This is a genomic window from Paractinoplanes bogorensis (assembly GCF_018829635.1).
GTDB classification, from domain to species: Bacteria; Actinomycetota; Actinomycetes; order Mycobacteriales; family Micromonosporaceae; genus Actinoplanes; species Actinoplanes bogorensis.
Window position 1 is genome coordinate 1 of sequence record NZ_JAHKKG010000005.1, and the last position, 228,104, is coordinate 228,104.

The following is a 228,104-nucleotide window of genomic DNA, read 5'->3' on the forward strand; positions in this document are numbered from 1 at the left end:
CACCACTGAAGGCAAGACCCGCCGCGAAGCCATCCGCTGCCTCAAACGCTACATAGCCCGAGAGCTCTACCAACTCATCACCCAGGCCATCACCACACCCGCTTGACATCCATAGGGGCATCACCGGGATGCGACCGCCCTGCGGCCGACGTCAGCCACCGCCTGGACCGCACCGCAGACCCGCGTGATCCGCCCGACGCACCCTAGGAGCTGACGTGCACGTAGTCGATCAGCATCTTGCTCTCGTCGGGCAGCCCGGCCGGGTTGCCCTGACCGAAGTTCCCGCCGATCGCCATGTTGAGGATGATGAAGAACTCGTGCTCGAACACCCAGTCGACGTTGCCCTTGGCGCCGCGCAGCGAGTCGGGTGTGGCGCGGAAGAACTCGTTGCCGTCGACCGTCCAGACGATCAGGTTGGGTGACCAGTCCACCGCGTACGTGTGGAAGTCCTGGTGCCACGGCGTGCCCGAGGTGATCAGGTTGCCGTAGGACTCGCCGCCCGAGTAGCCGGGGCCGTGCAGCGTGCCGAACAGCTGGTTGGGCTCGCGGCCGACGACCTCCATGATGTCGATCTCGCCGTCGGTCGGCCAGTTGCTGCCGCCGAGCATCCAGAAGGCGGGCCACAGGCCGGAACCGTCCGGCACCTTGATGCGCGCCTCGACCCGTCCGTACTTCTGGGTGAACTTGCCCGCGGTCTGGATGCGGCCCGACGTGAACTGGCAGGCGCCGTTCCAGCAGTCGTTGTGACCGCCGCTGCCCTTGCGGGCGGTGATGACCAGGTTGCCCTGACCGTCCATGGCCACGTTCTCGGTGCCGGGGGTGTAGTACTGCAGCTCCTGGTTGCCCCAGCCGCTGCCGCCGGTGTCGTAGCTCCACTTCGACTCGTCGACGCCGCTGCCGGCCGGACCGTTGAAGTCCTCGTTCCAGACGACCGCGGCCTCGGCGGTGTCGCTGCGGGAGCTGACCGCGAGGCCGGCGCCCAACGTCACCGTCAGGGCCGTGGCCGCGATGAGGAACCTTGACTTTCGCATGGGGAATCCTCCGGGGGAGAGGGACAAGCTAGAACAATTCCCAACATAGACCCCCGTCTTTCGGCCGGCGCAAGTCGCGACCTTGATCCTCACTTTGCGTGACGGCCGGGGAGGTCGCAACTTGGGAGCGGCTCCGGCAGGCGGCCTCCACCTTCGATCTGGGTAGGTCAAGCGCGTGGTCACGGGCCGAGAAGACGTCCGGAGGTTGCGGAGAGTAGCGAACGATGGGGTGCTTTCGTGCAAGCCCGGACGCACTCCGGTGCAACGGAGGGTGCAACGGAGGGTGCAACGGAGGGTGCAACGGAGGGTGCAACAGAGGGCGTAACTGATCAGGTACGGAGGGTGTGGCTCGGCGACACGCCGAACTGCTCGCGGTAGAAGGTCGCGAAACCCGAGGCCGGCCCGAATCCCCACCGCGCCGCCACCGCCGCGACAGTGGCGCCGGTGGCGGGGTCGGCGACCTGCAGTTCGCGGTGGGCACCGTTGAGGCGGGCCCGGCGCAGGTAGGCCATCGGAGTGAGTTCGTAGTGGCGGCGGAACGCGGCCTGCACGGCGCGGCCGGTGATGCCGGCGGCGTCGGCGATGTCGGTCAGGCTGATCGGCCGGTGGGCGTTGGCGTCGATGTAGGCGACCGCGCGGCGCAGGGCGGCCGGAGCCACCCGGCCCGGGCCGGCCTGGTAGACGCCGGTCATGGTGGTGTTCGGGAAGATCGTCAGGGCGGCCGCGGCGATCATGTCGATCAGTCGTTCGAGGATCAGCGGACTGTCCAGGCCGGGCCCGGGCGTGGTGAACATCTGCCGCACGTAGCCGGCCAGGGTGAGCCATTGCCGGCCGGCCGCCGCGGACACCGGGGCCATCCCGTCGAACCGCAGGCTGGGGCCGACGGCGCCGAGGTGGGCCTCGGCCACTCGTTCGATGACGGCGGTCGGGACGCTGATCGTGATGATGTCGTAGGTGACATACATGGCGTCGTTCGCGGCGGTTGTGCTGACCCGGAAGACGTCTCCGCCCCGTAACGCGAGCCGCTCGTGACCGGCCGACCAGTTGATGCCACCGGAGAGCAGGGTGACCGTGGTGAAGTCGCCGAACGGAGCCGCCACGCCGTGACACGCGAGGTCGCCCCAACTGAACCGGGTCGCGTGCAGGTCGCCGGACTGCACGCCGCGCAGGGAGAGGCGTACGGGTTGCCCGGTGCTCTGCAATTGGAACGGCTTTTCGGGGATGAACACGTCGTTGAGGATGTCCATGGCGATATCGGCGTCCGTCGCGGAGCGTTCGAATCGCTGTACCGACATCACGATGCTCCCTGCCGGGGCCGTCGAGAAGTACCCCGCCGAAGCGAAGCGTTACCCCGCGATTGCGAACATCCTACGTCCGCCGCGTTGACGGAGGGGTTCACGCGTGCGCGTGATGCGGCGATGAGCGCGGTCCAGTCGAGCAGCGCGCTCCTCGACCACGCCCGTCGATCCCGCGAGCGGGCCGTCGAGTACTCCCGGTTCGCCGCCGAGGCCGCCCGCCGGTCCGCCGCCGCGGCTCACGCGTCGAAGCAGGCCCGCATCCGCTCCCTGGCCACGGCGCAACGTCTGGAACAGGTGCGCGACCAGGTCACGACACGCCTGCCCGGTCGAGCCGCCGCCGCGGGACACCGGTAGCACCGGAGGAGCCGTCCAGGACCCAGGTGCACAGGCCGGCCACCACGAGCACGAGCGCCAGCAGAATGCGTTCGATCATTCCCACGTACGGGAACGGCTCCGCCCCCAGAAGCACCGACGGACCGTGCATGGCCCCGAACGCGATGCAGGCCGCCAGCGTGGTCAGGCCGGCCACCCGCAGCGGGACCGTGCGTGGGCTGGTCGCTTGTTCGGCCAGCAGCAACGCGAACAGCGGGGGCAGTGCGGCCATCAGTCCGGCCCCGACGCGATGCACCACGGCGAACATGTCGGGTGTGGTGCCGGGCAGATTGGTCGGGAAGAACGCCACCGCGACCAGAGCGGCCGACCACACCAGCACCAGCGTGATGAACAGCGCCGGACGGGGGAGGGTGCGCCAGGCACCGGCCGCGAGCCAGAGTCCGGCCGACGCCAGCGCGCACGCCGCCACCATCAGGAGCACCGCACCGGGCACGGTCTGGATCGCGTCGCTGAGCATCTCGTGGACCGGGTCGACGTCGCCGGCCACGAGCAGGCCGGTGCCGGCGGCGACCGCCACGCCCAGGCTGACCTGGGCGTGGCGGTACCAGCGGGACGTGCCCGTCCCGGCCATGGTGGCGGTCATACGACGGCCGCCGCGCGAGCCGGGCGGATCGCGTAGAGCTGCTCGAACGCGGCCACCGTCCGCACCTCGTCGTGCTGCGACGCCACCTCCCGGGCCCGGCGGCCCAGGGCGCGCGTCAGAGACGGGTCCTCGAGCAGCTTGACCAGGCGGGCGGCCAGCAGCGAGCTGTCGCCGGGCGGGAACAGGTAGCCGGTCTCGTCGTCGAGCACCAGGTGGGGCAGGGCGGCGGCGTCGGCCCCGACGACCGGGCGGCCGCAGGCCATCGCCTCCAGCGTCACCAGGCTCTGCAGTTCGGCGGTGCCGGCGTTGACGAAGACCGTCGTGGCCGCGTACGCGGAAGGAAGGTCGGAGTCGGCCACGAAACCGGTGAAGACGACATCGGAGCCGACCCCGAGCGACACGGCCAGCGCCTTCAGCGTCCGGCGGCCGGCGCCCGCCCCGACCAGCAGCAACTGGGCGTCGACGCTGCGGCGGACCTCGGCGAACGCGCGGATGACGACGTCGAGGTTCTTCTCGGCGTCGAGCCGTCCGACGTACGTGATGGTGGGCTTGTCCGGCACGCCGTAGCGCAGCCGGAACTCGGCCGCCGTGGGCAGCTCGCGGAAACGCGTCAGGTCGATGCCGTTGGACAGCGGCAGCACCGGCCCGGGCACGCCGGCGACCGTGGCCAGCGCCGCCGCGTACGGGGTCGGGGCCGTCACCACGTCGGCCCGGGCCAGCACCCGGGCCGCATCACGCCAGGCCCACCCGTGCACGGCCGACGAGCCGAACGGAAGGTAGTGCACCAGGTTCTCGGGCATGAAGTGGTTGGTGGCGACGACCATCACGCCCCGCTCGCGCGCCGCGCCGACCAGCGCCCGGCACAGCGGGAAGTGGCTCTGCACGTGGACGACGTCCGGCTTGACCTCGTCGAGGATGCGCCGGGCGACGGCGCGCAGCCCGACCGGCGGACTGAACCGGAAGCCGGGATGACCGGGGACCGGCAGCGAGCGGACCCGGTGCTCGACGATGCCCTCCCGGGTCATCCCGGTGTGGCTGCGGCGGGTCGTCGAGGGCGCCGCGACGTGCACCTCGTGCCGGGCGGTCAGCGCCACGGCCAGGCGCTGGGCAAAGGCCGAGGCTCCGTTGACGTGGGGGGCGTAGGTGTCGGCACCGATGAGGATTCGCATGACTGTTGTGCCCTTCGGGTATGAATGCGGCGGATGACGAGATGGACGAGCGCGACCGGCACGGCGACGGCCGCGGTGAGCAGGAAGATGCCGCCGGGCCGGTCGAGCAGGCCGGTGAGCCGGCTGCCGAGCAGCGCACCGAGACCGATCAGGACCGTTCCGCGTACGGCGGCAGTGGCCCCCACCCACGCGGCGAACCTCCGGTACGGGATCCGGTTCAGTCCCGCCCAGATGAAGGCGGGCAGCGCGACGACGTCGACGAGCTTCGCGGTGATGACCAGCCGGGGCAGCGGGATCGCGGCGAGCCGGTCGAGCTTCACCTTGCGCAGCAGCCGCGCCACCCAGGGCCGCCGGGCCGAGCGGCCGAGCAGGTAGAGCAGGCTGTCGCCGACCACCTCGGCCAGCACGACGATCAGCCAGATCGGCCAGAACACGGCCAGCCCGGCCCCGACCAGCGTGCCCGCGGTGATCGTCGCGGCCGGCCCCTCGAGCAGCACGAGGGGACCGAGCACCAGGTACGGGTGCTCGAGCACGGCCTGTGTCAGATCCATGCCGAGAAGAGTCGGGGGACGGTGGCACTCCGGGCGTCCGTCCGCGGAGCCGTTCGGCGTAGCTCCGTGGTAGGGGGTCGGATGGCTCGCCGGTGGGACGCCGGGAGCGTGATCGGGTCGGTAACGTCGCGGGTGTGGACGTGGTGAGCAGGGAACCGGTGCGCCGGCTGTGGGTGCTGGTGGTCGGCGCCGTGGCCGGGTTCCTGCTGGTCGTCACCTCGCTGCTGATGACCTCGATCTACGACATCCCGTTGCTGGTCTCGTACGCGGCGGCCACCGCCCAGTGCGCGGCGCTGCCCCTGGCCCTGCGCGCGCCCTGGCCCGCCCTCGCCCTGCAACTGGCCGGGGTGGGTACGTTCGCCTGGGTGCAGCCGGACGCCGCGGGTCTGTGGCCGCTGCCGCCGCCGGTGATGATCCTGCTGATCGCGCACATCGGGCTGATCGGGGCGACCCGGCCCTGGCGCGACGCGGTGCTCACCTGGTGGGCCAGCGCGCTGGTCTGCATCGTGCTGGTGCTGGCCGACCCGCGCGGCCGGGCTCTCGACGACGGCGACTTCTCGCTGGTGCTCTACGCCACCTCGTCGGTGCTGGTGCTGTTCGGCATGATCGCCTGGAACCAGCGCGACGCCGCCCGCCGGCAGCTGGCCGAGGTGCGGCGCGACGTCGAGCTCGAGCAGGCCCAGCGGGCCCTGGTCGAGGAGCGCAACCGGATCGCCCGCGAGCTGCACGACGTGGTCGCGCACAGCATGTCGGTGATCCACATGCAGGCCACCTCGGCCGCGTACCGGCTGCCCGATCTCGATCCGGCGGTCCGCGACGAGTTCGGCCGGATCGCCGCCGGCACCCGCGGGGCGTTGCGCGAGATGCGGCAGTTGCTGGCGCTGCTGCGCGACGAGGACGCGGACAGCGAGCTGCGGCCGATGCCCGACCTCGAGCACCTGTCCGAGCTGGCCGACTCGGCCCGGCGCGGCGGCATCCCGGTCGAGCTGACCGTGGACGGCGACCTGGAGCAGGCCGACCTGCCCGACACGGTGGGTCTGGCCGCCTATCGCATCGTCCAGGAGTCGCTGAGCAACGTCGTCCGGCACGCCCCGGGGGCGCCGACCCGGGTCAGTGTGCGGCTCGGCGGGGGCGATCTGACCGTACGGGTGGAGAACGATCTGCCCACACAACTGCCGCGCCCGATCGAGGAGTCTCATGGCGGGCCCAGCCACGGACTGGTCGGGATGCGGGAGCGGGCCCGGCTCGCGGGCGGCTCGGTGCAGACCGGCGCCCGCCCCGACGGGGGCTATCTGGTGACGGCAACCTTTCCGATGGAGAGCGCGGAATGATTCGCATCCTGGTGGTCGACGACCAGCCCATGATCCGGGCCGGCATCCACGCGATCCTCGACTCGCAGCCCGATCTGACCGTGGTCGGCGAGGCCGAGAACGGGCGGGTGGCGGTGGAACGGACGCGTAGCCTGCGCCCCGACGTCGTGCTGATGGACGTCCGGATGCCCGAGCTGGACGGGCTGGCCGCGACGCGCGAGATCCTGGCCGCGGGCAGCACTCATACGCCCCGCGTCCTGATGCTCACCACATTCGACATCGACGACTACGTCTACGAGGCGTTGCGTGCGGGCGCGAGCGGCTTCCTGCTCAAGGACAGCGAACCCGAGGAACTCATGCGTGCCGTGCGGGTCGTCGCCGACAGCGAGGCGCTGCTGTCCCCGCGGATCACCCGCCGGCTGATCGAGAACTTCGTCGAGACGCAGCCGACCCCGCCGTCGACCGCGCTCAACGCGCTGACCGACCGGGAGCGCGAGGTGCTGCGGCACGTGGCCATGGGCATGTCGAACGCCGAGATCGCCAAGGAGCTGTTCATCGCCGAGCAGACGATCAAGACGCACGTGAGCCGGATCCTGCACAAGCTCTCGCTGCGTGACCGGGTGCACGCGGTGGTCTTCGGCTACGAGAACGGGCTGGTCAGTCCAGGCCGCCGGTGACCGGCACGGCGATGCAGTGGGCGTCGGCCCGGTCGACCACCATGTCTTCGGGGGTCGGATAGCGCCGGTGCAGGGCGGCCAGCGCGTGCTCGTAGGCCAGCGGGCTGTAGGGCGTGTCGCGCATCCGGGTCACCGACGCCCGTACGGCCGCGGCGAACTCCTCCGGCCAGCGCACCCGGTGCAGCGCCTTGACGATGTTGGTGTCGCGGTCGACGAGAACGATCTGCACCAGGGCGTCGTCGTCGATGCTGGGCAGGCCCTCGTCCGGTTCGAACAGGTGCGGAGTGTAGGTCGCCTCCGACCATGACAGCACCGGCCCGAGCCGGTAGAGCAGGACGCCGGCATGCTCGCTGTCGACCCACGCGAACTGGGTCGGGGCCGCCGCGACGGCCTTCACCTCGAGCTCGTGCGGATGGCTCAGGAAGAGCATCAGCTGCACGGGCTCGCCCGCGAACATCGTCAGCGCCGCGCCTTCGGGCCAGCTGACGTCCGGATCGAGCTGGCTGCCCACCTCGACGATCAAGTGCACCTGGTCAGACTATCGGCGAACCGGGCGCCGGGTGCGGGGTTGGCGTTCCCACCACTTCTTGAAGTTTTCCTTAGAAATGGTGCGTTGCCGGGCGCCGCGTCGCAGAGTCTCTTCGGCCCCCGCCACGAGAGATCGATGAGGTTCCCCTTGCGTACGCGTCACCGCAGGCCCACCCGCACCCGCATGCTCGTCCTGGCCACCGTGGCCCTGGGCGTGCTGGGCGCCGGTGCCGCCGGAATCGCCTCGGCCCAGACCCGCGGCGATCACCGCCAGCAGCAGGCCCGCCCGGCCGCCGCCCACCTCGGCGACTCGCAGTACCGGCACCGTCCGCGGCCGACCCGCCCGACGAAAGCTCCCACAGCCACGCCGACGACCGTCGCCCCCACGACGGCACCGCCGACCACGGCCCCCACGACGGTTCCGCCCACGGCCGTTCCCCCCACGACGACAGCCCCCACCGGAGAACCGACCGTCGCGCCCACGACGGCCGCCCCCACGACTCCTCCGACGACCCCACCGTCGGAGGAGTCAGTGATCACTCAGGCGCTCGCCCACATCAACGCGGCCCGCACGGCGAACAACCTCACCCCGTACGTGCTGGACGCGAACCTGACCAAGGCGGCCGAAGCCCACACGGCCCTGATGGTCGGCGGGTGCGGCCTGTCCCATCAGTGCCCGGGTGAGCTCGGCCTGGGCGAGCGCTTCACCGCGGCCGGCGTGAAGTGGAATTCGGCCGGCGAGAACATCGGTCAGGGCAACGCCCAGAACAACGACGCGTCGATCCTGACCGCGGCCAACGGGCTCACCGACCTGATGCTGGCCGAGGTGCCGCCGAACGACGGTCACCGCAAGAATCTGCTCAACGCCGGCTTCAAGCGGATCGGTCTGGCCGTGGCCCGCGGCAGCGACGGCAAGGTCTGGTTCACTCAGGACTTCGCGAACTGAGCGGCCGCTTCTAAAGCCCCGGGCGGCGCGGGGCGGCCGATGTGGTAGCCCTGCGCCTGGTCGCATCCCCACTCGCGCAGCCGTTCCAGTTGTGCGGCGTCCTCCACACCCTCGGCCACGACGGTGATGCCGAGGGCGTGGGCCAGCTCGATGGTCGACCGCACGATGGTGGCCGACCGGGGCGCGGTCAGCAGGTCGGCGATGAACGAGCGGTCCAGCTTGAGTTCCCGGGCGGTGTGCAGGCGCCGCAGGTAGGACAGCGTCGAGTGGTGGGTGCCGTAGTCGTCGATCGACACCCCGACGCCCATCGAGGTGAGCCGGTCGAGCACCCGGTCGGTGGTGGCCCAGTCGGTGAGCATCATCGTCTCGGTGATCTCGATGGTGAGGGCCCGCGCCGGCAGGCCGTGCTCCTCCAGCAGGGTCGCGATCTCGTGCGGGAAGCGCTCGAACCGCAGGTCGGTGGCCGACGCGTTGACCGCCACCGACACGTTCCGCCCGGCCGCGTGCCACTCGGCGCACTGCCGGACGGCCTGGGACAGCACGTTGTGCGTCAGGTCCGGCATCAGTCCGTTCTGCTCGGCGATCGGCAGGAACACGTCCGGCATCAGCAGTCCGCGTTCGGCGTGCTGCCAGCGGACCAGAGCCTCGTAACCCCGGATGTTTCCCGTACGCAGGTCCAGCTTCGGTTGGTAATGCAGGGTCATCGCCGTGGTGCCGACGTCGCGGCGCAACGCCGAGGTGAGCTCCAGCCGGGTTCGGGACTCCCGGTCGTCGTCGTGCTGATAGACGACGTGCCCGCCGCCGGCCCGTTTCGCGTTGTACATGGCGATGTCCGCGTGCTGGAACAGCGTGTTGGCGTCCTGATCACCGTCGGTGGCGATCCCGATACTGACGTCGATCGTGATCTGCACGCCGTCGATCAGGAACGGCTCGAGCAGCCCGGTCCGGATCCGCCCGGCCAGCCGCCCGGCCTCGTCCGTGGTCAGGTTCTCGCCCGCCATGACCAGCACGAACTCGTCCCCGCCGAGGCGCCCGAGCAGATCCGAGTGGCGGGTCACCTGCTGCAGCCGGCCGGCCGCCTCGCGCAGCACCTGGTCGCCCGCCGGGTGCCCGTACGAGTCGTTGACCTCCTTGAACCGGTCCAGGTCGAGCAGCAGCATCGCGATCGGCTGGCGCCGGGCCAGCAGGACGTCGACGTGTTCGAGCACGGCCCGCCGGTTGGCCAGCCCGGTCAGCGGGTCACGTCGCGCCTCGCCGTGCCGCTGCTCGCCGATCGACTCGAGTTCGCGCAACGCGGCGAAGACCCGGGCCACGACCAGCATCAGGGTGAGCCCGGCCAGGGCCACCGTGATCGCCGACAGGTGCACCCGGGTGGCCACGGTGAGCAGCACGAGCGCCCCGACGGCGAACGCGATGGACGATCCGGTGCCGGATGACCGCGTACGGGAGGAAGGTCGGGCCGGTCGGTGATGCCAGGCGGCGGTGCCGATGAGGGTGAGCCCGGTCAGGTACAGGACGTTGGCCGGGGCGCTGGAGTCGTACCAGCCCTGGGCCGACCCGACGACGTAGGCGGTGTCGGCGACGACGAAGACGCTTAGGCCGGCGATCAGCACCGGGTTGCGCGGGGCCACCGACCGTCCCGCGGTCACCTGGCACACCAGGGTCCCCAGCAGCAACGAGTCGCCCAGCGGATAGGCCAGCGTGACCAGCTGGGCCATCCCGTGCTCGGTGTCGTGGCCGAGCAGGACATCGACGACCAGCACCGAGAACAGCGCGGCCCCGCCCAGCCCGGCGATGGTGCCGTCCAGGAGCAGCCGGCTCGACGGGCGGCGGCCGAAGAAGCCGAGGATGCCGCAGTAGGCGAGCGGATAGAAGCCGAGCCAGGCCGCGTCGGCCAGCGACGGGTAGGGCAGCTGGCCGCCGCGCAACTGCACGATCCAGGTGTACGCGGTTCCGGCGCAGTAGCAGCACAGGCCGGCCGCGATCAGCGCCCAGGCCGCCCGGTGCGTGCGCACGCGCACGGCCCGCAGGACGGCCAGGGCGGTGGCGCACCAGTAGACGCCGTTCAGGGTGATCGCGGAGGCCCACCAGGGCTCGGAGGCCACCAGGTGGGTCAGCGCGAAGGAGACGGTCAGCAGGACCGCGGCTGCCCGGAGAACGGCCACCATGCTAGCCCTGTCGGCGTATCCGGCGCCGACCTGAGCGCTATGCCTCGCGAGCCTCGTGCAGCATCTCGGCCGTGCCCGGGGGCAGGTCGGCCCGGCCCGCGGCCCAGCCGGCGGTGTCGCTCAGCCCGGGGCGCAGCGACTCCGAGGACAGGAAGCGGCGCACCTCGCGGCCGGTCTCGTCGTCCAGGCTCTTGGAGAGCACGCCGGCCCGCTCGGCCACGGCCCGGAAGCCGCGCGGCACCACCACGATCGCGTCGCCGGGCGGGAAGGTGACGTCGTCGAACTCCATGCCGTCGAACTCGGCGTACCGGAACCTGTCGGATTCGAAGGTGACCCGGCGCAGCACCGAGGCCGAACCGCGGCCCAGGAAGCGGGCCTCGTCGAGCGCCCCGGTGAACCGGCAGTCCTCGAAGGTGCAGGCCGTGAAATCGACCTTGGTCAGCGCCGGGAAGGTGCAGTGCCGGAAGGCGACCCGGGACGCCTTGAAGTGGTTCATCTTCGCGCCGGTGAGGTCGACCGACTCCCAGGTGGTGTCGGCGACGACGGTGTCGCGCAGGACGGCCCGCACCATCGTGGACCCGCGGAGCGACCCGCCGGTGAACACGGCGTCGGACAGGTCGGCGCCGTCCAGTTTCGTCGCTTCCCAGCGCACGCCCTCCAGTCGGGCCTCCGCGAGAGTCGCGTAGCGGAGGTCTGCGCCGGTGACCGCGACGCCCTGCGACTCCAGGCCGGCCGCGGGCAGTCCGCGGAGGTCCGTCGTGGGCAGGGACCCGCCGGCCAGCCCCCGGAGCGCGGCCTCGCGGCCGTCCCCGGTGCGCCACCGTTCGATCAGATCCCTGCGCGCCACGACGAACTCCTCAATCTATCGAGTGGGTAGGTGGATGCCGCGGCCGAACGGCTTGGTGTAGTCCTTGCCGTGCTGACCGAAGTCACCCTCGGTCGTCATGTCCCACCATACGTTTCGGCCGGGTTCGTGGAAGTCCGGGCAAGCCTCGTAACGACGGCAGATCTTGAGGATCTTGTTGAGCTTCGGGTCCTGCTTGACCCGGTTCTTGACCATCTCGTCGATCACGTCGCCGCGGAACATCTCATACATCGACGATCCGGTCTCCCGGCTCTTCTCCCGGGCCCGCTTCCACACCGCTTCCTGCTGGGCCCGGCTCAGCCCGATCCGGCCCATCTCGAAGTCCTCCACGACCGCGTTGACGTGGTCCTGCAGGCGTTCGGTGATGGCCTGGGTCGACATGCAGTTGTGGACCAGAACCTGCGACTTGCCCGACACCACGTAATAGGTGTGGGTGTTGTCGACGGTCAGGTTGTAGACCGTGGTCCTGGCCTGCCACTCGCTCGTGGCGGTGACGGTGGTGCCGCGCAGCTTGTCACCGGCCTTCAGGTCGGTGGCCGGCACCCAGCCCTTCTCCGGGCTCCAGAACTTGTGCCCCGCGGTCGCGGTGACCTTGTCTCCCGTCTTCAGCGTGACTTCGACCAGGCTCTTGTCGCCCTTACCGACGATCGCCGCGGTGACCTGCTGCGGCTGGGTGACCCCGGTGGCGGCGTCGGTGGCCTGCACGGTGTCGCCCGGCTGCACCTGCTCGATCGGTTTGCTGGTGCCGTCGGCCATCAGCACGAGCGTCCCGGCCACGAACGAGTTGGACAGCCGCTTGCTCGCGCCCTTGGCGACCTTGCAACTCTCCTCGGTCGCCGACTTCGCGCTCTTGGCCCGGGTCGCCGCCTTCTTCGCGGTCGCCTTGGCCTTGCCGCCGATGTCTTTGGCCGCCTTGACGGTGTTTTCCACCTGTCTCGCCGCGCCCGACTTCACCGTCGTCAGTGGCTTGTCGACCAGCTTCCTGATCCGCTGGGGGATCGAGGTCAGCGCCTTCCGGGCCGCCTTCAGATTGGTGTACGCGTCGACCAGCCGGCGCCCCACGCCGACCGCCTTGATGGCCACCTTGGCCGCCTTGAACACCTTGCCCCACGGCACTGCCTGCAGCGCCGTCGAGATGCACGCGACGATGTCGCCCTCGGTGACGCACGCCTTGGCGTCGTTGAACCCGACCAGGTCGAGGATGAGGTTGACGATCTCGTCGCCGATCTGCTTGACGAACCCGTCGGCCTCGTCGACCAGCTTCTTGGCGCTGAGCCACTCCGGGTTGTCGACCTCGACCGTGCCGCCGTCCGGCACGTTGGCGTCGGTGCTGGCCGCCGCCGCGTCCGGGTTGTTCAACCGGTAGTCGATCGCGGTCGGGCTGCTGGAGAGCCCCTCGCTGCCGGTCGGGTCCTCGCCCGTCGGGTCGGTCAGCACGGTCGGCCGGGCGTTGGTGTACGAGTACGACGACACGGCCGGGTCGGTGTTCGGCTGCGCCTGCGGGTCGGTCGAGTCGAACCGGCCCGTGCCCGGGTCGTAGTTGCGAGCGCCCATGGCGTAGCGGTCGCCCTGGCTGACGTCCCGGTACGACCCGGCGTACTGCATCGGGTTGTCCGGAGCGTCATCGCTCAGCTTCCTGCTCTCGGTCACCCCGAACGCGTCGTAGTCGTACGACCACTCCGGTGTGCCCTGCGCCGACACCACTCCGGACACGCCGCCGAGCCAGTCGTGCAGGTACGAGTGTGTCGCCGCGCCCGCGATCAGGCCGAGCGGCTGGCCGGCGCTGTTGTAGAGGTAGCTGCGCCGGGCGTCGTTCTGGGTCTCGCTCGCCAGCAGCGGCCGCGGGTTGTTGACGTCCCACTGCCAGGTCTGGACGATCTGTTCGGCGCCGCTGCCGGTGACCGCCTTGATCCGGTTCCCGACCGCGTCCCACGAGTAGTTCGTCGTCCGGCCGTCCACGGTGGCCGACTTCAACGAGTTGTCGAGGTCGTACTCGTACTTGTCCGACCCGGCCTTGATCTGGTTGCCCTGCAGGTCGTAGCCGTACGCCTTGATGTTGGCGCGCGACCCGAGCGTCGTCTCCAGGATCAGCTGGTTGCCGGGGTCATAGGTGTACTTGGTCAGCGTGTTCTCGGCCGGCGACTTGACCGTCTTGGTGGTGCGGTTGCCGACCAGGTCGTACGTGTAGTCGGTGCGCTCGGCGCTCGACCCCGAGCACGACTGGGCACCGGAGCACTCCGCCGTGAGCCGGTCCGCCTCGTCGTACTTGTAGGCGGTGGCCTCGGTGCTGGTCGGCTGGCCCGGCTCACCCTTGGTCTCGGTGATCCGGGTCGGGTTGCCCACCTTGTCCAGGGTCAGGTCGAAGCCGGACAGGACGGTGTCGCCCTTGGCCGCCGCGACCGAGGTCATCCGGCCCGCCCGGTCGTAGGCGCGGTTCTCGACCACGCCGGTCGACGCCGGATACGTCGTCCGGGTCAGGTTGTCGGCCACGTCGTAGGCGAACCCGTAACGCGCGCTGGTGCCGCCCTTGGTGCTGGTCAGCGAGGTCACGCGGTCGCTGTCGTCGTACTCGGCGGCGATCGCCGTGCCGTCCGGGTAGGTGCGCCCGGTGATCCGGTCCTCCTGGTCGTACGTGTAGCCGAAGACGTCGGCACCGCGCGCGACCTCGGTGAGCCGGTCGGTCTTGTCGTACTTGTAGGACTGCACCCCGGTCGGGTCGGCGGCCGACGTCAGCTGGTTCTTGGCGTCGTACCCGTACGTATAACTGGTGCCGTTCTCGCCGAGCTTCTTGGCGATCAGCCGGCCCACGTTGTCGTACGTGTAGAAGATGGTCGCGTCCGGATCCGGCCGGCTCGGCAGCATCCGGGCCGTGACCTCCTTGACCAGCTGCGAGTTGGCGTCGTAGACGAGTTCGCTGCGCCGGCCCAGCTGGTCGGTGGTGGCCACCTCGCGGCCGGCCCTGTCGTATTCCGTGTAGGTCGAGCGGAGCAGCGGATCGGTCCGCCGGATCTCCTGGCCGTTCGCGTTGTACTGATACGTGGTCGACAACAGGGTGGCGTCCGGTCCGGTGACCGAGGTCAGCCAGTCGTTGTCGTTGTAACCCATCTTCGTGGTGTGGCCGTTGGCGTCGGTCCGGGCCACCATCCGGTCGTTGGCGTCCCAGGTCGACGTGGTGACGTTGCCGAGCGGGTCGGTCGTCGTCACCAGGTTGCCGGCCTGGTCGTACGCGTATCTGGTGGTGTAGTCGGCGGCGTTGTTGCCCTCGACGTTGCCGCGCGGCTCGACCACCTCGATCGCCCGGCCGTCGTCGTCGTACTTCCAGGTGACCACGCCGCCGGTCGGGGTGGTCTGCCTGGTCGGGTTGCCCACCTCGTCGTACTCGATGCCCGCGTTGGCCCCGCCACCCGGTGCGGAGCTGCCCGTACGCCGGTTGGCGCCGTCGAACGAGCTGGTGAGGGTCTCGCCGTTCTCGTCCGTCATCCCGACGACGTTGCCGTTGTTGTCGTAGCGCACCGCGGTCTCGTTGCCGAGCTGGTCGACCTGCTGGTCCGGCCGGTCCAGGGCGTCGAACGCGGTGTCCACCTTGACCCGGGTGCCACCCGATCCGTACGGGCGGTCGGCCTGCACCAGGTTGCCGTTGAAGTCGTAGACGAACTTGCTGGTGTAGAGCGCGGCCTGGGCGGCGTCGGCATTGCCCAGCGGCGCCACCTCGGTCGCGACCCGGCCGGTGCTGTCATAGGTCCAGCTCGTGGTCAGGTTGAGCTCGCCCGGGTTGACGGTCACCGTCTTGCGGCGCCCGGCCGGGGTGTAGGAGTTGGCCACGGTGTTGCCGACCGGGTCCTTCACCAGGGTCGAACGACCCGCTTTGTCGTACGTGTATAGGGTGTTGCCGGCCAGGGGATCGGTCTCGACGGCCAACTGGCCCAATTCGTCGAAGGTCCACCGGTAGGGCAGCAGTTTGCCCGGGCGGCGCATCTCGACGATCTGGTTCTCGGCGTCGTACTCGTAGCGGGTGCGGTACTTGTCCGGGTCGGCGCCGGAAACGGTGCCGCGCGGGTCGACGATCGACGTGTTGCGCCCGGTCTTGTCGTACGTCATCGCGGTCCTGCGGCCGGTCGGCGCGATCTCGGCCGTGCGGTTGCCGTCGGTGTCGTAGGTGTACGTGGTCGCCTTGTCCCTCGGGTCGGTGCGCTTGACGACCTGGCCCTTGGCGTCGTACTCGTACCGGTAGCCGCTCTTCTGCTCCGGGTTCCGCTGGCTGGTGAGCTCGTTGTATTCGTTGTAGGTATAGATCCACTTCTGGCCGCGCCCGTCGGTGAACGTGGTCTGGTTGCCCCGCCCGTCGAACTCGCTCACCTGCTCGAACGCGAAAGGCTCAGGAGCGGTCCGCGTACGCGGGTTCCCGTCGGCGTCGAAGGCGGTCTGCTCCTGGTTGCCCTTGGGGTCGACCACCAGGTTCTTCTGCAGCTTGCCGTCGTAGCGGGTGTTCACCACGTCGTTGTTGGCGTTACGGCTGAACAGCAGCACGTTGTCGCGGTAGCCGTCGATGACCACCACGTTGTCCTGGTCGGTGGTGGTCGCGCGCTGCTGACCGGCGTCCCAGGCGAACGTGGTCACGCCGCCCAGCGCGTCGGTCTGCCGGGCCACCCGGCCGGTGGCGTCGTACTCGTTGAGCAGCTGCCGGGTGCCGCGCGGGTCGGTCACCGTGTTCAGGCGGCCGGCCGCGTCGTAGCCGTAGCTGCTCGTGTAGCGACGGGCGTCCTGCACCTTGAGCAGCCGGCCGTTCTGATAGTCGAACTGCTCCGAGCGCCCGTCCGGCATCGTCACCTTGCTGACCAGCCCGACGTCGGCCCGGATCTCGAACTTGACGACCCGTCCGCTCGCGTCGGTGATCTTGTCGATCTTGGCGGCCGCCGTATAGGTCAGGGTCACGCCGTGCCCGCGCGGGTTCTTGATCGAGACGAGCTTGCCGTCGGCGTCGAACCGCAGCACGCGCCGGTCGGGCGGCACGAGCTCCCACCCGCCGTCGACCTTGGTCAGTTTCGCCCGTACGCCCGGGGGTGCGCTGTAGGTCCCGTCGGCGCCATTGGTGTAGACGGCTTCGGCCCCGTCCTCGGCCCGCACCCGGGCCGCGCCGCCGTCGGCCGCGACGATCCGGATGTCGTACGTGGAACTCCAGCCCGGCCCGAACATGCCCTGAGCCGTGTTGCCGGACGAGTAGTAGCGCGCGAGCCGGAACGGGATGCCGTACGAGGGCATCGCGAAGTCCTGCTCGACCCGCTGATACGTGCCGGTGCCGGTGTTGACCATCTGACCGCGGAAGGCCTGCGCCCGTACGGTCGTGCCCAGCACGGTCGCACAACCGCAGCCCACGGCCTGACTGGCGGGTACGGACGGCGGCGTGTCGATCTTGCGCGGCTGCGCGGGCGCCGACTCGGCACTGCTCAGCTCTTCGGCCCCGATCGCCGCGGTGATCGTCACGGTGTACTTGCGGGCCGGGTCGAGAATCCAGCCCTCGGCCGCTCCGAAGCTGCGGCAGTAGGTGGCCGGGAACGAGCACCGGTTCAAGTCGTCCGGGCCGAGGTCGATCGAGCGCTGCTCGGTGCCCGACTCGACGTCGCGGACGGTCGCCCACCAGCGTTCCCAGTCACTCGGATCGGCGTCGAAATAGACGACCAGACTCGTGTCACCCAGCAGAAAGCCCGGCCGCACCAGAGGCGTGCCGGGCGGGGCGAGCTGGGCGTTCGCCTTGACGGCCCGGGCGGTGGCGGCCCGCCGCTCGTTGCGCGCCGTGGTCCCGACCTTTTCGGGTTTGCCGGCGGCCTCGACCGCGGGCGGCACGGCCGGCATCTCCTGCCCCGCGGGCAGACCGTGGTTGGCGGTGGCCTCCGGCGGCAGACCCCGGTCGACCGGCCCCGCGCCGGGCGGCGCGACGGGCGCGGCCGGGGCGGCGGCACCCGGCGAGGGTACGGCCAGCATGGCCGCGACGAGAGTCGGAACGGCTAAGAAGCACAGCTTGAGGCGCTGCGGCACACGCATGGCATTCCCCCGTGGATATGCGATGGCAGTCGACCCACCCTGGCGTTATAGACGTCGGTCAATCAATGGCTCGAACGGCCCGCACCCCTCCGCCGATCAACCTAGGTAGTTAACATTCATACCAATCTATTCCAGAGGGCGGTCGGGGCAGTTGTTGTCGTCAATGCTCGGGGTGGCGTCCGGGAAACGTCGATAGCGTGCGGGAAGCGATCCCGGATCGCACACCGGGAACGCACACCCCCGCGGGATGACACATGCACGGTTGGCTGCCGCGAACTGCCGCGGCCGCGGCGCTGGCCCTGGCGCTGGGCGGGACGGCCACGCTGTTCCGGCCGGCGCGCACGGCGGCGTCCTCCGGTCATGTGCCCAGGGCCGTCGTGTTCGTGGCCGACACGTCCGGGATCGTGCGGGTCGGGCCGGACGGGACCCGGACCCCGGTCAGCGACGCGGGTGCGCGCCTGATGGCCCTGGGCGACGACGGCAGCCTCTACGCCGTACGAGGCGACGACAAGATCGTTCAGATCCGCCCGGACGGTGCGGACGTGTCGCTGCCGTTCGCCGATCTCGGTCTGGCCACCGGGCTCGCGGTCGATCGGGACGGCATCGTCTACGTCGCCACCCGCGACCGGGGCATCAGGACGATGAAGCCGGGCGCGGTGAAGCAGGGGAGCGTCGCCCTGACCGGGCTGCGCTTCATCGCCGGGATGGCCGTCGACGAGGCCGGAACGGTCCACGCGGCGAGCACCGACGGGGGCCGGATCGTCTCCCGGACCCTCGCCGGCCAGCAGACATCGTCCTTCGCGCTTGGGCTGTACGGCCGGCCGGTTGCCCTGGCGGCCGACCGCGGGAGCAACCTCTATGTCGTCGACCGGGACACCGACCGGGTGATCCGGATCGGTCCGGCCGGGAAACATGCGACGCTCGGCTCGGGCGGGTTCGACGGCCTGGCGGTCGCGGAGGACGGCGGGGTCTATGCCACCGACCTCGACAACGATCGGGTGGTCCGGCTGGCCGAGGGAGCCGCACCCGCGCCGATGGTCACCGGCCTGACCGGGGTCACGGCGCTCGCCGTGCGCACGGTGCCGAACCCGCCGACCGAGGTCAAGGCCGCCGCCGGGGACGGACAGGCCGAGGTGAAGTGGTTCGGTGCCACCGGCAACGGGGGACGGCCCATCAACGCGTACGTGGTGACGGCCTCGCCGGGTGGCCGGACGTGCACCACCGCAGGGGACCGGTGCATCGTCACCGGGCTCATCAATGACGTCAGCTATACGTTCAGCGTCCGGGCCACGAACACCGGAAACGAGATCGGCACCTCGATCCCCAGCCTCTCCACGGCCGTCGTGCGGCCGCAAGCGCCGTTCACCGAGGTGCCCACCAGCTCTTCCCCGGAGCCCGACGCCGCGACACCGGCGCCCTCGACGTCCGCATCAGACGCGCCCAGTGCGTCGTCACCCGTAACAGTCGCGCCCATTACGTCGGCCCCGGTATCAATGCCGCCGGTCACGTCGCCGTCGGTATCAGTCCCGTCGGTATCAGTCCCGTCGGTCACGTCGGCGCCGGTATCAGTCCCGTCGGTCACGTCCGCGCCCGTGTCAATGCCGCCGGTGACGTCCGCGCCCGTGTCAATGCCGCCGGTCACGTCGGCGCCGGTATCAATCCCGCCGGTGACGTCCGCGCCCGCATCGGTTGCGCCGGTTACGTCCGCGCCCGCATCGGTTGCGCCGGTTACGTCCGCGCCGACGACGACCCCGGTGAAGCCGTCGGCTCCGGGTGGCGTGTCGGTGCGCGCGGGCTACTCGTCGATCGACGTTTCGTGGGCGGCGAGCGACGGCGCGGTCCGCTACCGGGCGGTCGCCGGCCCGGGTCCGGCCATGTGTGAGACGAGCACGACGAACTGTGTGCTCGGCGGGACGGCCGGAACGTCGTACACGGTGAAGGTCCTGGCCTTTGGTGACACCGGTGCGTGGTCCGAATCGGTGGCTTCCGCTGTCGTGACGCCGGTCCTGCCGCCGATCGCGGCCGAGCCACCGCGGACCGGGCTGAAACTCGGCACCGACAACGGCGCGACGGCGCGGCCCGGCCATGCCATCGTTGTTTCCGGCACGGGATACGCGGCCCACTCCACCGTGCGGATCAGCGTCTATTCGGAACCGGTCACGCTCGTCGACGCGGTCGCGGACGAGACCGGCGCGTTCCGGGTGCGGGTGAGCGTGCCGGAGAACCTGTCCGCGGGCGCCCACTCGCTCGTGGCCAGCGGCGTCGACCCGAGCGGATCGGTTCGCGCGATGCGCCTGGATCTCACCGTGGCGCACGCCGGTGATCCGTTGCCCGTCACCGGCGACGCGGTGCTGGTCCAGGTGCTGGCCGGGCTGGTCTTCGTGATCGGGGGCGTGCTGTTGCGGCGGGTCCGGCCCGACCGGCGGTGACGTCCGGGCGTCGCTGGAACGGAGTCTCGAAGACGGCGGCGAACAGCCGGGCCGCGATCAGGCACAAGGGGACCGCCAGCAGCACGGTGATCGCGAAGGCGGTCCGGCGCGATCCGGTGTGCGGCGTCACGATCACGGTGCTGATCAGGGCGACGATCGGCATGTGGATCAGGTAGAGGCTGTACGAGAAGCCGCCCAGAGCACGTAACGGCCGGCAATCCAGTAAGGCGACCCGGCGGGTGGCCACGCCGGCCAGAAACAGGGCGATCGCCGGGCCGATGGCGAGGTCCAGCCAGTAGTAGTGGGTGATCGTCCACACCGAACCGCGGACGGCGATCAGCGTGAGTACCGGCGCGGCGGCGAGGGCGGACAGGACGAACCAGGGCCGGTCGCGGGCCGTGACGACTCCGGCGGCCAGCACGCCCAGGGTGAACAGCGGGGCGAGCTCCCAGGTGTAGCCGGTCGCCCGGGCACCGGTCGCCAGGCCCGGCACGAGCAGGCCCGTAACCACCACCGGCACGGTGACCGCGGCGAGCGTGGCGATCGCACCGATCCGCCTGCGGGCCAGCACGATGAGCGGGAAAGCCACATACAGAGTGGCTTCCACGGCGATCGACCAGAACGCGCCGTTGGGCGCCGGGGCGGCGACGAAGTCCTGCAGCAGAAGTCCGTAGATGAGGATCGACTGCGGGGCCGGCGGTGCCGCCGCGATCAGGAAGCTGAGGGCCAGTGCCGCCCAGTAGGCCGGCAGGATCCGCCGAGCCCGGCGCCGCGCGTAAACGAGCCACCCGTTGCGGGCCGGCGCGAGAGCCAGCGAGAACCCGGACAGCGTGATGAACACGACGACGGCAAGCCGCCCGTGAATCAGCCAGCCGAGCGCGGCCGGACCGGTGTCGGCCGGATACCCCGGGAACGCCAGCAGCCGGCAGTGGTGCACCACTACGTACAGTGCGGCGAGTCCGCGGATCCCGTCCAGACCGGGCACCCGGCGATCGTCCTGAGTCAAGATCTGCTCTTTTCGGGCGCACGCCATCGCCGGGTGTGGCCGAAGTCAGTCCGGTGCGAGTGCGTTCAGAGGGCTAGGGGAGAGGGACGCGCCGCCAGGTCCGGCCGTCGTGCGACACGTACGGGCCGATCTGCGACTTCACCAGGTACCGCTCGGTCGCCGCCGCCGTGGTGATCCGGGTCAGCTCGACGGGTTCCGCGGGATAGCCGGCCAGCGAGACCGCGGTGTAGGGGCCGGTGCCGTCGGCCGAGACCGCGGCGGTTCCCGTCGTGACCACGTGCTCGCCGTAGGCGGTGACGTACGAGTCGATCGCCGTCCCTTCGCGGAGCGTTTCCCCCGTACGCCAGGTGACCCCGCCGTCGGTCGTGTAGCGCGCATCGACCGCGTCGTCGGCGCGGTAGGTCAGCGCGTACGCCGTCGGACCGGGACCGGCGGCCACCCGCGGCACGTACATCATCCCGGTCGTGCCGCCCTGATAGACGGCCGCGACACCGTCGGCGAAGACGTGGGTGCGCCACGTCCGTCCGGCGTCGGCGCTGGTCGCGATGGCCGGCTTCTTCGTGACCGGATCCAGCCCGGGCACCCAGAGGCGTCCGCCGGCCGGCACGTTCACCTGGCCCGGCCACGACGGGTCGACGACTATGCCTTTGGGCTGGGCGGCCAGCGGGGCCAGCGTGCCGGTGGCCGGGTCGACCGCGGCGACGGCACAGGTCGAGATTGCCGGCAGTTCGCAGCCGACCGCGCTCGTGCCCGCGGGTACGGCCGCCACCGGCTTCCGGTCCACGACGGCCTTCTGCCAGCTGCCGCCCCCGTTGGTCGTGATCCACAGCCGATCGGCCGTCGGTTCGGTGCTGATCGCCTCGTGGATCGGAATCACCCGGGCGTCCCGCCATCCGAGGATGCCGGGAGCCAGCGCGACGAGCGACACCGAACGCGGCGTGTCGGCGTCGGCCGGTTCCGGTGGGACGGTGCGGAGCTGCCAGGAATCGCCCCCGTCGGAGGTCGCGTACAGCTCCGAGGCGCAGTCGGGACAGCGTACGAGAACGCCGTAAAGGTCTTTCCCGGTCGCCACCACCGAGGTCATCCGTGGCCAGGGCGTCTCCGCGGTGGGACCACCCGGGAAGGTCGCGGCGCCGCGGTGGTCACGCTGTACGGCGTATCCGAGGCCGGTCAGGCTCAGGACGGTCACCAGGAAGATCGCGGCCGTCGTGGCGGCGCGCCGGCGACGGACGCGGGCGGCTCGGAGGCGTACGGAAAGGAAGTCAGGCTGGCGCACGGCCTCGCCGACGTCGGACCGCAGACGCTCGAACTGGGTCTCAGGCATGGCGAACCCCCTCGGGCAGTGGCATCGGTTCGTCGGCCAGATGGCGGGCGAGGGCGGCCCGGCCGCGGGTCAGGCGGGCCTTGACCGTGCCCTCCGGGACGCCCAGGGTGGCCGCGACCTCGGCCACCGACAGGTCGGCCAGGTGGTGCAGCACCACCGCCTCGCGGGTCGGCGGGGCCAGTTGCCGCAGCGCGGCGAGCAGCGCGACCCGGTCGGCCGACAGCCCGGGGACGGAGGCGGGAGCCACCTCGACCCGGCCCGCACGCACCAGCCGGTCGAACAGCCAGCGCCGCCGGTAACGGGTCCGGGCGACGTTCAGGGCGGCGACGCGCAACCAGCGCTCGGCGTCGTCGGCCCGCAGGAACGACCGCGGCGAGGCCAGCACCCGGGCGAACGCCTCGTGCACGGCGTCCTCGGCCTCGGTCAGATCACCGACGAGGCCCGAGACCTGCACCACGAGCCGGCGGTAATAGGCCTCGTACGCCTGTCTTACCGATTCCTCGGCCTCCACGCACCCTCCCCGCCGTCCGCGAACTGTCGAGGGAAGGACCAACAGCTCGCCCGTACGGTTGCACGGGTCCCGATGATTTTTCCGGGCTCAGCAGAATCGCGGTAGGTGCTTCGTGATCTGCGCGCGCCACGACGGCCAGTCGTGCGGCGTGTCCGGCCCCCACAGGTCGAGCTCGTGCCGGATGCCCTTGTCGCGCAGCAATGCGGCCATGGCCGGGGTCGACGCGAGCGCGCCGGTCGTGTCCTCCCACATGCCCTGACCGCAGACGAGCAGGATCGACAACTGCTCGCGCAGCCAGTTCAGGTGGTCGCCGTGCAGGTTGGCGACGTAGTCCGCCGGATTGTTGAAGTAGACGGCGTCACCGCGTTCGCCCCAGGCGTTCCACGTGCCCGGGTCGTAGTTGCCCGAGAAGCACATCGCCAGCGGGAACAGATCGGCGCGGCGGAAGGCGAAGTTCAGGGCGTGATACGCGCCGAGCGAGCAGCCCACCGTGGCTATCCGCGCGTCGCCGCCACTGTCGTCATTGATGTGCGGAACGACAAAATTCAAGATCCAGTTTTCGTACGCGTCATGGCGCCGTGCCCGCTCCTCGAGCGGCAGGTGATGGGCCGACCAGGTCCCTTCGTCGTACGAGTCGACGCAGTAGAGCTTGACCCGGCCGGCCTCGATCAGATCCTCGACGGCGGCCACCATGCCGTTGTCGCCCCACTCCCAGGCGTTGCCCTTCTCGGTGGGGAAGACCAGCAGCGGCCGCCCGTAGTGCCCGTAGGCGGCGACCGTCCCCAACTCGAGGTGCACGGAGTAGTGGCGCATCGCCTTCAGTGTGCCTGCTCGACCACTGGATCAGAAGTCGTCGGCGGTGCGGATCCGGTCGCGGATCCAGACGCCGGCCTCCTTCAGCCGGGCCGTCCCGGTGTAGGCGCCCGCGGTGCAGGTGCCCTGGGTGAAGACGGCGCCCGTACGCATGTCGTCCGAGTAGTTCCAGTTGACCCAGCTGACCTTGTTCTGGGCCATCAGGTCGAGGTAGCGCTGGGCCATCGCGAAGTTGTTGCCGCCGTCGCCGCTGGCCTGCTGCGTGCCGAACTCGGTGACGAACATGGGCAGCTTGGCGATCGCGTCCCGGAACGTGTTCAGGTAGTAGTCGTCGTGCGAGGCCGCGTAGAAGTGGAACGTGTACATGATGTTGGTCGCGCTGACCGGGCTGGCCTGGATCCGCGCAACGCCCTGACCGTCACCCGAGGCGCCCAGCGACGACCAGTCCTCGGTGCCGACCAGCACCACGCCGTCCGGGTCCTGCGCCCGGATGACCGGGATGATCTGGTCGGCGTACGACTTGATCGACGACCAGTGGACCTCGCTCGGCTCGTTCGCGATCTCGTACAGGATGTTGGTCTTGTCCTTGTGCCGCGACGCGATCTGCTGGAAGAACGTCCGGGCCCGGGCCAGGTTGTAGTGGGGGTCGCCGGGCGACAGCATGTGCCAGTCGACGATCGCGTACAGGCCGCGCGCGGACGCCTTCTCGATCAGGTCGTTGACCTTCGCCGTGTAGCCGGCCGGGTCGGTCTCGTAGCCGCCCTCCTGGATGTACATCGAGATCCGCAGGACGTCGGCGTTCCATTCGTTCGCCAGCACGTCGAGCGACTTGTCATTGACGCAGTTCGCGTACCACTGCAGGCCGTGGGTGCTCATGCCGCGCAGCTGGATCGCCTTGCCCCGCGAGTTGCACAGCTGGCGGCCGCACACCTTGAGCTGCCCGTTCCGGGCTACGGGCGTGGTACCGGTGGGCGGGTTGGTCGGCGTTGTTGTGGGCGGGTTGGTCGGCGTCACCGTTCCAGTACACGACGTGCCGTTGAGCAGGCAGCCGGTGGGGGAGCCGGAGCCCGTACCCGTGAAACCGAATGTGACCGAAGCTCCGGGGGCGATCCGGCCGTTGTACTCGCGGTTGGTGAAGGTGAAGCGCTGCCCCGAGGTGACGAGCAGTGAGTCCCAGTACGCGCCGACGCTCGTGCCGGACGGCAGGGTGAACTCGACTTTCCAGGATGTGAGGGCGGCGCTGCCCCCGTTGGTGATGATGTATTGGCCCTGCCAGCCGGATCCCCAGTCGGAGACCTTGGCGAACGTGGCGGTGGTGGCCGCGGCCGCGGCGGGGGAGACGGCATAGAGGGCCATGCCGGCGGCGACGACCGCGGCCGCGACGGAAAGTAGGAGTGAACGGGAGCGGCGCATCGACGTCCTCCACTGGGGATGTAGGGGAGGACGATTATTAGTTAGTTTTACTATCTGTGTCTAGTGTTGATGCTCATCTATGTAGAGAGCTCGCGTCAGGATGGTGTTGAGGACGCGGGCCGCCGTCGCCTGATCCGCCTCCGGGATGTCGCCCCACAACTTCGCGGTCAGTTCGGCGGTCTCCGCCCGGACGGCTCGCCACAGGCGCATCCCGTCCTCGGTCGCCTTGGTGCCGCTCGCGTCGGCCAGTCCCGCGGCGATCAGGGCGTCGACGTGCGCGCGGGCCGCCGCCTCGTCGACGCGCAGAGCTTCGGCGAGATTCTCGTTGCCGCCGGTGGCGGTGAGCGTGAGGGCCACCCACTGCGGTTCGCTGACGCCGCTGCCGGCCAGGCGTCGCATCAGCAGGGCGTTGAGGGCTTTCTCGGTACGGCCGACGAGTTGCGGCCCGAACGGGATCGTGGTCATCCTGCATCTCCCCAATCGTTAGTCCGACAAACGCTAAGTCGTTAGTGTGACTAACGCAAGTGGTAGGGTTCGACCCGTGGCTGAGCGATTGCGCACGATGCGGACAAGGTTGCTGTCGCTGGCGGCCATGCATTCCGACCGCCGGGTGAACGAGGAACTGGCCCGCGCCGACGCCCGCAAGTGGCACTACGCCGTGCTGGCCACGCTGGACGAGTCCGGCCCGGCCAGCCAGGCCCAGCTGAGCGACCGCACCCGCATCTACCGCAGCGACCTGGTGTCCGTGCTCAACGAGCTGACCACCCGAGGTCAGGTCACACGCGTTCCCGACCCCGACGACCGCCGCCGCAACCTGGTCACCCTGACCGCCGACGGGCGGCGCCAGCTGCACACACTGGACGCCATCCTGGCCGACGTGGACGATGAGGTGTTCGCGCCGCTCACCCCCGCCCAGCGAGAGCAGCTGACCACCCTGCTGACGCTCCTGCTGTCCCACCACGGCGAGCGGATGTGACCCGCCTGCCCTACCGGGTCAGCTCGTCGTTCCCGATCGCGCGGTCGCTAAAGAGGCATCCATCCGTTCCCGCGGTTGCGGAAGGGGCATCCATCCGTTCCCGCGGTTGCGGAAGGGGCATCCATCCGTTCCCGCGGTTGCGGAAGGGGCATCCATCCGTTCCCGCGGTTGCGGAAGGGGCATCCATCCGTTCCCGCGGTTGCGGAAGGGACATCCACCCGATCCCGCGGTCGCGGAAGGGACATCCACCCGATCCCGCGGTCGCGGAAGGGACATCCACCCGATCCCGCGGTCGTTAAAGAGACATCCAGCAGAAGAGAGAGTCGTCGTTCTCGCGCGCACGGGCGGCCAGGGCGGCGAACTCGGACACGAGTTCCCGCATGAACTCCGGGTCAGCGTGCGGACTGAGCTCATCGATGGCGGCCCAGCGCTCGGCCAGTTCCGTCATCCGCTCCGCCGGAATACCGGCCAGGATGTCCCGGACACCATCGGGCAGCACGACGACCCACGGACCCTCGTACTCCATGTCCTGCTCGGCGCCTTCCGGCCAGATCAGACGGTCCCTGACCAGTTCGGTGTTCCACTCCTGACCCGTCACGAAGCCGACGAGTCGGCCCAGCACCACTCCCGGGTCGAAGTTCTTCAGCTCGATACCGTCGAACGTCCCAGGCACGGGCGAATGCGCATCGTTCTCGTCCATGTGTGCGCGCACCTGGGCCAGGCTGGGAGCCCGGAAGTAGTCGTACAGCACGCCCATCGTCGTCCCCCGCAAGTCGATCATTCCCATCGCAGTGTGCGGGAGTGTAGTGAATCCGCGTGGTTCGCTGACCACTGCGCCCGGCTGGTTGCCGAGACGGCGTGTGTTGTTCGAGGTTGCGCGGTTCGCTCACTATGCTGCTCGCGCTCAGTTTCGCTCAGTTTTCGCTCAGGATGATGAGCGATTTTCTGGTCGTGGTGACGGTTTCTGATCGTGCTGACGGGGAGGCGCTGAGATGACGGCACAACTCGAGCGGATGATTGCGGCCCAGGCCGAAGTTGTCGCGAGCCTGGGTGATCCGGCGCTGACAGAAGAAGCTGCGCGGAAGCTGGCCGGGGCGCGGCGTGTCTGGCTGATCGGCACCGGGACGAGTTTGCACGCGGCCGAACTGGGCGCGGCCGAGCTGGCGCGGGCCGGCCTGGACAGCCGGGCGATCGCGGCGAACATGTTCGATCAGTCTCTGCTGCGCGATGGTGACGCCGCGGTGGTCATCACGCACACCGGGCACACCGCGTACGCCGTCCGAAGTCGCGCCCTGCTGCTCGATGCCGGCGTCCCGCTCATCTCTATCACCGGCCCGGACGTGGACTGGCCCGAGGCCGTGCGCACGCCGATCGCCGAAGCATCCGAGACCTATACGGTCAGCTATACGGCGGCTCTTGTCGTTCTCGCGCAGTTGGCTCACCACCTGGGCGCGCCGGGCGGCGGGCCGGACGCGGTCCGCGTTGTGGCCGAGGCCATCATCGCCGCTGACGCCGCCGGCGCCGGCGCCGGCAATGGTGGCAGTAACGGTGACACCGCTGGCGTCGGCGCCAACAGAAGTGGCGGTGGCGTCGACGTGCCTATGCCGGCGCGGGCGATGGCGATCGTCGGGCCAGGTCTGTGGTCGATCACCGCGCGTGAAGGAGCGCTGAAGATTCGCGAGGGAGCGCGGATCCTGTGCGAGGGCTTCGATACCGATCGGTTGCTGCACGGGGGAGCGGTTCCCTACACGCCGGCTGACACCCTGCTTGTCCTGCAGCCTGATGAACTCACCTCTTCGGTGCGGCACGCGGCCCGCCTCGAGCGTCTCCAGGTGGTCACCTGGACGAGCGCCGTGACGACCGGGTCACCGTTGCTCGATCAGATTCCGATGACTGTGCGGCTTCAGCGGCTGGCGTTGCGCTTCGCTCGTCTGCGCGGGCAGGACGCCGACCTGGCCATCACAGGGGCCTGGGCTGACCCCGAGCTCTGGCCGTAGTAAATGCCGGGAGCGAGCCGCAGCGCGCCGGGACGAGCCGCGATGAGCGCGGGACGAGCCGCGACGAGCCGCGGTGAGCGCGGGACGAGCCGCGACGAGCCGCGGTGAGCGCGGGGCGAGCCGCGATGAGCCGCGATGAGCGCGGGGCGAGCCACGATGAGCGCGGGACGACGCGCATTTAGCTGAAACGAAGCAGAGTGCGAGCTGCGACGAGAGCCGAACAGGCAATAGCGCTGATTGGTTACGATGCGCCGATGACGACCGCGGCCATGCGCAGCAACGCACCGACCTCGACCAAGGCGAGTGCCTGGACGCTGGTGTGGGCGCAGTACGGCTACGCCCTGCTCTATGCCGTGTGTGCCTATGCGGCGATGGCCCATGCCGCTGATCTGGCCGGGCGTTGGTATGTCCCGGCTCAAGGGGACGCCGTCACCGAGAGCCTCGACGTCACCGGGTGGGCCTGGTCGATTCCGGCGGGCATGGTTCTGACGATGGCACCGGTCCTCGCCGGTCTCGGCCTGCTCGTGTCGGGTCTGGCGTTCCTGGTTCGCCTGGCCGGAGGCAACCGCCGTCTGACGCGCGCGCTGATCGGCAGCACCGCAGTGATGCTCGTGCTCCTGATCGTCTCGCTGACCCCAGCGGCGCAATCGGTGGGTGGCTGGCTGCTCGACTGACCAGCGAGGCGCCGGGCGATTCCCTGGCGCCCGAGGCGTGACCCCGACTAAACGCGAGACCCTGTGCGCCTCGAGCGCCCGCCCCACGCCCACGCGTGACCGCCACGCCCTCCGCCCACGTGCGATCCCGTCGACTGCGCGTGACCGTGCGCCCGGGCCCATGCGTGATCCATGCCCTCCGCGTCCGGGCGCGACCCTTGGCGGCCGGCTGGGCCTTGGGTGCGTCGGGCCGCCGCCGCGTGGCGGATCGGCTGGCCTGTGAACGCTCACAGAGCCCTTGATCGTACGAGCGCCACCACCCGAAAGCAAGCTATCTCAGGCAGATTTGGGAGCGCTCCCACAATCTGAGCGCATTGATTGACGTCTTTCGAAAAGCGTGGCTAGCCTGCGCCGGAACTGTTACGTGCACGTTTCCCCCGATGCGGATCGAGGACAACCCCCATGGCTCATCCCCCTAGGCGAAGGCGCCTGCAAGCGTTGCTCGCCGGTGTTGTGGCGCTGCTGACGCTGGCCGGGCTCTGGACGGCTACTGCGGCCGGTGCGGCGGCGGCCGGATGCAAGGTCGTCTACACGATCGGTGGGCAGTGGGGTGGTGGCTTCACGGCCAACGTTGCCGTCACCAACCTTGGGGACGCGATCAACGGGTGGCGTCTGACCTGGGCCTTCCCGGCGGCGGGGCAGAGCGTCACCCAGGCCTGGAACGCCACCGTGACCGCCGCCGGAGCCAACGTCACGGCGACCAACGTGAGCTACAACGGCTCGCTCGCGACCAACGCCACGGCGAGCTTCGGGTTCAACGGTGCCTGGAACGGCAGCAACCCGGTCCCGACCGCCTTCGCCCTCAACGGGGTGGCCTGCACGGGAGCCCCGACGACCAGCAGCCCGACCACGCCGCCGACGACCCCACCGACCACGCCGCCGACGACCCCACCGACATCGCCGCCGGCGGGGAATGCGGCCGAAACGGTGGCGGCCATGCAACCGGGCTGGAACCTCGGCAACTCGCTCGACGCGACCGGCAGTGACGAGACCAGCTGGGGCAACCCGCGCGTCACCGAGGCGCTGCTCGACGGTGTGAAGGCTCAGGGCTTCAAGAGCATCCGCATCCCGGTCACCTGGGGCCAGCACCAGGGCGGTTCGCCGAGTTACACGATCGAGGCGGCCTACCTGGCCCGGGTCAAGGAGGTCGTCAACTGGGCCCTGGCCGACGGCTTCTACGTGATGATCAATGTGCATCACGATTCGTGGCAGTGGCTCAACTCGATGCCGGGGGCCAAGGCCCGTTACGACGCCACCTGGAATCAGATCGCCGCGGCTTTCCGCGATTCGTCCAACAAGCTCGTGTTCGAGAGCGTCAACGAACCGCAGTTCAGCGACGAGGGGCAGAGCGAGAACTATCTCGACCAGCTCAACACCAGCTTCCACACGATCGTGCGGGGGAGTGGCGGCGGTAACGCGACCCGCCTGCTGGTGCTGCCGACCCTGCACACGTCGGCCGACCAGGCTCACCTCGACGCGCTGTCGACCACGATTCAGAAACTGAACGACCGCAACATCGCCGCCACGGTCCACTATTACGGCTACTGGCCGTTCAGCGTGAACATCGCGGGCACGACCACCTTTGACGCCACCACGCAGGCCGACGTCAACGGCTACCTCGACCGCTCGGCCGCCGCGTTCACGGCCAAGGGCATCCCGGTCATTCTCGGCGAGTTCGGGTTGCTCGGGTTCGACCGTTCGCTGGACGCCGTCGAACAGGGCGAAAAGCTCAAGTTCTTCGAATACCTCGGCTATTACGCGCGGCAGAAGAACATCACCACGATGCTCTGGGACAACGGTCAGCACTTCGACCGCACCGGGCTGACCTGGAAAGACCCCGAGCTGTACGCCCAGATGAAGGCGAGCTGGACCACGCGTTCGGGCACGGCGTCGACCGATCAGGTCTTCCTGGCCAAGTCGGCCGCCATCACCGACAAGACCGTCACGCTCAATCCGAACGGCACCACATTTGCGGCGCTCAAATTCAACAACGCCGATCTCGTACGGGGTACCGACTACACCATCAGCGGCGACCAGCTCACCTTGAAAGCGAGCCTGCTGACCCGGCTGGCCGGCGCCCGTGATTACGGCGTCAACGCGAAGCTATCGGCCACCTTCAGCGCCGGAGTGCCGTGGCGGATCACCATTATTTCGTACGACACCCCAACGGTCACCGCCGCGACGGGTACGACGTCGGCCTTCACGATTCCGGCCACGTTCCGCGGTGACCGGGTGGCCACGATGGAGGCCAAATACGCCGACGGCACCAATGCCGGCCCGCAGAACTGGACGTCGTACAAGGAATTCGCGTACACGTTCCTGCCGAATTACACCGCCGGCACCGTCGCGTTGACGCCCGAGTTCTTCGCGGACGTCAACGACGGCGCCAAGGTGACGCTCACCCTGCACTTCTGGAGTGGCGCGAAAGTCACGTACTACGTCACCAAGTCCGGCAGCACAGTCACCGGGACGCTTCAGTAAGAACCCGGGGACGGGACCGGGACACGGCCACGCCGGCGAGGCACAGCGCCCCGCCGGCGAGGGCCAGCCACCCGGGCACCTCGTCCAGGACCAGCCAGGACAGCAGGATCACGACGACCGGCACCGCGTAGGTCGTCGAGCCCATCCGGCCCGCGGTGGTGCGGGCCAGGGCGTAGGCCCAGGTCGTGAACGCGACCGCGGTCGGGAAGACGCCCAGGTAGACGACGTTGAGCGTGGCCGAGAGCGGCGCCTCGGCAACGTCGTGCGCGAGCTGACCGGCGAACGGCAGGCAGGCCAGCGCACCGATCAGGCAGCCGAACGTGGTGGCCTGCAGCGCGGACGCGTGCTTGAGGGCGGGCTTCTGCGCGACCACCCCGGAGGCGTACGTGATGGCGGCGACCAGGCACAGCAGCACCCCGAGGACCGACGACCGCCCGCCGCCGGACATGGACAGGCCGACCACGACCGTGCCGGCGAACGAAACCGCGATGCCGGCCAGCAGCCGCGGCGGGAACCCCTCGTCAAGCAGCCAGCCGGCCAGCAACGCCATCAGGGCCGGGCCGACGTTGACGATCATCGCCGCGGTCCCGGCGTCGACGAGTTCCTCGCCCCAGTTCAGCGCCACCATGTACAGCCCGAACCACAGCACGCCGGACACCACGATGCCGGGCCACGCGGCGCGCGGCGGGAGCCCCTGACGGCGTACGGCCAAGAACAGCAGGAGCACGACGGAGCCGGACAGCAGCCGGCCGAGCGCGAGCGAGCCGGGAGAGAAGTGCGGGGCGGCGGCCCGGATGCCGACGAACGCGGACGCCCAGAAAACGACGGTGACGGACGCGGCGGCCACCGCGGCGCCCGGCACACGGGGAGAGGTCATAGCGACATCCCACCCCAGCGACCCTTCGGTCGCGAGCGAAAAACGGACGTGACGTTCGTCCCGGAGAATCTGAGGAGGAGTGATGAAACGTCGTATCGCCTGGTTGGCCGCCGGTCTCATGGCGGCGTTCTCGGTTGTCGTGATACTGCCTTCCGCGTACGCCGCGGTCGGTTGCCGCGTCACGTACGCGGTCACCAACCAGTGGTCGGGCGGGTTCGGTGCCTCGGTCACGATCGCGAACCTCGGGGAAGCGCTCAACGGATGGACGTTGACGTTCGCTTTTCCGGACAACGGACAGAAAGTCGTGCAGGGCTGGAACGCCACCTGGACACAGAACGGCGCGAACGTGAGCGCCGCGAACGCCAGTTGGAACGGTTCGGTGTCCGCGGGCGGCAGTCTGTCGCTCGGGTTCAACGGTTCGTTCACCGGGTCGAACCCGGCGCCGGTGGCGTTCGCGCTGAACGGAACGACATGTACGGGCACGGCTCCCACGAGCACGCCGACGACGTTCCCGCCGACCACGCCGCCGACGACCCCACCGACCACACCGCCGACCACGCCGCCGGCCGGTAACGCCTGGAACCCGCCGTCGTCGCTGGTGCAGCCCCTCGCGGCGGTCTGGTCGCATCAGGAGCAGACCTACAGCAACCTGTACGGGTTCAGGAACTACGGCTGGGACCAGCTCGCGGCCGGCGGCGGAGCGATCAACTACTGCGTCCGCTGGGACTCGACGGCGCACGTCACCGCGGCCCAGCGCGACTCGATCCACGCGGCGCTGCAACGGCAGTACCAGAAGTGGATGGACCAGATGCTCGACAACGGGCAGGGCTGGAACAACTGGCCGTACACGCAGGTGCCGGTCAAGGTGGTCGGCTGGGCCGTCCGCGACCGCGCACAACTGGAATGGACCGACACCTCGGTCGACATCACCGTCGGCAATATCAACGAGAACGCCCCGCAGTGCTCCCCGCCCTGCGCGCGTTTCTTCCACCAGGACGGGAACTACTCGGGCTGCCCTGGCGGCGCGTCCCGGCACTACGACCACTCGCTGTGGCTCACCGCGGGCTTCCAGGGCGGCGCGGGCGGTGACTGGGGTCAGCGGGTCGGCTCGGAGTATTTCCTGAGCAACGTCAACGCCACCAACATCCACATCTTCCTGCACGAGCTCGGCCACACGTACGGGCTGGACGACTTCTACGACTGGGATCCGACGCCCGGTCAGGGCTTCATCATGAAGGCGGGCAGTGCCACCCAGATCACCGAGTTCGACAAGTGGATGTTCCGGGACTGGTGGCGCCATCTGAAGAGCCGGTACGGCCGCTGATTGTCGGATCTGGGGCGAAATCGCTGACGGACTCCCCTCGCTGACTCACAGTGAGGGGAGAAAGTCAGGAGTGCACGATGTCGCCAGATCGCCCCACCGCACCCGGCCGCGCGCACGATGAGCGCACCGTGCAATTCGCGCGAGTTCGCGACGGTTCGCGGACGAACGCAGAACAACAGCGCGCCGAACAAAACGCGCACGATGAGCGCACCGTGCAACACGCGCAAGTTCGCGGCGGTTCGCGGACGAACGCACAACATGAGCGCGCCGAACAAAACGCGCAACGGATCGCGCATCCGGCTCCGCGGCGTTCGCTCAATCCGGTGCTGGCGAGTGTGTTCGCTCTGGTCGCGGTGGTCGCCCTGTTCCTGGCCGGGATCGCCGCGGAGAGCTACCGCCACGGGGGACCGGCCGGCCCGGTCGAGGCCCAGGCCGGGGCCAAGCCCGCCGCGCCCAAGAAGAAGGCCACGCCGAGCCACGCACCGGAACCGGGCGTCGGGGACAAGGTGCGCGACGGCAAGTTCGAGTTCGTCGTTTCGAAGGTCGACTGCTCGAAGAACACCGTCGGGCTCGAGCATTTCGAACGCACCGCCACCGGCCGGTACTGCGTGGTCAGCCTGTCCGCGCGCAACTTCTCGAGCGAACCGAAGTACTTCGTCGGGCACGCGCAGAAGGCGATCGGCGCCGACGGCACCGAGTACGGCAACGACGAGCTCGCGAGCATCTACGCCAACCGGGCCACCCGCACGTTCCTGCAGAAGCTCGACCCCGGTGAGCGGGTCACCGGCAAGCTCGTCTTCGACGTCCCGAAAACCGCCAAGCTGACCACCCTCGTGCTTCACGACTCTCTGCTGTCCGGCGGCGTGACCGTCAAACTGCGCTAGGAAGAGCTGCGTCCGGGAGAGCTGCGTCCGGGCGGGCCGCGGAGGACGATCGGCGGGCCGCCTTCTCGGTGTACATCGCGGTGTCCGCCTCGTGCAGAAGTTCGTCCAGCGTCCGTACGCCGTCCGCGGTGGCACGGCCGACGCTGGCGCCCACGGACACCGTCTCACCGCGCACGGTCATCGGCGCGGTCAGCTCCGCGCGGATCCGGTCGGCCGAGTTGTCACCGGGCAGGATCAGCGCGAACTCGTCCCCGCCGAGCCGCGCGACCAGGTCGTCCGCCCGCACCGCCGAGGTGAGTCGCCGGGCCACGGTGACCAGGGCCTCGTCACCACCGGCGTGACCGAGCCGGTCGTTGATCGGCTTGAACCCGTCCAGGTCGATCAGCAGCACGGTGGTGCCCGGCGCGGTGACCAGCTCGGCGCCCCGGCTGTGGAACGCGGCCCGGTTGAGCAGCCCGGTCAGCGGATCGTGGTGGGCCTGGTGAGCGAGTTTGACCGCGAGACGGCCGACGATCGCCACGGTCAGGAACTGCCGTGCGAGCACCAGAGTGAACGTCACGAGCAGAACCCACACGAGCACCGGACCGAGCGCACCCCGGCTCAGTTGCTGGGTCGCGCCGGCGGCGACGGCGAGCAGGAAGGGGACGTACGGGAGGAAGGCCCAACCGCCGGCGAACGATCGGGTGTCGGCGGATGTGGTCTCGCGCGGTGTCTCGAGCCGGCTGGCGATCAGCGTGAGACCGGCCGCGAGCAGGTAACCGCCCCCGGCGCCGTGCGCGAACCACGGGTGGCCCTCGATGTTGTTGTGCAGCCCGGTGAGCGCGATGGCGGCCAGCGTGACCGAGGCGGCGCCGAGGGTGCGGGGCGCGTAGCCCGTACGGCCGGGAAGGTTCTGCGACATGGTGACCAGCGCGACCGAGGCGGCCAGCACCTCCATGGCGACCAGCGCACTGGCGAATGCGAAGCCGCTGCCGGTGCGGGCCGGGGCGAGCACGTAGATCCAGGCCACGGTGAACAGGGCGCCGCACACCGCGGCCAGGTCGAGCAGCGCGCGGTAGCCGCGGCTGCCGTGCATCGGGGGAGCGTGCAGGGCGACGCCGAGCGGCAGCAGGACGGCGGCGCTCAGGGCGACCACGTTGCCGATCAGATAGACGGTCGCGTTCGCGGCGATCTCGTCAGCCAGGTAGATCAGGTTGGCGATCGACCAGCAGGCGCCCGCGACCGTGCCGACCAGCACCGACGCGCGGACCCGGCCGGTCTCGTGCCGGGACCGGCGCCAGTAGAAATAGGCGGCCAGGGCGGCCGGGACGGCGATCAGCACGTCCGAGATCGCGCGTCCCGGACTGATCGGCAGCCACGGCAGCACCAGCTGGAAGGCGGCAGCGATCATCGCCACCGCCACCAGTTGCTTGCGCAGTGGCACCGTCACAGCCGTATCTACGGCCGACGGGCGTCAGTTCTGAGCGGTTGGCGGCGTGTCGTAGCGCTCGTAGATCGCCGCCCGCGCTCGCTCGGGATCGAGCCGGTGCAGCACGGCGTCGGCGATCTCGGCCAGCTGCACGATCTGCTCGGGTGTGAGCGCATCGATCACATTTTCCCGTACGGCGGCCACGTGCCCCGGTGCGGCCGCGCGCACCTTTTCCCAGCCGGCCTCGGTGAGCCGGGCGTTGGTGGCGCGCTTGTCCTCGGGGCAGGGGAAGCGCTCGACCAGGCCGCGCGCCTCCAGACGCTGCACGACGTGGGAGAGCCGGGCCAGCGTGGCGGTGGTGTGCTCGGCCAGGGCGGTCATGCGCAGCGTGTGCGCGGGCGCCTCGGAGAGCATGGCGAGCACGAAGTAGTCGAAGTGGGTCAGCTGGGAGTCGCGCCGCAGCTGGGAGTCGAGGGCGCCGGGCAGAAGTTCGAGCACGGCGGCGAGGCGTACCCAGGCCGCCTTCTGCTTGTCGTCGAGCCATCGCGTGTCCACGGTCACCAGTTTCGCACGACATTAGTTGTTGCTACAACCGCCGTACACGTGCAATTGTTGTCGCAACAACCAATAGAGCTCGGGAGGGCATCATGGCGAACATCAGCATCCTCGGCACCGGCAACATGGGTCAGGCCATCGGCGGGGTCGTCGCCAAGGGCGGCAACACCGTGCAGCAGCTCAACACCTCGAGCGCCGACCAGGCCGTCACCGGTGACATCGTGATCCTCGCGGTGCCGCACGCCGCCCTGGCCGACATCGTCGCCACCCGCGGCGAGCAGCTGGCCGGCAAGATCGTCGTCGACATCACCAACCCGGTCGACTTCGCCACCTTCGACGACCTGACCGTCCCGGCCGACGGTTCGGCCGCCGCCGAGCTGGCCAAGGCGCTGCCGCAGAGCAAGGTCGTCAAGGCGTTCAACACCAACTTCGCCGGCACGCTGGCCACCGGCTCGGTCGGCACCGAGACCACCGCCGTCCTGATCGCGGGCGACGACGCCGACGCCAAGGCCGCCGTCTCGTCGGTCGTCACCGCGGCCGGCCTGCGCGCCGTCGACGCCGGCTCGCTCAAGCGGGCGCGCGAGCTCGAGTCGCTCGCCTTCCTGCAGATCACCCTGGCCGCGGGCGAGAAGCTCTCGTGGACCGGCGGTTTCGCCGCCGTAGCCTGACGTCTGCTCCGGGCGCCCGGCTCAGAGCCGGGCGCCCAGCAGAAACGCGAACGTCAGCAGGGCCGCGCCGGACCGAAACACATCGATCCGTTCCCGGCGCGTGACAACCTGATGCGGGCGCTCGACGAGAAGCAGCCGGACCTCCGCGCGGCCGTGCCGGCTGACGTGCGGCGAGCAGCCCAGTGGCTGAGTCACTCGCCGATGTCGTCCCAGTACCCGCAGCGCCGGCAGGCGTTCGGCCAATGGCCGGGATCGGGGTCGTGCTCCTCGCGGAAGGCGGTGACGACGCCGCAGTCCTCGCAGGTTCCCGTCACCTGGCACGAGCCCTCCGCGCGTTCCTCCGGCCGGTAGCGGTGCGCGTCGGTCGTGCGCTCGGCATCGCATCGGCGGCAGAGCGCCGTCCGTACGCAGTTCTCGTTCTTCTCCCGGTGCTCGCCCCAGTCGTGCCCTGGGCCGGCGCTGATCAGCCGGTCACAGGTCCGGCACCGGTACTCGTGGCGGCACGGGTCGTCCGGCGTCGGCGCCAGGCGTGACGCCGGGTTGTGCTGTCCCAGCCGGCACAGCGCGGGCGACCACGAACCGCCCCCGCGCCTCCGCTCCTGCAGCCGCTCGTCCAGGACGTGGGCCACGGTGCCGGCGGCGAGGAGGGCGGCCACGCCGGCCCCGATCATCCAGGTGTCGACCACGCCTCCAGTGTGGAGGGTCGGTGCTCGTCTACTGGCCGAGCGCGGCCTCGGCCGTGGCCAGCCGGGGGCCGACCCGCCACGCGTAGGCCAGCATCCCGGCCACGAACAGCACCGCCGCGGTGGCCGTGGCGACCCGGCTCGAGGTGGGCTCGACCAGCCAGAAGAACCATTTCGCCCGGTCGCCGCCGGCGAAGATCAGCTGGGCCACCGTCCAACAGATCGGCAGCTGCCAGGCCATCCGGGTGCCGGCCAGGGCCACGCCGAGGCCGATCAGGCCGGTCAGGCCGGCCACGTTGCGGAGGGTCTCGGCCGGTGGGCCGAACGACGCGCCGGTGGCCGCGCTGGCCACCGCCGGAACGGCCACGATCAGGCCCGCCGTGAGCAGGTGCAACGCCCGCCTCGGCGGCCACGGCCGGGCGGCCGAGGATTCCAGCGCGTCGTCGTCGCCGGCCAGGGTCGGGATCATCGGGGCCAGGGCCAGCAGGATGGTCAGGAGGGCGAAGGCCGGTTCCAGGCGGGGGCGATCGGTGAACACCGACCACCCCGTCCAGGCCAGCGCGAGCGCGGCGAACGACACCGCGGCCGCCACCGGCACGCGCCGGGAGCGGGCGTAGAGGGTCAGCCAGCCGGTCACGGGGCGGCCTTGGCGGTGGTGAGGTACGGCATCAGGTCGTTCTCGCATTTCTGGGCCGCGTCGCGCAGGGCGGTGACCCGGCGGACCTGTTCGGCCTCGGGGAGCGCCCGCAGACCCCGTACGGTGTCGCGGATCTGTTGCTCCATCTCCGGGTAGTTGCCGAAATCGTCGACGCCGGTCAGCACGTCGGTGCCCATCAGCCAGGCCCCGGCCGCGTGCCCGGCGACGCTGTGCGCGGGTCCCTCGGCGCAGCCGTTCCAGCCGGTGCCGGCGCCGAGCAGCATGTTCGGCACCAGGGCGTTGTTGTTCAGGTCGAAGCTGACCGTGTCGGCCGGTGTCCGGATCAGGCCGGTCGAGTCCCAGCCCGAGTCGCCGGGCTGATAGACCCGGTCGGCGTGCCACTCGATCGCCTTGGTCTGCGCGCCGGGCAGCTTGGCCAGCAGTTGCAGCGCCTCCCGGACCTGGGGTGCGGCCTTGTCCAGCTGCCAGGCGTGCACCGCGGTCACGCACACCTGCGGGGTGCCGTCGGCGCAGACCAGCCGGATCGCGCCGGCGTCGACCCGGTAGCGGTCGGCCTGGCCGACGCCCGGCACGACCATGGCGGCCCACCCGGCCAGGCCCAGCACGGCCACCGCGGCGACGCGCGGGATCCACGAGCGTCCGGCCGCGAGCAGGAACCCGGCGCCGAGCAGGCCCGCGCCGAGCAGCGCGTATCCGGCCAGGGCCCGGCCGCTGATCGCCTCCCACGGCTGGAACGGCGGCTGGGCCAGCATCGACAGGTTCTCCATGCGCGTCGGCTCGCCGATCGGCCCGAGCTCGCTGAACGCGAACTGGAGCAGCAGCCCGAGCACGGCGACCAGCGGCGGCACCAGCGGGGACGACCAGGCGCGTCCGGCCGCCAGACCGAGCCAGGTGCCACCGGCGAGCACCAGCACGCCGGTCAGCGGCCAGAGCAGGGTCGCGGCGCTGAGATAGCTGCCGGACACGGCGATCAGGATCGCGCCGGCAGCGAACAGAAGCAGGTGGGCCGCGGCGGCCGCGATACCGATCGCGAGCAGGGCGGGCGTCAGGCGCTGGGCGCGGGGGCGGGCCGTGCTGGCGATCAACTCGTCGGCGCGGGTGCGCTTCTCGCGGCGGCCGAGCACCGCGCCGCCGGCCAGGGCCAGCGGGAGCAGCAGGAAGAGCGAGGAGCCGGTCGAGTACGCGAAACGCAGCCAGTCGTGCCGCCAGGTGCCCCCGTCCAGGACGAGCAGGGCACCGCCGACCCCGATCAGCAGGGCGGCCAGGGTCAGGGCGTTGGAGCGGCGCAGTTCGATGCCGAGGATCCGGGTCACTTGGCACTCCGGTGGCTCGCGAGCAGCGTGGTGTAGCCGCGCTCGGCGGCGCTGTCGCCGGTGCCGCCCTGCTCACCGAACCGGGTCAGGTCGGCCGGCAGGCCCTGCCACACGAGCTTGCCCTGGTCCATCAGCACGACGTTGGAGCAGGCCGCGACCACGTCCTCGACCAGGTGGGTCGAGACCACCACGCAGCTCTCGGCGCCGAGTTCGCGCAGCAAGGTGCGGAAGTCGACCCGCTGTTCGGGGTCGAGGCCGACGGTCGGCTCGTCGAGCAGCAGCAGGGCCGGGTCGTTGACGATCGCCTGCGCGATGCCGGCCCGGCGCAGCATGCCGCCGGAGAGCGACTTGAGCCGGGAGTCGGCCCGGTCGGTGAGGCCGACCCGCTCGACGGCGCGCTGTACCGCCCCGGGGATGGCCGCCTTGGGCATCTCGCGCAGCCAGGCCATGTACTCGACGTATTCGCGCACGGTGAAGCGCGGGTAGAAGCCGAAGTGCTGGGGCAGATAGCCGAGCCGGCGGCGCAGCGGGCGCAGGGAGCGGCTCTCGGTGGCGTCGGTGCCGAGCAGGGTGAGCCGGCCGCCGGACGGGCGGTGCACGGTCGACAGGGCCCGCATCAGGGTGGTCTTGCCGGCGCCGTTCGGGCCCAGCAGGCCGTGCACGCCGGTGCCGAGCCGCAGGTCGAGCCCGTTGACGGCCAGGTGCCGGCGGCCGGCCTTGACCTCCAGGCGCTCGGCCTCGACGGGCCAGGCGTAGGTGTCCGGCCTCAGTTCGGTCGCGGTGACCATGCGTACCAAGGGAATCTCTCCTCGACGGATCAACGGGGGGCGCGCTGGTGGTCACCGGCGCGCAGGAGGGTCAGAACGGTGCCGATCACGGCGGCGAGTGCCCAGACCGGCAGACTTTCGGATCGGATGACCACGGGCAGGTCGGCGGAGGTGATCGCCGGCACGACGATGACCAGCACCCAGGCGCTGCCCAGCACGGCGGCGGCCCGGTCGACGCCGATCCGGCCGCCGAGCAGCAGCGTGGCCGCGGTGAAGGTGAGGGCGGGCAGCAGCCACAGGGCCGGGTTCATGCCGAGCCGCCAGCCGGCCAGGGCCAGCGGTGGCAGCACGGTCGCGAGCACCACGACCGTACGGCGGAAAAGCATCTCGAGACCGGCCCGCGAGGTGCCCGCGGTGATCTCCCAGGCCGGGTCGCTGCGCCGGGACCAGGCGACGGCCAGGCCGGCCAGCGGGGCGACCGGGGCCAGCAGAAGCACCAGCGAGGGCCGTTCGGGGAACTGGCGGTCGAGCAGGAAAGCGGCCAGCACGGCGCTGAGCACGGTCACGATCCACGGGACGACCGACCACACCGCCCACCGGTGGACCATGCGGCGCCAGGGGTGCCGGCGGACCGGTCCGGGCCCGGACCGCACCCCGCGGTCGATCGCCACCTGCACGTCGTCGAGCAGCGCGAGCAGTGGCGGCGCGGCCATCTCGGCCATCCGGGCGCGGCACTCGGCGCAGTTCTCCAGGTGAACCTCCACGGCCCAGACGGCGGCGTCGTCGAGACCGGGGTCCGCGGCGACGTAGCTCTCGAGCGCGGGGGAAGGGATGTGCGTCGTCATGACAGTGCCTCCCGCAGCACGGTGCGGGCGCGACGGGCCCGGCTCTTCACGGTTCCCTCGGGCAGCCCGAGCAGGATCGACGTCTCGCGCACGGTCAGCCCGTCCAGCACCATCGCGTGCAGGACGGCGCGGAGTTCGGGGGCGAGTTGCGAGAGGGCCAGCCCGACCTCGTCACCGAGTGAACCGGCGAGCGCTTCGTCCTCGGCGGCGGCTGTGGTCCGTACGGGAAGATCCTCGGACGGAAACTCCGGACGTCGGGCACGGTGGCGGGCGGCGTCGACCAGACGGTGGGCGGCGATCTTCCAGAGCCAACCGGCCGCGCTGCCGTCTCCCGTGAAAGATCCGGCGGCCCGCCAGATCGCCAGATACGTGTCCTGCATGACCTCGGCGACCATGCCGTCATCAGCGCAACGCCGCCGCAGCCGGACAGCCAGCCACGGCGACGTACGCCGGTACAACTCGTCGAACGCGGCCCGATCGGCTCGCGCGACGCGGCGGAGCAGTTGCTCCTCGTCGAGGTCGGTCACTCTCACACCCGGTCAGACGACACCGGGACCCCCGACGGATCATCCTTTCATGTGGCGTGGGTCACTTTTGGTGGTACGACTCCTGAAGGCGGTAGACGGGCGTCGGCACGTCCTCGTAGCGGGCCTTGAGCTGCAGCGCCAGATAGAGCGAGTAGTGCCGCGACTGGTGCAGGTTGCCGCCGTGGAACCACAGGTTGTCCTGCTGGGTGGGCTTCCACATGTTGCGCTGCTCGCCCTCCCACGGGCCCGGGTCCTTGGGCGTGTCCGAGCCGAGCCCCCACACCTTGCCCACCCTGTCGGCGGTCGCGGCGTCGACGATGTCGGCCACCCAGCCGTTCATCGAGCCGTAGCCGGTGGCGTAGACCACCAGGTCGGCCGGCAGTTCGGTGCCGTCCTCGAGCACCACCGCGTCCTCGGTCAGGTGATCGACCTGGCCGTGCGCGAGCTTGACCCGCCCGTCGGCGACCAGGTCGGCCGCACCCACGTCGATGTAGTAGCCGGAGCCGCGTCGCAGGTACTTCATGAACAGACCGGATCCGTCGGCGCCCCAGTCGTGCTCGAAGCCGGCCTTCTCCAGCCGCGCGTAGAACTCCGCATCCCGTTCGGCCATCTGCTCGTACAGCGGGATCTGGAACTCGTGCATGATCCGGTACGGGATCGACGCGAAGATCATGTCGGCCTTGTCGGTGGTGACGCCGGACGCGACCGCCCGCTCGGAGTAGAGGTCGCCGAGCCCGATGTCCATGAGCGAAGCCGACTTCACGATGTGCGTCGATGAGCGTTGCACCATGGTGACGTCCGCGTCGTGCTCCCACAACGCACCGCAGATGTCGAAGGCCGAGTTGTTCGAGCCAACGACCACAACCTTCTTTCCCGCGTACGCCTCCGGGCCGGGATGCCCGCTCGAATGGTGCTGTTCGCCGCGGAAGACGTCCTGTCCCGGCAGTTCCGGATAGTTCGCCTTGCCCGACATGCCGGTGGCGAACACGACATGCGCGGGTGTGAGCGTCTGCGCGTTTCCGTCGCGCTCGACGGTTACCGTCCACTTGTTCGTTTCCTGATCGAAGGCGGCCGAACGAACAGTCGACGACGACCAGTACGGCACCTCCATGACCTTCGTGTACATCTCCAGCCAGTCGCCGATCTTGTCCTTGGGCGCGAAGACCGGCCAGTTCGGCGGGAACGGCAGATAGGGCAGGTGGTCGTACCAGACGGGATCGTGCAGGCAAAGGCTCTTGTACCGGCCGCGCCACTGGTCGCCCGGCCGGGCGTTCTTGTCGATCACCAGGGCCGGCACGCCGAGCTGCCGCAGCCGGGCGCCGAGCGCGATGCCGCCCTGACCGCCGCCGATCACGATCACGTACGGCTGCTCGTCGCTCCCCAGAGTGGCCGCCTCGGAGTCGCGGCGCTCCTTCCAGCTCTGGCGCCCCTTGGCCAGCTCGTGCTCGACGCCCTGCGGTCGTCTCGCATACTGCGACTCCTCGAAGCCCTTGAGCTCGCGCAGCGTGGTGAGCAGGGTCCACGCGCCTTCGGAGGTCAGGCGCAGATGACCGGTGCCGCGCCCGGTCGCCGTCTCGAACCGGATCCAGGCGTCGATCACGCCGTCGCTCTCGGTCGGGTCCTCGGTCAACGCGAAGCCGCTCGGGTCGGCGCCGTCGAGCGTGCGGGTCAGCAGGTCGGTGACGCCGTCGCGGCCCTCGACCGTGGTGATGTTCCAGGTGAAGGCGACCAGGTCGCGCCAGAAGCAGGTGGGGGCGAACAGCGCGGCGGCCCGTTCGACGTCCCGGTCGTGCAGGGCACTCTCAAAAGAGGCGAGCCAGTCGTCCACTCGCTGTCGCACATCCGTTGTCTGCGTCATGGCGCTAATAGACAGTTCCGACTTCAGTCCGCAACAGGGTTGCAACACATTGCACGCGCGGGCCATGCTCAGTCGTGGGCGATTTCGGCGCGGTGCGGCCCGGCACCGACCTGTCGCGGCATGCCCGTGAGCTGCGCCGCGTCCACGATGCTGTGCTCGCCGGCGACCGTCCGCCGCAGCGCCCGCGCGACCTGGTCTCGCGCAGCTGGGCCCGGATGCTCGGGCTGGGCCTCGACCCGAGCCGCGCCAACGCCCGCGACCCGTTGCCGTTCGACGAGATCGAGCGGCTGCGCCGGGAATCGCCGCTGGCCCTGGTGATCGACGACCTGCTCCGGCTGGCCGACGGGTTTCTGCTGGTCGTGACCGACGCCGACGGGGTGATCCTGTGGCGGGCGGGGCCGGTCGCGCTGCGCCGCCGGGCCGATGTGCTGGGCTTCGGCGAGGGCGCGAACTGGACCGAGACGGCGGTCGGCACCAATGCCATCGGGACGGCGCTGGTCGAGGCGGCGCCGGTGCAGCTGTTCTCGGCCGAGCACTTCGAGGAGGCTCAGCACGCCTGGTACTGCACCGCGCATCCGGTGCACGATCCGCGTACGGGGGAACTGCTCGGCATTGTCGATGTGAGCGGTCCGGCGCTCACTCTGCATCCGGCGATCGAGGCGATGGTGGCCATGGGCGTGCGGCTGGCCGAGGCGCAGTTGTGGCGGCATCACGCCGACCGGCTGGAACGGTTGCGGCGCTCGGCCGCCCACGTGGTGTCGACCGTGCCGGGACCGCTGCTGATCGTGGACGAGCACGGCTGGGTGGCGGCGGCGAGCGGGGTGGCCACCCGCGACCGGATCGGCACGCCGCGGGAGGGGACGGCGCTGGGCGTACCCGGGCTGGGTCTGTGCCTGCCGGAACGGCTGCCCGAGGGCTGGCTGGTGCGACCGGCCGGACCCCAGACGGCCATCCGGGCCACCCTCGACCTGCGCTCGTCGCCCGTGCTCGAGGTGTGCGGCGAGTCGGCGCCGTGGCGCACGCCGCTGACCCGCCGGCACGCCGAGATCCTGGAGCTGCTGGTCGCCTGCGGCCCGGCGGGCCTGACGGCGGCCCAGATGAGCCGCTTCCTGCACGGCGACGCCGACCACGTGGTCACCGTGCGGGCCGAGGTGTCCCGCCTACGCCGGGCGATCGGCGCTCTGGTCGCCACCAACCCGTATCGCCTGGCCGCCGGGGTCTCGCTGGAGATCGTCGGGGCGAGGTGATCGCATGCCCGTCGGCCGCCGGCACCACCTGATCGTCGACTGCCCCGACCCGGCGGCGTCGGCCCGCTTCTGGTCGGCGCTGCTCGGCGAACCGATCACCTATGACGACGGCGACTTCGTGGTCGTCTCGGCCGACACGACCACGTCGGGCCTGGCCTTCCAGCGGGCGCCCGATCACCGCGCGCCCACCTGGCCCGGCCCGGCCGTGCCGCAGCAGATGCACCTCGACGTGATGGTCGACGACCTGGCCGTGGCCACCGAGGCCGCGCTCGCCCTCGGCGCTACGCCCCGGCCGGGCGGCGATCACGTCTTCGCCGACCCGGCCGGGCACCCGTTCTGCCTGATCCCGCGGCCGGGGTGGGCCCCACCGATCCAGAACTGAGAGTGCGATGCGTCATCGACGCTCGGGCCAGACCGGACCCTCGGCGGTCCACACGACACCGCGGTTGCGGCACAGGCAGAACGGATGTCCGACGGGATCGGTGTAAACGCGGAAGCCGAACCCCTCCGGCCCGACGTGATCCCGCTGCAGGGTCGCGCCGAGCGCCAGGACGCGGCTCTGCTCCGCCTCGATGTCGTCGACCTCGAAGTCCAGGTGGAACTGCTTGGGGTGTTCGCTGCTCGGCCACTGCGGGGCCCGGTAGTCCGCCACCTGGTTGAAGGCCAGCTCGATCTCGCCGAACTGCACGCCGGCCCAGTCCGCGTCGCTGCCGTCCTTGATCGGCCGCCCGGTCACCTCGGCGTAGAAGGCCGCCAGTTTCATCGTGTCCGGGCAGTCGATGATGAAGTCGGTGAGTCGCAGCATCCCGCGATCCTGTCACAGGACCTGTCGGTGCACCGGCGACAGCTCAGAGGACGAACGACCGAGCTTCGCCCAGCTCGGCCAGGGCGTCGAGCGCGATCTCGAACTCGTTGTGGTCGAGGTATTCGAGCGCGTCCGACAAGGCGGCCCCGCGAGGTGCCTGGCCGGCCGCCGCACGCAGCGGGTCGGGCTGGTTCACCGGGTCGCGGGCGGCCGTACGCGCAGGCCCTGCATGCCGCCGTCGATGGCCAGCGCTACGCCCGTCGTGGCGGAGGCGTCGGGGCCGGCCAGGTAGGCGATCGCGGCGGCCACCTCGTCGGCGGTGACCATCCGGCCGGAGGGCTGCCGGGCCTCGAGAGCGACCCGCTCGGCCGCCGGGTCGTCGGTGGCGGCCAGCAGGCGGTTGATCCAGGGAGTGTCGGCCGTGCCGGGATTCACGCAGTTGACCCGGATGCCCTCGGACAGGTGGTCGGCCGCCATGTTCAGCGTCAGCGACAGCACGGCGCCCTTGGTCGCCCCGTAGAGGGCCCGTCGCGGCAGGCCGGCGGTGGCCACGATCGAGCAGGTGTTGACGATCGCGGCGTGCGACGACTCGCGCAGGTGGGGGAGCGCGGCCCGGCTCACCCGGACCATGCCCTGCACGTTCACGTCGAACACGCGCGACCACTCGGCGTCGTCGTTCTCCTCCACGGTGCCCTGGGCGCCGATGCCCGCGTTGTTGACGACGACGTCGAGGCCGCCGAACGCGGACGCGGCCTCGGCCACGGCCGCGCGGACCGAGGCGTCGTCGGTGACGTCACAGCGCAGGCCCATGAGCGGCGCCGGCACGTCGGTGTTCAGGTCGAGCGTGGCCACCCGGTAGCCGCGTTCGGCGAGCAGCGACGCGGTGGCCAGGCCGATGCCGGAGGCGCCGCCGGTGACGATCGCGCGCAGGCCGGTCATCGCGGGCCTACGACCTGCTGGCGGGCGGTGCCGAGGTGCTCGATGCCGAGCGTCATCACGTCACCGGCCTGCAGGTAGGTCGGCGGCTTCATGCCCAGCCCGACGCCGGGCGGGGTGCCGGTGTTGATCAGGTCGCCGGGTTCGAGCATCAGGAACTGGCTCAGGTAGTGCACGACGACGAACGGGTCGAAGATCATCGTCTTGGTGTTGCCCGTCTGCCGGCGTTCGCCGTTCACATCGAGCCACATGGACAGGTTGCGGACATCGGGGATCTCGTCCGGCGTAGCCAGCCACGGCCCGGCCGGGTTGAACGTCTCGGCCGACTTGCCCTTGACCCACTGTCCGCCGCGCTCCATCTGGAATGCGCGTTCGCTCACGTCGTTGACCAGCACGTAGCCGGCGATCGCGGCGGCCGCCTCGTCGACCGAGGCCAGGTAGGACGTGCGGCGGCCGATCACGATGCCGAGCTCGACCTCCCAGTCGGTCTTGGTCGAGCCGCGCGGGATGCGTACGTCGTCGTCCGGCCCGACCAGGGTGTTCGGCGACTTGGTGAACAGGATCGGCTCGGCCGGCACGGCCTGGCCGGTCTCGGCGGCGTGGTCGCTGTAGTTGAGCCCGATGCACAGGATCTGGTGCGGCCGGGCGATCGGGGCGCCGATCCGCTGGTCGCCGATCGGGTGCACGTCACCCGCGGCGATCCGGTCGGCCACCGGTCCGGCCAGCTGAGCCGCGCCGTCACCGCCGAAGAACGCCTCGTCGAAGTCGGCCACCAGGTCGGACACGTCGACGTAGTCCGACCCACTCGCGCGGACGGCGGGCTTCTCGGCGCCGGGGGCACCGATGCGCATCAGGAACACGGTTCTTGCTCCTCACAGACGAGATTTCCCCGTACGCCGTAACAGCGCTACGGCGTCGGGGACAACTGGACATACGGGGTCGGGAGTCCGGCGGCGCCGACGTCGGCGGTGAAGAGGCGCCCGGAGGCCGGGTGGCGCGTCAGTTCGGCCGGGGACAACCCGTCGGTGGCGGTCGTGATGACCAGAACGCGCAGGTCGGGACCGGCAAACGCGCAACTTGTGGTGTGCGGGGCGTCCACGTCGACCACGGCGAGCACGGTTCCGCCCGGGGTCCGGCACTCCACCCGGCCGCCGCCCCAGACCGCGATCCACAGGTTGCCGATGGCGTCCACGCACAGCCCGTCCGGCTGCCCGTCGGAGAAACGGAACAATTCCCGCCGTACGCCGTCCGGATAGTCCCGCCCGTAGACGACGCCCGGCACGGTGTCGATGCTGTAGAGCGTCCCGCCGTCGGGGCTCCAGGCGAGCCCGTTGGACAGGGTCAGGTCGTCGTCGAGCACGGTCACGTCGCCGCCGTCCAGGCGCATCAGGGCCTGGTTGCCGCGCGCCGAGTCGAGGGCCATGCTGCCGATCAGGAACCGGCCCTGCGGGTCGACCGCGCCGTCGTTGAGGCGGCTGTCCGTGCGGCTGAGATCGGCCACGACCGTACGGGAATCGCCCTGAATGATCTTGCCCCGCTGAGCCACCAGCAGCTCGCCCGCCGCGGAGACGGCCACCGCGCAGGCCAGATCGTCGAACTCCCACGTGTCGGTCACCGAGATCACGTGAGAAGCCGGGGTCTCGTGGGAAGCCGGAGTCTCGTGGGAAGCCGAGAGCTCGGGAGAAGCCGGGATCTCGTGCGAAGCGGGGATCTCGTGCGAAGTCGAAAGGGTGCCCGCGTGCACCGTGCCGCCCAGGATGTCGACCCAGAGCAGCCGTTCGCGGGCGGCGTCCCACACCGGGCCCTCGCCGAGAGCGTAGGCCTCCGCGCCGGCCGGACGGGCAACGAAGCGCGCAGTCATGTTCCGAAGACTAGGCGGAAGTTCCGCGATGATGAAGGATCTTCCCGAGTTGCGATTCGCGGCGTTACAGTCCGGAGATGGCGGATCGGCGCAGCGCTCAGTGGTACGGCGGCGACGACCGGAACAGCTACATCCACCGCGCGTGGATGCGGCGGGGCCTGCCCGCCGACGCGTTCGACGGCCGGCCGCACATCGCCATCGCCAACACCGCGAGCGATCTGACCCCGTGCAATGCGCATTTGAACGAGGTTTCGCGCAGTGTGGCCGACGGCATCCACCGGGCGGGCGGGATTGCGCTCGACCTGCCGGTCGTGTCGATCGGCGAGACACAGGTGCGGCCGACCGCGATGCTGTGGCGCAACATGGCCGCGATGGCCATCGAGGAGATGCTGCGGGCCAACCCGATCGACGGCGTCGTGCTGCTCGGCGGCTGTGACAAGACCATCCCGGCCCTCCTCATGGCCGCTGCCTCGGTCGACCTGCCGGCCGTCGTGGTGCCGGGCGGGCCGATGCTCACCGGCACGTTCCGGGGCACGCCGCTCGGGTGCGGCACCGATGTGTGGAAACTGAGCGAAGAGGTTCGTGCGGGCACGCTGAGCGCGGACGAGTTCCAGCTCTCGGAGTCCTCGATGATCCGCAGCCGCGGGCACTGCAACACCATGGGCACCGCGTCGACCATGGGTCTGCTGGCCGAGGTGCTGGGCATGACCCTGCCGGGCATCGCGGGCACCCCGGCGCCGGACAGCCGCCTGCTCGAGGCCGCGCACGCCACCGGGGTGCTCGCGGTCGACCTGGTCGAACAGGACCGGCGGCCCAGCGCGGTGATGACCCCTGGATCGTTCCACAACGCGATCGTCGCCCTGGCCGCGCTCGGCGGTTCGACCAACGCCGTGGTGCACCTGCTGGCGATCGCGGGCCGGCTCGGGGTGCCGCTGACCCAGGACGACTTCGACCGGATCGGGGCCGGCGTGCCGCTGCTGGTCGACCTGTTGCCGGCCGGCCGGTTCCTGATGGACGACCTGTACCGCGCGGGCGGGCTGCACGCCGTGCTGGCCGAAGTGAGCGATCTGCTCGATCCGGCGGCGATCACGGTCATCGGCGAGCCGCTGGTGTCCGCCCTCGGCGCGGCCCGCGTCTACGACCGTGAGGTGATCCGCTCCCGCGCCGAGCCGCTGCAGGAGGAGGCCGGGATAGCGGTGCTCTACGGCAACCTCGCGCCCGACGGTGCCCTGGTCAAACCGGCCGCGGCCACGCCCGCCCTGCTCCAGCATCGCGGCCCGGCCGTCGTGTTCGACTCGGTGGAGGACCTGAAGGCCCGGCTCGACGATCCCGAGCTCGGGGTGACCGCCGATTCGGTGCTCGTGCTGCGCGGTTGCGGGCCGAAGGGCTACCCCGGCATGCCCGAGGTGTCCAACCTTCCGCTGCCGGCCAAGCTGCTGGCCGACGGAGTGCGCGACATGGTGCGCATTTGTGACGGGCGGATGAGCGGTACGGCGTACGGGACGGTCGTTCTGCACGTCGCACCGGAAGCGGCCGCGGGCGGACCGCTCGCCAAAGTGCGCACCGGCGACATGATCGTGCTCGACCTGGCCAACCGCCGGCTGGACGTGGACGTCCCGGCCGACGAGTGGGACGCGCGGCCGCCGTCGGAGGAGGCGGCCCGGGCCTACGCGGCACCGGTCCGCGGCTGGGAGAAGCTCTACGTCGATACCGTCGGCCAGGCCAACACCGGCGCCGACCTGGACTTCCTGATCGGCGGAAGCGGCGACCAGGTGTCCCGCGAGTCGCACTAGCCGTAATCACCCTTGTCGGTGGGGCCTCCGCAGGACGACTCTGGAGATTGTGCCGCCGAACGGCGACCGCCTGTTCCCCTGTGGAGGCGGACATGATCAAGACTCGGATCGTGGTGGGTGTGGACGGCTCGGCCCAAGGCGCCGCGGCCGTGGGCTGGGCCGCCACCGAGGCCGTACGCCGCGGCGCTGAGCTGCGGATCCTCACCGCGTACTACCGGCGCCGGTCGACGCCCGGCAGCACCCCGACCCACTCGGCCGAGGAGCACGCGGGCGCGATCGTGCAGCGCGCGGTCGCGCAGGCCCGGGCCGCCGCGCCCGGGGTCGAGGTCAAATGCCAGGCCCTTCCCGGGTACGCCGTACCGGTGCTGTTGCACGCGGCCGAGGAATCCGCCCTGCTGGTGGTGGGCGGACGGCACGAGGGCGGCCTGCCCATCCTGCCCATCGCGTCGGTCAGCAGCCAGGTCGCGACCCAGGCCCGGTGCTCGGTCGTGGTGGTCCGCGGGCGCTACGGCCCCGAGGCGGGCGCGGTCGTGGCCGGCCTGGACGACGGCCCGTCCTCGTCGACCGTGGCCGGGCACGCCTTCGAGGAGGCGTCGCTGCACGACACCGGCGTCGAGGCGGTGACCGTCGGCGGCGCGAAGGCCCCGGACCCGCTCGGCGCCGACCTGGACGCCCAGCTCGACCCGTGGCGCGAGAAGTACCCCGAGGTGCGCGCGTCCCGCGAATACGTGGACGGCCGCGCGGACAAGGTGCTCGTGCAACGGTCGCGCTCGGCCCGGCTCATGGTGGTCGGGCCGCGCACGCACGGTTTCCAGGGCCTGATGCTCGGGTCGATCGGAAGCCGGCTGCTCCAGCGGTCGGGATGTCCGGTGCTGATCGCCCGCTGACTGCTTTCCGCGCGATGGTGTCCGTCGCGCTCAGGATGATGAGCGGTGCGGTCAGGTGTTGTGCGGGCGGCGGGCCACGATGATGGCGTGCGTGGTCGGCCAGTCGAGCGGGTTGCCGTCCAGGTCGGCGATCGAGGCGACCGGGGCGATCCGGTTGTCGATCACCCAGTCGTTGCGGATCGGGTGGGACGCCGCGTCGAGCTCGAACCCGACCTCGGCCAGCAGCTCGACCCAGTCGCCGAAGTCGAGCCCGCAGAACTGCTCGTGCGTCTCGGACAGCCAGTTGTCGACGTAGTCCTTGCGGGTCAGGAAGTCCATGGCCGGGCCGAACGGGATGCGGACCGTTCCGTCCGGCCGGGCCGTGAACTCGACCGGGAACGCGAAGTCGACCGCGAACTGATCGAGCCGGGCGCGCGTGGACAACCCGGACACGTAGGCGGTGACCTCGGCCGACGAGAGTTCCGCCAGGTCCGTACGGGGGGAAGCCGGGTTTGATCCGTCCTCGCTGGTCAGGCGCAGGTCGATGAGGCGGTTGCGGTCGCCCGGGCCGCACACATCGCTGTTGATCCAGACGCCGCCGGGCACGGTGTGCTCGTGGATGCGCCGCGCGAACTCGAGCAGAGATGCGCGTTGTTGTCCGTACGACCAGATCTCGTGCGTGAGCGCGAACGTCAGCGTGGTGTCGACCGAGCGGTCCGGCAGCACCGCGCCGCCGAGCACGTTGCGCTGATAGAAGTAGACGTTGGCGTTGCGGAAGACGCCCTGCGCCTTCTTGTGCACGCACTCCTGGTAGAGGTGGCGGGCCACCTCGACGCCGATCAGGTCGCTCTCGTGCAGCGTGTCGTCCCGGTCGGCCAGTTCGAGCACGGCGCCCGCACCGCAGCCGATGTCCACGATCCGGCCCGGCTGCACGTACTGGCGCACGGCGGTCCATTTGCGCGTGGCCGCGTCCGCGAAAGCCTCGACATATGTCCGGTAGTCGCGCGTCGCGGTCAACCCGCCCTCGTCACCGACGACCGGATCGTTCACCACACTGCGCACGACAGCCGGCAGCCCGTAGCGGTCGAACACGTCGACCGTGGCCGGGTGCGCGAGCTTGCGCCACGAGTCGTCGCCCGCGGCCACTTTGAGGAGGACGTCCCACGGGCGCTCGGCGGACACGCCTGGTGCGTCCTCGACGGGTGCGATCGTGAACCCCAGCTCGGCGTAGAGCCCGGCGACCGCCGGCGTCGAGCAGGCGACGAGCGTGTTCTCCGGGGTCAGGTCGATCCCGGTCGCCACGGTCACGGTCTTGAGCGTTACCTGAGCGAACCTGTCGGTCGGCGCGGTGTCGAAGATCGGCACGACCACCGACCGCAGCCCGGTCTCGACGCTGAACCGCTCGATCGCCGCCTCACGCCGGTGATAGGGGATCGGGTTGCGTTTCGTGTTCTCGTGGTTGGCCGAGGTGACCGCCCAGACGATCGTCGCGGCGCCGTCGTCCGCGAGTCGCTGCAGGTAGTCGGCCTGGAACTGGGTCAGCAGATGGTGCCGGCCGGGGAACAACACATAACGCCGCGTCACACTCACAGCAGGGGATCTTAGCCGCGGAAGAATCCGTCTGCCCGCGTACCACAACCGCCGGACCGCTGATGTCGTACGTCCGACCCACGCTGTCGGCCCTCGTCAATTCGGTGGACTTCGCCCCGCGGCCGGTCGACCATCGCAGGTGAGTTGCTCGGGAGGTTCTCATGACCGATCCGCCGACAGACCTCGACGCCATCGACGCCCTCATCCGGAAAGTGACCGCATCCGTCACCGGACTCACGGATCAGGAGCGCGCACTGCTCGCGCAACTGTTCGCGGCCGGGCGGAACACGATGCTCGGCGAGTCCACCATCCACACCTTCGTGCACGGCCGTCGCGAGGGTGAGTCCGCCGATGACTCCAGCCGCATCGGGAGCCGGATCGGTTCCGCCCGCTCGGCCGATCCCGACGGTGGCGACGACGGCCCCGCGGTACAGATCACCATTTGGGTACGGCGGTAGCACGGGCCGGGCCATGACGAATCCGGTCGTGATCGTCTCGATGCCGTTCCAGGGCGCCGGTCGTCCGTCGATCCAGGCCGGACTGCTCACCGCGATCGCCCGCGAGCACGGCTTTCCCGCGCGTTCGCTGCACGCCAACCTCGACTTCGCGGAGCGGGTCGGCCCGGACGTGTACGAGATGCTGGCCGAGGATCGGGGCCGGATGCTCGGTGAGTGGCTGTTCTCGGTCGCCGCGTTCGGCCCGGACGCGCCCGACCCCGGGTCCGCGCTGCTGGACGACCAGGTGCGGCCGTCCGAACGGAAGCTGCTCCTGCGGATCCGGCACGAGGTGGTGCCGGCCTATCTGGACGACCTCGTCTCCGGTCAGCCGTGGGGCGACGTGAGCGTGGCCGGTTTCACGTGCACGTTCGAACAGAACACGGCCTCGTTCGCGCTGGCCCGGCGGCTCAAGGAACGGTTCCCGGGATTGGTGACCGTTTTCGGCGGGGCGAACTTCGACGGCGAGATGGGCCTCGAATGGGTGCGGACCGTGGAAGGTGTCGACTTCGCGATCCGGGGCGAGGCCGACGAGTCGTTTCCGCAGTTGCTGCACGCCCTCACAAACAACACCACGCTCGACGCGGTGCCCGGTCTGATCCGCCGGAACGCCGACGGCACGGTCACGGCCCACCCGCAGGCGCCGCCGGGTCCGCTGCCCACGGCGATACCGGACTACGACGAGTACTTCGCGAAGGCCGGCCGGCGGGCGGTCTGGATCCCGATCGAGACCTCCCGCGGATGCTGGTGGGGCGCCAAGCACCACTGCACGTTCTGCGGGTTGAACGGGGCGAGCATGGCGTTCCGCGCGAAGCCGCACGAACGCGCACTCGGCGAACTGGACCGGCAGGCCCGCCGCTACGGCAGCTTCCGGTTCGCCGCGGTCGACAACATCCTGGACACCGGCTACCTGCGCACCCTTCTGCCCGCCCTGGCCGAGCGGGAGCGCGGCTACGAGCTGTTCTACGAGGTCAAGGCGAACCTGCGCCGCGACCAGGTGCGGCTGCTGGCCCGGGCCGGGGTCACCCGCGTGCAGCCGGGCCTGGAGTCGCTCAGCAGCCATGTGCTCACCCTGATGCGCAAGGGGACGACGGCCGCGCAGAACGTCAACCTGTTGCGGTGGGCGCGCTACTACGGGATCGACGTCTCCTGGAACCTGCTGTGGGGCTTCCCGGGCGAGACCCGGCGGGACTACGAGGAGCAGGCCGCGCTCGTGCCGCGTCTCGCCCACCTGCAACCGCCGGAGAGCGCCGACCGCCTCTGGCTCGAGCGGTTCAGTCCGCTCTTCACCGACGACCGGGTGACCGGGCGCCGGCCGGATCCGGGTTACGCCCACGTCTATCCGCCCGCCGTCGATCTCGAGAAGGTGGCCTATTTCTTCGCGTACGAGGTGACGGGCGCGCTGCCCGACGAGGCGTACGACGGGCTGCGCCGGGCCGTGGCCGCCTGGACGGCACGAAACGCGCAGGCAACGCTCACTTTCTCGGCCGCGCCGCGATACGTACAGATCTACGACGCGCGCCGGGCGGGCGGGGAGTGCACGCACACGTTCGACGGTCCGGCCGCGGATGTGTATGCCGCGTGCTCGGACCGTCCGGTCAGCCCCCGCGCCGTACGGGAAAAGACCGGACTGCCCGAGGCCGTCGTGCGCGAGACGCTGGCCGAGTTCGACCGGCTCGGTCTGGTGCTGCTCGACGGCGGCAACGCGCTGGCCCTGGCCCTGCCCGCGATCGCGCAGCGCTGACCGTGGGCGGCTCAGGTCCGATTGGCGAAACGGATACGCAGATGGTCGATGCGATTGAGCCGGGGGTCGGGCATGACACGGTTGTCGATCCAGCTGAAGACCGCGCTGTTGCCGCGCGGGTCGATCCACGGATGCGCGGACGCGTCATGACGGAACGTGGCCAGCGTGACGCCGGTGTTGTCCACGACGTCCACCGCGACGCCGAGCGTCACCGGCGCGAAGACGTACGGATTGCGCATCACCGCGTCGGTCTGCACGACCAGACTGCGCACGAACGTGCCGTCCGCGCCCTCGACGGACTGCACGAAAGCGATCGCCGATGCGCGCAGCGAACAGGCCGTCTCGGCCGGCGACGCGCACGCCCCGGCCGACCAGCCGTCGCCGTCCTCCGGGAAGACCACGTGATCGGCCGGCGCCGGTGCCGTCCCGCGCGGCGGCCCGATCATCAACCGAGTCAGCACGGGTAGGAGTGTCCTGGACATGTCGGTTCCTTCCTCCCCCGTCCGGCGCGGACACCCGCCCGGAACACCATCGACGCCGATGCTGCCGCCCGCCGCTGCATCAACCGCTGCAGCGGCCGTTGCACCGGCCTTCGACGTGCTCGGACCGCTCGCCGTCCGGCACGGCCCGCAGCCGGTCCGGCTCGGCCCGGTGCAGCAGCAGGTCGTGCTGGCCGTGCTCCTGCTGCACCGCGACCGCCCGCTCGGGCTGGGCGCGATGATCGACGCGGTGTGGGGCGACGCGGCCCCGGCGTCCGCGGTCAACCTGGTGCAGCGGCACGTGTCCGGGTTGCGCCGGGTGCTCGAACCCGATCGCGCCGCGCACGCGTCGGCCAGCCGGCTGTCCTGGACCGGGTCGGGGTACCGGCTCACCGTGCCCGACGACGCGTTCGACCTGGCCCGGTTCGAGATCGCGGTGCGGCGGGCGCTGGCGGCCGGGAACCGGGACGGCCTGCGCGACGCGCTGACCCTCGTCCGCGGGCCGCTGTGCGACGGCCTGGCCAGCCCGTTCCTCGACGCTGAGCGGGAACGGCTGGCCGAGCGGGTGCTGACCGTGCTCGAGGAGCGGATCGAGCTCGACCTGGCCGCGGGCGACGCCGCCACGGTCGTCGACGAGCTGCGCCGCCTGGTCACCGGGCACCCGCTGCGCGAGCGGTGGCACGAACTGCTCATGTCCGCGCTGTTCCAGGCCGGGCGGCGGGCCGACGCGCTCGGTGCCTACCAGCACGCGCGGCGGGTGCTGCGCGACGAGCTCGGGGTCGAGCCGGCCGCGCCGTTGCAGCGGCTGCACCGGCGGATCCTGAGCGGCGATCAGGCGCCGGACACTGCGCGGGCCGGACGGTCCGCGCAGCGGCCGGACACTCCGCGGACCGTCCGGCCCGCGCAACTGCCGCACACTCCGCGCGATTTCGTGGGCCGCGCGGACGAGAGCGCGCAACTCGACCGCATCGCCGCCGGGGGAGGTGTGGCCGTGATCTCCGGGACGGCCGGGGTCGGCAAGACGACGCTGGCCGTGAACTGGGCGCACGGCGTACGGGAAAGGTTTCCCGACGGGCAGCTCTACGTGAACCTGCGCGGGTTCGATCCGAGCAGCCCGGCCGCCGACCCGGCCCGGGTGATCCGCGGCTTCCTCGAGGCGCTGGGCGTGCCACCGGACCGGATCGGCGCCGACCCGGACGGGCACGCCGCGCTCTACCGCAGCGTCGTCGCGGGCCGGCGGATCCTGATCGTGCTCGACAACGCCCTCGACGCCGACCAGGTGCGCCCGCTGCTGCCCGGCTCGCCCGGCTCGTTCGTGGTCGTGACCAGCCGCAACGAGCTGCTCAGCCTGGTCGCGCTGGACGGCGCCCGGCCGGTGCAGGTCGACCTGCTCGACGACGGCCAGGCGCGCGACCTGATCGCCGGCCGGCTCGGCAGTGGCCGGGTGCGGGCCGAGCCCGCCGCCGTCCGGCAGATCATCGCCGCCTGCGCCCGGCTGCCGCTCGCGCTCTCGGTGGTGACGGCCCGGGCCGCCGCCCACCCGCAGTTCCCGCTGGCGGCGACGGCCGAGGAGCTGTGCCGCGCGCACGGCAGTCTCGACCCGTTCGACGCGGGTGACCTGGCCACCAACGTCCGGGCGGTGTTCGCCTGCTCGTACCGGGCGCTGAGCGGCCCGGCGGCGCGGCTGTTCCGGCTGCTCGGCCTGCACGCCGGTCCCGAGATCTCGGTCGCCGCGGCCGGGGGACTGGCCGCCGCGCCCGCCGCGTCGGTGCGCGCGCAGTTGAGCGAACTGGCCCGGGCCCACCTGGTGGCCGAACGCGCACCGGGCCGGTTCGTGTTGCACGATCTGTTGCGCGCCTACGCCGCCGAACTGGCCGCCGGCACCGAGTCGGACGACGAGCGGCGGGCGGCGTCCCGGCGCTCGTACGACCACTACCTGCACACCGCGTACGCGGCCGACCGGATGCTCAACGCCTATCGGGACGACCCGATCGCGCTGCAGCCGGCCGTCCCCGGGGTGCGCACCGAGCAGCCGGCCGACCACCAGGCCGCGCTCGGCTGGTTCACCGCCGAGGAACCGGTGCTGCTGGCCACGTTGCGCGAAGCTGTCCGTTCGGGCTTCGACACGCACGCCTGGCAGCTCGGTTGGACGCTGACGCAGTTCCTCGACCGGCAGGGGCATGCGCACGATCTGGCCGTCGCGCAGGAACTGGCACTGGGCGCGGCCGAGCGGCTGACCGACCGGCGCGGGGTGGCGGTGAGCCGGGGCGGGCTGGCCGTCGCGTACATCCGGCTCGGTCGCTATGCCGAGGCGCGGGAACAGCTCGAGAAGGCGTACCGGATCTTCGAAGGCCTGGGCGAGCAGATCGGCATGGGACACGCGCGGCGCTCGCTGGCCTGGATCCTCGATTGCGAAGGCCGCTACCGCGAGGCGCTGCCGTGCGTACGGGAAGCTCTTGCGCATTTTCGTCAGGGCGGGCACGCGTCGGGGGAGGCGCGGGCGCTCAACGCGCTCGGCTGGTTCCATTCGCGGCTGGGCGAGCACGAGGAGGCGCTCGACTACTGCCGCCGGGCGCTCGCGCTGCTGCGCCGGATCGGCGACCGGTTCAATCAGGCCGACACGCTCGACAGCGTCGGGGCGGCCTACTTCCGGCTCGGGCGGTTCGACGAGTCGGCGGCCTATTATGCCGAGGCGATTTCCCTGTACGTCGAATTCGGTGACCGGTTCAACGAGGGGCACGCGCTGCTCAACCTGGGTGACGCGTACGCCGCGGCCGGATCGCGGGCGGCGGCGGTGGCGGCCTGGCAGCGGGCGTACGAGGTGCTCGACCGGCTGGGCTCACCGGATGTGGACGCCGCCCGATCGCGGCTCTCCGGCCCGGGCGTCCGGATCGACCGGCATTGAAACGCGGCTCTCCGGCCCGGGCGTCCGGATCGGCCGGCATTGAAACGCGGCTCTTAATCGATCGGGCCGCCCGGCTAAGCCCGGAATAAGAGGCGGGGAACTCCGGCCGGGCAAGCTTTCCGGCGATGACAGCGCCGCGCTGTCGAGGAGAGGAAGGCATGGCCCTCATCCAGTTTCCCCACCAGCTCTTCGGTTCGGGTCAGTTCACGGCGACCGTGCTCGACAACAACGGCACGCCGACCCACGTGCTGGAGGCGGGGGCGCCGTTCCGGGTCGAGACCTCGTGGGAGATTCCGGCGTCGGCCGCACTGCTGCTGGGCGGGGTGTGGACGGTCAGCGTCTACGCGGAATCGATCGGAGGCGGACCCGAACTGCGCACCGGCACCGACACCGTGCCGCTCAACGGCGGCACGAACTACAGCGCGAACGTGGTCGTGCCGCCCAGCACCCTGAACGGGAACCCGAGCCCGCCCGCATCGGGTGTCTACAAACTGGTGACCGTGCTGACGCACCGCAACTTCGGGCGGAACAGCGATGTGGCCGCCATCGCCGAGGGGCCGATGGTGCGCATCGCCTGACCGGTCAGCGGATCGCGATCCGCGGGTCGTGCAGGCGGACACCCCCGGCCGCGCCGCTGTGCCGGGCGGCGCGGTCGCCGTGGTCGATCACCACCATCTCGCCGGTCTCCCGGTCGATGACCAGGCGGCGACCGCAGAGGTCGTCCTCGCAGGCGAACAGGATCCCGCCGGGGGTCACGGTGGCGGTCAGCCGATGCTGGGTGGCCATGGGCCGACCGTACGCTCCCGTGGGCTCAGGAGGCGATCAGTGTCAGCCCGTTGTGCCGCGGGTTGCGCAGTTCGTGGAAGAACGCCGTGGTCGCGTACGAGGGCTGCACCCGCAGGGTGTCCCACAGCCGCTCGGCCAGCCGGTGGTACTGCGCCAGCGCCAGATGCCGCAGCCCGGCCGCCGCGTAGCAGGCCATGAGCTGCCGGTTCACCGGCTCGTTGCACGGATCGGCCTCGACCAGGCGGCGGGCCAGGAAGGTGGCCGGGCCGTAGGCGCCCTCCTCGAGATAGCCGTCGATGAGCCGGCCCTGCAGGGCGATCATGTCGAGCCGCAGCGCCTCCCGGATCGGTCCGGCCCAGTCCAGGTAGAGCTCGTCGGCCAGGAAATCCGCCTCGTACAACTGGCACGCGACCTCCCGCTCCTGCATGGCGCGGGCGTGCTCGTGCCGGCGCTCGGCCTGCTCGGCCGCCGCCCGGTGGTGCTCGAACTGCTCGATGTCGGTCCACACGCGCACCGTGTCGGCGATCCGGTAGCTGTCGAACGTGCGCTCGACACCCGCGACCGGGCTGGCCGCGCGCAACGCCTGGCGCAGCCCGCTGAGCGCGACGTGCAGGTTGTTGCGCGCGGCGGACGGTGTGGCGCCGGGCCAGAACGCCTCGGTGAGCACGTCGCGCGGGACGGCGGTTCGGCGGTGCGCGAGAAGGTGCGCCAGCACGTGCCGGGTGCGGCGCCGGGAGGCGGTGTCGATCGGGACCCCGTCGATCGTGACGCGGAAGTCGCCCAGGAACCGGGCGGCGAGAAGTGGTCGTCCGTCGTTCGGAAAGATCATGGCTGCCCGCTCCTCTGACGAGACACCCGTGCATGCAAGGCCTCATGCTGCCGCGCCCGCTTGCACTGCCCGTTGCAGTCGTCATTGCAGTGCCCCGAGCTGGTCTATTATCGGCAAGTAGAACAGAACGGACTTTTCCGACTCCTGGGAACCGGACCGCGCGCGGCGGCCCGGCAAGCCGGGGTGCTGTTGGTGCTGGCGGGGACGCTGGCACTGCTCGGGATGGCCAACGACACCACGCATGCGAACCGGCTGCTGCTGGTGGCCGCCTGCGACTTCGCGCTCGGGCTGGTGGCGATCCACCCGGCCTGGGCCCGGGCGGGACGGCACACGCCGGCCTGGATGGGGCTGCCCGCGTTCGCGGTGCTCGGGATGTCGACCTGGTCGTTCGGCGGGTCGGCGACCGGGACCGGACCGTTCCTGGTGCTCATCTTCGCGTGGGCGGCGCTGCACTTCCCGCGGTGGATCCTGCTCACCTATGTCCCGCCGGCCACTCTGGCCTACCTGGTCCCGCTGGTGCTGACCCGCCAGCCGCCGCTGGTGATCGGCAGTGCGTTCGTGCTGATGCCGATCGCGCTGGCCGTCGCGCTGCTGATCGAGGCCCAGGCCCGGCATCTGCGCGAGGACCGCGAGCGTCTCGAGCGCATCGAGCAGTGGCGGGCGGCCATGATGGGCACCCTCGCTCATGACGTGCGCACACCGCTGAGCACCGTACGGCTGGTGCTGGAGGAACTGAAGACCGACGCGCCCCCGCCGGTCGTCCGGATGCTCGACGCCGCCCTGCGCCAGACCGCGCGCATCAACCGGCTGGCCGAGGGGCTGCTCGACGTGCAACGCATCGACAGCGAGGGCCGCCTCCAGCTCGACCTGCGGGAACACCCGGCCGCGGCACTGGTCAAGGAGGCCCTGGCCCACGTCCGCAGCACGGACGCCGACGTGACTCTCGAGATCGGCGCCGGGCAGACCCTGTACGTGGACCGGCAGCGGTTCGAGCAGATCCTGGTCAACCTGCTCACCAACGCGTTCCGCTACGGCGCGCCGCCGGTCGTGGTCAGCGTGCGGCGACACGGCTCGTTCGACCGGCTCGAAGTGCGCGATCACGGCCCGGGCATCCCGGATCAGCTGCGCAACAGCCTGTTCGACCAGTTCTCGGTGGGCGGCACCGAAGGCATCGGCCTGGGTCTGTGGATCGTGCGTCAGCTGGCCGTCGCGCACGGCGGCAACGCCTTCGCCGAGGCGCGCGACCCGGGCGTGGCCATGGTCGTGACGTTCCCGGCGGCGCCGTAAATCGGTTGGCCGCGCGAGCCCGGGCCGAGAGGATGCGGGGCATGCTTGTCGATCTCTGGCCGCAGTACGCGCTCCGCCTCACCACCCCGCGACTCGAGCTCCGGCTGCCGGGCGAGGACGAGCTGGTCGCGCTGGCCGAGCTGGCCGCGGTGGGGATCCACGCCCCCGGCGAGCGGCCGTTCCTGACCCCGTGGACCGAGGGCACGGCCACCGATCGAGCCCGTAACGTGCTACGCGGGCACTGGGGTGCACTGGCCGAGTGGGAGCCGTACGGCTGGGACCTGGGTCTCGGGGTCTTCCGTGAGGGCACGGCGATCGGCATGGTCTCGATGCGCGCGCGGGATTTTCCGGTGATCCGTCAGGTCGTCACGTCGTCGTGGCTCGGGCGGAGGTTCCAGGGCCAGGGGTACGGCACCGAGGCGCGCACGGCCCTGCTCGCGCTCGCGTTCGATCACCTGGGGGCGACCGATGCGCTCACCGAGGTGTTCCAGGACAACCATGCGTCGCAGGGCGTCTCGCGCAAACTCGGCTACCAGCCCGACGGCGTCTCGATCGACGCCCGCGACGGCGAGGCCCTGACGTCCGATCGCCTGCGCCTGACCCGCGGGCGGTGGCTCTCGTCGGTGCACGACCCCGTCACGGTGACCGGTCTGGAGCTGGAGCCGTACGGCCTGTAAGCCGGTCTGGAGCTGGAGCCGTACGGCCTGTAAGCCGGTCTGGAGCTGGAGCCGTACGGCCTATAAGGCGGTGAGAGGTACGCAATGACATGGTCGAATTGATTGCTATCTATCCAGGCGCGATGGTGGGGTGAGGGGCACCATCGAAGACCTGGAGGTCGTTCATGAGACGACGACGTACCGCCGTGGCCGCTCTCGCCGTCGCGATGCTGGGTGCTCTCCTCGCCGGCGTGCCCGCCGACGCGGCGCCGACCGTGAGCGCCGAGCCGGCCCAGTACGAGGTGCTCGACGTACGCAGTGCCGCCCAGCGCAACGTGATCGCCCGCACCGGCGTGGCCATCGACAGCGTCGAGCACGCCATCGTCACCGTGACCGCGTCGCCAGCTGAGGTACGCGCGTTGCAGCGCAAGGGCTTCACCGTCCAGCCGATCCTGCGGACGTTCGACTTCCCGCCCTCGGACGCGCCCTACCACAACTACAGCGAGATGATCACCGAGGTGAACCGGGTCGTCGCCGCCTACCCGGCGATCGCCCAGAAGCGCGTGATCGGCAAGACCTACGAGGGCCGCGACATCGTCGCCGTCAAGATCTCCGACAACGTCGGCACCGACGAGAACGAGCCCGAGGTCCTGTACGACGCCAACCACCACGCCCGCGAGCACCTGACGGTCGAGATGGCGCTGTACGTCCTCAACCTCTACACGGCCGGCTACGCGTCGGACAGCCGCATCCGCAACGTCGTCAACAGCCGCGAGCTGTGGATCATCCCGTCGGTCAACCCGGACGGCTCGGAGTACGACATCGCCACCGGCAGCTACCGGTCGTGGCGCAAGAACCGCCAGCCCAACAGCGGATCGTCCAACGTCGGCACCGACCTGAACCGTAACTACGGCTACCGCTGGGGCTGTTGCGGCGGCTCGTCGGGCAGCACGTCGTCGTCGACCTACCGCGGGCCGTCGGCCTTCTCGGCCCCCGAGACGCGCGCCGTCCGTGACTTCGTCAACAGCCGGGTAGTGGGTGGAAAGCAGCAGATCCGTGCGTCGATGGACTTCCACACGTACAGCGAGCTGGTCCTCTGGCCCTTCGGGCACACGACCGCGAACACCACCACCGGCATGACGACCGACGACTACAACACCTTCTCGACGTTCGGCCGGCAGATGGCCGCGACCAACAACTACACGCCCGAGCAGTCGTCCGACCTCTACATCACCGACGGCGACCTGCTCGACTGGCTGTGGGGCACGCACAAGATCTTCGCCTACACGTTCGAGATGTATCCGCGTTCCGCGTCGGGCGGCGGCTTCTACCCGCCGGCCAGCGTCATCAACCGTGAGACGTCGCGCAACCGGGAGGCCGCCCTGTTGCTCGCCGAGGTGGCAGACTGCCCGTACAAGGTGATCGGCAAGCAGTCGACCTACTGTTCCTGACCAATGTGGAACGTCGCCCGGCGTATCGATGCGCCGGGCGACGTCTCCGGAGGAATAAGTGCATTTCTTTGTGTACGGCCGTGATCGCGCCGGTGCGCTCGGGCTGAAGATGAAACTGACCGAGGAGCACTGGGCGTTCCTCGATCCCTACGCCGACCGCATCATCGCCCGCGGTCCCACGCTCGACGACGACGGCGACCCGACCGGCAGCCTGCACATCGCCGACCTGCCCGACGTCGCGGCGGCTCGCGAGTTCACCTATGCCGAGCCCTATTACCTGGGCGGCGTCTTCGAGTCGGTGCAGCTGTGCCGCTGGGTCAACCTGCTCGGCCGCACGATGCCCACCCGCCCCGGCTTCCTGGTCCGCACCAGCGGCAGCACGCCGATAACCGCCAAGCACCTTTTCGCGTACGGGGACCTGTTCGCCCTCGACGGCGCCGCCCACCTGGGCCGGGCCGCCCTGCTCGAGGCCCCGTCGCTCGAAGCCGCCATCCGCTCCGCCCCTCCCGGCGCCATCGTCCAGCCCTGGCAGCCGGGCGGCCGCCGCTGACCGGCCTAATCCAGGCAGAACTCGTTGCCCTCGGGGTCGGTCATCACGATGAAACCGGCGCTCAACGGCAGCGCGGGCTCGGACCGGCTGACCCGCTTGGCTCCCTTCGCGACCAAGCGGTCGCACTCCGCCTCCAGGGCGGCCATCCGGTCGTCGCCCTCCAGCCCGGGCGCGGCCCGCAGGTCGAGGTGGATGCGGTTCTTGGTCACCTTGTCCTCGGGCACTTGCTGGAAGAAGATGCGCGGGCCGGTCCCGTCCGGGTCCTCGAGCGCCGACGCGGCGTTGCGCCGTTCCATCGGCACGTTGTTCGCCTCGAGGAAGTCGTCCCAGGCGTCGAGCGGGTCGGTGCCGGGCTCGACCGTCACCCCGGGCGGACCGGGATGGACGTAGCCGAGCGCGTCGCGCCAGAAGATCGACAGGTTCTTGGGGTCGTGGGCGTCGAACGTGACCTGGATGGTGCGGCTCATCGGGACTCTCCTCTCAGGTAGAGGTCGCGCAGCAGGCTGACCTCGGACAGATGGTGGATCAGTTCACGGTGGATGTGCAGCACGAGCGTGGCCATCGGCGCGTCCGGATAGGGCTCGGCGGGACCGCACGGACGGCGCAGACCGTCCTCGCCGAGGCTTTCCACGCCGGCCAGCCACACCGCGAGTTGCTGGTCGAGCTGCGTCCGGGCCTCGGTGGCGGTGCCGGCATAGTCCCATTTCTCGTACGCGGCCTCGGGCGCCCCGAAGTGTGCGAAGTTGCGTACCGCCAGCACTCCCACGATCACGTGCCCGAGTTGCCAGGCGATGCTGGTCAGCGGGGCCGGGTCGGGTTGCGGGAACGCGAAGTCGATCGTGAAGTCACCGCTGCCCGCCTGCATCGGCGCGGTCGAGGTGCCGCGCGGGCGTACGTTCCAGGTGTCCGGTGCGGGCTCCCACAAGTACTCGTCGTCGGTCATGCCGGCGAGCCGCTCGCGCAGCTGGTTGTCCCAGTGCCACTCCCACTGCTCGCGCAGCGTCCGGTTCCAGTCGAATCCGTCCATGGGTCCACCCTGACACGGAACGAGGACAGGATCGGTCCGCATTGTCTGCGAGACTGGGAATCATGGACGACCTGGGCACGACCGAACGGGTCCTGGCCCTGCTCGGCCTGCTCCAGCAGCGCCGGGTGTGGACCGGGCCCGAACTGGCCGAACGACTCCGGATCACGACCCGCACGGTCCGGCGCGACGTGGAGCGGCTGCGCGTTCTCGGCTTCACCGTGCACGCCGGGCAGGGCGTCGGCGGCGGCTACCAGCTCGGCCCGGGTCAGGATCTGCCGCCGCTGCTGTTCGACGACGAGGAGGCCATCGCCACGGCCGTCGCGCTGCTGGCCGGGGCCGGCACCGGGGACGCCACGCTGCGCGCGCTGACCAAACTCGACCGGGTGCTCCCGGCCCGGCTGCGGCACGAGGTGCGCACGCTGACCGCCTCGGTCGAGTCGATGGACGGCGGCCGTGCGCCGGTGGACTCCGAGACGCTGCTGGCCCTGGCCCGGGCGTGCCGCGACGAGGTGCTGACCGAATTCGACTACCGCGACGAGCGCCGCCGGGTCGAGCCCTATCGTCTCGTCGCCTCGGACCGACGCTGGTATCTGTTCGCGTACGACACGGGTCGCGACGACTGGCGCACCTTCCGCCTGGACCGCATGTCCGCGATGCACGCGACCACGTTGCGGTTCCGGCCCCGGGCGGCGCCCGACGCGGCCGAGTTCGTGCAGGAGGGCGTGGCCAGCCGCGTCTACCGCCATCAGGCACGCTTCCTGGTGCACGCCCCGGCCCCGGCCGTCCGCGCGCAGATCCCGCAGTCGGCCGCGGTCGTGCGGGAGCGGACGGCGGAGACGTGCGAGGTGACCAGCGGCGCCGACAATCTCGACTTCATCCTCATGCACATCGTGCTGCTCGGTCACGACTTCGCGATTCTCGACCCGCCCGAGCTGCGCGAACGCTGCGCGGCGATCGCCCGCCGCCTGAGCCGGGCCGGGCTCACCAGCTCATGACGACCTCGGTGGCCGCCTCGCGTACGTCGGGATCGGGGTGCTGCCGCAACGATCGCAACCGGTCCCGCCACTCGACCGGCCAGCCGAGCGCGTAACCGCGACGGGTCAGCGCCACCGCGAACAGCCCGCGGGCCAGATCGCCGTGCCGCTCGTGGTCGGACGCGAGGGCCAGCTGCCGTACGGGATCGATCGTCGCCTCCCGGCTGGTCAGGTGGGACGAGAGCGCCCGTGACGCGTGGTAGGCCACGATCGGCCGCGCGGCACAACGGTCGGCCACCTCGTCGAGCACGTCCAGCCCGCCCAGCGCGACCATCATCCTCAGCGCCGGCGTCAGGAAGCCCGCCTGTTCGGCCAGCCGACGCGCCGCCACCAGGGCCGGTCCACGATCGACGGTCGAGTCGGCGCGGGCCGCCCACTGAACCACCGCGTCGGTCAGATCGTCCAGCCGTTCCCGCCACGGACGGTCCCGCTCCGCGTTGCCCGCCGAGTCGCGAGCGTCCTGCTCGGCCAGCCGCTGCCACAACGTGCCGAGCCCGTCGGCGTGGATCGTCGCGACCAGCGCCCCGAGCTCCCACCGGTTGAGGTAGTCGTCGAACGCGGTCAGCCGGTCGACCACGAGCTCGGTGACGCCGTCGATCCAGGGCGCCCAGGCCGGCACCACGGCGAACGCGGCACTACGGATGAACTGATCCTCGCTGCGGGCGGCGGCCGCCACCAGCTCCGCGAACCGCGTCCGATACCGGCCGGCCACCGCGAACGGGCTCGCGCCGAGCACGGCCTGCAACTCCTCGCGGCTCCCGCGCACCCCGGCCTCGAGAATCGTCCAGCTCTCGGCCGCCCACAGACGCTGCCGGGCGGCCGAGATGATCGCCGCGCGCACGTCGCGATGCTGACCTTCTTTCCCGTACGCCTCCAGCAGTGTCCCCATCGACGACGGCGGCCCGAACCGGCCCAGCAGTCGCGCGACCTCCTTCTTGCTGGTCACCTTGGAGGAACCGAGCAGCACCGGCTCGAGCCGGGCGGGCAGCTGAGACGGCGCCACGAACCGCACGGCCCGCCCCGCCGCGTACATCGCCACCCGCGCCCGGTCGTCCCCGGCGTGCTCGAGCAGCGTGGCCATCGCCTGGCCGGGCTGCTCCGACCACACCAGGGCTCCGAGCGCCGCCTCGGCCAGCACCACGTCGTCCGAGCTCGCATAACGCAGCGCGAGCGCCGGCCCGAGCACCGGAACCCGGGCCGCGGCCGCGATCGCCGCCGCCCGCGACCGCCGGGCGGCGCCGGTGTCGGCCGCGATCGCCTCCTGCAACGCGACGTACGCGGCCTGCTGCCGGGGCAGCCAGCGCTCGGCGTGGCGCGGCCACTCCGGAGCCCAGCGCACGCCCTTCTGCCGGAAACGGCCGTGCAGCCCGGGGACGAGCACCTGGTCGAGCAGATCGGTGCGGTTGCCCGCGACCGTCGCCCAGACCGGCGCCACCGCCACGGTCGACACGTCCAGCTCGATCAGCTCGGCCACCCGCTCGGCCCGGGTACGCGGGTCGTCGAGCCACAGCGCGATCGCGGTGTGCCCGACCGACGGCGGGGGACCGGGGTCGATCGCCCGGCGCAACAACGCCTGCAGGCCCGGCACGAGCCGCGCGCGGTCGCCGAGCGCGCGGGTCAGCGCGAACAGCGGCTCGTGGAAGCCGCGGGTCATTGCGGCCTCGACCCAGCCGCGCAGGCGGTCGAAGACCATCTGCTCCTGGCCTCGGCGCAGCGTCCGGTCGTAGCGGCCCAGCACCGGCACGGCCTTGCTGTCGGTGGCGAGGTCGATGGTGAGCAGCGCCCACTCGCGCAGCCCGGCCTCGTCCACGTGATGCTGCAGAACGCCCGCGGCCAGCGAGCCGAGCGCACCCAGCGACGGCCCGGAGACGTCGCGCGCCTCGACCGCGTCCGTCGTCAACCGGGTGAGCCGGTCGATCAGCGCGGGAGTGACCAGCGGCGCGAGGCGGGCCAGGGCGGTCAGGGCGGCCGTGCGTACCGGCTCCTGCTCGTTCCGCAGCCGGTCGAGCAGCCCGAACGCCTCGGCCACGACCTGCGGGTCGCGCGAGCGGCGGGCCGCGTCGACCAGGTGGCCGTACGCGCCGGCCCGCACCTCGGCGTCACCGCTGCGGGTCGCCCCCACGATCGCGTCGCGGGCCTCCGGCCACGGCAGCCAGGCGCTCAGCGCGCGGACCGTGCCCTCGCTGCCCCGGGCCCGGGGGCGTTCGAGCTGCTTGCGGGCCTCGTCGGCGCGTACGGCGTGCGGCAGCAGTTCCATCGTCCGGTCGTCCGGAACGCTGCCGGCCGGGGCGACCGTCTGCCCGTGGACGGCGGCGCGGCGGCTCGGGGGCAGCACGGCCAGCAGGCTCGCGTAACTGCCCTTGTCGCGCAGCTTGCGGGCCAGCGGCACCAGCTCCTCGTCGGGCAGGACGACCAGGCGCCGGGTGAGCGCGCGGGGCAGCGGCGCCCATAGCGAGCGGGTCCGCGTGGCGAGTAGCGCGACCACGCGGCGGGGATCGTGGGCGGCCAGAACCCCGTACCGGGAAAGGTTTCCGGGCAGGGTCTCCTCGGGGCCGAACCGCTCCAGCAGGCTCAGTACACCGTCGGGATCGGTGTGCAGCACGGCGTGGCCGATCCGGGCCCAGAGGCGCCCGCGCACAGCCGGATCCGCCTGCTCGAACTGTGCGGTCACGTGGGCCAGCAGGACGGCCGGGTGGCGCCGGGCCACGGCGGTCGGATTGACGGCGTGGTCGAGTTCGGGCAGCGACGCGGCCACCGTTTCGGAACTGCAGGCGGGCAGCAGGGCGGCCGCTTCGACATCGCCGTAGAGCGCGCGGACGCGGGGGAGCATGGCGTCGGCGTAGTCCGGGGCGTTCACACCGCGGAGCGTGCGGTAGATCAGGCGGCGCTCGACGGACGGGCGGTCGAGGTCGAGCTCGACCCGCCGGCGCACGGCCCAGGTCAGGGCGCGGGCCCGGATCGACGCCTGCGGGTCGGTGAGGGCCAGGAGCACCTCGTCGTCCGCGGCGGCGGCCAGCGCCAGCGACCGCTCGTAGGGGCCGCCGGTACGCAGATCGGCGCAGACCTCGGCCCGATCCGGCGACGACCGCGCCCACGCCATGACGCGCGCGATCCTCACCCCGTACGGGAAAGGATCGAGCGAAGCGAGTAGATCCCCCGTGGCACTCAGCACCGCGCCATTGTGCGGTCAGAAGGCGAGATCCACCACGAAATATTCGCCGGTCAGGGTCAGCGGGCCGCCCGGGTGGAAGCTGACCGCGCCGTCGCGGGCCAGTTCGGCGATCACGTGCGGGCGGTCGGCCAGGTCGAGCTTGACCGGCTCGTCCGATGCGACCGTCCACACGCCGACGTGCGGGTGCAGGATGACCGGGACACGGCCGTCCGGGAGGGCGGGGGCGGGCGGTTGTCCCTCGATGCTGCGGTCGCCCGGGCCGATGTCGGCGGGCTCGGGCCGGTTCTCGCCCAGATCTTTGAGCTCGACGAGCCGGTTCTGATAGAAGCGCTGACCGATATTGGTCAGCCGGTGCACGGGCGACAGCGGACGGTAGACCGAGCCGCCGCGGTACTCGTTCAGGAAGCGCGGCTCGCTGCCGTCCAGCCAGTCCATCCGCGCCTCGGAACCCGAGATCGAGAGCACCACGTACGGGTTGTGGTGCAGATGCCACGGGTGGGTCTCGCCCGGTTCGAGCGCGACGTCCCAGACGCGGATCACCGGATTGTCCAGCAGCACCGTCTGCCCGACCTCGTCGAGCACGATCTCGTCACCGGCGGGGGAGTGCACGATCTGACCCTTCACGGGCATCACCCCACCATCCGGCTCGGTCGATGTCAAAAGCTCGACAGGATGCGGGCCAGGGTCCGCCGGCCCAGCGCGGCCATCGGCGGATTCGTCGTCTCGTAGTACCAGGGCAGCCCCATCGCCTGCTCGAACGCCCACGCCATGCCGCGCCGCCACTCCAGTTCGTCGCAGCCCAGGGCGGTGCGCAACGTCTCGCGCGGGCCGGCCTCGAGCAGATGCCAGCCGCTGACCAGGTCGAGTGCCGGGTCGGCCGGTCCGAGACCCCCCACATCAAGAACACCTTCAAGGCGCCCGTACGCGGTGAGGATGTTGCCGGGAATGAGATCGCCGTGGTTCATCACGTCGGGCGCGTCGCCGCGCGGGAGTTCGCGCAGCTCGGACCAGACGCGCCGCAGGGCCGGGGCGTTCTCGCTGTGCGCTAGGCAGACCTCCATCCACTCGTCGTGCGCTTTCAGGTCGCCGCCACGCCCCGGGCCGCTGAACTTGCGGTTGTGGACGGGAATCGCCCGTACGGCGGAAAAGAACTCGGCCAGGTCGCGCGCGAATTCGTCGCCCAGAATCTGATCGGTCACCACCTCGCCCGGCACCCATGTCTGCACCGACCAGGGCAGTGGGTAACCCGGCCCGGGCTCGCCGATCGCGATCGGTTCGGGCGTCGCGAACCGGGTGTGACCCAGCAGCTCGGCCGCGGCGGCCGCCTCGCGCTCGAGCCAGGCGCGGGCATCGGCTCGCGGCTGCAGCGGGAAGCGGGCGGTCAGCCCGTCACCCAGGCGGAAGATCGCGTTGACCGTGCCCTGCGTGTCGAGCGGCTTGAGCGGCAGCTCGCGCCAGGCCGGGAACTGCTCGTCGACCAGCGAACGGACCACGCCGGCGGAGACGGTGAGCTGATCGTCGTGCATCATCGGGCGGCCTGCGTCACGGCGCTCACCGAGCGGCCTGCGTCACGGCGCTCACCGAGCGGCCTGCGTCACGGCGCTCACCGAGCGGCCTGCGTCACGGCGTCTCACCGGGCGGCCTGCGCCATGGCGTCGAACGCGTCGGTCAGCAGGTGGCCGAGCGGGACCGTGCCCGCGGCCCGGGTCCATGCCTCGCCGGCGGCGTCCATGCAGGCCAGTGCGCTCGCGATGACGGCCGCGGCCTGCAGGTCACCCGACGTCGTGCCGAGCCGGCGTTTCACCTCGGGCAGCAGGTCGGCCTGCCACTGCAGGTGCTTCTCGAGACTGCGGGCGCGCAACGACGGGGTTCCGTACATCATCTCGGAGATCTTGAGCAGTCGGGCCGGGTCGCCGCCGTGGTCCTCGATCAGCAGCATGACGTTGAGCAGGGCGGTCCAGAGCGGCTCGTCGTCCGGCCGGGCGGCCAGTGCGGCGGCGGCCTGGGGGCCCTCGCCGCTCAGATGGAACAGGACGATGTCCTCCTTCGTGCCGAAGTAGCGGAAGAGGGAACGCCGCGAGATGCCGGCGGCCGCGGCGATGTCGTCGAACGTCGTCGCCTCGAACCCCTTGTCGAGGAAGAGGTCCATGGCCACCCCGATGACCTCGGTGATGGCGGCCTGCCGGGAACGGTTCCAGAGGGTGCTCACCGACCCAGTATGCCTGATTGACACTGAGTGCCACTCTGACCTACGGTGTCATGCATGAAGCCAGTGGACTACGCCCGCCAGACCGTCCTCGTCACCGGCGCCAGCTCGGGGATCGGCGCCGAGTTCGCCCGTCGTCTCGCCGCCCGCGGCGCCTCGCTGGTGCTGGTGGCCCGGCGGCTCGACCGGCTCGAGGCGCTGGCCCGTTCCCTTTCCGGGGTCCAGGTGCACACGGTTGCTCTCGACCTGACGACACCTTCCGTCGGTTCGGTGCTGGAGAAAGAGCTCGCCGGCCGTGGCGTGGAGGTCACCAGCGTGATCAACAACGCCGGCTTCGCCACCCATGGGCCGTTCCACACCGAGGACCCCGCGCGGCTCCACCAGGAGATCGCGGTCGACGTCACGAGCGTGGTCGACCTGACCCGGACCTACATCGAGAGGCTGCGCGACCGCGGCGACGGCTTCCTGATCAACGTGGCCAGCATGGCCGCGTACCAGGCCAGCCCGACGATGGCCGTCTACGGGGCGACCAAGGCGTTCGTGCTGAGCTTCACCGAGGCGCTCTGGTACGAGTCCCGCGGCACCGGGCTCCGCGTCTTCGCCCTGTCGCCGGGCGCCACCGAGACCGAGTTCTTCGACGTGGCCGGCAACGCCGCCGACGGAGGCAGCCGCCGCATGACGGCCGCGCAGGTGGTCGACACGGCGTTCGCCACCCTGGCCCGGCACAACCCGCCGCCGAGCGTGACGGTCGGCCGGATGAACACCGCGGCCGCCGTGGCCGGGCGCGTCCTGCTCAGCCGGAAGCGCTCGACCATGATGATCGGCTCGATGATGAGCCGCAGTTCCGCTTAAAGCTCGTCGCAGGTGTTCCGCACGTCGGTGACCAGTTGGGCCACCCGGCTCAGGTCGAAGGTTACGACGGCCTGCTGCACCTGCTGGGCCTGGGCGGCGAGCACCCGGTAATCGGGGTCGGCCTGACCGGCGGCCTGCGCGAGGGCGATGGCGCCGCCGAGGCGGTAGGTGGTCTGCTCGGTCACCGTCTCGGGCTGCCACTGGTCGGGCACCGATCGGAAGACGTCGCAGGCCGCGGCGGCGTCGGAGGCCGCGTCGTCGTCGCCCCCGCCGACGAACGAGCTGGCCGCCCAGAGAATGCCGACGATCAGCGCGCCGATCACCAGGCCGGCTCCACCGGCGAACAGGAGGCGGCGGTTGCCCCCGCCGCCCGGCTCAGTGACGGGCGGGTACTCGGTCGCCGCGGGCCCAGGGACGCCCTCACCCGGCTGCGGCGCGACAGCCGGCCACTCCCCGGTGCCGACGCTGGTCGCCACCTCGACCGGCGGCGCCGTGGCCGCTTGCTGCTCGGGAGTGGTCTCGGCCGGCCATTGGCCGGTACCGACGCTGGTCGGCACGTCGAGAGGCTGCGTGTACGCCGGCGCCGCGGCCGTCCCCTGCTCGGGCACGGTCTCGGCCGGCCGTTGCCAGGCGCTGTCCTCAGCCGGTGCCGGATCGGGCTGGGGCGACTCGGGCGGCGGCGACGTCGTCATAGTCCGAAAGAATTCCATATCGCACCGAACGAGGTCACTCCAGCACCGAAATCCGTTTCCGGCGATTTCTCCAGCGGCCGGCCTCGCGGGTCAGGCGGCCGGCCTCGCGGGTCAGGCGGCCGGCCTCGCGGGTCAGGCGGCCGGCCTCGCCGGTCAGGTGCCGGGCAGAAGTCGCATCAGTTCGTCCGGGGTCGCCGCCACAAACGGCGTGGGTTCACCGAGCCGGGCCGGGTCGGGATAACCGGTCCGGTGTCCTGCCTTGCTTCTCGGATCGTCGGGCGGCAGGAGCCAGAGTCGCGCGGTGGTCGAGACCATCTCGTCCCGGTCGTGGGCGAGGATCTCGTAGACCTCGCGGGTGGCACCGGCAAGGTTGGCCAGCCAGTAGCGGACGTCGAACGAGCGATCCCGCGCCAGCGCGAGCAGATCGTCCACCGGCACCTCGGCGCGGCGATGGTTGGCCCAGACGACGGCGAGCCGCGCCTGCCGGTGCGTGTCGTGGCGCAGGGCTTGCAGTTGCGGCACCGTGACCAGCGAGTTGATCCCGGCCGCACCCCGTATCCGGCCGTCGGGGTCGGCGAGCAGGGCCGCAACGACGGCGGGTGAGTCCGTGCACGCGGCGAGGGCCTCGCGGACCGTGACGAATTCGTCCCGGGCGAGTGCCGCGCCGATCTCCGCCGGCAGGCCCGGCTGCTGAGCCAGCACCAGCCGGACGTTCGGATCGGCGGCCGCACACATGGCCCGGCGCGCGGCCGGAGTGGCGGCCGGATTCCGGGCGGCCGTCAACCGCACCCGCCAGTGCCGATCCGTCAGCAGCGTGATCAGCACGTCCTCGGGCACGCCCGGATTCCCGGCGACGGCGGCGCGCGTGGCGAGGTCCCGATCGGCGATCAATGCTCGCAGAACATCGCCGGATGCGTCCGGGCGAGCCGCGACCGCACGCCGGACGGCCGGCGAGGAGTCCCCGGCGTACGCGGCCAGCGACTCCACGCTCGCGCGTTGCGCCGCCGCCACCCGCTCGGCAACGCTGGTCCGTCCAGCCATGATCTTGACCTTAACGCTGGTCAGGTGGCGCTGGCATACTGTGCGCCGTGACCGGCGGCGCGGGTAGCGATGTTGTACTGCAATCACTCCTCGATGCTCTCGCTCGATGGCCTGACGTCGGGAGCCGGGCTCGCATCGACATCGAGCGTTGGGGCCAGCTCACGCCGCGCGAGGTGCGGGAATACCAGGAGCTCAGCATCGCGGCCATCGGCCGGGCCGACGACTGGCGGTCGGTGGACGACCAGGTCCGCGAGCTGGGGCGTCTGCGGTACGCACCGGCTGTTCCGGCCCTGATCGGGCTGTGGGCCGAATGCCCCGTCCATCCGGTCGCGGTCTCCGCCGGCCACGCGCTGTTCGAGATCGGGACCGTGGAGGCCCGCGACGCCCTGCGGGCGGGGATCCACGACCACGACCACCTCGGCCGCTTCCTGGCCCTGAAGGTCATGTTCACCGACGACGGAACGGCCTGGGACAACGTCGGTCCCCTGTTCTCGGACGAGGGCCTGACCACTGAGGCCGGTCTGACGGCCGCGGGCGAGGCTCTCGGTCTTCTGTCGCCGTGGTCGTTCACCCGGTCCGGCCCGGAGTGGCACTCGGAGGAGCTGCGCACGCTGGTGGCGCGGGATCCCCGCTGGCTCGACCTGTGCGTCCGTCTGCGCAACCACGAAGCCCTGGGCCGGTCGGCCCGGCAGGTGCTCAAGTACGCCGATCCGGCTGTCACGACGCCGGCGTTGGACGCGGCCGCGGCCGTGCGGGCGGCGCCGACCGCAAAGCCGTCCGGCCCGCGCCAGCGACCGGGGGATCTCGTGGCCCGCTATCGAGACGGTGACCACCGCGGAGTGTGGCGCGACCTCGGCGCGATCGCCCACCTGGACGACGAGTGGCGGGCCGAGGCCGAGCAGGTCGCCGAGCTGACCATGGATCGGGTCCGGCAGAACGCCGTGCGCCTCACCGCCGCTCTGGTGGCCGCCGGCTGGCCGGTCAGCGAGGATAAGGCGCTACCCGGACCCGCCGCGGACGTCGGGGACCGGCTGCGCGAGTTGGCGCAGGTGACCGGTTCGGCGGTGCCGCCGGCGCTGGCCGCGTACTGGCGTCTCGTCGGAACGATCGACCTGGTCCCGCGCGACACCTGGGACGCACCGTTCCCGCCCGGCGTCCCCGAACAACTCACGGTCGCCGACCCACTGGAGATCATTGACCTCAGCGAGTCGTGGTTCTCGGTCGAGGAATGGCAGGAGGAATCGGCGGACCATCATCCCGAGCTCGCCGGACCGCTTGAGGTGACCTTCGCCGCCGACTATCTGCACAAGGCCAACATCAGCGGCGGCGCCCCGTACTCGGTCTGGCTGCCGTACGCCGGCGCCGACCCGCTGGTCCGCGACGAGGACCACGGCCTGACGTTCACCGACTACCTGCGGCACGCCTTCGCCGGAAAAGGATTCCTCCGGCTCGACCGGCAGGACGAATGGCTCGCCCACGGCGTCACCCGGGACGAGCTCACCGAGCTGACCGCCTGGTTGGAGCGCGTCGAATACGAGCACCTGGACTTCTGAGGGCAGATAACGTCACGCGGCCAGCACGGATCGCGGCGCCGGGGTGCTCAGCTCGACGCCGTCGCCGCCGCGGCGCTTGGCCCGGTACATGGCGGCGTCGGCCAGGTCGACCACCGCGGGCAGCGTCGACGCCGGACCGCCCGCCACCCCGATGCTCAGCGTCGCCGGGCAGTCCGGGATGCCGCGCACGGCCAGCACCATCCGTTGCGCCACCTCGCGCGCCGTCGCGTGGCCGACGCCGGGCAGCAGCACCGCGAACTCGTCGCCGCCGAGCCGCGCCACCACGTCGGTCTCGCGGGCCAGCGACATCAGCGCGGCCGCGATGGCGCGCAGTGCGGCGTCGCCGGCCGCGTGGCCCTCGGTGTCGTTGATCTGTTTGAACTTGTCGGTGTCGATCACCAGGACGCTGGCCCACTCGTCGGGGCCGCTCTCCAGGCGGCGCACCGCCGAGTCGAACGCGCGCCGGTTGGCGATGCCGGTCAGCGGGTCGACCTCGGCCGCCGCCTGCATCTGTTCCAGCGACCGCATCGTCTCGAACGAGTTCAGGGTGCGCAGGCGTTGCTGCCAGAGGGCGGCGGCGAGCGTTTCCCCGTACGAGAGACCCGCCGCGGCCCCGGGCGACCCCTGCCCCGCCAGCAGCACCGCATGGGTGTGGTGGTGCGCGGCCGTGATCAGCACCCCGGCGTCGGGCGGCAGCGCCTCGATCGCCCGTTCGATCACCGCCAGGGCCTCGCCGGGGCGTCCCGTGCGGCGCAGCGCGACCGCGTGGAACGGACCCGCGAAGCCCAGCAGCAGCGGGCTCATACCTCGCGCGTACAGGCGCTCGAGCAGGAACGTGATCTCGGTGGCGGCCGACAGCGGGTCGTGCCGGTCGGCCTTGGCGCAGGCCGCGGCGAGCAGCGCGTAGTCCCGCCACACCTCGGCGTCCGGCCCGTCGGCCTCGGCGGCGGCCCTGGTCCCGTACGCCTCGGCCTCGGCCGTGTGGCTCTCGGCCGCCTTGACCTGGCCCACCTGGTAGAGCTCGAGCGCCCAGGTCAGGTGCAGCTCGGCCAGGTTGATCAGCCACATCGCCCGGTTGCCGTTGGCCGGGCCGGGGGCGGTGCTGAGTTCGTACGCGGCCTCGTAGTGCGCCCCGACCAGCTCGTACAGGCGCAGCTCGAAGAAGGCGATGGCGATCATGACGCGGGCGTTGACGGCGGCGACCGTCTCGGTCTCGTCGAGCACTGTGGTCTCGGCCGCGACCAGGTCGCGCAGCACGCCGTCGAGGTCGTAGTCGGCCGTGTGCCCGTCGCCGACCCGCGACCGGGTGCCGGCCCGGGTGGCCAGCGCGGCGGCCCGCCAGCCGGGGGAGCACCCGGCCGACGCGAGCATCCGCGCGATCGCGTCCTCCCAGGCCGGCAGGTCGCCGAGCACGTTGAACGCGATGACCCGGACGAAGTGCAGCCCGGCGTGGTCGCTGTCGGCCAGCAGCGCGTCGGCGCGAGCCAGGGCCTCGGTGGCCTGGCCGGCCTGTGCCTGCTCGAGCAGCCGAACGGCTTCGTGCGTCGGGTCCATCGCGCCTCCTGCCCCTGCTGATCGACCATGCCGCACGACAGTGAAGAAGAAAACTAGACCCGCCGGTATTCGCCTCGGCCGCTCTCTTGCTCGGGACGTCCTAGACCCGCCGGTATTCGACTTCGGGCCGTCCGGGCCCGCCGTAGCGCGGGTTCCGGGCGACCTGGCCGGTCTCGGCGAGATGTTCCAGGTAGCGGCGGGCGGTGACGCGCGAGGCACCCATCCGGGCGGCGACCTCGGCCGCGGACAGCCCGGCCGTCGCGGACTCCGCCCGCAGCACCCCCAGCACCAGGTCGAGGGTGCCCTGGTCGAGGCCCTTGGGCAGCGAGTCGGGGGAGGCCCCGCGCAGGGTGGCCAGGGCCCGGTCGATCTCGTGCTGGGCCGCGACCGGTTCGACGCCGAGCATCTGCCGGCGGTAACGGGCGTAGGCGAGCAGCTTCTCGCGGAACGTGGCGAACGTGAACGGCTTCAGCAGATAGTGCGTGACCCCCAGCGACACCGCCGAACGCACCACGGCGAGATCCCGCGCCGACGTCACGACCAGCACATCCGTGCCGATTCCGGAGGCGCGCAGGGCCCGCGTCAGTTCGAGGCCGTTCATGTCGGGCAGGTGCAGGTCGAGCAGCACCAGGTCGACCGGCGTCGAACGCAGCGTGGCCATCGCCCGTTGCGCGGTGTGCGCGACGGCGGCCACTTCAAAACCTTCGACCCTTCCCGCGTACGCGGCGTGTGCCTCGGCCAGAAGCGGCTCGTCCTCGACCACCAGCACGCGTATGGCAGTCATACGCGCACCGGAAGAATCACCGTGACGACGGCGCCGCCGCCCGGTCCCGCGGTCACGTCGATGCGCCCGCCGTGCCGGTCGGCGACCTGCTTGACCAGCGCCAGCCCGAGCCCGCGGTCGCCGGTCTTGGTCGACCACCCGCGCTTGAACGCCCCGTCCGGCAGCCCCGGACCGGTGTCGCCGACCCGCACCAGCACCTCGCCACCGGCCTCGACCACCAGCACGGTCACCTCGCGCGGCGGACCGGTGCCGGTCACCGCCTCGAGCGCGTTGTCGACCAGGTTGCCCACCACGGTGATCAGGTCGCGGCTGGGCAGCGGGGTGCTGTCGGTGAGCCGCGACGACGGGTCGATGACGAGCTGGACGCCCCGCTCGGCGGCCTGGGCCGACTTGCCCAGCAGCAGCGCGGCCAGGGCGGGCTCGCTCACCGCCCCCACCACCTGGTCGGTCAGCTGTTGCGCCACGGCCAGCTCGGCGGTCGCCAACTGCAGTGCCTCCTCGGTGCGGCCCAGCTCGACCATGGTGAGCACGGTGTGCAGCCGGTTCGCGGCCTCGTGGGCCTGCGCCCGCAGCGCCTCGGTGAGTCCGCGGACGGAGTCCAGCTCGCCGGTGAGCGTACGCAGTTCGGTGTGGTCGCGGAGCGTCAGGACCGTGCCGACCGTCTGCCCCTCCGAGCGGATCACCCGCTGGTTGGCCACCAGCACCCGATCCCCGGCCAGCACCGGCGCATCGGCCACCGGCGTCTTCGACGCGAGCAGCTCCCCGATCTCGGACGGCATGACGAGCGACTCGACCGGCGTATCGAGCGATGCCGCCGGGGCGTCCGGCGTGGCGACGGGTGGGGCGCCGGTCAGGCCGAGCAGGCGGCGGCCCTCGTCGTTGACCAGGGTTACCCGGCCGGTGCGGTCGGCCACGACCAGTCCCTCGCGCACCGAGTGCAGCACCGCGTCGTGGTACTCGTACATGCGCGTCATCTCGGCCGGTCCGAGGCCGTGTGTCTGGCGCCGCAGACGACGGCTCAGCAACCATGAGCCCGCGGCGGCGATCAGCAGCGCCAATGCGGTGGGAACGGCGACTGCGGGCGTACGGGAAAGAAGTTTTTGATTGAGCGCTCGTGTCGTGATGCCGACCGAGACCAGGGCGATCACGCGTCCGTCCCGTTCGACCGGCACCACCGTGCGGACCGACTCGCCGAGCGTGCCGACGCTCGTCTCGACGACCGTGCCGCCCTCGAGCGCCGGCTGGATCGTGCCGATGAACGGTTTGCCGATCAGCGAGGTGGTGGTGTGCGTGAAACGTGTGCGGTCGGGGGCCATGACGACGATGAAGTTGGTGTTCGTGGCGTGCCGGACGCTTTCCGTGTACGGCTGCAGGATGGATGACGGATTCGCCTCGGTGACCGCATTGATGACCGTGGGGGAGTGCGCGACCGCCTGCGCGATGCCGACGACCTGATCGACGGCGGCCTGCTCGGTGTCGTCGCGCGCCAGCAGCACCGCGCCCGCCGTCCCGATCGCCACCAGCACCGTCACGACCAGAACCTGCAGGACGAACAGCTGGCGAGCGATGCTCCAACGCTTGATCGGCATGTTTCCGGCCCGGCTCTCCGCAGTTTCTCCGTGGTGAACAGAATGTACTTAAGCGTGCCTTGGGATGAGACGCAGGACACAGTCTGCGACATGGAGACCCAGACCCCCACCCCGCGTCCCCGGCGGGACAGAACGCACTATCTCTACCTGGCGGTGATCGTCGCCGTGCTGGCCGGCATCGCCGTCGGCCTGGCCGCTCCGGACGTCGCCAAGGAGCTCAAGCCGATCGGCACCGGCTTCGTCAACCTGATCAAGATGATGATCGCGCCGGTCATCTTCTGCACCATCGTGCTCGGCGTCGGCTCGATCCGGCAGGCGGCCAAGGTGGGCCGCGTCGGCGGTCTCGCGCTCGGCTACTTCCTCATCATGTCGACCGCCGCGCTGGCCATCGGCCTGGTCGTCGGCAACATCATCCACCCCGGCGCCGGCCTGCACCTCGACGCCGCTTCGGCCGCCGCCGGTCAGAAGGCCGTGGGTGACACCTCCGAATCGGGCCTGGCCGACTTCGTGCTCGGCATCATCCCCAACAGCCTGCTCTCCGCGCTGACCGACGGCGAGGTGCTCGAGACCCTGCTCGTGGCGCTGCTGGTCGGGTTCGCGGTGCAGGGCATGGGCCGGCGCGGCGAGCCCGTGCTGCGGGCCATCACGGTCATCCAGCGACTCGTGTTCAAGATCCTGGCCATGATCATGTGGCTGGCCCCGATCGGCGCGTTCGGCGCGATCGCGGCGGTGGTCGGCGAGACCGGCGTCGACGCGCTGAAGAGCCTGGCCCAGATCATGATCGCGTTCTACATCACCTGCGCGATCTTCGTCTTCGTGGTCCTCGGCGCGCTGCTCTGGCTGTTCACCCGGCTCAACCTGTTCTCGCTCCTCAAATATCTCGGCCGCGAGTTCCTGCTGATCCTGTCGACCTCGTCGTCGGAGTCGGCCCTGCCCCGGCTGATCGCCAAGATGGAACACCTCGGCGTCAGCAAGCCGGTCGTCGGCATCACCGTCCCGACCGGCTACTCGTTCAACCTCGACGGCACGGCGATCTATCTGACGATGGCGTCGCTGTTCATCGCCGAGGCGCTCGACCAGCCGTTGAACATCGGCGAGCAGATCTCCCTGCTGGTGTTCATGGTGATCGCCTCCAAGGGCGCGGCCGGCATCACCGGTGCGGGCCTGGCCACGCTGGCCGGCGGCCTGCAGAGCCACCGCCCCGAACTGGTCGACGGCGTCGGCCTGATCGTCGGCATCGACCGGTTCATGTCCGAGGCGCGGGCGCTGACCAACTTCGCCGGCAACGCGGTGGCGACGGTGCTGGTCGGCACGTGGACGAACGAGATCGACCGGGAGCAGGTCCGGGCCGTGCTGGCCGGCGAGCGACCGTTCGACGAGGCGACGATGCTCGACGATGCCGAGGAGTCCGGCGACGCCGAGTCTCGCCCCGAAGAACCGGAACCGGCGGTCAAAGCCTGACCGCACGGGCCTCCATCCCGGCCCGGCCGCCACGTCCCCCGTGGCCGGCCGGGCCGTTTCATCGCCCGAGTAACATGTCCGGGTGCTGTCCCCCGGAGCCGTCCTGAGCGAGCGCTACCGCCTGACCCAACGCCTGGCCGCAGGCGGTATGGGCGAGGTCTGGCGCGGCGAGGACCTGATGCTCCACCGCCCCGTCGCGATCAAGGTCATGCTGCCCGCGCTGCGCGCCGACCGCGAGTTCGTCACCCGGTTCCGCTCCGAGGCGCGCATGATGGCCGCGCTGCGCCATCCCGGCATCGTCCAGGTCTACGACTACGGCGAGACCACCGACGGCGACTTCCTGGTCATGGAGTTCGTCGAGGGCGTCCCACTGGCCCGGCGCATCGAGCAGGCCGGCCGGTTGAGCCCGGCCGAGACCATGACGATCGTCGCCCAGGTGGCCGACGCGCTGCAGGTCGCGCACGAGGCGGGCATCGTGCACCGCGACGTCAAACCGGCCAACCTGCTGGTCCGGCCGGGCGGCGCGATCGTGCTGGTCGACTTCGGCGTCGCCCGCAACACCACCGCGGCCGGGCTGACCGGCACCAACGTGGTGCTCGGCTCGGCCAACTACATGGCCCCCGAGCAGGCCGAGGGCAAGCCGATCGGCCCGGCCACCGACGTGTACGCGCTGGGCGCCGTCGCCTACTGCTGCCTCACCGGCCGCCCGCCCTACGTCGGCGACAACCCGCTGCAGGTGATGAGCCAGCTCGTCTACGGTGCCCTGCCCACCCTGCCGCCCGACGTGCCGCAGCCGGTGGCCGCGCTGGTGCTGCACGCACTGGCCAAGGAGCCCACCCAGCGGTTCCCGAGTGCGGCCGCGATGGCGTCGGCGGCTCGCTCGCCGGGCGGCCGGTCGCAGCCGCCGCCCACCCGGCCGTTCCAGCAGGCCGGCGGCACCGGACGCGCGCAGGCCGGTGGGCCGCCGCGTCCGGGGCAGACGTCGGGCCGCATGCCGATTCCCGGCGGCGCCCCGGCGGGCGGCTATCCCTCCGGCGCGGCCGGCGCCCCATCCGGCGCATACCCGCCCGGCGGCCCGCAGTCCGGCGCTTACCGGCCGGGGGGCCCGCAGTCGGGCGCCTATCAGCCCGGCAACCCGCAGACGAGCGTGTACCCCGGTGGCCCGCAGTCCGGGCGTTTTCCGGCGGGCGCCGCCGCCCAGGCGGGCGGATTCCAGGCCGGCCGGGCTCAGGCGGGCCGGCCCGTTTCCGGCGCCGCCTCGGTTCCGCAGCAGGGCGGCTCGGGCAGCTTCGGCGGCGGCGACTTCGGTGGCGGCGGCACCTCGGGCCGGGGCGCCGCTCTCGCGCCGCCCGACTCACCCAAGAAGCGCAACGTCACCGTCATCGCGGCCGCGGTGGCCGTCGTGCTCGCCCTCGGTGGCGTCGGCCTGGCCGTGGCCTGGCCGTCCCTCACCGGTGACAGCGGCGATCAGAGCACCGGCGCGGCCGGCCCGATCGCGACATCGTCCGCCCCGGCCACCGAGGGCCCGAAGAAGACCAAGTCGCCGCGCCCGACCAAGACGACCGAGGCCCCGGTCGAGGAGCCGACCACCGAGCCGACCCCGACCGAGACGTCGATCAAGGGCCAGGACCCCCGGAAGGTCTGCGGCGACGGTTTCAAGCTCGTCGACCGCGAAGACCTGCAGACCAACGAGGGCGTGCTCAAGGGCCGGGTGTCGCTGCTCTTCAACGAAGACACCGCGGAGTCCTGCGTGGTCACGGTCCGGCTGACCGGCGACGGCAAGGCCGCCCCGATGTCGGCGTTGCTGCAGGTCGAGGGTCAGGACGGGAACCGCGCGGCCGAGAACTCGGACTCGTACGTCGGCCCGGTGATCGCCAAGGCCGAAGACGCGTGCATCCACTGGGGCGGCTCGATCAACAAGCTCACCTACGAGACCGACCGCTGCCCCTGACGGCCGTCGATCTCCGCGGCGGTAGGCTGCCCCACCGTGGCTTGGGACTGGGTGACACCGGTGGGCAGCGGGGTGGTGGCCGTCGCGGGCCTCGTCTTCGGGTGGGCGACGAGCGTGCGCAGCCAGCGCCAGACCGCCGAACTGGCCCGTGAGGGCAACCGGCACGCGCAGGCGCTGGCCGAGCTGGCCGGTTCGCAGGCGCGCGGCCTCGAACAGCTGCGGCACACCCAGTCCGGCACCGACCGGCGCGAGCTCCGGCTCGAGGATTCGTACGTGGAGATCGCCACCACGGTCATTCGCGCGAGCGTCGACCCGGCCGGGTCCGCCGATGACCTCGTACGGGCGCGGGTCTTGATCGGTCTGTTCGCCGAGGCACCGGTCCGTGAAGCGTTCGAGGCGTGGCTCGACTCGCTCGACAAGCTCCGCTACGCCGTCGGCAAGCAGTCCGAGGCCGGTGACGAGCCGGTGGCCAGCACGCGCGACATCCACAGCCCCCGGGACATGTGGCGCCGCCAGGCCGACGACGCCCGCATCAAAGAGGTCGAGGCCCGCGAACGCCTGATGACCGCGATGGCCGGCCACCTGAACCGCTAACAGTGCTCGTAGCGGTATCCCGGTTTCCCCGCGGGCACCACATCGCGGTCGCGCAGAATGATCGAGATCTCGCCGCCGTAGCTCTTACAGGCTTTCCCGTACGCGTCCGCACCGTTGTCCGTGTACTCGATCTCGTAGACCTGCCGCCCGTACGCGTCCCGATAGTCCCCGCACTCGTCGTAGACCGCGCACTCCTCGGCGATCGCGAAATCGAACCCGGCCTCGCCACTGAGTTCGGGCGTGTTCTTCTGCGCGATGGCCAGCCCCGCCGCATGGGCGCGATCGATCAGGATTTTCCCGTACGCGAGTGCGTCCGCCCGCGTGAGCAGTCCACCCGACCGCGTCCACGAGTCGAGGTTGTCCGGCTCGACGGCCCGGAACCCCTTCGCCTTGCAGCCCGCGAACCACGCCCCGACCACGTCGGCCAGTTCCCCGGCCGTGCGCGTGTCGAGCAGACGTTCGCCGGGCCAGTCCGGATCCTCGACGTAGCCGCCCTTCGCATCCTTGAGCAGCAGGTCGTCGTGCTCGCGGGCCCACCAGTCGTTCTCACCCGGCTGGGTCTGGAACGCGTTGACGTAACAGACCGAATACCGCTCCGGGTCGGGCGCGGCGGTTCGATCCCGCACCACGATGCCGACGTCGCCGGCGGGCGGGTAGGCCCCGCCGAGCTGATAGTCGAACACCGCGTCAGCCGGTGGCGGCACCCACCCCGCCTCCGCCACCGGCGAGCTGGTCACCGCGGGTTCGTCCGGCCCCGACCCGGTGCAGGCCGACAGCAGCATCAGCACGGTCAGCAGGGCCGTCCACCGCGTTCGCACCGGCCCATTGTGCCGCGCCCCCTGCGCTCAGCTCACGGTGACGGCGACCGTGGCCTTTGTCTGCTGGCCGCCGACGTCACCGGCCAGCTCGACTGTGTGCGCGCCGGGCGTCAGCGGGGCGGTGACGCCCCATTGGGCGCAGACCGCCGACCCCTCGAACTCGGCGAACGGCCCCGCCCAGCTCAACGCCACCGCCGCTCCGTCCAGGGTCGCGGTCGCCGCCGCCCCCACGTTGTCGAGCACGACGTCACAGCCCAGTTCGAGGCTCACCGACGCCGAGGCGGGCACCAGCAGAAGCCGCTTCCCGGCCGGCACCGCGCAGGTCCACTTGTCGCGTTCACCCGCCCAGCCCGTGTTCGGCGTCGCGACGAACCAGTAGTCGGTGCCCTCATCCGCGGCACAGTCGTCGCGGTGCGGCAGCTCCGGATAGTCGCCGGCCTCACCCGGTGACACGCCGGACAACGTCCACTGCTCCCAGCGCTCCAGCACCGCGGTCCCCACCGGCGAGGCCACGGGCGCCGCGGCCGTCGGCACCGATGCGGCAGGCGTACGGGTGCAGCCCGCAGCAAGCATCAAGACGCCAAGCGCAACAATCAGTCGGACCACGAGAGCGCAGGCTACCCGCGCTCGGATCGACGCCGGTAACAGGCCTTACGGACTGACGCCCTCGACCGGTCGGCCGTCCTCCAGATAGCGCACCCGCTTCGTCTTCCACGCGGCGCGTACCCGCCGCCGGACCGGTCCGCTGAGCAGAGGCAACGCTTCGTCGATCGGGAGGACCCGGCTTTCGGAGATCTCGAGCGCCTGGAGAACCACCGTGTCCAGGACGGCGTCGTCGAAGACGCCGCAATCGAAAAGAAAGCGCATTCCACCCGGACGTCCGGGCCGTGGCCGGCGGAAGTCGACGCATCTGAGTCGTCCCGTGGCGACCTCGAGGCCGCACTCCTCCCGGGCTTCGCGCCGGCACGCCTCCCACGGCGACTCGCCGACCTCGACCACCCCACCCGGAATCGTCCAGCCGCCCTTGTACGTCGGCTTCAGAATGAGCAACCGCCCCTCGCGACCCCGGATCAGCGCCCCGGCCGAGGCCGGAATGGCCGGAAGCACAAACGTCAGCTCGGGCAGGTCGTCGGCGTCGACGTCGCTCATGGAGAGCATGCTAAATCCGGTGCGACCGATCCGCCCGGCGTCCCGCGAACGGCGTCCGAGTCCGCCGCACCGAGGAACGTGTCGTCACCTGGACGAGGGCTCCCACGGGCGCGAAATCCATCGGTTGTCGTCCAGGTACGCGACGAGCCGGGGGAACCGTCGTCGCGCCTCGACTTCGTTCGTCAGGTCGGTCGGCGTTCCGTACGGTTCGTCGGGTCCCGGACGGCCGTCGACCGCGAAGGGAGCTCCGGTCGCTGCTATGTGCGCCTCCATGGGAAGGCCGCAGAACCAATCGATCCGAGCGTTGTGCCGATCGGAGGCCAAGGTGACCAGGCTGTCGGGATCCTCGAGTATGCCTCGCACGGTTGGCCGGCCGTGCGACACGATCCAGTCCTGCACGGCGAGCTCGTCCGTGAGGCCGCCGAGCAACAGGCTCGCGGCGTCGAGAACCGGCCAACGACAGAGTTCGTCCTGGGCCTGTTCCCAAAGTTCCTGGAAACGCTCGATGTCTCTGGGCGGCAACGCCCGAAGACGGCGAAGCAACGCCTGGGCCACGCGCTCGGTGTCGCCACCGATCTCCGAGCGGGCAGACTCGACCATCCGCCAGAAGGAATCCTCGTCCACGAGTAGACGATAAAGACAAGGATTCCCTACCGCGGCCCGGCCGGAGCGGCCGCAGGCGGGCGGAGGATGAGGGTGACCGCCTTCCGGACGGCGTCGAGTTCGGGGCGCAGCGCCGCCAGGGCGTCGACGGCCGCGTCCAGGTCTTCCCGGCGGGCCTGTTCCTCGAGACGTCCGCAGGCGTCGGCCGCGTCCGCCGCGCCGATGTTGGCCATGATGCCCTTGAGCTGGTGGGCCTCGTTGCGCAAGGCAGGCGCGTCGTCGAGGGCCAGGGCCTGGCTGATGTTCTCGACGTGGCCGGGGATGCGGTCGGCCATCGTGCGCAGCAGGCGTTCGATGACAGGTGCGCTCTCGGCCGGGTCGGGGCCGCGCAACTGGTCGAGCCGTTCCTCGATCTGGGTGACCACCGACGGTGTCGCCCAGCGGGTCAGCGCCGCCGCCACGTCGGCCGGGACCAGCGGCTTGGCGATGTGTTCGTCCATGCCGGCCTGCAGGCAGCGGGCCTTGTCCTCGGGCAGGGCGCTGGCGGTGAGCGCGATGATCGGCACGTGCCGTTCGGTGCCTTCCTGGCGGCGGATCTCGGCCGTGGCCGCGTAGCCGTCCATCTCGGGCATCAGGCAGTCCATGAAGATGAGCTGGTAGCGGCGCTCGAACGCCATCCGGACGGCCTCGCGCCCGTTGGTGGCGATGTCGGCCGTGTAGCCGAGGGTGGCCAGGATGCCCAGGGCCACCGTGCGGTTGATCTCGTTGTCCTCGACCAGCAGCAGGTGGCCGCGGCCGGGCGCGACCGACGCGACCACGTCCGACGGCAGGTCGTCGGTGGCCAGCACGCCGACCAGGGCGTCGTACAGCTGGGACTGCCGCAGCGGTTTGGTCAGGGCGGACGGGTCCGGTCCGCTCGGCGCGGAGTCGGTCAGCAGGATCGTCTTGGGCGCCGGGGTCCCGGCCGGTACGCCGGGGAACATCCCGTCGTGGATGACCAGGTCGATCGGGCGGCCGGTGGCGGCCGCGTCGCGCAGAATGTCGTACGCCGCCTCGCCGCTGGACACCCCGGTCGCCTGCATCGACCACGCCGCGAGCTGGTCGGCCAGCACGGAGCGGTCGTTCTCGTCCTGGTCGACGATGAGGACCCGCAGCCCGTCGAGGGCGTGGTTCTCGGAGAGCTGCGCGCCCTCGCGGGCCGCCCGCAGCGTGATCGTGAACCAGAACGTGCTGCCCTGCCCGGGTTCACTGTGCACGCCGATGTGGCCGCCCATCAGCTCGACCAGGTCGCGCGAGATGGCCAGGCCGAGCCCGGTGCCGCCGAACCGCCGGGTGGTGCCCGCGTCGGCCTGCGTGAACGGCTCGAACAGTTTCTCCTGCTGCGGCTGATCGATGCCGATGCCGGTGTCGCGCACCTCGAACCGTACGGGAATCGCCTCGGGCCCGGCCGACTGATCCGCCTCCGGGGTGACCGAGATCGAGACTTTCCCGTACGCGGTGAACTTGATCGCGTTTCCGGCCAGGTTGAGCAGCACCTGCCGTAGTTTGGCCGCGTCCCCGCTGAGCGTGGCGGGCAGCCGGGGATCGCAGGTGCCGGTGATCGCCACCGCACTGGTGGTGCCGGGCGGGGCGGCCAGCGAGACCACGTCGTCGACGAGCCGCCGCAGCTGGAAGTTGGTGTCCTCGAGCAGCACCTTGCCCGCTTCCAGCTTCGAGAAGTCGAGCACGTCGTTGATGACCGAGAGCAGCGCCGAGCCCGCCGTGCTGATCCCCTCGGCGTACCGGCGCTGCTGATCGTCCAGGGTGGAGCCGAGGAGCAGGCTGGTCAGGCCGATGACGCCGTTCATGGGCGTCCGGATCTCGTGGCTCATCGAGGCCAGGAACTGCGACTTGAGCCGGGCCGTCTCGAGGGCCTGGTCGCGGGCCTGGGCCAGGGCCTGTTCGGTCTCGAGGCGGGCGCTGATGTCGCGGGCGAACGCGTGCAGGTGCGCCGACCCGTCGTGCCGGATGCGCCACAGGGTCAGCTCGACCGGCAGCTCGTGGCCGTCGTGGTGCCGCGCGACCATCTCGGTCGGCCGGTCGAGCAACCAGTCCCAGCGGCCGGCCAGCAGGCGGCGCAGCGCGGGCTGGTAGCGGCGGGGCAGCACGGTCTCGGCGATGTCGCGGCCGACGATCTCGTCGCGCGGCCAGCCGAAGACCTGCTCGGCCTGCTGGTTCCATTCCGAGACGACGCCGTGCTCGTCCATCGTGATGAACGGGTCGGCGGCCGCCTCCATGATCATTTCGAGCTGTTCGCGCTCGATCCGCAGCCGCTTCTCGGCCTGCACCCGGGCGGTGATGTCGTGCGCGACGGTGGACGCGCCGATGATGCGGTCCTCGTCGTCGCGCATGGGAGCCATGCTGAGCGAGACCTCGATGACGCTGCCGTCCTTGCGCATCCGCCGGGTCTCGTGCTGCGGCAGTGTCTCGCCCTGGTTGACCCGGCCCAGCAGGTGTTTCTCCTCGTCGAGCCGGTCCGGGGGCAGCAGCCGGGTGACGTCGTGCCCGATCATCTCGGCCGCGGTGTAGCCGTAGAGCCGTTCGGCGCCCGAGTTCCAGGTCTGGATGGTGCCGTCCAGGGCCTTGCTGACGATCGCGTCGTTGGACGACTCGACGATCGCGGCCAGCCGGGCGTTGGTGTGCCCCTGCCGGCGCCGCGACGACACGTCCTGGATCGTGGCCAGCACCATGGTCCGGCCCTCGGCCTGCACCGGGGACAGGCTCACCTCGACCGGGAACTCGCTTCCGTCCTTGCGCCGCGCGGTGAGCAGCACGTTCTCGCCCGCCGGGCGGGCCGACGACGAGAAGTACCGGGGGCGATGCGGTACGTGGATCTTGCGGCTGGCGCCCGGGACCAGGGTCTCGATGGCCGCGCCGAGCATCTCGTCGTGGCCGTGGCGGAACAGTTCGACGGCCCGGCTGTTGGTGTGCACGATGTGGCCGTCGCTGTTCACGCACACCATCGCCTCGGGCGAGGCGTCGAGCAGGCTGCGGAACTTGCCCTCGGCCAGCCGCAGCCGGGTCACGTCGACCCCGGCGCCGAAGATCGCGTACGGGCGGCCGCGGCCGTCGCGCAGCGCGTGCAGGGTGGTCACGTACCAGCGGTCGCCGAACTCCTCCTCGTACGCGACCGGGCCGGTACCGGTGATCACCTCGCGGTCGTGCCGGGAGATCTCGGCCATCCGCTCCGGCGGGTGCACCTCGTGGTCGAGGCGCCCGGCCGCCCGGTGCAGGCCGTGCAGGTTCTCGTAGGCCGGGCTCACCACCTGGTAGCGCCCGTCGAGCGTCTTGACGAAGGCGGGCGCCGACACGTCGTCGAGGATCGCGGCGAGAAGGCGGTAGCGCTCCACGCGGCGGCGGTCGTGCCGGCGGGACAGCCGGTGCCACGCCCAGGCGAGTCCTCCGGCGGCGAACGTGGCGGCGGCTACGTGTCGGCTGCTCACGGTCATTAACCGTACAAGGGAAATATTGTGCTTTAGTCTTATAACGGACATGAACAGATGAGGAGCCGCCTGTGGCGACGGTGATGGTCGTCGACGATGTGGCCGCGAACCGGGACATCGTCCGCCTGCTTCTGGGTTACCGCGGCCATGACGTGATCGAGGCCCACGACGGCGCCGACGCGCTGCGACTGGCCCACGAGCACCATCCCGACATCGTCGTCTCCGACGTGCTCATGCCCGGCATCGACGGGCTCGAGCTCGTCCACCGGCTGCGGGCCGACCCCGACCAGCTGGCCGCCCAGGCGCCGGTCATCTTCTACACGGCCAACTACCTGGAACCCGAGACCCGGCCGATCGCCGAGGCGTGCGGGGTCAGCCAGGTGGTGCTGCGCTCGCAGAGCCCCGACGAGCTGCTCGACGCGGTCGACGCGGCCCTGGCGATCGGGCCGGTGTCGATCGACGCGGTGCCCTCGGACGACTTCGCGCAGGCCCACGTGCAGGCGGTCAACGCCAAGCTGATCGAGAAGGTGCGCGCCCTGCACCACACCGAGCGCCGCTTCGAGGCGATGGCGGTGGCGTCCCCGGTCGGCATCGCCCTGCTCGACGCGGACGGCGCGGCCGACTACATCAACCCGCGGCTGGCCGAGATCATGCGTACGCCGATCGACGCCCTGCTCGGCCGGGGCTGGCTCGCCTGCCTGGACGCCGGCTCGCGCCAGGACGCCCTCGACCTGCTGCGCGGCGATGTGGCCGAGCGTCGTTACACGCACCGGGCCGAGTTCCCGGACGGGACCGTACGGCATCTGCGCCTGCAACTGCGCCACATCCACGACGACGACGCCGAGCTGGCCGGCGGCGTGCTCATGGTCGACGACGTCTCCGACCTGATCGCGGCCGAGGAACGCCTGCGCGACGAGACGAAGCAGCGCCAGGCCGAGGCCCGCCGCCGCGACGCCGAACGGATGGACAGCCTGCGGCGCATGGCCGGGGGAGCGGCCCACGACTTCAACAACATCCTGGGCGCGATCCTCGGCTACACCACGCTGGCCATCGAGAGCCTGGAGGAATCGGCGGCCGAACTGCCGCCCGGACTGTCGGCCTCGCTGCTGTCCGATCTGGACCAGGTCGTCAAGGGCGGCGAACGGGCCAAGGCGCTCACCCAGCAGCTGCTCGCCTTCGGCCGGCGTGAGATCACCCAGCCGACCGCGGTCGACCTGAACACCCTGCTCCGCGAACTGCTGGGCACGCTGCGGGAGTCGGCCGGCCCGGCCTCGGTGGCGCTCGAACTCGCACCCGGCCCGGCCGACGTGCGGGCCGACCCCCGCCAGATCACCCAGGTGCTGATCAACCTGGTCAGCAACAGCGCCGACGCGATGCCCCCGGAAGGTGGCCGGATCACCATCGCGACAGCACGCCTTCCGGAGGGCGGAGCGGCGGTGACGGTCACCGACACCGGCCGCGGGATGGAGGCCGACGTGCTGGCCCGCGCGTTCGAGCCGTTCTTCACGACCAAGCGGTCGACCGGCACGGCGGGTCTCGGTCTCTCGACCGCGCACGGCATCGTCAGCCAGTCGGGCGGGCAACTGACCCTGACCAGCCGCTCGGGCAAGGGCACGACAGCGACGATCACCCTTCCCGGCGTACGGGAAACCGGGTCTTCTGTTTCTCCAGCGGCGCCGGTGGTGGACGTTGCCGTGCCCGCCGGGGGTGAGACGTTGCTGCTGGTGGACGACGAGGCGGATCTGCGTGAGGTGACCGCCCGGTTCCTCGGCGGGGCGGGATATCGAGTGCTGTCGGCGGCCGATGCGGTCGAGGCGCTGCAGTTGCTCGACCGGCACGACGACCCGATCGCGGCGATGATCACCGACGTGGTGATGCCCGGCATGAACGGCCGCCAGCTCGCCCGCGTGGCCAAACAGCGCCGGCCCGCGCTGCGCGTCGTGTTCATCTCGGGGTTCGCCGAGGCGCTGATCGACGAGGCCGGCAACAACCTCGAACCCGACTCGATGATCGTGGCCAAGCCGTACACCCGAGATCAGCTGCTGGCCGGTGTCCAGTCGGTTCTCCGCCGGGTGTAGTCCGCGGCTCCTCCTCGCGCCCCGGCCCCCGGCCGGGCCGCCCACAGTGGAGGAGCTGCCGGCCCGGTGCGGTTCGATCGCTGTTCGGGATTCGTCCGCGCCGCCGGACTTTCCATCGCTCCGGGCATCGCTGGCCCGCGACCTCTCGCCCTCGTGCGGGCCGGTCGTCGGGACGACCTCGCCGGTCGCGGTCTCGGTCTCCTTCACCGCGCCGTACTGGGCCGTCTTCAAATACGTGGTGGACTTCAGCGGGGGCGCCACCGTCGAGGGTTCCCGCGCGGACCCCGCTTTCGGCTGTACCGGCCGGTGACCGGATGCGACGCTCTGTGTGGCTTGTCGGTGGCCCGGCCGTCCTGGTTCTGCTGAGCAGCTTCCTGCCCTGGTGGTCGATCACCAAGCGGAGCTGGGTGACGGAGACCGTGACGGCCTGGCAGGCCTCCACCCGCTGGACCGTGGCCATCGCGCTCTGCCTCGTCGCGGCGCTGGTCTGGCTGGGCGCCCGCCGGTTCCGGAACCCCGTCCCGACGGCGTTGTGGCTGACCACCCTGGCCATGGTCGGGTTCTCGATCTATCTGACCCTGGACCAGCGGGCCGACGTCTCCCACAAGCCGCTGCCCAGCCAGGTCGGTGCCCCGACGATGGAGCTCGTCATGCCCAACGGCCTGACGACGATCGCCTTTGCCGACCTGCGCGACGTCAGAATCACCCGGGACGACCTGCGCGAATACAACATCGGCGAGGTCGTGACCGGTCCCGCCCGGGGCTACCACGCCGGGCTGACCGCCATGATCCTGCTGGGCCTGTCGCTGATCGTCGTGGAGTTCCGTCGCCCGCCCACTCCACCTACCGGGCCGCCGCCTACCGGGCCGCCGCCTACCGGGCCGCCGTCCGCCGGGCCGTCGTCTTCTGGGCCGCCGCCTTCCTCCGGGTCGCCGGAGGCATAGGTCGATCCGGTGAACCGGCAGGGTGTCGCCGCTTTGGCACCATGGCCGACATGGTGGAGCAGAGTGGGTCGTTCGCGGATCTGTCGCTCGAGGTGATGCTGCCCGGGCACGAGTCAGTGCTGGACGAGCTCCGCCGGCTGGTCACGGAGTTGGAGGCCCATCCGGCGGCAACGGGTCGCACCCGCTGGAACTGGTTCCCCAACCTGATGGACCGGCCCGCGGGCGGCGACGACTACGTGGTGTACCTCGTCGGATCGATCACCCTCTTCTCGACCGGCGTGGACTGGCTCGATGTCGAGCTGCATCTGGCCTGGGACCCGCACCGGGTAGTGAGCGCGTCTGTGAACGTGGCCTGCTGGTGCTCGGAGAACCACAACCAGCATTCGGTCCACCAGTCCTACTGGGCCGCCGAGACGGACGCCGCGCTGGTCGAGGCTTTCACCGAGGCCACGGCGGTGCTCACCCGCTTCCTCGACTCCACCCGGACCGACCCCGACGACCTCCGTACCGCCGCCGGCCTCCCCAACCCGCGAAGCCACGCCGAGGCCGGCCGTCCCGCCCAGGACGCGGGTTCCGGCGCGTAGTGCCGACGGCCCCGACGCGCGGCCGGGCCGTCGGGAGGCGTCGCGGGGTGCGCCTGATATCGGTGCGTGACGGCGGCCGATCTCAGGCAGGATCGCAGGGTGAATCCGATTGATGACGCCCGTGCCCTGATCGAGGAACGCTATGCGGACTGCGTTTGGGCGCTGCTCACGGGAAGCGTGCTTGGCCCCGCCCGTACGGCGGGATCCGATCTGGACATCGTGGTGCTCATTGATGCGGAACCCGGATATCGGGCGAGCCTGCGATACCGGGGCTGGCCGGTCGAGCTGTTCGTGCACACGCGGGAACGACTCGAGGGATTCATGGCGAGCGAGCTGGCCGCCCGCAAACCGAGCACGCACCGCATGCTCGCCCACGGCGCGGCGCTGCGCGGCGACCCCAGCGCATGGATCACCCGTGGTGCCGAGGTCCTCGCCGCCGGCCCGGGACCATTGAGCCCGGCCGAGAGCGAGCGGCTGCGCTACGGCCTGACCGACCTGCTCGACGACTATGCGCACGTCGTCGACCCGGGGGAGCGTACGGTGATCGCCGCAACCCTGTGGACCGAAACGGCGCAAGCGGCTCTGCTGGCGGCCGGGCGCTGGATGAGTGGCGGCAAGTGGCTGCTGCGCGAGCTGCGTGACCTGGACCCCGCGCTGGCCGAACGCTGGCTCGCCGCCCGCGACGCCCCCGCCGCCCTCGCCACCGAGGTGCTCGACCGGGCCGGCGGCCCCCTGTTCGACGGCTATCGAGCGATGTGAAGGTCGGTGGCGAGGTGTGAAGGTGTTGTAAGCGATTGGCCGTGTGCCGCCCGGGGCCTCTAGGTTGCTGATCATGAGAGCGATCCGCGCCTGGCTGGCCGTCTTCATCGTGGGCCTCGTGCTGAGCGGCGTGACGGCGTTCCCGCTGATCACCGAGGTGCGCATCCTGTCCGACGTGCTGCACCGCGTGCCCGCCCCGGACGAGCTGGTCACCTTCATCGACCAGGTGCACGACGGCCTGGTCGTCACGGGCGAGAACTACCCGTTCATCGCGTACGGGACCGACTGGCTGGCCTTCGCCCACCTGGTGATCGCGATGGCCTTCATCGGCCCCTGGCGCGACCCGGTCCGCAACATCTGGGTCGTCGAGTGGGGAATGCTCTGCTGCGCCGCGATCGTCCCGCTGGCCCTGATCGCCGGCCCGATCCGCGAGCTGCCCTGGTGGTGGCTGCCGATCGACATCTCGTTCGGCGTGCTGGGCATCATCCCGCTGCTGATCGTCCGCCGCCTGACCAAGCGCCTGGAAGCCGGTCGGACGACAGCCGTCGGAAAGGCTTGACTTCGGGAGGTGAAGCTCCTATCACTAATAGGTGACAGCCTATCGTCGATAGGAGACGATCGTGACGGAGCGGCGCCGGCAGATCCTCCTCGCGGCCTGGGACATCGCCGCGGAATCGGGACTTGGCGCGGTCACTCTGCATGAGGTCGCCCGCCGGGTCGGCATCCGGCAGCCGTCGCTGTACGCGCATGTCCCGTCAAAAGCCGGTCTGTACGACGCGATGTTCGCTCACGCGTACGGCGAACTTCTCGCCGAGATCGACCGGCTCCCACCGCGCGGCACCGCCCGCGAACAGCTCGTCCGGCTGTCCCGCACCATCCTCGACTACGCCGTCGCCAGCCCGCCCCGGCAGCAGTTGCTGTTCCAGCGGACCATTCCGGGTTTCGAGCCCTCGGCCGAGTCGTACGCCCTGGCGCAGCGCCTGATCGACCGCTGCGTGAGTCTGTTGTCGGCGCTCGGCGCCGGCAGCCCCGCCCACGTCGACGTCTACACCGCCGTCGTGGCCGGCCTCGGCGCCCAGCAGATCGCCAACGAACCCGGGGGCGACCGCTGGACGCGCCATCTCGAACCGCTGCTCGACCTGTTCCTCACCGGTTTCCACCCGGTGGGCGAGGACAGAGCCGACTGAGTCAGGACTCAGTCCGGAGGAGACGCCATGATTCGCCACGCGGAGGCCATGGAGCTCACGGCCTTCGAAAACGCACGCCTGCTCGACCTGCTGCGAGCCCTCACCGACGAGCAGTGGAGGGCCGCGACCGAGTGCACGCGCTGGACGGTCCGCGACATCGCCGTTCATCTGATCGCTTCGGCCCAGGCGCAGGCCCACCCCACCGAGTTCGTCCGCCAGGTGCTGGCCGGCCGGCGGCTGAGCGCCCGGATCGGCGCCACACATTGGGTCGACGGCCTCAACGAGGCCCAGCTCCGCGCCCGGACCGCCTGGACCGGCAGCCAACTCCCGGCACTGTGGCAGCAGCATGCCGCGACCGCCCTCGCCGCTCGGCGCCGTATGCCCGCGGCGATCCGTGCCCTGCCGGTGCTGCCCCTCGGTACCGGCCTCGGCGTCCACGTCGGCCGGCAGCCATTGAGCTACCTCTTCGACATGGGATTCACCCGGGACGTCTGGATGCACCGCATCGACATCGCCCGGGCCGCCGGGACGACCCCGGAGCTGACCGCGGGGCACGACGGCCGCATCATCGCCGACATCGTCGAGGAATGGTCCGAGCGCCACGGGCAGCCCTACCTGGTGACCCTGACCGGCCCGGCCGGCGGCGTCTTCCAGAAGGACGACGGTGACCACCAGACCGTGGACGCCGTCGACTTCGTCCGCATCCTCTCGGGCCGTGCCGACGGTCCGGGGATCCTCCGCCACAAGCTGCCGCTCTGACCGAAGGGGCCAACCATGTCCACCGACACCCTCAAGACCTACGCCCAGCGCTTCGCAGACGAGATCATCAACGCCCGCGATCTGGGCCGCGCGCTCGACGATCTGGTTGCCGAGGACTTCGTCGAGCAGAACCCGATGCCCGGGCAGGGCCCCGGCCGCGCCGGACTCGCTGACGCGCTCGCCGGCATGTTCGGGGCCTTCCCCGACCTGCACTGGACGCTGCTCGACACCATCGCCGAGGACGACCGGGTCATGACGTTGTCCACCTGGTCGGGCACCCACCGTGGCGAGTTCCTGGGCATCGCGCCCACCTGCCGTCCCGTCACCGTCGAGGCCTGGACCCTCGACCGCTACCGCGACGGCCGTCTGACCGAGAGCCGCATCATCATGGACATCGCCGGTCTGATGGCCCAGCTCGCTGTCTAATCGCTGCGGTCCTCCTGATAGCTGGCGCCGCCCGTCGACTCCTCGGTCAGCGGGCGGGCGCCGCCCTCGGGCGGGCCCGCCGCCGAAGTGACGGCCAGCTCGGGGAACTTGGCGTCGAAGGCGGGCCGCTCGGAGCGGATGCGCGGCATCTTGTCGAAGTTGCGCAACGGTGGCGGGGTCGAGGTGGCCCACTCCAGCGAGTTTCCGTGCCCCCACGGGTCGGGCGCCGTGACGACCGGGCCGACCCGGTAGGAGTGCCACACGTTGTAGAGGAACGGCAGCGTCACGGCGCCCAGGATGAACGAGCCGATCGTCGAGATCGTGTTCAGCGTCGTGAAACCGTCGCCGGGCAGGTAGTCGACGTAGCGGCGCGGCATGCCCTCGGCGCCCAGCCAGTGCTGCACCAGGAACGTGGTGTGGAAGCCGATGAACGTCAGCCAGAAGTGGACCTTGCCGAGGCGGTCGTCGAGCATCCGGCCGAACATCTTGGGGAACCAGAAGTAGATGCCCCCGAACACCGCGAACACGATCGTGCCGAACAGCACGTAGTGGAAGTGCGCGACCACGAAGTACGAGTCGGTCACGTGGAAGTCGATCGGCGGGGAGGCCAGCAGCACTCCGGTGAGACCGCCGAACAGGAACGTCACCAGGAAGCCGATGGCGAACATCATCGGCGTCTCGAAGCTGACCTGGCCGCGCCACATGGTGCCGATCCAGACGAAGAACTTCATCCCGGTCGGCACGGCGATCAGATAGCTGAGCAGGCTGAAGAACGGCAGCAGGACTTGGCCGGTGGCGAACATGTGGTGCGCCCACACCACGAACGACAGCGCCGAGATGAGCAGCGTGGCCGAGACGAGGCCCTTGTAACCGAAGACGGGCTTGCGGCTGAAGACCGGGATGATCTCGGTGATGATGCCGAAGAAGGGCAGCGCCACCACGTAGACCTCGGGGTGGCCGAAGAACCAGAACAGGTGCTGCCACAGCATCGGCCCGCCGGTCGCCGCGTCGAACACGTGCGCGCCCAGGATCCGGTCGGCCCCGAGCACGAGCAGCGCGGCCGCCAGGAACGGGAAGATCAGGATGACCAGCAGGCTGGTCAGCAGGATGTTCCAGGTGAAGATCGGCATCCGGAACATGGTCATGCCGGGCGCGCGCAGCGTCAGGATCGTGGTGATCATGTTGACGCCGCCGAGGATGGTGCCGAGACCGCTGATCGCGAGGCCGACGACCCACATGTTCGCCCCCACGCCGGGCGAGTGCATCGAGTCGCTGAGCGGGGCGTACGCCGTCCAGCCGAAGTCGGCGGCGCCGCCGGGCACGAGGAAGCCGGCCACGGCGATCGTCCCGCCGAAGAGGTAGAGCCAGTACGCGAACGCGTTGAGCCGGGGGAACGCCACGTCGGGCGCGCCGATCTGGATCGGCACCACGAAGTTGGCGAAGGCGAACACGATCGGCGTCGCGAACAGCAGCAGCATGATCGTGCCGTGCATGGTGAACAGCTGGTTGTACTGCTCGGGGGACAGGAACTGCATGCCCGGCCGGGCCAGCTCGGCCCGCATGAGCAGCGCCATCAGGCCGCCGATCAGGAAGAAGCCGAACGCCGTGGCCAGATACATGATGCCGATCTGCTTGGCGTCGGTGGTGCGGATCGTGCGCGCGAGGAAGGTGCCCCGGACCTGCCGTCGCACCGGCCAGGGCCGGGTGACGACGGGTAGCGGCTTCGGCTCGACAGCGGTCACGGCAGCCTCCTCCGGACGGCCGCGATCGACGACCGTCGAAGGAGACGCTACGCCGCTCCCACCAAGACCACATCCCCTCTGGACTGGGGTTAGTCGACGATGAAGGCGGGCGTGGCGACGCGCGGGGACGCGACGGTGCTGACCACGTAGCGGTAGGTCCACTTGCGGTTGCCGCTGACCAGGCCGACCCATGCGCTTCCGGTCGTGGTGGTGGCGAACGTGGCGGTCTGGTCAGTGATCCACTTCTGGCCGCTGCGGTGCTGCAGCGACACCGTGACCTGCCCGGAGCGCCGGGGCAGGATCTGCATGGTGGCGTGCACGGCGCCCAGAGACCGGTAGTGGGTGACGCCCTTGACGACACGGGTGTATCCGGTCAGCTTGACCGAGGCGACCCGGTGTGCGGGCGCGGCGGCGACGCCCGGTGTGGCTGCGAACAGGGCGAGGGGAGCGGCGACGACGGCGGCGAGGAGGGCGGACTTCAGTTTCTGCACAGCCTTCGCATCGGAGCACCGCCGGCCGAACTGAGCGCATTCGGCGAACTGGCAACGGCCCTGCAACCAACGGCCGCCGGGAGACGGTCAGCCGTACACGACGAAGCCACCGGGTGGCACGGTGATCGAGATCGCCCGGCCGTTGCGGGCCTCCACCTGCGCCGTACGGCCCTCGTCGGCCGCGACGGTGCTGAAGCGGCAGGTCAGGCCGTCGCCGAGCGAGTGCAGACCGCTGTCGACCGTGACCCAGGCCGTCCGGGCCGATGCGGGATCCGTATTGATGGCCGCGACCATTTCGGTGTTCGCCAGAATGCGGGACCAGGCGACCACCGACAACATGCGTGAACCGAGCACGCGCGGCAGCCCGAACGACTCGCCGTCGCCGGAGATCTCGCGCAGATACTGCCGTCCCCGCCGCAGCGCCGGCGTCTCGGACCGCAGCCGAAGGACGCGGGCGAGCTGCTGGTAGATCGGGTTGTCCTCGTCGAACGCATGCCCGCCGCGGCTGCCGAACGGCCCGAACTCGCCGCCGAACATCGCCTCGCGCAGATACCGGTCGTTGTCCCCGTGCCCGTCGAACGCCTGCTCACTGCCGTAGTAGACACACGGGATGCCCAGCGTGGTGGCGTTCAGCGCGAGCGCGGCCAGAGCCAGACGATCAAAGCTTTCCCCGTACGCGAACCGCGCCTTCGCCGACCCCTTGCGCACCTGATCGTGGTCGTCGTAACTGGTCACCACCCGATCCCGGAACCAGGTGTGCGAGTCCTTGCCGACCTCGAACGAGTTCCGGAACAGCCCGAAGTACCCGGCCGGGTCGCGGACCCCCTTGACCAGTCCTTCGAGCTGGTCCTGCACGTCGGCGATGCCCAGCGCGGCGTCCATGCCGACCTGCTCCAGGGTCTGGAAGGCGAACGCGCGGTCCCCGGTGATCTCGGCGATCAGGGCGAAGTTGTCCTTGCCGATGCTCTGGGCGAACTCGTGGACGGCCGACGCGAAGTACCGGGCCGCACCGGGATCCATGTGCTTGACCGTGTCGACCCGGAAGCCGTCGAGATCCGCATAGGCGATCCAGTACTGGTACGCCCGGGTCAGAGCTTTCAACGCCGCCGACGGCCGGTACGAGTCGACGTCTCCCGAGCCGAGGTGCACGTCCTTGAGTCCCTCGAAGTCGCCGTTCCGGAATTCGTCCGGCCAGTCCCAGTTCCTGATCCGCCCCTGACCGGTGAAGGTCCCCGGCTGTTGCAGCTCGGCCGGCCAGACCGCCCCGTCGGGCCATGCGCTGTCGGGCAGATCGGGCCCGAACGGCAGAAGGGGTTTGCCGCTCGCGTCGCGGAACCCCTCGACCCGGTACGGTTGCCCGTCCCATCGCGGGTCGAAGCCGCCCGACGCGGTGAGGTAGCGGTCGGGGTCGTAGCCGAACACGTCGCCGGTGTGGTTGACGACCACGTCGAGCACGACCGCGATGCCGGCCGCGTGCGCTTCGGTGACCAGGTCGCGCAGGTCCTCAGCGGTGCCGAAGTGCGGGTCGACGTCGAGGAAGTTCTGTGTCGCGTAGCCGTGGTAGCTGTCGGTGCCGGGCACCTGCCGCAGCACCGGGCTGATCCAGACCGCCGTGATGCCCAGTCTTTTCAGGTAGCCGAGCCGGCCGCGCAACCCGGCCAGGGTGCCGCCGAGCCAGCGCGTCCCCGCGTCCCGCCAGTGCTGTTCGTCGGCCGGAGTGCGGACCGCGTTGCCGTGGTCCTCCGCGCGCAGCGGTGGGCGGTCGACGCCGTCGGAGAACCGGTCGAGCATCAGGAAGTAGAGGACCCGGTCGCCCCAGTCGGACGGCGAGGCGGTGAACTCGCGTCCGGCGAACTGGGCGAAGTCGAGATCGGCGACACGGCGCACAGGCATCCACCGAGGCTAACGCCGGGTAGCGGCACCGGTACGTGTCGGATCGAGGACGCCCCTGAGCTTGCTTGATTCAAGAGTTAGGTTAGCCTCACCTCATGAATCGGGACGTGGCGCTCGCGGGGAACGACCTGACGCTCGGCTACGACGGCCGGGCCGTCGTGCACGGTGCGGGCATCGAGTTGGCCGCCGGTCGCGTGGTGGCGCTGGTCGGACCGAACGGGTCGGGCAAGTCGACGCTGCTGCGGGCCCTGGCGCGGCTGCACACGCCGCAGTCCGGGCAGGTCACGCTGAACGGCGGGGGCGATGCGTTCGCGTTGCGCCCCAAGGATTTCGCCCGTCAGGTCACGCTGCTGACCCAGTCTCGTCCCACCCCTGGGGGCGTACGGGTGAAGGATGTCGTCGCCTATGGCCGGCATCCCTATCGTGGCCGTTTCGGATCAGGTGACGCCGACGGGCCCAAGCACGTCGAGAAGGCGATGGGCCTGACCGGAGTGGACACGATGGCCGAGCGGGCCGTCGACGAGCTGTCCGGCGGTGAGCTGCAGCGGGTCTGGCTGGCCACCTGCCTGGCCCAGGACACCGGCGTCGTGCTGCTGGACGAGCCGACCACCTTCCTCGACCTGCGCTACCAGGTCGAGATCCTCGACATCGTGCGCGAGCTGGCCGACGACCATCAGGTCGCGGTCGGCGTCGTGCTGCACGACCTCGACCAGGCCGCCGCCGTGGCCGACCAGGTCGTGCTCATGGCCTCGGGCGTCGTGCGGGCCACCGGAAGCCCGGCCGATGTGCTCACCGCCGACCTCCTCAGCGAGGTGTACGGCCTGCGTATCGAAGTGGCCGTCGGCGACGACGGTCACCTGCACACGCGTCCGATCGGCCGGCACACCAGCCGGTCCGTCACCACCTGAATCCGAAAGGGAACCCCCCGATATGGCTATCACCCGCCGAGCGTTCGCCGCTACGACGGCTGCCGCTCTCACCGCAGTGCTGCTCGCGGCCTGCGGCACCACCGAGGACCCGGCCGATGCGTCCGGCCCGGCCTCCGCTCCGCCGTCCACCGGACCGGTCGACCTGACCGACGAGCGTGGCGCCTTCCACCTCGACGCCCCGGCCAAGAACGTCGTCTCGCTCGAGTGGGGCCTGACCGAGAACCTGGTCGCACTGGGCGTCAAGCCGATCGGTCAGGCCGACGTCAAGGGCTACAACGCCTGGGACAAGAGCGCCCCGATCGACGCCTCCACCCCGGACGTCGGCACCCGCGGTGAGCCCAGCCTGGACGCCATCGCGGCCCTCAAGCCCGACCTGGTGGTGACCGTCACCGACCTGCCCGAGAACGTCATCGCCCAGATCGCCAAGACCGTGCCGGTGCTCACGCTGCGCGGCTCGGACGGCGCCGACCCGATCGGCTACATGCGCAAGACGGTCACCACGCTCGCGCAGGTCACCGGCACCCAGGCCCAGGGCGAGAAGCTGCTGACCGACTTCGGCGCCAAGGTCGCCGCGGGCAAGGAGGCGCTGGCCACGGCGAACAAGGCCGGTGCGCCGTTCGTGATGGTCGACGGCTGGGTCGAGTCCGGCAACGTCTCGCTGCGCATGTACACGCCGACCTCGTTCTTCGGCGGCGTCGCCAAGGAGCTGGGCCTGGAGAACCAGTGGACCTCGGGCGGCGACAAGGACTACGGGCTCGCGCAGAACGACGTCGAGGGCCTCACGAAGATCACCAACAAGGACACCACCTTCATCTACGTGGCCAACGACGCCGACGGCGGCGACTTCACCACCAACCTGAAGAGCAACGCGGTCTGGAAGCAGCTGCCCTTCGTCACCGGCGACAAGGTCAAGCGCATCCCGGACGGCATCTGGATGTTCGGCGGCCCGGCCTCGGCCACGGCCTACATCGACGCGCTCACCTCCGCGCTGACGTCATGACCGCGAGCACGACCGCCCCGGCGGTTGCCCCGCCCCGGAGCACAAGCGAGACTTTCCGCCCGTACGGGAAAATCATCGCCGTCTTCGCCGTGGCGGTCGTGCTGCTGGCCGTCCTGTCGGCGGTGCACCTCACGCAGGGCACGGCCGACGTCGGACTCGGTGAACTGATCCGCGCACTGCAACCCGGCGGCGAGACCGACGACGCCCGTACGCAGGCCGTCGCCGTCCTCGTCGCCAGTCGGTTGCCGCGCCTGTTCGCCGCGCTGCTGGTCGGTCTCGGAGTCGCCATCGCCGGCGCCGTCCTGCAATCGGTCGCGCGCAACCCGCTGGCCTCGCCCGACACGCTGGCCGTCAACGCCGGCGCGTACGTCTCGGTCGTCGCCGTGGCCGCGTTCGGCATCTCGCTGCCGTTCTTCGCGGGCGGCTCGGTCGCGTTCGTGGGCGGCCTGCTCGCCTCGGGCCTGGTGCTGCTCGTCGCGCGCGGCGGGGCGGCCGGCCCGACCCGGCTCGTGCTGGCCGGCTCGGCCGTCGCCCTGGCGCTCAACTCGCTGACCACCGTGCTGCTGATGCTGTTCCAGCAGAACACGATCGGCCTGTTCGCGTGGGGGAGCGGCACCACCGTCCAGAGCGGAACCCAGAACGTCACCATGGCGGCGCCGGTCGTCGCCGCCGGGGTGCTGGCCGCACTGCTGCTCGCCCACCGGCTCGACGTGCTCGGCCTCGGCGACGACTCGGCCCGGGTCCTCGGTGTGGACGTACGCCGTACGCGGGTGCTCTCAGTGACCGTGGCCGTGTTGCTCTCCGCGATCGCCGTGACCGTGGCCGGGCCGATCGGCTTCGTCGGGCTCAGCGCGCCGGTCATCGCCCGGCTGGTCACCCGCCGCGTGCCCGGGCTGGGCGCACACCTGCTGCTCCTGCCCTTCGCGGGAATCGTCGGCGCCCTCACCGTCGTCGGCGCCGACGTGCTCCTGCGCCTGATCATCCCCTCGTCGACCGCCATCTCGGTGCCGACCGGCGTGGTCACCACTCTGGCCGGCGCGGCCGTGCTGGTCTGGCTGGCCCGGCGCCTGCGCGACGGCGGACCGGCCGCCGCTCCCACCCGTGGGGCCAACGGCACAGTTCGATCCCGTACGTGGGTGGTCATTGTCGGCGTCACACTGGGCGTCCTGCTGGTCGCCGCCTTCGTGTCCGCTCTGCTGCTGGGCGACCGCCTGATCCTGCTCGGCGACGTCATGAACTGGCTGAGCGGCTCGGCCGGCCGTCAGGTCTCGTTCGTCCTCGACCAGCGCTGGCCCCGGGTGCTGGCCGCTCTGCTCGGCGGGGCCGCACTCGCCCTGGCCGGCGCGATCGTGCAGGCCGTGTGCCGCAACGCCCTGGCCGAACCCAGCCTGCTCGGCGTCACCCCGGGCGCGTCGGTCGGCGCGGTCGCCGTGGTGCTGCTCGTCCCCGGCGTCGGCGGCTGGCCGGTGATGGGCGTGGCCACCCTGTTCGCGCTCGGCACGTTCGCCCTCGTCTACCGCCTGTCCGCCAGCCGTGGCCTGTCGTCCGACCGCATCGTGCTCGTCGGCGTGGGCGTCAGCGCCGCCGCCACCGCGCTGACCACGCTGGTGGTGGTCGTCGTCTCCCCGTGGAACGTCGGCACCGCCCTGACCTGGCTGGCCGGTTCCACCTACGGGCGCAGCCTCAGCCAGGTCATGCCGGTCCTGGTCATGCTGGCCGTGGCACTGCCGGTCACCCTGATCGCGAGCCGCACCCTCGACCTGGTCGCCCTCGACGAGGACGTGCCCCGTGTGCTCGGTGTCCCGCTCGACCGGGCCCGCCTCGGCCTGCTCGGCCTGGCCGCGGTGCTGACCGCGGCCGCGGCGACGGCGGTGGGCGCGCTCGGCTTCGTCGGCCTGGTCGCCCCGCATGCGGCCCGCGCCCTGGTCGGCGGCAGCCATGCGCGTTCGGTGCCGGTCGCCGTCGCACTGGGCGCGCTGCTGGTGTGCGTGGCCGACACGTTGGGCCGCATGGTCATCGCGCCCGCTCAGCTGGCCGCCGGGCTGGTCACCGCGCTGATCGGTGCTCCGTACTTCGTCTGGCTGCTCTGGCGCAGCCGCTCCGCCTAGCCGACCGCCTCGGGTGGCGCCGGCCGGCTGCTTGCGCGGCCTAGCTCACTGCCCGGGTAGCGCCAGCCGGCTGGTTGCGCGGCCTAGCTGACTGCTCGCGCGGTCGTCCGGCGCTGCAGCAGCTGGACCACGCCGACGCCGAGGGCGAGGGGGACCAGGCCCAGCGCGAACTGCTGCAACAGCGCCAAGTCGTCGACCACGAACCGGTTCCAGGAGTCGCCGGTGATCTGGACGGCGGTCTGGAACGCCACGTGGAAGCCGATCGGCACCAGCAGGGAGTCGGTGACCTGGCGCAGGAAGCCCTGCACGACGGCGAACCCGAAGAGGATGACGACTCGCTCGAGGCTGCCGGCCGCGCCGATCAGCACGCCGAACAGGGTGAACAGGACGGCCTGGGCGAGGACGGCAACCCACGCGGGCATGAGCTGGGTCAGGTTGCGATAGAGGTAGCCGCGGAAGACGTACTCCTCGGGCAGCGCCTCGTAGAGCAGGACCAGGCCGGCCAGCGCCAGGACCGAGAGGATGGTGGTGAGGATCGAGCCGCGCGGTGAGATCGTGAGCCAGTCGAGCGCCAGGCAGGCGATGACGGCCACCGTCGCGGGGATCAGATAGCCGGCCGCGCCGAGGCCGAGCAGGCGTGACCCCGTACGCGGGGAAGGTCGTCGCAGTTGGTCCCACGGAAGCCGGTCGAGGTGACGGTAGGCGAGCACGACCATCGGCACGACGAGCAACGTGAGCCCGAAGGCTGACGCCACGTGACGGCCGCGATCGTAACCCTCGCCCCAGATCGCGTCTCCCGCCGCGAACACGGCCAGCCAGATCAGCGTGGCGGCGGTGAAGACGATGGCGATGCGCGAGACGACGGGAACTGGCCGGTTGCGTTCCATGCACGGAGTCTGCCGACCCCGGTCCGGCGCGCGCTGCGGCAGAAAGTCTATGTGCCGTCTCTTAAGTCGGGACCCGTCTTGCTGTTCTCCTATCGAAATGATAGGTATGGTGGGCGCGATCAGGAATCCCCCCGCCTGGACTGGAGAGACCATGAGGAAGTTGATCCTCCTAGCCCTCGTCGGGCTCGGTGCCCAGCTCGTCGACGGCAGCCTCGGCATGGCCTACGGCGTGACGTCGACGACGCTGCTGCTGGCGATCGGCACCAACCCGGCCGCCGCCTCGGCCACAGTGCACCTGGCCGAGATCGGCACCACCCTGGTCTCCGGCATCTCGCACTGGAAGTTCGGCAACGTCGACTGGAAGGTCGTCCTCAAGATCGGCGTGCCCGGCGCGGTCGGCGCGTTCGCGGGCGCCACCTTCCTGTCCGGGCTCTCGACCGACACCGCCGCGCCCCTGATGTCGGTCATCCTGCTCGCGCTCGGCCTCTACGTCTTCATCCGCTTCACCACGATGGGCCTGCCCAAGGGCCGTCTGGGCCTGCCGCTGCGCAAGCGGTTCCTGGCCCCGCTCGGCGTGGTGGCCGGTTTCGTCGACTCGACCGGTGGCGGCGGCTGGGGCCCGGTCGGCACGCCGGCGATCCTCGCGTCCGGACGGCTCGAGCCGCGCAAGACGATCGGTTCCATCGACACCAGCGAGTTCCTGGTCGCGGTGGCGGCCAGCCTGGGCTTCCTGTTCGGGCTCGGCTCCGAGAACATCAACTTCGCCTGGGTGGCCGCCCTGCTCATCGGTGGCGTGATCGCCGCGCCGATCGCCGCCTGGCTGGTCCGGCTGATCCCGCCGCGGGTGCTGGGGGCCGCGGTCGGCGGCGTCATCATCCTGACCAACTCGCGGACGCTGCTGCGCTCCGACTGGATCGACGCGGGCGACACCACGCGCTACTCGATCTATGCGGTCATCTACGTCGTGTGGGCGGCCGCGCTGATCTACTCGATCCGCGAGTACCGCCGCAACGCCGAGGAGGACCGCCGCATCATCGCCGAGGCGTCGGAACGAGACGAGCGCGAGCTCGACCCCGCCTGACCGGGGCTCTACCCGCGCGATGGCCTACCGTTGGCCGTCATGATGACCGAACTCGCCCAGCGCATCGCCGACGCGCTCAACGAGGCCCTCGACCAGCGGGTCGCCACCGACTACTCCGTGGGCCACGTGGAGCGCGGCCTGGCCGACGGCGGCCCCGACGAGCCGATCATCGCCATGACGGTCGACGAGGTGGCCCGGATCGCCGCCCGCACCGCCCGCGACGTCGCCGAGGGACGCTGAACTGGCGGTATGGTCAGATCATGCCCGGACCGCTCGACATCACCTTCACCGCTACCCTCGGCAAGGTTCGCGAGGGTGACACCTGGACATGCGTGCAGCTGCCCGGCTCGGCCGAGGTCTTCGGCACCCGCGGCCTGGTCAAGGTCGCCGGCACCGTCGACGGCGTGCCGTTCCGGGGCGCGTTCATGGCCCTCGGCGACGGCACCCACAAGCTGCCGGTGAACGCCACCGTCCGCCGCACGATCGGCAAATCCGACGGCGACGAGGTGGTCGTCCACCTCACCGAGCGCCTGAACTGACCTTCTCCGCGCATCGCTCTCGTGCAGGACCGCCGTGTGTGGGGGAGGCCGTCATACCGGCGACGCTATCGAGCCCTCTAAGCTGTGCCCCGCACCGGGTGCCAGGACGAAGCGGGGATCTGCATGAACGACGAGCTGTTCAGCCCGACGATCCGTGATCAGGCGCCACCCGGCAGGAGCCCGTGGCGGCCCGAGTCGATCGTCTACCCGGCGTTCTTCGGTGGTCCCCTCGCCGCGGCCACGCTGGGGCTGCTCAACGGTCGCCGGCTCGGATTGCCGGCCGGGCAGATGCTGATCATCGCCGCGGCCGGGGTCGCCGGGTTCGCGATCCGGATCGGCGTCGTCGCCGCGTTCGACAGCACGTCCAACCTGCGTCTGGTCGGCATCGTGACCGGCATCCTGGTGTGGCTGGTCGTCCTGTTGTTCCAGCGCGGCCGGTTCCGGGTCGCCATGCTGCGCGGCGGAAAGCCGGCCCGGCTGATCCTGCCCGGTCTGCTGGCTGCCGTCGGCTTCGCCGTGATCGAGGCCATGGTCCTGGTCACCGTCTCGAACGGGTCCCTGGCCGGATGACGTCGCCCGTACTGCACCGCGCCCAGTCCCTGCTGGCCACCGGCCGGGCCGAGCAGGCGCTGACCGAGCTGTCGACGCTGCCGGCCAACGAGGTCACCGGGTCCTTCGCGCTGCAACTGCGCTGCGCCGCGCTCAGCCAGCTCGACCGCTGGGCCGAGGTGGGCGAGGCGGCCCGCGCCGGTCTGGCCGCCAACGGGCCCGACCCCGACCTGCTGCTGTGGCTGGGCCGCTCCGAGCACGAGGCCGGCCGGGACGAGAACGCCGAGCGGGCCCTGCTCGACGCGCTGGCGATGGCCCCGCAGGACGTCGATCTGCTGTGTGCTTACGCAGACCTCTGTGCGGCCAACGGCCAGCTCGAGAAGGCCGGCAAGCTGGTCGATCTCGCCGCCGCCCAGGCGCCGCAGGCGCCCGTGGTCTACGCCACCCGGATCCAGGTGGCCCACGCCCGCGGCGACGACCGCGAGGCGCAGCGGATCAGCCAGGAGTTCGTCGGCGTGCACCCGGACAACCCGGTCGCCCATGCCCTGCTGGGCGGCACCAGCGCCGCCCGCGGCCACATCGACACCGCGTACGAGGGTTTCCGGCAGGCCGCCGCCGCCCGGCCGACCGAGCAGGTCTTCGCCGAGTCCGCGATGGAGCTGCGCGTGGCCCGGCATCCGCTGATGATCCCGCTGCGCCCGGTGCTGCGCTTCGGCGCCCTGAAGACGTGGCTGGCCGCGGTCGGTTGCATCCTGCTGCTGCGGGCGATCGGCCTGCCCGTGCTGGCCGGTCTGCTCGGTTTCGCCTGGCTGGCGTTCTGCATCTACTCGTGGGTCGTGCCGCCGCTGGTCCGCCGGCGCGTACGCAAGGGTTGGTGAATCACCGACGAAAGACGCGGGCGCCGGCCGGACATAGGTGAGGGTGGACCCTGTGAACCCCGACGACCGTCGCCGCCGGTTCGAGGCGGTGGCGCCCGCGGTGATCGAACCGGTGCGGCGCTATCTGGCCCGGCGCACCGACCCGTCGACCGCCGACGACGTGCTGCAGGAGACGTTGCTGGTCTGCTGGCGACGCGTGGACGACATGCCTGCGGTCGAGTTCCTGCCCTGGGCGTACGGGGTGGCCCGTAACTGCCTGGCCAACGCCGAGCGCGCCCAGCGCCGCCGGCACCGGCTCTTCGCCCGGATCGTCCACCTGGACCCACCGCCGGTGGCCGTTCCCGAGAACGATCCGGATCACGAGCTGACCGAGGCGGTGGCGCGGCTGCGGGCCGAGGACGCGGAGATCCTGCGGCTCTGGGCCTGGGAGGAGCTGTCCGCCTCCGAGATCGCCACCGTGCTGCGGATCAGCGCCAACGCGGCGAGCCTGCGCCTGCACCGGGCCAAGCAGAAACTGCGCGACGAACTGCGAAAGCCCGGCACCGGGAACGGACATGAGGAGTTGACAGAGGGGAGACGGCCATGACGGACGACGACGACCTGCGTTCGCGCCTGCGCCGCACCGATCCGGCAGCCGGCCTGGCTCCGGTCGCTCCCGCCCGCACCGCACAACTCCTGGAGAAGACGATGACCACCGCCGCCGTCAAGCCACGACTCGATACCCGCCTGATCCTGGTAGCCGCCGCCGCGCTGCTGCTCATCGTGGCGGTCGGCGGCTGGCAGTTGCTCAGGCCGCCGGGCAGCGGCCACAATGCCGCGGGACCCGTGGCCGTGCCGTCGGCCGGCGTCACGAAGAAGCTGACCGGTCCGCCCGCGGCCCAGGCCAAGTGCATCGCCCCGACCGCCACCAAGCTGCGCGAGTACGCCGACTTCGCGTTCGCCGGCACGGTCACCTCGCTCTACGGCGACGCCGTCGCGCTGAAGGTCACCAGGGTCTACCGGGGTGCCCCGGCCGATGCGGTGGAGGTGGCGCAGGAGGGTGGCTCCTCCGAGACGATGATGGGCAGCGGCAAGTTCGAGATCGGCCGCGACTACCTGGTCGCCTCGTCCGAGGGCGGCATCCTGGTCTGCGGCTACAGCGGCGAGGCCGACGCGACTGGCCTGCAGGAGCTCTACGACGAGGCTTTCTGACTTCCCGCACGACGTTCCAGCAGCACCACGTCGCGCCACCGATCGCCGTGCCGTCCGATGCGTTCGCGCACGCCGACCGTACGGAATCCGCATGCCCGGTGCAGGGCCAGGCTTGCCTCGTTCTCGGGGAAGATGCCGGACTGGATGGTCCAGATCCCGGCCCTCCCGGTGGACTCGATCAGCGCCGAAAGCAGTGCGCGCCCGACGCCCCGGCCCTGGGCGGCGGGCGCGACATAGATCGAATGCTCGACCACCCCGGCGTACACCGGCCGGCTCGACACCGCGGTGACGGCCACCCAACCGAGGACGGAGCCCGCCACCGCCACGAACCGGTGCCCGGGCAACCGCCCCGAGTCGAACGTCTCCCAGTTCGGGGCGGTGGTCTCGAAACTGGCGTTCCCGCCGTCCAGACCCGCCTGGTACAGCGCCAGCACCTCAGGCCCGTCGGCCGCCCGCATCGGGCGAACGGTCATCTCCATGCGCACCACCGTAGGTCGCGCGTATTTCCGCCAGCAGCTCGGGCAGATCGGGCGGCGGCGAGTCGGACCACCAGGCCAGCCACACGGGGATGGGCGGGGCGTCCCGCACCGTGCGGTAGGCCACCCCGGGCCGCGGGTTCTGGTGTGCGGTCGCCTCCGACGTCACGCCCACGGCCTGTCCGGCGGCGATCAGCGTGAGCCACTCGTCCACGCCATGGGTGTGCCGGAAGGTCTTCGGCGGCGGTCCCGGATCCCACAGAGCCGGCGTCGTGGTCCCGGTCCGGTTGTCGATGGCTACGGGAAAGCGGGCGAGGTCAGCCATCCGGACCTGACGCCGGCGCGCCAAGGGGTTGTCGGTGGCGATCGCCGCGACACGGGTCTCGACCCCGACCAGCGCCGTCGTGAAGCGCGGGTCGTCGTCGAGGGAGCGGCGGACCACGGCGACGTCGGCGATGCCCTCGCTCAGACCGGCCGTGACCGTGCTCGACTGCACGAAGACCAGCGGAACGGCCGGGTGCGCCGCCGCCCAGGTCTTCTGCAGGCGCCGCGTGTGCTTGCCGAGGGCCGCCCAGCTGTAGCCGACGCGGAGTTCGCCCGCCGGCTCGGAGAGCGTGCGCTTGAGGTGGGCCACCTCGTCGAGCACCCGGCGGGCGGCGGGCAGCACCCGGGCGCCGGCCGCGGTCAGCGACACGTGGCGGGTGTTGCGCCGCAGGAGGCGTACTCCCAGAGCGGTCTCCAACGCGGCGATCGAGCGTGACACCGACGCCTGCGAGATCCCGACGGTCACGGCCGCGTCGGTGAACGTGCCCGCGTCGGCCACCGCGACCAGATTCTCGAGCTGCCGCAGCTGCAGATCCATACGCTTACCGTATAACTGACGCGTCTCATGCATTTCCCGCATCGATCCCCGGCGGCCGAGACTGGCCGCATGAAGGGGATTGCCGCGATGATCGTGAGCGGGTCGAGCAACCAGGTCGGGGCTGCGCTCGGCGCGCATGCGTTCGGCACCATCGGCCCGGCCGGTGTCGTCGCGGTCCGCCAGTTCGTCGCGGCCGCGGTGCTGCTGCCCGTCGCCCGGCCCGACCTGCGCCGCTTCACGTGGCGGCAGTGGTGGCCGACGCTGCTGCTCGGGCTCGTCTTCGCCACCATGAACATCAGCCTCTACACGGCCGTCGACCGCGTCGGCCTGGCCCTCGCCGTCACGCTCGAGTTCCTCGGTCCGCTCGCGGTCGCGCTCGCCGGTTCCCGCACCCGCGTCGACCTGCTGTGCGCGCTCGGTGCGGCCGCGGGCGTCTGGTTCCTGGTGCAGCCGGGCCCGTCCAGCGACTGGTCCGGGATCGGCTCGGGCGTGCTCGCCGGCGCCTGCTGGGCCGCCTACATCCTGCTCAACCGTCTGGTCGGCGCGCGCCTGCCCGGACTGCAGGCCCCGGCCGCCGCCACCACGGTTTCGGCGCTGCTCTACCTGCCCGTCGCGGTCACGCTCGCCGTCACCGACCGGCTCACCGGCACCGCGATCGCCTTCGCGGTCGGCGCCGGCCTGCTCAGCTCGGTCGTGCCCTACGCCATGGACGTGGTCATTCTCCGACGCGTCCCGACCCAGTTCTTCGGCCTGTTCATGAGTATCCATCCCGTGCTGGCCGCCCTCGCGGGCCTGCTCCTGCTCGGCCAGTTCCTCAGCGCGCCGCAGGTCGCGGGCATCGCTCTCGTGGTCGCCGCGAACACCGTCGCCGCCATGAAAAACCTCAAGCCGCTTCCGTACGCCTCCACAACCACCGACAACCGCATCGGCGCCGAACCCGCGGTCCCGCCGGCCTGAGTGCAACACCGGGCCGTAGCGCCGCTGCGGGATGTTCCCGGTGGTCCGGCGGCCCGGCTCTACGATTCCGGTCATGGAGAAGGTCGCACTGGTCACGGGTTCGTCATCGGGCATCGGGGCGGCCACGGCGCTCCGGCTGGCGTCGGACGGCTTCACGGTCGCCGTCCACAGCCGTTCCAGCCGCTCGGCCGGTGAGGCGCTGGCCGAGAAGATCGGCGGCTCGTACCACCAGGCCGACCTGGCCGACGACGAGGCGACCGAGGCTCTGGTGCCGGCCGTACTGGACCGCCACGGGCGTCTCGACGTGCTCGTCAACAACGCCGGTGTCAGCTGGCCGGTGCCCCACGCCGACCTGGCCGGCCTGACCGCGGCCGACTGGCGCCGCCTCCTGGACGTCAACCTGATCGCGCCGTGGCTGCTGTGCACGGCCGCGCTCCCGGCGCTGCGCGATTCCGGCGGCTGCGTCGTCAACGTCACCAGCCACGCCGGCGTACGCCCGAAGGGCAGCTCGGTCGGATACGCGGCCAGCAAGGCGGCCCTGAACCACGTCACCAAGCTGCTGGCCGCCTCGCTGGGACCCGGCATCCGCGTGAACGCGGTAGCGCCCGGCCTGGTCGACACCCCGTTGACCGCCTCCTGGACCGAGGCCCAGGCCCTCTGGCAGACCGCCAGCCCGATGCGCCGGGCGGCACAGCCCACCGACGTAGCCGATCTGATCTCCACCTTGATCCGCCATCCCTACATCACCGGCGAGGTGATCCTGCTCGACGGAGGCCTCAACCTCCGCTGACCCATGCGTCCTCAGCGCCGTAGTCGAACCAGCGTGCCGCGTCGTCCTCGTCCACACCCGGGGGCAGCCAGCCCGGGTCTCGGCCGGCCCGCTCGACCAACCAGTCGACCTCGAGCGCGACTGTCGTGGCGTAGTCGCCGACCGGGCGGTAGCCGAGCTCGAGCGCCGCGCTCATGTCCAGGGCGACCGGCGGCACGAAATGCCACGGGTGCCGGCCCAGCGCGGGCGGTGCGTCGTCGTCGAGCAGCACCTCGCGCCACGTGTGACCGGTCAGCCCGGCGACCGTCCGTGCGATGTCCCGGCCGTCGGGGGTGTCCGGGTCGGCGGCGTTGAGGATGCGGCGCCCCGGCTGCTCCGCCACCACCTCGACGAGCGCGGCGAGGTTGACGGCCGCCGTGGGATGGTCGGCGCCGCGTCCACCGCCGGCCAGAAGCACGACGGGACGACGGTCCAGGGCGCGCTTGACGAAATACCACTCCCGCGGCGGCGCGGCGCCCTCGCCGTGCACCTTGGACGGGCGCAGCACGGTGACCGGAAGCCCGCTGTCCAGCAGCACATGCTCGGCCGCGACCTTGTTCGCGCCGTACCCCTCGGCCGACTTGTGTGGCATGTCGCCCGGCTTCATCGTCGGCTGACGCTCGGTCACCGGACCGCCGAACCGCGGCTTGACCGGCGAGTTGACGTGGTTCCCGGCGTCGTCGACGTAGACCGCCTTGCTCGACATCATCACGGCGCCGCGGACGTCGGTCAGCATCGGCAGGATCAGCCGCGCCTGCCCGCCGGTGAAACAGACACAGTCGACCAGCAGGTCGCAGCCATCGCCCACCGCCGCGGCGAGCGCGACCGGATCCGCGCGATCGGCCGCCACGAAGAGGACGCCGGCCGACGCGAGATCGCCGGGCATCCGAGCCGGGTCACGCCCGGTGACAACGACCTGCCACCCCGCTGCGACCAGTCGCCGCGCCACCGCGCGACCGATCAGTCCCGTTCCACCGATGACGACTGCTTTCGGCATCGAACACCCCCCGTAGTAGTTGATCCACTATGCCGGACTCACCGGCGGGCCAGTTCGTCGACGATGTCGACGGTGGCGGCCCAGCCGGCGGTGTCGGCGGCGTGCGAGGTGGGCACCGAGCGGACCTCGAACCTGTTGCGGGGCGTGAGCCGGTCGGCCTCGGCGATGAAGCGATCCTGCAGCGCGGGCGGGATCACCCGGTCGCGGGTGTGCCGGATGTACGTGCGCGGGACCGTGCCCCACGTGTCCTTGCGGCCGCGGGCGTCGGCCAGCGGGACCTGGGCCGACTCGTCGGGATGCATGCCGTTGAGCATCGTCAGGAACTCGGCGTCGGTCGCCCCGGCACACAGCGCCTGCTTCAGCTTGGCCAGCACGTCGGGGTCGCTCGTGCGGAAGTTGGACCGGGTCGCGCCGATCACCGCCGGGTCGCCGATGCCCGCGCCGGACAGCTCGAGGATCATCGATTCGGCCGCCTCGGGTGTCTGCAGATAGTCGGCGACCGACGGCAGGTCGACGCAGCAGAACGCCGAGCTGTAGACCAGCCGCTTGATCAGTCGCGGCACCTCGTTGGCCACCCGGTTGAGGGTGGCACCGCCCATGCTGCCGCCCCAGAGCAACACCGGCCCGAGCCGTGCCGCACGACGCACCACCCGGACGGTGGCCTCGACGTAGTCGTCGAGGGTGACACCGGCCATCGGCGAGCGCTCGGTGGCCAGCGCGGCCAGGTCCTGCGGCGCCTGATAGGACCGGCGGAACTGACCGTCGCCCGGACCGTGGCCGGGCAGCTCGACCCCGACCGTGCGGTGGCCCCGCAGGGTGAGCTCGGCGTCGCCCGCGGCCGAGCCGTTGGCGCCGGTGACGATCACGATCGTCGTGACCGCACGGCGGGAACCTCCGGCGGCAGCGGCCGGGGCGGCGACCATCGTGGCCGCTCCGGCGGTCAGGCCCAGCACTCCGCGCCTCGTCATCCTCGTCATGACTTTCTCCCCTCGCTGTTGTCGTTGTCCATTGAGCCCGGGGCGGCGCGCCGGGCGGCAGCGGAGAAAGGAGGGACGGGGCACCTACTTTGGTAGGGTCCGGCCCGCCGCGCGGCCCGGTAGCGTCGGGGTCATGGAACGGCGGGACCGGCTGGTCGACTCGGTGCTGCTGACCGCGCTGGTCGCCGCGTCGGCGCTGATCGCTGTGGTGACCGCCGGGTTCAACGGGCCGAGACCCGGTTTCCCGTACGCCGTGGTCGTCATCGTCCTGCAGCTGACAGCCACGTCCGTGGTCGTCGTCCGGCGCCGCCGGCCGGTCGGGTCGGCGGTCGCGATCGTGGCGTCCGCCCTCGTGCAGACGCTGGTTCTGCTGGCCGCGCCGGACGGCATCGCCGACCTGGTGGTATCGGCGAACGCCTGGACGCCGCTGGCCCTGTCCGTGGTGGTGGAGAGCATCACCGAGCGTGGGGTGCCGCGGCGGTGGTCGGTCCGGGTCTGGGTGATGATCGGCGTGCTCGCCGTCCTGAGTGTCCGGCCGTGGGATCCGTCGGCCGGCCACATTCTCAACGGGCTCCTGCACAGTGCGGTGGCGCCGCTGTTCGCGCTCTACCTGTCCGCCCGGCGCCGCCGCCTGGAGCTGCTGCGCGAGCGCGCCGACCGGGCCGAACGCGAGCAGTGGTGGCGCGCCGAGCAGGCCCGGGCCGGCGAACGGGCCCGGCTGGCCACCGAGCTGCACGACCTGGTCGCCCACCGGGTCACGCTGATGACCCTGCAGGCGGGGGCGCTGTCGTTGAACGCGCCGGACACCTCGACCCGTGCGGCGGCCGAAGAGCTGCGGTCGAACGGCGCGCTGGCCTTGGACGAGCTGCGGGAGCTGGTCGGCGTGCTCCGCCGGGCCGGCCGTCCGGTCGCGGCACCACTCGACGAGGCACCGGCGCCGCCGCTCGCCGAGCTGGTCGACGAGGCCGGCCGGGCGGGCCAGAGGGTCGAGTTCGTCGAGGCGGGGGAGTCGTCCGGGCTGTCCCGGGTTACCGGCCGGACGGCGTACCAGGTCGTGCGGGAGGCGTTGACGAATGCTCGCAAGCACGCGTTCGGGGCGACTGTCCGGGTGGACGCGGACTATCGGACCGACCGGGTGCGCATCGTGGTCCGCAACGGCGCCGGACGGCCGGCGCCGGGCGCGAACGGAAGCGGGATCGGCCTGGTGGGCCTGCGCGAGCGGGTGGAGTCGGTGGGCGGCACGCTCGAGGCCGGTCCGGACCCCGACGGCGGGTTCCGGGTCGAGACCGTCATGCCGGCCCGGGTGGGCCCGTGATCCGCGTGCTGATCACCGACGACGAGCCGTTGGTGTGCCGGCACCTCAGCGCGATCCTGTCGGTCGCGCCCGACATCGAGATCGTGGGCACGGCGTCGGACGGGGCCGAGGCGGTCGAAGCGGTCCTGCGGGAGAAGCCCGACCTGGTCCTGATGGATCTGCGTATGCCCGGGGTCGACGGGCTGGCCGCCACCGAACGGATCCGGGCCCTGCCGTTCCCGCCGATCGTGCTGGTGCTGACCACGTTCGACGCCGACGGTTACGTGATCCGCGCGATGCGGGCCGGTGCGGCCGGCTTCCTGGTGAAGTCGACGCCACCGGGGGAGCTGATCGATCTGATCCGGGTCGCGGCGCGCGGCCACACCGTTCTGTCTCCGGTCGCGAAGGACGGGCTGGTGACGGCGTCGGCCGCGGCCCGCGAGGAACGGGAGGCGGCGCGGGCGCGGCTGTCTGCCCTGACCGACCGGGAGCGGGACGTGCTGACCGCCATCGGGGACGGATTGTCCAACGCCGAGATCGCTCAGCGGCTGTTCCTGTCCGAGACGACCGTGAAGGGCTACGTGTCGCAACTCTTCGACAAGCTGGGCTGTGCCAACCGCACTCAGGCGGGGCTGCTCGCCCAGTCCGCCGGTCTCACGGGTGAATCTTCGTGAGAACGCGGGCGAAGGTGCACCCAGTGGGGCCATCCTCCCCTTGATGGCCCCGACCGGGTCCTCTCTTCCGATGTCAGCGCCACAGGCCTAGGAATACCCGTAGTGAGACCTGTTAACGCTAACAGATCCGGATGGCATTGGACCAGGCAAATCTGGAATTTGTGTGGATCAGGAACGGGCCGGTGGCGGGGCCACGCTGTCCCGGCTGATCAGGGTGGGCGCGATCGTGCGGCGGGCGCTCAGATCGGGAGTGCCGGACTCGATCTGGGTCAGCAGCAGTTCGACGCCGGCGGTGGCCACGGCATCGAAGTCGGGGCGGACCGTGGTCAGCGGCGGCGTGTAGTAGGCCGCCTGTGGCACGTCGTCGAAGCCGACGATGCTGATCTCCTCGGGGACGCGCCGGCCGTGCTCGCTCAGCGCGCGCAGCAGACCCAGCGCGATGTGATCGTTCGCCGTGAAGACCGCCGTCACCTCGGGGAGGCGGGCCAGGAGCTTGCCGTTGCGATAACCCGACTCGGCGCTCCAGTCGCCGGTCAGCAGCGGGGGCTGCTCGGCCCCGGCCGCCGCGAGGGCCTGTTCCCAGCCGCGCACGCGGCCGGCCGCGTCGAACCAGTCGGCCGGGCCGGAGATGTGCCAGACCGTGGAGTGACCGGCCGCCAGCAGGTGTTCCGTCGCGGCCCGGGCGCCGGCCACCTGGTCGACAGTCACCAGGGTGCTCGCCCGCTCGGGATCGCCGTCGATCGTGACCAGCGGGACGTCTTCGGGCAGGCGGGCCAGGGCCGGACCGGCCGAAGCGACCGGGGCGATCACCACCAGGCCGGCGACCCGCTGGTCGAGGTGGCGCTCGACGGCGTCGGCGATCGAGCGCTCGTTGAGGCTGCGGACACTGCCGACGTTGACCGCGAAACCGCTCTCCTGGGCCGCCTGCTCGAATGCCGTGAGCATCGACGACGGGCCGTACAGGGCGGTGTTGGGCGCGACCACGCCGATCACCTTGGACGTGCCGGTGACCAGGGCCCGGGCCGTCCGGTTGGGCCGGTATCCCAGCTCGGCGATGGCCGCCCGCACCTTCAGGCGAGTCTGCTCACTGACGTTCTTGTGCTCGTTCAGCACCCGGGAGACGGTCTGATGCGACACTCCCGCCAGCCGGGCGACGTCCATCATGCCCGGCGGCCGTCCGCGTTTCACGCTCACCCGTACCCCGCATCCACTGGTTGCGGGCAGGATATCCCTTCACATCCGCTGCTCGTGCCGTGCGGGGTCGTCGCGCCGCCGAAATCACAAACTATTCGCGTTGCCGATCGGCGCGGGAGCGTTCCCATTCGACAAAGGCGGCGTTCCGGCGGTCACTCGGGCGACTCGAGGACCGCCGGAACGCGGCCGCTCAGAGAAAACGCCAGAGGTGATCGTCGGTGCCGTTGTCGTCCCAGAGCACGACCTGCGCGCCGGCCGCGGTCGAGGCACCGGTCACGCCGAGAACACGCCCGCCGTTGCCGCATTGAATGCGGAAGTAGCCGTTGTTTCCGTATCGCAGCCGCCACCGATGGTCGGCCGTTCCGTTGTCGGCCCACTGCATGATCCGGGCGCCGTTGGCATTGGCCGCGTTCTCCACCCCCAGCACCTTTCCGCTGTTGGTGTTGCGCAGCTTGAAATAGCCGCCCGAGTCGGCGACCGCGGTCCACAAATGGTCCGCCGTTCCGCTGTCGCCCCACTGGATCACGAGGCCGCCGTCGGCGGTCGACATGTTCTGGACGCCGAGCACCAGACCGCCGGCCAGATTCTGGATCCGGCGGGCGCCGTCCGGGAAGAAACGCCACAGATTGTCGGCCGAACCGTTGTCCGGGTCCTGCACCGCCTGGGCGCCCTGGGCCGTCGAGCCGTTCAGAATGCCGAGCAGCTTGCCGGAGTTCGCGTTCCGGATGCGGTGGCTCCCGTCGCCGGCGTCGATGATCGTCCAGCGGTGGTCGGCCGTGCCGCTGTCCGACCACTGCAGCACCCGCGCGTTGTCGGCCGTCGACATGTTCTCGACCCCGAGCACCTTGGCGCTGTTGACGTTGCGGAGCTTGACCGCCGTACCGTCGGGAACGATCTCCCAGTGGTGGTCGAGGGTGCCGGTGTCACCCCATTGCAGCGCGAGCCCGCCGTCGGCGGTCGACATGTCCTGCACGCCCAGCACCAGGCCGCTCGCGCCGTTGACCAGGCGGAAGTTCGCCGGCGTGGCGATCCCGCCCTCGCCCGGCGCGTTCCAGTAGACGGTGTAGTTGTGCCCGTGGGCGTCGTAGAACGGGATCAGCGGAACCGTCGCGCCGTTCGCCGTCGCCGTGAACGTCAGCGCCGACGAACTGGTGCGGGTGATCGACGAGGTCGTCAGGGCGGGCAACGTGCTGAAAGCCGTGTTCCCGTAATTGCCCGAGAGCACTACTGGTCCGTACGTGATGGCCGAGACGTTGCTGTTGTCGTTGGCGGCACGCATCGCGACCCGCATGGGCATGCGCACCGTGACGACGTCGCCCGATGTCCACGTACGGGTGATGGCCGCGTAGCTACCCGGGGTGGCGGTGACGCCGGCCGGGGCGCCGTTGACGGTGATCGTCGCGCCGGTCGTCCACGCGGGGATGCGTACGCGCATCGTCCAGTTCCCCGACCCGGCCACCGTGAGCGTGGTCGTGTCCGATGCCGGGAACGACGTTGTCTGGGTGACCGTGATGCCGCGGGCGGCCCAGGTCAGCACCGACGGGATGAACAGGTTGACGGTCAGCGTGGTGCCGTTGAAGAAGTAGATCGAGTCCATCAGCTTCGTGTTGGTCTCGAGGGCCGTGCCCTGGCAGCACCAGAACGTTCCGTAGTCGGTGCTGTAGTTCCCGCCACCCACGACCGGCCCGGCCTGACCACGGCGGCCACCCGGATTGAGCGCCGTGAAGTACACGACGTGACCGTGCCCGTCGGCCGGGTTCTGCTGGCCGAGCAGGTGGTTCATCAGCGCCCGCTCGTAGAAGTCGAAATACGCGGCCCGGTCCGGATCGAGCAGCCACAGCTCCCGGGTCAGTTTCAACATGTTGTACGTGTTGCACGCCTCGGCCGCGTCCGGCGACAGATAGGCGGCGATCGCGTTGGGCGCGTGGAAATGCTCGGCCTGACTGTTCCCGCCGATCACGTACGAATGGGCGTTCACGGTGATACCCCAGGCGTTCGCCGCGATCGTGCGATACCGCGTGGTTCCGGTCGCTTTGTATTCGCGCGCCGCCCCGACCCATTTCGGCACCTGGGTGTTGGCGTGCAACCCGTTCAGCTGGTCTACGTTCGAGGCGAGCGGGTCGAAGACGGCCGCGTGGTCGAAGCGCTGCGCCACGGTCAGCCAGCGCGTGTCACCGGTCTGCTGGTAGAGGTCGGTCAGCACGGCGTTCATGCCACCGAACTCGATGGTCAGGGCGGTCTGCATCTGCGCGTACGAGAGACGGCTCGTCCGCCAGTCGACCCAGCCGGCGAAAGCGAGCAGCACGTCGCGCGCCTGCGTATTGCCGAGCTGGCGCCATACGTCGAGCAGACCGGCCAGGGTCTTGTGCAGGCAGTAGTACGGGACACCACGTCGCGTGCCGGCCTCGATGCTGTTCAGATCGGACTCGGGAAACCCGGACAGATATCCCGCGTTGAATCCGCGGGCCGCATTGTTGGCCTGGCATTTCGCCAGCTCGGCAACCATGTAGTTGGCTTTGTCGCGGCACGTGGTGTCGCCGAGAACGGCCCAGGCCTGCGCCCACGCGGTGAGGAAATGGCCCTGGCTGTGACTGCGGAACTCGAAGGTCGGCGCCTCCCACCCGCCGCACGCCGCCGCGCCCTGCGTCGAGAGCCCGTGATTGGCCCGGAAGTTGTAGAGCAGCCGGTCGACGTCGATGAACCGCAGATAGCTCAGCGTGCGGTTCTGGTTGTCGAGCCAGCGGCTCGCGGTGAGGCGGACCTGGCCGAGCTCGAACGGATAGGCCCCGACGCCGATGTCGGCCCGTGCGGGCGCGAGGGCGGCCGCGGCCGGGCTCGCGACAGCTGCGACGCCGGTAGCGACCGCGGTGGCTCCGGCCGCCTGCAACAGACGGCGCCGGCTGAGCGACGGCAAAGACATGGGGGACCTCCACAGGTACGCATCGACGGCGACCACTGTTGCGGCGGTGTGAACGATAACATCGAGTCATCGTTTTCCACAGGCCCGACGTCGGCCGACCACTGATTGTGGACAACCGGGGCGATTCGCTGCGGTTGCGGTAGCGTCTGGCCCGCCCCTAAGGCAGCAGTCGATCATCAACGACCGGGCGAAGGTCCGCTGCTGGCGCGGATGATCAGCTCGGGCGCGACCAGCACCTGTTCCGGTGGCTGATGATCAGCGGCCGACGTCATGTGTTCGAGCAGCAGTGCGAGACTGCGCCGCCCGAGTTCGCCGAAATCCTGGTGCACCGTCGTGAGTGGGGGCACGAAATAGCCGGAGTCGGGCATGTCGTCGAAACCGACCACGCTCACGTCGTCCGGCACCCGCTTGCCCGCCTCGTGCAGAGCCCGTAACACGCCCAGCGCGATCCGATCGTTCGAGCAGAAGATCGCGGTCACCGAGGGGTCGCGGGCCAGCGCCTGCCCCTGCGCGTAGCCGGACTCGGCGTCCCACCAGCCGTGCTCGACCGGGGGCACCTGGGCGCCGGCCGCGTACAACGTGCGGCGCCAGCCCTCGATGCGCTCGACCGACTCGGGCCAGTCGGGTGGGCCGGCGGCATGGTGGACGGTCGCGTGGCCCAGGTCGAGCAGGTGCTGGGTGGCCAGGCGGGCGCCCAGCGCGTTGTCGATCGAGACGGTGGGGGCTGCGTCTGATTCGCCCGCGCCGCCGACGGCCACGCATTGCAGGGAGGGTGGGGCCTGGGCCAGCGCGTGCGTCACGGACTGCTTGGGGGCGATCGCGATGACGCCGTCCACCGAGTGCTGGGTCAGGCGGTCCACGGCTTCGAGCACCTGGCGACGGTCCAGATCGCGTACGGACGCAATGCTCACCATGTATCCGGCGTCGCGGGCGGCGCTCTCGATGCCGTAGAGCATGGACGCGGGCCCGAACAGGGTGGTCTCGAAGCCGATGATGCCCAGCGTGTCCGACTGCCGGGTGACCAGGGTGCGGGCGGCCAGGTTGCGCCGGTAGTTCAGTGACCGCATGGCCTCGAGCACCCGGGCCCGGGTCTCGGCCCGCACGTTGGGGTGGTCGTTCAGGACGCGCGACACGGTCTGGTGGGAGACGCCGGCCAGCTTCGCGACGTCGCGCATGACCGACAGGCGAGGCCCGGCGTCGACCTTTCTGGACGGCAACGAAACCCCCAAGGAATCGCCCGATGTGAGCGCGCACAGTGTACGGCGACGGTGCCTCATGTCCATCGATCCCGACAAGGTCTTCCTGCACCTGGCGGGAATCGGCAATCTGTCGGTAACAAACCGGCGGCGAGGCCTTGACGGCGATGTTGAGAACGGTAACACTTCCGGAACGCGGGTCCGGAGAGTGAGCCCATCGGGACGCGCGGCAACGACAGCGATACGACGCCGGCCGCTCGACATCCCCGCGATGCGCCGGATCTCGACTCTGTGAACGTTAACACGACCTGGAGGATCCAGTGCTCAAGAGACTTTCGATTGCGGTGGCAGGCGGTCTCCTGCTCGCGTCGACCATGGCGGGCTGTGGTGGCAGTGACGACGCCGGATCGAGCGGCGGCGGCGACGACAAGATCACGCTCGGCTTCTCGCAGGTCGGCGCGGAGAGCGGCTGGCGCACGGCGAACACCAAGTCGATCCAGGAGTCGGCGGCGAGCGCCGGCATCGACCTGAAGTTCTCGGACGCGCAGGGCAAGCAGGAGAACCAGATCAAGGCGATCCGCTCGTTCATCACCCAGCGGGTCGACGTCATCGCCTTCTCGCCGGTGGTCGAGTCGGGCTGGGGCACCGTGCTCAAGGAGGCCAAGGACGCCGGCATCCCGGTGATCCTGACCGACCGTGCGATCGACGACCCCGACACGTCGCTCTACAAGACCTTCATCGGCTCGGACTTCGTCGCCGAGGGCAAGAAGGCCGGCGACTGGCTGGTCAAGGAGTACGAGGGCAAGACCGACCCGGTCAACATCGTCGAGCTGCAGGGCACCCCGGGCGCGGCGCCGGCCAACGACCGCAAGGCCGGTTTCGGCGACGTCATCAAGGCCGACCCCAAGTTCAAGGTCGTGGCGTCGCAGACCGGCCAGTTCACCCGCACCGACGGCAAGGCCGTGATGGAGACGTTCCTCAAGTCCCAGCCCAAGATCGACGTGCTCTACGCGCACAACGACGACATGGGCCTGGGTGCGATCGAGGCGATCGAGGCGGCCGGCAAGAAGCCCGGCACCGACATCAAGATCATCACGGTCGACGCGGTCAAGGACGGCATGACGGCGCTCTCCGAAGGCAAGATCAACTTCATCGTGGAGTGCAGCCCGCTGCTCGGCCCACAGCTGATGGACCTGGTCAAGAAGGTCCAGGACGGTCAGACCATCCCGCAGCGGGTGCTCACCGAGGAGACCACCTTCACGCCCGAACAGGCCAAGGAAGTCCTGGCCGACCGCAAGTACTGAAGGCCGGTGGGCCGCCGACCCCCGAAAGGCGGCGGCCCATCACCGAACGGAGAACACATGGTCCTGCAGATGACCGGCATCAAGAAGGTCTTCCCCGGCGTCGTCGCGCTCGACGGCGTCGACTTCCGGCTGGCCCCGGGCGAGATCCACGCGCTGATGGGCGAGAACGGGGCCGGCAAGTCGACGCTCATCAAGGTGCTGACCGGGGTCTACGACATCGACGGGGGCGAGATCGAGCTGGGCGGTGAGAAGGTCCGCTTCACCGGCCCGCTCCAGGCCCAGCAGGCCGGCATCAGCACCGTCTACCAGGAGGTCAACCTCTGTCCCAACCTCTCGGTGGCCGAGAACATCTACATCGGCCGTGAGCCCCGCCGCTTCGGCCGCATCCAGTGGTCCGAGATGCGCAAGCGGGCGAAGCGGAGCCTGGCCCGCCTCGACCTCGACATCGACGTGTCGGCCCAGCTCGACAGTTTTTCGCTGGCGATCCAGCAGATGGTGGCCATCGCCCGGGCGGTCGACCTGCAGGCCAAGGTGCTGATCCTCGACGAGCCGACGTCCAGCCTGGACAAGGACGAGGTGGATCAGCTCTTCGCGATCATGCACCGCCTGAAGGACCAGAACACCGCCATCCTCTTCGTGAGCCACTTCCTCGACCAGGTCTACGAGATCGCCGACCGCATGACGGTGCTGCGCAACGGCAAGCTCATCGGCGAGTACCGCACCGCCGATCTGCCGCAGATGCAGCTCGTGAGCAAGATGATCGGCAAGGAACTCGAGGCGCTGGAGAAGATCGAAGAACAGACCAGAGAGGTTCCCGTACGCGGTGAGCCGCTGATCCGGGCGACCAACCTCGGCCGTACGGGCGCGATCGCTCCCTTCGATCTCACGATCCACGCCGGTGAGGTGGTCGGCCTGGCCGGGTTGCTGGGATCGGGACGCACCGAACTCGCCCGTCTGCTGTTCGGCGCCGACCGCCCGGACAGCGGCGAGCTCACGATCGACGGCAAGCCGGCCAGACTGAGCAGCCCGCGCGATGCCATGACGAAGGGCATCGCGTTCTCCAGCGAGAACCGGCGCACCGAGGGCATCATCGGCGAGCTGACCGTCCGCGAGAACATCATCCTGGCCATGCAGGCCGAGCGCGGCTGGACCCGGCCGATTCCCCGGCGCCGCCAGGACGAACTGGTCGACCGCTACGTCAAGGCGTTGCAGATCCGCCCGGCCGACCCGGAGCGGCTGGTCCGCGACCTCAGCGGCGGCAACCAGCAGAAGGTGCTGCTGGCCCGCTGGCTGATCACCGAACCCCGGCTGCTGATCATCGACGAGCCGACCCGGGGCATCGACGTCGGCGCCAAGGCCGAGATCCAGCGGCTGGTCGCCCAGCTGGCCGACGGCGGCATGGCCGTGCTCTTCGTGAGCGCCGAGCTCGAGGAGGTCCTCCGGCTCAGCCACAAGATCGAGGTGTTGCGCGACCGGCGGCTGGTCGAGGAACTCACCAACGGCGACGACGTGGACGCCGACCGCATCATGCAGACCATCGCCGGCGGAGTCACCCCATGACGAACCTGATCCGACACCGGTTGTTCTGGCCCATCGCCGTCCTGGTGGTGCTGCTCGCGAGCAACCTGGTCTTCTCCGACAACTTCTTCACCATCACGCTGCAGGACGGGCATCTCTACGGTTCGCTCATCGACGTCCTGCGCCGCAGCGCCCCGCTCGTGCTGGTCGCGCTGGGCATGACCCTGGTCATCGCGACCGGCGGCATCGACCTCTCCGTCGGGTCGGTGATGGCGATCTCCGGCGCCTTGGCCTGCCTGCTGATCGGCGACCTGAGCAATCCTGATTCCACCACGAAGGTGCTGCTCGTGGTCGGCGCGGCGATCGTGCTGTGCCTGGTCTTCGGGCTGTGGAACGGCTTCCTGGTCGCGGTGCTCGGGATCCAGCCGATCATCGCGACGCTGATCCTGATGGTGGCCGGCCGCGGCGTGGCCCAGCTGATCACCGGCGGGCAGATCCTCAACGTGCACTCGTCGCCCTACCGCGTGATCGGGGCCGGCTACTTCCTGTCGGTGCCGGTGAGCTTCCTGATCGCGGCGGCCGCGGTGGCGCTGACCGTGGCGCTGACGAGGCGTACGGCGCTGGGACTGCTCCTGGAGTCCGTGGGTGGCAGCCCGACGGCGAGCCGCCTGGCCGGCATCCGGGCCCGGCGGATCACGATCATGGTGTACGTCTTCGCGGCCGCGTTCGCCGGAGTCGCCGGCCTGATCTACAGCTCGGATGTATCGAGCGCGGACAGCAACGCGGCCGGCAACCTGATCGAGCTGAACGCCATCCTCGCCGTCGTCCTCGGCGGCACGGCCCTGACCGGCGGCCGGTTCTCGATCGCCGGCAGCGTGCTCGGCGCGGTGATCATCACGACGCTCGACATCACCGCGGTCAGCGTCGGCGTCCCGGTCGAGACGACGCTGCTGTTCAAGGCCGTCGTCGTGATCATTCTCTGCCTGGCCCAGTCGGCCACGTTCCGGGCCAAGGTGTTCGGCCGGTTCGCAGCAAAACGGACGGTGACCGCATGATCGACACGACCACCCCGCCGACCGCCGGTCCGAAGACACGAGGAAGCGGCCGACGGATCTACCGGCCCAACACCCGGCACATCCCGGTGCTGGCCACCCTCGCCCTGCTGATCGTCATGTACTCGGTCGGCGTCTACAACTACGACGGCTTCGGCGACACCCAGGTCATCCTCAACGTCTTCGTCGACAACGCGTTCCTGCTGGTCGTCGCGGTCGGCATGACGTTCGTGATCCTGACCGGCGGCATCGACCTGTCCGTCGGCGCGGTGATCGCCCTGACCACCACGGTCGCCGCGACCCTGCTGGCGGCCGGCTGGCCCCCGGGCGTCGTGCTGCCGCTGGTGCTGCTGATCGGCACCGTGATCGGCCTCGGCATGGGCTCGATCATCCACTTCTTCAAGGTCGAGCCGTTCATCGCCACGCTGGCCGGGATGTTCCTGGCCCGCGGTCTGTCCCTGCTGATCAACCGCAACTCGATCCCGATCACCGACGACTTCTGGACCCGGATGGCCCAGATGCGGTTCCGGTTCGACCAGGGCGTCTTCATCTCGCTCAACGTGGTGATCGCCCTGATCGTCGTGCTGATCGCGGCCCTCGTGCTGGCCTGGACCCGGTTCGGCCGCAACGTCTACGCGATCGGTGGCAACGCCGACTCCGCCCTGCTCATGGGACTTCCGGTTGGCCGTACGCGGATCGCCGTCTATACGCTCAGCGGCTTCTGCGCCTCGCTCGGCGGCGTTCTGTACAGCTTCTACACGTCCTCCGGCTACAGCCTGCACGGCCAGGGACTCGAGCTCGACGCGATCGCCGCGGTGGTGATCGGCGGCGTCCTGCTGACCGGCGGTTCCGGGTATGTCCTGGGCACGCTGCTCGGCGTGCTGGTGCTCGGTCTCATCCAGACGATCATCACGTTCCAGGGCGACCTGAACTCGTGGTGGACCCGGATCGTGGTCGGGATCCTGCTCTTCGCCTTCATCGTCCTGCAGCGTCTCGTCACGAGAAAGGCCAGATAGATGCCCCAGTACGTGATCGGGGTCGACTACGGCACCCTCTCCGGCCGCGCCGTGGTCGTCCGGGTCGGCGACGGCGCCGAGGTCGGCACCGCGGTCCACGAGTACCGGCACGGTGTCATCGAGCGCACCCTGCCCGCCACCGGGCAGCCGCTCGAGCCGGACTGGGCGTTGCAGGACCCGGAGGACTACCTGGACGTGCTGCGGATCGCCGTCCCGGCCGCGGTGGTCGCCGCGGCCGTCGACCCGTCCGAGGTCATCGGCATCGCCACCGACTTCACCGCGTGCACCGTGCTGCCCACGCTGGCTGACGGCACCCCGCTCTGCCGGACACCTGCCTTTGACACAAGGCCGCACGCGTACGTGAAGCTCTGGAAACACCATGCCGCCCAGCCGCAGGCCGACCGCATCAACGAGCTGGCCCATCGCCGGGGCGAGCCCTGGATCGACCGCTACGGCGGCAAGATCTCGTCCGAGTGGCAGTTCGCCAAGGCGTTGCAGCTGCTCGAGGAGGACCCGGAGGTCTATGCCGCCACCGAGCGCTGGATCGAGGCGGCCGACTGGATCATCTGGCAGCTCTGCGGACGCGAGACCCGCAACGCCTGCACGGCCGGATACAAGGGCATCCACCAGGACGGCGGCTATCCGAGCAAGGAATACCTGGCCGAGCTCCATCCGGAATTCGCCGACTTCGCCGACACCCGGCTGACCCATCCGATCTCGGCCCTCGGCGACCGTGCCGGTGGCCTGACCGCCCGCGCCGCCGAGTGGACCGGGCTGCCCGAGGGCATCGCGGTCGCCGTCGGCAACGTCGATGCGCACGTCACGGCGCCGGCCGCCCGGGCCGTCGGCGAGGGGCAGATGTTGCTGGTCATGGGCACATCGACCTGCCATGTGATGAGCTCGTCGGCGCTCACCGCGGTGCCGGGCATCTGCGGCGTCGTCGACGGGGGCATCATCGCCGGCCTCTACGGCTACGAGGCCGGGCAGAGCGGGGTCGGGGACATTTTCGGCTGGTACGTGGACAGCCTCGGCGACGAGACGCACGAATCGCTCTCCGCACAGGCCGCCGAGCAGCCCGCCGGGGCACACGGCCTGGTCGCGCTGGACTGGCAGAGCGGCAACCGGTCGGTCCTGGTCGACCATCACCTGTCCGGGGTGATCGCGGGACTCACCCTGGCCACCCGGCCGTTCGAGATCTACAAGTCGCTGATCGAGGCCACCGCGTACGGGACCAGGAAGATCGTTGAAACGTTCGAGGCGGCCGGCGTGACCGTGACCGAACTCGTCGCGGCCGGCGGTCTCAAGCGGAACACGCTGGTCATGCAGATCTACGCCGACGTGCTGGGCCGGCCGTTCAGCGTGGCCACGTCGGAGCAGGCGCCGGCGTTGGGGTCGGCCATCCACGCCGCGGTGGCGGCCGGCGCCTACCCGTCCGTGGCGGACGCGGCGTCGGTGATGGGCCGCGTCGAGCGCGATGTGTACCAGCCGCGGCCGGCCGACGCTGCCGTCTACGACCGGCTGTATGCCGAGTACTCGGCGCTGCACGACTGGTTCGGCCTCCAGAACGAAACGTTGCACCGGCTGCGCGCTATCCGGAACGAGGCACTCAAGGGATGAATCTCGAGGACATCCGGGCCGAGGTGTGCGATCTGCACCGTCATCTGACCCGGTGGGGACTGGTCACCTGGACGGCCGGGAACGTTTCGGCCCGCGTACCGGGAAAGGATCTGCTGGTCATCAAGCCGTCCGGGGTCGAGTACGACGCGCTGACCCCGAAGTCGATGGTGGTGTGCGACCTCGACGGCAACCTGGTCGAGGGCGAGCACAGCCCGTCCAGCGACACGGCGTCGCACGCGTACGTCTACCGGCACATGCCCGAAGTGAACGGGGTCGTGCACACCCACAGCCCGTACGCCACGGCCTGGGCCGCCCGCGGCGAGCCGATCCCGTGCTCGATCACCGCCATGGCCGACGAGTTCGGCGGGGACATCCCAGTCGGCCCGTTCGCGCTGATCGGCAGCGACGACATCGGGCGCGGCATCGTCGAAACGCTTCGCCAGTCGCGCTCCCCGGCCGTGCTGATGCGCCAGCACGGGCCGTTCACGATCGGCCCGACGGCGAAGTCGGCCGTCAAGGCCGCGGTCATGTGCGAGGACGTCGCGCGCACCCTGCACCTGGCCCGCCAGCTCGGTCCGATCGACCGGCTGCCCGCAACCGCCGTGGACCGGCTGTTCGACCGGTATCAGAACGTCTACGGCCAGCCCCTGATGGAAGGACAGCAATGAGCGAGCACGAGATCTGGTTCCTGACCGGGAGCCAGGGACTGTACGGCCCTTCCACTCTGGATCAGGTAGCGGCTCAGTCGCGCGCGATATCGGACGAGCTCGCGGCCGGGCTCGACGTCACGGTCGTCTGGAAGCCGGTTCTCACCGAATCCGGGGCGATCCTGCGGCTGCTGCAGGAGGCCAACGCCGCGCCGCAGGTCGTCGGGGTCATCGCGTGGATGCACACGTTCTCGCCGGCCAAGATGTGGATCGCCGGCCTGGACGCCCTGCGCACCCCGCTGCTGCACCTGCACACCCAGGCCAATGTCGAGCTGCCGTGGGCCGACATCGACATGGACTTCATGAACCTGAACCAGGCCGCGCACGGCGACCGCGAGTTCGGCTACATCGAGACCCGGCTCGGCGTCGCCCGCAAGACCGTGGCCGGCCACGTCTCCGACCCGCGCGTGGTCGCCCGCATCGCCACCTGGGTGCGGGCCGCCCGCGGGTATGCGGCGATGCGTTCGCTGCGGCTGGCCCGCTTCGGCGACAACATGCGGGACGTGGCGGTGACCGAGGGCGACAAGGTCGAGGCCCAGCTGCGGTTCGGCGTCTCGGTGAACACGTACGGCGTCAATGATCTGGTGGCCGTGGTCGACCAGGTGCTCGATGCGGAGGTCGACAAGCTCGTCCGGGAGTACTCCGACCGGTACGTCGTCGCGCCCGATCTGGTGGACTCGGAGCCGCTCCGGTACGCGGCGCGTATCGAGCTCGGGATGCGGGGGTTCCTCGAGGCGGGCGGCTTCCGGGCGTTCACCACGAACTTCGAGGATCTCGGCGGGCTGCGGCAACTGCCCGGGCTCGCGGTGCAGCGCCTGATGGCCGACGGCTACGGCTTCGGCGGCGAGGGCGACTGGAAGACGTCGGTGCTGCTGCACACGCTCAAGGCGATGGCCCCGGGCGGCACGTCGTTCATGGAGGACTACACCTATGACCTGACACCCGGCCGGGAACGCATCCTCGGCGCGCACATGCTCGAAGTATGTCCGTCGATCGCGGCCGGCACCCCACGCCTCGAGATCCACCCGCTCGGGATCGGCGGCCGCGAGGACCCGGTCCGGATGGTCTTCGACGCCGCCCCCGGCCCGGCCGTGGTCGTCGGGCTGACCGACATGGGCGAGCGGTTCCGCCTGGTGGCCAACGAGATCGAGGTCGTGCCGCCCTCCGAGCCGCTGCCCCGGCTGCCGGTCGCGCGGGCGGTGTGGAAGCCGGCCCCCGACTTCTCCACGTCGACCGAGGCCTGGCTGACCGCGGGCGGCCCGCACCACACGGTGCTGTCGTCGGCTGTCGGCACCGAGGAGCTGACCGACCTGGCCGAGATGCTGGCGACCGAGTTGCTGGTCATCGACGCCGACACGAAAATCCGTGCGTTCACCCGGGAGATCCGCTGGAACCAGGCCTACTACCGGCTGGCCCGCGGTTTCTGACCGTCCTCCTACACCACTCGGGCCCGGCGGAGCCCGCCCGCCGGGCCCATCTCAGGACAGAAACTGGCCTGATGGGCGCATAGCGTTCGATCCATGACAGAGATTCATGAGTTCCGGATCGACGTGCCCGAGGCCGACCTGCTCGATCTGCGGTCGCGCCTCACGAACACCCGCTGGGGGCCGCAACTGCCCGGCGAGCCGTGGGAACGCGGCGTACCGGTCGACTTCCTGCGGGAGCTGGCCGACTACTGGGCCACGAAGTACGACTGGCGGGCGGCCGAGGCCACGCTCAACGCCTACCCGCAGTTCACGACCGAGATCGACGGGCAGCGGATCCACTTCCTGCACGTGCGCTCGGCCGTGCCGGACGCGCTGCCGCTGGTGCTGCTGCACGGCTGGCCGGGGTCGGTCGTCGAGTTCCTCGACGTGATCGGGCCGCTCACCGAGGCGGGCTTCCACCTGGTCATCCCGTCGCTGCCCGGTTTCGGGTTCTCGGCGCCGCTGGCCGGGCCGGGCTGGGACAGCCGCCGGGACGCGACGGCGATCGCCGCCCTGATGGCCGGGCTGGGCTACGACCGGTACGGGGCGCAGGGTGGCGACTTCGGCGCGTTCGTCGCCCCCGACCTCGGCCGGGTCGACCCCGAGCATGTGGTCGGCATCCATGTGAACGCGGCCAGCGGCGGATTCATCCCGTATGCCGAGGTCGACCCGGCCACGCTGACCCCCGCCGAGCAGGTCCGCTACCAGCGGATCCAGCGCTTCCTGTCGGACGGCCACGGATACTTCCAGATCCAGGCCACCCGCCCGCAGACCCTGGCCCACGCGCTGGTCGACTCGCCGGTGGGCCAGCTGGCCTGGATCGTCGAGAAGTTCCACGAGTGGAGCGTCGGCGGCTTCCCCGACCGCGACCGGGTGCTGACCGACGTGACGCTGTACTGGCTCACGCGTACGGCCGGCTCCACCGCGAACATGTACTACGAGAGCATGCACTCGGGGAACTGGCCGGCCCGGAGCGAGGTGCCGACCGGTGTCGCGAACTTCGCCGAGGACGTCGCGATCCGCCGCTTCGCCGAGGAGAACAACACCGTCGTGCACTGGTCGGAGTTCGACCGGGGCGGTCACTTCGCTGCCATCGAGGCCCCTGACCTGCTGGTCGGTGACGTGATCGCGTTCTTCCGGGGGCTCGGAGCAACCCGGTAGCGGATTCGTCTCAGGTCGGGGGAGGGGCGGCCGATGGGCCGCTCCGACACACGAATTCGCTGATCGTTAGGAACACCAGTGCGCATCCCTCGCTTTGCCACCACGTCCGTTCTGGCCGCCGCCCTCGCCGCGGGGGGCCTGGTGGCGGCGTCGCCGGCCGAGGCAGCGCCGGTCGCTTCGGCCGGAAAGGTGACGGCGAGCGCGTCGTCGAACGTAGCCGACCGTACGTTCATCCAGATGATGACGAGCAGGCAGAACCCGGACCGGGCGATCTACGCGGGGCAGTCGAGCCGCCGGATGCGCGACATCGGCGTGTACGTCTGCGGGCGTGTGAAGGCGTACAACCAGTCTCAGCCGGCCAAGGCCGCGATCGTCTCCACGCTGCGCGAGATCCAGGCCGCCGACGCCTACCCCTACACCGATGCCGGCGACGCCTTCCTGGTCGTCGCCAGCATCACCAGTTACTGCACCAAGTACAAGAAGGCGCTCGGCTAGGGTCTGTCGCGTGATCCACGAGACGGATCCTAACCCTTACCCCGCGGGCGACACCGTCCCACGGGGCATGAGGACCGGTTCCAGCCGTACGGACTCAGTGGCCGGCCGCCCCGATCCGAGCTGGTCGAGGAGCAGGCGCAGAGCCTCCCGGCCGACCTCGGCGAACTCCTGGCGCACCGTGGTCAGGCCGGGGCAGGTGTACCCGGCCTCGGGTACGTCGTCGAAGCCGACCACGCTGACGTCGTCCGGGATGCGGCGGCCGCTCTCGGCCATCGCCCGCATCACGCCGAGCGCGATGTCGTCGTTGGCGGCGAAGACCGCGGTGCAGGACGGATTCTCGGCCAGCAGCCGCCCGCAGCGGTAGCCGGACGCGGCCGACCAGTCGGCCCGGACCGTCGGGGGTGCGGGCACCCCGGCCTCGGCCAGGGCCGCCCGCCAGCCGGCCTCGCGGGCCCGGCTGCCGTGCCACTGCTCGGGGCCGGCCACGTGCCAGACCGTGCGGTGGCCGTTGGCCAGCAGGTGACGCGTGGCCAGGACGCCGCCCGCGTGCTGATCGACCGAGACGTTCGAGGTCGGGCAGCCGGGCGGGCCGTCCACGGTCACCACCGGCAGACCGGCCGGGACGGCCTCGAGCATCTCGGCCGCCGCATCAACCGGCGCGATGACGATCAGGCCGGCGATGCCCTGCCCGGTGAGACGGCGGACGAGGCGACGGGACGCGGCGACCGCGTCGTAGCCGGAGACGTGCCCGATGGTGACCGGCAGGTCGGCGTCGAGGCTGGCGTCGCCGATCGCCTGCACCATCCCGGCCGGGCCGTAGAGCGTGGTGTTCTGCGCTATCACGCCGATGACGGGGGTGCGCCGGTCGCGGGAACTCGGCGGCGCAGGACGTGTCTGCATGCTGTTCGTCCTTTGCGGATCGGTCCCACGAGTCTTTGGTGAACGCAAACATGGCTGCTCCGGCCGGGGCGGGTCAAGCCTCCGTTACGTCCTTGTTACATCCATGTACGGGGATAGGTGCAGGACGCCAAATTTGGCCGGAACCCTTGCTGTTTCCGCGGGGTGCCTGCGTCTGGGGGCGCTTGATCGCGTACGGGAAACGGTCTTGATCGATGCCCGAAATGCGGGCCTATGAGGGGTTCTACTCGTTCGCCGTTTTCGGCGGTCCAGGCGACAGAAGGTACGCGGAGCGGCCGGATGGGGAAAGGTTTCCGCATGGACGAATGGTCCTACGCACGGAGGCCTATGCATCGTGACCTGCGCACGCACATTCCGGCCGCCCTGACAATACTCCGAGCGAGCGACAGGATCACGACACTGTCGGCTACGAACTACATCGCAACTGCTCACGTGATCGCGGTGGTTGACTGCGTTGTCGGCGAATGCGGCCACGTGTTCGCCCACGTATTCGTCCACGTGAGAGCTACGGGGAACCACGCGCCCTGATCGTCCGCGTCCCTCCGCGCCAGGCCCCCCGACCTGGGCCGGAGCGACGCACAAGGAAACCGAGAGTGATGATGACCGATCTACCAACAATCGTGTCGATTGCCGCCCTCCTCGCCGTCGCGATCGCCCTCGTCGTGCAGCAGCAGCAGGCGCGCACCGCGCAGGCGGTCGACGTCCGCGAACGTCACTTCGAGCTGATCAAGCTGATGCTCGACCACCCCGAGCTGGACTACAACGCCACCGACCGGCCGCCGGCGGACGAACGCAAGACCGCGATCGGCATGAGCCTGTGGATGGCGCACTGGAACACGCTCTGGCACATCGGCAAGCTCGAAGAGAAGGCCCTGCGCTTCAACCTCGAGGACCTGTTCGCCAACGCCGAGGCCCGCAGCTGGTGGCGTCGCGTGGGCAGCGCCTGGTCGTCCAAGGGCACCCGCAAAGAGCGCCGCTTCCTGGCGATCGTGGGCGAAGAGTGCGAGACCGCGCGGACCAAGCACACGGTGCAGCGGCGGGAGCCGGTCAAGAGCGGTTCGGGCGTACGCGACTGAATCCTCAACCGCAGGGGCCCGGTGGCCGATCATAGGGTCCCCCTGCCTTTGTTGAGGTGCAGTGTGAACCTGTCCCGATACGTGCTCCGGACCGTCGCCTTCGGCGTGCTCTACCTGCTGGCCACGGTCGCCGGGCTCGCCACGACCGCGTCCGTCTCGGGTGTCCGCGTCCTCTGGCCCGCCGCCGTCGCCGGCGCGCTCTGGCTGGTCGCCCAGGCCCGGTTCGGCCGCCGCAACCTCGACGTGATCGCGCTCAGCGTGCTCGCGGTGCTCGCGCCCGGCCAGAGCCACGACTTCCTGAGCTCGGTGGTGCAGGCGGTACCCCAGGTGGTGCCGGCGCTGCTGTTCGCGTGGCTGTTCGACCGCTGGCTGCCCGGCTACTGGCTGGGGCACGGTGACCGGTTCCGTCGCACCGGTCCCGCCCTGGCTCGCGTGGCCGGGGCCGCCGCGGTGGCCGCCCTGGCCGGGGCCGTGCTGCAGAAGGTCGTCGACACTGACCTGGCGGCGGTCGAGGTCGGCTATCTGTTCCTGCGGGACGCCACGGCGGTGCTGCTCGGTGTGCTGGTTGTTCGTTCCGTACGGCGTCGCCCGCCGTCTTTCTCTACACCGCCGCCGTCCGACCCTCCGTCCACCGGGCGGCCCGGTCTGACGCTGGTCAAATAGCCGCGAAGACCGACCAGTTCTCGGCGAGCTGGAAACCCATCTGTTCGTAGAGCGGCATCCCGGCCTCGCTCGAATGCAGGAACGCGGTGCGCGCGCCGGCCCGGTAGCCGTCGGCCAGCACGGCTGCGGTGGCCTGGCGGCCGTAGCCCTTGCGGCGGAAGGCCGGCGGCACGGCGACGTTGAAGACCCCGACCATGTCGCCGGTGATCACCCCGAACGCGGTGGCGACCGGAACCCCGTCCGCCTCGACGACGTAACCGCTCATGCCGGGCGCCTCGAGCACGGCGGCGTCGGCGAAAACCGCGAACAGCGGCTCGGGGCCTTCGAACCCGGCGGCCAGCGTCCGCTGATAGGGGATGCTGCCGGTGCCCGTGACACGCTGGACGCCGGGCACCCCGGCCGCGTCGTCCGGGGTCAGCCCACGCAGCATGAGCGGCATGGACTCCCGCTTGGCCAGGCCGTGGTCGTCGGCCACGGCGACGACCTCCGGGTCGACGGCATCGCCGCGCACCTTGATCGTCCACGGCACCTCGCGCAGACGCGGCGAGTCGGACAGCTCCGAGATCTCGTCCACGCACGGGGTGCGGCTGATCGAGGCGATACCGTTCAGCGACGCGAACGGGACACCCGTCACGATCACGGCGGTGCCGGCGGCGGTCTGCTCGAAGAAGCCGGTCGGCTGCGTGCCGCCCAGCCGTCGGAGGGAGTCCAGCCAGCCGTGCGAGGCGGCGTCGGCGGCGTTCGCGAGGTTCACTGGATCAATCTACTGGCTTGCCTTCGGAAGGACAGTTGTGATGGACCAGCTCGACGAGCCGATTCAGCGCCTGCTCGATGTGTCCAACGCCGGCGACACCGCGGCGTTCCTGGCCGCCTTCACCCCCGACGGCGTGGTCGACGACTGGGGACGCGAGTTCCGGGGTGCTTCGGCGATCCGGGGCTGGAGCGACAACGAGTTCATCGGGAAGCAGGTCAGCCTGGAGGTCGTCTCCGTCTCGCGCGCCGGCGATGAGACCACCGTGCTGGCGACGGTGGGCGGCAACGGCTTCAACGGCCCGAGCCACTTCACGTTCCAGGTCGAGGGAGACCGGGTGTCCCGCATGACGATCCGGGAGTGATTCCGTTCCGGCGGGCAACCTTTGCCGCTCTCGCCGCCACTGGACTTCTATGCGGAAACTTCTTCTGGTCGGCGTCACCGTCGTGCTGGCTAGTGTCTTCGGGGTCAGCGCGGCCGACGCGGCCACCTATCCGAACCCGGGCACGGTCACCGGGTCGACGTGGGCGCACGACCCGACGATCGTGAAACGGCCGACCGGCGGATACCTGCTCGCGACCACCGGCGCCGGCATCACGCTCAAGACGTCGAACGACCGGATCGCGTTTGCCGACGCCGGGCGGGCCTTCCCCAACGGCACGTCGTGGGCCAACCCCTACACCAACGGCGACGCCAACCTGTGGGCGCCGGACGTCTCCTACCGCGGCGGCAAGTACGTCATGTACTACTCGGCCTCGTCGTTCGGCTCCAGCCGATCGGCGATCTTCCTGGCCACCAGCACCACCGGGGCGGCCGGTTCGTGGACCAACCAGGGCCTGGTCATCGAGAGCACGGCGTCGAGCAACTGGAACGCCATCGACCCCAACCTGACGGTCACCGCGTCGGGGGAGTGGTGGCTGAGCCTCGGCTCGTTCTGGAGCGGCATCAAGCTGGTCAAGCTCAACCCGTCAACCGGCAAACGGGCCGACAGCAGCATGGTCAACCTGGCCGAGCGGTTCGTGAACAGCAAGTCGGTCGAGGCGCCGTTCATCTATGCGCACGGCGGTTACTACTACCTGTTCGTGGCGTTCGACTTCTGCTGCCGCGGCGCGTCGAGCACCTACCGCGTGATGGTCGGGCGGTCCAAGTCGATCACCGGCCCGTACGTCGATCAGGCCGGGACAGCCATGACGGCCGGCGGCGGCACCGAGATCCTGGCCGGTCACGACAGCATCCACGGTCCGGGTCATCCGGCCGTCTTCACCGACGGCAGCCAGGACGTGCTGGTGTACCACTACTACACGAATGCCGGCGACGCTCGCCTGGGCATCAACCTGCTGGGCTGGTCATCATCGGCCTGGCCGTACGTGTACTGACACTCGCCCTTTGCTCCTTTCCCTCTGCGCTCGAACGGGACGCCGGCTGATCAGAGGCGAGAAAATCGGGTGGACAGTCTCTTGAGGCACCGGACACCATGATCGGCGTTGGGACGGTCCGAACAGAGCACATGCCCCTGCAGACAAGTGACGGCAGACGCCTCCTGGGCTCACCCCAGCGACGTCTTCGCACCCGTCAAGAGGAGCATTTTCAGTGCTGGGCCAATACCGCCAACTGTTCTCGGCGAAGGGCAGTGCGGCATTCACCCTCGCCGGAATTGTCGCCCGGTACCCCATGGGGATGTACGGGGTAAGCATTCTGCTTCTCATTTTCGATACCAGCGGGTCCTACGCCACAGCCGGCCTGGTGGCGGCGATCGGCCTCATCGCCATGACTGTCTGCACGCCTATGGTGGGACGGCTCGTGGACCGTTACGGGCAGGCACGGGTCGCCGTGCCGGCCACGGTGATATCGGTCGTCGCGTGCACCGGCACCGTGCTCTGCGCTCAGTACGGAGCACCGGCATGGGCGATCTACGTCACCTACGCCTTCTCGGCCACCAGCCCGTTCGTGGGGACCATGGCCCGGGCCCGGTGGCTTCGCATCTACCGCGATCAACCGGACATGATGCACACCGCGAACTCGTTCGAGCGCGTCGTGGACGAGATCGTCTTCATCACCGGGCCCGCTGCGGCCGGACTGCTGTGCGGGGCGATCGGCCCGGCTGCCGGTTTGTACGCCGCGAATGCCCTGCTCCTGATCGGGACCCTGCTGTTCGCCGCGCAGCGCGCGACCGAGCCGGCCCCGGTCGTGATCGAGGAGGGCCAGAAGCGCGGCCGGCTGATGGTGCCCCACATCGCTTCCACCATGGCCTTCTTCCCCATCTTGGGCATCGCTATAGGCGCCATGGAACTGGCCACGGTCACCTACGTCTCCTTACACAGTTCCCGGTCGCACTCCGGCATCTTCCTGGCCCTGATCGGGTTCGGCGCCTGCCTGTCCGGTCTGTTCTACGGCACGCTCAAGCTCAAGGGCGACATCCGCCGTCGCACCCTCGCGGTCACCGCCATCCTGTGCGCCTGCCTCTTGCCCGTCCCCCTGCTCATCGGCGGCAATCTGGTGCTGTTCGGACTGTGGACGTTCCTCGTCGGCGCGGCCAACGCGCCGACCATGATCACGACTCTGGGTCTGTTGCAGGAGCTGACCCCGGAGGAACGCATGAACGAGGGTATGTCCATCGTGGACGGAAGCCTCATGGGCGGTCAGGCCATCGGGTTGTCAGCCGCTGGAGCGATCGCCACCTACCGGGGCGGAACACTCGGCTTCCTGATCGTGTCCGCCGCGGGGCTGCTGACGCTGATCAACGCGGGAGTCGGCGCGCGTTGGTGGCCGGCCGGCAAGACCGCGCCGGTCTTGGTGTCCATGGAAAAGTCGGCCGCCGACTGACACACGGCCCACCAGGCGCCGGCGCTGACGATGCAGAACCCGATAACCGAGCCGGATCTCCACAACTCGCGCTACGAAAATCCTGCCAGAGCCGCACTACTGCACAGGTCGCCGCACAATGACCGTTTGCCACATGCCGGACGACAGTGATCAGACCGGCATGACGCTGAGACAGCTTCTGGCGCCTTGCGTGGCGGAAGACCGATCACTCTGTGCGGGACAGACCCGGTCGTGCGTCTGCTGGTTACTCGGTGGGGAGCAGGCCGGCGATCAGGTTTGCGGCTGGGGCTGGGCGGGCTGCGCGGAAGCCGGTGCCGGCCCACAGGTTGAGGGCCTCGGGGTCGCCGGCGCGCGCGGCGGCGGCCCGGATCGGGGCCGTCAGGTGGTGTACGGCTGGGTAGCCGATCGGTGCGGTCGGCGTATAAGTGCTGGTGAAGCGGTTGTTCAGGGCTCGGGCGGGCTGGCCGGTGAACGCCCGGGTGACGATCGTGCCGGTTGCGCGGGTGGACTGCATGAAGTCGCGCTGGGCGGGGCGGGTGCCGGCCTCGTCGGCCAGCAGGAAATAGGTGCCGCACTGCACGGCGATGGCCCCGGCGTCTAGGAAGCGGGCTACGGCGGCGGCCGAGGCTGTTCCGCCTGCGGCCACCAAGGGGATGTCGGCCCTGATCGTGGCCAGGACGTCCAGGGCTGAGACGTCGCCGCGGTAGGACCCGGGTGATGTTGTCGCTGAGTGGCCGCCGGCGTTGCCGCCCTGCACGATCAGGGCGTCGGGGGCGGCGGCCAGGGCTCGGGCGGCCTCGTCGGCGTTCGTCACGGTGATCAGCACTCGGGATCCGGCCTGCGGGAGGGCGGTCACCACGGTGCGGTCCGGGACGCCGAAGGTGAAGCTGACCAGCGGGACCGCATAGGTGACGGCCAGGTCGACCTTTGCCGCAAAGTGGTCGTCGTCGTGCAGGCGCAGAGGTGGCAGTTCGACGTCGTAGCGGTCGGTCTCGGTCTGCAGCAGCGAACGGTAGCGCTCCAGTGCGGCCACATCGGGTGGGGGTGGGCCGGGGACGAAGATGTTCAAGCCGTACGGACCGTGAACGGCACGCAACTCGTCCTCGACGGCTTCCGGCGATTTATAACCGGCGGCCAAGAATCCGGTCGCTCCCGATGCGGTGGCCGCATTGACGAGCGCGGGGGTGGACGGGCCGCCGGCCATCGGGGCGACGATGACGGGGCGGAGCAGGTCGAGCATGAGTCGACCCTACGGGGTTGGAAAGCCTGACCACCGGGAACATCCCGGCGCTCGCGCTACGGCCGTTCCCCGCGCGGTGGCCGCGCGAGCCTCGGGTTCAGGGTTGGTGCGGTTGGTGCGACGACGTGGCGTACGGGAATCAGGGTTTTCTCAAGATGGCAGTGATCAGGTCGGTGACCGGGCCGATCAGATCCTCGCGGCCGGCCGAGCCGAGCGGCTCGAGTCTGGTGTTGGAGCGCAGCAGCGCGATGCCGAGCGAGGCGGCGATGGTGACCTGGGCGCGGAGCAGCAGTTCGTCGTCGCCCTCGGTCCAGCCGGCGAGGGAGGCGAGTTTTTCGGCGAAGGTGCGCAGCATCCCGACCCGGATCTCGTCGGCGCGGGCGTCGCCGGAGGAGCGCAGCAGCAGCACCAGATGGCGCGGGAAGCCGTCGGAGTCGATGCCGGCGAGTTGTTCGACGATGCGTTCGGCGACCTCGTCGAGGCGGGCGCCGCCGGCCGTGCGGCGCATCTCGTCGACCGAACTGGTCAGGCAGGCCTCGAACAGGCCCTCCTTGGAGCTGAAGTAGCGGCTGATCAGCGCCACGTTGACCCCGGCGTCGTCGGCGATGTCGCGGACGGTCGTGGCCGCGTAGCCGTCGCTGGCGAACCGGTGCCGGGCGGCGTCGAGCAGCAGCTGCCGGGTGCGGGTGGCGTCGCGGCGCTTGATCGGGGCGGAGCTGGATGTCACCCGACCAGCGTAACGGCCTTCCGTCGGATGTAAACGCCTGTTGACTAATTTCTCACCGGCGGCCGGGTGAGCATCTCGCCATTCGCCCGGCGCATGGCCGATGATCGGGCGATGAGCGATGACGCCGCTACGAAGATTCCGCTGTCCGAGTCGGAGATGCCCCGCAGCTGGTACAACATCGTGCCGGACCTGCCCAGCCCGCCCCCGCCGGTGCTGCATCCGGGAACCCTGCAGCCGATCGGGCCGCAGGATCTCGCGCCGCTGTTCCCGATGTCGCTGATCGAGCAGGAGGTGACCGACGAGCGGTTCGTGACCATTCCCGAAGAGGTGCTCGACGTCTATCGACTGTGGCGGCCGTCGCCGCTGTATCGCGCCCACCGGCTCGAGAAGGCGCTCGGCACCCCGGCGAAGATCTATTACAAGTACGAGGGGGTGTCACCGGCCGGGTCGCACAAACCGAACACCGCGGTGCCGCAGGCGTACTACAACGCAGCGGCCGGGATCCGCCGGCTCACCACCGAGACCGGTGCCGGGCAGTGGGGGACGGCTCTTGCTTTCGCGGCCGGCCAGTTCGGACTCGAGTGCGAGATCTGGCAGGTGCGGGCCTCGTACGACCAGAAGCCGTACCGCAAAATCATGATCGAGACGTTCGGCGGCACCATCCACCCGTCGCCGTCGGAGCTGACCGCCGCCGGTCGCAAGATCCTGGCCGACGACCCGGACTCGCCCGGCTCGCTCGGCATCGCGATCAGTGAGGCGGTCGAGGTCGCCGCGCAGCATCCGGACACGAATTATGCGCTCGGCAGCGTGCTCAACCACGTCTTGATGCACCAGACGGTGATCGGCGAAGAGGCGTTGCTGCAGTTGGCCAAGGTCGGCGCCGTCCCCGACGTGATCGTCGGCTGCACCGGCGGCGGGTCGAACTTCGCCGGGCTGGCCTTCCCGTTCCTGCGCGAGAAGCTGTCCGGCCGGATGGCGCCGGTCATCCGCGCGGTCGAGCCGGCGTCGTGCCCGTCGCTGACCAAGGGCGTCTACGCGTACGACTTCGGCGACACGGCCGGCATGACGCCCCTGATGAAGATGCACACACTGGGCCACGACTTCATCCCCGACCCGATCCACGCCGGGGGCCTGCGCTACCACGGCATGGCGCCGCTGATCTCGCACGTCTACGAGCTGGGCCTGATCGAGGCGGTGGCCAAGACGCAGCGCGAGTGCTTCGAGGCGGGGGTGACGTTCGCCCGCTCGGAGGGCATCATTCCTGCGCCGGAGCCGACTCATGCGCTGGCCGCATGCATCGAGGAAGCGTTGCGCTGCAAGGAGACCGGCGAGTCCAAAGTGATCCTGACCGCGTTGTGCGGACACGGGCACCTGGACCTGCCGGCGTACGGAAAGTTCCTGTCGGGCGACATGGTGGACCATTCGCTGTCGGCGGAGGCGGTGTCGGAGGCGCTGACCAAGTTGCCCGCGGTCTGACGAGGTCGAGCACCCGGTCCGTGGCGTGGGGCACCCGTCGGTGGCGCGTCAATCGTCAGGCGTTGACCACCGGCGGGCTGTCTCGTCGTCTGATCGGGCGGCCAGAACACCGTCGCCGCGCGGGGCCGTGGCGGGCAGGCCCCAGACGGTGTCCACGCTGATCGCCCGAGCGACGGCCAGGGCCGAGCACTCGTAGAAGAACTCGAAGTTGTCGTCGTCGTCCAGGTCGGCGACCGGGGGTTCGAGTCCGAGGCGGGTGAGCCACTCCAGCTCGATCGGGAGGGACTCGCCGATCGGCGTCACCGCGGACTGGTCGGCGCACAGCCGTACGGTCTCGCCGTCGCGGGCGATCATCCAGCCGTTTCCGTCGTTCTGCGAACCGAAATAGAAGGCGTGGGCCTCGCCGAAGGCAACGCTGAGACGCTCGACCAGGGCTCGTGCATCCGGGGCGCGCCGGGCGTTGAACGCGTCGCACCAGGGACCTATGACCGCGGTCCAACCGTCGATCGGCGGCGTCACGAAGACGAGACTGATCGTCTCGTCGTGTTCGTGGGCAAGCGCGTTGATGATCTCGCCGGCTTCGTCGAAGCTCGATCGGCGCAGGAGTTCCAGGCCGAGCGCCGACAGCACGCCGGCCCGGTCGGTTGTGGGCACGCACATCCAGTAGTTCCAGCAGGCGTCGATGCCGCCCGTCCACTCGAGCGTCTCCATCAGGCGGACTGGCGCCAGACCACGGGGGAGTCGAGCAGCACGCCCGACTCGACCGGGTCGCCGGCGATCTGGCGCAGCACCGACTCGGCGGCGTTGCGTCCTATGTCGCGGGCAGGCTGGTGGACCGTCGACAGTGGTGGCTGGGTGCGCAGAGCCCAGGAACTGTCGTCGAATCCGACCAGGCCCACGTCTTCGGGGACGCGGCGGCCGGCCTCGCGCAACGTCTCCAGAGCGCCGGCGGCAACGGCGTCCGACGCGGCGAAAACGCCGTCCAGGGCGGGCTCCCGGTCGAGCAGGGCGCGCATGCCTTTGACGCCGTACGCGTAGTCGTAGAGCGGCACGTCGACCACCAGCGTGGGGTCGAACAGATCACCCAGGGCCTGCTGGAATCCGGCCAGGCGGTCGGCGCCGGAGTCGCGGTCGAGCGCGGCCGCGATCATGCCGACCCGGGTGCGGCCGGTGGCCAGCAGGCGCTCGGTGATCGCCCGGGACGACCCGATGTTGTCGATGCCGACGAACGGGATGCTGCGATCGAGGTCGGGCGGGTGTCCGACGAACGTGGCGGGCAGCTTGATCTCGGCGATCAGCCGGGTGATCGGGTCGTGCGAGCGGGCCGACACGATGATCGCCCCGTCGACGAAGCCGCCGCTCAGGTAGCGCCCGACCCGCTGCATGTCGCGGTCGGAGTCGATCACCAGGCTGACCATCTGGTGGTCGGCCAGCGACAGCACCGCGTTGGCGCCCAGCATGATGGCGCCGATGTTGGGGTCTTCCAGCAGCAGTGAGTGGGGTTCGAGGGCGAGGAAGCCGACGGCCTGGGAGCGCTGGCGGGCCAGGTTGCTCGCGGCGCGGTTGGGCACGTAGCCGACCTCGGCGATGGCGGCCTCGATGGCGGCGCGGGCGTCGGTCGACACGTAGCCGCCGTTGAGCACGCGGTTGACCGTGCCCCGGGACACGCCGGCGGCCGCGGCCACGTCATGCACGGTGGCGCGGCGCGGTTTTCTGGTCCCGGTCACGGCACACACTGTAAGGCCCTCGGGCGAAGTCGGGTATTGACCGGCCGACAACGCCGTGCCAGTGTGTGCCCGTTCACACATTCGTCATCGGCGAGTTCTCGCGCCGAAATGTGTGCACGTGCACACATGAAGGGAACGCGATGATCGGCCTGGGCTGCGACTACAACTTCGAGCAGTGGTCGCCGGACGTATGGCGCGAGGACGTGGCGCTCATGCGCGAGGCCGGCGTCGGCCTGGTCGCCGTCAACGTGTTCGGTTGGTCGGCGATCGAACCCCGCCCGGGGGAGTACGACTTCGCCGCGCTCGACGAGATCATCGGCCTGCTGCACGACGGGGGCATCCGGCTCAACCTCGGCACCGGCACGTCCAGCGCGCCGCCCTGGCTCACCCACCGGCATCCGTCGGTGCTCCCGGTCACGGCCGACGGCACCACCCGTTTCCCGGGCGGGCGGCAGGCCTGGTGCCCGAGCTCGCCGGTCTTCCGGGAGCACGCCCTGCGCCTGGTCGGGCAGGTTGCGGCCCGCTACGGCGACCACCCGGCGCTCGAGCTGTGGCACGTGTCGAACGAACTCGGCTGCCACAATGCGCTCTGCTACTGCGAGGCCAGCGCCGATGCGTTCCGCGTGTGGCTGCGCGGCAGGTACGGCACGATCGCGTCGCTCAACACGGCGTGGGGCACCGCGTTCTGGAGCCAGCGCTACTCGGAGTTCGACGAGGTGCTCCCGCCGAGAAGCGCCTTGTCGGTCCGCAACCCGGCCCAGCTGGTCGACTTCCAGCGGTTCTCGTCGGACGCGCTGCTCGGCCACTACCGCGCCGAGGCGTCGGTGATCAGGAAACACTCGGCGGCGCCGATCACGACGAACTTCATGGTCACCGCGCACATCCGCAACCAGGACTACTGGTCGTGGGCCGCGGACATGGACGTGATCGCCAACGACCACTACCTCGACCACCGCCTGGCCGACCCGCGGGCCGAGCTGTCGTTCGCCGCCGATCTGACTCGCGGACTGGCCGGCGGCCGCCCCTGGATGCTGATGGAGACGGCCACCGGCGCGGTCAACTGGCAGCCGCACAATCTGGCCAAGGAACCCGGGCAGCTGCTGCGCAACGCGCTCACCCACGTGGCCCGCGGCGCCGACACGATCTGCTTCTTCCAGTGGCGGGCCTCGGCCCAGGGCGCCGAGAAGTTCCACTCGGCGATGCTGCCGCACGCCGGCACCGGCACCGCGCTGTGGCGCGAGGTGCTGGAGCTGTCGGCCGCGCTCGGGAAGCTGGGCGAGGTGGCCGGCTCGACGGTCCAGGCCGACGTCGCGCTCGTCTTCAGCTGGGAATCGTGGTGGGCGACCGACACCGAGGCCCGGCCGTCCCAGGACGTCCGCTACCTCGACCAGGTGCACGCCGCCTACCGCGCGCTCGGGGGCGTCACGGCCGACATCGTGGCACCGGGGAGCGATCTGAGCCGCTACCGGGCGGTGATCGTGCCCTGCCTGCACATGGTGTCGGACGACGAGGCGGCCGCGATCCGGCGCTACGTCGAGGGCGGCGGGACGGCGGTCATCACGTTCTACAGCGGCATCGTCGACCCCGATGATCGCGTACGCCTCGGCGGCTACCCCGGCGCATTCCGCGAGTTGCTGGGCGTCGTCGTCGAGGAGTTCGCGCCGCTGCTGCCCGGTCACGAGCTGCCCCTCAAGGGCGGCGGCCACGCCACGGTCTGGTCCGAGCGGCTGCGCCTGACGACGGCGACGGCCGAGGCGACGTACGAGGACGGCACCCCGGTCGTCACCCGCAACGCGTTCGGGGCCGGGGAGGCCTGGTACGTCGCCGGCGGTCTGGATGCCGAAACGCTGCAATCCGTCGTGGCCCGAGCCGCCGGGACGCGGCCGTCGACCGTCAGCAAAGAGGTCGTGCGCCGGGGCGAATACGTCTTCGTCATCAATCACAGCGATCGCGACGTCGAGCACCCGGTCGTCGGGACCGAGCTGCTCACCGGACGCGCCGTCGACGGCGAGCTGTCGGTGCCGGCGGGAGCGGTCCGGGTCGTACGGGAGCAATCACAGCGAAAGGAGGCGTGAGCATGACGCAAACACTCGTCGCATCAAGACACGAGCCGCACAGGAGCGATCCGAAACCCGCAAGAGCTGTACGCCACGGCCGCGCGGTGCCCTTCTTCGTCGTGCCGTTCGGCGTGCTGTTCATCCTGTTCTATCTGCTGCCGATCGGGTACGCGATCGTGCAGTCGCTCTACACCGTCGAGCGCACCGGCACGTTCGGCCCGGCCCGCGAGGTCTTCGGCGGCCTCACCCAATATGAGCGCGTCTTCTCCGACGGCGCGTTCTGGACGTCGATCGGCCGGGTGCTCGTCTTCGGCGTGGTACAGGTGCCGGTCATGCTCGGCCTCGCGCTGATCCTGGCCCTGCTGCTCGATTCCGGCCTGGTCAAGGGGCGCCGCTTCTTCCGGCTGGCCTTCTTCGTCCCGTACGCGATCCCGGGTGTCATCGCCGCGATCATGTGGGGCTTCCTCTACTCCCCGAACCTGTCCCCGCTCAAGCCGGTCACCAGCGCGATCGACTTCCTGTCGGCCGACCTCGTGCTGTGGGCCATGGCCAACGTCGTGACCTGGGTCTACGTCGGCTACAACATGTTGATCATCTATTCGGCGCTGCTGGCCATCCCGGCCGAGGTGTACGAGGCGGCCAAGCTCGACGGCGCGAGTCAGTTCCGGATCGCCTGGTCCATCAAGATTCCGCTGGTCATGCCGGCGATCGTGCTGACCACCGTCTTCTCGATCATCGGGACGTTGCAGCTGCTGGCCGAACCGCAGGTGTTCCGCAGCTTCAGCTCGGCGGTGACCAGCACCTATACGCCGAACCTGACGGTCTATTCGACGTCGTCGATCCCGAACTTCAACCTGGCCGCCGCCTTCTCGGTGACCTTGGCGCTGACCACGTTCGTGCTGTCGTTCGCCTTCCTGCGGTTCACGTCACGGAGGGGTGAGCAGTGAGCACTCACGCTCCGGAAAAAACCAGGATCAAAGAACCACTGCTTTCCCGTACGGGGGCCATGCTCGTGATGGCCGTCTGCACGCTCTACTTCCTGGTGCCGATCTGGTGGCTCTTCGTCGGCGCCAGCAAGAGCTCCGACCAGTTCACCAGCACCAACCCGCTCTGGTTCGCCGACTTCGACCTGTTCGCGAACATCAGCGACCTGTTCGCGTACCGGGACGGGGTCTTCCTCCGCTGGATGCTCAACAGCATCCTCTACACCGGCGGCGCCGCCCTGCTCGGCACCGTGCTGGCCGCGATGTGCGGCTATGCGCTGGCCAAGTACCGGTTCCGCGGTCGCGAGCTGCTCTTCAACGTCGTGCTCAGCGGTGTGCTGGTGCCGGCCACCGCGCTCGCCCTCCCGCTGTTCCTGCTGTTCAGCAAGGTGGACGCGACCAACACGTTCTGGTCGGTGTTCCTGCCCAGCCTGGTCAATCCGTTCGGCGTCTACCTGGCCCGCATCTATGCGACCGCCAGTGTGCCGGACGAACTGCTCGAGGCGGCGCGCATCGACGGCTCGGGCGAGATCCGCACGTTCTTCAAGGTGGCCACCCGGCTGATGTTCCCGGCCCTGGTCACGATCTTCCTGTTCCACTTCGTCGCCGTGTGGAACAACTTCCTGCTCCCGCTGATCATGCTCAGCGACGAGCGGCTCTTCCCGGTCACGCTCGGCCTCTACACCTGGAACACCCAGGTGAACCAGATCCCCGAGCTGCGTGGCCTGGTCATCGTCGGCGCCCTGCTCTCGATCACGCCCCTGGTGATCGCGTTCCTTCTGCTCCAACGCTTCTGGCGCAACGGCCTGGGTGCCGGCGCCGTGAAGTAGGCACCACCCGATCGCAAGCAGAATCCCTCCCTTCGAAGGACGCAAAATGCGCAAATCTGTAAGCGCCGTCAGCGCTCTGCTGATCTCGGCGCTGGCCCTGGCCGCCTGTGGCTCCGGCGGCTCCTCCTCCGACTCCGACACGGGGGCCGCCGCTGCCTCCTGCGCCCCGTCGAGTGGTCCCGTCACCCTTACTTACACGACCTGGATCCCCGGCATCGAGGACGTCGTCAAGGTCTGGAACGACAAGAACCCGAACATCCAGGTCAAGGTGCAGACCGGCCCGAACGGCAACGGCGGCACCTACCAGAACTTCTTCAACCAGCTCAAGGCGGGCAACACCCCCGACCTCGGCCACATCGAGTACGACGCGCTGCCCAGTTTCCGCGTCCAGGACGGCCTCTTCGATGTGCAGTCGTGCGACATCGTGGCCAAGGCCAAGGACCAGTTCATCCCGTGGACCTGGAACCAGGTCAGCTTCGGTGACGACAAGACGGCGTACGGGATCCCGCAGGACTCCGGCCCGATGGCCCTGTTCTACCGGGCCGACCTGTTCGAGAAGGCCGGCATTCCGATCCCGAAGACGTGGGACGAGTACGCGGCGGCGGCCGAGAAGGTCAAGGCGGCCGGCGGTTACATCACCAACTTCTCGCAGAGCGACATCAACCAGTTCGCAGGCTTCGCGTGGCAGGCCGGCGGCCGCTGGTTCGCCAACGACGGCAACCAGTGGACGGTCAACCTGACCGACGACAACACCAAGAAGGTCGCCGACTACTGGCAGAACCTGATCAGCAAGAAGCTCGTCTCGACCGTCCCGCCGTGGACCACCGAGTGGGACAACGCGTACAACTCCAGCTCGGCCTGGACCTGGGTGTCCGCCGTGTGGGGGGCCAATTCGATCATGAGCGGCGCGCCCAAGACGGCCGGCAAGTGGCGGGTCGCCCCGATGCCGCAGTGGAGCGCGGGCCAGTCGGTCGCCGGTAACTGGGGCGGCTCGGCCACCGCGATCTTCAAGACGAGCAAGCACCCGTACGAGGCCGCGCAGTTCGCCCTCTGGCTGAACACCAGCGAGGAAGCGCTCGGCCTGCTCAACAAGGCGGCCCAGCTCTACCCGGCGACCACGGCCGGAACCAAGTATTCGTACCTGACCAACCCGGTCAAGTTCTATGGTGACCAGAAGATCTACGAGGTCTTCGCGCAGGCCGCCGGCGAGGTCACGCCCGACTTCACCTGGGGTCCGACGATGACCGCGACCTACGCCAACGCCTCGGACGGCTTCAAGGCGGCGGTCTCCGGCAGCGGCACCCTGACCGACGCCCTGACCTCGGCCCAGAAGTCGACCATCGACACCCTCAAGTCCCAGGCCATCCCGGTCAAGGAGTAACAAGAGTTGCTGATCCACCTGACGGCCGCGGGCACCAGCTTCGTGCTGGACGCCCGCGGCCCTCGGCCACCCGCGGTCCTCCATTGGGGCGCGGCTCTCGGTGAGCTTTCCGATCAAGAGCTTTCCGCGTACGCCGACGCGTCCGTCCCCGCGAATCCGCCGAGCTCGCTCGACGCGCCGCCCTACCTGTCGTTACTGCCCACCCTCGGCGACGGCTGGAACGGCCGGCCCGCCATCCCGGGAGCGCCTCTCCTCGAGGTGACCGACGTGTCCCAGCCCTCGCCCGGCTCGGTTCTCGTCCGGCTCTCGGCGGGCGAACTCTCCGTGACGACTGAGATCGAGCTGAGCGCCCAGGGTGTCCTGCGCCTGCGGCACACCGTCGCTCCGTCCGGGTCCTTCGAACCCGGCTCGCTCGCGGTCGTCCTTCCGGTGCCGGCGCGCGCCTCCGAGCTGCTCGACTTCGGCGGCATCTGGGCGTACGAGCGGAAACCGCAACGGTCCCCGCTGCGGACCGGGGCCTGGGTGCGTGAGACCCGGCACGGCAAGCCCGGGCACGACGATCCGTACCTGATGATGCTCGGCACGCCCGGCTTCACGTTCCGGTCGGGCGAGGTCTGGGCCGTGCATCTGGCGTGGAGCGGCGACAAGCAGTTGTGGGCCGAGAAGTCTGCACTCGGCTCGACCGTGCTCGGCGCGGGGGAACTGCTCGCGCCCGGCGAGATGCGGCTCGACGGTCCCTACACCACGCCGTGGACCGTCGCGGTGTGGTCCGACCAGGGCATCGACGGGCTGTCGGAGCGGCTGCACACGTGGATCCGCTCGCGCCGCGCCCCGCTGAAGCCCCGCCCGGTGGTGCTCAACACCTGGGAGGCCGTCTACTTCGACCACTCCCTCGAACGCCTCACCGCGCTGGCCGACGCCGCCGCCGAGGTGGGCGTGGAGCGGTTCGTGCTCGACGACGGCTGGTTCCGCGGCCGCACCGACGACCGGCGCGCGCTGGGCGACTGGACCGTGGACACGGCACGGTGGCCGGACGGTCTCCAGCCGTTGATCGACGTGGTGCACGCGCGCGGCATGGACTTCGGGCTGTGGCTCGAACCCGAGATGATCTCGCCCGACTCCGACCTGGCCCGCGCGCATCCCGACTGGATCCTCGGCGGCCCGTCGGCCGCCACGTGGCGCCATCAGCTCGTGCTCGACCTGTCGCGGCCGGCGGCCTACACCTACGTTCTCGATCGCCTCGACGCGCTGCTCGCCGAATATCCGATCGCCTATGTGAAGTGGGACCACAACCGCGACGTCGCTCAGGACGGTGCGGCGCATCGGCAGACGAGCGCGCTCTACCGCCTGATGGCCGAGCTGAAGCGGCGCTTCCCGGCGCTGGAGATCGAGAGCTGCGCCGCCGGCGGGGGCCGCATCGACCTGGGCATCCTCGATCTCGTCGACCGTTTCTGGGCCTCCGACACCAACGACGCCCTCGAACGCCAGCAGATCCAGCGCTGGACGAACGTGCTGATGCCTCCCGAGCTGCTCGGCTCGCACGTCGGCGCGCCCGTCGCCCACATCACCGGCCGCACCGGCGCACTCGGCTTCCGGCTGGCCACGTCGCTGTTCGGCCACGCCGGCGTCGAATGGGACCTGACCACCACGACGGCGGACGAGCGCGCCCTGATCGGCGAGTGGGTGGCCGAGTACAAGAAGCGACGCGCGCTGCTGCACGGCGGAACCGTGGTCCGCTCCGACGGCGACGACCCCGAGCGCCTGGTCCACGGTGTGGTGTCGCCCGACCGGCGCACGGCGCTCTTCGCGTTGGTGACACTGCGGGCCGGCGCCGCGGCCGTGCCGGAACGAATGCGCTTCGCGGGCCTCGACCCCGACCGGAGCTACGTCGTACGGCCACTGGTGCTGGGCGGACCGCCGCGCACCACGCAGGACGCGCCACCGCCATGGCTGGCCGACGGTGAGGTGACACTGCCGGCGTCGGTGCTGATGAGAGTCGGCCTGCCGCCGTCGTTGCTGACTCCCGAACAGGCGATCCTGTTCACGGTCGACGCGATCTGATCACCTCCCGGCGACGCTGCCGATGGCTTGGCCGGTCATGAGACGGCGCTCAGATCCAGCGACTTGGACGTCACTGTTGTGAGCGCCGACTTCACCGGCCCGGGTGTGGTCCCGCCAAATCCTCGCTTTCCGATGATGAGTCATCAATGCGTGATCGCGATGTGTGGGATAGCGTGGTCCCCGAATCAGCCGCGCGGGAAGTCTCGCGTCGAGATGCGCCATTCGTCAAAAGCGGCTCTGCGTGAATGCGGCATTCATCTTCATCTCACTCGCGTTCCCTGCGCCGCAGCGTCTTGCCTGCGTAGGGGGTCGAGCGCCTACGGTAGTGGTAAGGGAGCCCGAAGGACCTTTTGCCGGAGGTCATCGTGACTGTGTTTCGGCATTGTGGAATTCGTGCCCAGGTCACAGAGAACGGCATCCGTCTTGCCCACGGATGCCGTTCATGATCCCTTACCCGCGACCGTCAGTCGGAGGTGGTCTCCCCATGACCGTAACAAAGAGACGTGGCTCGTCCAATGAAGTCGCCGGCGGCGGACGACGCAGGACCGGTGCGACACGGCGACGACCGCACGGTGCGAATCCGCCGTGGACAGCGCGTGGTCTCCTTCTCGTCATCGAGGGCACGCTCGCCGGCGTCGGCGGAGTTTTTGTGGTCACGACATCGATACTCGCTACCGTGATCGCCGCATCGGCCGCCGTGGTACTCGCCGTCGTGATCGTGACGATCGACATGTGAGGAGTCGCGGCGCGTTCGCCGGCGTGATCGACCTCAAGCGCACCGACCGGCGTCATCGGGAGCCGAGATCGGCTACTGGGTGGCGCCGGCCGCCCGCGGCCGGGGGCTGTGGGTTCAGCGGTCGCCGACGCGCAGGGTCTCGCCCAAGCGCCTGCGTCGGCGTGTGGCCGACTCGGCCGCCACGGTGCCGATCAGCGCCACGACCAGGACCGCCAGGGTCACGGCCTCGATCGTCCACCACGGGGTGACCGTCGTGGGTGGGGACGCCTGCCGGGTCAGCAGTCGGAGGCCGAGCGGGCCGGCCGCGAGCCCGGCCAGCAGCGCGCCCAAGGGCGGGGCCAGCACGGCGGCGAAGAGCGTGGCGGGCACCAGTTCACCCGCGGCCACGCGGCGGGTGTCACGTGGTCGGAGGCCCAGCGTCCGCAGGCGAGCCAGGGTCTCCCATCGGGCGGGAGCGTTCGCGGCGGCCGCCAGGGCGAAACCGAGCACGCTCAGGCCCAGCAGGACGAGCGCCGCGATCAGGCACAGGCGGGCCAGGGCGGAGGTCAGCGGGGCGGTCCGGCGTTCGTCGAGGACCTCGGTGCGGATCGTGAGCCGGCCGTCGGTGCCCGCGGCCCGGATCGCTTGGGCGGCGCCGGGACCGGTGGCCCAGACGGTGTTCGGCTCGACCGTCAGACCGGCCGCCGTCGCGGTCCTGGAATCGATGACCACCGTGTCCTCCCCGCTGCCCAGGGCGGGGGCCGCGCCGACGGCGGTCAGGGCGATCGACTGGTTGGTCACCACGGGCAGGCGGAACTGCACGCCGGGCGTGAGGCTGCCGTCGGCCGTCCGGACCAGCGCCGGCACGGCACCGTCGCGGGTGGCGGTCAGCGCCGCGGAGGCGGGCAGTCCGGGCAGTGGGGTGTCGGCCAGCAGCCGGCCGAAGGCCTCGGTGTCCACGATGATCAGGCGGGCCGGAACCGACGTGGAATCGGCGATGAACCGCGCGTTGTCGTTCACCTCGGCCTCGACCGCGTGCCGGACCCCGGGGGCGGCGGCGATCCGGCCGGCCACCCCGGCCGACGAACCCGGCGCGTCGGAACTGATGTCGAGCCGGGCGTCCGCCCCGGTCGTCTGCCAGGCGCCGTCGACCAGGCCGCGCTGGGTGGTGGCGTACAGGGTGATCGAGAACGCTCCGACGGCGAGAGCGGTTGTCAGGGCGACGGCGGGCAGCACCCGGGCCGACGTGGCGGCGGCCCGGGCGGCTCCGAACAGCACCAGGGGATGACGCGATCGCAGGGCGAATCGCAGCACGAGACCGGTGGCGATCGGCAGCATCCGGGCCAGGAGGAGAGTGACGGCCACGGCGCCGAGGGCGGGAGCCGCCGCGGGCAGGGCGCCGTCTCCGCCGGTGCCGGCGCCGAGACCCCGCTGGTGCAGGGCGACGAGCGCCGCCGCGGCCACGGCCACCACCGCCGCGTCGAGGGCCACCCGCCGGATCAGCCCGGTGTGGCGTTGCCGGCGGCGGGCGCTGCGGTTGGCCGGAGTGCGCCGGTCACGGGTGGCCCGGGCGGCCGTCACCGTACCGAACGCGGGTACGGCACCGAGCGCGATGATCACGAACGGTGCCACCCAGGTCAGTGAAGCACTGCCGGTGAGGGCGACGGCCAGCGCCAGTCCCAGAAGGGTGGCGGGCCCGGCGACCGCGACCGCCTCGACGGTCAGTTCGGCGGCCAGGCCGGGCAGCGAGGCGCCCCGGTGCCGGGCCGTGGTCAGCGCCGCCGCCCGGCGGCGGGTGAGCAGGTCGGCGGTCAGGGCCAGGACGAGCAGGGCGGCCGCCAGCAGGCCGAGGAGGAGCACCGAGGCCTGCGCGGACGTGGTGGCGATCTGGTCCCGCAGATCGGCCAGCACGCTGTCGAGCCGGGTCGACCATTTGAACGAGGGGTCCCGTTCGGCCGAGACCGCCGATCCGCCCTTGAGCCCGGCGACCGAGGTGGCCAGGGCCTGGGCCGACTGCCAGGTCAGAGCGGTCGGATCGGCGTCGAAGCGGACCACCCGGGTCAACTGGTCGGACCGCAGGGCCAGCCGGGCGTCGGGCAGCGATTCGGGCGACAGCAGGGCCCCGATGCGGGTGCTGCCCAGGCCGTCCCGGTTGGCCGCCGGCTGCAGCACCCAGGGGGCGGCGCTCCACGCCGGATCGGTCGCGTCGGCGGGCCGGAAGACCCCGGTGACCCGGACGTCGTAGGGGGTTCGTCGTTCGTCCTGAACCGGGATCCGGTCGCCCGGCCCCACCCCGAGCGCGGCCGCGTCGGCCTCGGACAACCCGACCTGGACGGGCCAGGGCGGGCCGGCCAGCGGGATCTCGAGGAACTCGTCGGTGGTCGACGGGCCGGGCGCTCGGCCGGCCACCCACGTCACCGCGGGCTGACCGGTCGGGGTGCCGAGATATTCCAGGCGCAGACGGCGCTGGACGCTGCCGTCGGTGATCATCAGCGAGACACTGGAGACGCTCGTCACCGGTGGCCGCAGGGCGGAGCTCAGGGTGGGGTCGAGTTCGCCGGCGGCCCGGGCGGCCACGTCGGAGACGTCGGCGGCGAGTTGCGGGGAACGCATCCGGCCGCCGTTCGGCCCGTAGTCGTCCGGCCACTCGGCCTCCACGCGGACGGCGGCGTCGTCGGCGGCCCGGCGGACCGCGTCGCGAGTGGCGTCGTCCGAGGTCTGGCGGATCAGGGGCGGTGTCGATCCGGCCAGCAGGACGACGGCGGTCACCACCCCCGCCGTGAGCAGCAGCGGGCCCGCGTCGGCTCGAGCCCGCCCCCGGACGCTGGGCCAGTGCAACCGCGGCCACCGGATCCTCATGACGCCACCCGCAGGTGCGCGGCGTCGGCCCGCCGGGCCTGGACGAGGACGACCGCACCCGTGATCAGGCCGCAGGCGCCGATCAGCCCGGTCAGCAGCAGTGCCTCGGCTCCCCAGGGCCAGTCCGCCGTCGCGGCGGGGACGGCGGCGGCGCCCGTCTCCGACCGGATCAGCAGGGGAGCGATGAGCGCGGAGGTCAGCGCGCCCACGCCGGCGCCCGCGGCGAGCAGAGGCAGCACGATCAAGGCGTGCTCACCGATCAGGGCCCGGCGGATGCCGCGCCGCGAGACGCCGAGGCCCCGCAACCGGGCCACCTCAACCGCCCGGGCCTGGGTGTCGCAGACGACGTGCAGCAGGACGCCACCGAGCAGCAGGACGACGGCGGCCGCGACCAGCACCCGCAGCACGGCCGGATAGGAGGCCCGGAGCGGACTGCCGGCGAGCCGGTCGGCCTCGGCCCCGGGCGTGTTCACCGGCCCGAGCCGCAGGTCGCCGGCCCGCGATCGGGCGTCGTCGACCGCCGGGTGGCCGACCCACCACGCGGTCACCGGCGACACCACGTTGCCCCGGACGGCGAGGGCCCGGGCCAGCCAGTCCACGTCGGCGAGTACGGCCGCTTCCCCGGGCTCGGAGGGCACCTCGGGCACGATGTCACGGACGACGGCCTTGACGGCGGTCTGGTCGACGGCGAACGTCAGCTCCGAGCCGCGATGGGCGTTGACGTTCGCGGCCAGGCGGGTGGAGAGGACCACCGGCATCGGGCCGGGCTCGGCGAAGGCCGTCGCGACCAGGACGCGGCTCGACGGTGCGCTGTCGGCGAAGCTCACCGTGGCGGTCACCCGGAGCTTCCGGCCGTCGAAGGTGACCTTTTCGTTCGTGAGCTGACTCGACGCGGGATTCCCCGGCCGGACCGTCCACTGCGGAGCCGGGGCGCTCGAGGCGGGCAGGGTCAGCGTGACGTCGACGGAGCTCACGTTCTGCACCTCGGTCTGTCCCGTGACCGGCAACGTGACCCCGATCAGCCGCAGCCCGGGAACCGGCGCGCACCGGCTGACGGCGTGTCGCCGGCCGTCGAGCGGAACCGGTCCGGCGGTGCAGGACGTCTGTAGTCCGTTCTCGTCCCGGAGGATCAGATGCGGGGTGACCTGGACCGGACTGCTGCCGGTGGCGGTCCCCACGATGGCCGGGACCGCGCCCCGCGGCAGGGCGACCCCGGTCACCGGTGTCGCCGGCGCCAGCCCGCGGGTGACGCCGGACCAGTCGCGGCCGGCGTCGAGCCGGCCGCGCAGCAGGTCTGCGGAGTGGCGGGTGTCGACCGCGACGAGCCGGGGCGACGATCCCGGTCCGCCGAGCCATTGGCCGACCACGATGTTCTGCCGCGCGACCGGGCTGACCGTGCCGCCGGTGGCGTCGCGGACCGTGGCGCTCTGGCCGGTCACCGGCGCACCGGCGAGGGAGAGAGCGAGGTCGGTGCCGACCGACAGCTCCGCCTGGTCGACCTGGGACGCATGCCAGGTCGCACTGAACGCCGTGCCGAAGGACGCAGCGGCACAGCCCAGGCAGATCAGCAGTCCCGCGGCGAGGGCCTGCGGGCGCCGGGCGGCCCCGGAGGCCGCCAGCGACCAGATGAATCCCCGGGTCCGGCCGGCGACCTGCTCGGCCGCCCGGAGCAGGGGCGGCAGCAGGCGCAGGGCCACTGCGGCCCCGGCGGCCAGGATGAGGGCCGGGGCCAGCACCCGTACGGCATCGGCCCGTGAGCCGGCCCCGGCCGGCTGGGCCCGCAGCTGCCACCAGCCGATCGCGGCCAGTGCCGGCAGCACCAGGTCGAGGCCGGATCGGGCGAGCAGCTCCCGGTGCCCGCGACGGTCACCGGCGGCCGGGGCCGGGCGGACAGCCAGCAGGATGTGCAGCCCGGCCAGGGCCGCCGCCGCACCGCCGACCACCAGCAACTGAACCCCGCTGATGCGCACCGGGGCGGTCAGCCCGGCGTCGGCCAGCGGGTTCAGCCGGGTCAGGGCGGCATAGAGCAGTGACGAGGCCGGCACCGCCACGGCGAAAGCGAGCACGGCGAGAGCGCCGGCCTCGATCGCGGCCACCGCGGTGAACTGCCGCCGGCTGGTGCCGAGCGCGGTGAGAAGGTCCGATTCCCCCGTACGCACCCCGGTCGTGAGCCGGGCGGCCAGGGCCAGCGCGATTGCGGTCAGCAGCAGCCCGATCAGCGCCAGCGCGAGCACCGAGGAGGACGTGAGCTGCTGCTGCCGTCGCGCGTCGAGCAGGGTCCCGGGCAGCGGCGAGGCGACCCGTTCGACCTCGATGCGGTCGCCCAGGGTGCCGTTCAGCCGGCGGTCCGCCCGCAGCAGCGAGGCGGTGACCCGGTTGAGGTCACGGCTCGTCGGGTCGGAGAGGTCGGGCCGGGCCGAGACCTCGAGCCGGCCGAGGGCGGACCCGCCGGCGAGCAGCTCGCCGAGGTCGATGAGGAACGGTCCGTACGCGCGTACGGGGCGGGCCGACGTGCTTTCCGGCGGGTCCGCGGCGTAGCCCGTGCCGTACAGGGGATCACGGTCCCAGCCGGCATCCTGACGCGGGCGGACGACGGCGACCACCCGGACCTCGACCGGACCGTTCGGGTCGCGGCCCATCTCGTCGCCGAGCCGCACCCGGTCACCGACGTCGAGCCCGAGCAGGCGGGCGGTGCTCTGCAGGACGGCCGCCTCCCGGGGCGTCGCGCCCGGGCGCGGCCAGCGACCCGTCAACAGGGCGGCCCGGGACGGCAGGTCCTCGATAGCGGCCAGATAGCCGCCGCCCTCGGGACCCGCGAGGGGGAGTTCCCGCATCACGGACGAGGCCCGGGTGACGGTGGTGGCCGGGAACGGCGCGACGGCCGAGGTCAGCACCGAGCGGGTGTCGGCCGCCACCGATCCGGCGTTCGCCGCGGAGATGCCCGCCACGTACGCGGTGACGGCCACGTCGTCCGGTTCGGCCCGGGCCGCCGCGACCTCCACCGAACGCTGCGACGTCAGGGTGATCAGCAGCGTGCTCGTGCCCAGCAACGTCGTGCCGACGACCAGGGTGACCAGCAGCGAGGTCAGGAGCGGCCACTGGGCCCGGCCCCGGCGGCTGAGGAGGGTCAGCACCCGTACGGTCCGGGTCTCACGGCGTCACGCGTCCGTCGGTGATCCGGATGACCCGGTCGGCCAGCGCCATCATCACCGGGTCGTGCGTGGCGACGACGGCCGTGACGCCCTCGGACTCGACCACGCCGCGCAGCAGCGCCATCACCGCCAGGCCGGTCTCGGCGTCGAGCTGGCCGGTCGGCTCGTCGGCGATCAGCAGCCGGGGTGAGGCGGCCAGGGCCCGGGCGATCGCCACCCGTTGCTGCTGCCCGCCGGAGAGCTCGCCGGGCCGCTGCTGGGCGTGGCCGTCCAGCCCGACCAGGCCGAGCAACTGGGCCACCCGCTGTTCCCGCCGGGCCGGGTCGGCCCGGGCCAGCCGCAGCGGCACGCCGACGTTCTCGGCCGCGGACAGGACCGGGATCAGGCCGAAGGTCTGGAAGATGTACGAGACCCGTTCGCGGCGCAGCCGGGACAGCCCGTCCTCGTCGAGGCCACCGAGGTCGAGGCCGTCGACGACCACGGTGCCCGAGTCGGGGCGGTCGAGTCCGCCGATCACGTTGAGCAGGGTCGTCTTGCCGGATCCGGACCGCCCGACCAGGGCCACCATCGTGCCCGGCTCGACCTCGAACGACACGTCGCGCAGAGCGTGCACGGCGGCCGGGCCGGTGCCGAACGAGCGGTGGACCGCCTGGACCGAGAGCAGCGGGCCGCTCACGCGTCGGGCCGGATCGTGATGTGGTCGGGTTCGAGGGCCAGCCGGACCCGCCGGGTGAGCTCGAGCGCCTCGCGGTAGTCGCGGGGCACCTGGATGCGCCCGGCCCGGTCCATCACGGCGTACTCCTCGGCGATGATGTGCGTGCCGCCGTCGTCGGCGGTGGCCGTGCGTCGCAGCACCTCGCTGCTGGTGCGCCCGTCGCGGATGGCCACGGTGCGCTCGACCTGGCCGCTCACCGCCGGGTCGTGGGTGACGACCACGACGGTGACGCCGAGCTCGCGGTTGACGTCCCGCAGCCCCGCGAACACCTCGGCCGAGGTCGCGGTGTCGAGCTCGCCGGTCGGTTCGTCGGCCAGCAGCACGTGCGGGCGGTTGGCCAGGGCGACCGCGATGGCCACCCGCATCTGCTGCCCGCCCGAGAGCTGACCGGGCCGGCGCTTGGCGCAGCCGCCGACTCCGAGCGCCTCGAGCAGCTCCCCGCTGCGCTCGCGGCGTTCGTGGCCGGGGACGCCCGCCACCGTCATCGGCAGGTCGACCATCTGCTCGGCGGTGAGGTACGGGACGAGGTTGGCAGCCGTCTGCTGGCGCACGAACCCGACGGTGTGGCGGCGGTAGCGCACCCGGTCGGCCCGGGACATGGACAGCAGGTTCCAGCGGTCGACCCGGGCCCGCCCGGCGGTCGGCGCATCGGTGCCGGCCAGGATCGACAACAGGGTCGACTTGCCGGACCCGGAGGCGCCGACGACCGCGACCATCTCGCCGCGCTCCACCACCAGGTCGAGGCCCTGCAGCGCCTGCACCTCGACCGGGCCGGTCTGATAGATGCGGACGAGGCTCTCGCACTCGATGAGCGCACCGTCACCGCTCACGACCCACCACCCTCCGCCCGCCAAGATCCCTTGTTATACCGGAACCTTACGGAAACTTACGAGAGGGGTCGGGCGTTCCGAGTGGGGTGCTGTCACCGTCGGGCGTCGCGGGCATCACGCCGAAGGACAGGGGCGAGGGCCATCAGATATCCCTTGCCGAGGGCGAGAACGGTTCCGTCGGCGACCCGCCGCAGTTCGCCGGCGCGAATGGGCAGCCGCAGACGAGCGAGGGCAACGCCGTCGCGATCGACCGCGACGATGTCACCGTCGCGGAAGGCGATCGTCGCGCCGTGGGGTCCGGCCGCAACCGAGGACGGCACACTCGAGGCGCGGAGCTCGACGTTCGACCTGGTTCCGTCGCGCAGGTCGACCAGGGTGCAGCCGGCGTCGTCGAGCAGCCACAGCGTGGTGCCGTCGAACGTCGAGACATGCCTCAGGTCACGGTCGTGCCGCCACAGTTCGCGGACGCCGGTGTCGGGCTGGAACGCCATGACGATGCGCGAACCGGCCTGGAAAGTGATGAGGCCGCCTTCGGTGAGGGCGCCGGCCGGGCCTCCGTCGGGGACCGACACCGGCGCGGGCAGCGGCCAGTCGGCAACGAGGGCGCCGGACTCCGGGTCCAACTGCCACAGGCGCGGCAGCTTCGGATCGGCGAGAAGGACGGGACGCCCGGTGAGATCGTGCAGTGGCGCCAGCTGCCGGAAGGACTTCCCGAGGGCGGTCGGCAACGGTTCGCCGCCGGCCCGGGACAGCCGTGTCAGAGGGTGGTAGCCGCGCCATCCGCCGACCAGGATGGTCGTGCCGCTGACGCTGAGGTCACGTCGGTCCCACGGCTGGGGCGTCGACCACAGCCGATTGCCGCTGCTCAGATCGAAGCAGTGGAGGACGCCGGTCTGGCTGAGGTGAAGGCAGGTGTCCGCGGTCAGGACGGTGCTGCCGTAACAGTCCTCGACGCGCTGTTCCCACAGCGGCTCCCCGGTGCGGAGATCGAGCCGCACGAGTCGGGAGCGTCGCTCGGCCACGACCACGGCCTCGGCGGTCGCCGCAAGCGTCGACGAGCTGGGCCGCATGTGCAGGGACCGCGACCACAGCACCTCCACCGCCTCATCATGCCGCTCGCGATGGCCGACCGCGAGCGGATTCAGGACCTCGCGACGCGAAGCTGGGCATGGACGGCGCCGGCCCGCTCCCTCGCATGAGCGGGCCGGCGCCGAGCGATCGGTCAGGCGGAGAGGCGGACGACCTCGACCGGGCCGGTCAGTGCGAGCGGACCCGCCGCGTACGGAACCAGGAGGGTGTCGCCGCGCTTGACGGGGAGGTTGTCGTGTTCGCCGGTCAGGGTGCCCTCGCCGGAGACCGCCACCAGGATGCTGAAGCCCTGGTCGATGCGGTCGCCGCCGTAGCGGCGGGCGGCCGAGAAGAACTGGTCGGCCTGGGCGGGCAGCAGACGGTCGGGGGTTCCGCGCAGGCCGGCCAGGCGGGACGGGGTCCACGCGCCGCGGTCCACGCACTCCAGGGCCAGGTCGTAGCCGAGGCCCAGGTGGCCGTCGGCCAGGCCGAAACCTTCGTACTCCAGCAACACCGAGAAGTCGGTCGGCTCCTGCACCTCGACCAGCAGGATGCCGTCGCCGATGGCGTGCGGCACGCCCGCGGGGCAGAGGATGGCGTCGCCCGCGGCGACCGGCACCTTGTTGGTGGCCGCCAGCATCTCGTCGGTCTTCTGGGCCGCCACCCAGCCGGCCAGCTCCTCGGTCGAGACGTCGCGGGCGAACCCGAGATGCACGAACGCGTCGGCGCGGGCCGAGACGATCACCCAGGCTTCCGTTTTCCCGTACGGGGAGGCGAGGTGCGCGTTGGCGAACGTGCGATCGGGGTGCACGTGCAGGGGCAGGCGCTGGCCGGCGTCGAGCAGCTTGACCAGCACGCCGGTGTCGGTGCGGCCGGGCCCGACCCAGTAGGCGGCGTCGGCGGCGATCGCCTCGGCCAGCAGGCGGCCGTCGGGCAACGGCGATTGGCCGGAGGGGCCCAGACCGAAGCGGTCGGTCACCGAGCCGACCCAGTCCTCGGGCCGGTCGGGCCGCGCGGGCAGGGTGCGGAACGAGGCGATCCGGCCGTCGCCGCGGTAGAACGTCTCGGGCTGGTTCGCGGGCAGGGACACAACTGTCATCGAGAAACTCCAGCGATCGCGGAGAGGAAGCCGCCTACGAAAGTGTCGCCGAGACCGACCGTGGTGGGGTCGGCGACGTCGAGAATGTACCCGGGGATCACGCGTGCCCGGCCGTCCATCAGCGACTCCAGCGAGGTGCCGAAGCCGGCCGGGCGACGGGGCCGGCGGCGTACGGAAGCAATGTCCTCGTCGGTGAAATGGTCGCCGTGCACGTAGCGGGTCGCGGCCATGAGCACGCCGGCCTCGACCGCCGCGACATACGCATCGGCGTGGGAGCCGAACACGGCGGCCCAGTATTTGGTGTGCAGCACGATGGCGGGCGCGGGGATCAGCTCGAAGAGCGAGGTGACGGCGTCCGCCACTTCGTGCGGCGAGAGCAGGTCGACCGTACGGGAAAGGTAGGTCTGAAGTTCGTCCTCGTTGAGTCCGTAGACGTCGACCCGGTCGAGGATCGCCGAGCGGACCCGCGCGCTGAAGGACGGCTCGTGATAGGCCGCGTCTTCGAAGTAGGTGACGGCCGACGCGGGCAGCGCGGCCATGTGGGTGCGCAACGCCCGCAGCCGGTCGTCGAGCAACGCCGGGTCACGCATGGCGTTGAAGCCGGAGATCAGGAACACCGAGGCCTGGGCCAGACGGTCGCCGAGGTCGTCGGTGAGCCGCATGGTCTCGTTGGCCGGGTCGTTGACGTAGATCAGCCGGTTGGGGAACGGCGACGTGATGTCGATGTCGCCCGACCGGACATGCAGGCCCGCGTCGAACTGCACGATCAGGTGCGGATAGAAGGTGTCGTCGGTGCCGGAGTTGAACCACTCGCCGTCGGCGGGCAGCAGCCGGCGGAAGTCGTCGTTCACGGTCACCAGGTGCAGCGCGGACGGGATGCCGAGCCGGTCGAGAAGCAGACCGGCCCGCACCGAGGTGCCGCCGAGCGTCGTCCGGTGCGGGAAACGGTCGGCGAAGGTGGACAGGGCCGGAGCCGAGGCGACGAAGTGCTCGCCACCCTGGCCCCGGGCCACATATCCGAGGATCGACACGACGAGGTCCCGTTCGCCGGCCACGGCAGCCGTCGGCGACGTGAGTTCCACGGCACTGATGCCGTACGTGGTGATCAGCTGTTCCAGCACCTCGGCGGTGAGCTTCAACTCGTAGTCGACGCAACCGCCGAGGCCCAGAACTACACGGGACGCGTCACTCATCTCAGTAGAGCTTGGCCTTGCCGGCGGCGCCGAACAGCTCGATCTTCTGGGCGGCGACCTCGTTCATGGCCGCGATGCAGGCGGGCTGGATCGCGTTGGGCTCGCGGGTCTTGGGGTCGTTGCCCAGCACCTCGCGCATCTTGTTGTGGTAGGCGACCTTGATGTCGGTCGAGATGTTGATCTTGTTGATGCCGGTTCGCGCGGCCTCCCGGATCTCGTCGTCCGGGTTGCCCGAACCGCCGTGCAGCACCAGCGGGATGCCGACCCGGCCCTTGATCTCCTTGAGCAGGTCGAGCTTCAGCTCCGGCTTGAGGTGCGCCGGGTAGAAGCCGTGGAAGGTGCCGATCGCGATGGCGAGGCTGTCCACGCCGGTCTGCTTGACGTAGGTGACCGCGTCGTCCGGGTCGGTGTAGATGATCGTGTCGGAGCCGCCCTCGGCGTACGTGTCGTTGCCGCCGATGGTGCCGAGCTCGCCCTCGACCGAGACGCCGAGGACGTGGGCCGAGTCGACGACCTTCTTGGTGATGGCCAGGTTGTCGTCGAACGGCTTCATCGAGGCGTCGATCATGACCGAGGTGAAGCCGTACTGGACGGCCTGGAGGACCTGTTCGTAGGTGCCGCCGTGGTCCCAGTGGATCGCGATCGGCACGCTCGAACGGTGCGCCCGCTCGATGATGCCGGCGATCATGTCGCGGCCGATGTGCGCCACCTCGTCCGGGTGGATGGCCACCATGAGCGGAGCCTGAGTCTCCTCGCTGATCTCCACGATGCCCTTGAACATCGCCCAGTCGCTGATGTTGAAGGCGGGCACGGCGAAGTTGTGCTCGTTAGCGACGTCGAGGATCGCCTTGCCGGTCGTGAGCATTGCTGGGGTTCTCCTTTGAGAGGGGGGTCAGGCCTTGACAGCACCGGAGGTGAGTCCCCCGATGAACCGCCGCTGGAAAATCAGGAAGAGGACGAGAACCGGAATGGACCCGAGGATGCTCATCGCCATCATCTGGTTCCATTCGTACGAGTGCTGGCCCATGAGCAGCTGGATGCCGATCGGCACCGTGCGCATGTCGTCGGTCCGCGTGAGAGTGAGCGCGAACAGGTACTCGTTCCACGAGATCATGAACGTGTAGACACCGACCGCGATCAGACCCGGCACCGAGATCGGCACGAGGATCCGCCAGAGCGCGGTCCAGCTGTTGCCGCCGTCGACCTTGACGGACTCGTCCAGCTCTTTCGGCAGGGTGTTGAAGTAGGCGGTCATCATGATGATCGCGTAGGGCAGGGTGAACACCATGTGGGTGAGGATCAGGCCCGGGTAGGTGTTGTAGAGGCCGAGACCGACGACGAGACCGAAGTACGGAATGACCAGGGTGATCGGTGGAACCGCCTGGACACTCACGATCATGGCGTTGATGGTCTTGGACAGCGGGAAGGTGAAGCGGCTGAAGGCGTACGAGGCCAGGACCGCGACGAGCAGGGTCAGCACCGTCACCGCGATGGCGACGATGTAGCTGTTGAGGAAGAACCGCAACTGGGCGCCGTTGCCGAGGATCTGGGTGTAGGCGTCGAACGAGAAGTTGTCGCTGATCAGCTTGGGCGGGTTGGCGAACACCTCGCCGTTGGGCTTGAGCGACGTGGAGAGCATCCACAGCACCGGCAGGCCGGCGAACAGGCCGCCGAGGATCAGGCCGATGATGACGCCGGTCTTGGCCAGCGTGCGCCGGGACCGCAGGGTCGTGGTGGGGGCTGTCATCACCGCTCCCTTTGCTGACGGACGTAGAAGAAGGCGAGGACCATCGTCAGCAGCAGCACGATCACGGCGCTGGCCGACGCGGTCGAGAACTCGTACTCGCTGAACGCCAGCTTGTAGGTGAAGGTGCTCAGCATCTCGGTCGAGTTGAGCGGGCCGCCGCCGGTCATCATCCAGATCAGCGCGAACTGCTGGGACGTCCAGATCAGGTCGAGCACGGCCATGCTGATGATCACCGGGCGCAGCTGCGGGATCGTCACGTTCCAGAACTTCTGCCACGGGTTGGCCCCGTCCACGGAAGCCGCCTCGTACAGCTCACCGGGGATGCCCTGCAGGCCGGCCAGCAAACTGATCATGAAGAACGGGTAGCCCGACCAGATGTTCACGAAGGTCACGACCCAGAGGGCCGAACCCGGGTCGCCGAGCCAGTTCACACCGTCGGAGACGATGTTCAGGGTCGTCAGCAGGTAGTTGATCACGCCGGACGGGTCGAGCAGCAGCCGCCAGATGACGGCGATGACCGCGATCGTGAACAGCCACGGCAGCACGTAGACGACCCGGAAGATCGCCTTGGTGACCCCGCTCAGCAGCGGCGAGTTGAGCATCATCGCGAAGCCCAGGCCGAGCAGCAGGTGGGCCACCATGCTGACCGTGATGAAGATGAACGTGTTCTTCAGCGCGGCCAGGAAGTCCGGATCCTTGAGCACCGTGGCGTAGTTGGCGAACCCGGCGAAGACCGAGTTGTCCTGCACGATCACGTTGTCCCGGAACGAGTAGCTGATCACCATGATGATGGGGACCACCATCAGGACCACGATCAGGACCACGGTGGGGGACAGGTAGCCGAACGGCGTCAGGCGCCGGGCCCAGGAGTTCTTGCCGCGCGTGGGCGCCTCGGTCTCGGCCGACGGCGGTTTTTCCACAGTCAGGGATGTCATCGCTGTCTCCTTGGGTCGCCTCGCCGTGCCGGCGGACCGGCGCGGCGAGGCGGAACTGCTAACCGATAACCGAGGACCAGGAGTCCTGCGACTTGCTGAGAGCGTCGTCGACGCTCGACTTGCCGGTGAGCACCAGCTGCAGGTTCTCGTCGAAGCTGCGCATCAGGTCCTCCGACTTGGGCAGGCCGACGAACTCGTTGGCCGGGGTGCCCTCCTGATAGATCTTGAACGCTTCCTCGAACAGCGGGTCGCTGTTGCTGAAGTCCGGCTTCGCGTTCTTGTTGCCGGGGAAGCCGTTGGCCAGCGTGGCCAGCTCACCGTTGGTCTTCTGATCCATCAGGAACTGCACGAGCTTGAACGCCTCTGCCTTGTGCTCGGACGAGTTCGCGACGCCGATGCCCCAGGACGCGTACGGGATGCCGCGCTTGCCGGTGTAGCCGTCCTCGGCCGGGACCGGCGCGATGGTGAACTTCAGGTCCGGGGCGTTCTTCTTGACCAGGTTGATGTGCGCGAGCGAGTCGAACACCATGCCGACCTGACCGGTGGTGAACTTCTCGACCTTGTCCTGCTCCTTCATGGTGAGCGAACCGTCGGCGATCACGCCGGCGTCGTTCAGGCTCTTCACGTAGTCGACCACGCTCTTGACCTGCGGGGTGGTCAGCGCCGGCTTGCCGTCGGCCAGCATGGTGCCGCCGGAGGCCCAGAGCCACGACATGACGTCGTTCTGGATGCCGTTCGGCACGGCGGTGTCGAGCGGGAGCGCCCAGCCCTTCACGTTGCCGCCGGAAGCGCTGATCTTCTTGGCCGCGTCGAGGAACTCGGTGCGCGTGCTCGGCACCTTGCTGACGCCGGCCTTGGTGAGCAGGTCCTGGTTCACGAAGAGCGGGTAGACGAAGTTGACCACCGGGATCATGTACGTCTTGCCCTCGAGCTGGATCTGGCTGGCCAGCTGGCTCTGGTCGTAGCTCGCGTCGGTCATCAGCTTGGACAGGTCGGTGATCGCGCCCTGCTTGGCGAAGTCGTTGACCCAGGCGCCGTCGAGGCCGACCACGTCGGGCAGCGTCTTGGACGCCGCGCCGGTGACGAGCTGCTGCTTGGTCGACGCGTACGGGCCGCTCAGCAGCTTGACCTTGATGGTCGGGTTCGCGGTCTGGAACTCGTTAATGATCTTGTCGAACGATCCGGCGGGGAGCTCCGGAGCCCACCACTGGGCGAACTCCAGGGTCACGGTGCCGTCCGATGCTTCGTCCGAACCACCACCACCGCAGGCTCCCAGGGCGAGAGCGACCGTCGCGGCCGTGAGGGCCCCTATCAGTCGCGTCCGAGACGCCTTCCGAATGGCCATGTCGTGCTCCTTCTATAGAGAGGTCCTTCTGTTCTCTGCGAGGTTGGCGCCACGTTAGCAACGTGTTACGGAGGTTAACAAGAGAAAGAACCGCAGAATCTTGCGAAGTTCTGCAGACTGCGGCAAGACTTGGCCTGCAGCCGGTCGGGCTATTGCCGTGGGTTGCCCAGGTGATGCAGTATGTGCGACCTAGATGCCCAACTCTGCGGCTCTTCGCAGCTCTTCGCTGCGGCGTGCTTTGTTAACGCGAGGTTGTGGCATACTGCCGCACGACAACCGAGGGGGAGCGGTGAGCGTCGATAGAGACGACCGGCAACGGCATCTGCCGGCCGGGCGAAAGGCCCAGCTGGCGGCCTATGTGGCGGAGACCGGGCAGGTCACGGTCAGTGCGCTGGCCGAGCGTTTCGGCGTCTCCATCGACACCGTACGCCGTGACCTCGACCAGCTCAGTGCCGACGGGGTGCTCGTGCGCACGTACGGGGGAGCGGTCAGCCGCTCGACCCTGAACCGCACGGACCGCGCCGTCGACCAGCGCCTCAGCATCCAGGAGCAGGAGAAGGAGCAGATCGCCGAGCTCGCCGCGGCCCTGGTCGAGGACGGCTCGACGATCATGCTCAACGGCGGCACCACCACGCTGGCCGTGGCCCGGGCCCTGAGCCAGCACCGCGAGCTCACCGTGGCGACGAACAATCTGCTGGCGCCGTCCGCGCTGCCGGCGAGCGCGATCCGCGACATCTACGTGTTCGGCGGCGCCGTGCGCGCGCTGACCCTGGCCACCATCGGGCCGGTCAGCTTCCGCGCCAACGGCGGCGCCGACCTCGACATCAGTTGCGACCTGGCGCTGATCGGCGTCGGTGCGGTCTCGCCCGACGCCGGTTACACGACAAGCAACCTGGCCGAGGCCGCGATGATGCAGGAGATGGTCTCGCGCGCGACCCGGGTGGCCATCCTGGCCGACTCGTCGAAGTTCGGCCGGCGCCTGTTCGCCCAGGTCTCCGAGCTGTCGGCGGCCGACTACCTGGTCACCGACAGCATGCCCCCGCGCGACCTGCGCGAGGCCCTGACCGAGGCCGGGGTCGAGATCATCACCCCGGCCGCAGGTCGGGCGCGTCCCTAGCGCACCCGGTCGTAGACCAGGGACAGCTCGCCGTGCTCACCGGCCGCCTGGCCGGCGAGCTGCCACTTCGCCGCGGGCAGGGCGTCGTCGAACAGGCGCGGGCCGCCGCCCAGGAAGATCGGGAAGACCATCAGCGCGAGCCGGTCGACCCGGTCGGCCGCCAGCAGCGCCTTGATGACGCTGGCGCTGGACAGCACGAGGATGTCGCCGCCGCCGTCCTTCCGCAGGGCGTCCACCGCGTCGGGGGCGGGCCGGTCGGCAATCGTCGTGCGCTCCCAGGGTGCCTCCCCGAGCGTGGACGAGAGCACCACCTTGTCCGTCTCGACCAGCCACTTCGCGAACGCCTCGTCGCGCGGGTCGGTGCCCTCGGCCCCGATCACGGTGGGCCAGAAACCCATGAACCCCTCGGCGTTGAGCCGCCCGAGCAACGCCGTCGAAGCGGGCTCCCACAGGCTGGTCAGGTGGGCGCGGGCGACGTCGCTGATCGCGTACGGCATCACCCAGCCCATGTCCTGCGGACCGTTCGGCGAGGCGTAGCAGCCGTCGAGGGACAGGCTCATGTTGGTGACTACTCGGCGCATGGGTCAGGCTCCTTCTGGTAAACGGGAGGTCAGCCGATCGAGGCTCTGGCCGAAGCCGATCTCGATGCCGGCGATGAAGTCGGCCGCGTCGGTGGCGCTGCCGGTGATGCGGTAGTCGACGGCCAGGGCGGTGCCCGGCCCGTCCGCGACCAGCGCGAACGTGACGTGGGCGGTGAAGGCGGGACTGCCGTCGGGCAGCAGGGGCGACAGCCGGTACGCGAGACGCTCGCCCGGCCGCACGTCGTCGACGACGCCGACGGCCCGGCCCGCGACCGGCTCGGAAGCGCCGGTGTCCTCGGCGTCGCGGTACTCCTGCACGATCCGGCCGCCCGGCCGTGCCTCGAACACGAGCTCGGAGACGCGCAGGTCGTCCGGTGCCCACCACGCGGCCAGCCGGTCCGGTTCGGTCAGGTGGCGCCAGACGATCGCCGGCCCGGCCGCGAGGATGCGTTCGAATCGGAACGCGCGACCGTCGGCCCACCCCGTCTGCTGGGCGGCCCCGCGTTCGGCGCCGAGGCTTTCCCCGTACGCGGAAAAGGTCTTGCTGCTGGTCTCGGCGAGCCCGGCCAGGTGCTCGAGGGCGGTCGCCAGCTCGCGCAGGGCCTCCGGCCGGAGCGCGTAGATGCGGCGCTGACCGGTTCGTAGGGAGGAGACCACCCCGGCGCGCTCGAGGGTCTGCAGGTGCTTGGTGGTCTGCGGCTGACGGGCGCCGGCCAGCTCGGCCAGGACGCCGACCGGGCGTGGGCGCTCGGCCAGCAGACCGACGAGTTGCCACCGGGCCGGATCGCCGAGGGCGGACAGGACTTCCATGGACAGAATTATTCTCTCAACAGAATATTCCTGTCAAGGAATACTTTCTAACGAGTGGCGGAGACGAACACCCGGTTCCGGCCGGCCCGCTTGGCCGCGTAGAGGGCGGCGTCGGCCCGGGCCAGCAACACGTCGGCCGACTCGTTGCCGTTCCACTGCGCGGCCCCGGCCGAGAACGTCTGCCCCAGCGGGGTGACGGCCTGCAGCCGTTCGATGATGTGGTCGGCGTCGGCCAGCCGGGAGTGATCGAAGATCGCGCCGAACTCCTCGCCGCCGTACCGGGCCAGCAGATCTTCCGGGCGCAACTGCTCGCGCCAGGCCGCCGCGGCCACGGTCAGCAACTCGTCGCCGCCCTGGTGGCCGTGCTCGTCGTTGAACCGTTTGAAGTGGTCGAGGTCGAGGATGGCGACCACGACCGGGGTGCCGTGCCGCTGGGCGGCCGCGATCCGGCGGGTCAGCTCCAGATCCCACGCCCGCCGGTTCGGTAAGGCGGTCAGCGCATCGATGTGCGCGACGGCATTCAGTTGGTCCGCCTTGTCCTGCACCTGGCCGACCAGATCGACCATCCGCAGCGTGACCAGGAAGAAGAGCAGGATGCAGCCGCTCCCGGCGGCCAGCCAGCCGACCCGGCCGTGCTGCAGGAACCCCTGGGCGATGAGCAGGCCGGGCGCTCCCATACAGGCCAGGTTGACCAGCAGGACGCGCCGCGGCGACATCTCGGCCGTCGGGCGTACGGGCCGCCCGGTCAGCTTGCGCATCGACGGGTGCAACGCGGCCCCGGCCATCAGGAACCCGGACAGCGAGCTCACCGACCGGATGTCCGGTGCCGCCGCCGCGAACAGCGACGGCAGCAGGGTGGCCATGTGGGTGATCGTCTGCAGCAGCAGCGACGCGCTGATCTGCCAGAACGCCGCGTTGCGGAGGCCGCGCGAGGTGAAGAACCGGACCAGGACGCTGAGCAGCAGCACGTCGCCGAACGGGAACAGCGCCACGAACATGTCGCCCGGCAACGCTGATCTGACCCGCAGCAGCGGCGTGATGACCAGCATCCAGCAGGCCATCGCGAGCCCGACGCTGATCATCGCGGTGTCCAGCAGACCGGCCCGGTCCTGCCGCCACGACCCGCCGCGGACGATCGCGAGCAGGGCGATCGCCTCCAACGGGTACACGGTCATGAACACCGTGAAGGCGGTGGTGGTGGCGCCCGACCACCAGATGCCGTAGCCGGCCACGGTGATCAGGCCGACCGCGGCCAGCAGGAGCCAGGGCCAGCGCGGCCGGGGCCGGTTGAGCAGGACGCCGGCCACGATCCCGATGGTGAACAGCAACGGCATGGTCAGGGTCATCAGGCCGCCGACCGGGCCGGTGGGGGTGGTGAGCATCTGGCCCGTGCAGAAGGCGGCCGCGAGACCGAGCCAGACCAGCCAGATCCTTCGCAGCCGGGCCACCCGGGCCGGGTCGGGATCCGGGGCCGGTTCGGGCGCACGGATCTCCGCCACGTCGACCGGCTGATCCGGGTCGGCATGGTTCAGCAGGGAGTGCGTCACCTACGCCTCCTGGTGATGGTCACGTCGCCGTGTTCATCATCAGCAGTCGCGGGCGGCCCGGGGGCGATTCTGGCCGATCCCGCATCCGCGGGCGGACTGTCTGCTAGTCAGGCCGGCCGGATGTTGGCGTTGAAACGGAACATGTTGCCCGGGTCGTAGCGGCGCTTGATGGAGGCGAGGCGCGCATAGGTGGGACGCGGATAGATCTCGTGCAGCCGGTCCTGGGCGTCCTCGTGGGTGAAGTTGACGTAGGCGCCGTGCTGGGTGTGCTTGAGGTCGGTGAGCAGGCCGTGCAGCCAGGCGGTCTGCTCGCCGAGCTCGGCCGGGTCGGCGAAGACGGCCGCGGCGGCGATCATCAGGCGGCGCTCCCGGTGGGCCATGGCGGTGGCGCCGGACGGCACCCGGGCCATCGCGCCGCCGAGCACGCGCAGCTGGAGGACGGCCGGCTCGGCGGTCGCCGATTCGAGGTGGCGCAGGGCGACGGCCAGATCCGGCTCGCTCAGTTCGTCGGCGAACCAGGTGCGGCCCACGCTCAGAGGATGGATCCCGGTTTCCTCCTCTCCGGCGAACATTTCCCCGTACGCCATCGGCCGCACCAGATCGGCGATCGGCTCGGCCAGGGCACGCAGGGGAGCCACGGCGCGCTCGCCCGCCTCCGGATCGCCCGCGTGGACGATGTTGGCCATCGCGACCGGGCGGCCGTGCCAGCGTTCGGGCAGGAACGGCAGCGGCGGGGCGGTCATCACGTTGAGAATGCTCGACAGTTCCTCGGGCGCCGCATCGGAGACGGCCAGGTAATCGGCGAGGACATGACTGGTGGCCGGCAGGACGAGCAGCCCGCCCAGCACGGTGGACACCGGGTGGAGCCGGAACTTCAAGCGCGTGACCACGCCGAAGTTGCCGCCGCCGCCCCGGATCGCCCAGAACAGGTCGGGGTGGGTCGACTCGTCGGCCCGGACGAGCTCGCCGTCGGCCGTCACCACCTCGGCCGCGAGCAGGGCATCAATCGTCAGACCATGTTTGCGTACGAGATAACCGACGCCCCCGCCCACGGTCAGCCCGCCCAGCCCGACCGATCCGGTGTCACCGAACCCGGTGGTCAGCCCGTGCTCACCCGCCGCCGCGACGTACTGCGCGGCGGTCACGCCCGGTTCGGCCCAGGCCGTATGAGTTGTGGGATCGATCGTCACGGAACGCATGAGTGACAGGTCGAGCACGATCGCGTCGTTCTGCACGCCGTGCCATCCGTGCCCGCCGCTGCGCACCGCGAGCGGCACATGTGCGTCCCGTGCATACCGGATCACGGCCGACACGTCGGCCGCATCGACGGCCCGCACGATCATCGACGGGTGGCGGTCGACCCGGCCCAGGAAGACCCGGCGGGCCCGGTCGTAGTTGTCGTCGCCGGGGCGGATGACCTCGGCGGTGAGTCCCAACATGTCTGATTCCTTTCGGGGGTGGTCAGATCCAGCCCGCGCGCTCGGCCGCCCGGATGGCGCCGATCCGGTTGCGGGCACCGGTCTTCGCGATGGCGTTGGACAGGTAGTTGCGGACCGTGGCCGGGGAGAGCGACAGCATCCGGCCGATCTGCACGGTCGAATGGCCGTCGCCCGCGATGCGCAGCACGTCGGCCTCGCGGGTGGTGAGCGGGCTGGCCCCGGTGTCGAGGGCGGCCGCGACCAGGTCGGGGTCGACGACGCGCCCGCCCGCGGCGACCCGGCGGATGCCGTCGACGAGGGTCTCGACCGGGGCGTCCTTCACCACGAAGCCGCGGACGTGGGCACTCAGCGCCCGCAGCAGATTGCCCGGGCGGCCCAGCCCGGTGAGGATGATGATCTTGCAGTCGGGCAGGTGGCGGTGCAGTTCCTCGGCCGCGTCGAGCCCGCTGATCCCGGGCAGATCGATGTCGAGCAGCGCGATGCCGGGCCGCACGTCCAGGGCGGCCGGCATGATCTCGTCGCCCCGCCCGACGTCGGCCACCACCTGGAGCCCGGGCTCGAGCGCGAGCAACGCGACCAGGGCCTTGCGGATGATCGGCATGTCCTCGGCGATCAGGATCCGGATCATCGGGGCACCTCCACGGTGAGCGGGGGACGACCGCCGCCGTCGTTCGTCATGACCAGCCGGACCGAGCCGCCCTGATTGCTCACTTCGATGTCGCACCGGCGGGCCGTGCCGCGCTGCAACACATTCAGGACCTCTTCCCGTACGGCGGTCACAAGCGCTTCCTCGACTACGGCTCGCCGGTCCGGGGTGCCGTCGGCCGTCCGGTCGGTGACCGTGGTGCGCACGCCGGCCGCCAGCAGCAGGGCCGCGGCCCGCTCGAGCACCCCGGCCAGCCGCGCGGGCGGACCGTCGTGCGCCGGACGGGTGGCCCACAACGCGTGGCGGGCCACCTCGGTCAGCGTCTCGAGATGGACCCGCGCTGCCTCCGGGTCGTGCGGGAGGCAGCGCAGGGCCGCGCTGCCCTGGTACGCCACGGCGGCGAGGGCCTGGGCCAGCGCGTCGTCCATCTCAGCCCACCGGTTCCAGGGCGGGCTTGCGCCGCAGCACGCGCAGGGTGAGCACGGCCATCAGCGCGAACAGGACCGCACCGACGACGCCGACCACGTGGACCGCGTCGGTGAACGCCACCCGCGCGACGTCGAGGAACGGGGTTCCGGCGGCGGCCGCGACCGATTCCCGTACGGGCTCGGCCCCGGGCGGCAGACCATGGCGATAGACCGCCGTGGCCACGCTGCCCAGGAACGCGACCCCGACCGCGATGCCGAACTGACCGCCGGTCTCGTTGACCGAGGCCACCGAGCCGGCCCGGTCGACCGGCACCGCGCCCAGCATCAGCCCGAGCAGCAGGCTCATCGGCAGGGACAGCCCGATCGTGGCCACGGTAAGACCGGTCACCAGCCGGCCGATGCCGTCGTACGGGCCGGCTCCGGTGATCACGAGCATGCCCGCCGCGGAGATCAGCAGGCCACCGCCGGCCAGGTGGACCACCGGCCACCGCCGGGCCAGCACCGGCGCCAGCAGGGCGGTGACTGCCATCGCGGCGTTCGCCGGCAGCATCCACAGGCCGGCCTGCAGCGGGGTCAGGCCGAGGACCGACTGCAGGTACAGGGTGGCGGTCAGTTCCGCCCCGGCCATGACAACTCCGCCGCCGAGCATGACCGTGATGCAGGTGGCGACCGTGCGGTTGCGGAACAGGCTCAGCTCGAGCAGGGGATGGGCGAGGACGGCTTGACGGCGTACGAAAGCCAAAGCCACTGCGACGCCGGCCGCGACCTCGGCCACTGCTGTCGCCGACCAGCCGTGGTGCGCGAGGGTCTTGCCGCCGTGGATGATCAGCAGCACGGCGGCCAGCGACATGGCCAGGCTGGGCAGGTCGGGCCGGGGTGCCTCGCGGTCGCGGAACTCCGGCAGCGCGGCCGGGCCCACGATCAGCAGAAGCACCATGACCGGTACGCCGAGCAGGAACGCCGAGCCCCACCAGAACGACTCCATCAGCACGCCACCGACCAGCGGACCGAGCATCATGCCGCCGGTGAAGGAGGCGAACCAGATGCCGAGAGCCTGGTTGAGGTGCCGCTGCTCGGGACACAGCGACCGGAGCAGCGCCATGGTCGACGGCATGATCGTCGCGCCCGCGATGCCGAGGACCGCGCGCGCCCCGATCAGCGTGGCCGGGGTGGGGGCGTACGCGGCCAGGATCGACGCCACCCCGAACGCGGCCGCCCCGGCCAGCAACAGCCGGCGCCGGCCGAACCGTTCGCCGATCGCGCCCATGGTGACCAGGAACCCGGCGAGCAGGAACGAATAGATGTCGAGGATCCACAGCTGTTCCGTACTGCTCGCGCCCAGCTCGGCGCTCAGCCGGGGGAGGGCCACGAACAGCACGCTGGTATCGAGCGAGAGCAGCAGGGTGGGCAGGGCCAGGACCGCGATTCCGCGCCATTGCCGGCCCGTCATGCCGCTGGCTTCATCGCCGCGGCGACGTCGCCGACCGGCCGGTTCACGAAGATCTTGGTGGTCATGTCTCCTCGTTTCGTCTGTTTCGCTTACCGGATCAGCCTGGCCGGGGCGGGCCGCTCGCCGTAGATTCCGATGTCGCCGGTCGGGCGGGACGTTTGTCATCGACCGGGATGGTGACGCGAAGGCGGAACATCCCGTCGCCGTGCGGCCCGGCGGTCAGCGCGCCGCCGGCGGCCTCGACGCGCTCGGCGAGATTGCGCAGGCCGCTGCCGGGGCCGGCCGTTCCCGCGCCGTCGTTGACGATCTCGAGGGTGGCGACGCCGTCCTTCTCGAACAGGTGGATCGCGCACTGCCGTACGGTGCTGTGCCGGATCACGTTGGTGACGCCCTCGCGCAGCACGGTCGCGAGCACGGTCTGCACGGCCGGCGGCAGCGGCGGCGGATCGGCCGTGATGTCGGCCGTGGGCAGGGTGGACCGGGCCACCCGCAGCTCGTCGTCCAGAGACAGGTCACGGTCGCCCGCGGTGACCAGGCCGATCTCGGTCCGTGCGTTCCGGGCGATCTCGGCGATCTCGGCCAGCTCGCCCGCGGCCGCGCCGGCGGGCAGGCGCCGGGCCAGTTCGGCCTTGAGCGCGATCGCCGACAGGCCCAGGCCGAGCAGGTCGTGCAGGTCGCGCGCGAACCGGACCCGCTCGGCGGCGACGGCCGCGGCGGCCAGCTCGGCCCGCATCCGGACGAGGTCACGGACCAGCCGGGCGTTGCGGGTCATGGCATAGGTCGCGAGCCCGATGACGATCGTCCCGGTGAACAGCGTGACCGCCTCGCCGAGATGCGGCGGCGACTGCGCCCACCGCCAGACGCCGTCGACCGCCACCACGACGGTGAACCCGGCCCATCCGTACGCTCCACGCAGGACCAGCAGGCACGACCCGGCGAGCAGACCCCGGCCGCCGGCCGGCCAGCCGTCGGCCAGCGCCATCGGCACCAGCACGACCGCAGCCTGAACGATCAGCGCGAGCACCGGCGGCGGGGTCGTCCGGGTCGTCCGGCTGATCCAGCCCGCCTGCAGTCCGATGGTGGCGACGGCGCAGGCCACCGCGGCCGGCCCGCCGTGGGCCTCGTGCACCCGGATGAGCATGGTGGTCAGCCAGATGGCCAGCAGGGCGTGGACGAGTCCGTCGGCGCCCCGCACGGCCCGGGCCATCGGCTCGGGCGGCACGAACACCGGGCCCGAGTCGCGGTGGTCGCGGGCGAAGGCGCGCATCCCGGCCAGCGCCTGCCGGGCGACCGTGAGCAGCTCGGTCACCGGCGCCGGGCGCTGCCGGGCCCGCGCCTCGATGATCAGGAGGCTCCCGGCCAGCCGGGACTCGAGCTCGTGGGCGAACCGGAGGCGTTCCCGGGCCACCGCGGCCGTGCCGAGCGCCCGGCGGGTGCGGTGCAGCTCGACCACCAGCAGGCCGAGCCGGGTGAAGCCGTACACCTGGATCATGAACGCGGCCAGCGACAGCGGGGTGGCGGGCGGGAACGGCCAGAGATAGCCGAGGGTGCCGCTCACCACCACGAGGGCGAGCGGCACCGACCATCGCCTGCGCAGCACCAGCGGCGCGGTGGCGGCGACCAGGCTGGGCAGGGCGATCCAGGCGCTCCGGTAATAGATCACCGGAACACCGCACAGAACCGCATGCAGGGCGAGCATCCGGTACGCCAGGGGGCCGTGCAGCCGTCCGGCCGCGCGGCTGAACCACAACTGGACGGCGGCGATCGCGGACAACAGCAGGACGGCCGCCACCAGTTCCGGGCCCCAGGCGTGGGCCGTGAGCACCCATGCGCCCGCGCTCACGCACGTCGCCACGATGAGCGTGTCGGCCACGACACGGATCGCGCGGAGTCCTCTCGTGGCCCCCGTCGTGGCAACGTCGTGAGGCATTTTCAGGCGGCTGCCTTCTTCATCTCGGCTGCGAACTCCTCGAATCGGCGGGCCGGGCGGCCCAGGGCCTGCTGCACGCCGTCGGCCACCGACCTGTTGCGGCCGTCCATGACCTCGGTGAACAGGTAGGCCAGCAGGTCGATCAGGTCGGCCGGCAGACCCGCGGCGGCCAGTTCGGCCCGCCACTCGTCCACCGGCACCGCGATCGCCTGGGCGCCCAGCAGCTCGGCCGCCTGTGCGAAGGTGAGCAGCTCGGGGCCGGTGACCTCGTACAGCCGGCCCTCGTGGCCCGGCTCGGCCAGCGCCTTGGCCGCGACCTCGGCGACGTCCTCGACGTCGACGAACGGCTCCGGCATGTCGATCACGGGCAGCGTCAGCGTGCCGGCCGCGATGTAGCCGGCGAGCGCGCCCTCGTCGAAGTTCTGCGCGAAGAACGAGCACCGCACGATCGTCGTGTCCGGCGCCACTACGCGTACGGCCTGCTCGGATGCCAGCGCGGTCTCCTCGCCGCGCCCGCTCAGCATGACCAGCCGCTCCACGCCGTGTGCCCGCGCGGCCTCGGCGAAGGCGGCGACCTTGGCCCCCGCCCCCGGCATGGCGATGTCCGGTGCGTACGCGAGATACGCCGCGCGCACCCCGGTCAGGAACTCCGGCCATCGCGCCGGCGCATCCCAGTCGAAACCGTCGGAACGGGTGATCCCACGGGCGTCGATCCCGAGGTCGGTGAGCCGGGCGAGCACGCGTCGCCCCGTCTTGCCCGTCGCGGCTGTCACCAGCACGGGCCCCTGTGCATTCGTCATGCCCATGAGCCTGGGCGGCGCCCGCCGAGCCAACCAGCACTGAACCTTGGGTATCCACGACGTGGTCTGGCTACGCCGCGACCGTCACGTCACCCTGGCCCTACCGCCGTACACTTCGGCCACCCGGCCGGAAGGAGTGCAGCGGTGTCCCGCCCGCAGAACAGGCTCGCGGCGCTCGGCGAGTTCCTTCGCCTCCGTCGCGGCGCGTTCGATCCCGGGCAGTTGCCGCTGCCCAGCTACGGCCGGCGGCGCGTCCCGGGCATCCGCCGAGAGGAACTGGCCCTGATGGCCGGCGTGAGCGTCTCCTACTACACGCGCATCGAGCAGGGTGCGGTCACCGCGTCCGAGAGCGTGCTCGAGGCGATCGCCACCGCGCTGCGGCTCGACCAGCAGGACCGCGCCCAGATGTTCCGGCTGGCCCGCAGCGAACACGCCCCGGCCGAGCCGGAACAGCTGACCGGCACACTGCAACTCATCCTCCGCACGCTGCACGAGGTGCCGGCCGGGGTGCTCGGGCGCTCGATGAACATGCTGGGCTGGAACCGCCTCGCCCACGCGCTGTTCGCCGACCACCTGCCGTTCGAGACGCCGTGGGCCACCGAGGGCACGCTGAGCTGGGCGCGGCTGCTGTTCCTGGACGACAAGTGCCGGGGTCGGTTCGCCCGCTGGGAGATGCAGGCGCAGGACATGGTGGGCCGGCTCCGGGCCGCCCAGGCGCGCCACCCCGACGACCCGGCGCTGGCGTCGGTGGTGGCCGATCTCCGTGCGGCCAGTCCCGAGTTCGCGGAGTTGTGGGCGGCCCATCCCGTACGGGACCACTCGCTGGGTGATGTCTACCTGGCACACCCGGCGTTGGGCGACCTGCAGTTGCGCGACACCGTGCTGCGCCCGGCCGAGGAGGACGACCAGCTGCTGATCCTGTTCCACGCCGAACCGGGCAGCGACTCCGAACGCAAGCTGGCCGAGTTGCGCCGCTCCCTCGAACAGCGCTGAGGTTGCGCGCCGCGCGACAATCACCACATGAACGACTGGACGGCCTTCGGGCGCGTGGATGCCGACGGCACCGTGTACGTGAAGACGGCCGAGGGCGACCGGGTGGTCGGCTCCTGGCAGGCGGGCACCCCCGAGGAGGGCCTGGCCCACTTCGCGCGGCGCTTCGCCGACCTCGTGACCGAGGTCGACCTGATCGAGGCCCGCCTCAAGTCCGGTATGGCCGATGCGTCGCACTCGCTCGCCACCGTCCAACGGGTGCGCTCGGAACTCGACGAGGCCCATGTGGTGGGCGACATCGACGGGCTCGCCCAGCGGCTGGACCGCCTGGCCGTTCTGGCCGGCGAGAAGGCCGCCGAGCAGCGGACGGCCCGCGAGGATCTTCGGACCGCGGCGGTCGCCCGGAAGTCCGCGTTGATCGAGGAGGCCGAGAAGATCGCCGCCGGCTCCACCAAGTGGAAGGTGGCCGGCGACCGGCTCCGGGAGATCGTCGACGAGTGGAGGACGATCCGTGGTGTCGACAAGAAGACCGACGGCGAGTTGTGGAGCCGTTTCGCGGCCGCGCGCGACGAGTTCACCCGCCGCCGGGGCGCCCACTTCGCCACCCTCGACGGCCAGCGCAAGCAGGCCCAGACGGCCAAGGAAGAACTGGTCACGGAGGCCGAGAGCCTGTCCGGGTCGACCGAGTGGTCGGCGACCGCCGGCCGGCTCAAGGAGCTGATGCGCGAGTGGAAGGAGGCGCCGCCGGCGGCCAAGGAGGCCGAGCAGCGTCTGTGGGAACGGTTCCGGGCCGCGCAGGACGCGTTCTTCGTCCGCCGCAGTGAGGCGTTCTCGGCTCGCGACGCCGAATACGCGGACAACCTGAGCCGGAAGCAGGCGATCCTGGCCGAGGTCGAAGCGCTCGACGTGGACGCCGACCCGCGCGGTGCGCAGAACAAGCTGCGCGACGCCCAGGCCGCGTGGCACGACGTGGGGCGGGTGCCGCGCGAGTCGGCCGCGTCACTGGATCGTCGCTGGCGGGTGGCCGAGGAGCGCATCCGGGTGGCGATGGACTCGGCCTGGCGCCGGACCGCCCCGCAGGACAACCCGCTGCTGCGGCAGATGCGCGAGCAGGTGGCCGAGGCCGAGCAGCGTCTCGAGCGGGCCCGGGCGTCCGGCGACCGGCGGCGGGTCAAGGACGCCGAGCGCGCACTGGCGTCGAAACGGCAGTTCCTCGCGCTGGCCGACACGACGGCTGCGGCCCGGGCCGGCCGGCCGTCCGGATCCGCCGGCGAGTCCTGGGTCCCGGCGGTGCCCGGGCACCGGGCGGCCGACGATCAGACGGTGACGGCGGAGGAACGGGACCGGGCGATCTCGGCCGTCTATCCGCGACCGGTGCGCAGGGCTTCGCGATCCATCGACGGAACGCTGATCGTCATTGCCGAACCTCTCCGGGACTCCGGCGACGACACTTCGGAGCGACCGGCGCACGCCTCGCTCAATGCCTATCTGGACACCGACGACGAGGATCTGGCCCGCCAGGTGTTCGACGCCGTGGACGTGATCGCGCGGCACTCGGGATTCGATGAGCTGTCGGCGAGCCGGATCGAGCGAGGGTCGGTCCGCCGGTTCGCCTCGGCCCAGCGGTCCGACCCGGCCGGCCCCCGTACGGGTGACATCGCCGACGCGTTGAGCGCCTCGGAGACGGACTCCGAGCACGACTCCGAAGCGCTCAAACTCATGGCGGAGCTGCTGCAGAGACTGCAGAACGTCGCGCAGGCGGCCATGCTGATACCGCCCAACCTCCTCCTGGTGCAGTACGACGACGGCGGCGGCCGGATCGTCGTCCTGCGCCCCCTGTCGAGAGCCGAGCTGGCAGTGCTGGCGGATCGGCCGGACATTCTGTCGCGACCCGCGAGAGCCCTGGACGCCCTGGCCGGCGCGGTTCGTGGCGGCGCGCCGGCCCGCCCTGGCCGCCCCGATGACGACGGCGATCGGCATCCCGTGGCGGCGCTCGGCGGCGACCTGCGGGCGGGCGACGTGACCTGGTCGGGTGCCTTCCGTGTCAAACTTTGCAGCCACCTGGGCCCGGACTGGCGTGAGCTGGCGGACTTCCTGGAAGTCGCCGGCCACGAGCAGGGCAAGTTCGGCGACGGCTACGAGGCGCGTGACCTCCTGAAGTACCTGGAACTGCGGGGACGGCTCGGTGAAGTGCCGGACGCGCTTCGCCAGATCGGCCGGACCGACCTGCTGGAATTCACCCACGGCATGCTCTGACTCCCTGGGTCGCCGCGCCCGGACGTGGGCCACGTCTCGTTCGCTCGGCGGGCCGCGTGCGCCGATCGGGCGTAGCTTCGGCGGGAGGAACCAGCGTAGGGAGTCGGACTTATGAGCACAGCGGATGCGAGCGCGGCCGGCACGATCGACCTCGGCGGGGACCTGACGGTGAACCGCCTCGGCTACGGTGCCATGCGGATCACCGGGGACGGCATCTGGGGTGAACCCAAGAGCCGCGACGAGGCCAAGGCCGTGCTGAGGCGCGTGGTCGAGGTCGGCGTGAACTTCATCGACACCGCGGATTCCTACGGGCCTGACGTGAGCGAAGAGCTGATCGCTGAGGCGCTGTATCCGTACGGGGAAGATCTGGTCATTGCCACCAAGGGCGGACTGGTGCGTCCCGGGCCGGGCGTGTGGGAGCCGGACGGGCGGCCCGAGCACCTGCGGTCGGCGCTCGAGGGCAGTCTGCGGCGGCTGCGGCTCGAGCAGATCCCGCTCTACCAGTTCCACCGGCCCGACCCCAAGGTGCCGGTCGAGGAGTCGGTCGGGGCGCTCGCCGAACTGAAGAACGAGGGCAAGATCCGGCACATCGGCGTCTCCAACTTCAACGAGGAGCAGCTGCGCGCCGTCCAGCGGATCACGCCGATCGTGTCGCTGCAGAACCGGTACAACGTGGACGACCGCACGTCGGAGTCGCTGGTCGACCTGTGCGAGCAGGAGCAGATCGTGTTCCTGCCGTGGGCGCCGATCCAGAACCTCGACGGCAACACGGCGGTGCAGGAGGCGGCGGCCAAGTACGGTGTGACGCCGTACGCGGTGGTGCTGGCCTGGCTGCTGGCCCGTTCGCCGAAGATCCTGCCGATCCCGGGCACCGGCTCGGTCGGCCACCTGGAGGAGAACGTCGCCGCGGCCGGTCTGAAGCTGACCCCGGCCGAGGTGGCCGCGATCCGCTGACCTCTTCTAGCCGGGGACCGCTACGGCTTCTAGCCGGGGGCCGTCGGTGCTGTCCTCGATCGCGATGACGGTGATCGGAGGGTGCAGCGGCCGGCTCCCGGTCAGCCGGACCGCGTCCTCGGAGAGGGGCTCCCGGGCGGGCCGGGCGGTCCGTCCCAGGCTGTCGATCGTGACGAACGAGACGCGGTCCAGGTCGGCGTCCGGCAATCCGACGCGTACGCCGCCGTCCTCGACGTGTGCCGTCAGCTTCAATGTCGGCGGTTCGGGATCGATGCGCTCGCTGCCGGCCTGCCCGAGCCGCATCAGGACCAGCATCGTGCGGGCCGCTCGGACGAGCACTACCTCGCTCGGCCGGTCGTAGCGGGCCCGCTCGCTCACCGCTTGCCAGCCGGCTCCGCTCGCGTTCGCGGCTTCGCTTGTGCGTGCCGCTTCGGGCTCGCGCGCTGCCTCGGTTTTGCGTGCTGCCTCGTGCGCGGTCTTCCTGAGGCGGTCGAACGTGGGCCGGAAGCCGGCTTCGTCCGTGTAACGGGCATGCGCCTGATCGGTCAGCAACGCCCACGCGGCGGAGATGTCGGCCTGCCGGACCAGAGTGTCGAACCGTGTCGCGGCATCCAGCGCCGGACCCCTGAGGTCGGGTTCGATGCTGCAGGCGCAGGCCGGCTTCGGGCGGTCGGCGATGACGGCGGCGGCGGTCACGGCCGAGGCGACGACCCCCACGACCAGGCCCGCAATGATCATTCGGCGCTTCGGCATGCGGGCTTGGACGTGGTCAGGGGCGGGCTCGGTTCCATCGGCGGTCGGTGGCGCGGGCGATGCCATGGACGAGACGGGCCAGCTCGGCGGCGCCGGACGGGTCGTCGGCATCGGACAGGGCAGTCCGGCTCGGTCCACCTTTTCGAACGGGCCGCCGATCGCGTGGTCGAGCAGGCTCTTGTGCGCGGCGGGGTCGATACCGGTCGCATCGAGGAACCAGCCGAGAACCGTGGTGCAGCAGCCGTACCAGGCGGACTGAATTCCGTGCGGTCACCGACTGCGGTCACCAGGTGGGCGACCGTGCGTTCCCAGCCGTCGAGGCCGTCGAGGCCGTCGGCGGCCAGGGAGGAAGCGGCGCCTTCACCGCACGCCAGGCCGGGGAGCCGGCTGTACCGGGTGTGGTCAGGGCTCGACTGAGGTGGGCGTCCGGGGTGCCTGGGTGCGATGGCGGCTGAGCGACAGGCCTGTGCCCAGCACGGCGAGAGCGAGACCGGTGCAGGTGAGCCATAGGGGCAGCTCAGGTGGGATGCCCAGGTAGGTGACCAGGCCCAGGATGCGGTGCAGACCCCACGGCAGCAGGGCCAGTTGGTCGTTCCAGAGGGTCAGAGACCTTTCCAGCCCGTACGTCCACAGGAGGGCGCCGAGCGCAGCGAGCGGGGCACTGGCGGAGAGGGCGACAGCGCCCGTGACCCGGCGGCGGGACCAGCCGTAGTGAGTGCGCAGCACGAAGCCGGTCGCGACGAACAGCCAGGCGAACAGGGCGAACGCGACCGTGACGTAGACGCTGCGGGCCAGCGGGTCGGTCCAGAACGCGAACCAGTAGTAGCCGGGCCCGCGGATCGCCAGCACGGCCAGCAGCAGGACGGTCCGGAGCAGGACCACGCCGCCGATCACGGTCCACAACGCGTAGGGGTCGCGCCGACCGACGAGCAGGCGGGCCGCGACCGCGAACAACACCCAGCACCCCATCGTCACCACAAGGTGCGCCGGCGCCGCGAACCAGGTGAAAACAGCGCGACTGAGCACCAGCACAGCCAGCGGGAACGCCACCACGAACCACCGCGGGCCGCTCCGCGGGTTGAGCGTTTCGTGTGGTGGGTCGGGCGTTGTGGGCGGCTGGTTGAGCGTTTCGTGTGGTGGGTCGGGCGTTGTGGGCGGCTGGTTGAGCGTTTCGTGTGGTGGGTCGGGCGTTGTGGGCGGCTGGTTGAGCGTTTCGTGTGGTGGGTCGGGCGTTGTGCGCGGCTGGTTGAGCGTTTCGGGCGGCTGGCTGGTCGGGTCTGCGCGCGTGATGCGCCACGGGGTCAGGGCGCCTCGCCACAGGTCGCGTATCGGGCGCCATTGCACGAACATGCTCGCTACGAGCAGAGCGAGCAGGATCCGGGCCGTCCAGGCCATGGCCGGGTCGCGGTCGAAACGCTCACTTCCCAGGTCGGCGGCCGTGAAGTTGTAGGCGGGCAGGTCGACACGGTGTCCGTAACGCGCAACGTGGGCTGTGCGGGCCTGATCGAAGGTGCGCGCGGCAGCCGTCCACTGATCGCGGGCAGTGGACGAACCGGTGTCCAGCCACTGCGCGCGGCGCAGGAACATCTCGCGGTAGGCGCCCAGCGTCTCGTACAGGTTGCTCTGGTAGTCGAGCGCGTCGAGCAGGCTCGTCCGGAGTTCGGGGGAGCGCCACTTCGCCGGGTCGGTGGCGGCGACGAGTGCGCGTTGTTCATGCGCGAGGGTGATCGCGCGTTGTCCGTCGGCGATTGTCCGGTCGACATCGCCGCGGCCGATCGCGTAGATGCTGTCCAGCACGGACGAGTCGCCGGTGACGATGTCCCACTCGAAGATCCACATCATCGGCGGCGGTTCCAGGCCGAGCGCCTTCACGGAGTTGTCCGCGTACGGTGCCAGATAGAGCCCTTTCGTGACCGCCTCGCGCGACATCGCGAACATCCGGCCGACCGCGGCGACCGTCGCCGGGTCGTCCGAGAACGTCTGCCGCACCCAGTCGGCGGTGATCGCGGCCGGATCGGTGTCCGGGGCGCGGGCGAGACGGCCCATCGCGTACGCGTTCAGGTCGTAGAGCTGCCAGAAACCGGTCCGCAGGTAGAGGGTCATCGGGCCGGCGTGCAGTGGGCCGCCGTCCTGGGTCCAGAGCCAGACGCCCTCGATGTGCGGGTTCTGGGCGAGCAGCTGCCCGAGCGCGTCGGCGTGCAGGGCGGTCAGGTCGTTAGGCAGCGAGCCGAAGCCCTCGAACTCGCGCCGCCCCTGGAACTCGACGATGCGGCGCTGACTGCCCACTCCGAGCGTCGTGTTGAGCGGCAGGTGGCTGTAGAAGTCGCCGAGCGTGAACTTGGTCGAGACGATCAGATGCGGATCGACCAGGTCGCCGAGCACCTGCCGGTACGACTCCGGGTTCGTGTGCAGGTCGCCGACCGCACCGACGCCGACTGTCCACGTACGGAAGATGATGTCCTTGTTCGTTTCGGCGGCCACGGCCAGGAACGCTTCGAGCATGGCGCGCACCTGCGCGGGCGTTGTCAGGGCGATCCGGGAGTAGTAGTCCCAGCCGGCCGCGCGGTAGGCCGAACCGCCCTCGCCCACCCGGACCATCAGGCCGGACGCGAACGGCATGCTCGCGAACAACTCGCGCAGCGCGGCCTGGTAGATCGGCCACGGATCAGTGTGCGTTTCCAGGTACGTCTCGAGCGGTCCGGACAGCGCGAGCATGTCCGTGAGGAAGTAAACGCGCATTCCCATGTCGGCCGCGTACGCGAAAACCGGCCGGAAAGCGCTCACCATCGCGCGTGCTCGCTCGATGTGCGCGTCCCCGTCGGCGTAGACGCCGTGCCCCGCGAACGTCACGTACTCGAGGAAGCCCGGGACGACGACCCCGTTGTAGCCCTGCGCCGCCGAGTGATCGATGAACTGCCGGAACTCCCGGCCGATCCGGTCCACCGCGTCCGGCGAGACCCACGGTGCTTCCGGCAGCAGCGCGCTCGTGACGATGTCGGTGTTGAGCGAGTAGTCGGTGCCGTCGCGCCACTCGGGGACGTCGGCGACCCGCCCGACCGACCCCACATCGGTGAGCCGCAGCCCCAAGCGGGGAGCAACTTGGCCGCTCGGCAGTGCCCGCCCCGCCCGGATCGCCGCGGCGACGTCGTACAGCCCGGCGACCGCCCCCGCCTCCCCGGCCGCGGTGAGCGTGAGCCCGTCGAGCCGGTAACTTTCGCCGGCGCTGTCTTCGCCCACAACGACCCGGAGAACACCCGGCCCGTCGGCGACCTCGGACACCGCTCGCGCCGCCACGTCGAGGCGATGCGTCCGGCGGCCCAGAGAGACAGACCCGATCGGGGATCGCACGGATGTGCGTTCGGTGGCCGCCGCCGCGGTCGGCTCGGCCATCACCGGCGCGGGTTCCCACGAGAGGCGCAGACCCTCGCTCAACCCGAAGGAGACGCCCATTCCCAGCGCCAGCAGCAGAAGAACCACCACGAGCCGGCGCATGCCTATTTCTAGATCACCACCGCCCCGAGCACCAGCGCCGAACAGCCAGTTGCGCGATCACGCCCACGCTCTCCGACGAGGCCGAGCAATGACGACGGCCACGGTTTGGCGTTGGGGTCGGCCTGCCGGCTGACGTGCCGTCCGCGTTCGGTGTCGTGCTGGTCTGCGCGTCGAGGGAGTTGTGCGCTGTCGGGGGCTTGTGACGACGTAATGCCTGGTCGCGCCACGAAGGGATGACCGATGATCCGACAGACAAAGTGCACCGATCGGGCAGGACCGGCGAATCGGTTGCGGAGTTAGCGTCCCGGGAAAGAGCGACATGAAGGTGAGGCCTGGACATATGAGGAGACTGTTGACGGTGGTCGTGGCGGGCGGCCTGGTCGCCGGTGGCGGCTGGCTGACAGCACCGGGTGCGCAGGCCGCACCGGGTGCGCAGGCCGCACCGGGCGCGCAGGCCGCACCGGGTGCGCAGGCCGGGCCAGGCGCGCAGGCCGTACAGGGTGCGCAGGCCCTACAGGGTGCGCCTCCCGCGCCGGGCGCGCAGACCATCCGCGGCGCGCAAGCGGTCACCGGACGCGCAAACGCTCAAGCGGCGGGCATTTTGTGGGGCAAGTGCACCGACGCGGATCTGGTCAAGGCGAAGGCCCAATGCGCGCAACTTAGCGTTCCTCTCGACTATGAGCGTCCGAAGGGGACGACGATCTCGCTCGCCCTGTCGCGGGTTCGGCATACGGTTCCCGACGGCAAATATCAGGGCGTCATGCTGGTCAACCCGGGTGGTCCCGGGGGCTCGGGGCTCGCCCTGGCCACGTTGGGTGGGTTGGTGCCCAAGGGGGCCGGGAACGCGTACGACTGGATCGGGTTCGACCCGCGCGGTGTCGGCGCGAGCAAGCCGGCGCTTTCGTGCAGCGGGGATGTGACGGCGTACAACCGGCCGTCCTATGTGCCGGTCACCGCGGCGCTCGAGAAGACCTGGCGGCAACGGTCGAAAGACTATGCGCGAAAGTGCGCGAAGGCCGGTGGCGAACTGCTCGACCACGTCAAGAGCGCCGACAACGTGCGGGACATGGACAGCATCCGCCGGGCGCTGGGCGTGCAGCAGATCAACTACTACGGCTTCTCGTACGGGACGTACCTCGGTCAGCTGTACGCGAGCCGGTATCCGCGCGCCGTACGACGGATGATCCTGGACGGGGTGATCGACGCACGCACGGTCTGGTACCGGTCGAACCTCGATCAGAACGTCGCGTTCGATCGGAACGCGAACATCTACTTCGACTGGATCGCCAAGAACGACAAGACGTTCGGGCTCGGCCGGGACGGCAGATCGATGGGCCAGGCCTACTACGGGTTGCTGGCGAAACTGCGAAAGTCCCCGGCGGGTGGAGTGATCGGCCCGGACGAGGTGAACGATGTGGTGCTGCTCGCGACCTACAACGTGTCGGTCTGGCCGGTTGTCGCGGCGGCGTTCGCGGCGCTGGTCCGCAAAGGGGACTCGGGACCGGTCAAGAAGTTGTATGACGAGAACTATCCGCAGGGCGCGGGCAGCGACAACGGCTACGCGATGTATCTGGCCACCCTGTGCACCGACGCGCGCTGGCCGCAGGACTTCGATCGGTGGAAGCGGGACGCCTGGCGGCAGCACGCCAAGGCGCCGTTCGTGACCTGGGCCAACACCTGGTACAACGCACCGTGCCTGTCGTGGGCGGCCCAGCCGGGACGGCCGGCCGAGGTGGACGGGCGTCAGGCGCCCCCGGTGCTGCTGATCAGCGAGACGCTCGACGCGGCGACCTCGTTCGAAGGGGCGCTCGAGACCCGGCGGCGTTTCCCGAAAGCCGCCTTGGTCGAGGGCGCCGGCGGCACCACTCACGCCTCGTCGCTCAGCGGTGTCGCCTGCGTCGACAACACGGTGGCCGACTATCTGGAGCGTGGCGCCCTTCCGGCCCGGCGGCCCGGCAACCGCTCGGATCGCCTGTGCGACCCGCTGCAGCCCCCGGCGGCGAACCAGCCGGCCGCAACGGGCCCGGCGCCGGCCGCGGACCAGAAAGGCTGACCGCGCAAGTTGAGCGAACGAGCGCCGCTCGGACCGCGCAGAGTGAGCGTTCGGCCGCTCGGACCGCGCAAAGTGAGCGTTCGCCCGCTCGGACCGCGCAGAGTGAGCGTTCGGCCGCTCGGACCGCGCAAAGTGAGCGTTCGCCCGCTCGGACCGCGCAAAGTGAGCGATCGGCCGCTCGGACCGCGCAGAGTGAGCGATCGCCCGCTCGGACCGCGCAAAGTGAGCGATCGCCCGCTCGGACCGCGCAGAGTGAGCGATCGGCCGCTCGGACCCGCGCAAAGTGAGCGATCGAGCGCACCGACCGCGCAAGTTGAGCGAACGAGCGCACCGAGCGCACACGGTGAGCGATGGAACGCGCAGAAGATGCAGGTTGAGCGAACGAACACGCTGACCGCGAATGGATGAGCGGTCGAGCGCACTCACGGCGTACGGGAAAAGGAACCGGAGCCGACTGACGCCGCACGGGAAAATTTGATGGACGACCGCCCGGACCGAGATGGCTCGGGCGGTCGTCCGGGTTGCCGCGCCCCGGCGCAGGGTTGACGATGAGAGTCGATCTTCCAAGGTAGGGAGGCGCTCCGTTGCCATTTCTGAGCAGGCTCGACCGTGAACACTCCGTGGCGCCGCCCGGCTTCAGCCGCTGGCTGATCCCGCCCGCCGCCCTGTCGGTGCATCTGTGCATCGGCCAGGTCTATGCGACCAGCGTGTACAAGAATTCGTTCGTTTCGCATTTTGAAACGTCACAGACGGCCATCGGCATCATCTTCAGCATCGCCATCGTCATGCTCGGCCTGTCCGCGGCCGTCGGCGGCACCTGGGTCGAGAAGAACGGCCCGCGCAAGGCCATGTTCGTGTCCGCCTGTTTCTGGGCGGTCGGGTTCCTGGTCGGTGCGCTCGGCATCGCGACCAAGCAGTTGTGGCTGGTCTACCTGGGTTACGGCGTGATCGGCGGCATCGGGCTCGGCATCGGCTACATCTCGCCGGTGTCCACGCTGATCAAGTGGTTCCCGGACCGGCCGGGCCTGGCGACCGGTCTGGCCATCATGGGTTTCGGTGGCGGCGCGCTGATCGCCAGCCCGGCGTCGCGGCAGCTGCTGTCGTTCTACGACTCCGGGTACGACCCGAACGTCGCCACGTCCGTTGCCAACGGCGGCGCGCTGGTCGGGCTGTTCCTGACGCTCGGCATCGCCTACTTCGTCATCATGATGTTCGGCGTGGCCAACATCCGCGTACCCGCCGCCGACTGGAAGCCCGACGGCTGGGACCCGGCCACCGTCAAGGCGAAGCCGCTGGTCACCACGGCCAACGTGTCGGCCGCGAACGCCATCCGGACGAGAAGCTTCTGGCTGCTCTGGATCGTGCTGTTCTGCAACGTGACGGCCGGCATCGGCATCCTCGAGCAGGCCAGCCCGATGATCCAGGACTTCTTCCGGGAGAATGCCGTCTCCACCGTCAGCGTCGCCGCCGCGGGTGGTTTCGTCGGCGTGCTGTCGCTGTTCAACATGGCCGGCCGCTTTGTCTGGTCGTCGACCTCGGATGTGATCGGCCGCAAGCCGATCTACATGGTCTACCTGGGCGTCGGCATGATCCTGTACCTGCTGCTGGCGACGACCGGGGACGTGGCCACGCCGCTGTTCGTGATCCTGGCCGGCGTCATCCTGTCGTTCTACGGCGGCGGGTTCGCGACCGTCCCGGCCTACCTGCGTGACCTGTTCGGAACGTTCCAGGTCGGCGCCATCCACGGCCGCCTGCTGACCGCGTGGTCGGCCGCCGGCGTGGCCGGACCGCTCATCATCAACGGTTTCCTCGACGCGCAGGGCAAACCGGGCACGCTCACCTCGTCGGCCTACCAGCCCGCACTGTTCACCATGGTCGGCGTGCTGGCCGTCGGGTTCATCGCGAACCTGCTGGTCCGCCCGGTACCCGCGCAGTATCACGAACCGGCTCGCACGAAGGAGGCCGCGGTATGAGCGCTCGCCTGGTCCTGTCCTGGCTGTTGGTGGCCGTTCTGCTCGGTTACGGCATCATCCAGACCGTCATCACGGCCGCCAAACTGTTCGAATGAGCGTTTACGGGCGCGGGCCGTGCAAGAGATGCGCGTTTGCGGCCCGCGCCCGTACGGCAAACTCCGGTTTCTCCACCACTTCCACGCCCGCCGCGGTCAGCAACGCGACGCCCTCGCAGGTCACGAAGATGTCCGGCTCGTACCAGGCGATCACGACCCGCGGGATGCCGGCCGCCAGGATCAGACTCGTGCACGTGGCGTCCGGCCGGCTGGCCCGCTTCGAACACGGCTCCAGGCTGCTGTAAAGCGTCGCCTCGCGCAGATCCCCGTCCGCCCGGGCGAGCGCCGATTCCTCTGCGTGCACCAGCGGATCCACGTCCCGCGACCAGCCCGACGCGATCTCCCGCCCGTCCGCGCCGACGATGACCGCCCCGACCGCGAACGCCGTCGACGACCGGGGCGAACGATTCGCCAGTTCCACGGCGCGGCTCAGCCACCGGTCGTCATCCACGGAAAAAACATAAACCCACGATGCTTCCGTACGCGGGAGCCTCTCCGACAAAAGCACCAGCACCGTCGCCGCCGCTGCGGACCGGCGCCTGCAACACCGGGCCGTCCCCGGCCTCCGGCGGCCCGGTTCGACATCTCCCCGGACTTGACACTTGTGCCCACCGCTCGCCGTGGCCGCAGCACCTGGACGCCGCACACGGCTACATCCTGGCCACGCCGGTTGACGCGCCGGCTGTCTAGGCTCGGCCGATGTCGATCGAGATCGTGTTCGAGACGCACGCCCTGACCGAGGACAACGAGGCCGGCATCGCCACCGGCTGGCTGCCCGGCCGCCTGTCCCTCCGCGGTCGCGAGAACGCCGTCGCCATGGGCCACCGGCGCCGTAGCGCCGGTATAGCCGCGGTCTTCTGCTCCGATCTGCGCCGCTCGGTCGAGACAGCCGAGCTCGCGTTCGCGCATTCCGGCATCCCGGTGCTGCTCGACTGGCGCCTGCGCGAGTGCGACTTCGGCACCCTGAACGGCGCCCCGGGCGACCGGGTCAAGGCGGTCCGCACCGAGCACATCGACCGGCCGTTCCCGGGCGGCGAGAGCCATCGTCAGGCGGTGCGCCGCACGACCGGACTGCTGAGCGACCTGCCGTCACGCTGGGACGGGCAGCGCGTCATGCTCATCGGTCACCTGGCGACCTATCGGGCCCTCGAACACGTCACCACCGGCCGGTCGCTCGAGGACATCGTCGCGGACGACTTCGCATGGCGGCCCGAGGGCTGGTCGTATCGGCTGGGTCAGGACGCCCAGGGCCCGACCCCGCCGACGCGCTCGATGCGGTAGCGGACGATGAAGCCGGGGACCTTCGGGGCCGGGAACGTCTGGCCGGGGCCCATGTAGATCTTGGCGAGGCCGTCGAGGAAGTCCCACGCCTCGTCCGAGGGCTCGACGGTCGCGTGGGCCTGGATCACCGCGTACGGGTTGAGGAAGACGCCCGGAGCCCGCGGCGCGTCGAACGACAGCACCACCCGCGGGTCCCGTTCGATGTTGCGCAGCTTGGCCTGGCGGCGCAGGTGGGCGGTGGCCAGCCCGTCGCCGTCGGCGCCGACCCAGATGACGCTCACCTGTGGGCTGCCGTCAGGGTTGATGGTGCTCAGGTGGCACATCGGGCCGGTGGCGACGAGGTCACGGAGCGCGTCGGGAAGAGGCACGCTCCGAAGTTACGTGACGAACAGGACGATGGCCACCGCCAGGGCGAAGACGACGATCGTCCAGCGCAGAACCTCGGACGGCAGTTTCCGGGCGATCCGGGCGCCGATGACGCCACCGACGATCGTGGCCGGGACCAGCACGGCCACCACGGCCCAGTTGACCGGGCCGAAGATGCTGTACGTGAGCACGGTGGTCGTGCCGACCACAGCCGAGAAGACGTTCTTGAGGGCGCTGATCCGGCGCAGCGACTCGTCGAGCACCAGGGACAGGGCGGCGATCAGCAGCAACCCCATCGCGGCGTTGAAGTAGCCGCCGTAGAGCCCGCACAGAAACACCGTGACCTGCACGTACGTCGTCGATCCGGCGGTCACCCGGCTGCCGGCGAGGGCCTTGAGCCGGTCTTGAAAAGCCATCATCGCGGCCGCGAGCAGCAGCAGGAACGGCACCACGACGTCGAACACCGAGCGCGGCGTGAACAGCAGCAGCGAACTGCCGCACAGGGTGCCGACGACGATGGTCGGCACGATCGACCAGATCCGCCGTTTCTGGCCGCCCAGGTCGGGCCGGCTGGCCACGGCGCTGGCCGCGTAGCCCGGCGCGACCGAGAGCGCGTTGCTCACGTTCGCCGCCACCCCGGGCAGCCCCAGCCCGACCAGCAGCGGGAACGTGATCAGCGAGCCGCCGCCGGCGACGGCGTTGACCGTGCCCGCGGCCAGCCCGCCGCCGAGCAGCGCGAATACCTGCCACAACTCCATGTGTGATCATGCTAGGCCCGGCGGTTGGTCAGTCCTCGTCGCGGTCCTTCTTCTCCTTCTTGTCCTCGGCGCGCTCCAGCGCCAGGTCGAGCGCGAGCACCGCCCCGATGATCAGCAGCGGTTCGACGCCGGCGCTGATCTGCACCGCGTACGTGTCCCGGATGGTCAGCCAGCGCTTCGAGACGGCGGCCACCTCTTCGCCACCGCGCTCGATCACGTACTCGTGGTCGAGCAGGTCGCCCTTCATCTCCAGGTCGTCCGGCCCCGGCACGTCGATGGTGAACTTGTCGCGGAACGGGGTGAACAGCTTCTTGCGGACCTCGGCCGCCTTCTCGCCGCCGATCCGGATCTCGTACGTCGGCCGCAGCGACACCAGGTGCCGGTGCAGGGTCGCGACCTCCTGGCCGGACGCGTCCTCGATGACGACCTTGTCGCGGATGCTGAGCACCTTGCCGTCGACGTGGAAGACCTTGTTGCCGTGCTCGTCCAGCACGTCGAAGTCGTCGCCGATGGAGAAGAACTTTTCCCGAATGACAAACATGCGACCGATTCTCGCGCACCTGCCCGGCAGGGGCCTGCGGAGGTGTCGGCCAGTTGCCTGTGACCGCGGCCGTCGCTACCTACCGTGACAAACCCGGTAGTTAGTCGGGCACCCGGAGATCGACGCGTTGCGATAGCATTCCGCGTTCGTGGAGCAGGTGGAGCGTGCGGCGCCGGTGCGGCGCAGTTGGTGGCGGACCAAGACGTTCGCCGCCGGGGCGGTGGCCGTGGGAGTGATCGCGCTCCTGGCTGTGCTCGGGCCGGTGGTGGCGCCCGACTACGTCAGCTTCGACATCATGCTGATCGACCCGGAGCGCGGGGTGCCGCTGGGTGACCTCGGTGGCATCAGCGGGGATCACTGGTTCGGGGTCGAGCCGCTGATGGGTCGTGACCTGTTCGCCCGGGTCGTGCACGCGATGCAGCTCTCGCTGCGGGTCGCGCTGGTCGCCGCTGTTGCCGAGGTCGTGCTCGGGCTGCTCGTGGCTCTCGTGGTGCGGCGCGGCAAGGTGCGCGGGCAGCTGCGGCCCGCGTTGATGTGGCTGGCCCTGCTCGTGCCGGTCAACCTGCTCGTCGAAGTCTGGTTCGCTTATACGGGCCGATCTTTGCTCGAACCGCCCACCCCGTCATGGGGTGCCATGCTGTCCGACGCGACCGTCTGGTTCGACCTGGACCCGGCCTTCCTGCTGATCCCGGGACTGCTGCTGGTCGCGACCGTGTTCGCCTTCCTGCTGCTCGGCCTGGGGATGCGCGAGCGCTAGACGGAGGCGCGACCGGTGTTGGCCACGATGGCGTCGATGATCTGCGGCCACAGGGGCTTGGGCAGGTCGTGGCCCATGCCGGGGATCACGATCAGCTCGGATCCCGGCACCGCGGCCGCGGTGGCCCGGCCGCCGCTCACGTTGATCAGCGGGTCGGCCTCGCCGTGGATGACCAGCGTCGGAGCCGTGACCCCGCCCAGGGCGGCCGTGCGGTCGGGTGCGGCCAGGATCGCCGCGTACTGGCGCTGGGTGCCCTGCGGGCGGAAGCTGCGCTCGAACTTGGCCGCCGCGCGTTCCTGCAACCACTCCTCGGACGCCGGGTAGGCCGGGGAGCCGATCACCCGTGACGAGGCGATCGCACCGGCCAGGATCTCCTCGCGCGTGGTGGCGGGCGGGCGCATCAGGGCGGCCATGGCTTCCGGGGTGGGGTGCCCGACCGTACGGTCGCCGGTGGTCGACATGATCGAGCACAGCGAACTCACCAGGCCGGGGTGGTCGATGGTCAGCTGCTGGGCGATCATGCCGCCCATCGAGGCGCCGACCACGTGGGCGCGGGCGATGCCCAGCTCTTTGAGCAGGCCCGCGGCGTCGGCCGCCATGTCGCTGAGCAGGTAGGGGACCGTCGCCTGGTCGCCGCCGAAGATGGCCGCCGGGTCGGGCTGCGGCAACTCGTCGAACGCGGTCGACAGCCCCGCGTCGCGGTTGTCGAACAGCACCACGTGGAACCCGCGGGACGCCAGCGCGGCGCAGAACTCGGCCGGCCAGTCGACCAGTTGCGCTCCCAGCCCCATGACCAGCAGCAGCGCCGGGTCGCCCGGTTCGCCCAGCGTCTCGTACCGAACATCGATCCCGTTTGCCCGTACGTCCGGCACCCTGATCCCCTTCCCCGGCAGTCCCCGACAGCATGCCCCATCCAGGTGAACGCGGCATCGGCGGAACCGCCAACATCAGCCCTGGCTTATATAAGAACGAGCTGATAACGTACGTCCCGTGCACGCGTTCGACGTTCTCGGCGATCCGGTCCGGCGCCGCATCCTGGAACTGCTCGCCACGGGGGAGCAGACGTCCGGGGCCGTCACCGAGGTGATCCGGGCCGAGTTCCAGATCTCTCAACCAGCCGTCTCGCAGCACCTGAAAGTGTTGCGCGACAACGGGTTCGCGACCGTACGCCCGCAGGGGACCCGGCGCCTCTACGCGGTCGACGACACCGCGCTGCGCGAGGCCGACGCCTGGCTCGCGCGATTTCGGCACTTCTGGGCTCCCCATCTGGCCGCCATGGCCACCGAGGTGGCCCGGGGCAAACGACAACGACGACTCGCAGACGAGGGAGACACTGATGTTTGACGTCGACACCCAGATCAGCCAGGTGCGCCGCGTGCTCGGCCGCAGCACACTCGAGGCCGGCGAGGCCCGCGTGTCCACGATCAGCCAGGTCTATGACACCGACATCGACGACCTGTGGGATGTGGTGACCAGCGCCGAGCGCATCGCGCGCTGGTTCCTGCCGATCGAGGGCGACCTCCGCGAGGGCGGGAAATACCAGCTCATCGGCAACGCGAGCGGCACCATCACCGCCTGCGAGAAGCCTTCCCGGTACGCCGCCACGTGGGAATTCGCCGGACAAGTGAGCTGGATCGAGGTGCGGCTCAGCCCGGAAGGCGACGGCACCCGATTCGAACTCGAGCACGTGGCCCATGTGGCCGACGAGTGGTGGGACCAGTTCGGGCCCGGCGCCACCGGCGTGGGCTGGGACCTGGGACTGCTCGGCCTCGCGACCTACGTGTCCGACCCGTCCACGGCGATCGATCCGGCCGCCATGGCCACCTGGCACGAGACGCCCGAGGGCCAGTCGTTCCTGCGTCAGTCGAGCGACCTGTGGGTCGAGGCCTCGATCGCCGACGGCACCGACCCGACGGCCGCGCGCGAGGCCGGCGAGCGCACGTACGCCTTCTACACCGGCACCGGTCCGGGCGCCGAGGCTTCATAACCAGACGTCGACGGGCCCGGCGGTGAGCACACCACTGCCGGCCCCGGCGATCTGCCCGGCGGCGGGTCGCAGGGCGGCGCGAGCACGTTCGAGCATCGCAGACTCGTCCAGGTTCTGCGCGGCGCGCGCAATCAGCACCCAGAGAGCCTCGGACAGCAGGTCGGGCGGCGGTTCCGGGACGGCCCGCAGCGCCTCGCGGGCCGCGGCCCGATCGCCTTCGGCCAGCAGCAGATGCGGGCGCGCCCACGGTTCGTACGGGCCGAAGTCCTGCTCGCCGCTGCTCTCCTCCAGACACAGCAGCGCGAGGGGCAGCAGCCCGTGCTCCAGGCCCGGCATGCCCGCGCCCTGGAGTCCCGCCGCCGCCGAGCGGTACGCCGTCGCCGACGGGTTCCGCATCGCCCGATGCCATCCGGTGAAGACGGCCACCAACGGCAGTTCGTGCTGCTCAGCCAAGTGGTCCACGGCGGTCGCGTGCTCGTCGGCGCCGATCGGATCGGCCAGGGCCGACCGCGCCTGCATGCGGATCAGGCGACCCAGCACCTCGTACGTGATCAGGCCGTGCCGCTGCGCCAGAACGACCAGCTCGGCCCCGATCGCATCCCGTTCCGGCGCCAGCCCGCAGCGGTAGAAGCTCTGCATGAACTGTCCGTTGAGAGCAAAAGCGAGCAGTCCCGGATCGTCCATCCGCCGCGCGATGCCGACCGCTTCCAATGCGCATTTCCGCCCGTACGCGTCCCGGTCGCCCCTCGTCTCCAACGCGATCGTGGTCAGCAGCCGGCCCCGTGCCGCGCCGGACTGTCCGGGCAGTGTGCGTTCGGCCGCCGCCACCACCTGCGCCGCCTGCTCGGGATCGTCCACGCGGGTCCAGATGGCCGGCACGTTGTACGCACCGATCACCCGCGCGGTCAGCTCCGGATCGCCCAGTTCCTCGGCCGCCGCGATCGCCGCCGTCCGGTGCCGCCGGGCGGCCTGGAGCCCGCCCCCGCCGGTCACCGCCAGACTGCGCAGCAGCCCGACCGTCGAGTCCAGCCGCGCCCGCGCACCCGCCGCCACGATCCGGTCGTAGTCCGCCGCCGCCGACGCCCACACGCTCTCGCCGCTCGGCGGCGAGCTGGCGTTTTCTGCCGCCGCCGATGCCCGCACGTTCTCTCCGCTCGGCGGTGAACTGGCGTTGTCCGGCGCCGCCGATGCCCGCACGCTTTCCCCGCTCGGCGGCGAGCTGGCGTTGTCCGGCGCCGCCGATGCCCGCACGCTTTCCCCGCTCGGCGGCGAACTGGCGTTTTCTGCCGCCCCCGACGCCGACACGCTTTCCCCGCTCGGCGGTGAACTGGCGTTTTCCGCGTCGCCAGGTGTGGATCGGTTGCTCGTCTGTCCGTGCCGCGCAGAATTCGTGGTCACGTGCTCGGGCCGCGCAGAATTCGTGGTCACGTGCTCGGGCCGCGCAGAATTCGTGGTCACATGCTCGGGCCGCGCAGAAATCGTGGTCACATGCTCGGCCCACGCAGAATTCGTCGTCACATGCGCGGGCCGCGCGGGCTGGCTTGCCGTCGTTCGGTCGGCAGCCTCCGGCGAGTCGTCGACAGGCCGATGGCTCGCCGGGGTCAGGTGGGTGGCGCGGCGGAGGATGTCCGTCTCGAGCTGGGACAACGCCGGTCCCGGGTCCAGGCCGAGCTGACTCACCAGCCGTTCGCGGGCGCGGCACAGCACGGCCAGGGCGTCGCCCGGGCGGTCGTCGCGATAGAGGGCCAGGGCCAGCAGGCGCCACGCGTCCTCGCGCCACGGATGTCCGGTGACGTGCGCGTCGAGGTCGGCGATGGCCTCAGCGTGCCGTCCACGGTCGATGCGCTCGGTGGCGAGCAACTCGACCGCTCGCAGGCGCAGTTCGCTCAGCCGGGCCCGTTCGGCGCGCGCCCACGGCTCGTCGGCGAACTCGGCGTAGGCCGGACCGCGCCACAGATTGAGCGCCTCCTGCGCGTTCTCGGTCATGAGTTGCTCGAACCGCCAGGCGTCGACGTTCGTCGTGCGCAACGCGTAGCCCGGTCCCTCGGTCACCAGAACGCTCGGGGGAGTGCGCGGCGCCCGGTCCGGCTCGATCGCGCGGCGCAGGGCGGCCACGAACGTCCGGACCGCGGAGACAGCGCCCTCGGGCGGAACGAGCCACAAGTCGTCGACCAGGTGACCGACCGGCACGACCCGCCCGCGCGCGACGATGAGCCGAGCGAGCACGGCGCGATGACGCGGCCCTTTGAGCGCGATCGGTTCGCCTTCCGCATCCCAGGCGGTGACCGGCCCGAGCACTCCGAAACCCACCGTCACCCGGCCACGCTACCGCCCGCGCTGCCCGCGCTGCCCGCGCTGCCCGCGCTGCCCGCGCTGCCCGCGCTGCCCGCGCTGCCCCGCCCCGCGCCGCGTCGCCCCGCGCCCGCACCGCCCCGCGTCGTCCCGCGCCCGCACCGCCCCGCGTCTTCCCGCGCCCGCACCGCCCCGCGCCGCCCTGCGCCGCGCCGCCCTGCGCCGCGCCGCCCTGCGCCGCGCCGCCCTGCCCCGCGCCGCCCTGCCCCGCGCCGCCCTGCCCCGCGCCGCCTCGCCGCCTTTGTCCGCGCCACGGCCGGCCGTTGGTCCGTTGTTAGGCTCGTGACCGTGGTTGCGCCGGAGGACCAGTCGCCATTGCCGCAGTTCATCGTCCTTGTGTACGAGCGCGAGGTGCCGGACGACGCGCGGTCGGCCTCGTCCGCCGTTCTCGAGGCGCACATGAGTCTTCCGCGGAAGATCGGCGAGACCGGCGGCCGAATCGTCGCGGGCCACGCCGCGCAGCCTCCGTCCGCGGGGGTGTCGATCCGCGACAACGTGGTGAGCGGCGGATCGTTGACGGCCGGCGAAGTGACGTTCGCCGGCTACCTCGTCGTGGAGGCCTCCGACTTCGACCATGCCGTCTGGATCGGGCGCATGGTTCCGGTCAGTGACGGATGGGTCGAGGTCCGGCCCCTCGTCGCCGGGTGACGACTTGCTCATCGGATGCTCATTCGGGCGTCGCAGAGTGGGGACATGTTCGAAACGCACAAAGTGAGCGTCGATGACGGCGTGGAACTGTTCGCCAGTGTCGGCGGTAGTGGCCGCCCGATCGTTCTGCTGCACGGCTTTCCGCAGACGCACCTGATGTGGCGGCACGTGGCCGCCGACCTGGCCGCCGATCACACGGTGATCTGCCCGGACCTGCGCGGTTACGGCGCCAGCGGCAAACCCGCCGCGGACGGGCCGTCCGTCTACTCGAAACGCACCATGGCGCGCGATGTCGTGCGGCTGGCCGGAGCGCTCGGGTTCGAACGGTTCGCGCTGGCCGGGCACGACCGTGGTGCGCTGGTGGCCGTTCGCGCGGGGCTGGACCATCCTGAGGCGGTCACTCATCTGGCGTCGCTGGATGTGCTGCCGACACTCGACATGTGGGACGTCATGCGCGGGGAGTCGGCGGCCGTCGGGTTCCATCTCTACCTGATGGCGCAGCCGCCCGGGCTGCCCGAGCGGATGATCGAGGCGTCGGCCGACGACTTCTTCGGATACTTCCTCGACCTGTGGACCCGCGACCCGGAAGCGATCCCGGCCGACGTGCGGGAGCGCTATCTGGCCGCGTGCCGGGCGGCGGTTCCGTCGATCGTCGCCGACTACCGGGCTTCGGCCGGCATCGACCTGGAGCATGACCGGGCCGATCGGGCGGCCGGCCGCACCCTGAGCATGCCGGTGACCGTTCTTCAGCAGGACTGGGGTGCGCAGCTCGGCTTTGACGCCGCCGCCCGGTGGCGCGCGTGGGCTCCGGATCTGGATCACCGCCCGGTGAGCTGCGGGCATTTCATGGCCGAGGAGGATCCGGCGCTGGTGACCAAGGCGCTGCGCGACCTGCTGGCCCGCTGAGTTCGGCACACCGGGCGGCGACCGGGTAACCGACAATACGTACAAATCGGATAGGGTGGCGGGCATGCGCCGCAGCTCCGCCTTGTTCACGGCCCTGGTGGCCGCCACCCTGCCGACCCTGCTCGTTCCGATGGCCGCCCAGGCCAGGCCGTCGCTGGACGACCGCCCCGCCGCTGGCCAGGCGACCCAGCCGGTCACCGCCACGCAGCCGAAGCCCGCGATCGGGAGCCGGGCGACGCAGCCGAAGCCGGCGATCGCGGGTCGAGCGACGCAGCCGGAGCCGGCGACCGAGCTCCGGGCCACGCAGCCGAGGCCGCAGGTCGGCGACGTGCTCACGGCCCAGGAGATCGCTACGATGGCCGCCCACCGGAGCAGTGGGGTGAGCGGCCGGGCGGCGGCCCCGATCGACCTGGTGGGGCTCGACTTCCAGATCATCAACGCGGCCAGCCGCTGGTGCCTCACGTCCAGCATGACCGAGCTCCCGTGCGCGACCACCGACCCGTACCGCTGGCGCTTCCGCCCGGTCGGCGCGACCGGCCTGATGGAGCTCCTCAACGTCCGCACCAACACGTGCCTGACCATGCCCGGCGGCACCACGACCGACGGTGCGCGGGCCGGCCTGGCCCCGTGCGAAGACCTGCCGTCCCGCCGGTGGACGCTGCGCGATTCACTCGGCGAGACAGCCAAGGTCGTCAACGCCCGTTCCGGCAAGTGCCTGCAGATCCAGAGCGGTGTCGCCGTTCAGGACTCGTGCGCCGGCACGGCCGGAACCCGCCGCTGGACCGTCCGCGTCGTCGGCCTCCCGCTCCCCGGGCTTACGATCAGGCAGCGCTGACCCGCAACCCCGGGCGAGATCAAGGTTGCGCCCAGTGGGCAATGTCGTGATGGGGATGGATTCCGCGGCGGTCGATTTGGTTGGATGCGTTGCCACCAACTCGACCGAATGGAATGTTCATGCGCCGCGCCTTTGCCGCCCTCCTTGTCGTGGGCGTTCTCGCGCTGACCGTCGGGCTGGTGGTCTCGCGGCCGGAGAGGCCCCGCGTCGCCATCGCGGCGGCGACGAAAAAACAAGCGGTTTCTCCGTACGAACGAGCGGTCGCGGCGCTTGACGTGCAGTCGCAGGCGCTGCTGGCCGGGGACGAGGCGGGCTGGCTGGCGGTCGTTGACGCGCCGTTGAAAGCGCGCTACCGCAACATGTTCCGGTCGTTGCGGGCGCTGGACGTGACCAGCTTCGTCTACAAGCCGGGGGTCGGGCAGCCGGTCAAAGGCAACGCGGCGGCGGTCGTGTTCCGGGCCGAGGTCTTCTACTGCCTGGGGCCGGACATGTGCCCGGCCGCCCAGGGCAGTGAGTGGCAGGGGCCGCCGCACATCGAGCAGCGGCTCACCATGCGGCCGGTCGGTGGGCAGTACGTGATCGGGGTGGCCGCGGCGGGCACCGATGAGGATCCGCGGCGGCCGGCGCCGTGGGAGAGCGGCGAGCTGGTGGCGTTGCGGGGAACCCGGGTCACGCTGTTCGCGGCGCCGGCGGAACGTCGCTATCTGACCCGGGTGCTGCCGGTGGCCGAGGCGGCGGCGAAGGTCGACGACCGGTTCGCGGCGCTGATCGGGACGCCGCAGTCGCGTTACCGCATCTATCTGGCCGGCGAGGCGCAGTGGAGGAAGTGGTACGGCGGTAACCAGGACGACTGGGCGATCGGGCTGGCCGTGCCGCTCAACATGCACGGCATCGACGTGATGCTGCGGATGAAGGAGCTCGACGACGATCCGCTGATGCTGCGGGTGGCCCTGCAGCACGAGCTCGGCCACGTGGTGACGCTGTCCGGCGCCTACCGGGCCGACGCCGCCGAGGACACCTGGCTCAGCGAGGGCATCGCGGAGTACATCGGCTGGTCGCCGGCGAGCGCCGCGCGGACGCTGCGCCGCGACAGCGTGCGCTGGCAGCTCCGGCGCAAGGCGATGACGACGATGATCCCGGAGCAGCCGCGCCCGTCCGCGCCGGCCCGCGCGGGGGACGCGTTCTACGGGCTCAGTCACCTTGCGGTTGACTGCATGGCCAAGACGTACGGGGAACGGAAGCTCTTGACCTTTGTCCGTCTGGTGCTGACGCAGGACAACGAGCTCGACCAGGCGGCGGGCGACGCGTACGGGGTGCCGTTCGCGACCGTGGACCGGGCGTGCGTGAAGTGGACGCGGCAGCAGATGCTATAGCTGTCACATGCTCGTTGACTTCGCCGCCGGTGTGTCGGCCACCCCCGTTCAGGTCGAGGCGGCCGCGATGGCCGCCGAGAAGGACGGCTACGACGGGTTCGGCGCGGCCGAGACCAGGCACGACGTGTTCACGGCGCTCACCCTGGCCGCCCGCGCGACCGAGCGGATCACGTTGCAGTCGGCGATCGCGGTGGCGTTCGCGCGCAACCCGATGAACGTCGCCGTGCTGGCCAACGACCTGCAGCTGATCAGCCAGGGGCGGTTCCAGCTCGGGCTCGGCTCGCAGGTGCAGGCGCACATCGAGCGGCGTTTCGCGATGCCGTGGGGCCAGCCGGCCGCGCGGATGGAGGAGTTCGTGCGGGCGATCCGGGCCATCTGGAAGGCGTGGGAGGGCGAGCGGCTGGCGTTCCGGGGCGAGTTCTACCGGCACACCCTGATGACCGACTTCTTCAGCCCGGGCCCGAACCCGTACGGGAATCCGCCGATCCTGGTCGCCGCGGTGGGGGAGCGGATGACCCGGACGGCCGGGCGGGTGGCCGACGGGCTGCTCGTGCACCCGCTGACCAGCGCCGCCTACCTGGGTGAACGGACCCGTCCGGCGTTGCGCGAGGCCCGCGGCGGCAGCCTCGACGACTTCACGGTGTGCCTCTCGGCCCTGGTCGTGCTGGGCGCGGACGAGGCCGCCCGGTCGACGGCCGAGGAGGCGGTCAAGGGGCAGATCGCCTTCTACGCGTCCACGCCGGCCTATCGCGGGGTGTTCGAGATGCACGGCTGGGGCGACCTGGCCGATCAGCTCAACTCGCTGTCCCGCCGGCAGGCCTGGACCGAGATGACCGCGCTGATCAGCGACGAGGTGCTCGACACGTTCGCCGTGACCGGGGACGTGGCGGCCGGCCTGCGGCAGCGGTTCGGCGGGCTGGTGGACCGGATCTCGCTCTACACCCCCTACGAGGTCGACCCGGCGCTGACCGCGGCGGTCGTCAGCTCGTTGTCCAGTGTGGCCAGGGAGTCCTGAACCGGCAGCTTCGGTGAGCCGCCGTAGAGGCTCCAGCGCAGGAACGCCACGGTGGCCGCGCTGACCGCGGGCTGCTCGGCGCTGGTGATCTGGTGGCCGCCCTCGGTGATCGACATCATCGCCCGCGACCAGGGGACCGCTTCGTAGACGGTACGGGCGGCGGCGTACCGGACGGACTTGTCCTCGCGACCGTGCACCAGCATCATCGCCGCGGCGGGGCCGGTGAACGGCGTACCGAGGAAATCAGTTCCGGCGATCAGGATGCCCGCCTTGAGCCGGTCGTCGCGGTGGGCGCTGAACAGCCCGGCCGTGGTGATGCCGCCGCCCGAGTGCCCGGCCGCGGCCAGCCGGGTGGTGTCGAGCTTGCCGCGCAGCGGGCCGGAACCGCCGGTGTTGCGGGCGACGATCTGGGTGAGCACCTCGGACGCGTCCTCGGGCTGGTTGACCAGGTCGTACGCGTTGAACTTGGACGTGCCCATGGCGGTGTGCGGATAGCGCGGGGCGGCCACCACGAACCCGGCCGTCGCCCAGCTGACCAGCAGCGCCGCGTAGTCGTCGGGCTGCGCGTGCAACCCGTGGCTGAAGACGACGACGGGGTACGGGCCGGGGCCGACCGGATACCAGACGCGGGTCGGCAGGGCCCGGCCGTCGCGAGCGAAGGAGAAATCGTGGCGGGCGACAGCGCGTACGGGGGAAGGGGGTTGACCTTGAATTGGCTCGTACGGGGTGACGTCGCGCGCGGTCAGCGTCGAGTTCTTCACCGACGACAGGACGGTCCGCTCGGCGGCCGAGGCCTGACCGGCGCGCACCGCCAGCCCACCGGCCGCGGCCGCCGACATGCTGAGCAACAGGGTTCTTCTTCGCACCGGCCCCACGGTGCCGTCTGACCCTGTGCTGTCCCTATGACCCGCCTGTGCTTACGCGGTCACCTCGATCGAGTCGACCCGGTCGGGGTAGAACGCGACGTAACCCTTGATCTGGGACACGGCGTCGCTCGGGTTCTGGTACTCCCACACCGAGTCGGTCGCCTTGTCGCCGCCGGACGGGATCGAGTAGTAGTTCGCGTCACCCTTGTAGGGGCAGTACGTGGTGGTCGCGGTGGCCTCCAGCAGCGACTGGTCGACGTCGGCGAGCGGGATGTAGGGCACCGCCGGATACGTCGATTCCTGCAGCGTGAGGGCGTTGCGCGTGTCGGCGATCACCTTTCCGCCGGCCTTCACGACGACCCGCCCCGCGTTCGGGGTGATGGTGATCGGGTGGTCGGGGCCGGGGATCTTCACGGGACGGTCGGGCATGACGCCTCCATCGGTTTCGGCATTCTGCTCTTCCACCCCACCTTCCCCTATGCGCGTGGCGCATACCGCGGGTGACCCGTGACCGTCGCTGTGGTTTTCGAGACAGAGATCCCCCCTCGCCCTCCACCGAACGGCCCCGAAAGCCGCGATTGCCGCATGCCGGGCGCGCCGACGTGATGGCCTGAGTTGGCACAACACGGCTCGAGAAGGGTGAACCATGAAAGCGGCAACGCGAATCCTGACACTCGTCGGACTGAGCCTGATGACGGGCGCGACGCTGGGGGCCGCACCGGCCATGGCGTCGACCTCCGCACCAGACACAACGGCCCGGACGGCCACGACCACGGCGGACCAGCCGCGGCGCGACCGGGACTGGACCGCCGGCTACTACGACTCGCGACGCGAGTGCGAGTGGAACGGCCGCATGGGTGAGCGCCGGGACCGGTGGGACGACTACGACTGCGACTTCGTTCGCTGGGGTCGTCACCGCGGGGACTGGGAGCTGACGGTCTCGAAGGACTGGGACTGGCGTGACCGGGGTGGCAACCACCACCGCAACGGTGACGGGGACGACGACTGATCTCCGTGATGATCGGCCAGGCCACATCCCGTACGGGGTGTGGCCTGACGCTATTTTTGATCAATGACGAATCCTGCCGAGGCCGCCGCCACGTCGCTCGGCCTCTCCCATTCGTTGCTGCGCCACGGTCCCGTCAGCAGCGTCGCCGAAGCCGCCGAGGCTCAGGGCGTCGAGGTCCGCGACCTGGTCAAGACGCTGGTGGTGCGGCGCGCCGACGACGACTACGTGTTCGTGCTCGTCCCCGGCGACCGCTCGATCTCGTGGCCCAAGCTGCGCGCGCTGCTCGGCGTCAACCGGCTCTCGATGCCCGACGCGGCCACGGCCAAGGCGGCCACCGGGTACGAGCGCGGGACGATCACCCCGTTCGGCTCGGCCCGGGCGTGGCCGGTCATTGCGGATTCCCGTACGCGGGGACGCGTCATCAACCTCGGCGCCGGGGAACGCGGCGTGGGGCTGCAGGTGGCCGCGGACGAGGCGGTGCCGGCGCTGGGCGGCACGTTCGCTGACGTCACCGACCAGGTGGGGTAGGTTTCGTCGCGTGACGAGTGAAGCGATCCAGCCCGACGTTCCCCCCTCCGGCACCGGCTGCGTCGAGTGCCTCGACAACGGCGGGTGGTGGTTCCACCTGCGACGGTGTGCCCAGTGCGGTCACATCGGCTGCTGTGACACCTCGCCGGCCCAGCACGCGACCGCGCACTGGCGCGAGAGCGGCCACCCGGTGATCCAGTCGTTCGAGCCGGGCGAGGACTGGTACTGGAACTTCTCGACCGAAGAGGCCGCCAACGGACCGGCGCTGGCGCCCGCCACGAGCCGCCCCGACGACCAGCCTGTTCCCGGGCCGGCCGGCGCCGTGCCGACCGACTGGCGGTCCAAGCTCAATCGCTGAAAGAGCCACTTGGGGGTGTGGTGGCTCTCCTGCCGGTGGTCCCGGCCTCGATAGCGTCGGCGGATGAGGCTCCTGCATCTGTCGGACACCCATCTCACGGCGACGCCCGGACCCGCCCGGGATTCGCTGCGCCACCTGCTGGACTCGGTTCGTCCTCTGACCGGCCTGGACGCGGTGGTGGTCACGGGCGATGTCGCGGACGACGGCAGCCGCGCGGCGTACGAGCAGGTGCGGGCCCTGATCGGTGAGCTGGGCCTGCCCGTGCTCTGGACGACCGGCAACCACGACGAGCGGACCGCGTTCGCCGCGGTGCTCGGCGACGACCTGGTGGCGGCTCATTCCGTACGCGGGCACCGGATCATCACCCTCGACACGCTCGTGCCCGGCGAGGTCTGGGGCGAGCTCGACGACGCTCAACTGGCCTGGCTCCGCGCCGAGCTGGCGACGCCCGCCCCGCACGGCACGGTGCTGGCGTTCCACCACCCGCCGATCGCCCTGCCCGGCTTCGAGGTGCAGGAGAAGCTGGGCCTGCGCAACCCGGAGGCTCTGGCCGACGCGATCCGCGGCAGCGACGTCCGGCTGATCCTCACCGGCCACTTCCACCTGCAACTGTTCGGCCTGCTCGAATCGGTGCCGGTCTGGGTGACGCCCGGCGTCGTCAACCGCATCGACCTGACCGCCCCGGCCGGTGTCGAACGCGCGGTCCGCGGCGCCTCGGCCACCCTGGTCGACCTTTCGCGGTCGCCGATGATGCACCTGCTGCACGCCCGTGATCCGCACACCGGCGAGACCCTGCACGAGAAGCCGATCTCCGACCTGATCGCCCGGTACGCGCGGCCGTGATAGACGTCGACCCATGCGCATCATGTTCGCCGCCGCGCCGCTGCAAGGGCACCTGCTGCCGCTGATCCCGCTGGCGGCGGCCTGCCGCGACGCCGGGCACGACGTGGTCCTCGCCAGTGGCGCGTTCAGTTTTCTGGACGCCGGCCTGCGCACTGTGGACATCGGCGCCGGTTTCAGCCTGCCCCGCAGCGCGATCCAGGCCGCCCTGCGTCACCCCGGGCTCGCGAGGGCCGAGACGCGGGGTCGCGCCGGCCACCGGTTCGTCGGCGAACTCTTCGGCCGGGCCAACCGGGCGCTGATCGAACCGTTGCGGGCACTGGCCGAGCGGGAACGACCCGACCTGATCGTCTACGAATCGCTCACCGAGGCCGGGGCGATCGTGGCCGCACGGCTGGGCATCCCCTCGGTGCTGCAGGAGAACACGCTCTACCCGGCCGGCGAGTTGTTCCGGGCGGTGGCCGGCAGTTCCGCCCTGTCCGGCCGGGCGTTCGCCGAGCCGGCGCTGACCATTTCCGTGGCGCCACCCTCGCTCAGGTCATCGTCCACCGGTCGTGCGGTCCCGATGCGGCCGGTTCCGTACTCGGGCGGGGGTTCGGTGCCGGACTGGCTGCTCACGCCGTCGTCGCGCCCCCGCGTCATCGTCAGCCGCAGCACCATCAAGGGCCCGAACGACGGTGATCCGGGCCCGGCCGTGATCGCGGTGGCGGCCGAGGTCGACGCCGAGTTCGTGCTGGTCCGCCCGGCGACCTCGCGGAGTGCCCTGCCGTCCGGCGTGCGCACCGTCGGGCGGGTGCCGATCAACCGGCTTCTCCCGTACGCGTCGGCCTACGTCCACCATTCCGGAGCCGGCAGCGTGCTGGGCGGCCTGGCCGAAGGCGTGCCGCAGCTGACCGTGCCCGGGGCGGGCGACCGCCGTTTCAACGCGGAGCTGCTGGCACGCCGAGGAGCCGGGCTGATGGTGGACACGAAGGACATCACGGCGGCGGTGCTGACCCGGCTGATCACGGACGCCGGCCTGCGGGGTGCGGCGCAGGAGGTGGCGGCCGAGATCGCAGCCATGCCGTCGCCGGCCGCGGTGGTGCCGTCGTTGGAGAGCCTCGTCTGACGCGATGCAGGTCAGCGGCCGACCGGCTGGGCCTGGGTTCGCTGGATCAGCACGACGCAGGTCAGCACCACGACGGCGGCCAGCAGCGAGGCGAGCGTGACGGTCTCGCCGAGCAGCAGCGCCGACCACAGCAGGGTCAGCACGGGCTGGGCCAGCTGGATCTGACCGACCCGCGCGATGCCGCCCCGGGCCAGCCCCGCGTACCAGGCGAAGAACCCCAGGAACATGGACACGGCGGTCAGGTAGGCGAAGGCCGACCACGCGGCGGGGCCGGCGTGCGGGGGATCGGCGACCGCGACGGCCAGGGTGATCGGCAGGGTCGCGGGCAGCGAGAGCAGCAGCGCCCAGCAGATCGTGCGGGCACCGCCGAGTTCGCGGGAGAGGGCGCCGCCCTCGGCATATCCGAGACCGCACAGGACGACGGCGACCAGCAGGAACAGGTCGGCGATCTCGAACGCTCCGGCGGCGGCTCCGGTGACGACCAGGAACGTCAGCACGGCGGTGAGCCCGGCCGCGCTGGCCAGCCAGAACAGGCGCGAGGGTCGTTCGCCGGCCCGGAGCACGGCGAAGATCGCGGTCATGGCGGGCAGCACGGTGACGACGACGGCGCCGTGGGCCGAGGTCTGGGTGGTCAGGGCCAGCGAGGTGAAGAGCGGGAAGCCGACGACGACACCCAGCGCGACGATCGAGAGCCGTCGCCACTGGGCCGGGGTGGGCCGGGGTGCGCGGGTCATCCGCAGGTAGGCGGCGGCGAGGAGGGCGGCGCCGACCGCCCGGCCGAAGGCGACGAACCAGGGGTCGAGTTCGTGCACAGCGACGCGCGTGGCAGGGAGCGACATACTGAACGCGAGGACACCCAGCGCCCCCAGGACCATTCCGCGCGCCGAGCCCGTACGCCGTCCGACGACCCGGGCCGCACCCGGTCCCGGGTTCAACTCCGCGCGCGCACCGACCGGGCCCGCGGCGGGTTCCGTTCCGATCGCGCTCGCGGTGCCCGGCGCGGCGGGTCGGGGCGTTACCGCGATCGGCTCAGTAGCGTTACTCTTGCTCCTCATGAATGACGGTAACGCAGCCGAGCGCGTTATCCAAGATCTGCGGGCGCTCGCGGGCCGTGCGGGTGGGGGAGCGAGGCTTCCTTCCGTGCGGGAACTAACCGCTCGCCACCGGGCCTCACCCGTGACCGTGGCGGCGGCGATCCGTGCGCTGGTGCGGGAGGGCGTCGTCGAGACCCGTCCGGGGCAGGGCACATTCGTGGCCGGGCGGACCGAGCGCCCCCACCGGCCCGACCTCTCGTGGCAGACGGTCGCGCTGGGCGCCCGCCGGTCGGGCGAGGAGGAGCTCCAGGCGTTACTCGCGATACCGCCGGCCGGGGCGATTCCGTTATCGGGCGGCTACCTCGACCCGGACCTGCAACCCACCGCTGCCCTCGGCGCCGCCCTGGCCCGGGCCGCCCGTCAGCCGGCTGCCTGGCAGCGCGGTCCCGCCGAGGGCCGGGCCGATCTGCGCGCCTGGTTCGCCCGCGACCTCGGACTGCGCGCGGACGACATGGTGATCAGCCCGGGTGGCCAGGCCGCGATCTCGTCCACCCTGCGCGCGCTGGCCGGGCCGGGCGACACGCTGCTCGTCGAGTCGCCGACCTATCTCGGCGCGCTCGCCGCGGCCCGCGCGGCCGGGTTGCGCGTCGTGCCCGTTCCGACCGACACGGACGGTGTGCTGCCCGATCAGTTGCGCGCCGCGTTCCTCCGCACCGGCGCCCGGCTGTTCTACTGCCAGCCGCTGCACGCGAACCCGACCGGCGCCACGCTGGCCGAGCATCGGCGGGGCGAGGTGCTGTCCGTCGTACGGGAAGCGGGGTCGTTCCTGATCGAAGACGACTATGCGCGCGACCTGACCATCGACGGCACCGCGCCGGCACCGCTCGCGGCGGACGATCCGGACGGCCATGTCGTGCATGTTCGCTCACTGACCAAGTCGGCGGCGCCCGGTCTGCGCATCGCCGCGGTCGGTGCTCGCGGTCAGGCCGGTGCGCGTCTGCGGGCCGCGCGACTGCTCGACGAGTTGTTCGTTTCCGGGCCGCTGCAACAGGCCGCGCTCGAACTGGTCACCTCGCCCGCGTGGGAACGGCACCGTCGCGCGCTCCGCAAGGAACTGCGCGTCCGGCGCGACGCGTTGCTGAACGCGCTGCGCCGGCACCTGCCGCTGCACGAGGGGCGGGTGCCGGCCGGCGGACTGCACCTGTGGGTCCGTCTCGACCACGGCATCGACGACGTGGCCCTGGCGACGGCCGCCGTGGCCGAGGGGGTCGTCGTCTTCCCCGGCCGGCCCTGGTTCCCGGCCGAGGCGCCCGCGTCCTATCTGCGCCTGACCTACGCGGCGGCCCCGCCCGACTTGATGGACGAGGCCGTCCGCCGTCTCCGCCGCGCTATCGAAGGTCTCGCAGCGCCACGTCCAGCGTCGTGAAGACGGTGTCGTCACCGCCCTCCCAGACCGGCACCGGGTCGGCTTGGCCGGGCGCCGGCGCGTACAGCCACCACAGGTTCTGCCACGGGTCGAGCATCCGGCCGAGGGTGGTCTCGCCGTAGAACGGGGTCGGCGGCGTGACGACCGTGCCCTTGCGCGCTACTGCACGTTCGAGCAATGAGGCGACATCCCGCACCCACACCTGCAGCAGGCCGGGCCGGGCCGGCCACCCCTCCTGCCGGTCGGCGATCATCAGATCCACCGTGCCGAGGCGCAGTTCGGAGTGGATGAGTTTCCCGTCGGGCATCTCGGTGTGTGCCTCCGGCGTTTCCCGTACGCCGAACACCTCGGACACGAACGTGATGAGCCCGGCCGCGTCGTCGACGAGCAGGAACGGGTTCAGGACGGCACCCTCGGCGGGCGTGTGCAGAATGCTCATACCGATCAGCAAAGCGCACACTGCGGTCAGTTCCCGGCCGCAATTCGCCGACAGTGGACTTGTCACCCAGCGTCGAGGCGCGGAGTTCCTGGGCGCGCCCGATCGGCGTCGCCTACGGGATCTGGTCAGCCGGGGCCGCATCCCCGTCGCCGCCGAGCCTAGGGTGGGCGAATGGAGCTGGAACCGAGCATCAACGCCTGGATCGAGCGGGCACGACCCGGACGGCGGGTGACCGGGGCGCGCAAGTTGACCGGCGGGTACAGCAACGACAACACGGTCGTGACCATGAGCGATGGTGAGCGATATGTGCTGCGGCGCTACCTGCGGACCAACCGGTGCGCGCTCGAACGAACTCTGGCCGAACGGGTCGACGGGGTCGTGCCGGTCGCCGCGGTGGTGGCCGCCGACCCGACCGGTGACAGCGCGGGCGAGCCGGTGCTGCTGTCGGTGTTCCGGCCCGGCCGTCCGGTGAGCGAACTGCTGACCGAACTGGACGACAGCGCGCTGGCCGCCCTGGGCCACGACGTCGGTTCCACCCTCGCGTGCATCGGCACCGTGGAGTTCATCCGGCCGGGCTTTCTCACGGTCGTCGCCCCGACAGCCGCGGGCGCGCCCGACCCCGACCCAGGCGTCGAGTCCGGCGCCCGGCTGCGGTCCGACGGCATCGAGCCGATCGACGGGCTCGACCAGTTCGTCGACCGGTGTCTCCGGGAGGGCAACGCCGACGGCCACCTCAGCGGCGACGAGCAGCGGGCCCTCCTGCGCTGGGCCGAGCGCGCGGCGCCGGAACTGGCCACCCTCAAGGGATCCCGTTGCCTCGTCCACTCCGACTACAACCCCAAGAACCTGCTGGCGAGCGGCGACCGGGTGACCGCGGTGCTCGACTGGGAGTTCGCGTTCAGCAGCTCCCCGCTCGTCGACGTCGGCAACATGCTGCGCTTCCCGCATCCGCCGGCTTTCGACGAGGCGTTCATCGCGGGATTCCGGGACGCGGGCGGGAGCCTGCCGCCGAACTGGCGCCGCCTCAGCCAGGCCCTCGACCTGTTCGCGCTGGCCGACTTCCTGACCCGCCCGGTCGAGCACCGCTACTTCGGCCGCGCGATCGAACGCATCCGCGCGCTGCTCGCCGCGAGCGACCGTTGACGGCAATCGCCCGCGCGCTGCTCGCCGCGAGCGACCGTTGACGGCAATCGCCCGCGCGCTGCCTGCCGCGAGCGACCGTTGACGGCAATCGCCCGCGCGCTGCCTGCCGCGAGCGACCGTTGACGGCAACCGCCCGCGCGTTGCTCGCAAAAGCGACCGCTGACAGCAACTCACCCGCGCCCTGGACCGAAACGGCCGGGGCGCGGGCGGAACTGCTCAGACGCGGCCGATGGCGATCGTCCGGCCCGGCCGCACCTGGTCGGCGCGGTAGCTGGTCTGGTCGATCGTGGTGCCCGCGGCGTCGATCAGCAGGATGCGGTCACCCTGGTTGCCGAGCGACGTCGCCGCCGAGACGGTCACCTGCAGGATGGCGCCGCCGGCCAGGACACCCGTCAGCACCGTACGGCCCCGGGAGTCGTCCTGCAGGCTCCAGCCGCTCAGGTCGACCGGTTTGGCGGTGACGTTGAGCAGCGTGACCACCTCGTGCCCGCGGTCGACGCCTTCCGGGTCGGGCAGGGCGGCCACGATCAGCACGTCGCCGGCCGCGACCGGACGCGGCTGGGTCGGGGTGCCGGGCAGTGCCGGGTCGGGCTCGATGACGAAGTCCTCGGGCCACACCGTCAGCTGGATGCTGCTGCCGGACGCCTTGACCACGTCGTGCATGTTGGCCGGTTCGAGCGTGTCGAGCCGGAACAGCTTGTCGTCGCGGTGCACCGGGTCGGCCCGCAACCACGTGTCGAATCCGTCGAAGTCGCTGTTGCCCGCGGCCAGGTACGACACCAGACGCCGGAACAACTTCGGCCACATGACCAGCCGTTGCAGCGCCAGCGCGTCCGGTACGACCGCAGCGCCGTCCGGATCAGCCGTCGACCGTGGCCACACGCCCTTCCTGGCGGCCCGGGCGGCCCGCGACGAGGCGGCCAGATGCACCCGCAACGTCGTGGGCAGCGTGCCGTAGTACGCCGGATAGGTGTGCCCGTCGGCCAGCAGCGTCGCGTTGACCGACCGGTCGACCAGGGCTTCGTCGACGAACACGGCCGACCCGTCGGCACCGTCCGGATCGCCGGCATAGACGAAACCGATCAGCCGCCCGTTCGCGTCGACGCCGTTGGACAGCACGTGACCGCGCAGGCTGTCCTGATCGGCCGACTGCACCTTGTTCGGCAGGTCCTCGAAATACACGACGTTTGTGAACCCGAGCCGCCGCAACATCTCGTCCCGGGCCAGGTCGGCGCCTTCGAGTTCCTGATGGGTCTCGTTGAAGTGGGTCTCCAGGGCATCAACCGCTTCCAGCCGTACGGAGATACCGCGCCGGTTGATGTCCGGCGGAGTCCCCGACGGACGGGGCAACCCTTCGACCAGCGCGGGTGTGTCGGGCAGGAACTTGATCGTGTCCCCGTCGGGTTCCGGGCCCTGGCGGGGAAGGTCGGGATAGCGGATGACGAAGCGTCCGCGCAGCAGGGTGTAGCTCATGGTGTCCCCCAAGCTGGGAAAACATGACGGCGTGAACCTAGGCCGAGGACCGGGGCGGGGCTAGCCTTGCGTCCCTGATCCGTCCCTCGGCTCGAACGCGAGGCGGGCCCGGATCTGTTCGAACCCGGCCCGCCGCAGGTCCTCGATCGTCGCGGCGAAGGTGGACTCGACGTCGGCCACGACCTCCTCGGCGCCGCCCGCCACCAGTGCGCGCAGCGCCGCCACGAGCAGATCCATACGTCCCGTGCAGGAGTCGCCGTCGGCGATACCCAGGTAGACGATCATCGGCCAGCACGCTTCACCCGCGGTCCCGGCCAGGCCGACCGGACGACCGTCGTCGTGCAGGACGTGCCACGCCGCGGCAGGGCCGGTCAACCAGGGCATCGGGTCCCGGGCCAGGTCGATCCCGGCCACGGCCCAGGCCGTCTCGGAGCCGGTCAATACGTCCGGCGTATCCAAGCGTGCGATCAAAGCGCGGACCTCGTCCGGGCCGGTGGCGAGCCGCACGTCGGCCGACGTGTGAGCGACGGGTGACCGGGTGGGCGTCCAGCGGAAACGGAGGCGCTCGACGGTGGGGATCAGGCCGGCCAGGCGGGCGGCCGCGGCCACGCGGGGATCGACCGGCAACACGGCGTAATAGGGCCGTGCATCACCGAACGTGTCGTGGGCCCGGCGCAGTAACGCGGCGCCGACCTCGGGGGAATCGTTCAGGTCGAACACTTCCAGCCATGGGCCGCCGACCGAACCGGGCGGCAGAACCCAGGCGGCGCGGGCCACCGGTGCACCGTCGCGCAGGGCGATCCACGTACGGGAAAAGGCGAAACCACCGGCGGCCAGGCCGTCGGCGAAAGGCATCGGGGACGGCCGGCCGGGGAACGAATCGAAGACGGATTCCTCACCGGGGACCAGTGGGCGGAAAACGAGTGAACTCATGCGGAACCTCCAGGGCGCGAATGCTGCGCCCCGGAGTCAGAACCGCGGGGACGCCGGGCCGCGGAAGGGGCGCATCGGATCGGACACGGTGCGACCTCCTTCCGGGGCGGCGCCGCTGGGCGAGCGGCGCGAAACGGCGTACGGGAAGGAATTTAGCAGTAGCTGGTGAGCAGGTTCTGCAGTGCGGTCTTCTCGGCCGACTGCAGGGTCAGGTTCCAGTAGTACTTGACGCCGATCCACATGCGCGCATAGGTGCAGCGGTAGGCGGTGCGCGACGGCACCCAGGTCGACGGGTCCTGGTCGCCCTTCGACTGGTTGACGTTGTCGGTCACCGCGATCAGCTGCGGGCGGGTGAGGTCGTTGGCGAAACTCTGCCGCTTGGAGGTGGTCCACGAGCTCGCGCCGGACCGCCACGCCTCGGCGAGCGGAACGATGTGGTCGATGTCGACGTCGGAGGCCGCGCTCCAGGTCACACCGTCATAGGGCGAATACCAACTGCCGGACGTCGATGCGCACGACGAATTGGTGACGACATTGCTGCCGTCGCGCTTGAGGACGGTCTCGCGGGTGTTGCAGGCGCCGCTGATCGTGATCCAGTGCGGGAACAGGTCGCGCGAATAACCGCTCATCGAACCCTGGGTCGCGACGGTGAGCGCATTGAGCTGCGACTGGGCGGTGGTGGCGGACGGAATGTTCGGCGGCGTGGCCGAGGCGGGTGCGGCGGTGGCCAGGCCGATTGCCACGACAGCGGCTACCAGCAGCGAGAGACGACGCATGACCTGCTCCTGTCGACATCCATCGAATAGATGTCGATCAGTCTCCCGGTCCGGCCGGATCGGCAGTAGATCTCGTTACTGTCCTAAGACGGAACGAATGGCGACGTCCAGTCGACGAGCGGCCTCGCGCAGATCGGCCGGCGGCAGGTGCGAGAAACTCAGCCGGACGCGGTCGTGCCCGCTCTGTCCGTCCAGAAAGAACGCGGTTCCCGGCACGAACGAGACCCCGTAACGCTCCGCCACCGGCAGAAGTGACTCCGCGTCAATCCCGTCCGGCAGCTCCTTCCACCAGAACCACCCTCCGTCGGGCCGGTCGTCCGCCGCCGGGATCAGGGCGTCCCGCTGCGCGCGATAGCGCTGCCGCAAGGTCAGGACATGTTTCCCGTACGCCCCGGAGCCGCCGAACACCGCCATCGTCATCGCCGTCGTGTGGTTGACCCCGCCGCCGCTGTGCACGGCCCCGAGCCGCGCCAGCTCGATGACCGTCGACGGGCCGGCGTTGATCCAGCCCAGCCGCAGGCCCGGCGCGACGGTCTTCGAGAAGGTGCCCAGCCGGATGATGCGCTCACCGGACGACCACAGCGCCGGTGATGCGGGCCGGTCATAGAACAGCTCGCGGTAGGTGTCGTCCTCGACGATCGTCAGCCCGCTCGCCGCCAGCCGCCGCCGCTGCTCGCCGGGCAGGCTGCGCCCGGTCGGGTTCCCGAACGTCGGCACCAGATAGAGGAACGCGGCATCATGCTCCCGCGCGGCCCGGGCGACCTCGTCGGGATCGCCGGCCCGCACAGCGATGAGCCGGACGTGCAGATCCGTGAATATCTTGTACGCGTAGTGATAGGTCGGCGAGTCGACCAGCACCACGTCGCCGGGCGAGGTCAGCAGCTGCGTGACCAGGGCCAGCCCGTGCGACGTGCCCGCGGTCACGAACGTCTGCTCGGGGGTGGCGTCCCCGACGTGGGCGGCGATCCATTCGCGCAGGGGAGCGGGCCCGGGTTCATGACCGTAGGTGAGCGCTTTCCACCCGTACGTCCGTAGTGCCTCCTCGGTCGCCGCCGCCCACGCGCCCGCCGGCAGCAGCGAGGGCAGCGGGTGCCCCCAGCCGAGATCGAGGATTCCGTCACGGTGCTCGAACTGAACGATCGTCACTGAACCAGAATGGGGGACATGAAGCTCCTACTGCCCGACAGCGTCGACCTGGATCCTGCTCTGCCCGGCGGGGTGGCCGCCGTCCGCTACGCCATCGGTCGCCCGATTCCCGAGGAGCACACCGACGCGGACGTGCTCGTCGTCTGGAACAACCCGGGTGACCAGTTGCGCGACGCCGCGGCCCGGCTCAAGCAGCTGCGCTGGGTGCAGACCCTGGCCGCCGGGCCCGACGCGGTCGTGGCCGCCGGCTTCGCGCCCGACGTGGTGATCACCTCGGGCCGCGGCCTGCACGACGCCACGGTCGCCGAGCACACGCTGGCGCTGACCCTGGCCGCCGTACGCCATCTGCACCTGCTCGCCCGCGCCCAGCAGGCCCGGCACTGGGCCGAGGAGATGCGCGAGCTGCAGGCGGCGCCGGCCACCCGGCGCTTCTACACGTTGCGTGACGCCCACGTGGTGATCTGGGGCTTCGGCGGCATCGCGGTCGCGCTGGCCCCGCTGCTCACCGCCCTGGGCGCACGGGTGACCGGGGTGGCCCGCAGCGCCGGCACCCGGGAGGGCGTCGAGGTCGTGACCGAGGACGCGTTCCCCGCATTGCTGCCGGACACCGATGTGCTGATCAACATCCTGCCCGCCACCCCGGCGACGGCTCAGGCGCTGAACGAGGAAATCCTCGACCAGCTGCCGGACCACGCATGGATCGTCAACGTGGGCCGGGGCGCCACGCTCGACGAGGAGGCGCTGCTGGACGCGCTGCGCGAGGGCACGATCGGCGGGGCGGCCCTGGACGTCTTCGAGACCGAGCCACTGCCCGACGACTCGGGCCTGTGGAACGAGCCGAACGTCATCATCACGCCGCACGTGGCCGGCGGCCGCCCGATCGGTGCCTCCGAGCTGATCAGCGAAAACGTGGCCGCGTTCGAGGCCGGCACCCCGCTGCGCAACGTCGTCGACCGCTAGCACACCAAGGCGGCACGCAGGTCAGAGAGCCGACGCTGCCAGCTTGTCCGGGTTGCCGAAGCGGTGCGCGGTGATGCTGATCGCCTGCTCGTGCAGGAACGGCAGCAGCTCGATCCGCCCCGCCTCGGTCACCGGCGCCGCATAGATGGCCAGGTCGGGCCGTCCCCCGGTGGCGTGGGCGAGCGCCGGCGCCGACCCGCCGATCAGCCGTACCCGGTTCACCCCGCGGAGCCCGGCCGCGAACGCCGCGTCGTCCTCGACCCGCACGTCGACCGGGATCGCCGCGACGGCCTCGGCCGGCAGCGGTGACGCGGTCGACACGCGGAACGCCGATCCCGTACGGAGGCCGGCCGCGACCACCCGCAGCAGGTCGACCACCGGAGCGTCGGCCGCCAGCCGCACCTCGACCGGCACCGGGCGGTAGCGGAGCACGTTGCGCTCGGCCCACAGCCCCGAGACGTCCGACTGACCGAAATGGCCGGCCCAGGCGGCGGCGTCGCTGCGGGCCGCCCGCGCGAGCGTCTCGCCACCGGCCTCGACCAGGGGGCGGACGGCGGCAGGGATCGGGCCGTCGGCGGTCGCCGGAGCGGGCTTCCACCCGCTGAGGCCGACCAGGTAGTTCGGGCCACCGGCCTTGGTGCCGGGCCCGACCGCCGACTTCTTCCACCCGCCGAACGGCTGCCGCCGCACGATCGCGCCGGTGATTCCGCGGTTGACGTACAGGTTGCCCGCCTGGATCCGGTCGAGCCAGGTCGCCAGTTCGGCCGGGTCGAGTGAGTGCAGCCCCGACGTCAGCCCGTAGTCGACGTCGTTGACCAGGTCGATCGCCTCGTCCAGGGTCGCCGCGGTCATGATGCCGAGCACCGGGCCGAAGTATTCGGTGCGGTGATATTCGGACCCGCGGGCCACCCCGTCGCGAATGCCGGGGCTCCACAGCCGCCCACTGTCGTCCAGCGACTTCGGCGCCAGCAGCCACTTCTCGCCCGCACCGAGCTTGGTCAGCCCGTCCAGCAGTTTGCCCGCGGCCGGCTCGATGACCGGCCCGACCTGGCTGGTCGCGTCGGACGGCCAGCCCACGGTCAGCGACGACGCCGCGTCCAGCAGCTGGTGCCGGAACCGCTCCGACCGCGCCACCGACCCGACCAGGATGACCAGCGACGCCGCCGAGCACTTCTGCCCGGCGTGGCCGAACGCCGACTGCACCACGTCTTTGACCGCAAGGTCGAGGTCGGCGCTCGGAGTCACGATGATGGCGTTCTTGCCGCTGGTCTCGGCGAGGAGCGGCAGGTCGGGCCGGAACGACCGGAAGAGCTGCGCGGTCTCGTACGCACCGGTCAGGATGACCCGGTCGACCAGCGCGTGCGCGATGAGCGTCCGGCCCAGCCCGTTCTCCTCGACCTGCACGAGAGTGAGCAGATCGGCGTCCGGCAGCACCGGCTTGATGATGTCGGCCAGCACGGCGCCGCAGCGTTCCGCCTGACCGGCCGGTTTGAGCGCGACGGCCGAACCCGCGGCCAGCGCGGACAGCACCGAGCCGGCCGGGATGGCCACCGGGAAGTTCCACGGCGGCGTCACCAGGGTCAGCTTCTCCGGGACGGCCACCGCACCGTCCACGTCGTCCAGTTGCGCGGCCAGCTCGGCGTAATAGTGCGCGAAGTCGATCGCCTCGCTCACTTCCGGGTCGGCCTGGTCGGCCGTCTTGCCGGTCTCGGCCGCCATCACCTCGATCAGGTCGGCGCGGTGGGTCTCGAGGGCCTCGCCGATCCGGTGCAGGATCACGCCACGGTCAGCCCCGGAGAGCGCGCCCCACGCGCCGGCGGCCGCCACGGCCGCGCCGAGCCGGTCGTCGAGCCGCCGCGCGTCGGTGACCCGGGCCGCGTCGATCGTGGCCTGGCCGATCGCGGAGGAAGACACGCGGGCGAGCACCGAACGCACCAGCGAGCGGTTCGAGGCGACCGACGGGTCGGTGTCGGGCGTGTTGTCGAAGTGCCCGGGCCGGGAGACGGCCACGGCGGCATGCCGATCGGCCACCCGGTGCGACGGCGGGACGGCCGGGTCCGCATCGGTCGCCGCCGAGCCCGATGCGCGCCGTACCTCCGAATCCAAGGCGGCCAGCGACGCCAGGAAACGGTCACGTTCGCGCACGAACAGCGCGGAATTACTGTCCAGCTCGAACACCGCGGACATGAAGTTGTCGCTGCTGGCGCCCTCTTCCAACCGCCGGATCAGGTAGGCGATGGCGACGTCGAACTGCTCCGGCCGTACGACCGGGGTGTAGAGCAGCAGCCCGCCCACCTCGCGCCGCACCACCTCGGCCTGGCCCTCGGCCATGCCGAGCAGCATCTCGAACTCGATGCCCTCGCGGACCCCGCGCTGCCCGGCCAGCAGCCACGCGTACGCGACGTCGAACAGGTTGTGCCCGGCCACCCCGAGCCGCACGTTGCCGACCCGGTCCGGGTGCAGCGCATAGTCGAGCACCCGCTTGTAGTTGGTGTCCGTCTCCTGCTTGCTGCCCCAGGTCGCCAGCGGCCAGCCGTGCACCGACGCCTCGACCTGTTCCATCGGCAGGTTCGCGCCCTTGACCAGACGCACCTTGATGCCGGCGCCGCCCCGCTGACGGCGGACGGCCGACCACTCCTGCAGGCGGATCATCGCCGACAGCGCGTCGGGCAGGTACGCCTGCAGCACGATCCCGGCCTCGAGGTTGTGCATCTCGGGCTTGTCGAGCAGCCGGGTGAAGACCGCGATGGTGAGGTCGAGGTCCTTGTACTCCTCCATGTCGAGGTTGACGAACTTGCGCGTACGCGCAGTGGCGGCCAACGTGAACAGCGGCGTCAACTGCTCGACGATCTCGGTCACGGCCTCGTCGAACGCCCACGGGTTGTGCGGGGCGACGGTCGACGACACCTTGATGGACACATAGTCCACGTCATCGCGGCCGAGCAGACGCTCAGTTTCGCGCAACCGGCGGCCCGCCTCGCCCCGCCCGAGCACCGCCTCGCCGAGCAGGTTCACGTTCAGCCGTACGTCCCGGCGCTTGATCTTCGCGATGGCGCGGCCCAGCTTGGCGTCGGTGGCGTCGACGATCAGGTGCCCGACCATCCCGCGCAGCACCCGGCGGGCGATCGGCACGACCACACCCGGCATGACCGGGGCGAGCTTGCCGCCGACGCGTACGGCGGCCCGCAGGGGAGCGGGCAGGAACCGGGGAACGTCCGGCGCCAGGGCGGCGAGCGCGCGGGCACTGACCCGTACGTCCTCGGGCCGCACCACGCCGTCGACGAAGCCGACGGCGAACGCCAGTCCCTGGGGATCCTTCAGCACGCCGGCCAACTGGGCGGCCGACCCGGTGGTCTTGATGGCCGAGGCCTCGTGCAGCCAGCGACGGACGAGGGCGACCGCCTCGTCAGCGAGTGCGGAGTGATCCTCGAACAAGGCCGGGGACTGGACGACGTCAGACATGCCGAAAGTGTCCTTCCGCGATCCGTTCAGGAAAAGCGATGGTTTCCGACGAGTACTCTTCAGTTCTACTTACGTTTTCCCGGGAGTCCGTCATGTTGGAGATCCGGCGTCTCGTCCTGCTGCGCGAGCTGGCCATCCGCGGCACCATCGCGGCCGTCGCCGAGGCGCTCAACTTCTCCCCGTCGGCCGTGTCGCAGCAGCTCAGCCTGCTCGAGAAGGAGGCCGGCCAGCCACTGCTGCGCAAATCCGGCCGCGGCGTCCAGCTCACCCCGCAGGCCGAGGTGCTGGTCGAGTCGGTCGGCGAGATCCTGGACAGCCTGGAACGCGCCGAGGCCGGCCTGCAGGCCTCGGTCACGCGTGTGACCGGCCGCGTCCGGGTCGCCGTCTTCCAGTCGGCGGCCCTGGCCTTGATGCCGGCGACGTTGCTGGCCATGGCGTCCCGCTTTCCCGACGTACGCGTCGAAATGGTGCAACGCGAGCCCGAGGAGGCCTTGCGCGAAACCTGGGCCCGCGACTTCGACATGGTGATCGCTGAGCAGTACCCGGCCCACGCCGCCCCACACCACCCCGGCCTGGATCGGCGTCCCCTGACCATGGACGCGATCCGCCTGGCGCTCCCGTCCCTCGACGCGTCATTGCACCCGGTGTCATCGCTCGACGAGGCCCGCCACATGCCGTGGGTCATGGAACCGCGCGGCACCGCGTCCCGCCATTTCGCCGAACAGCTCTGCCGCTCCACCGGCTTCGAGCCCGACGTCCGCTACGAGACCGCCGACCTGCAGGCCCACATCCGCCTGGTCGAGTCGGGCAACGCGGTGGCCCTGATCCCCGACCTCCTCTGGCTGGGCCTGGACACCAGCTGCCGCCTGCTCGACCTGCCCGACCTCCCACGCCGCACGATCTTCACCGCCCAGCGCCTGTCCGGAGCCGCCTCCCCGGCCGCCCGAGCCCTGCGCGACACCCTCGAGCAGGTGGCCGCCGACCTGCGATAAAGACCAACCTTTTCCCGTACGCCGTCAGTCGCCGCCCTGATGTCCCGGCTCAGCCGTGCGTCGCCGTAGCTTGCGTGCTGGTCAGTTGTGTCGGAGCACGGGGGAGGCCTCGTCGTTGATCCAGGAGACGACCAGCGCCTCTGCCTCCGGCAGGAGGTCCCACGTTTCTACTCGTTTGACGGCGGCGGCGCGTCCCCGGCCGGTCTTGCGCGCCGCGGCCAGTTTCAGAAGGGGACCGACTGGGCCGTCGAGGTCGGTTTCGTCGTAATTGGTGTGCTGCATCATGACCAGGAGCAGAAGGAGGGCCGCCGAACGCGCGGCAGGCGGCAGCGCGAGTAGCTGTTCGGATTGAAGGCGGGGGAAGACGAGTTCGGCCTCGGCGGACGGTGCCCAACTGACCGTGAACTGGTCGTTCTGGGCGCGAAGCCAAGGCCAGGGATCTTCGACCAGCGGGCGGTACAGGGCCTCCAGAAGGCTCACCGCGCTCTGAGCAGGTCCGGCGTCGTCGGACACGGAACTGAGGATGTGCGAGGCACCCGAGTGCGTGTAGGTGTAGTAGTACGCGACTTGCTTGAAAAGGATGCTGGCGCCATGAGTCTGCACGTCCTCGGACGAGGCCCAACCCACACGGGTTTCCCACTTGCGGACCTCTGCGAAGTCGGACAGACCGGACTCCCGACGGAGAAACTCCGACACGTCGGCCACGAGAGACAACGTTTCGAGCAGCTCGACGGCTATTAATCCGTACGAGATGGCCTCATCGGCCAAGTCGAACTCTGGGCCGCTGAGAGCGTCCGCCACCGCGGATCCGAGACGAGCGACGTTTTCCGGGAGCTGGACCGCCATCAGCGTCTTCAGCGCTCTGTCGGCGTCGCCGAGTGCGTCCGTCTGAATCTGAGTCCAGCTGTATCGATACCGGGCGCGGCTCGGCAGCTCGCCGGCCAGGCGGACACACTCGATCGCGATCCGGCGCAGGGTCGCGGAACGGAGACCGATCTGCGACGCGACCTCGGCCGCGAACTGGAGATGGATCGGGCGCTGCGGGGAGGCGACCGCCGTGTTCAGGAGCAGCTCCATCAACCCGCTGGCTCCGCCGTCGGCGTCCCGCTCGAGCCGGTGCACCGCCAGGTGGGCGACGTTGCGCCAGGACGCGTCGGGGATCCGGTCACTCAGCCGCTCCCAGACCTGCGCCGGGCTCGGCCCGAGCCGCACGAGGTGCACCGCGGTGAAGTATTCGAGGAACGTGCGGTGGGTGAACCCGTAAACGCGCTGGCCGTTCCGGACGCCCATCTCGGTGAGCAGCCAGGCCCGGCCCGCGCAGTAGTCGAGGAACTGGTTCGCCGCGTCGGCCGCCTCGGACCAGCGATCGAAGCGCTCCTCCAACATGTATTCGATGAGGAGCTCGGCCACCTGCTCGCGCGCGAGGACCTGACCGCCAGAGGGGTCGGTGAACATCTGCCACGCGAGCCGGGCCACGGCGGGCCGCATGTGGGTCCCGTACGGCATGGGAACGCTCACCCCACGCCCCTGGTCCCACTGCTCGAAGAGCAGTTCGGCGCATTTCTCGTAGATCTGCGAGCGGTTCGGCGGAATGTAGTGCTTGGACTCGTACAGGGAACACAGCAGAGACAGCACCAGCGGGTTGCTGCGCAGGTCGTGGATGTCGGCGCTCTCGGACAGGAACGACTCGGCCAGCGCCTGCTGCTCCCGCTCGAGCCCGAACCAGCGTCGCGCATAGTCGGCGACCTGCTCCTCGGTGAACGGTGCGATCCGGACGGCCGTGAACTGTTCCTGATCCAGCGCGGCCTCGTCATAGCCGACGCTGCGTGACGTGACCACGATGTTGACGAGCGGGTAGTGATGGGCGAAGGCCTCGACCAGATCGGCCAGCCGCCGCCGGGCCTCGGCGTCCCCGAGTTCGTCGATCCCGTCGATGATCACGAAGGCCGAGCCGTTGAGCAGCAGATATTCGATCGCGCCGGCCGGCGGAACGATGTTGTACGGGTCCTTCGCGACGTCCTCGAGCAGCGCCACCAGCGGCCGTCGTGAGGTCCGCAACTGCTCGGCGTGCTCGCGCGCGACAACCAGGAACGGCACCCGGCCGCGCATGCCCTCGACGGCGTCGACGGCCAGGTCGTGGGCGAGCTTGGCGGCGAAGGTGGACTTGCCCGCTCCCGGATCCCCGAGCACCACGAACCGCTGGTACTGATCGAGCGTCTCGGCGGTCGCCCGGTTCTCGGGGGCGAAAGAGTTCCCGTCGGGGAAGTGGAACGTCGGGTCCACGTGGAGGTCGGAGTATTCGATGCCGGCCCGGCGTCCGAGGTGGGCCAGCCGCATCTTGGCCCGCGTGGCGCCGACCTGGGCTCGGAAGGTCTTGCTGAACCGGTCGACGCCGCGCAGGTCGGGCAGCTTCTCGAGCAGCTCGTGCTGCCGTGCCGCGGCCACCGCCAGATCGGCGACGACCCCGACGGCGAACCCGTTGTCGATCGTCCGGTGGGCCTGGATCGCCGACTCGGAGGCCACCGTGAGCAGGCGCATCACCAGGTCGACCCCGGTCAGAAGCTGCTCGTCGGCCAGGTCGAGGCGGGCCCGCAGGCTGAGCCGGGCCGTCTCCCGGATGTCGGCCAGGTCGCCTTCGGAGCGTCCGGCCAGATGCCACACCGTCGTGCGCAGGGCCAGATGCTCGAACTGGGGTGACTCGAGAAACGCGAGGAAGCCCGCTCCCTGCTCGGCCGTCAGCGAGGTGAGGAAGGCGTCGAACGTCGTCCGGTCGATCAGAGCCGTGGCCTGATCGAGCAGTGCTTTCCGCCGGAGCTTGCTGACCGCCACCTGGCCGACGTATGAGGCCGCCCGTCCGCCGGCCTTGGCCACTATGGATTCGATCGCCACCATGCGGCGACGCTAGCCGACCGTCCCACCCGGAACCATCATCCGTCAGGGGGTGGGGCAGCCCGACGTGACGGGTTCGCGGACCGGCGGCTCGACCCGCGCGGGCGGTCGGCGGCGGGCGGCGATCTTGGTGACGACGAAGTGCGTGACGCCGACGACCATGCCCATGGCCATGCCGAACGCGGCGCCCAGCAGCGGCGACTCGATGAACGTCTCGCCGCCCAGCCGGCCCAGGCCGAGCGCGTAGACGGCCCACGCCACGCCGGCCGTGGCGGACCACAGGCGGAACCATCCGCGCGGCAACGACGCCGAACCGGATGTCATGGCGGTGGCGGTGCGCCCGTACGGGAGGAAACGCCCGACCAGGATCGCCGGACCGCCGAAGCGTCGCAATGCGTGTTCCGCCTTCTGCCTGGCCTGGATCAGCTTGGGGTTGCGGATCCGGTGCCCGGCCTGGCGCCCCAGCAGATAGGCGATCCGGTCGCCGGTCATGCCGCCCGCGATCACCACCAGGGCCAGCAGCAGCAGGTCGGGCGAGCCGGTGGCGGTGAGCGCGCCGAGCCCGATCACCACCGGGTCGGACGGCATGGCCGGGATGAAGCCGTCGATGGCCACGATCGCGAACACCACGACATACAGCCACGGCGAGGAGATCAGGGGCATCAAGCGGTCCAGCATCGTGGTCTCCTCCTTCGGCCAGTTCCTTCGACCGTACGGATGGTGGAGGCCCGTTTCGATGGTGCGAGCCAGTCGTTCAGGAGTGGTGCTAGCTCTACCCCTTACCGAGGCTCGCCCGATGCTGCAACCGGAGGGTGAGGATCTCCGCACGCCCCGTCAAATTTCCGGCGAACTGGATGAGTGTGCCGCGACCCCGCCAGGCCGCGGCACACCCGGTCAGCGGACCGGCACCTGGCCGACCCGGAACACGTGGGCCGGGTCGTACTCCGCCGCCAGCGCCGTCAGCCGTGACAGCGTCGCCGGATCGTAGGAGCGGGCGATCCGCTCTGCGCCGGTGGCCGAGCTCAGGTTCGGCAACGCGCCGCCGGTCAGCCAGGGACCGAGAGCTTCCCGCACACCCGAAGCGTGCGGGGCCACCGGCGGCATCGGCACCCCAATCATGACCAGGGAGAACGCCGCGTCCCGATGGCACAGAGCTGACGGGTGCTGAGCCGGCGCGGCCAACGCACCGCCGAGCTGGCGCACCTCGACCATGACCTGGGGTGAGCCCGACGAAGGCCCGGCCACGGCCAGCAGCGCGTCGGCCGCCTCGGGCGGGAACGACGAGAACAGGTCCGTCTCCTCGACGACCGGCATGGGCTCGACCGGGTCGGCGTGGATCATGCCCAGGGCCGCGTACGGGATGGTCTGTACGGCGTCGATCAGTGGGGTCGCGGCGGCGCGCATCGGGGCCAGCACGGCCTCGCCCGATTCGGCCGAGCTGGTCCAGGCGAAGCGCACGGCGACCGTGAACTTGCCGGCCAGTGGCTCGGGGACTCCGGGCATCGGCGGGAGCTGCAGGAACGCCAGCGACGTGGTGGCCTCGGGTGGCAGCGTGGACGACCACTCGCGCCAGCGATGGACCACGGCGGGGGCGTCGGCGGCCGCGTAGTACAGCGCACCGGCGTACAGGGAAGGAAGTTGAATCAGGTCGAACTCGAGCGCGGTCACGATACCCAGCGCGCCCTTGCCGCCGCGGACCGCCCAGAACAGGTCGGGCTCGTCGGAAGCGGTCACCCGCCGCAGGACGCCGTCGCCGGTGACGAGCTCGACGGCGCGGACGCGGTCGGACGCCCAGCCGTACGTGCGGGCCACCGGGCCGAGACCGCCGCCGGTGGTGTAGCCGACCACGCCGACGCCGGGTGCGGAACCGGCCAGCGGAGCCAGCCCGTGCGGGGCTGCCGCGTCGAGCACCTGCTGCCAGCGCACGCCGGCGCCGACCCGGGCCCAGCCCTCCTCGGCGTGCACCACGCACTCGTCGAGGCGGCCGGTGTGCACGAGGATCGCCTCGTCATAGGTGTCGGCCAGCCCGTGACCGGTGGCCTGCACGGCGACCGCCCGTCCGGTGGCGGCGGCGAACCGGACGGTCTCGGCGACATCCTGCGCGTCCCGGGCCTCGACGACCGCGGCCGGCTTGGCCGTGATCGCCACGTTGAATCCCGTCGCCAGCTGGGCGTACAGGGCGTCGCCCGGCAGTGCCGGCGCGCCGGTGAGCCGGCGGCGCAGCGCCTCCCACGACGTGTTCATGGTGTTCCCTTTCGGTCATCCGTTTCTCGACACGGACGACTCTGCCGGGCCCCACTTGTGATCGGCTTAAGAATCACCTGCGGGCGTTGTCGATTTCCGCGGGTCACGCGCGACGACCGGGTGAAGGATCCTTGATCAAAGGGAGGCGACATGAAATACGCGCTGCTGATGTACTCGGTCGAGAAGAGCTGGGCCGAGGCCGACGAGGCGACCCGGGAGAAGGTGTACGCGGCCCACGGGCGGTTCTCCGAGCTGCTCGCGTCGCGTGACGCCGAGCGGGGCGGCGAGGAGCTGGCCCTGTCGAACACCGCGACGACCGTACGGGTGCAGGGTGGTGAGCATCTGATGACCGACGGCCCGTACGCCGAGACGGCCGAGCAGCTGGGCGGGTTCTACCTGGTCGAGGCGCGTGACCTGGACGAGGCGCTGGAGTTCGCCCGCCACCTCGCGACCGTCGAGGACATCATCGAGGTCCGCCCGGTCGTCGAGCACCCGGCCGGATGAGCCTGGTCGAGGCCGCCTTCCGCGAGCACCGGGGGCCGCTGATGGCCACCCTGGTCGCGGAGCTGCGCAGCTTCGACCTGGCCGAGGAATCGCTGCAGGACGCCTTCGCCGCCGCCGCTCAGCAGTGGCCGGTCGACGGCGTCCCGCGGCGCCCGGCCGGATGGCTGCTGTCGGTCGCCCGGCGGCGGGCGGTGGACCGGCGGCGGCGCGAGGAGACGCTGGTCCGCTATCTGCCGCTGCTGATCACGTCGCCGGGGGAGGCGCCGGAGCGGGACGACTCGCTCGCTCTGCTGTTCGCCTGCTGTCACCCGGCGCTGGGCCAGGAGTCGCGGGTCGCGCTCACGCTCCGGTTCGTCGCGGGCCTGACCGTGCCCGAGATCGCCCGGCTGTTCCTGGTCCCGGACACGACGATGGCCGCTCGGCTCACCCGGGCCAAGCAGAAGATCCGGACGGCGGGCATCCCGGTCCGGTTCCCGGCACCGGACGACCTGCCCGGGCGGGTGTCGGCGGTGCTGTCCGTGCTGTACCTGCTCTTCACCGAGGGCTACCGGTCGTATCGGGACGAGGTCGCGGGGGAGGCGATCCGGCTGGCCCGGATGCTGCCGGCCGAGCCCGAGACGACCGGACTCCTCGCGCTCATGCTGCTGCAGCACTCGCGGCGGCGCGCCCGGCGGCGGGACGGGCAGCTTGTGCTTCTGGCCGACCAGGACCGTACGGAATGGAACGCCGCGGAGATCGCCGAAGCGCTGATCCTGCTGGCCACGCCCGGCGTCGAGGACGGCCCGTATCGGCTGCAAGCACTGATCGCCGCCCACCATGCCGTCGATCAGAAGGACTGGGTGTCCATCGCCGCGCTGTACCAGCAGCTCGACGACCTGACCGGCTCGCCGGTCGTCCGGCTGAACCGGGCCGTCGCGGTCCTGGAGGCGTACGGGCCGCAAGCCGCTCTGGAACTGCTCGAAGGCCTGACCGAACAAATGCCGCGTAACCACCACCTGCCCGCCGCGCGGGGCGAGATGCTGCGACGGCTCGGTGACCACGAGGCCGCCGCCCGCGAGTTCACGCACGCCGCGGAACTGGCCCCGACCGCTACCGAGCGTGACTTCTTGATCAAAAAAGCCGAAACCGGTACCGGCTGACCTCCGGTACCGGTTTCGGGGCCGAACATGCGGGCTCAGGGGCTGTTCGGGCAGCATCCGTTCCGGAACCGCGGCGAGATGTCCGAAGCCTGTGCGAATGCGGCACCCGACTCCGATGTGGACACTTGACATGCGGACCGGTCTATAGCTTCCTGTGATCCAGTTTGTTGCTTCCCCGTTACAGGA

At 70.7% G+C, this 228,104-nt stretch carries 209 protein-coding genes and 1 pseudogene; 101 read left to right on the plus strand and 109 right to left on the minus strand.

What is annotated here, in order from left to right; genetic code table 11:
• Positions 1–203 precede the first annotated feature (203 nt).
• Both KOI35_RS15430 and KOI35_RS15435 read right to left on the minus strand, forming a co-directional pair.
• Positions 204–1,031 (minus strand): glycoside hydrolase family 16 protein, encoded by an 828-nt coding sequence (locus KOI35_RS15430; RefSeq protein ID WP_246613226.1) that lies wholly within the window; start codon positions 1,029–1,031, stop codon positions 204–206.
• Positions 1,032–1,360: 329 nt separating this feature from the next.
• On the minus strand, positions 1,361–2,326 hold the full coding sequence (locus KOI35_RS15435) for a helix-turn-helix transcriptional regulator (protein WP_215788057.1): 966 nt from the start codon (positions 2,324–2,326) through the stop codon (positions 1,361–1,363).
• A gap of 123 nt (positions 2,327–2,449) precedes the next feature.
• Here KOI35_RS15435 and KOI35_RS15440 point away from each other — a divergent pair, with 123 nt between their 5' ends.
• A complete protein-coding gene (locus KOI35_RS15440) occupies positions 2,450–2,683 on the plus strand; it encodes a hypothetical protein (RefSeq protein WP_215788059.1) in 234 nt (77 codons plus the stop codon).
• Here KOI35_RS15440 and KOI35_RS15445 read toward each other — a convergent pair.
• From KOI35_RS15445 to KOI35_RS15455, 3 genes are read right to left on the minus strand one after another with little or no spacing between them, the layout of a single operon-like run.
• Positions 2,637–3,305, minus strand: a complete 669-nt coding sequence (locus KOI35_RS15445; RefSeq protein ID WP_215788061.1) for a DUF998 domain-containing protein — start codon at positions 3,303–3,305, stop codon at positions 2,637–2,639. The two genes, KOI35_RS15440 and KOI35_RS15445, sit on opposite strands and share 47 nt — an antisense overlap.
• Positions 3,302–4,474 (minus strand): glycosyltransferase, encoded by a 1,173-nt coding sequence (locus KOI35_RS15450; protein ID WP_215788063.1) that lies wholly within the window; start codon positions 4,472–4,474, stop codon positions 3,302–3,304. Before KOI35_RS15450 ends, KOI35_RS15445 begins: the two co-directional genes overlap by 4 nt.
• A complete protein-coding gene (locus tag KOI35_RS15455) occupies positions 4,390–5,025 on the minus strand; it encodes a DedA family protein (protein ID WP_215788066.1) in 636 nt (211 codons plus the stop codon). The genes KOI35_RS15450 and KOI35_RS15455 overlap by 85 nt, the downstream gene beginning before the upstream one ends.
• 140 nt (positions 5,026–5,165) lie before the next feature.
• On the opposite strand from KOI35_RS15455, the gene KOI35_RS48915 reads away from it, so the two are divergent.
• Both KOI35_RS48915 and KOI35_RS15465 read left to right on the plus strand, forming a co-directional pair.
• Entirely contained in the window at positions 5,166–6,356 is a 1,191-nt protein-coding gene (locus KOI35_RS48915; protein WP_215788068.1) for a sensor histidine kinase, read from the plus strand.
• Positions 6,353–7,012 carry a response regulator gene (locus KOI35_RS15465; RefSeq protein ID WP_215788070.1) on the plus strand — a complete coding sequence of 220 codons (660 nt, stop codon included), beginning with the start codon at positions 6,353–6,355 and terminating at the stop codon, positions 7,010–7,012. Before KOI35_RS48915 ends, KOI35_RS15465 begins: the two co-directional genes overlap by 4 nt.
• Here the strand turns inward: KOI35_RS15465 and KOI35_RS15470 are convergent.
• Entirely contained in the window at positions 6,993–7,541 is a 549-nt protein-coding gene (locus KOI35_RS15470; protein ID WP_308121012.1) for a hypothetical protein, read from the minus strand. The two genes, KOI35_RS15465 and KOI35_RS15470, sit on opposite strands and share 20 nt — an antisense overlap.
• A 135-nt stretch (positions 7,542–7,676) precedes the next feature.
• Between KOI35_RS15470 and KOI35_RS15475 the strand changes: the two genes are divergently transcribed.
• Positions 7,677–8,486 carry a CAP domain-containing protein gene (locus KOI35_RS15475; RefSeq protein ID WP_215788072.1) on the plus strand — a complete coding sequence of 270 codons (810 nt, stop codon included), beginning with the start codon at positions 7,677–7,679 and terminating at the stop codon, positions 8,484–8,486.
• On the opposite strand, the gene KOI35_RS15480 is transcribed toward KOI35_RS15475, so the two are convergent.
• The 3 genes from KOI35_RS15480 to KOI35_RS15490 are packed head-to-tail and all read right to left on the minus strand — an operon-like array spanning position 8,468 to position 17,498.
• The gene (locus KOI35_RS15480; RefSeq protein ID WP_215788074.1) at positions 8,468–10,654 is read right to left on the minus strand and encodes a putative bifunctional diguanylate cyclase/phosphodiesterase; all 2,187 of its coding nucleotides are present in this window, start codon (positions 10,652–10,654) and stop codon (positions 8,468–8,470) included. The two genes, KOI35_RS15475 and KOI35_RS15480, sit on opposite strands and share 19 nt — an antisense overlap.
• A 37-nt stretch (positions 10,655–10,691) precedes the next feature.
• Positions 10,692–11,501, minus strand: a complete 810-nt coding sequence (locus tag KOI35_RS15485) for a pentapeptide repeat-containing protein (RefSeq protein ID WP_215788076.1) — start codon at positions 11,499–11,501, stop codon at positions 10,692–10,694.
• Between the two features lie 15 nt (positions 11,502–11,516).
• Positions 11,517–17,498, minus strand: coding sequence for a DUF6531 domain-containing protein (locus KOI35_RS15490; protein ID WP_246613227.1), 5,982 nt, complete (start codon positions 17,496–17,498; stop codon positions 11,517–11,519).
• A 314-nt stretch (positions 17,499–17,812) separates the two neighbouring features.
• Between KOI35_RS15490 and KOI35_RS15495 the strand changes: the two genes are divergently transcribed.
• The gene (locus KOI35_RS15495) at positions 17,813–19,987 is read left to right on the plus strand and encodes a fibronectin type III domain-containing protein (protein WP_215788081.1); all 2,175 of its coding nucleotides are present in this window, start codon (positions 17,813–17,815) and stop codon (positions 19,985–19,987) included.
• On the opposite strand, the gene KOI35_RS15500 is transcribed toward KOI35_RS15495, so the two are convergent.
• The 6 genes from KOI35_RS15500 to KOI35_RS15525 form a co-directional block, all read right to left on the minus strand.
• Positions 19,893–20,993: an acyltransferase family protein gene (locus KOI35_RS15500; RefSeq protein WP_215788083.1), complete on the minus strand. Its 1,101-nt coding sequence runs from the start codon at positions 20,991–20,993 to the stop codon at positions 19,893–19,895. The genes KOI35_RS15495 and KOI35_RS15500 overlap by 95 nt on opposite strands.
• Positions 20,994–21,066: 73 nt before the next feature.
• Positions 21,067–22,317 (minus strand): hypothetical protein, encoded by a 1,251-nt coding sequence (locus KOI35_RS15505; RefSeq protein WP_215788084.1) that lies wholly within the window; start codon positions 22,315–22,317, stop codon positions 21,067–21,069.
• The gene (locus tag KOI35_RS15510) at positions 22,310–22,828 is read right to left on the minus strand and encodes a sigma-70 family RNA polymerase sigma factor (protein WP_215788086.1); all 519 of its coding nucleotides are present in this window, start codon (positions 22,826–22,828) and stop codon (positions 22,310–22,312) included. The genes KOI35_RS15505 and KOI35_RS15510 overlap by 8 nt, the downstream gene beginning before the upstream one ends.
• A gap of 87 nt (positions 22,829–22,915) precedes the next feature.
• Positions 22,916–23,641, minus strand: a complete 726-nt coding sequence (locus KOI35_RS15515) for an esterase family protein (protein WP_215788088.1) — start codon at positions 23,639–23,641, stop codon at positions 22,916–22,918.
• Positions 23,642–23,671: 30 nt separating this feature from the next.
• Entirely contained in the window at positions 23,672–25,054 is a 1,383-nt protein-coding gene (locus KOI35_RS15520; protein WP_215788090.1) for a cellulase family glycosylhydrolase, read from the minus strand.
• 60 nt (positions 25,055–25,114) lie between these two features.
• Entirely contained in the window at positions 25,115–25,519 is a 405-nt protein-coding gene (locus KOI35_RS15525; RefSeq protein ID WP_215788092.1) for a MarR family winged helix-turn-helix transcriptional regulator, read from the minus strand.
• 76 nt (positions 25,520–25,595) lie between these two features.
• Between KOI35_RS15525 and KOI35_RS15530 the strand changes: the two genes are divergently transcribed.
• Complete coding sequence (locus tag KOI35_RS15530) at positions 25,596–26,030, plus strand: MarR family winged helix-turn-helix transcriptional regulator (protein ID WP_308121013.1); 435 nt, start codon at positions 25,596–25,598, stop codon at positions 26,028–26,030.
• Positions 26,031–26,325: 295 nt separating this feature from the next.
• On the opposite strand, the gene KOI35_RS15535 is transcribed toward KOI35_RS15530, so the two are convergent.
• Positions 26,326–26,817 carry a hypothetical protein gene (locus tag KOI35_RS15535; RefSeq protein WP_246613229.1) on the minus strand — a complete coding sequence of 164 codons (492 nt, stop codon included), beginning with the start codon at positions 26,815–26,817 and terminating at the stop codon, positions 26,326–26,328.
• A gap of 205 nt (positions 26,818–27,022) precedes the next feature.
• Between KOI35_RS15535 and KOI35_RS15540 the strand changes: the two genes are divergently transcribed.
• The 3 genes from KOI35_RS15540 (at position 27,023) to KOI35_RS15550 (ending at position 31,221) form a co-directional block, all read left to right on the plus strand.
• Positions 27,023–28,027 (plus strand): SIS domain-containing protein, encoded by a 1,005-nt coding sequence (locus KOI35_RS15540; RefSeq protein WP_215788094.1) that lies wholly within the window; start codon positions 27,023–27,025, stop codon positions 28,025–28,027.
• A 254-nt stretch (positions 28,028–28,281) separates the two neighbouring features.
• The gene (locus KOI35_RS15545) at positions 28,282–28,701 is read left to right on the plus strand and encodes a hypothetical protein (RefSeq protein ID WP_215788096.1); all 420 of its coding nucleotides are present in this window, start codon (positions 28,282–28,284) and stop codon (positions 28,699–28,701) included.
• A gap of 441 nt (positions 28,702–29,142) precedes the next feature.
• Positions 29,143–31,221 carry a cellulase family glycosylhydrolase gene (locus tag KOI35_RS15550; RefSeq protein WP_215788098.1) on the plus strand — a complete coding sequence of 693 codons (2,079 nt, stop codon included), beginning with the start codon at positions 29,143–29,145 and terminating at the stop codon, positions 31,219–31,221.
• Here the strand turns inward: KOI35_RS15550 and KOI35_RS15555 are convergent.
• On the minus strand, positions 31,202–32,098 hold the full coding sequence (locus KOI35_RS15555) for a DMT family transporter (RefSeq protein ID WP_215788100.1): 897 nt from the start codon (positions 32,096–32,098) through the stop codon (positions 31,202–31,204). The genes KOI35_RS15550 and KOI35_RS15555 overlap by 20 nt on opposite strands.
• A gap of 82 nt (positions 32,099–32,180) precedes the next feature.
• Here KOI35_RS15555 and KOI35_RS15560 point away from each other — a divergent pair, with 82 nt between their 5' ends.
• Positions 32,181–33,422 carry a cellulose-binding domain-containing protein gene (locus KOI35_RS15560; protein WP_215788101.1) on the plus strand — a complete coding sequence of 414 codons (1,242 nt, stop codon included), beginning with the start codon at positions 32,181–32,183 and terminating at the stop codon, positions 33,420–33,422.
• 323 nt (positions 33,423–33,745) lie between these two features.
• Positions 33,746–34,306, plus strand: coding sequence for a DUF4352 domain-containing protein (locus tag KOI35_RS15565; RefSeq protein ID WP_308121015.1), 561 nt, complete (start codon positions 33,746–33,748; stop codon positions 34,304–34,306).
• On the opposite strand, the gene KOI35_RS48920 is transcribed toward KOI35_RS15565, so the two are convergent.
• Together KOI35_RS48920 and KOI35_RS15575 are read right to left on the minus strand one after the other, a co-directional pair.
• Positions 34,293–35,735: a GGDEF domain-containing protein gene (locus tag KOI35_RS48920; protein WP_215788105.1), complete on the minus strand. Its 1,443-nt coding sequence runs from the start codon at positions 35,733–35,735 to the stop codon at positions 34,293–34,295. The two genes, KOI35_RS15565 and KOI35_RS48920, sit on opposite strands and share 14 nt — an antisense overlap.
• Positions 35,736–35,759: 24 nt before the next feature.
• A complete protein-coding gene (locus KOI35_RS15575; RefSeq protein WP_308121016.1) occupies positions 35,760–36,269 on the minus strand; it encodes a MarR family winged helix-turn-helix transcriptional regulator in 510 nt (169 codons plus the stop codon).
• 92 nt (positions 36,270–36,361) lie between these two features.
• Here KOI35_RS15575 and KOI35_RS15580 point away from each other — a divergent pair, with 92 nt between their 5' ends.
• Positions 36,362–36,937 (plus strand): NADPH-dependent F420 reductase, encoded by a 576-nt coding sequence (locus tag KOI35_RS15580; RefSeq protein WP_215788109.1) that lies wholly within the window; start codon positions 36,362–36,364, stop codon positions 36,935–36,937.
• Positions 36,938–36,958: 21 nt separating this feature from the next.
• Here KOI35_RS15580 and KOI35_RS15585 read toward each other — a convergent pair whose 3' ends face one another.
• From KOI35_RS15585 to KOI35_RS15620, 8 genes are all read right to left on the minus strand, one after another.
• Positions 36,959–37,132: a hypothetical protein gene (locus KOI35_RS15585; RefSeq protein WP_215788111.1), complete on the minus strand. Its 174-nt coding sequence runs from the start codon at positions 37,130–37,132 to the stop codon at positions 36,959–36,961.
• Positions 37,129–37,623: a hypothetical protein gene (locus KOI35_RS15590; RefSeq protein ID WP_215788113.1), complete on the minus strand. Its 495-nt coding sequence runs from the start codon at positions 37,621–37,623 to the stop codon at positions 37,129–37,131. Before KOI35_RS15590 ends, KOI35_RS15585 begins: the two co-directional genes overlap by 4 nt.
• Before the next feature lie 28 nt (positions 37,624–37,651).
• Positions 37,652–38,257: a hypothetical protein gene (locus tag KOI35_RS15595; RefSeq protein ID WP_215788115.1), complete on the minus strand. Its 606-nt coding sequence runs from the start codon at positions 38,255–38,257 to the stop codon at positions 37,652–37,654.
• Positions 38,254–39,591 carry a hypothetical protein gene (locus KOI35_RS15600; protein ID WP_215788117.1) on the minus strand — a complete coding sequence of 446 codons (1,338 nt, stop codon included), beginning with the start codon at positions 39,589–39,591 and terminating at the stop codon, positions 38,254–38,256. The genes KOI35_RS15595 and KOI35_RS15600 overlap by 4 nt, the downstream gene beginning before the upstream one ends.
• Positions 39,588–40,379, minus strand: a complete 792-nt coding sequence (locus KOI35_RS15605) for an ABC transporter ATP-binding protein (protein ID WP_438870601.1) — start codon at positions 40,377–40,379, stop codon at positions 39,588–39,590. Before KOI35_RS15605 ends, KOI35_RS15600 begins: the two co-directional genes overlap by 4 nt.
• Before the next feature lie 29 nt (positions 40,380–40,408).
• Positions 40,409–41,203: a cupin domain-containing protein gene (locus tag KOI35_RS15610; protein WP_215788121.1), complete on the minus strand. Its 795-nt coding sequence runs from the start codon at positions 41,201–41,203 to the stop codon at positions 40,409–40,411.
• Positions 41,200–41,730 carry an RNA polymerase sigma factor gene (locus KOI35_RS15615; protein ID WP_215788123.1) on the minus strand — a complete coding sequence of 177 codons (531 nt, stop codon included), beginning with the start codon at positions 41,728–41,730 and terminating at the stop codon, positions 41,200–41,202. The genes KOI35_RS15610 and KOI35_RS15615 overlap by 4 nt, the downstream gene beginning before the upstream one ends.
• Before the next feature lie 61 nt (positions 41,731–41,791).
• On the minus strand, positions 41,792–43,588 hold the full coding sequence (locus KOI35_RS15620) for a flavin-containing monooxygenase (RefSeq protein ID WP_215788125.1): 1,797 nt from the start codon (positions 43,586–43,588) through the stop codon (positions 41,792–41,794).
• 74 nt (positions 43,589–43,662) lie between these two features.
• Between KOI35_RS15620 and KOI35_RS15625 the strand changes: the two genes are divergently transcribed.
• Together KOI35_RS15625 and KOI35_RS15630 are read left to right on the plus strand one after the other, a co-directional pair.
• Complete coding sequence (locus tag KOI35_RS15625; protein WP_215788127.1) at positions 43,663–44,835, plus strand: sigma-54-dependent transcriptional regulator family protein; 1,173 nt, start codon at positions 43,663–43,665, stop codon at positions 44,833–44,835.
• A gap of 4 nt (positions 44,836–44,839) precedes the next feature.
• Positions 44,840–45,217: a VOC family protein gene (locus KOI35_RS15630; RefSeq protein ID WP_215788129.1), complete on the plus strand. Its 378-nt coding sequence runs from the start codon at positions 44,840–44,842 to the stop codon at positions 45,215–45,217.
• A gap of 12 nt (positions 45,218–45,229) precedes the next feature.
• On the opposite strand, the gene KOI35_RS15635 is transcribed toward KOI35_RS15630, so the two are convergent.
• From KOI35_RS15635 to KOI35_RS15655, 5 genes are read right to left on the minus strand one after another with little or no spacing between them, the layout of a single operon-like run.
• Positions 45,230–45,640 (minus strand): VOC family protein, encoded by a 411-nt coding sequence (locus tag KOI35_RS15635; protein ID WP_215788131.1) that lies wholly within the window; start codon positions 45,638–45,640, stop codon positions 45,230–45,232.
• A 43-nt stretch (positions 45,641–45,683) separates the two neighbouring features.
• A complete protein-coding gene (locus tag KOI35_RS15640) occupies positions 45,684–45,836 on the minus strand; it encodes a hypothetical protein (protein WP_215788133.1) in 153 nt (50 codons plus the stop codon).
• Entirely contained in the window at positions 45,833–46,579 is a 747-nt protein-coding gene (locus tag KOI35_RS15645; RefSeq protein ID WP_215788135.1) for an SDR family NAD(P)-dependent oxidoreductase, read from the minus strand. Before KOI35_RS15645 ends, KOI35_RS15640 begins: the two co-directional genes overlap by 4 nt.
• A complete protein-coding gene (locus KOI35_RS15650) occupies positions 46,576–47,427 on the minus strand; it encodes a fumarylacetoacetate hydrolase family protein (protein WP_246613231.1) in 852 nt (283 codons plus the stop codon). Before KOI35_RS15650 ends, KOI35_RS15645 begins: the two co-directional genes overlap by 4 nt.
• A gap of 56 nt (positions 47,428–47,483) precedes the next feature.
• Positions 47,484–48,437, minus strand: a complete 954-nt coding sequence (locus tag KOI35_RS15655) for an SMP-30/gluconolactonase/LRE family protein (protein WP_215788139.1) — start codon at positions 48,435–48,437, stop codon at positions 47,484–47,486.
• A 77-nt stretch (positions 48,438–48,514) separates the two neighbouring features.
• Here KOI35_RS15655 and KOI35_RS15660 point away from each other — a divergent pair, with 77 nt between their 5' ends.
• A complete protein-coding gene (locus KOI35_RS15660; RefSeq protein ID WP_215788141.1) occupies positions 48,515–50,230 on the plus strand; it encodes a dihydroxy-acid dehydratase in 1,716 nt (571 codons plus the stop codon).
• A 92-nt stretch (positions 50,231–50,322) separates the two neighbouring features.
• A complete protein-coding gene (locus tag KOI35_RS15665) occupies positions 50,323–51,117 on the plus strand; it encodes a universal stress protein (RefSeq protein ID WP_215788142.1) in 795 nt (264 codons plus the stop codon).
• 51 nt (positions 51,118–51,168) lie between these two features.
• On the opposite strand, the gene KOI35_RS15670 is transcribed toward KOI35_RS15665, so the two are convergent.
• On the minus strand, positions 51,169–52,686 hold the full coding sequence (locus KOI35_RS15670; RefSeq protein WP_215788144.1) for a class I SAM-dependent methyltransferase: 1,518 nt from the start codon (positions 52,684–52,686) through the stop codon (positions 51,169–51,171).
• Between the two features lie 161 nt (positions 52,687–52,847).
• Here KOI35_RS15670 and KOI35_RS15675 point away from each other — a divergent pair, with 161 nt between their 5' ends.
• Positions 52,848–53,144: a hypothetical protein gene (locus KOI35_RS15675; RefSeq protein ID WP_215788146.1), complete on the plus strand. Its 297-nt coding sequence runs from the start codon at positions 52,848–52,850 to the stop codon at positions 53,142–53,144.
• Positions 53,145–53,157: 13 nt separating this feature from the next.
• Entirely contained in the window at positions 53,158–54,924 is a 1,767-nt protein-coding gene (locus tag KOI35_RS15680; protein ID WP_215788148.1) for a RiPP maturation radical SAM C-methyltransferase, read from the plus strand.
• 11 nt (positions 54,925–54,935) lie between these two features.
• Here KOI35_RS15680 and KOI35_RS15685 read toward each other — a convergent pair whose 3' ends face one another.
• The gene (locus KOI35_RS15685) at positions 54,936–55,385 is read right to left on the minus strand and encodes a hypothetical protein (protein WP_215788150.1); all 450 of its coding nucleotides are present in this window, start codon (positions 55,383–55,385) and stop codon (positions 54,936–54,938) included.
• 79 nt (positions 55,386–55,464) lie between these two features.
• Here KOI35_RS15685 and KOI35_RS15690 point away from each other — a divergent pair, with 79 nt between their 5' ends.
• Positions 55,465–58,308, plus strand: coding sequence for an AfsR/SARP family transcriptional regulator (locus tag KOI35_RS15690; protein WP_215788152.1), 2,844 nt, complete (start codon positions 55,465–55,467; stop codon positions 58,306–58,308).
• Positions 58,309–58,466: 158 nt separating this feature from the next.
• Positions 58,467–58,886 carry a hypothetical protein gene (locus tag KOI35_RS15695; protein WP_215788154.1) on the plus strand — a complete coding sequence of 140 codons (420 nt, stop codon included), beginning with the start codon at positions 58,467–58,469 and terminating at the stop codon, positions 58,884–58,886.
• 4 nt (positions 58,887–58,890) lie between these two features.
• Here KOI35_RS15695 and KOI35_RS15700 read toward each other — a convergent pair whose 3' ends face one another.
• On the minus strand, positions 58,891–59,094 hold the full coding sequence (locus tag KOI35_RS15700) for a hypothetical protein (RefSeq protein ID WP_215788156.1): 204 nt from the start codon (positions 59,092–59,094) through the stop codon (positions 58,891–58,893).
• A 25-nt stretch (positions 59,095–59,119) separates the two neighbouring features.
• Positions 59,120–59,923: an AfsR/SARP family transcriptional regulator gene (locus KOI35_RS15705; RefSeq protein WP_215788158.1), complete on the minus strand. Its 804-nt coding sequence runs from the start codon at positions 59,921–59,923 to the stop codon at positions 59,120–59,122.
• Positions 59,924–60,106: 183 nt separating this feature from the next.
• On the opposite strand from KOI35_RS15705, the gene KOI35_RS15710 reads away from it, so the two are divergent.
• The 4 genes from KOI35_RS15710 (at position 60,107) to KOI35_RS15725 (ending at position 63,867) form a co-directional block, all read left to right on the plus strand.
• A complete protein-coding gene (locus tag KOI35_RS15710; RefSeq protein WP_308121020.1) occupies positions 60,107–61,210 on the plus strand; it encodes a sensor histidine kinase in 1,104 nt (367 codons plus the stop codon).
• Positions 61,211–61,251: 41 nt separating this feature from the next.
• Positions 61,252–61,887: a GNAT family N-acetyltransferase gene (locus tag KOI35_RS15715; RefSeq protein WP_215788160.1), complete on the plus strand. Its 636-nt coding sequence runs from the start codon at positions 61,252–61,254 to the stop codon at positions 61,885–61,887.
• 164 nt (positions 61,888–62,051) lie between these two features.
• Positions 62,052–63,317 (plus strand): M14 family metallopeptidase, encoded by a 1,266-nt coding sequence (locus tag KOI35_RS15720; protein WP_215788162.1) that lies wholly within the window; start codon positions 62,052–62,054, stop codon positions 63,315–63,317.
• Positions 63,318–63,375: 58 nt separating this feature from the next.
• Positions 63,376–63,867 (plus strand): YciI family protein, encoded by a 492-nt coding sequence (locus KOI35_RS15725; protein WP_215788164.1) that lies wholly within the window; start codon positions 63,376–63,378, stop codon positions 63,865–63,867.
• A 5-nt stretch (positions 63,868–63,872) separates the two neighbouring features.
• On the opposite strand, the gene KOI35_RS15730 is transcribed toward KOI35_RS15725, so the two are convergent.
• Positions 63,873–64,334: a VOC family protein gene (locus KOI35_RS15730; RefSeq protein ID WP_215788165.1), complete on the minus strand. Its 462-nt coding sequence runs from the start codon at positions 64,332–64,334 to the stop codon at positions 63,873–63,875.
• Entirely contained in the window at positions 64,331–64,894 is a 564-nt protein-coding gene (locus tag KOI35_RS15735) for a DinB family protein (RefSeq protein WP_215788167.1), read from the minus strand. Before KOI35_RS15735 ends, KOI35_RS15730 begins: the two co-directional genes overlap by 4 nt.
• A 62-nt stretch (positions 64,895–64,956) precedes the next feature.
• Here KOI35_RS15735 and KOI35_RS15740 point away from each other — a divergent pair, with 62 nt between their 5' ends.
• On the plus strand, positions 64,957–65,889 hold the full coding sequence (locus KOI35_RS15740; RefSeq protein WP_215788170.1) for a helix-turn-helix transcriptional regulator: 933 nt from the start codon (positions 64,957–64,959) through the stop codon (positions 65,887–65,889).
• Here KOI35_RS15740 and KOI35_RS15745 read toward each other — a convergent pair.
• From KOI35_RS15745 to KOI35_RS15760, 4 genes are all read right to left on the minus strand, one after another.
• Positions 65,876–69,100 carry a hypothetical protein gene (locus tag KOI35_RS15745; protein WP_215788172.1) on the minus strand — a complete coding sequence of 1,075 codons (3,225 nt, stop codon included), beginning with the start codon at positions 69,098–69,100 and terminating at the stop codon, positions 65,876–65,878. The two genes, KOI35_RS15740 and KOI35_RS15745, sit on opposite strands and share 14 nt — an antisense overlap.
• Positions 69,101–69,115: 15 nt before the next feature.
• Positions 69,116–69,730, minus strand: a complete 615-nt coding sequence (locus tag KOI35_RS15750) for a cupin domain-containing protein (protein ID WP_215788174.1) — start codon at positions 69,728–69,730, stop codon at positions 69,116–69,118.
• A 26-nt stretch (positions 69,731–69,756) separates the two neighbouring features.
• Positions 69,757–70,629, minus strand: coding sequence for an aminoglycoside phosphotransferase family protein (locus KOI35_RS15755; RefSeq protein WP_246613232.1), 873 nt, complete (start codon positions 70,627–70,629; stop codon positions 69,757–69,759).
• 101 nt (positions 70,630–70,730) lie between these two features.
• A complete protein-coding gene (locus KOI35_RS15760) occupies positions 70,731–71,309 on the minus strand; it encodes a TetR/AcrR family transcriptional regulator (RefSeq protein ID WP_308121021.1) in 579 nt (192 codons plus the stop codon).
• Between the two features lie 54 nt (positions 71,310–71,363).
• Between KOI35_RS15760 and KOI35_RS15765 the strand changes: the two genes are divergently transcribed.
• Positions 71,364–72,158 carry an SDR family NAD(P)-dependent oxidoreductase gene (locus KOI35_RS15765; RefSeq protein WP_215788176.1) on the plus strand — a complete coding sequence of 265 codons (795 nt, stop codon included), beginning with the start codon at positions 71,364–71,366 and terminating at the stop codon, positions 72,156–72,158.
• Here KOI35_RS15765 and KOI35_RS15770 read toward each other — a convergent pair.
• Complete coding sequence (locus KOI35_RS15770; protein WP_215788178.1) at positions 72,155–72,850, minus strand: hypothetical protein; 696 nt, start codon at positions 72,848–72,850, stop codon at positions 72,155–72,157. The genes KOI35_RS15765 and KOI35_RS15770 overlap by 4 nt on opposite strands.
• Positions 72,851–73,003: 153 nt before the next feature.
• Positions 73,004–73,891 (minus strand): hypothetical protein, encoded by an 888-nt coding sequence (locus KOI35_RS15775; RefSeq protein ID WP_215788180.1) that lies wholly within the window; start codon positions 73,889–73,891, stop codon positions 73,004–73,006.
• A 173-nt stretch (positions 73,892–74,064) separates the two neighbouring features.
• Here KOI35_RS15775 and KOI35_RS15780 point away from each other — a divergent pair, with 173 nt between their 5' ends.
• Positions 74,065–75,444, plus strand: coding sequence for a hypothetical protein (locus KOI35_RS15780; protein WP_215788182.1), 1,380 nt, complete (start codon positions 74,065–74,067; stop codon positions 75,442–75,444).
• Positions 75,445–75,456: 12 nt separating this feature from the next.
• Here KOI35_RS15780 and KOI35_RS15785 read toward each other — a convergent pair whose 3' ends face one another.
• From KOI35_RS15785 to KOI35_RS15795, 3 genes are all read right to left on the minus strand, one after another.
• The gene (locus tag KOI35_RS15785; RefSeq protein WP_215788184.1) at positions 75,457–76,998 is read right to left on the minus strand and encodes a GGDEF domain-containing protein; all 1,542 of its coding nucleotides are present in this window, start codon (positions 76,996–76,998) and stop codon (positions 75,457–75,459) included.
• A gap of 100 nt (positions 76,999–77,098) precedes the next feature.
• Entirely contained in the window at positions 77,099–77,782 is a 684-nt protein-coding gene (locus KOI35_RS15790) for a response regulator (protein WP_215788186.1), read from the minus strand.
• Positions 77,779–79,371: an ATP-binding protein gene (locus KOI35_RS15795; protein WP_215788188.1), complete on the minus strand. Its 1,593-nt coding sequence runs from the start codon at positions 79,369–79,371 to the stop codon at positions 77,779–77,781. The genes KOI35_RS15790 and KOI35_RS15795 overlap by 4 nt, the downstream gene beginning before the upstream one ends.
• Before the next feature lie 90 nt (positions 79,372–79,461).
• Here KOI35_RS15795 and KOI35_RS15800 point away from each other — a divergent pair, with 90 nt between their 5' ends.
• The 3 genes from KOI35_RS15800 to KOI35_RS15810 all read left to right on the plus strand — a co-directional run bounded on the left by KOI35_RS15800 (position 79,462) and on the right by KOI35_RS15810 (position 83,377).
• Positions 79,462–80,832, plus strand: coding sequence for a cation:dicarboxylate symporter family transporter (locus tag KOI35_RS15800; protein ID WP_215788190.1), 1,371 nt, complete (start codon positions 79,462–79,464; stop codon positions 80,830–80,832).
• 82 nt (positions 80,833–80,914) lie between these two features.
• Positions 80,915–82,783, plus strand: coding sequence for a serine/threonine-protein kinase (locus KOI35_RS49310; RefSeq protein ID WP_215788192.1), 1,869 nt, complete (start codon positions 80,915–80,917; stop codon positions 82,781–82,783).
• A gap of 36 nt (positions 82,784–82,819) precedes the next feature.
• A complete protein-coding gene (locus tag KOI35_RS15810; RefSeq protein WP_215788194.1) occupies positions 82,820–83,377 on the plus strand; it encodes a hypothetical protein in 558 nt (185 codons plus the stop codon).
• Here KOI35_RS15810 and KOI35_RS15815 read toward each other — a convergent pair.
• The 5 genes from KOI35_RS15815 to KOI35_RS15835 form a co-directional block, all read right to left on the minus strand.
• Entirely contained in the window at positions 83,374–84,195 is an 822-nt protein-coding gene (locus KOI35_RS15815) for an endo alpha-1,4 polygalactosaminidase (RefSeq protein ID WP_308121022.1), read from the minus strand. The genes KOI35_RS15810 and KOI35_RS15815 overlap by 4 nt on opposite strands.
• 27 nt (positions 84,196–84,222) lie before the next feature.
• A complete protein-coding gene (locus KOI35_RS15820) occupies positions 84,223–84,771 on the minus strand; it encodes a hypothetical protein (protein WP_215788196.1) in 549 nt (182 codons plus the stop codon).
• 75 nt (positions 84,772–84,846) lie between these two features.
• Positions 84,847–85,344 (minus strand): NUDIX domain-containing protein, encoded by a 498-nt coding sequence (locus KOI35_RS15825; protein WP_215788199.1) that lies wholly within the window; start codon positions 85,342–85,344, stop codon positions 84,847–84,849.
• 84 nt (positions 85,345–85,428) lie between these two features.
• The gene (locus KOI35_RS15830; RefSeq protein WP_215788201.1) at positions 85,429–85,968 is read right to left on the minus strand and encodes a DUF4240 domain-containing protein; all 540 of its coding nucleotides are present in this window, start codon (positions 85,966–85,968) and stop codon (positions 85,429–85,431) included.
• A 26-nt stretch (positions 85,969–85,994) separates the two neighbouring features.
• Positions 85,995–89,429 carry a PAS domain-containing hybrid sensor histidine kinase/response regulator gene (locus tag KOI35_RS15835; protein WP_215788203.1) on the minus strand — a complete coding sequence of 1,145 codons (3,435 nt, stop codon included), beginning with the start codon at positions 89,427–89,429 and terminating at the stop codon, positions 85,995–85,997.
• A gap of 71 nt (positions 89,430–89,500) precedes the next feature.
• On the opposite strand from KOI35_RS15835, the gene KOI35_RS15840 reads away from it, so the two are divergent.
• From KOI35_RS15840 to KOI35_RS15875, 8 genes are all read left to right on the plus strand, one after another.
• Positions 89,501–91,507: a hybrid sensor histidine kinase/response regulator gene (locus KOI35_RS15840; RefSeq protein WP_308121023.1), complete on the plus strand. Its 2,007-nt coding sequence runs from the start codon at positions 89,501–89,503 to the stop codon at positions 91,505–91,507.
• Between the two features lie 314 nt (positions 91,508–91,821).
• On the plus strand, positions 91,822–92,451 hold the full coding sequence (locus KOI35_RS15845) for a hypothetical protein (RefSeq protein WP_215788205.1): 630 nt from the start codon (positions 91,822–91,824) through the stop codon (positions 92,449–92,451).
• Positions 92,452–92,501: 50 nt separating this feature from the next.
• Positions 92,502–93,035 (plus strand): hypothetical protein, encoded by a 534-nt coding sequence (locus KOI35_RS15850; protein ID WP_215788207.1) that lies wholly within the window; start codon positions 92,502–92,504, stop codon positions 93,033–93,035.
• 99 nt (positions 93,036–93,134) lie between these two features.
• Positions 93,135–93,794 carry a nucleotidyltransferase domain-containing protein gene (locus KOI35_RS15855; RefSeq protein ID WP_215788209.1) on the plus strand — a complete coding sequence of 220 codons (660 nt, stop codon included), beginning with the start codon at positions 93,135–93,137 and terminating at the stop codon, positions 93,792–93,794.
• Between the two features lie 73 nt (positions 93,795–93,867).
• Entirely contained in the window at positions 93,868–94,353 is a 486-nt protein-coding gene (locus tag KOI35_RS15860; protein WP_215788212.1) for a hypothetical protein, read from the plus strand.
• A 61-nt stretch (positions 94,354–94,414) separates the two neighbouring features.
• Positions 94,415–94,981, plus strand: coding sequence for a TetR/AcrR family transcriptional regulator (locus KOI35_RS15865; RefSeq protein WP_215788214.1), 567 nt, complete (start codon positions 94,415–94,417; stop codon positions 94,979–94,981).
• Positions 94,982–95,008: 27 nt separating this feature from the next.
• Entirely contained in the window at positions 95,009–95,740 is a 732-nt protein-coding gene (locus tag KOI35_RS15870; RefSeq protein ID WP_215788216.1) for a maleylpyruvate isomerase family mycothiol-dependent enzyme, read from the plus strand.
• Positions 95,741–95,755: 15 nt separating this feature from the next.
• The gene (locus KOI35_RS15875; protein WP_215788218.1) at positions 95,756–96,166 is read left to right on the plus strand and encodes an ester cyclase; all 411 of its coding nucleotides are present in this window, start codon (positions 95,756–95,758) and stop codon (positions 96,164–96,166) included.
• Here KOI35_RS15875 and ctaD read toward each other — a convergent pair.
• The 3 genes from ctaD to KOI35_RS15890 all read right to left on the minus strand — a co-directional run bounded on the left by ctaD (position 96,163) and on the right by KOI35_RS15890 (position 100,292).
• Positions 96,163–97,908, minus strand: coding sequence for an aa3-type cytochrome oxidase subunit I (ctaD, locus tag KOI35_RS15880; RefSeq protein WP_215788220.1), 1,746 nt, complete (start codon positions 97,906–97,908; stop codon positions 96,163–96,165). The two genes, KOI35_RS15875 and ctaD, sit on opposite strands and share 4 nt — an antisense overlap.
• 89 nt (positions 97,909–97,997) lie before the next feature.
• Positions 97,998–98,399, minus strand: coding sequence for a hypothetical protein (locus tag KOI35_RS15885; RefSeq protein ID WP_215788222.1), 402 nt, complete (start codon positions 98,397–98,399; stop codon positions 97,998–98,000).
• An 87-nt stretch (positions 98,400–98,486) separates the two neighbouring features.
• Positions 98,487–100,292, minus strand: a complete 1,806-nt coding sequence (locus tag KOI35_RS15890) for an alpha-amylase family glycosyl hydrolase (protein WP_215788224.1) — start codon at positions 100,290–100,292, stop codon at positions 98,487–98,489.
• Between the two features lie 95 nt (positions 100,293–100,387).
• Here KOI35_RS15890 and KOI35_RS15895 point away from each other — a divergent pair, with 95 nt between their 5' ends.
• Genes KOI35_RS15895 through KOI35_RS15905 form a run of 3 tightly spaced genes read left to right on the plus strand, consistent with a single transcriptional unit; the run spans position 100,388 to position 104,329 of the window.
• Positions 100,388–101,200, plus strand: coding sequence for an ABC transporter ATP-binding protein (locus tag KOI35_RS15895; protein WP_215788226.1), 813 nt, complete (start codon positions 100,388–100,390; stop codon positions 101,198–101,200).
• Between the two features lie 22 nt (positions 101,201–101,222).
• Positions 101,223–102,221: an ABC transporter substrate-binding protein gene (locus tag KOI35_RS15900; protein WP_215788227.1), complete on the plus strand. Its 999-nt coding sequence runs from the start codon at positions 101,223–101,225 to the stop codon at positions 102,219–102,221.
• The gene (locus tag KOI35_RS15905; protein ID WP_215788230.1) at positions 102,218–104,329 is read left to right on the plus strand and encodes an iron ABC transporter permease; all 2,112 of its coding nucleotides are present in this window, start codon (positions 102,218–102,220) and stop codon (positions 104,327–104,329) included. The genes KOI35_RS15900 and KOI35_RS15905 overlap by 4 nt, the downstream gene beginning before the upstream one ends.
• Before the next feature lie 83 nt (positions 104,330–104,412).
• Here the strand turns inward: KOI35_RS15905 and KOI35_RS15910 are convergent, their stop codons facing one another.
• Positions 104,413–105,216, minus strand: a complete 804-nt coding sequence (locus KOI35_RS15910) for a CPBP family intramembrane glutamic endopeptidase (RefSeq protein WP_215788232.1) — start codon at positions 105,214–105,216, stop codon at positions 104,413–104,415.
• 151 nt (positions 105,217–105,367) lie between these two features.
• Here KOI35_RS15910 and KOI35_RS15915 point away from each other — a divergent pair, with 151 nt between their 5' ends.
• The 7 genes from KOI35_RS15915 (at position 105,368) to KOI35_RS15945 (ending at position 109,454) form a co-directional block, all read left to right on the plus strand.
• A complete protein-coding gene (locus KOI35_RS15915) occupies positions 105,368–106,297 on the plus strand; it encodes a sulfite exporter TauE/SafE family protein (protein ID WP_215788234.1) in 930 nt (309 codons plus the stop codon).
• 39 nt (positions 106,298–106,336) lie between these two features.
• Positions 106,337–106,537, plus strand: coding sequence for a hypothetical protein (locus KOI35_RS15920; protein ID WP_215788236.1), 201 nt, complete (start codon positions 106,337–106,339; stop codon positions 106,535–106,537).
• 20 nt (positions 106,538–106,557) lie between these two features.
• Positions 106,558–106,836 (plus strand): DUF1905 domain-containing protein, encoded by a 279-nt coding sequence (locus tag KOI35_RS15925; protein ID WP_215788237.1) that lies wholly within the window; start codon positions 106,558–106,560, stop codon positions 106,834–106,836.
• Positions 106,837–106,959: 123 nt separating this feature from the next.
• A complete protein-coding gene (locus tag KOI35_RS15930; RefSeq protein WP_215788238.1) occupies positions 106,960–107,406 on the plus strand; it encodes a hypothetical protein in 447 nt (148 codons plus the stop codon).
• On the plus strand, positions 107,403–108,263 hold the full coding sequence (locus KOI35_RS15935; protein ID WP_215788239.1) for a tetratricopeptide repeat protein: 861 nt from the start codon (positions 107,403–107,405) through the stop codon (positions 108,261–108,263). The genes KOI35_RS15930 and KOI35_RS15935 overlap by 4 nt, the downstream gene beginning before the upstream one ends.
• Positions 108,264–108,315: 52 nt before the next feature.
• Positions 108,316–108,849: an RNA polymerase sigma factor gene (locus tag KOI35_RS15940; RefSeq protein WP_215788240.1), complete on the plus strand. Its 534-nt coding sequence runs from the start codon at positions 108,316–108,318 to the stop codon at positions 108,847–108,849.
• Positions 108,846–109,454, plus strand: coding sequence for a hypothetical protein (locus tag KOI35_RS15945; RefSeq protein ID WP_215788241.1), 609 nt, complete (start codon positions 108,846–108,848; stop codon positions 109,452–109,454). Before KOI35_RS15940 ends, KOI35_RS15945 begins: the two co-directional genes overlap by 4 nt.
• On the opposite strand, the gene KOI35_RS15950 is transcribed toward KOI35_RS15945, so the two are convergent.
• Together KOI35_RS15950 and KOI35_RS15955 are read right to left on the minus strand one after the other, a co-directional pair.
• Positions 109,436–109,933, minus strand: coding sequence for a GNAT family N-acetyltransferase (locus KOI35_RS15950; RefSeq protein ID WP_246613234.1), 498 nt, complete (start codon positions 109,931–109,933; stop codon positions 109,436–109,438). The two genes, KOI35_RS15945 and KOI35_RS15950, sit on opposite strands and share 19 nt — an antisense overlap.
• A complete protein-coding gene (locus tag KOI35_RS15955) occupies positions 109,890–110,792 on the minus strand; it encodes a LysR family transcriptional regulator (RefSeq protein ID WP_215788242.1) in 903 nt (300 codons plus the stop codon). The genes KOI35_RS15950 and KOI35_RS15955 overlap by 44 nt, the downstream gene beginning before the upstream one ends.
• 69 nt (positions 110,793–110,861) lie before the next feature.
• On the opposite strand from KOI35_RS15955, the gene KOI35_RS15960 reads away from it, so the two are divergent.
• Both KOI35_RS15960 and KOI35_RS15965 read left to right on the plus strand, forming a co-directional pair.
• A complete protein-coding gene (locus KOI35_RS15960) occupies positions 110,862–111,749 on the plus strand; it encodes an EamA family transporter (protein WP_246613235.1) in 888 nt (295 codons plus the stop codon).
• A 73-nt stretch (positions 111,750–111,822) separates the two neighbouring features.
• Positions 111,823–112,539, plus strand: a complete 717-nt coding sequence (locus KOI35_RS15965; protein WP_246613236.1) for an SDR family NAD(P)-dependent oxidoreductase — start codon at positions 111,823–111,825, stop codon at positions 112,537–112,539.
• Here KOI35_RS15965 and KOI35_RS15970 read toward each other — a convergent pair.
• Both KOI35_RS15970 and KOI35_RS15975 read right to left on the minus strand, forming a co-directional pair.
• Entirely contained in the window at positions 112,526–113,554 is a 1,029-nt protein-coding gene (locus KOI35_RS15970) for an NAD-dependent epimerase/dehydratase family protein (RefSeq protein WP_215788244.1), read from the minus strand. The two genes, KOI35_RS15965 and KOI35_RS15970, sit on opposite strands and share 14 nt — an antisense overlap.
• Positions 113,555–113,592: 38 nt before the next feature.
• Positions 113,593–114,531, minus strand: coding sequence for an alpha/beta fold hydrolase (locus KOI35_RS15975; protein ID WP_246613237.1), 939 nt, complete (start codon positions 114,529–114,531; stop codon positions 113,593–113,595).
• Positions 114,532–114,664: 133 nt separating this feature from the next.
• Between KOI35_RS15975 and KOI35_RS15980 the strand changes: the two genes are divergently transcribed.
• Together KOI35_RS15980 and KOI35_RS15985 are read left to right on the plus strand one after the other, a co-directional pair.
• Positions 114,665–115,846, plus strand: coding sequence for a sensor histidine kinase (locus tag KOI35_RS15980; RefSeq protein WP_215788245.1), 1,182 nt, complete (start codon positions 114,665–114,667; stop codon positions 115,844–115,846).
• Positions 115,843–116,499, plus strand: coding sequence for a response regulator transcription factor (locus tag KOI35_RS15985; protein WP_215788246.1), 657 nt, complete (start codon positions 115,843–115,845; stop codon positions 116,497–116,499). The genes KOI35_RS15980 and KOI35_RS15985 overlap by 4 nt, the downstream gene beginning before the upstream one ends.
• A 168-nt stretch (positions 116,500–116,667) precedes the next feature.
• Here the strand turns inward: KOI35_RS15985 and KOI35_RS15990 are convergent, their stop codons facing one another.
• The 3 genes from KOI35_RS15990 to KOI35_RS16000 all read right to left on the minus strand — a co-directional run bounded on the left by KOI35_RS15990 (position 116,668) and on the right by KOI35_RS16000 (position 121,788).
• On the minus strand, positions 116,668–117,663 hold the full coding sequence (locus tag KOI35_RS15990) for a LacI family DNA-binding transcriptional regulator (protein ID WP_215788814.1): 996 nt from the start codon (positions 117,661–117,663) through the stop codon (positions 116,668–116,670).
• 220 nt (positions 117,664–117,883) lie between these two features.
• Complete coding sequence (locus KOI35_RS15995; RefSeq protein WP_215788247.1) at positions 117,884–120,613, minus strand: beta-L-arabinofuranosidase domain-containing protein; 2,730 nt, start codon at positions 120,611–120,613, stop codon at positions 117,884–117,886.
• A 176-nt stretch (positions 120,614–120,789) separates the two neighbouring features.
• The gene (locus KOI35_RS16000; RefSeq protein ID WP_215788248.1) at positions 120,790–121,788 is read right to left on the minus strand and encodes a LacI family DNA-binding transcriptional regulator; all 999 of its coding nucleotides are present in this window, start codon (positions 121,786–121,788) and stop codon (positions 120,790–120,792) included.
• 395 nt (positions 121,789–122,183) lie between these two features.
• Between KOI35_RS16000 and KOI35_RS16005 the strand changes: the two genes are divergently transcribed.
• From KOI35_RS16005 to KOI35_RS16045, 9 genes are all read left to right on the plus strand, one after another.
• Positions 122,184–123,113, plus strand: coding sequence for an ABC transporter substrate-binding protein (locus KOI35_RS16005; RefSeq protein WP_215788815.1), 930 nt, complete (start codon positions 122,184–122,186; stop codon positions 123,111–123,113).
• Between the two features lie 57 nt (positions 123,114–123,170).
• Positions 123,171–124,673, plus strand: coding sequence for a sugar ABC transporter ATP-binding protein (locus KOI35_RS16010; protein ID WP_215788249.1), 1,503 nt, complete (start codon positions 123,171–123,173; stop codon positions 124,671–124,673).
• Positions 124,670–125,686 carry an ABC transporter permease gene (locus KOI35_RS16015; RefSeq protein ID WP_215788250.1) on the plus strand — a complete coding sequence of 339 codons (1,017 nt, stop codon included), beginning with the start codon at positions 124,670–124,672 and terminating at the stop codon, positions 125,684–125,686. The genes KOI35_RS16010 and KOI35_RS16015 overlap by 4 nt, the downstream gene beginning before the upstream one ends.
• Positions 125,683–126,699: a galactofuranose ABC transporter, permease protein YjfF gene (gene yjfF, locus KOI35_RS16020; RefSeq protein ID WP_215788251.1), complete on the plus strand. Its 1,017-nt coding sequence runs from the start codon at positions 125,683–125,685 to the stop codon at positions 126,697–126,699. Before KOI35_RS16015 ends, yjfF begins: the two co-directional genes overlap by 4 nt.
• Positions 126,700–128,316: a ribulokinase gene (locus tag KOI35_RS16025; RefSeq protein ID WP_215788252.1), complete on the plus strand. Its 1,617-nt coding sequence runs from the start codon at positions 126,700–126,702 to the stop codon at positions 128,314–128,316.
• The gene (locus KOI35_RS16030; RefSeq protein WP_215788253.1) at positions 128,313–128,984 is read left to right on the plus strand and encodes an L-ribulose-5-phosphate 4-epimerase; all 672 of its coding nucleotides are present in this window, start codon (positions 128,313–128,315) and stop codon (positions 128,982–128,984) included. Before KOI35_RS16025 ends, KOI35_RS16030 begins: the two co-directional genes overlap by 4 nt.
• A complete protein-coding gene (gene araA, locus KOI35_RS16035; RefSeq protein ID WP_215788254.1) occupies positions 128,981–130,450 on the plus strand; it encodes an L-arabinose isomerase in 1,470 nt (489 codons plus the stop codon). The genes KOI35_RS16030 and araA overlap by 4 nt, the downstream gene beginning before the upstream one ends.
• 93 nt (positions 130,451–130,543) lie before the next feature.
• A complete protein-coding gene (locus KOI35_RS16040; RefSeq protein ID WP_215788255.1) occupies positions 130,544–131,650 on the plus strand; it encodes an epoxide hydrolase family protein in 1,107 nt (368 codons plus the stop codon).
• Between the two features lie 78 nt (positions 131,651–131,728).
• Positions 131,729–132,145, plus strand: coding sequence for a hypothetical protein (locus tag KOI35_RS16045; RefSeq protein WP_215788256.1), 417 nt, complete (start codon positions 131,729–131,731; stop codon positions 132,143–132,145).
• A gap of 36 nt (positions 132,146–132,181) precedes the next feature.
• Here KOI35_RS16045 and KOI35_RS16050 read toward each other — a convergent pair whose 3' ends face one another.
• Positions 132,182–133,045 (minus strand): substrate-binding domain-containing protein, encoded by an 864-nt coding sequence (locus KOI35_RS16050; protein ID WP_215788257.1) that lies wholly within the window; start codon positions 133,043–133,045, stop codon positions 132,182–132,184.
• Positions 133,046–133,683: 638 nt separating this feature from the next.
• Between KOI35_RS16050 and KOI35_RS16055 the strand changes: the two genes are divergently transcribed.
• Together KOI35_RS16055 and KOI35_RS16060 are read left to right on the plus strand one after the other, a co-directional pair.
• Positions 133,684–134,139, plus strand: coding sequence for a DUF6082 family protein (locus KOI35_RS16055; RefSeq protein WP_215788258.1), 456 nt, complete (start codon positions 133,684–133,686; stop codon positions 134,137–134,139).
• Between the two features lie 63 nt (positions 134,140–134,202).
• A complete protein-coding gene (locus tag KOI35_RS16060; protein ID WP_215788259.1) occupies positions 134,203–134,802 on the plus strand; it encodes a hypothetical protein in 600 nt (199 codons plus the stop codon).
• Here the strand turns inward: KOI35_RS16060 and KOI35_RS48925 are convergent.
• Positions 134,795–135,556, minus strand: coding sequence for a GNAT family N-acetyltransferase (locus KOI35_RS48925; protein ID WP_215788260.1), 762 nt, complete (start codon positions 135,554–135,556; stop codon positions 134,795–134,797). The genes KOI35_RS16060 and KOI35_RS48925 overlap by 8 nt on opposite strands.
• 40 nt (positions 135,557–135,596) lie before the next feature.
• Here KOI35_RS48925 and KOI35_RS16070 point away from each other — a divergent pair, with 40 nt between their 5' ends.
• From KOI35_RS16070 to KOI35_RS16080, 3 genes are all read left to right on the plus strand, one after another.
• The gene (locus KOI35_RS16070; RefSeq protein ID WP_215788261.1) at positions 135,597–135,917 is read left to right on the plus strand and encodes a nuclear transport factor 2 family protein; all 321 of its coding nucleotides are present in this window, start codon (positions 135,597–135,599) and stop codon (positions 135,915–135,917) included.
• A gap of 49 nt (positions 135,918–135,966) precedes the next feature.
• Positions 135,967–136,929 carry an arabinan endo-1,5-alpha-L-arabinosidase gene (locus tag KOI35_RS16075; RefSeq protein WP_215788262.1) on the plus strand — a complete coding sequence of 321 codons (963 nt, stop codon included), beginning with the start codon at positions 135,967–135,969 and terminating at the stop codon, positions 136,927–136,929.
• A gap of 214 nt (positions 136,930–137,143) precedes the next feature.
• Positions 137,144–138,376 (plus strand): MFS transporter, encoded by a 1,233-nt coding sequence (locus KOI35_RS16080; RefSeq protein WP_215788263.1) that lies wholly within the window; start codon positions 137,144–137,146, stop codon positions 138,374–138,376.
• A gap of 244 nt (positions 138,377–138,620) precedes the next feature.
• Here KOI35_RS16080 and KOI35_RS16085 read toward each other — a convergent pair whose 3' ends face one another.
• Together KOI35_RS16085 and KOI35_RS16090 are read right to left on the minus strand one after the other, a co-directional pair.
• On the minus strand, positions 138,621–139,616 hold the full coding sequence (locus tag KOI35_RS16085) for a nitronate monooxygenase (protein ID WP_215788264.1): 996 nt from the start codon (positions 139,614–139,616) through the stop codon (positions 138,621–138,623).
• A 139-nt stretch (positions 139,617–139,755) separates the two neighbouring features.
• Positions 139,756–140,343: a TetR/AcrR family transcriptional regulator gene (locus KOI35_RS16090; RefSeq protein WP_308121024.1), complete on the minus strand. Its 588-nt coding sequence runs from the start codon at positions 140,341–140,343 to the stop codon at positions 139,756–139,758.
• A gap of 111 nt (positions 140,344–140,454) precedes the next feature.
• Between KOI35_RS16090 and KOI35_RS16095 the strand changes: the two genes are divergently transcribed.
• Positions 140,455–141,819: a TrpB-like pyridoxal phosphate-dependent enzyme gene (locus KOI35_RS16095; RefSeq protein WP_215788266.1), complete on the plus strand. Its 1,365-nt coding sequence runs from the start codon at positions 140,455–140,457 to the stop codon at positions 141,817–141,819.
• A gap of 48 nt (positions 141,820–141,867) precedes the next feature.
• Here the strand turns inward: KOI35_RS16095 and KOI35_RS16100 are convergent, their stop codons facing one another.
• Together KOI35_RS16100 and KOI35_RS16105 are read right to left on the minus strand one after the other, a co-directional pair.
• On the minus strand, positions 141,868–142,530 hold the full coding sequence (locus tag KOI35_RS16100; RefSeq protein WP_215788267.1) for a hypothetical protein: 663 nt from the start codon (positions 142,528–142,530) through the stop codon (positions 141,868–141,870).
• Complete coding sequence (locus tag KOI35_RS16105) at positions 142,530–143,546, minus strand: LacI family DNA-binding transcriptional regulator (protein ID WP_308121025.1); 1,017 nt, start codon at positions 143,544–143,546, stop codon at positions 142,530–142,532. The genes KOI35_RS16100 and KOI35_RS16105 overlap by 1 nt, the downstream gene beginning before the upstream one ends.
• A 140-nt stretch (positions 143,547–143,686) precedes the next feature.
• Here KOI35_RS16105 and KOI35_RS16110 point away from each other — a divergent pair, with 140 nt between their 5' ends.
• The 6 genes from KOI35_RS16110 (at position 143,687) to KOI35_RS16135 (ending at position 151,594) form a co-directional block, all read left to right on the plus strand.
• Entirely contained in the window at positions 143,687–145,621 is a 1,935-nt protein-coding gene (locus KOI35_RS16110) for a beta-galactosidase (RefSeq protein ID WP_215788269.1), read from the plus strand.
• Between the two features lie 86 nt (positions 145,622–145,707).
• Positions 145,708–146,550: a carbohydrate ABC transporter permease gene (locus tag KOI35_RS16115; RefSeq protein ID WP_308121026.1), complete on the plus strand. Its 843-nt coding sequence runs from the start codon at positions 145,708–145,710 to the stop codon at positions 146,548–146,550.
• Complete coding sequence (locus tag KOI35_RS16120; protein WP_308121027.1) at positions 146,547–147,416, plus strand: carbohydrate ABC transporter permease; 870 nt, start codon at positions 146,547–146,549, stop codon at positions 147,414–147,416. Before KOI35_RS16115 ends, KOI35_RS16120 begins: the two co-directional genes overlap by 4 nt.
• Positions 147,417–147,462: 46 nt before the next feature.
• Positions 147,463–148,797 (plus strand): extracellular solute-binding protein, encoded by a 1,335-nt coding sequence (locus KOI35_RS16125; protein WP_215788271.1) that lies wholly within the window; start codon positions 147,463–147,465, stop codon positions 148,795–148,797.
• A gap of 6 nt (positions 148,798–148,803) precedes the next feature.
• Positions 148,804–150,858, plus strand: a complete 2,055-nt coding sequence (locus KOI35_RS16130) for an alpha-galactosidase (RefSeq protein ID WP_215788272.1) — start codon at positions 148,804–148,806, stop codon at positions 150,856–150,858.
• A 484-nt stretch (positions 150,859–151,342) separates the two neighbouring features.
• A complete protein-coding gene (locus KOI35_RS16135) occupies positions 151,343–151,594 on the plus strand; it encodes a hypothetical protein (RefSeq protein WP_215788273.1) in 252 nt (83 codons plus the stop codon).
• 114 nt (positions 151,595–151,708) lie between these two features.
• Here KOI35_RS16135 and KOI35_RS16140 read toward each other — a convergent pair whose 3' ends face one another.
• The 11 genes from KOI35_RS16140 to KOI35_RS16190 form a co-directional block, all read right to left on the minus strand.
• Positions 151,709–154,432: an FtsX-like permease family protein gene (locus KOI35_RS16140; protein WP_215788274.1), complete on the minus strand. Its 2,724-nt coding sequence runs from the start codon at positions 154,430–154,432 to the stop codon at positions 151,709–151,711.
• Positions 154,429–157,566 (minus strand): FtsX-like permease family protein, encoded by a 3,138-nt coding sequence (locus KOI35_RS16145; RefSeq protein WP_215788275.1) that lies wholly within the window; start codon positions 157,564–157,566, stop codon positions 154,429–154,431. The genes KOI35_RS16140 and KOI35_RS16145 overlap by 4 nt, the downstream gene beginning before the upstream one ends.
• 16 nt (positions 157,567–157,582) lie before the next feature.
• The gene (locus KOI35_RS16150; protein ID WP_215788276.1) at positions 157,583–158,260 is read right to left on the minus strand and encodes an ABC transporter ATP-binding protein; all 678 of its coding nucleotides are present in this window, start codon (positions 158,258–158,260) and stop codon (positions 157,583–157,585) included.
• Positions 158,257–159,129 (minus strand): ABC transporter ATP-binding protein, encoded by an 873-nt coding sequence (locus KOI35_RS16155; protein WP_215788277.1) that lies wholly within the window; start codon positions 159,127–159,129, stop codon positions 158,257–158,259. Before KOI35_RS16155 ends, KOI35_RS16150 begins: the two co-directional genes overlap by 4 nt.
• 92 nt (positions 159,130–159,221) lie before the next feature.
• Positions 159,222–160,229 (minus strand): outer membrane protein assembly factor BamB family protein, encoded by a 1,008-nt coding sequence (locus KOI35_RS16160; RefSeq protein WP_215788278.1) that lies wholly within the window; start codon positions 160,227–160,229, stop codon positions 159,222–159,224.
• A 122-nt stretch (positions 160,230–160,351) separates the two neighbouring features.
• The gene (locus tag KOI35_RS16165; protein ID WP_215788279.1) at positions 160,352–161,296 is read right to left on the minus strand and encodes a class I mannose-6-phosphate isomerase; all 945 of its coding nucleotides are present in this window, start codon (positions 161,294–161,296) and stop codon (positions 160,352–160,354) included.
• Positions 161,293–162,489: an ADP-dependent glucokinase/phosphofructokinase gene (locus KOI35_RS16170; protein ID WP_215788280.1), complete on the minus strand. Its 1,197-nt coding sequence runs from the start codon at positions 162,487–162,489 to the stop codon at positions 161,293–161,295. Before KOI35_RS16170 ends, KOI35_RS16165 begins: the two co-directional genes overlap by 4 nt.
• A gap of 1 nt (position 162,490) precedes the next feature.
• Positions 162,491–163,354: a ketose-bisphosphate aldolase gene (locus tag KOI35_RS16175; RefSeq protein ID WP_215788281.1), complete on the minus strand. Its 864-nt coding sequence runs from the start codon at positions 163,352–163,354 to the stop codon at positions 162,491–162,493.
• A 27-nt stretch (positions 163,355–163,381) separates the two neighbouring features.
• Entirely contained in the window at positions 163,382–164,236 is an 855-nt protein-coding gene (locus KOI35_RS16180) for a carbohydrate ABC transporter permease (protein ID WP_215788282.1), read from the minus strand.
• Entirely contained in the window at positions 164,236–165,171 is a 936-nt protein-coding gene (locus tag KOI35_RS16185) for a carbohydrate ABC transporter permease (protein WP_215788283.1), read from the minus strand. The genes KOI35_RS16180 and KOI35_RS16185 overlap by 1 nt, the downstream gene beginning before the upstream one ends.
• A gap of 58 nt (positions 165,172–165,229) precedes the next feature.
• Positions 165,230–166,516, minus strand: a complete 1,287-nt coding sequence (locus KOI35_RS16190; protein ID WP_246613240.1) for an ABC transporter substrate-binding protein — start codon at positions 166,514–166,516, stop codon at positions 165,230–165,232.
• Positions 166,517–166,805: 289 nt separating this feature from the next.
• On the opposite strand from KOI35_RS16190, the gene KOI35_RS16195 reads away from it, so the two are divergent.
• Positions 166,806–167,633 carry a DeoR/GlpR family DNA-binding transcription regulator gene (locus KOI35_RS16195; protein ID WP_308121028.1) on the plus strand — a complete coding sequence of 276 codons (828 nt, stop codon included), beginning with the start codon at positions 166,806–166,808 and terminating at the stop codon, positions 167,631–167,633.
• On the opposite strand, the gene KOI35_RS16200 is transcribed toward KOI35_RS16195, so the two are convergent.
• The 9 genes from KOI35_RS16200 to KOI35_RS16240 form a co-directional block, all read right to left on the minus strand.
• Positions 167,630–168,214, minus strand: a complete 585-nt coding sequence (locus KOI35_RS16200) for a dihydrofolate reductase family protein (RefSeq protein WP_215788285.1) — start codon at positions 168,212–168,214, stop codon at positions 167,630–167,632. The two genes, KOI35_RS16195 and KOI35_RS16200, sit on opposite strands and share 4 nt — an antisense overlap.
• Positions 168,215–168,217: 3 nt before the next feature.
• Positions 168,218–169,024, minus strand: coding sequence for a metalloregulator ArsR/SmtB family transcription factor (locus KOI35_RS16205; protein ID WP_215788286.1), 807 nt, complete (start codon positions 169,022–169,024; stop codon positions 168,218–168,220).
• Between the two features lie 47 nt (positions 169,025–169,071).
• On the minus strand, positions 169,072–170,571 hold the full coding sequence (locus KOI35_RS48930; RefSeq protein WP_215788287.1) for a GGDEF domain-containing protein: 1,500 nt from the start codon (positions 170,569–170,571) through the stop codon (positions 169,072–169,074).
• Between the two features lie 107 nt (positions 170,572–170,678).
• Positions 170,679–172,010, minus strand: coding sequence for an FAD-binding oxidoreductase (locus KOI35_RS16215; protein WP_215788288.1), 1,332 nt, complete (start codon positions 172,008–172,010; stop codon positions 170,679–170,681).
• A gap of 22 nt (positions 172,011–172,032) precedes the next feature.
• Positions 172,033–172,638: a response regulator transcription factor gene (locus KOI35_RS16220; RefSeq protein ID WP_215788289.1), complete on the minus strand. Its 606-nt coding sequence runs from the start codon at positions 172,636–172,638 to the stop codon at positions 172,033–172,035.
• Entirely contained in the window at positions 172,635–173,084 is a 450-nt protein-coding gene (locus KOI35_RS16225; RefSeq protein WP_215788290.1) for a histidine kinase, read from the minus strand. Before KOI35_RS16225 ends, KOI35_RS16220 begins: the two co-directional genes overlap by 4 nt.
• Position 173,085: 1 nt before the next feature.
• Positions 173,086–174,534: an MFS transporter gene (locus KOI35_RS16230; RefSeq protein ID WP_215788291.1), complete on the minus strand. Its 1,449-nt coding sequence runs from the start codon at positions 174,532–174,534 to the stop codon at positions 173,086–173,088.
• A 97-nt stretch (positions 174,535–174,631) separates the two neighbouring features.
• Entirely contained in the window at positions 174,632–176,407 is a 1,776-nt protein-coding gene (locus tag KOI35_RS48935; RefSeq protein WP_215788292.1) for a sensor histidine kinase, read from the minus strand.
• A gap of 59 nt (positions 176,408–176,466) precedes the next feature.
• Positions 176,467–177,264, minus strand: coding sequence for a Rossmann-fold NAD(P)-binding domain-containing protein (locus KOI35_RS16240; RefSeq protein WP_246613241.1), 798 nt, complete (start codon positions 177,262–177,264; stop codon positions 176,467–176,469).
• A 144-nt stretch (positions 177,265–177,408) separates the two neighbouring features.
• Here KOI35_RS16240 and KOI35_RS16245 point away from each other — a divergent pair, with 144 nt between their 5' ends.
• The 4 genes and pseudogenes from KOI35_RS16245 (at position 177,409) to KOI35_RS16255 (ending at position 181,464) form a co-directional block, all read left to right on the plus strand.
• Positions 177,409–178,257 (plus strand): helix-turn-helix domain-containing protein, encoded by an 849-nt coding sequence (locus KOI35_RS16245; RefSeq protein ID WP_215788294.1) that lies wholly within the window; start codon positions 177,409–177,411, stop codon positions 178,255–178,257.
• A gap of 27 nt (positions 178,258–178,284) precedes the next feature.
• Positions 178,285–179,481: pseudogene (locus KOI35_RS16250) on the plus strand (DUF349 domain-containing protein); the annotation flags it as partial.
• A 537-nt stretch (positions 179,482–180,018) separates the two neighbouring features.
• Positions 180,019–180,510, plus strand: coding sequence for a death domain-containing protein (locus KOI35_RS49240; RefSeq protein ID WP_369076854.1), 492 nt, complete (start codon positions 180,019–180,021; stop codon positions 180,508–180,510).
• A gap of 111 nt (positions 180,511–180,621) precedes the next feature.
• Positions 180,622–181,464 carry an aldo/keto reductase gene (locus KOI35_RS16255; protein WP_215788295.1) on the plus strand — a complete coding sequence of 281 codons (843 nt, stop codon included), beginning with the start codon at positions 180,622–180,624 and terminating at the stop codon, positions 181,462–181,464.
• Positions 181,465–181,470: 6 nt separating this feature from the next.
• Here KOI35_RS16255 and KOI35_RS16260 read toward each other — a convergent pair whose 3' ends face one another.
• Together KOI35_RS16260 and KOI35_RS16265 are read right to left on the minus strand one after the other, a co-directional pair.
• Positions 181,471–182,283 carry a hypothetical protein gene (locus KOI35_RS16260; RefSeq protein ID WP_215788296.1) on the minus strand — a complete coding sequence of 271 codons (813 nt, stop codon included), beginning with the start codon at positions 182,281–182,283 and terminating at the stop codon, positions 181,471–181,473.
• A gap of 336 nt (positions 182,284–182,619) precedes the next feature.
• Positions 182,620–185,709, minus strand: coding sequence for a hypothetical protein (locus KOI35_RS16265; protein ID WP_246613242.1), 3,090 nt, complete (start codon positions 185,707–185,709; stop codon positions 182,620–182,622).
• 340 nt (positions 185,710–186,049) lie between these two features.
• Here KOI35_RS16265 and KOI35_RS16270 point away from each other — a divergent pair, with 340 nt between their 5' ends.
• From KOI35_RS16270 to KOI35_RS49315, 3 genes are all read left to right on the plus strand, one after another.
• Positions 186,050–187,762: an alpha/beta hydrolase gene (locus tag KOI35_RS16270; RefSeq protein ID WP_246613243.1), complete on the plus strand. Its 1,713-nt coding sequence runs from the start codon at positions 186,050–186,052 to the stop codon at positions 187,760–187,762.
• A 584-nt stretch (positions 187,763–188,346) separates the two neighbouring features.
• On the plus strand, positions 188,347–189,735 hold the full coding sequence (locus KOI35_RS16275) for an OFA family MFS transporter (RefSeq protein ID WP_215788297.1): 1,389 nt from the start codon (positions 188,347–188,349) through the stop codon (positions 189,733–189,735).
• Positions 189,732–189,830, plus strand: a complete 99-nt coding sequence (locus KOI35_RS49315) for an MFS transporter small subunit (protein WP_436655917.1) — start codon at positions 189,732–189,734, stop codon at positions 189,828–189,830. The genes KOI35_RS16275 and KOI35_RS49315 overlap by 4 nt, the downstream gene beginning before the upstream one ends.
• A gap of 4 nt (positions 189,831–189,834) precedes the next feature.
• On the opposite strand, the gene KOI35_RS16280 is transcribed toward KOI35_RS49315, so the two are convergent.
• The gene (locus KOI35_RS16280; RefSeq protein WP_215788298.1) at positions 189,835–190,281 is read right to left on the minus strand and encodes a cytidine/deoxycytidylate deaminase family protein; all 447 of its coding nucleotides are present in this window, start codon (positions 190,279–190,281) and stop codon (positions 189,835–189,837) included.
• A gap of 248 nt (positions 190,282–190,529) precedes the next feature.
• Between KOI35_RS16280 and KOI35_RS16285 the strand changes: the two genes are divergently transcribed.
• The gene (locus tag KOI35_RS16285; protein ID WP_215788299.1) at positions 190,530–191,111 is read left to right on the plus strand and encodes a histidine phosphatase family protein; all 582 of its coding nucleotides are present in this window, start codon (positions 190,530–190,532) and stop codon (positions 191,109–191,111) included.
• Here the strand turns inward: KOI35_RS16285 and KOI35_RS16290 are convergent.
• From KOI35_RS16290 to KOI35_RS16300, 3 genes are read right to left on the minus strand one after another with little or no spacing between them, the layout of a single operon-like run.
• Complete coding sequence (locus KOI35_RS16290) at positions 191,066–191,479, minus strand: PPOX class F420-dependent oxidoreductase (RefSeq protein WP_215788300.1); 414 nt, start codon at positions 191,477–191,479, stop codon at positions 191,066–191,068. The genes KOI35_RS16285 and KOI35_RS16290 overlap by 46 nt on opposite strands.
• A gap of 9 nt (positions 191,480–191,488) precedes the next feature.
• Entirely contained in the window at positions 191,489–192,235 is a 747-nt protein-coding gene (locus tag KOI35_RS16295; RefSeq protein ID WP_215788301.1) for a sulfite exporter TauE/SafE family protein, read from the minus strand.
• Between the two features lie 28 nt (positions 192,236–192,263).
• Complete coding sequence (locus KOI35_RS16300) at positions 192,264–192,776, minus strand: LURP-one-related/scramblase family protein (RefSeq protein ID WP_215788302.1); 513 nt, start codon at positions 192,774–192,776, stop codon at positions 192,264–192,266.
• A 148-nt stretch (positions 192,777–192,924) separates the two neighbouring features.
• Here KOI35_RS16300 and KOI35_RS16305 point away from each other — a divergent pair, with 148 nt between their 5' ends.
• The gene (locus KOI35_RS16305) at positions 192,925–193,533 is read left to right on the plus strand and encodes a hypothetical protein (RefSeq protein WP_215788303.1); all 609 of its coding nucleotides are present in this window, start codon (positions 192,925–192,927) and stop codon (positions 193,531–193,533) included.
• On the opposite strand, the gene KOI35_RS16310 is transcribed toward KOI35_RS16305, so the two are convergent.
• Positions 193,530–194,405, minus strand: coding sequence for an alpha/beta fold hydrolase (locus KOI35_RS16310; protein WP_215788304.1), 876 nt, complete (start codon positions 194,403–194,405; stop codon positions 193,530–193,532). The genes KOI35_RS16305 and KOI35_RS16310 overlap by 4 nt on opposite strands.
• A gap of 118 nt (positions 194,406–194,523) precedes the next feature.
• On the opposite strand from KOI35_RS16310, the gene KOI35_RS16315 reads away from it, so the two are divergent.
• The gene (locus KOI35_RS16315) at positions 194,524–194,877 is read left to right on the plus strand and encodes an ArsR/SmtB family transcription factor (protein ID WP_215788305.1); all 354 of its coding nucleotides are present in this window, start codon (positions 194,524–194,526) and stop codon (positions 194,875–194,877) included.
• Positions 194,870–195,520, plus strand: coding sequence for an SRPBCC family protein (locus KOI35_RS16320; protein WP_215788306.1), 651 nt, complete (start codon positions 194,870–194,872; stop codon positions 195,518–195,520). The genes KOI35_RS16315 and KOI35_RS16320 overlap by 8 nt, the downstream gene beginning before the upstream one ends.
• On the opposite strand, the gene KOI35_RS47395 is transcribed toward KOI35_RS16320, so the two are convergent.
• Positions 195,515–197,836, minus strand: a complete 2,322-nt coding sequence (locus tag KOI35_RS47395) for an AfsR/SARP family transcriptional regulator (RefSeq protein ID WP_308121029.1) — start codon at positions 197,834–197,836, stop codon at positions 195,515–195,517. The two genes, KOI35_RS16320 and KOI35_RS47395, sit on opposite strands and share 6 nt — an antisense overlap.
• Before the next feature lie 324 nt (positions 197,837–198,160).
• On the opposite strand from KOI35_RS47395, the gene KOI35_RS16330 reads away from it, so the two are divergent.
• From KOI35_RS16330 to KOI35_RS16350, 5 genes are all read left to right on the plus strand, one after another.
• Positions 198,161–198,520 carry a YciI family protein gene (locus tag KOI35_RS16330; protein WP_215788307.1) on the plus strand — a complete coding sequence of 120 codons (360 nt, stop codon included), beginning with the start codon at positions 198,161–198,163 and terminating at the stop codon, positions 198,518–198,520.
• A 45-nt stretch (positions 198,521–198,565) separates the two neighbouring features.
• Positions 198,566–199,426: an alpha/beta fold hydrolase gene (locus KOI35_RS16335; protein ID WP_246613244.1), complete on the plus strand. Its 861-nt coding sequence runs from the start codon at positions 198,566–198,568 to the stop codon at positions 199,424–199,426.
• Positions 199,427–199,490: 64 nt separating this feature from the next.
• Positions 199,491–200,261, plus strand: a complete 771-nt coding sequence (locus KOI35_RS16340) for an RICIN domain-containing protein (protein ID WP_215788309.1) — start codon at positions 199,491–199,493, stop codon at positions 200,259–200,261.
• A 119-nt stretch (positions 200,262–200,380) separates the two neighbouring features.
• Positions 200,381–201,634, plus strand: coding sequence for a hypothetical protein (locus tag KOI35_RS16345; RefSeq protein WP_215788310.1), 1,254 nt, complete (start codon positions 200,381–200,383; stop codon positions 201,632–201,634).
• Positions 201,635–201,641: 7 nt separating this feature from the next.
• The gene (locus KOI35_RS16350; RefSeq protein ID WP_215788311.1) at positions 201,642–202,649 is read left to right on the plus strand and encodes a TIGR03617 family F420-dependent LLM class oxidoreductase; all 1,008 of its coding nucleotides are present in this window, start codon (positions 201,642–201,644) and stop codon (positions 202,647–202,649) included.
• On the opposite strand, the gene KOI35_RS16355 is transcribed toward KOI35_RS16350, so the two are convergent.
• Both KOI35_RS16355 and KOI35_RS16360 read right to left on the minus strand, forming a co-directional pair.
• On the minus strand, positions 202,580–203,515 hold the full coding sequence (locus tag KOI35_RS16355; RefSeq protein ID WP_215788312.1) for an alpha/beta hydrolase family protein: 936 nt from the start codon (positions 203,513–203,515) through the stop codon (positions 202,580–202,582). The genes KOI35_RS16350 and KOI35_RS16355 overlap by 70 nt on opposite strands.
• Positions 203,516–203,566: 51 nt before the next feature.
• Positions 203,567–203,944 (minus strand): DUF427 domain-containing protein, encoded by a 378-nt coding sequence (locus tag KOI35_RS16360; protein ID WP_215788313.1) that lies wholly within the window; start codon positions 203,942–203,944, stop codon positions 203,567–203,569.
• 217 nt (positions 203,945–204,161) lie between these two features.
• On the opposite strand from KOI35_RS16360, the gene KOI35_RS16365 reads away from it, so the two are divergent.
• From KOI35_RS16365 to KOI35_RS16385, 5 genes are all read left to right on the plus strand, one after another.
• Positions 204,162–204,524 carry a hypothetical protein gene (locus KOI35_RS16365; RefSeq protein WP_215788314.1) on the plus strand — a complete coding sequence of 121 codons (363 nt, stop codon included), beginning with the start codon at positions 204,162–204,164 and terminating at the stop codon, positions 204,522–204,524.
• 63 nt (positions 204,525–204,587) lie between these two features.
• A complete protein-coding gene (locus KOI35_RS16370; RefSeq protein ID WP_215788315.1) occupies positions 204,588–205,052 on the plus strand; it encodes an aminoacyl-tRNA deacylase in 465 nt (154 codons plus the stop codon).
• A 10-nt stretch (positions 205,053–205,062) separates the two neighbouring features.
• Positions 205,063–205,410, plus strand: a complete 348-nt coding sequence (locus tag KOI35_RS16375) for a UBP-type zinc finger domain-containing protein (RefSeq protein ID WP_215788316.1) — start codon at positions 205,063–205,065, stop codon at positions 205,408–205,410.
• A gap of 63 nt (positions 205,411–205,473) precedes the next feature.
• Positions 205,474–206,253, plus strand: a complete 780-nt coding sequence (locus tag KOI35_RS16380) for a metallophosphoesterase family protein (protein ID WP_215788317.1) — start codon at positions 205,474–205,476, stop codon at positions 206,251–206,253.
• Positions 206,254–206,266: 13 nt separating this feature from the next.
• The gene (locus KOI35_RS16385; protein WP_215788318.1) at positions 206,267–207,358 is read left to right on the plus strand and encodes a nucleotide disphospho-sugar-binding domain-containing protein; all 1,092 of its coding nucleotides are present in this window, start codon (positions 206,267–206,269) and stop codon (positions 207,356–207,358) included.
• A gap of 11 nt (positions 207,359–207,369) precedes the next feature.
• Here the strand turns inward: KOI35_RS16385 and KOI35_RS16390 are convergent, their stop codons facing one another.
• Positions 207,370–208,233, minus strand: a complete 864-nt coding sequence (locus KOI35_RS16390; RefSeq protein WP_215788819.1) for a DMT family transporter — start codon at positions 208,231–208,233, stop codon at positions 207,370–207,372.
• Positions 208,234–208,411: 178 nt separating this feature from the next.
• Here KOI35_RS16390 and KOI35_RS16395 point away from each other — a divergent pair, with 178 nt between their 5' ends.
• Positions 208,412–209,818 (plus strand): aminotransferase-like domain-containing protein, encoded by a 1,407-nt coding sequence (locus tag KOI35_RS16395; RefSeq protein WP_215788319.1) that lies wholly within the window; start codon positions 208,412–208,414, stop codon positions 209,816–209,818.
• Here KOI35_RS16395 and KOI35_RS16400 read toward each other — a convergent pair.
• Positions 209,781–210,257, minus strand: a complete 477-nt coding sequence (locus KOI35_RS16400) for a VOC family protein (RefSeq protein ID WP_215788320.1) — start codon at positions 210,255–210,257, stop codon at positions 209,781–209,783. The two genes, KOI35_RS16395 and KOI35_RS16400, sit on opposite strands and share 38 nt — an antisense overlap.
• Before the next feature lie 171 nt (positions 210,258–210,428).
• On the opposite strand from KOI35_RS16400, the gene KOI35_RS16405 reads away from it, so the two are divergent.
• Positions 210,429–211,400, plus strand: a complete 972-nt coding sequence (locus KOI35_RS16405) for a phosphotransferase family protein (protein WP_215788321.1) — start codon at positions 210,429–210,431, stop codon at positions 211,398–211,400.
• A 216-nt stretch (positions 211,401–211,616) separates the two neighbouring features.
• On the opposite strand, the gene KOI35_RS16410 is transcribed toward KOI35_RS16405, so the two are convergent.
• The 4 genes from KOI35_RS16410 to KOI35_RS16425 form a co-directional block, all read right to left on the minus strand.
• Entirely contained in the window at positions 211,617–212,873 is a 1,257-nt protein-coding gene (locus tag KOI35_RS16410) for a lamin tail domain-containing protein (protein ID WP_215788322.1), read from the minus strand.
• 60 nt (positions 212,874–212,933) lie between these two features.
• Positions 212,934–213,806: an acetyltransferase gene (locus KOI35_RS16415; RefSeq protein WP_215788323.1), complete on the minus strand. Its 873-nt coding sequence runs from the start codon at positions 213,804–213,806 to the stop codon at positions 212,934–212,936.
• 152 nt (positions 213,807–213,958) lie between these two features.
• On the minus strand, positions 213,959–214,582 hold the full coding sequence (locus KOI35_RS16420; protein ID WP_215788324.1) for an HNH endonuclease family protein: 624 nt from the start codon (positions 214,580–214,582) through the stop codon (positions 213,959–213,961).
• 75 nt (positions 214,583–214,657) lie between these two features.
• Complete coding sequence (locus tag KOI35_RS16425; protein WP_215788325.1) at positions 214,658–215,728, minus strand: aminotransferase-like domain-containing protein; 1,071 nt, start codon at positions 215,726–215,728, stop codon at positions 214,658–214,660.
• 18 nt (positions 215,729–215,746) lie between these two features.
• Here KOI35_RS16425 and KOI35_RS16430 point away from each other — a divergent pair, with 18 nt between their 5' ends.
• Entirely contained in the window at positions 215,747–216,688 is a 942-nt protein-coding gene (locus KOI35_RS16430) for a phosphoglycerate dehydrogenase (RefSeq protein ID WP_215788326.1), read from the plus strand.
• Between the two features lie 21 nt (positions 216,689–216,709).
• Here KOI35_RS16430 and KOI35_RS16435 read toward each other — a convergent pair whose 3' ends face one another.
• Positions 216,710–220,150, minus strand: coding sequence for a proline dehydrogenase family protein (locus tag KOI35_RS16435; RefSeq protein WP_215788327.1), 3,441 nt, complete (start codon positions 220,148–220,150; stop codon positions 216,710–216,712).
• A 92-nt stretch (positions 220,151–220,242) separates the two neighbouring features.
• On the opposite strand from KOI35_RS16435, the gene KOI35_RS16440 reads away from it, so the two are divergent.
• Positions 220,243–221,142 carry a LysR family transcriptional regulator gene (locus tag KOI35_RS16440; RefSeq protein WP_215788328.1) on the plus strand — a complete coding sequence of 300 codons (900 nt, stop codon included), beginning with the start codon at positions 220,243–220,245 and terminating at the stop codon, positions 221,140–221,142.
• Positions 221,143–221,223: 81 nt separating this feature from the next.
• Here KOI35_RS16440 and KOI35_RS16445 read toward each other — a convergent pair whose 3' ends face one another.
• From KOI35_RS16445 to KOI35_RS16455, 3 genes are all read right to left on the minus strand, one after another.
• Positions 221,224–224,034, minus strand: a complete 2,811-nt coding sequence (locus KOI35_RS16445; RefSeq protein WP_215788329.1) for an NACHT domain-containing protein — start codon at positions 224,032–224,034, stop codon at positions 221,224–221,226.
• A 42-nt stretch (positions 224,035–224,076) separates the two neighbouring features.
• The gene (locus tag KOI35_RS16450) at positions 224,077–224,709 is read right to left on the minus strand and encodes a DedA family protein (protein ID WP_215788330.1); all 633 of its coding nucleotides are present in this window, start codon (positions 224,707–224,709) and stop codon (positions 224,077–224,079) included.
• A gap of 216 nt (positions 224,710–224,925) precedes the next feature.
• The gene (locus KOI35_RS16455) at positions 224,926–226,275 is read right to left on the minus strand and encodes an FAD-binding oxidoreductase (protein WP_215788331.1); all 1,350 of its coding nucleotides are present in this window, start codon (positions 226,273–226,275) and stop codon (positions 224,926–224,928) included.
• Between the two features lie 150 nt (positions 226,276–226,425).
• On the opposite strand from KOI35_RS16455, the gene KOI35_RS16460 reads away from it, so the two are divergent.
• Positions 226,426–226,779, plus strand: coding sequence for a YciI family protein (locus KOI35_RS16460; RefSeq protein WP_215788332.1), 354 nt, complete (start codon positions 226,426–226,428; stop codon positions 226,777–226,779).
• Positions 226,776–227,918 (plus strand): RNA polymerase sigma factor, encoded by a 1,143-nt coding sequence (locus KOI35_RS16465; RefSeq protein ID WP_215788333.1) that lies wholly within the window; start codon positions 226,776–226,778, stop codon positions 227,916–227,918. Before KOI35_RS16460 ends, KOI35_RS16465 begins: the two co-directional genes overlap by 4 nt.
• Positions 227,919–228,104: the final 186 nt, after the last annotated feature.

Excerpts from the sequence above, each read along its gene's own strand:
- KOI35_RS15430 (WP_246613226.1), bottom strand. The coding sequence starts at position 1,031 with ATGCGAAAGTCAAGGTTCCTCATCGCGGCCACGGCCCTGACGGTGACG.
- KOI35_RS15435 (WP_215788057.1), bottom strand. The coding sequence starts at position 2,326 with ATGTCGGTACAGCGATTCGAACGCTCCGCGACGGACGCCGATATCGCC.
- KOI35_RS15440 (WP_215788059.1), top strand. The coding sequence starts at position 2,450 with ATGAGCGCGGTCCAGTCGAGCAGCGCGCTCCTCGACCACGCCCGTCGA.
- KOI35_RS15445 (WP_215788061.1), bottom strand. The coding sequence starts at position 3,305 with ATGACCGCCACCATGGCCGGGACGGGCACGTCCCGCTGGTACCGCCAC.
- KOI35_RS15450 (WP_215788063.1), bottom strand. The coding sequence starts at position 4,474 with ATGCGAATCCTCATCGGTGCCGACACCTACGCCCCCCACGTCAACGGA.
- KOI35_RS15455 (WP_215788066.1), bottom strand. The coding sequence starts at position 5,025 with ATGGATCTGACACAGGCCGTGCTCGAGCACCCGTACCTGGTGCTCGGT.
- KOI35_RS15465 (WP_215788070.1), top strand. The coding sequence starts at position 6,353 with ATGATTCGCATCCTGGTGGTCGACGACCAGCCCATGATCCGGGCCGGC.
- KOI35_RS15475 (WP_215788072.1), top strand. The coding sequence starts at position 7,677 with ATGAGGTTCCCCTTGCGTACGCGTCACCGCAGGCCCACCCGCACCCGC.
- KOI35_RS15480 (WP_215788074.1), bottom strand. The coding sequence starts at position 10,654 with ATGGTGGCCGTTCTCCGGGCAGCCGCGGTCCTGCTGACCGTCTCCTTC.
- KOI35_RS15490 (WP_246613227.1), bottom strand. The coding sequence starts at position 17,498 with ATGCTGGCCGTACCCTCGCCGGGTGCCGCCGCCCCGGCCGCGCCCGTC.
- KOI35_RS15495 (WP_215788081.1), top strand. The coding sequence starts at position 17,813 with ATGCACGGTTGGCTGCCGCGAACTGCCGCGGCCGCGGCGCTGGCCCTG.
- KOI35_RS15505 (WP_215788084.1), bottom strand. The coding sequence starts at position 22,317 with ATGCCTGAGACCCAGTTCGAGCGTCTGCGGTCCGACGTCGGCGAGGCC.
- KOI35_RS15515 (WP_215788088.1), bottom strand. The coding sequence starts at position 23,641 with ATGCGCCACTACTCCGTGCACCTCGAGTTGGGGACGGTCGCCGCCTAC.
- KOI35_RS15520 (WP_215788090.1), bottom strand. The coding sequence starts at position 25,054 with ATGCGCCGCTCCCGTTCACTCCTACTTTCCGTCGCGGCCGCGGTCGTC.
- KOI35_RS15525 (WP_215788092.1), bottom strand. The coding sequence starts at position 25,519 with ATGACCACGATCCCGTTCGGGCCGCAACTCGTCGGCCGTACCGAGAAA.
- KOI35_RS15535 (WP_246613229.1), bottom strand. The coding sequence starts at position 26,817 with ATGGGAATGATCGACTTGCGGGGGACGACGATGGGCGTGCTGTACGAC.
- KOI35_RS15540 (WP_215788094.1), top strand. The coding sequence starts at position 27,023 with ATGACGGCACAACTCGAGCGGATGATTGCGGCCCAGGCCGAAGTTGTC.
- KOI35_RS15545 (WP_215788096.1), top strand. The coding sequence starts at position 28,282 with ATGACGACCGCGGCCATGCGCAGCAACGCACCGACCTCGACCAAGGCG.
- KOI35_RS15550 (WP_215788098.1), top strand. The coding sequence starts at position 29,143 with ATGGCTCATCCCCCTAGGCGAAGGCGCCTGCAAGCGTTGCTCGCCGGT.
- KOI35_RS15555 (WP_215788100.1), bottom strand. The coding sequence starts at position 32,098 with ATGACCTCTCCCCGTGTGCCGGGCGCCGCGGTGGCCGCCGCGTCCGTC.
- KOI35_RS15560 (WP_215788101.1), top strand. The coding sequence starts at position 32,181 with ATGAAACGTCGTATCGCCTGGTTGGCCGCCGGTCTCATGGCGGCGTTC.
- KOI35_RS15580 (WP_215788109.1), top strand. The coding sequence starts at position 36,362 with ATGGCGAACATCAGCATCCTCGGCACCGGCAACATGGGTCAGGCCATC.
- KOI35_RS15605 (WP_438870601.1), bottom strand. The coding sequence starts at position 40,379 with ATGGTCACCGCGACCGAACTGAGGCCGGACACCTACGCCTGGCCCGTC.
- KOI35_RS15610 (WP_215788121.1), bottom strand. The coding sequence starts at position 41,203 with ATGACGACGCACATCCCTTCCCCCGCGCTCGAGAGCTACGTCGCCGCG.
- KOI35_RS15620 (WP_215788125.1), bottom strand. The coding sequence starts at position 43,588 with ATGACGCAGACAACGGATGTGCGACAGCGAGTGGACGACTGGCTCGCC.
- KOI35_RS15630 (WP_215788129.1), top strand. The coding sequence starts at position 44,840 with ATGCCCGTCGGCCGCCGGCACCACCTGATCGTCGACTGCCCCGACCCG.
- KOI35_RS15635 (WP_215788131.1), bottom strand. The coding sequence starts at position 45,640 with ATGCTGCGACTCACCGACTTCATCATCGACTGCCCGGACACGATGAAA.
- KOI35_RS15645 (WP_215788135.1), bottom strand. The coding sequence starts at position 46,579 with ATGACCGGCCTGCGCGCGATCGTCACCGGCGGCGCCTCCGGCATCGGC.
- KOI35_RS15650 (WP_246613231.1), bottom strand. The coding sequence starts at position 47,427 with ATGCGCATCGGTGCCCCCGGCGCCGAGAAGCCCGCCGTCCGCGCGAGT.
- KOI35_RS15655 (WP_215788139.1), bottom strand. The coding sequence starts at position 48,437 with ATGACTGCGCGCTTCGTTGCCCGTCCGGCCGGCGCGGAGGCCTACGCT.
- KOI35_RS15660 (WP_215788141.1), top strand. The coding sequence starts at position 48,515 with ATGGCGGATCGGCGCAGCGCTCAGTGGTACGGCGGCGACGACCGGAAC.
- KOI35_RS15665 (WP_215788142.1), top strand. The coding sequence starts at position 50,323 with ATGATCAAGACTCGGATCGTGGTGGGTGTGGACGGCTCGGCCCAAGGC.
- KOI35_RS15675 (WP_215788146.1), top strand. The coding sequence starts at position 52,848 with ATGACCGATCCGCCGACAGACCTCGACGCCATCGACGCCCTCATCCGG.
- KOI35_RS15680 (WP_215788148.1), top strand. The coding sequence starts at position 53,158 with ATGACGAATCCGGTCGTGATCGTCTCGATGCCGTTCCAGGGCGCCGGT.
- KOI35_RS15690 (WP_215788152.1), top strand. The coding sequence starts at position 55,465 with ATGCTGCCGCCCGCCGCTGCATCAACCGCTGCAGCGGCCGTTGCACCG.
- KOI35_RS15695 (WP_215788154.1), top strand. The coding sequence starts at position 58,467 with ATGGCCCTCATCCAGTTTCCCCACCAGCTCTTCGGTTCGGGTCAGTTC.
- KOI35_RS15700 (WP_215788156.1), bottom strand. The coding sequence starts at position 59,094 with ATGGCCACCCAGCATCGGCTGACCGCCACCGTGACCCCCGGCGGGATC.
- KOI35_RS15705 (WP_215788158.1), bottom strand. The coding sequence starts at position 59,923 with ATGATCTTTCCGAACGACGGACGACCACTTCTCGCCGCCCGGTTCCTG.
- KOI35_RS15715 (WP_215788160.1), top strand. The coding sequence starts at position 61,252 with ATGCTTGTCGATCTCTGGCCGCAGTACGCGCTCCGCCTCACCACCCCG.
- KOI35_RS15720 (WP_215788162.1), top strand. The coding sequence starts at position 62,052 with ATGAGACGACGACGTACCGCCGTGGCCGCTCTCGCCGTCGCGATGCTG.
- KOI35_RS15730 (WP_215788165.1), bottom strand. The coding sequence starts at position 64,334 with ATGAGCCGCACCATCCAGGTCACGTTCGACGCCCACGACCCCAAGAAC.
- KOI35_RS15735 (WP_215788167.1), bottom strand. The coding sequence starts at position 64,894 with ATGGACGGATTCGACTGGAACCGGACGCTGCGCGAGCAGTGGGAGTGG.
- KOI35_RS15740 (WP_215788170.1), top strand. The coding sequence starts at position 64,957 with ATGGACGACCTGGGCACGACCGAACGGGTCCTGGCCCTGCTCGGCCTG.
- KOI35_RS15750 (WP_215788174.1), bottom strand. The coding sequence starts at position 69,730 with ATGCCCGTGAAGGGTCAGATCGTGCACTCCCCCGCCGGTGACGAGATC.
- KOI35_RS15755 (WP_246613232.1), bottom strand. The coding sequence starts at position 70,629 with ATGATGCACGACGATCAGCTCACCGTCTCCGCCGGCGTGGTCCGTTCG.
- KOI35_RS15765 (WP_215788176.1), top strand. The coding sequence starts at position 71,364 with ATGAAGCCAGTGGACTACGCCCGCCAGACCGTCCTCGTCACCGGCGCC.
- KOI35_RS15770 (WP_215788178.1), bottom strand. The coding sequence starts at position 72,850 with ATGACGACGTCGCCGCCGCCCGAGTCGCCCCAGCCCGATCCGGCACCG.
- KOI35_RS15775 (WP_215788180.1), bottom strand. The coding sequence starts at position 73,891 with ATGGCTGGACGGACCAGCGTTGCCGAGCGGGTGGCGGCGGCGCAACGC.
- KOI35_RS15785 (WP_215788184.1), bottom strand. The coding sequence starts at position 76,998 with ATGGACCCGACGCACGAAGCCGTTCGGCTGCTCGAGCAGGCACAGGCC.
- KOI35_RS15790 (WP_215788186.1), bottom strand. The coding sequence starts at position 77,782 with ATGACTGCCATACGCGTGCTGGTGGTCGAGGACGAGCCGCTTCTGGCC.
- KOI35_RS15795 (WP_215788188.1), bottom strand. The coding sequence starts at position 79,371 with ATGCCGATCAAGCGTTGGAGCATCGCTCGCCAGCTGTTCGTCCTGCAG.
- KOI35_RS15800 (WP_215788190.1), top strand. The coding sequence starts at position 79,462 with ATGGAGACCCAGACCCCCACCCCGCGTCCCCGGCGGGACAGAACGCAC.
- KOI35_RS15825 (WP_215788199.1), bottom strand. The coding sequence starts at position 85,344 with ATGAGCGACGTCGACGCCGACGACCTGCCCGAGCTGACGTTTGTGCTT.
- KOI35_RS15845 (WP_215788205.1), top strand. The coding sequence starts at position 91,822 with ATGCGACGCTCTGTGTGGCTTGTCGGTGGCCCGGCCGTCCTGGTTCTG.
- KOI35_RS15850 (WP_215788207.1), top strand. The coding sequence starts at position 92,502 with ATGGTGGAGCAGAGTGGGTCGTTCGCGGATCTGTCGCTCGAGGTGATG.
- KOI35_RS15860 (WP_215788212.1), top strand. The coding sequence starts at position 93,868 with ATGAGAGCGATCCGCGCCTGGCTGGCCGTCTTCATCGTGGGCCTCGTG.
- KOI35_RS15870 (WP_215788216.1), top strand. The coding sequence starts at position 95,009 with ATGATTCGCCACGCGGAGGCCATGGAGCTCACGGCCTTCGAAAACGCA.
- KOI35_RS15875 (WP_215788218.1), top strand. The coding sequence starts at position 95,756 with ATGTCCACCGACACCCTCAAGACCTACGCCCAGCGCTTCGCAGACGAG.
- KOI35_RS15890 (WP_215788224.1), bottom strand. The coding sequence starts at position 100,292 with ATGCCTGTGCGCCGTGTCGCCGATCTCGACTTCGCCCAGTTCGCCGGA.
- KOI35_RS15895 (WP_215788226.1), top strand. The coding sequence starts at position 100,388 with ATGAATCGGGACGTGGCGCTCGCGGGGAACGACCTGACGCTCGGCTAC.
- KOI35_RS15900 (WP_215788227.1), top strand. The coding sequence starts at position 101,223 with ATGGCTATCACCCGCCGAGCGTTCGCCGCTACGACGGCTGCCGCTCTC.
- KOI35_RS15905 (WP_215788230.1), top strand. The coding sequence starts at position 102,218 with ATGACCGCGAGCACGACCGCCCCGGCGGTTGCCCCGCCCCGGAGCACA.
- KOI35_RS15910 (WP_215788232.1), bottom strand. The coding sequence starts at position 105,216 with ATGGAACGCAACCGGCCAGTTCCCGTCGTCTCGCGCATCGCCATCGTC.
- KOI35_RS15915 (WP_215788234.1), top strand. The coding sequence starts at position 105,368 with ATGAGGAAGTTGATCCTCCTAGCCCTCGTCGGGCTCGGTGCCCAGCTC.
- KOI35_RS15920 (WP_215788236.1), top strand. The coding sequence starts at position 106,337 with ATGATGACCGAACTCGCCCAGCGCATCGCCGACGCGCTCAACGAGGCC.
- KOI35_RS15925 (WP_215788237.1), top strand. The coding sequence starts at position 106,558 with ATGCCCGGACCGCTCGACATCACCTTCACCGCTACCCTCGGCAAGGTT.
- KOI35_RS15930 (WP_215788238.1), top strand. The coding sequence starts at position 106,960 with ATGAACGACGAGCTGTTCAGCCCGACGATCCGTGATCAGGCGCCACCC.
- KOI35_RS15935 (WP_215788239.1), top strand. The coding sequence starts at position 107,403 with ATGACGTCGCCCGTACTGCACCGCGCCCAGTCCCTGCTGGCCACCGGC.
- KOI35_RS15945 (WP_215788241.1), top strand. The coding sequence starts at position 108,846 with ATGACGGACGACGACGACCTGCGTTCGCGCCTGCGCCGCACCGATCCG.
- KOI35_RS15950 (WP_246613234.1), bottom strand. The coding sequence starts at position 109,933 with ATGGAGATGACCGTTCGCCCGATGCGGGCGGCCGACGGGCCTGAGGTG.
- KOI35_RS15955 (WP_215788242.1), bottom strand. The coding sequence starts at position 110,792 with ATGGATCTGCAGCTGCGGCAGCTCGAGAATCTGGTCGCGGTGGCCGAC.
- KOI35_RS15960 (WP_246613235.1), top strand. The coding sequence starts at position 110,862 with ATGAAGGGGATTGCCGCGATGATCGTGAGCGGGTCGAGCAACCAGGTC.
- KOI35_RS15965 (WP_246613236.1), top strand. The coding sequence starts at position 111,823 with ATGGAGAAGGTCGCACTGGTCACGGGTTCGTCATCGGGCATCGGGGCG.
- KOI35_RS15970 (WP_215788244.1), bottom strand. The coding sequence starts at position 113,554 with ATGCCGAAAGCAGTCGTCATCGGTGGAACGGGACTGATCGGTCGCGCG.
- KOI35_RS15975 (WP_246613237.1), bottom strand. The coding sequence starts at position 114,531 with ATGACGAGGATGACGAGGCGCGGAGTGCTGGGCCTGACCGCCGGAGCG.
- KOI35_RS15980 (WP_215788245.1), top strand. The coding sequence starts at position 114,665 with ATGGAACGGCGGGACCGGCTGGTCGACTCGGTGCTGCTGACCGCGCTG.
- KOI35_RS15990 (WP_215788814.1), bottom strand. The coding sequence starts at position 117,663 with ATGATGGACGTCGCCCGGCTGGCGGGAGTGTCGCATCAGACCGTCTCC.
- KOI35_RS15995 (WP_215788247.1), bottom strand. The coding sequence starts at position 120,613 with ATGTCTTTGCCGTCGCTCAGCCGGCGCCGTCTGTTGCAGGCGGCCGGA.
- KOI35_RS16000 (WP_215788248.1), bottom strand. The coding sequence starts at position 121,788 with ATGCGCGACGTCGCGAAGCTGGCCGGCGTCTCCCACCAGACCGTGTCG.
- KOI35_RS16005 (WP_215788815.1), top strand. The coding sequence starts at position 122,184 with ATGGCGGGCTGTGGTGGCAGTGACGACGCCGGATCGAGCGGCGGCGGC.
- KOI35_RS16010 (WP_215788249.1), top strand. The coding sequence starts at position 123,171 with ATGGTCCTGCAGATGACCGGCATCAAGAAGGTCTTCCCCGGCGTCGTC.
- KOI35_RS16015 (WP_215788250.1), top strand. The coding sequence starts at position 124,670 with ATGACGAACCTGATCCGACACCGGTTGTTCTGGCCCATCGCCGTCCTG.
- yjfF (WP_215788251.1), top strand. The coding sequence starts at position 125,683 with ATGATCGACACGACCACCCCGCCGACCGCCGGTCCGAAGACACGAGGA.
- KOI35_RS16025 (WP_215788252.1), top strand. The coding sequence starts at position 126,700 with ATGCCCCAGTACGTGATCGGGGTCGACTACGGCACCCTCTCCGGCCGC.
- KOI35_RS16030 (WP_215788253.1), top strand. The coding sequence starts at position 128,313 with ATGAATCTCGAGGACATCCGGGCCGAGGTGTGCGATCTGCACCGTCAT.
- araA (WP_215788254.1), top strand. The coding sequence starts at position 128,981 with ATGAGCGAGCACGAGATCTGGTTCCTGACCGGGAGCCAGGGACTGTAC.
- KOI35_RS16040 (WP_215788255.1), top strand. The coding sequence starts at position 130,544 with ATGACAGAGATTCATGAGTTCCGGATCGACGTGCCCGAGGCCGACCTG.
- KOI35_RS16050 (WP_215788257.1), bottom strand. The coding sequence starts at position 133,045 with ATGCAGACACGTCCTGCGCCGCCGAGTTCCCGCGACCGGCGCACCCCC.
- KOI35_RS16070 (WP_215788261.1), top strand. The coding sequence starts at position 135,597 with ATGGACCAGCTCGACGAGCCGATTCAGCGCCTGCTCGATGTGTCCAAC.
- KOI35_RS16075 (WP_215788262.1), top strand. The coding sequence starts at position 135,967 with ATGCGGAAACTTCTTCTGGTCGGCGTCACCGTCGTGCTGGCTAGTGTC.
- KOI35_RS16085 (WP_215788264.1), bottom strand. The coding sequence starts at position 139,616 with ATGCTCGACCTGCTCCGCCCCGTCATCGTCGCCCCGATGGCCGGCGGC.
- KOI35_RS16095 (WP_215788266.1), top strand. The coding sequence starts at position 140,455 with ATGAGCGATGACGCCGCTACGAAGATTCCGCTGTCCGAGTCGGAGATG.
- KOI35_RS16100 (WP_215788267.1), bottom strand. The coding sequence starts at position 142,530 with ATGGAGACGCTCGAGTGGACGGGCGGCATCGACGCCTGCTGGAACTAC.
- KOI35_RS16110 (WP_215788269.1), top strand. The coding sequence starts at position 143,687 with ATGATCGGCCTGGGCTGCGACTACAACTTCGAGCAGTGGTCGCCGGAC.
- KOI35_RS16125 (WP_215788271.1), top strand. The coding sequence starts at position 147,463 with ATGCGCAAATCTGTAAGCGCCGTCAGCGCTCTGCTGATCTCGGCGCTG.
- KOI35_RS16135 (WP_215788273.1), top strand. The coding sequence starts at position 151,343 with ATGACCGTAACAAAGAGACGTGGCTCGTCCAATGAAGTCGCCGGCGGC.
- KOI35_RS16140 (WP_215788274.1), bottom strand. The coding sequence starts at position 154,432 with ATGAGGATCCGGTGGCCGCGGTTGCACTGGCCCAGCGTCCGGGGGCGG.
- KOI35_RS16165 (WP_215788279.1), bottom strand. The coding sequence starts at position 161,296 with ATGACAGTTGTGTCCCTGCCCGCGAACCAGCCCGAGACGTTCTACCGC.
- KOI35_RS16170 (WP_215788280.1), bottom strand. The coding sequence starts at position 162,489 with ATGAGTGACGCGTCCCGTGTAGTTCTGGGCCTCGGCGGTTGCGTCGAC.
- KOI35_RS16175 (WP_215788281.1), bottom strand. The coding sequence starts at position 163,354 with ATGCTCACGACCGGCAAGGCGATCCTCGACGTCGCTAACGAGCACAAC.
- KOI35_RS16180 (WP_215788282.1), bottom strand. The coding sequence starts at position 164,236 with ATGACAGCCCCCACCACGACCCTGCGGTCCCGGCGCACGCTGGCCAAG.
- KOI35_RS16185 (WP_215788283.1), bottom strand. The coding sequence starts at position 165,171 with ATGACATCCCTGACTGTGGAAAAACCGCCGTCGGCCGAGACCGAGGCG.
- KOI35_RS16190 (WP_246613240.1), bottom strand. The coding sequence starts at position 166,516 with ATGGCCATTCGGAAGGCGTCTCGGACGCGACTGATAGGGGCCCTCACG.
- KOI35_RS16200 (WP_215788285.1), bottom strand. The coding sequence starts at position 168,214 with ATGCGCCGAGTAGTCACCAACATGAGCCTGTCCCTCGACGGCTGCTAC.
- KOI35_RS16205 (WP_215788286.1), bottom strand. The coding sequence starts at position 169,024 with ATGGAAGTCCTGTCCGCCCTCGGCGATCCGGCCCGGTGGCAACTCGTC.
- KOI35_RS16215 (WP_215788288.1), bottom strand. The coding sequence starts at position 172,010 with ATGTTGGGACTCACCGCCGAGGTCATCCGCCCCGGCGACGACAACTAC.
- KOI35_RS16220 (WP_215788289.1), bottom strand. The coding sequence starts at position 172,638 with ATGATCCGGATCCTGATCGCCGAGGACATGCCGATCATCCGCAAGGCC.
- KOI35_RS16225 (WP_215788290.1), bottom strand. The coding sequence starts at position 173,084 with ATGGACGACGCGCTGGCCCAGGCCCTCGCCGCCGTGGCGTACCAGGGC.
- KOI35_RS16230 (WP_215788291.1), bottom strand. The coding sequence starts at position 174,534 with ATGACGGGCCGGCAATGGCGCGGAATCGCGGTCCTGGCCCTGCCCACC.
- KOI35_RS16240 (WP_246613241.1), bottom strand. The coding sequence starts at position 177,264 with ATGACGAATGCACAGGGGCCCGTGCTGGTGACAGCCGCGACGGGCAAG.
- KOI35_RS49240 (WP_369076854.1), top strand. The coding sequence starts at position 180,019 with ATGCTGATACCGCCCAACCTCCTCCTGGTGCAGTACGACGACGGCGGC.
- KOI35_RS16255 (WP_215788295.1), top strand. The coding sequence starts at position 180,622 with ATGAGCACAGCGGATGCGAGCGCGGCCGGCACGATCGACCTCGGCGGG.
- KOI35_RS16260 (WP_215788296.1), bottom strand. The coding sequence starts at position 182,283 with ATGGCATCGCCCGCGCCACCGACCGCCGATGGAACCGAGCCCGCCCCT.
- KOI35_RS16265 (WP_246613242.1), bottom strand. The coding sequence starts at position 185,709 with ATGCGCCGGCTCGTGGTGGTTCTTCTGCTGCTGGCGCTGGGAATGGGC.
- KOI35_RS16270 (WP_246613243.1), top strand. The coding sequence starts at position 186,050 with ATGAGGAGACTGTTGACGGTGGTCGTGGCGGGCGGCCTGGTCGCCGGT.
- KOI35_RS49315 (WP_436655917.1), top strand. The coding sequence starts at position 189,732 with ATGAGCGCTCGCCTGGTCCTGTCCTGGCTGTTGGTGGCCGTTCTGCTC.
- KOI35_RS16285 (WP_215788299.1), top strand. The coding sequence starts at position 190,530 with ATGTCGATCGAGATCGTGTTCGAGACGCACGCCCTGACCGAGGACAAC.
- KOI35_RS16295 (WP_215788301.1), bottom strand. The coding sequence starts at position 192,235 with ATGGAGTTGTGGCAGGTATTCGCGCTGCTCGGCGGCGGGCTGGCCGCG.
- KOI35_RS16300 (WP_215788302.1), bottom strand. The coding sequence starts at position 192,776 with ATGTTTGTCATTCGGGAAAAGTTCTTCTCCATCGGCGACGACTTCGAC.
- KOI35_RS16320 (WP_215788306.1), top strand. The coding sequence starts at position 194,870 with ATGTTTGACGTCGACACCCAGATCAGCCAGGTGCGCCGCGTGCTCGGC.
- KOI35_RS16335 (WP_246613244.1), top strand. The coding sequence starts at position 198,566 with ATGTTCGAAACGCACAAAGTGAGCGTCGATGACGGCGTGGAACTGTTC.
- KOI35_RS16340 (WP_215788309.1), top strand. The coding sequence starts at position 199,491 with ATGCGCCGCAGCTCCGCCTTGTTCACGGCCCTGGTGGCCGCCACCCTG.
- KOI35_RS16345 (WP_215788310.1), top strand. The coding sequence starts at position 200,381 with ATGCGCCGCGCCTTTGCCGCCCTCCTTGTCGTGGGCGTTCTCGCGCTG.
- KOI35_RS16350 (WP_215788311.1), top strand. The coding sequence starts at position 201,642 with ATGCTCGTTGACTTCGCCGCCGGTGTGTCGGCCACCCCCGTTCAGGTC.
- KOI35_RS16360 (WP_215788313.1), bottom strand. The coding sequence starts at position 203,944 with ATGCCCGACCGTCCCGTGAAGATCCCCGGCCCCGACCACCCGATCACC.
- KOI35_RS16365 (WP_215788314.1), top strand. The coding sequence starts at position 204,162 with ATGAAAGCGGCAACGCGAATCCTGACACTCGTCGGACTGAGCCTGATG.
- KOI35_RS16370 (WP_215788315.1), top strand. The coding sequence starts at position 204,588 with ATGACGAATCCTGCCGAGGCCGCCGCCACGTCGCTCGGCCTCTCCCAT.
- KOI35_RS16380 (WP_215788317.1), top strand. The coding sequence starts at position 205,474 with ATGAGGCTCCTGCATCTGTCGGACACCCATCTCACGGCGACGCCCGGA.
- KOI35_RS16385 (WP_215788318.1), top strand. The coding sequence starts at position 206,267 with ATGCGCATCATGTTCGCCGCCGCGCCGCTGCAAGGGCACCTGCTGCCG.
- KOI35_RS16390 (WP_215788819.1), bottom strand. The coding sequence starts at position 208,233 with ATGGTCCTGGGGGCGCTGGGTGTCCTCGCGTTCAGTATGTCGCTCCCT.
- KOI35_RS16395 (WP_215788319.1), top strand. The coding sequence starts at position 208,412 with ATGAATGACGGTAACGCAGCCGAGCGCGTTATCCAAGATCTGCGGGCG.
- KOI35_RS16400 (WP_215788320.1), bottom strand. The coding sequence starts at position 210,257 with ATGAGCATTCTGCACACGCCCGCCGAGGGTGCCGTCCTGAACCCGTTC.
- KOI35_RS16405 (WP_215788321.1), top strand. The coding sequence starts at position 210,429 with ATGGAGCTGGAACCGAGCATCAACGCCTGGATCGAGCGGGCACGACCC.
- KOI35_RS16410 (WP_215788322.1), bottom strand. The coding sequence starts at position 212,873 with ATGAGCTACACCCTGCTGCGCGGACGCTTCGTCATCCGCTATCCCGAC.
- KOI35_RS16415 (WP_215788323.1), bottom strand. The coding sequence starts at position 213,806 with ATGAGTTCACTCGTTTTCCGCCCACTGGTCCCCGGTGAGGAATCCGTC.
- KOI35_RS16420 (WP_215788324.1), bottom strand. The coding sequence starts at position 214,582 with ATGCGTCGTCTCTCGCTGCTGGTAGCCGCTGTCGTGGCAATCGGCCTG.
- KOI35_RS16430 (WP_215788326.1), top strand. The coding sequence starts at position 215,747 with ATGAAGCTCCTACTGCCCGACAGCGTCGACCTGGATCCTGCTCTGCCC.
- KOI35_RS16435 (WP_215788327.1), bottom strand. The coding sequence starts at position 220,150 with ATGTCTGACGTCGTCCAGTCCCCGGCCTTGTTCGAGGATCACTCCGCA.
- KOI35_RS16440 (WP_215788328.1), top strand. The coding sequence starts at position 220,243 with ATGTTGGAGATCCGGCGTCTCGTCCTGCTGCGCGAGCTGGCCATCCGC.
- KOI35_RS16445 (WP_215788329.1), bottom strand. The coding sequence starts at position 224,034 with ATGGTGGCGATCGAATCCATAGTGGCCAAGGCCGGCGGACGGGCGGCC.
- KOI35_RS16450 (WP_215788330.1), bottom strand. The coding sequence starts at position 224,709 with ATGCTGGACCGCTTGATGCCCCTGATCTCCTCGCCGTGGCTGTATGTC.
- KOI35_RS16455 (WP_215788331.1), bottom strand. The coding sequence starts at position 226,275 with ATGAACACGTCGTGGGAGGCGCTGCGCCGCCGGCTCACCGGCGCGCCG.
- KOI35_RS16460 (WP_215788332.1), top strand. The coding sequence starts at position 226,426 with ATGAAATACGCGCTGCTGATGTACTCGGTCGAGAAGAGCTGGGCCGAG.
- KOI35_RS16465 (WP_215788333.1), top strand. The coding sequence starts at position 226,776 with ATGAGCCTGGTCGAGGCCGCCTTCCGCGAGCACCGGGGGCCGCTGATG.